The sequence below is a fragment of the Curtobacterium sp. MCLR17_007 genome, assembly GCF_003234655.2.
Lineage (GTDB): Bacteria > Actinomycetota > Actinomycetes > Actinomycetales > Microbacteriaceae > Curtobacterium.
On the sequence record NZ_CP126271.1, the window covers coordinates 1,532,562 to 1,758,869 of the forward strand.

Here is a 226,308-nt window from a genome sequence, read left to right on the forward strand (position 1 = left end):
CCCGGTCTTCACGGTCGGGTGGCAGATCGCCGAGGGCCTGCGGGCGCACGGCGGCGTGTCGAAGAAGGACGCCCGCGCCACGGCGATCGAGTACCTGCGCCGGGTCGGCATCCCGGACCCGGAGGACCGGGTGGACCACTACCCGCACCAGTTCTCCGGCGGGCAGAAGCAGCGCGTCGTCATCGCGAGCGCGCTCGCCCTCGAACCGAGCGTGATCATCGCGGACGAGCCGACGACCGCCCTCGACGTGACCGTGCAGGCCGAGATCCTCGACCTGCTGCGCCGGTGCCGGGACGAGTTCGGCGCGGCGATCGTGATCATCACCCACAACATGGGCGTGGTCGCCGACCTGGCCGACCGCGTGGCCGTGATGTACCAGGGCGAGATCGTCGAAGAGGCCCCGGTCGCCGAGCTGTTCGGCAACCCGCAGGCCGACTACACCAAGCGCCTGCTGGCCGCGGTCCCGCGTCTCGAGGCGAGCACCGGCGTCGCCCGGCGCGCCATCATCGCGGAGGACGTCGAGCCGGTCGTCCAGGCGACGGCGCTCGAGATCGAGTACCCCGGCCGGCTCGGCAGCGCGGCGTTCCGCGCGGTCAAGGGCGTGGACCTGGCCATCCGACCCGGCGAGGTCCTGGGACTCGTGGGGGAGTCCGGTTCCGGCAAGACGACCATCGGCCGGGCGATGGCGGGGCTGACGAAGGTCACCGGCGGCTCGCTCCGGGTGCTCGGGCAGGAGATGCTCGGCTACCGCGAGCGGGACTTCAAGCGGCTGCGCAAGGACATCGGGTTCGTGTTCCAGGACCCGGCGACGTCGTTCAACCCGCTGCTGACGATCGCCGAGTGCGTCGCCGAGCCGCTCATCGTGCACGGTGTCGCGTCGTCCCCGCGTGCGGCTCGCAAGCAGGTCGACGAGCTCATGGAGGCCGTGCAGCTCCCCGCCGCGTACGGCGACCGGTACCCGCACGAGCTCTCCGGCGGGCAGCGACAGCGTGCGTCGCTCGCCCGGTCGCTCGCGCTGCGGCCGAAGCTGCTCATCGCCGACGAGCCGACGAGCGCGCTCGACGTCTCGGTGCAGGCCCGCGTGCTCGAGCTCTTCCTCGAGCTGCAGCAGGACTTCGGGTTCGCGTCGCTGTTCATCAGCCACGACCTCGCCGTCGTCGGAGCGCTCTCCGACCGGATCGCGGTCCTGTACCGCGGCGACCTGGTCGAGACGGGCACCACCGCCCAGGTGCTCGGCGCGCCGCAGCATCCGTACACGCAGCGCCTGCTGGCGTCGCTGCCGGTGCCCGACCCCGTCGAGCAGGCCGAGCGACGGCGTACGCTTGAGCGACTGGAGCAGGCCGGAGCCTGACCCACCTGCTCCCTGCAGGAACGGGTCCGGACCGACCTCCCTGGAGGCCGCACCCGCGTTGACGACGCGGGGCGCGCCTCCAGGCAGGCAGCTCCGGTGCACGACGTCCGTCGCGCGGACCGATGCGGTCCGCGCTGCGCCGCCAGGGGGCGGCGCGGAAGGGGTTCCATGATCGGGCTGAACGACCCGACCGTCGTCGCGGACGACGTCTCCATCGAGTACCGGGTCCCCGGGTCCCGGCCGATCCGAGCCGTCGGTGGCGTGAGCCTGACCGTGCGGAGCGGCGAGATCCTGGCGGTCCTGGGTGAGTCCGGCTCGGGGAAGTCGAGCTTCGCCGCCGCGGTCGCCGGGCAGCTCGGAGCGCGCGGCGAGGGCGAGGGTGCGCACCGACGGCACATCGTCGGCGGGGAACTCACCGTCCTCGGCCAGCCGATGCGCGGACTGCGGGCCTCGTCCCGCCGGCTCGCGCGCCTGACCGGTCGGATCGGCTACCTGTCCCAGGACGCCGCCGACCGCCTCAGCCCCGACCTCACGGTGGGCGAGGCCATCGCCGAGCCGATCTACGCCCGCGACCGCCGGTTCGACCGGAAAGAGGCCGGCCTGATCGTCGCCCGGTTGGTCGACGCGGTGCACCTGCCGCTCGGGGTGATGCGGCTCAACACGTGGGAACTCTCGAGCGGACAGCGGCAACGCGTCGCCCTGGCCCAGGCACTCGTCCTCGAACCGGAGCTGCTCGTGGCCGACGAGCCCGCTCGTGGCGTGGACGTGCTGGTGCGCCAGGCCGTGCTCGAGGCCCTGGCCGGACTCCAGCGCAACCGGCAGTTCTCGGCGGTCGTCGTGTCGAGCGACCTGCGCGAGGCCCGTGCCCTCGCCGACCGCGTCGCCGTCATGAGCGAGGGCCGCCTGGTCGGGCTCGGCACGTTCGACGAGGTGCTCGACAGCCCCGTCGACCCCTACGTGCGGACCCTCGCGGCGACCGCCGCGCGCCCCGTCAAGCGTCCCGCCGGTGCCCAGGCGGCTCCGCGCCGGTCCGCGGCGCCGTCCGCTGCAGCAGCATCGTCCCCCGCGGCCGCCGGCACCGGCGCCCGTGCACCCCGACAGGAGAACGCGTGACCGACACCGACGTCCAGCCCCGCGGCCACCGAGCCGTCGTCACCGACGCCGGAGCGCCGCTGCCCGTGGCCCCGCCGGCCCCGGGTCCGATCGCGATCCTGCCGACGCCGACCGACCTGCACGTGTCGGCCGTCACCGGCGCCGGCGGCACCGTCGCCGCACTGGACGGTGACACCCGTGGCATCGTCTGGCTCGACCCGCGTGACCCGTCCGGCCTGCAGGACGCCCTCGACGCCGCACCCGCGGTCTCCTGGGTGCAGCTGCCGTTCGCCGGGGTCGACGCCTTCGCGGACCTGATCGGCGCGCACGGCGACACCGTGCTGTTCACGTCGGCCAAGGGCGCCTACGCCGAACCCGTCGCTGAGCACGCGCTGGCCCTGACCCTCGCGACGCTGCGGGTGCTGCCAGCCCGGGCCCGTGCCTCGTCGTGGGCGACCGAGCCGGAGGGCGTGTCGCTGTACGGCCGCCGCGTCGTCGTCATCGGCGCCGGTGGCATCGCACTCGAGTACCTGCGACTGCTCGCGCCCTTCGACGTGGACGTGACGGTCGTCCGGCGCTCGTCGTCCCCGGTGGAGGGCGCGGCGCGCACCGTGACCACCGACCAGCTCGACACTGTGCTGCCGGACGCCGACGTCGTGATGATCGCCGCCGCCATGACCTCGGGCACCGCGAAGCTGCTCGGTGCCCACCAGTTCTCGATCATGAAGCCCTCGGCACGACTCGTGAACATCGCCCGTGGGGGCCTGGTCGACACGGATGCCCTCGTCGAGGCCCTGCGCACGGGGGAGATCGCCGGCGCCGGGGTCGACGTCACCGACCCGGAACCCCTGCCCGACGGGCACCCGCTGTGGGACACGCCCGGGGCGGTCATCACGCCGCACCAGGCAGACACGCCGGAGATGGTGGAGCCGCTGCTCGCCGAGCGGGTGCGGGTGAACGTGACCGCGTTCCTCGGCGGTGCGGGCGAGGGCTTCGTCGGCGTGGTCGACCCGGTCGCGGGGTACTGACCGGCGGCACGCCCGGGGTGCACGTCCGATGCGCGGGCACGGGCGCATCTCCTGCTATGCTCGTGTGCGTTGTCCAGGCCGGTTCGTCCGGAACGGCAGCTGATCCTCGATAGCTCAATTGGCAGAGCAGCCGGCTGTTAACCGGCAGGTTGTTGGTTCGAGTCCAACTCGGGGAGCGTCAGGCCCTCACCGTCCGCGGTGGGGGCCTCTTCGTTTCTGTCGATGATGTTCCCGGCTGGGTCCCCGGTCGAACCTGTTAGCGTTCACAGGTGCCCGTCCTCCGTCGATCCGCCGCCGCAGTGCTCTGCGTTGCGGTGGTCGCCCTCCTGGTCGGCTGCACCGCGGGCGCCGAGTCCGAGCCGGACGAGTCGGTCGACAGCGCAGCCTCCACCGAGGTGACGCCGTCGGGGACGTCGCCGATCGTGTTCGCGTTCGTGTGTGACTCCGGGGACGCCGAACGGACCGAGACCTACACGACGTACTCCGCCGTGTGGCAGGACGACCGCACGGGGTGCCGCGCCGAGCGCATCACCGGCACGGAGATGTCCGCGCAGCAGCAGGCCGCGGTCGAGGCCACCGACGGAGCCGCGACGCTCGAGGAACTGGCGACGACCTGCGCCCGCACCACGGGAGCACCATGGTCGACCGACGTCGGCGACTCGGACGCCGCGCACGTCGCCGACGGCCTCGTGCTCTACTGCCCCGGCCATCCCGCCATGCGACACCTGCGGGACGCGTTGGCGGCCTACCGGGGCTGAGCCGGGCCTCCAGTCCGTGCCGGCTCCGGGCTGGTTGCGGTCTGCCTGCGGGCGTTCAGCCCTCGGGGTGGTCGCGGCCGGGAAGCCACGACTGACCGGGTCCGCCCCAGCTGTGCTTCTTGACGGCCTTCTGGACCTGCTTGGCGTACGGGTGGACGAGTCGGTCGGCGTAGAGCAGCCCGTCGAGGTGGTCGTACTCGTGCTGGAAGACCCGCGCGAGCCACCCGTGTGCCTCGATCTCGAAGGGGGCACCGTGCTCGTCGACGGCCCGGAGCAGCGCGCCCTCGGAGCGTCGGAGCGGGAAGCGAAGCCCCGGGATCGAGAGACAGCCCTCGGACTCCTCGTCCTCGTCGAGCTCCTCCACCGACTCGGGTTCCGGGGGAGTGATCCACAGGACCGGATTGATCGCCACGCCGCGCCACTGCACCTCGGCATCATCGACGAATGAGTACACGAACAGCCGCTTGCCGACACCCACCTGCGGCCCGGCCAGTCCCACGCCTGGCGCCAGGTCCATCGTCTCGAACATGTCCGCGACCAGCGCGCGCAGTTCGTCGTCGAAGGCGGTGACCTCGGTCGCGGGGTCGTGCAGGACGGGTTCACCGGTGATCCGGATCGGGAGGACGGCCATTCACCCAGGTTATCCGGCCGTGTCGGCTAGCCTCGACGCGTGACGCCGGACCTCCAGCTGCCTGCGGCAGTGAGCAACCTGACGCCGTTCCAGGCGCTGATGATCCCGGTCGCCCTCGTCGGAGCGGTGTTCCTGTCCCTGGGGGCGCAGTTCCAGTCGCGCGGGGTCAAGCGCGTCGAGGCGAAGCTCGGCAAGCAGTCGAAGGGGCTGAGCATCGGGCACGTCATGGCCCTGCTCGGCAGCGGCTACTGGGTGCTCGGCACGCTCATGCTCGGGATCGCCGTGGTCCTGCAGCTGATCAGCATCACGTTCGCACCGCTGATCGTGGTGCAGCCCCTCGGTGCGGTGGCGCTCGTGATCACCACGTGGTTCTCGTCCCGCTCGTCGGGCATCCCGCTCGGGCAGCCGGCGCGCCGCGCGGTGTGGACCTGCATCATCGGCGTCGGCATCTTCGTCGCGATCGCGGCGTTCGTCGGGCACGAGAGCGCGATCACCCAACCCCAGCTGATCACGGTGCTGCTGATCCTGGCCGTGGTGCTCGCCCTGGTGCTCGTGTCCTTCCGTGTCGTGGCCAAGCACAAGAGCGCGCTGTACTACATCGTCGGGGCCGGCATCCTCTACGGGTTCGTCGCGACGCTCGCCAAGGTGACGCTCAACCGCTTCGTGAACCACACGTTCGACTGGGTGACCGTCCTGGCCATCGTGGGGGTCGTCGTCGCGGCGGGCCTCGGCGGGTACTTCGTGCAGAACGCGTACTCCACCGGGTCTGCGGACCTGGTGATCGCGGGGCTGACCGTGGTCGACCCCATCGTGGCGGTGGGCATCGGCGTGATCGTGCTCGGTGAGGCCACCGGTGCGCCGGTGATCGCCGTTCTCGGGTTCGTCGTCGCTGCGGCGATCGCCGTCACGGGCGTGTTCCTGCTCGCCAAGCACCACCCCGAGGCTGCGCGCCGGTAGGCGTGCCGGCGGCGCTGCCGTGCTGCCGCCTATCGGTCCGGGCGCATGTCAGCCGCGCGGCGGACGTGCCCACCGATCGGCGTACGGTAGCGTTTCACACCCAGACCAGCCCGGTACCAGCGCCAGCGACGGGTACCGGACGAAGGCCCAGGAGAGGACGACGCCCGCCGTGTCAGGAGACGCCACCCCCGCCCCGCTCGACCACCCCACGGAGCACCGGCCGCTGCGGGTGCTCATGGCCGCCGACACGTTCGCCCCGGACGTCAACGGTGCCGCGACCTTCACCGAACAGCTCGCCGTCGGACTCATCGAGCGCGGCCACGAGGTCCACGTGATCGCGCCGGCCGCCAACCGCCACCACGGCACCTACGACGAGGAACTGCACGGGGTCAACCTGGTCGTGCACCGCCTGCCCTCGTACAAGTGGCCGCTGCACGCGTGGCTCCGGTTCGCATGGCCCTGGACGGTCCGCAAGCACGTCGCGCCGATCATCGACGCGTTCAAGCCCGACGTCGTGCACATCCAGTCGCACATCATCGTCGGTCGGGGCGTCGCCCGCGAGGCGCACGACCGCGGGATCCGCATCATCGCGACGAACCACTTCATGCCGGAGAACCTGCTCGAGTACACGCCGTTCGGCCGGTTCACGCTGCCGATCGCGCTGAAGATCGCGTGGAACGACGCCGCGCACACCTACCGGCTCGCGGACGTCATCTCCACGCCGACCAACCTGGCGGCCGACTACCTCCGCAAGGCGATCGCCGGACAGCGCGTGCTCGCGATCTCGTGCGGCATCGACGCCTCGCGGTACCTCGCGCGTGAGGGCCGTCCGGCCACCAACGACATCACCTTCGTCGGGCGGATCGCGCCGGAGAAGAACCTCGACGTGCTCTTCCGCGCGCTCCCGCTGCTGCCGTCCGAACTCCGCGCGACGATCACCATCGTCGGCGACGGCGAGATGATCCCGAAGCTCACCGCCCTGGCGAAGGAACTCGGCATCGAGGACCGCGTCACGTTCCTCGGGTTCGTCTCGGACGAGGTCAAGTACCGCGCGCTGACGAACTCGACGGTGTTCGCGATGCCGTCCACCGCCGAACTCCAGAGCATCTCGTCGCTCGAGGCGATGGCATCCGGTCTCCCCGTCGTGGCCGCCGACTCGATGGCGCTGCCGCACCTGATCGACGGCAACGGGTACCTCTTCGAGCCGGGCAGCGAGCGTGACCTCGCTGACAAGCTCACGATGGTGCTCACCGCCTCCGACGAGGAGTACACAGCCATGCGTGCACGGAGCCTCGCGATGATCGAGGCACACGACATCAACCGCACGCTCACGACGTTCGAGGCGCTGTATCGTGGTGAACCGGTGGCCTAGGCCTGCCGACGAGGGGCGGTAGCCAAGCTGGTCAAGGCAGTCTGCTCATAACGGAACGATTCGCGGGTTCGAGTCCCGCCCGCCCCACGTAGTCGTGACCCAGCGCGGGTTCGAGAAGTTCCTGACGCTGGCCCGCTCCACGTCGTGACCCAGCGCGGGTCCGAGAAGACCCGAAAGGCCGGCGCGCCCCACGTGCACTTCCGCAAGAACAAGAGCCACGGCCCTGACGTGGTCGACAGCCAAGGCCCCACCCCGAACGTGACGTTCGAGGCCTCCAAGGGATCCACCGGCGTACGCGTGAACGCCTTCCGCATCGGGTTCATGGGCGGCATCGGTGTGCTCGTCGCCCTGCTGGCGGGTTCCCTGATCGGCCAGCTCTCGACCGTCCTGGTCTACATCGGCGTCGCCCTGTTCATCGCGCTCGGCCTCGACCCGCTGGTGACGTTCCTCGAGCGCTACATCCCGCGCTGGCTCGCCATCCTCGCGGTGGTGATCACGGTGCTGGCCGCGTTCGCCGGGGTCGTGTTCGCCGTGGTGCCGATCCTGATCGCCCAGGCGACGAACCTGGTGCAGAACTTCCCGGACATCGTCGAGAACGTCTCCCAGCTGGAGTGGGTGCAGGACCTCTCGAAGCAGTTCGCCGGCTCGTTCGACGTCGACCACGCGCTGCAGTCGGTGCAGTCCTTCGTCGAGGACCCGGGCAACCTCCTCAGTCTCGGCGGCGGGATCCTCGCGGTGGGGAGCGGCATCCTGTCGGGCCTCACGGGAGCGCTCATCGTCCTCATCCTGATGCTCTACTTCCTCGCGTCGATGCGGGGGATGAAGCGCATGATGTACCGCTTCGTCCCGGCGTCGCGTCGGCAGAACTACATCGCCGTGAGCGAAGAAGTGACCTCGTCGGTCGGCCGGTACGTCGTCGGACAGATCAGCCAGGCCGGCATCAACGGGGTCCTCAGCCTGGTCTTCCTGCTCATCATCGGCGCCCCGTTGCCGGTGCTGCTGGCCACCTTCGCGTTCATGGGCTCGCTCATCCCGCTCGTGGGCACCATCGGTGCCGCGATCGTCATCTCGCTCCTGTGCCTGTTCGCGTCCCCGGCCACGGCCCTCGCCGCGGCGATCTACTACCTGGTGTACATGCAGGTCGAGTCGTACGTGATCTCCCCGCGCATCATGTCCCGCGCGGTCCAGGTCCCCGGTGCGCTCGTCGTGATCGCGGCCGTCGCCGGGGCCACGATCGGCGGGGTGCTCGGTGCGCTCGTCGCGGTCCCGGTCGCCGCATCGGTGATCATCATCGTGCAGAAGGTCATCTACCCCCGGCAGGAACAGGCGTGACCGAGCTCGACGACGCAGCGGCGGCACGTGAGCGCTGGGTGCGCAGTCCGCGTGGGCCGCTCGCGCTGGTCAACGCACAGCGGGTCGACCAGCCCCAGGTGGTGTGGCCCGTGCCCGGTCAGTGGGCCCCCGCCACGGGCGGACTGACCGTGACCGCTGGTGCCGAGGACGGGGTCGTCGTCGACGGGGTGCCGGTCGACGGCACCGTCCTGGTCGCGGGGGACGACGCCGTGGTCGCCTCCGTCGTCGCGTTCCCCGACGGGCGCGCCGGCACCGTCGCGGCGACCGGCGGCGGACACACCCTGCGTGTCTGGGATCCCGCCGCCGACGCGATCACCCGCTTCGCGCGCATCGACCGGTTCCCCGCGTCCGACGGGTTCGTCACCACTGGCCGGTTCGTCCCGGTCTCCGACCACGCGGCACCCGGTCACGTCCTCGACGCCGCCGGCGAACCGCTCGTGGTCGCCGGCACGGTCACCACGAGCATCGGCGGGCAGACGGCGGAGCTCGTCGCGGTGCGGTCGGCGCCGTACCGCGGGACGCAGCGACTCCAGCTGATCGTTCAGGACGGCACGAGTGCGCTGCCGGAGAGCGACCCCGGCAGTGCCTACTCGATGGGTCGGTTCCTGTTCCTCGACGACCCCGGCGTCGCCGCCGAGGTCGAGCTCGACTGGAACCGGTTGGTACTGCCGCCGTGCGCGTTCTCGTACCAGTACGCCTGCCCGATCCCACCGCCGTCGAACCGGATGAGCGCGCCGATCGCGGCGGGGGAGCGGCACCCGCTCGACATCGACGGGGCTGTCTTCCACTGATCGCAGGCACGGCCTTGCCGTTCCCAGCGGCCACGCTGCATAATGGGCGTGTCCGACAGGACGTCACAATCGCATATCGATGGTTCCGGGCCGCTCTCGAGCGCTGATCACGGATCCTCCAGCACTGGCCGATGGGCCTCCTGCACAGGTCGATGGGGAAGTCGCACCTGATGATCGGAGGAACCATGACCGGGACTGCGTCGGGAGTGCTCTACGTGCACTCCTCCCCTCGCGCGCTCTGCCCCCACGTTGAATGGGCAGCAGGTCGCGCGATGAGTCGCGCCGTGAACTTCTCATGGCTCGACCAGCCCGCTCAGGACGGCGCCCGTCGCACCGAGTACACGTGGACCGGCGCGATCGGCACCGGAGCGGCCATCGCATCTGCGCTGCGCGGGTGGGAGCACCTGCGCTACGAGGTCACCGAGGAACCCACGGCGGCTTCGGACGGCGGCCGGTGGATGCACACGCCCGACCTCGGCGTCTTCTACGCGCAGACCGACGTCACCGGCAACATGGTCATCCCCGAGGACCGCGTGCGGTACGCCATGGAGGTCGCCGGCAGCAACGCACTCGAACTGCACCGCGAACTGCGGCTGGCGCTCGGGCAGGCCTGGGACGACGAGCTCGAGCCGTTCCGTCACGCCGCCGAGGGCAACCCCGTCGTCTGGCTCCACCGCGTCGGCTGACCCGCCGCGACCGCGCCCAGCGCGCCCCCGATCACACGAGACGCCGCCGAACACGGCGGCGTCTCGTGTGTCTCACTGCTCCGCACGACCGGGCCGAGGCGATGCCGGGAAGCCGCGCCGCAGTGTCTCCTCAGATCGCACGGCGAAACGGACACGGCACCCCGCGATCGCGAGGTGCCGTGTCCGTTCCGCGGTGCCGTGCGCCGCGTCGATCTAGGCCGAGCGGAACGCGACGACCGCGTTGTGGCCACCGAAGCCGAACGAGTTGCTCAGCGCGACCAGGTCGCCCTCGGCCAGCTCGCGCGGTGCAGTCGCGACGTCCATGACGATCTCGGGGTCCTGCTGCGTGAGGTTGATCGTCGGCGGGGCGACCCGTTCGTGCAGCGCCAGGACCGTGAACACGGCTTCGAGCGCACCCGCACCACCGAGCAGGTGCCCGGTCGAGGCCTTGGTGGCCGACACGACGACGGAGTCGAGGTGGTCTCCGAAGACCCGGCGCATCGCGTGGTACTCGGCGATGTCCCCGACCGGGGTCGACGTGGCGTGCGCGTTGACGTGCACGATGTCCTCACGCGTGGCACCGGCGTGCTCGAGCGCCATGAGGACGGCGCGGGCGGCCGCGCTGCCCTCGGGGTCGGGCGCCGTGATGTGGAACGCGTCCGAGGTGATGCCGGCGCCGGCGACCTCGGCGTAGATCTTCGCGCCGCGGGCCTCGGCGTGCTCCTTCGTCTCGAGGATCAGCGCCGCGGCACCGTCGGCGAGCACGAAGCCGTCACGCGTGACGTCGTACGGACGCGATGCGGTCTCGGGGGAGTCGTTGCGACGCGAGAGCGCCTGCATCGCTGCGAACGACGCGAGCGGCATCGGGTGCAGTGCAGCCTCGGCACCACCGGCGATGACGATGTCGGCGTCGCCGGTCGCGACGTGCCGGTAGGCCTCGGCCAGGGACTCGGTGGAGGACGCGCAGGCGGAGAGGTAGGTCCGGGCGCCACCGCGGGCACCGAACTCCATCTCGATGGCCGCTGCCGGCCCGTTCGCCATCAGCATGGGGACCGTCATCGGCAGGACGCGCCGCGGGCCGCGCTCGCGCAGGGTGTCCCACGCGTCGAGCAGGGTGTTGACCCCGCCGATGCCCGTGGCCCAGTCGACGATCAGCCGTTCGGGGACGACGGTCGTGTTGTCGATGCCGGCGTCGGCCCAGGCTTCGCGCGCGGCGATCAGCGAGAGCTGCGACGAGGGGTCGAGCCGCTTGGTCTCGGGGCGGGTGAGCTGGTCGGTGATCCAGTGGCGCGCCTGGCCGGCGAACTCGACGGGGAGTTCGAGCTCGGCGAAGCGCGGGTCCTCGATCCTGGTGATGCCGGACTTGCCCGCGAGCAGGGCGTCCCAGGTCTCCGAGGCGGTCGCGGCAAGGGGGGAGATCGCACCGATCCCGGTGACGACGACGGTCTTGTTGGTCATGGAACGACTGGTTTCTGCTGAGGTGGACATGGCGAGCGCCGCAGCCCGTGACCGGAGAGGTCGAGTCGGACCACGGCGCTCAGGAAGTTCGTGTCAGGCCTGGGCCTTGACGATGAAGTCGACGGCGTCACCGACGGTCTTGAGGTTCTTGACCTCTTCGTCGGGGATCTTGACGTCGAACTTCTCTTCGGCGTTGACGACGATGGTCATCATCGAGATGGAGTCGATGTCGAGGTCGTCCGTGAACGACTTGTCGGCCTGTACCGTGTCGGTCGCGATGCCGGTCTCGTCGTTGATCAGCTCGGCCAGGCCGGCGAGGACTTCTTCGTTGGACAGGGCCATGATGGTGTCTCCTTGAGGGGGGTGTCGTTTGACCGTGGACCAGCCTAGGGCACGGGGTGGACCCGCGCCCGCCGCCGGGCGGGACTGTGGGAAGTGGCGGCCGTCCTAGGGCAGGACGACCACCTGCGCGCCGAACACGAGTCCGGCGCCGAACCCGATCTGCAGGGCGAGGCCGCCCGACAGGTCGGGGTGCTCCTCGAGCAGGCGGTGCGTCGCGAGCGGGATGCTCGCGGCCGAGGTGTTGCCCGTCGTCGTGATGTCGCGGGCGATCATCACGGACTCCGGGATGCCGAGCTGCTTGGCGAACTCGTCGATGATGCGGATGTTCGCCTGGTGCGGCACGAAGGCGGCGAGCTGGTCGGGGCGGACGCCGGCGGCGTCGAGTGCTTCGCGTGCGACCTTGACCATCTCCCAGACGGCCCAGCGGAACACGGTCTGCCCCGCCTGTCGCATCGTCGGGCGGGGAGCGCCGGCCGCCCACTCGTTGTAGGTCGCCGTCATGCCGATCGCGTCCCACTTGGAACCGTCGGACCCCCACATGGTCGGACCGATGCCGGGGAAGTCGCTCGGCCCGACGATCGCCGCGCCGGCACCGTCACCGAGCAGGAACGAGATGGACCGGTCGGTCGGGTCGACGACGTCGCTGAGCTTCTCGGCGCCGACGACCAGCACGTGGTCGGCGATGCCGGACTTGACGAACGAGTCCGCCTGGGCGATGCCGTACGCGTACCCGGCGCACGCGGCGCTGATGTCGTAAGCGGCGGCCGGCGTGGCCCCGATGCGCTCGGCGAGCAGCGACGCCATCGACGGGGTGGCCACGGTGTGCGTCACGGTGCTGACGAGCACGACGCCGATCTGCTCGGGTGTGATGCCGGCCTTCGCGATCGCCTCGAGCGCAGCAGCCTCGGCCAGGTCGACGGCCTCGACGTCCGCGCCGGCACGCTTGCGCGTGACGATGCCGGTGCGCTGGCGGATCCACTCGTCGGACGAGTCGATCGGCCCGATCAGGTCGTCGTTCGGGACCGTGCGCTCACCGCGCGCGGCGCCGAAGCCCAGGATGCGGCTGAACTCGTGCCCGCGGCGCTGCGCCAGGACCGGTCGGCCCGCGGTGGTCGCGTCGGCCTGGAGGCCCGTCGTCCGGTCGTCGGTGTTGCTTGCGTCCGTCACGCGGTCACCTCGGTCTTCTCCGCGCCCTGGGCGCTCTGCAGCAGTTCGATCGCGGCCGGCAGGTCTTCGGGGGACTTGATCGCGACGGTGGGCGTGCCGCGCAGGCCGCGCTTCGCGAGTCCGACGAGGGCACCGGCCGGTGCGAGTTCGATGATCCCGGTGACGCCGGCCTGCGCGAACGAGGCCATCACGGCATCCCAGTGCACGGGGCTGGCGATCTGGCGCACCATGAGCTCGACGAAGTGCCGGCCGTCGTCCACGCGGGACCCGTCGGCGTTGGTCCAGATGGGGAGCGTCGGATCGGTGACGGTCGTCGCGGCTGCGACGGGCGCGACCCGGTCGACCGCGGATGCCATGAACCGGGTGTGGAACGCACCGGCGACGGCGAGCGGCACCACGCGCGCCTTGGCGGGCGGATCGGCCGCCAGGGCGGCGATCGCGTCCGCGGTGCCGGCGACGACGGTCTGCCCGCCTCCGTTGTGGTTCGCGGGGACCAGCCCGTGCGCGTCGAGCGCCTGCGCGAGCGTGTCCGGGTCACCGCCGAGGACCGCGGCCATCGACGTCGGCTCGAGTGCCGCGGCATCGGCCATCGCACGACCGCGCTCGGCGACCAGCGCGACGGCGTCCGTCGGCTGCAGCACACCGGCGACGGCTGCGGCGGTGAACTCGCCGACCGAGTGTCCGGCGACACCGCCGACCAGGGCGCGGCGACCGTCGGCGAGCAGTGCGTCGGCGGTGATGATGCCTGCCGCGACGATGAGGGGCTGTGCGAGCGCCGTGTCCTTGATCGTGTCCGCGTCGGACTCGGTGCCGTGCAGGGCGAGGTCGACGCCGATCGCCTCGGACCACTCCCCGACGCGGTCACGGACGGCGGTGTCCTCGAGCCAGGGGGCGAGGAAACCGGGGGTCTGGGAGCCCTGTCCGGGCGCGACGACGACGATCACCGGACAATCCTGTCTGGGTTGGGGAGCGGCACCCGTGTGGACACCCGACACAGATCGGGGTGCGACATTGTGGGACCCCTACCGGCGGACCGGGCGGCGACGGCCCGACGCCGACTCGGACATGGCCCCGAGGATCAGCGCCGACTGCACGATCAGGGCGTCGCGGGCGTGCGTGGCGTCCCACCCGATGATGTCGGCGACGCGGCGCAGTCGGTACCGAACGGTGTTCGGGTGCACGAAGAGCTCCCGCGCCGTGGCCTCGAGCGAGCGCCCGGTGTCCAGGTAGCACCAGAGCGTCTGCAGGAGTTCGGTGGACTGGTCCTTCAGCGGCACGTAGATGCGTTGCACCAGAGCGGACCTGGCGAGCGGGTCACCGGCGAGTGCACGCTCAGGCAGCAGGTCGTCAGCCAGCGCGGGGCGGGGTGCGCCGCGCCAGGCCCGCGCGACCGCGAAGCCGGCCAGTGCGGCCTTCGCCGAGGTGGATGCATCCACCACCCCCGGGACCTCGTTGCCGAGGACCAGGTGCCCCTCGCCGAACAACGGCTCGAGGGACTGCGCGATGGCCATGAACGAGACCGGCTCCTCGCCGTCGGGCACGTCGTCGCGCGGGGTCGCGCGACCGATGACCACGACGAGTCGGGAGCCCTGCACCCCGATCAGCACGTCGGCGTCCATGTGCCGGGCCGTGCGGCGGACCTGGTCCACCTCGAGCTGCTTCGGCGCGGTCCCGACGAGCACCGCGACCTCGCCGTGCCCGTGCCAGCCGAGGGCGGCGATGCGGGACGGCAGTTCGTCGTCGTACTCTCCGGACAGGATCGAGTCGACCACCAGTGCTTCGAGTCGCGCGTCCCAGAGCCCACGGGCCTCGGCCGCGCGGGCGTACACGTCGGCAGCGGCGAAGGCGATGTCGCGGGAGTACTTGAGGATCGCCTCCTGCAGCATCTCGTCGTCGGCTGCGCGTTCCTCGACGACGGTCACCACGACGCGGATGAGCTGCAGGGTCTGCTGCAGGCTCACCGAGCGCAGCAGTTCGCGCGGTGCCGATCCGAAGACGTCGGCAGCTGCGATCCACGGGGTTGACGCACTGCCCTCGAGCCATGAGATGAACGACGTGATGCCGGCCTGCGCCACCATGCCGACGGCGGACCGGCGGCCGGGTGGCATCTCGCTGTACCAGGGGAGCGTGTCCTCGAGCCGCTTGATGGTGGCGGTCGAGAGTTCGCCCGACACCTGCCGGAGCCAGGAGAGCGCACGTTCTCGGTCGCTCTGCTGGCCCCCGGCAGGGTCGGTGCGGGGTGTCGTCACTACCGGCGTCAGCTCTCGCCGCCGGCGCTGCCCGTGGTGCCGGCGGTCACGTCGTGCAGGCGGTACTTGTCGATCGCCTGCTGGACGAGCGCGCCGTCGATCCGGCCCTGACGTGCGAGCTGCTGCAGCGTCCGCACGACGACCGAGGGGCCGTCGATGTGGAAGAAGCGGCGGGCCGCGGGGCGGGTGTCCGAGAACCCGAAACCGTCGGCGCCGAGCGTGGCGTAGTCGGTCGGGACGAACGGGCGGATCTGCTCCTGCACCTGGTGCATGAAGTCGCTGACGGCGACGACCGGCCCCTCGGTGCCGAGCAGGCGCTCGGTGACGTACGGCGTGCGCGGCTGCTCGTTCGGGTTGAGGAACGCGTGCTGCTCCGCTGCGAGGCCGTCGCGGTAGAGCTCACCCCAGCTCGTGACGCTCCAGACGTCGGCCGACACGCCCCAGTCCTCGGCGAGCAGCTGCTGCGCCTCGAGGATCCACGGCACGGCCACACCGGACGCCAGCAGCTGCGCCTTGGGTCCGTCGTGCTCGCTCGCCTTGAGCAGGTACATGCCCTTGACGATGCCCTCGACGTCGATGCCCTCGGGCTCGGCCGGCTGGACGATCGGCTCGTTGTAGACCGTCAGGTAGTACATGACGTTCGGGTCGGCGTGCTTGGGCGAGCCGTCCTCGTTCGTGCCGTACATCCGGTCGAGGCCGGCCTGGACGATGTGACCGATCTCGTAGCCGTACGCGGGGTCGTAGGACACCACGGCCGGGTTCGTCGTCGCGAGGAGCAGCGAGTGGCCGTCGGCGTGCTGCAGGCCCTCACCGGTGAGCGTGGTGCGACCGGCGGTGGCGCCGATCATGAACCCGCGGGTCATCTGGTCGCCAGCGGCCCAGATGGCGTCGCCGGTGCGCTGGAACCCGAACATCGAGTAGAAGACGTAGACCGGGATGAGCGGCTCGCCCTGCGTCGAGTACGAGGTACCGACGGCGGTGAACGCCGCCATCGCCCCGGCCTCGTTGATGCCGACGTGGATGATCTGGCCCTGCGGGCTCTCCTTGTACGCCAGGAGCAGCTCGCGGTCGACGGACGTGTAGTGCTGCCCGTTCGGGTTGTAGATCTTCGCCGTCGGGAAGTACGCGTCCATGCCGAACGTGCGTGCCTCGTCCGGGATGATCGGCACCACGCGGTTGCCGAAGTCGGGGGAGCGCAGCAGGTCCTTCAGCAGTCGGGCGAACGCCATGGTCGTGGCGATCTCCTGCTTGCCGGAGCCCTTCTTGACGACCTGGTACTTGGCGTCGTCCGGCAGGGTGATCGACGTGTACTTGGTGCGGCGTTCGGGGACGTACCCGCCGAGGGCCCGACGGCGCTCGTGCATGTACTGGATCGCCTCGTCGTCGTTGCCCGGGTGGTAGTACGGCGGCGTGTAGGGGTTCTCCTCGAGCTGCGCGTCGGAGATCGGGATGCGCATCTCGTCGCGGAACTGCTTGAGGTTGTCGAGCGTGAGCTTCTTCATCTGGTGGGTCGCGTTGCGGCCCTCGAAGCTCGGGCCGAGACCGTAGCCCTTGACCGTCTTCGCGAGGATGACGGTCGGCTGGCCCTTGTGCTCGGTCGCGGCCTTGAACGCCGCGTAGACCTTGCGGTAGTCGTGGCCACCGCGCTTGAGGTTCCAGATCTGGTCGTCGGTGTAGTCCTTGACCAGCTCGAGCGCCTTCGGGTCGCGCCCGAAGAAGTTCTCGCGGACGTAGGCACCGTTCTCGGCCTTGTACGTCTGGTAGTCGCCGTCCGGCGTCTGGTTCATCAGGTTGAGGAGCGCGCCCTCGGTGTCGCGTGCGAGCAGGTCGTCCCATTCGCGGCCCCACACGACCTTGATGACGTTCCAGCCCGCGCCGCGGAAGAACGCCTCGAGCTCCTGGATGATCTTGCCGTTGCCGCGGACCGGTCCGTCGAGCCGCTGCAGGTTGCAGTTGATGACGAAGTTCAGGTTGTCGAGGCCGTCGTTGGCCGCGACCTGCAACTGGCCGCGGGACTCGACCTCGTCCATCTCGCCGTCGCCGAGGAACGCCCAGACCTGCTGGTCCATCGCGTCCTTGATGCCGCGGTTCGACAGGTACTTGGCCTGCTGCGCCTGGTAGATCGCGTTGATCGGGCCGATGCCCATCGACACGGTCGGGAACTGCCAGAAGTGCGGCATGAGACGCGGGTGCGGGTACGAGGACAGTCCACCGCCGGCGTGGGACTGCTCTTGGCGGAAGCCGTCGAGCTGGTCCTCGCCGAGCCGGCCCTCCATGAAGGCACGCGCGTACATGCCGGGGGAGGCGTGGCCCTGGAAGAAGACCTGGTCGCCACCGGACGGGTGGTCCTGTGCGCGGAAGAAGTGGTTGTAGCCGACCTCGTACATGGCGGCACTCGACGCGTACGTCGAGATGTGTCCACCCACCGCGATGCCGGGCCGCTGCGCGCGGTGCACCGTGATGGCCGCGTTCCAGCGGATCCACCGACGATACCGGCGCTCGAGCTCTTCGTCGCCCGGGAACTCCGGCTCGTTCTCCGGAGCGATCGTGTTGACGTAGTCCGTCGTCGGGACCATCGGCACGCCGAGGTGCAGCTCGTTCGAGCGCTTCAGCAGGCTCTGCATGATCTCGCGGGCCCGCTGGTGGCCGTGCGTCGCGACGAGTCCGTCGAGCGACTCACGCCACTCTGCGGTCTCTTCCGGGTCCTGGTCGGTCCCTGCGATGCTGCGCGGGTCCTGGTCGTTCACCGTCACCCTTGACCTCGTTCGTTCTCGTGGTGGTGGACATAGGTGGTCCACCGGTCGATCGGGTCGCGACCGTCGGTGGGAGCCGCCGTCCACTCTAGGCCCCACCACCGACTGGTCGCCTGTGGGAGCCCCGTCCACACGGTCCCCACAGGCGACGCGGAGCACGGGTGCGCACACGCCCCACGGGCGAGGCGGAGCCTGGGTGCGCGCACGCTTGCATTCACGTGTCGTCGGCGTACGATTGCCGATCGTGCCCACGCGAACCCGCGGGGCGTGGATCGACGGGCACACCCGCAGCCCGAGGAAGCAGCACCCAACGATGGCACTGGAGATCGGCTCACTCGCGCCGGACTTCGAGCTCCCGAACCAGTTCGGTGAGCACGTCCGCCTCAGCGACTTCCGCGGCACCCGCCCGGTCGCCCTCGTCTTCTTCCCGCTGGCGTTCTCGTCGACGTGCACGACCGAGCTCTGCGACCTCCGGGACAACATCACGATGTTCCAGGACAACCGCATCGAGCTCATCGGCATCTCGGTCGACTCGAAGGCCACGCTGCGGTCGTTCGCCGACCAGAACGGCTACGACTTCGAGCTGCTCGCGGACTTCTGGCCGCACGGCGCCGTCGCCAAGGAGTACGGCGTGTTCCTCGAGCACAAGGGCTTCGCGAACCGGGCGACGTTCGTCATCGACGTCCAGGGCCGCATCCGCGCGTCGATCATCTCCGAGCCCGGCGTGGCCCGCGACGTGACCGAGTACCGCGCGGCGCTCGACCGGCTCGCCGCCTGCACGGCGCCCGTCACCGTCGGCTAGCAACCGCTCGTCGGTCCGGTTCCGAATCCTCCGCAGGTGCATCCGCACCCGACAGGAGGCACGGTGCACACCCACGACACGACGTCCCCACCCGACGTGGTCGCGTCCACCGCGTACGCCCCGTTCCCGGTGTCGGCAGACCCCGTCCCGTGGTCGCTGACCCGCATCGTCGTGCCGACCTCGTCCGGCCCCGTGGTCGTGCACGCGCGCCCGGGCGACCGACCACTGCTGCTGCTGCACGGCGTCGCCGGGTCGTGGACCACCTGGACGCCCCTGCTCCGTGCGGCACACGGGTACGGCGACCGCGGTCTGGTCCTCGTCGACCTGCCCGGGTGGGGTTCGTCACCGGCTCCGACGACCCCGATCGGCATCGACGACACGGTGCGGGTGCTGACCGAGGTCCTCGACGCGGTCGGTGTCGGCGCCGTCGACGTCGTCGGGCACTCGATGGGCGCGTTCGTCGCCCTGCACCTCGGGGTCGCCGTCCCGGAGCGGATCCGGACGATCGGGCTCGTGTCGGGGACGACCTTCGCCGCGACGGACGCCGCCCGGCACCCGCTCCGTGGCGTCCTGACCCTGCCGGCGTTCGCGCTGCTGCGCGCCGGTCTGGCGGTCACCCGGAGCGCCGCGGTGCCGATGCTGCGCGGCCTGGCGCGCGTCGGACTGCTGCGGCTGCTGGCCGCGCCGGTGTTCACGCACGTGCGGGCGCTGGACCGCAGCGTGCTCGATGCCTTCGTCGAGGAGCTCCGGCCCGCCGGCTTCCTGGCCGCCGCTGCCGCGGGTGGTGTCTACGACACGGACCGGTGGCGCACGGTCCGGAGCCCGGTCACCGCGGTCGCCGGACGGGACGACGTGTTCGCCCGGGTCGAGGACCTGGGGCGCCTCGCCGAGGTGCTGCCGCACGTCCGGACGGTCCTGCTCGACGACTGCGGCCACTTCGCGCACGTCGAGCACCCCGACGCCGTCGTCGCGGCGCTGGCCGGTCGGCCGGTCAGTGGTACTGCGGAGGCCAGTCGAACGCGGCCGAGCGGTGCGGGGCCTCACCGAACGTCGTGACGGCGATGTCGACCTGCTCCAGGTCCCGCAGCGGGATCGACCGCGGGTTCGCGAACCACCGGTCGCCGTCGACCCACACCGTGACGTCACCGTGCAGCCCCCCGACGTGTCCGGGCCCGAGCGAGACTCCCCACTCGTCGAAGAACTGACCGAGGGTGAAGTCCCGACGTTCCGGGGACTCGACGTGGATGATGCCGGAGGTGTCGTGCGTGTGGATCTCGGCCGCGAACCTGCGTGCCGCGGAGTGCCCGACGTCACCGGGCACGACGACCTGCTCGTCGCCGTCGGTGATCGACAGGTGCGTGTGGATGTGCTCGGCGAGCCGCTGCCCCCACACGTCGTGGAGTCCGGCGGCCTCGGCGCGTCCGGCGAGGTCCGTCGGCCGCGGCCACGGCGGAGCGCCCTGGTTCGCGGAACACCCCGTCAGGAGCACCACGAGCGCCGCTGCCGTCACCGCCACCGTCGCTCGTCGCACCCCTCAGTTCCTACTCGGTCGCACGCCGGCCGGGAACGTGGCCCTGACCCGCGCGCGGACTTCGGACACCACGGCCCGTCGCATGTGCGGGGAGAACAGCGAGTGGTCGCCCCCGGGGACGCGGACGAGGGTCACCGAACCCGGCTCGGCGCCCGGTGCCCAGCGCGCGAGGGCCGCCCGCCCACCGAGCCGGTCGAACAGGGCGGCGTCGACGTCCGCGGCGATCATCACGACGTCGGTGCCGGCGGAGACCAGCGGACGGACGTGGTCGACGACGCCGCCGGCACGGTCCCGGCGCGCGATGCGCTCACGCAGGGCCTCCGGCACGACCACGTTGTAGCGCTCACGCACCCACCGTCTGGCCGGTGACGGTGCGTCGACGGCCCGGACGCCGTCGCTGTAGCTGCCGGGTTCGGCGGCACGTCGCCGGTAGTCGTTCGGGCTGATCTCCACGACGAGTCGCGGGGACGCGGACGACCCGCGTCCCGCGAGCCAGGCGCCGGCGCACATGCCGACCAGCGCGAGCCGGTCGTGGTCGACGTCGAGCGCGGCCACCACCGCGGCCTGGTCGTCGATCCACTCCTGTGCGAACAGGTAGTCGCGTTCGTCGGCGGCCACGGGGGAGCTCTCGCCCGTGCCCCGGCGGTCGACACGCAGCACGCGGACGCCGTCCCGCGCGAGTGCCCGAGCGAGCTCCACCTGGTAGTCCGACGCGCCGACGCGGTGCTCCGCTGCGCCGTTGTGCAACACGACCACGGGGGCGTCCTCGTCGTGCGGCACCGTCTCGATCGCGAACAGGCGCTCCGGGCCGAGGAGCACGACACGCTCGGACACGCCGTGCCCCAGGTGCAGGACGTCGTCCACCTCCGGAGGGGTCGTGGCGGTCCCGGCGGCGGGTGCCAGGTCATCGATCCAGGAGACCACCGTCTCGAGGGCGTCGGCGGGGATGCGCGCGTGGATGCTCGTGCCGTCGAGGAGTTCGGCGCTCCCGGCGACCTCGACGACGGCGACGTCCCCGAGGGCCTTCGGGGCGCGGGCACCGGGACGCACCAGCACCAGGGTGGCGTCGGACCGGGGACCGTGTCGGAGTGCCCCGACGGCCGCCAGCTGGTCCGGGTCGAGGTCGATGCCGACCAGGGTCTCGACACCGTCGACGACGCGGTGGGCACCGATGGTCATCGTCGCCAGGGCGCGCTGTCGCCGCAGCCAGGCGCGACCCGACTCCGGAGCGTCCCAGAGCACGAGCCCGTCGTCGTCCGTGGCCGCCGCAGCCGCGACGAGCGCCGCCGACGCCAGTCCGACGAAGACGACGCGCTCGACACCGGTCGTGCGGAGCACGGCCGCGGCGTGCCGGGCAGACCGGAGCAGCGCGTCGGGGTCCGCATCGGCCTGGGCGTCACCACGTCCGGACGGGTCGTAGCGGATCGAGGCCACGCCACGGGCCTCCAGGCGGTCTGCCAGCAGGCGCAGCGTGCGGTAGGCGATCACGCCCTCCTGGCCGAGCGGCGGGCAGATCACGACACCGAGCCGTGCCGACGGCGGCGTCTGGACGGCGACACGGAGGGCCGGGGAACCCGACCACCCGTGCGACGTGGTCACAGGTCCAGCGCGCGACGGACGTCGGCCGGCCACGAAGCCGGGTCGGTGCCGTGCGCGGCGAAGAGGGCGATGGTGACGCGTTCCAGTCCCCAGGCGACGCAGGCGCTGTGGGCGACCTCGCCGTCCTCGGTGCGGATGTCGAACGACGTGCCGAAGTGGTCCTCGTGCAGGTTGGCCGAGCCGATCGCGGTCGGGTCGCCGGCGTCGCCGTAGACCGGCGTGACGAACTCGAACTTCAGCGCCTGCTCGACCTGGTTGCGGGCCAGCATCCGGCCGACCCGGCCGAAGAACGGGTCGTTGGCCGGGACGACGTCGATCTCGAGGCCGAACGAGGTCAGCAGGTCGCGGATCGCGGGGACACGCCCGTCGCGGTGCGCCTGCGCCGAGGCCGGGGTGCCGACGTGCACGAACTCGTGCATGTGGAAGGCCTGCAGGCGCATCGGGTCGAGCGACGGCTCGCGGCGGAACGAGTCACCGAAGATGTCGAAGGTGCGGCCCTGCTGCGGGACCGTCCCCGTCAGCAGTCCGTAGAGCGGGTGGCACACCGCCGGGGTGAGCATGAGGTCGGCGGGGTCGAGGAAGTCCTCCCACCGCTCGCCGCGCTCGCGCGCCGCCAGCAGCTCGCGGTGCTTGCGGTCGTCGCCGGTGAAGCCCGAGATGGACGCGGCCAGGTCGGGGAACGACGCGATGTAGTCGGTGCGTTCGAAGGCGGCGAGGGGCTCGACCGGCGGGAAGCGGACCACCGCGGTGTCGAGGTCGGCCATCGATCGGACCCCGGCGGTGTCGACCGCGCTGGACACGCGCTCGAAGACACCGGTCCGGCCGTACAGGCCGGGGGAGCCCAGGTCGATGAGCACGCCGTCGGCGAGCAGGTCCCGGCGCAACGCTGCGCGGGCCCGGTCGAGCGGCGTGTCGGTCGCGGTGGTGGGGTCGGTGATCGTCACAGGATCGCTCCGGTCATCAGGGCCAGTCCGGCGTCGTTCTGCAGGAGACGGTCGTTGCTCACCATGACGGCAGCACCGTGGGCGTCGCGGAGGTTCCGGGAGATGCTCATCGGACCGGAGGCGGCGTACCCGGCGATCCCGACGATGCGCAGTGCCTTCGTGACGAGGTCGGTGACCCGCTCGGACGCGCCGATCTTCAGCGCGTTGGCGGCGAGGGCGTACGCGCTCGACTCGAGCGTGTCGGGGTCGTCCGCGACGCTGTCGAACCGCTCCGCAGCGTGCCGGACGCTGTCGGCGAGGAACTGCAGCTCGACCAGCAGCTCCGCGAGCCGGAGCGCACCCGGGGGCGTGGTGCCGACGTTCGCCCGGGCCTGCTTGCGGACCGCTGCCCGCGCACGCTCGGCGGCCGACGCGGCGATGCCGAGCCAGACCGACGCCCAGAGGACGTGCGAGACGGGGAGGACGGTCTGCGCGGAGATCGTCGCGTAGTCGTCGCGGAACACCGCGTCCGCCGTGGTCTCGGCGTCGAGGACCCAGCCGTTGCTGCACGTGCCGCGGAGCCCCATCGTGTCCCACGTCGAGGTCTGCGAGAGCACGGTGTCCTTCGTCCAGCAGCCGACGAGCCGCTGGTCGGACGCGGCGGCGTCGGGGTCGCGGCGCGCGGTGACGAGGACGACGTCGGCCTCGGTGGCGTAGGAGATGACCGGCGCGTCCTTGCGCAGGCGGATCCGGGCCACAGACGAGGGCTCGTGCTCGGTGTGCAGGGTCTCGATCGCGCAGGTCGAGCGGCGGGCGTCACCACCGACGCCCTTCTCGGTCGTCGACGACGCGACCAGGGCACCGTCGCGGACCGCGGCGGTCATCGCGAGCACGCCGGCGCCGTCGCCGCCGTGCCGCCACAGCGCCATGACCTGCCCCTGGTGCATCGCGAACACCATGCCCGTCGCCGCGCACGCGCGACCGAGCTCGGTCGCGATCACCGAGAGCTCGGAGACGGAGGCACCCTCGCCACCGAGTCCGGTCGGCACAGCGGCGGCGAGCAGGCCGTACTCGCGCATGGCGGCGATGGCCTCGCGCGGGGGGCGGGCGTCGCGGTCGACCTCGTCGGCGTGCTGTGCGGCGACGGCAGCGACGGCGGCGGTGCGCTCCGCGAAGCGGTCGACGGGGACCGGTCCGGCCTGCAGCAGCGGGGTCTCCTGGTCCGTCAGGGTCATGAGGTCGCCAGTGCGGCGGCGGCGACGATGGACGCCACCGAGCCGAAGGTCGCGCGGTTCAGCACGTGGTCGGGGAACTCCGCGTCGAGGTCGTTCTCGACGGCGAGCATCACGTTGACCGTGGCGTGCGAGGTGAGCCCGAGCGCGTAGAGGTCGGCGGTCGACGCGACGTCCCCGGCGTCGACGGTCAGGCGTCCGTGGTCGGCGAGCGCACGTCGGACGGCCTGCTCGGCCGTCGGGTCAGCGAGTGCGAGCGAGGTCGCTCCGGTGTTCTGGTCCTGTTGCATGTGAGCAACCATAGGGAGCGGACGGCCCCGGTAAACCGCCGTGCCGGTGCGGGAACCCGCACCCTCCGGACCCGTTCCTGCACGGGTTGACAGGCTCGCCGGGCATGTCGGCCGTCACTGCTCCGCGAAGGCCACGGCCGTCGCGAGCGCCAGCCCCCGTTCGTGGGACAGGGACACGTCGACGGTGGTGATGCCGGCCGTCGCCGCGAGTCCGGCGGCCGCTCCGACGAGCTCGACACGGGGTGCGCCCTGCTCGTCGAGGACGATCGCGACGTCGCGGAGCGGGACCGACTCGGACCGCGTGGGGCGGAGGAGCTTGATGACCGCCTCTTTCCCGGCGAAGCGGGCCGCCAGGCGCTCCGGGTCGTCTCCGGCGTCGGCGCGCTCCCGTTGGGTGAAGACGCGGGCCAGGTACCGCTCGCCGTGGGCGCTGATGCCGGCGCGGACGTCGTCGACCGACGCCAGGTCGCAGCCGGTGCGGATCTGGGTCATGCGGTCAGCGTACGGCGGGTGCTCAGCGGCGGACGAGCCGCGCCACCCCGATCTTCGAGTCGGCCATCCCGTAGAACACGTACCGCACCCCGTCGATCTCCTCGATCGCCGTCGGGAACACCACGTTCGGCACGATGCCCGACTGCTCGTCCTCGGTGTCGGCGGACAGCAGCGGCTCGGTCGTCCGGGACACGACCTGCCACGGCCGCTCCGCGTCGAGGATCATCGCCCCGGCCGCGTAGTTGACGTTCTGCTGCTGGGCGAGGGAGCCGACGAGCTCGCCGGTCACCCCGTGGTGGAGGAGCAACCAGCCCTCCGGCACGCGGATCGGCGCCGGTCCCGCCCCGATCTTGAGCTCCTCGAACGGCATCTCCGGTGCGGCGAGGACCCGGTGCCCGCGCCACTCCGCGAGTGCCCCGACGTCCTCGCGGACCCGGTCGAGGTGCACGAACGAGATCCAGATCGACGGCCGGGTGTCCTCGACCCACGACGGCGGGTGCACGCCCTCGCCGGGGCGGATCTCGGACAGGTCCCAGCCCGGGCGCTGCAGCACCGCGATGCTCGTGACGCCGTCCGGTCCGACGACCGGCTCGGGGAGGAAGACGCAGTCCTTGTTGAAGTACAGACCGAGGTCGACGTCGAGGGCGTCGTCGTACCCGAACCGGACAGGTCCGAGCCGGCGCCACGCGCGCAGGTCCTCCGACACGGCCACGGCCGTGTGCGGTCCGAGCGGCCCGTAGGCGACGTACGTCATGACGTGCAGGCCGATGGCCGGGAGGAACGTGGTGCGCGGGTCCTCGACGCCGGCGTTCTGCGCCCCCACCTCCCACGTCCGCTCCGGCTCGAGCACGATCCCCTCGCGTTCGACACCGACGGGCACGCCGTCCTCGACGACGACGCGGGCGATGCCGATCCGGGAGACGTTGCCGGTCGCCACGAGCCGGGGGAGCAGGTAGAGCTCGCCGTCCGGGCCGCGGCCGCTGCCGGGGTTCAGCACACCCTCGGCTTCGAGCGGGTCGTCCGCCAGCGGCGACATGAGCAGGCCGACCCGCTCGAGGGCGTACGGGAAGTCAGCGGCGGCAAGGGCGTCAGTCATGGTGGTCCTCTCGGTAGCAGTACATCTCGCGGGTGCCGCGCGGCGCGTCCCAGCCCTGTGCGAACACGCGGTCGCCGTCCCAGCGGAGCAACCCGCCCCACGCGAGGGACCCGCCGCTGTGCAGCTCGCGCTGGGTGAACGGGGCGTCGACGTCGTAGCAGGCCTGGGCGGCGGCGAAGTGCCCGGCGGGGTCGCGGTGGAAGAAGTCGAGGACGAGCCGGTCGCCGTCCACGACCGCGCACGCGACCTCGTACAGCTGCGGCCCGAGCGAGGACATGTCGAGGTAGTCCTCGGGCGCGAACGTCCAGTGCACCATGTCGTCGGAGTGGCCGACGGTCAGGCGTCCACCGCACCCCTCGGACAGGTACATGAGGTACTCGCCGCCGATCCGGACCGCTTCGCCGCGGTCGTTCCGCGGGATCACGGCGCCCTTCGCCCAGAGCTGCGACACCGCGTACGGCACGACCTGTCCGAGCTTCTCCCAGTGCACCAGGTCATCGGACACCGCGAGGTTGATGTCGCATCCGACTTCGCCGTCCAGGTGGTCGGCGGACGGGTACTCGGCACGCTCGGGTGTCCCGGTGGTGTCCCAGATGCCGTTGTAGAACAGGAACCAGCGTCCCTCGGCACGGTAGAGCTTCGGGTCCTCGACCCCGAGCGACTCGTTGCGGAGCGTCGGCCAGAGGATCGGGCCGCCGTCGTCGACCCAGCCGTCCGCGATCAGGACCGCGTGCCCGATCCGCGACGAGGTGCTCTCCTTGCGCGGGGCCGCACGGTAGACGAGATGCAGCTGCTCCGGGCCTCCTGGCCGTCCGTCGACCGGAGCGACGCCCAGCGTGGGGTTGAAGACGGACTCGGCCGTCCACCCGATCCCGGTGGGGTCCGCCCAGGCACGCGGCTGCGTGAAGGTGAGCGACGGATCGCGCCGGAACGGCCCGATCATCCAGGCCGGTGGGTCGTCGTAGACGGCGGAGAAGTCGTCCGTCGAGATCCGGTCGGTCAGCGCGTTGTCGTGCCGGAGGGCTCGCTCGTAGTCGGCGACGAGCTGGGCGCGGTCGAGCTGACTCGGTTCGGACCGGCTCGGGTCGAGGTCGGCGCTCATCCCTTGACCCCGGACCCGACGTCGGTCGAGATGAAGTAGCGCTGGAACACGATGAACAGCACGACGACCGGCGCGGCGAGCACGACCGCCCCGGCGAGGATCGCTCCGAACGGGTTCGCGGTCGACTGGGCGATGTTCGAGATGTAGTTGGCGAGCGACACCGCAAGGGGCTGCATCGATGCCTCCTTCGTGATGAGGAACGGCCAGAGGAAGTCGTTCCACGGCCCGATGAAGGTCACGAGCACCACGGTCACGAGCGCCGGCCGGACCAGGGGGAGTGCCACCCGCCACAGCACGCTGATCTCACCGGCACCGTCGATCCGCGCGGCGTCGAAGATCTCCTGCGGGACCTGCAGGAAGTACTGGCGGAAGATGATCACCGCCGTCGAGTTGATCGCGAACGGCAGGATCATGCCGAGGTAGTTGTCGGCGAGTCCGTAGTTCCGCGCGATGAGCACGTAGAGCGGGATCATCAGCAGCTGGAACGGGATGACCTGCACGAGGAGTGCCAGGGCGAAGGTGACGCCGCGTCCCTTCCACTGCAGGACCGCGAGCGCGTAGCCGGCGAGGACGCCGAAGACGACCGTGCAGATCACCACGCCGCCGGTGTAGATGCCGGAGTTCAGGAGCCCCTGGCCGAGGTTCACCCGGGAGTTGATCTCGGCGTAGTTGTGCCCGGTGATGTTCGACGGGTTCGGGAACGCACCGGCGATCGAGGTGTCCGGGGACGCCTGGAGCGAGCCGACGATCATGTACCAGAACGGGAACAGGAAGACCGCGGCGCCGATGAGGAGCACCACGAACCGGAGCGCCGCCTGGCCGCGGCTCAGCTGGATCCCGTCCATGCGGCGTCGCCGCGTGCGGCGCGGTCTGGAGGCCCGACCTTCGTCGTCCCCGCCGGTGCCGGTCCCCGGGACGGGGAGGCCCGCAGCGCCTGCGGCGCCGGTTGCTGTCTGGCTCATCGTTCTCTTCCTCCGGCGAATCGGTTCTGCAGGAACGCGATGACCATGACCCCGACGACCAGCACGATGCCGATCGCGGACGCGTACCCCGGGTGGTTCTGCTCGATGCCCTGCTGGTACATCACCAGCACGGGTGACGACGACGAGCCGTTCGGGCCGCCGCCGCCAGTCAGCAGGTAGGGCTCCGTGAACAGGTTCGCCCCGATGACGGTGCTGAGGAGCAGGACCAGCACGGTCGCGGGTCGGACTCCGGGGACGGTCACGGAGAAGAACGACCGCACCTTGCCCGCACCGTCCGTCGCGGCTGCTTCGTAGAGCTCCTTCGGCACGTTCTGCAACGCCGCCAGGTACAGCAGGATGTAGAACCCGAGCTGCTTCCACGTGACGAAGAGCGCGACGATCGGCATCGCCCAGTGCTCGTTGACGAGCCACCCAGGGTTCGGGGCGAGCGGGCCGAGGAGCTTCGACACGAGGCCGGTCTGGTTGAACAGGAACAGCCAGACGCCGACGACGGCGACGGACGCCGTGACGTACGGCACGTAGTAGCTGACCCGGAAGAACGTCGACCAGCGGACGACGCTGTTGAGCGCCGCCGCGAGCACGAGCGACAGCACGACGGTGAGCGGCACGTTGATGAGCAGGAACTCGCCGACGTTCAGGAACGACTGCCGGACCTGGGGGTCCTCGAACGCCTGCACGTAGTTCTGCACGCCGATGAACGGTCGGTCGACGGTCGCCCCCGGGGCCGAGAAGAAGTAGTCGTGGAACGACATGTAGACGGCGAGGACCAGGGGGTAGGCGAAGATCACCAGCACGAACACCAGGTACGGCGCGCTGAAGAGCCAGCCGAGGGGGTTCCTGCCGAACACCCGGATGCGCCAGGGGTGCCGGTGCTGACCGCGGTCCCCAGCGGATGCGGCGGCCGGGGCGGTCGCTGTTGCGGTCATGGTCGGTCCTCCTTCACTTCTGGACAGCGAGCTGGGTCGTCTTGGTGGCCGCGGCGGCGAGCTGCGGATCGAGTTCGCCGTCGCCGGAGATGACGGCCTTCGTCCAGAAGTTCCGGAACGCCTGCAGGACGGCCGTCGAGTTGGGACCCGTCGGGTCGTCGACGGTCCTGGCTGCCTGGGCGCCGAACTCCCGGTACGACGGGTTCTTCGCGAAGTAGTCCGCGTAGGTCGACGCGAGGTCCTTCCGGATCGGCATCTGCCCGGTCGTCTCGAGCAGCGCGCGGTCCTGGTCGGGACTCGTCGCGTACTTGAGGACGTCCCACGCGGTTCCCTGGTTGCGGCACGACGCGTACATCGCGGCGTTCTTGGCGTCCGGGAACGTCCAGGTCGCGTCCGCTGCGGTGCCGTCCTTCGTCGGGACGGGCACGACGCCCCAGTCCACCGCACCCTTGTAGCTGGCGACCGCCCACGGGCCGACCATCGCCATCGCGGCCTGGCCGGTGGCGAAGGCGTCACCCTGGAGCTGGTCCTTGCCGGCGTACCCCTTGGCGTACACGGTCTTCCAGAAGCTCGCGACGTCCTTGCCGGCGGCGTCGTCGAACGTGGCCTTCTGGTCCCCGTCGAGCAGCCCCGTCCCGCCGGTCTCGGCGGCGTACAGCGGCAGGAAGTCGAAGTTCGGCTGGAAGAACTCGCTCGTCGCCGCGGGGTAGATGGCGAACGGCGCGGCCTTCGTGGCCTTGATCTTCGCGGCGGCAGCGAGGAAGTCGGCGTAGGTGCTGAGCTTCGGGTCGGTGGTGCTCAACCCGGCCTTCGCGAAGACCTTCTTGTTGTAGAACATCATCACCGGGTTCGACTTCCACGGCATCTGGTAGTAGTCACCGTCCGGGGACTTGTACTGGTCGGCCGTCTTCCCCGAGCGCGCCTGGATGTAGGCGTCGGCACCGGGGAACTTCGACAGGTCGACCAGGCCGCCCTGCTTCTGGAACTGCCCGGTGGCGGCGGGCAGGTTGTTGAACACCAGGCACGGTGTGGTGCCGGCCGTGATCGCGGCGCCGATCACCTCTTCGGTGCTCTTGCCCGCGGGGACCTCCTGGGCCCTGATCGGCTCGTCCGGGTGGTCCTTGTTCCACGAGCTGACGAGCCCCTTGCCCCAGGTGACCTCCTGGGCGTTGTTCGAGTACCAGATCGTGATCGGACCGTGCTTGGTCCTCGCCTCGGGTCCGGCCACCGTGTTGCCGGTGGCGCAGCCGGAGACGGTGAGCGCCACGGTCGCCGCGAGGGCGGTGCCGATGGCGAGCATGCGGCGGTGCATGTGACTCCTTCGTCGGGTGTGCGTCCGAGCCGTCGAGGCTCCCGCGCGCACTACGCGGTCGTGTGCTGTCGGGTCGGAGGCGCGCCCGTCGACCCGCGGACGATGAGTCCGGCGGGGTGCAGAGCGCGGTCGACGGGCGTGGTGCCGTCGACGAGGTCGAGCAGTGTGGCGGCGACGATGCGCCCCCACTCGGCCGGGTCGTTGTCGAGGGTGGTGAGGGCCGGGTACACGAGCCGCCCGATCTGCGAGCCGTCGAGCCCGGTGACCGAGAGGTCTTTCGGGATCCGGAGGCCGCGGTGCTGGGCGACCGACATGCCGGCGATCGCCATCGGGTCGTTCCCGTAGACGATCGCCGTCGGGCGGTCGTCCACCGGGAGGTCGAGGAGCTGCTCGGTCGCCGCGGCGCCCTGTTCGGGCGAGAAGTCCGTCGGGACCACGGCCGCGTCGAGGCCGGCCTCGTGTGCCGCGTCGGCGAACAGCTGCCGACGCTCGTGTCCGTGAAGCATGGACTCGGGACCGGCCACGTGGGCGATCCGCTCGTGACCGAGGCCGACCAGGTAGCGGACGAGCTCGTGGATGCCGGGGGCGTAGTCCCGTCGGATCGCGGGGAACGCCGTCGGCACGTCGGGCTCGCCGAGTGTGACGGCGTGCACCCCGAGGTCGGCGATGAGCTCGATTCGGGGGTCGCCGGCGAGCAGGTCCGTGACGATGAACCCGTCGACCCTGGCGTCCGCGGCGAGCGTGCGGTAGGCGCGTTCCTCGGCGTCGTGGTCGCCGACGAGGCTGAGGACGAGGACCTGGCCGCGCTCCGACAGGACGGTCTCGAGACCGGAGATGAACGACGCGAAGAACGGGTCGACCTCGATGATGCGGGGGTCGCGACGGACCACCAGGCCCAGGGCGTAGGCGCGACGGTTGGTGAGGCCACGGGCGGCCGGGTTCGGGCGCCAGCCGATGTCCGCGGCGACCTTGTGGATGCGTTCGCGGGTGGTGGCGTTGACACCGGGCCGGTCGTTGAGCGCGAGGGACACGAGGCCCTTCGAGACGCCGGCTTCGCGTGCGACGTCGACGATGGTGGGGCGTCGTGTCATCGTCGGCTCCTTCGCGTCGTGTCCCTGGTCACGGTTCTAAACCGGTTCAGAGTCATTTGTACCGGTTTAGACAGACCGCCGCAAGGGCGGTGAAGAACCGGACGGACGGGCGGCGCGGGTCGGGCCCGCACCGCACCTGGCGTCCGTCACCAAGTACGATCGTCGCTGCGGGCTCTTAGCTCAGTTGGTAGAGCACTTCGTTTACACCGAAGTGGTCGGCGGTTCGAGCCCGCCAGAGCCCACCGTGTACCCACCGCGGTCGTGGTTCCGGTCGCGGACCGCCGAACAGGAGCCCGACGCATGCTCACGCCGCAGCTCGTCACCGGAACGCTCATCGGCATCGGCGCACTCGTCGCCCTCGCGACGGCGCTGCTGCTGGCCGTCCGAGCCCCGAAGCCGTTCGCGCCGGCGCTCGCCGTCCTGCAGGGCACCGTGCAGCTCGCCGCCATCAGCCTCATCCTGTCGAACATCATCCGCAGCCCGTTCTGGATCGGCGTCGCCCTGTTCGTCATGTTCACCGTGGCGACGTGGACCGCGGCCCGTCGGCTGGGCGCGTACCGGCGCATGGTCGGGCCGGTCGCGACCGCGATGGGCGCCGGCGTCGTCGTCAGTCTGGCCGTGGTGTTCAGCACCGGAGCCATCGAGTTCTCGCCCCGGTACGTGCTCGCGATCGGCGGGATCGTCATCGGGAACGCGATGACGATCGCCACGCTGAGCGGTCGGCGGTTCGTCGAGCTCACCGGCGACCACTGGGAGGAGGTCGAGGGGTGGCTCGCGCTCGGCGCACGTCCACGCCAGGCGACCGTGGACCTGGTGCGCCGTGCTGTCCACGCCGCCATGGTCCCGACGACCGACCAGACCCGCACCACGGGGCTCGTTACCCTGCCGGGAGCGTTCGTCGGGGCCGTGTTCGGCGGGGTCTCGCCGCTCGAGGCGGGGCGGTTCCAGATCGTGGTCCTGGCCAGCATCATCGGCTGCGGCGCGGTCGTGGCCATCGTCCTCACGCGGTGGCTCGCACCCGTCCGTGTGCGGCCGGCGACGCTGCACAACTGACGCACGCGCGACGGCAGCGCCGTGGCGGTCGGGACAGGTGGGCGCGCACCTGACCTGCCGCCCGTCGACGCCGCGCCCCGGGCGCCTCGCGGGGTGATCCGGCATGATCGACAGGTGCCCTCCCCGAACGTGACCGCCGCGTACCGCGCCGCCCGTGACCAGCTCCTCGCCGCGACGGAACCAGCACGAGCCGACGACCCGGTGATGCCCGACACGACCGTGGCCACGTTCGCCTGGCCCGACCTCGGCGACACGTTCAACTGGGCCGACGACTGGTTCGACGTCATCGCCGCGGGCAACGACCGCACGGCGCTCTGGCTCGCGGACGCCGACGGCGACCGCCGGTTCAGCTACGCCGAGATGGCCGCGCGCTCCGACCGGCTCGCGGTCGTCCTCGACGCACACGGCGTCCGGAAGGGCGACCACGTGCTGGTGATGCTCGGCAACCAGCTCGAACTGTGGGAGACGATGCTCGCGGTCATCAAGCTCGGCGCCGTCATCCTGCCGACCTCGACGATGCTCGACACCGCCGACCTGCAGGACCGCGTCGACCGCGGGTCCGTCGCCCACGTGGTCACGAACGCGGCGGAGACACCCAAGTACACGGGCGTGCACGGGGACTTCTCACGCATCGTGATCGGCGGCGCCGCGGACGGGTGGGCGCCGTACCCCGACCACCTCGGCGACCCGGCACCCGCGGGCGAACAGCGCCCGGTCGTCACCACCCGGACGACGGACCCGTGCCTGGTGTACTTCACGTCCGGCACCACCTCGAAGCCGAAGATGGTCGTGCACACGCAGACCTCGTACCCGGTCGGACACCTCAGCACGATGCACTGGATCGGTCTGCGGCCCGGCGACGTCCACCTGGCGATCAGCTCACCGGGGTGGGGCAAGCACGCGTGGAGCTGCTTCTTCGCACCGTGGATCGCCGAGGCCACCGTGTTCGTGCACGACACCCCGCGCTTCGACCCCGCGGCGCTGCTGGCACAGCTCGAACGGGCCGAGGTCAGCACGTTCTGCGCGCCGCCCACGGCCTGGCGGATGATGCTGCAGGCCGACCTCGGAGCCCGGCCACGAGCGCTGCGCGAAGTGGTGTCCGCCGGCGAGCCGCTCAACCCCGAGGTCATCGACCGGGTGCGCGACGCATGGGGCCTGACGATCCGCGACGGCTACGGCCAGACCGAGACGACGGCGATCATCGGCAACGCCCCGGGCGCGGACGTGACAGCCGGCGCGATGGGGACGCCGCTGCCCGGCGTCACCGTGGTGCTGCTCGACCCGTTGACCGGTGCACCCGGGGACGAGGGCGAGGTCTGCCTCGACCTGCGCGAGCGCCCGGTGAACCTGATGGCCGGGTACCTCGGCGAAGCGGACCGGACCGCCGACGCGATGCGCGACGGCCACTTCCACACGGGCGACATCGCCGCCCGTGACGCGGCCGGACAGCTCACCTTCATCGGCCGCACCGACGACGTCTTCAAGTCCTCCGACTACAAGGTCTCGCCGTTCGAGGTCGAGAGCGCCCTGCTGCAGCACCCGGCCGTCGCCGAGAGCGCGGTCGTCCCCGCACCGGACCAGGCGCGGCTCAACATCGTGAAGGCCTACGTTGCGCTCGCCGCGGGCTGGGAGCCGACGGCCGACACGGCGCGCCAGGTCCTCGAGCACGCACGTGATGTCCTCCCCGTGTACGCACGGGTCCGCCGGGTCGAGTTCGCCGAGCTGCCCAAGACCATCTCCGGCAAGATCCGCCGGGTGGAGCTCCGTGAGCTCGAGGAACGCGCTGCAGTGAGCGGGACGCCCGCCGTGGGTGAGTGGCGCGAGGACCACTTCCCCGAGCTCCGCGGCACGCGCGCAGCCGAGGCGCCCGGCGCGAGCTGACGCGGCGCCAGCCCGGCGCGACCCATGGCCGGACAGGAGGACCGTGCCGGGTCGGCACCGCGCCTCCCGTCCGGTGGTGACCCGCTACTCGTGCCGCGGGGACGCGGTCAGGGCGCCCTGCAGCGCGCGTGCCTGCGCGAGCCAGAAGGCGCGCGACACACCGGCCTTCGGCATCACCGCGTCGAAGCCGTGGAACGCGCCCGGCACGACCTCGAGCGTGCAGTCGATCCCGGCGGCGCGGAGCCGCTCCGCGTACTCGACGTCCTCGTCGTGGAACAGGTCGTTCGCGCCGACGCCGACCCAGGCCGGAGGCAGGCCGGCGAGGTCGGTGCGGCGGGCCGGGGCCGCGTACGCCGACACGTCCGGGCTGCCGGGATCGGTGCCGAGGTACGACGTCCAGCCGTACCGGTTGCTGCCCGGCATCCACACGTGCACGTTGGTGGTGTCCATGTCGGTCCGCAGCACCGTTCTGTCGTCGAGCATCGGGTAGACCAGCAGCTGGAAGACCGGCACCGGACCCGGCCGGTCCACGGCCATCAGGGTGGCAGCGGCGGCGAGCCCACCACCCGCGCTCGCACCCCCGATCGCGATCCGGGCCGGGTCGATGCCCAGCCGTCCGGCCCGCTCGACCAGCGCAACGAAGGCGCTGTACACGTCCTCGGCGGCGGCGGGAGCGACGGCGTCGGGCGCCAGGCGGTACCGCACGGCGGCGACCGCGATCCCGAGGCTGCGGACGAAGCCGGCGTTCGCGCGGTCGTCCTGCTCCGGGCTGCCGGAGATGAGCCCGCCACCGTGGACCCAGAGCAGCAGCGGCGTCGGGCCCTCGGCGAGCGCCGGGCGGAGCAGCCGGACCGACACGTCCGGGTTGCCCGCGGTGCCCGGCAGGTGCAGTTCGGACGCCGTGACCTCCGGCCCGAGGTCGGCCGGCCGCGGCCGCACCCGCCGGACGAGCCCCGTCAGGCGCGGTCCCCAGGAGAACCCGGGCAGGAAGCGGATCGCACGGAGGTCGGGGTGGGTGGGGGTCATCGTGTGCTCCTGGCTGCGCCGTCTGCCGGTCCCGTTCCGCCGGTGTGCCGAACGTACTCGTGGACGAGGGCGAGTTCCATGGCGGTGACCGGCTCGAACACGCCCTCCGCCCACCGCAGGTCGTCCTCGGTCAGGGGTGCCGACCCGGGCGCGGCAGCGGCGTTGCGACGACGCAGCCGCTCCCACAGCGTGTCGTGGTCGACCTCGAACACGTGGAAGCGCACCCGCGCACCGCAGGCTCGGGCGTCCGCGAACTTCTGCCGCCGCTCGGCAGCGGTCCACAGCCCGTCCTCGAGGACCACGTCCACGCCCGCCCGCAGCAGGGTCAGGGCGTGCCGGTACAGGACCACCTGCAGGGACTCGTGGAAGTCGGAGTCCGCATGCGGGACGCCGATCATCGCCTGCCACTCGTCCGTCGCGATCCGGATGCCGTCGCCAGCGGCCTCGAGCCGGCGTGCCAGCGTGGTCTTGCCGGACCCGGGCAGACCGCAGAACAGGGTGAGGGTCGGTGCACTCGGGGACAGGGCCATGCGCGCACTCTGCCACGGTCGGTCGTGCCATGATCGGGCGATGACCCGGCACATGGTGGCACTCGGCAGCTCGTTCGCCGCCGGGCCGGGGCTCGCGCCCGTGGTCGACCGGCTGGCCGGTCGCTCGGGTGCCAACGCGTCGCACCAGATCGCTCGTGCGCTCGGAGCCCGCCTGACGGACGCATCGGTCAGCGGTGCGACGACGGACACGGTCCTGCGCACGGCCCAGCGCGTCGGTCCGAAGCGGTTCCCACCGCAGATCGAGGCCGTACGCGCCGACCAGGACGTCGACCTCGTGACGATCACCGCGGGCGGCAACGACCTGCGGTACGTCGGTTCGCTGTCGGCGGCGGCGTGGGGGAGCTGGCTGTCCGCACGGCCCCTGACCCGCGCGCTCGGCGGTCGGCTCCAGCGGACGGCGACGGCCGACCCGCCGACGCAGCGGGACGTCGACGCCGCGACCGCCGGGCTGGTGGACGTCGTCAGCGCCGTCCACGACCGTGCACCCGCGGCACGGGTCCTGCTGGTCGACTACCTGACGATCATCGGCACGGCGACGACACGCTCTCGGCTGGCACCGTTCTCCGAGGACCAGATGGTGGCGTTCCGACGGATCGCCGGCCAGCTCCGCGACGCCTTCACCGCGGCGGCAGCACAGTCGGGCGCCGAGCTCGTCGACGTCGCCGCAATGAGCGACGAGCACGCCGTCGGGTCCGCGGAGCCCTGGGTGCAGGGCTTCACGGCGTTCCGCAATGGCGACGCGGCCCTGTTCCACCCCACGCCCGCCGGCATGCGCGCCGTCAGCGACGCGGTGCTCGCGCACCTTCGCGGGTGACGGAGGGGTCAGGAGCCGGGCTGGATCGCCTGGACCTCGAGCTGGGTGTCCTGCGCGTTGGTGCACGCGGACAGCTGCAGCTGTCCGGCGTCGATGAACAGCGACTGCTTCGACCCGGGCGGGTAGACGCGGAAGCCGTCGGCGGTCGTCGCTCCGCAGTCGCCGAAGTCGCCGGCCTGCGCGACGATCACCGTGGCGTGGGCGATGCTCCCCGCGGCGATCGTCACCGTGCCGTGCGGGCTCGCACGGTCGAAGGACGCGGCGGCACCGAGCTGGGTGCCGTTGCCCTTCCCGACGAACGAGACGCCCGGCCAGCCCTGCAGCGTGCACGGCTTCGACCCGGTGTTGCGGAAGACGAGCTCGTAGCCCTGGTGTCCGGCTGCGCCGCCCCCGGGGGTGCTCGTCACGGACCCGGCGAGGTCGGTGGTCGCGCAGGCACCGGTGCGGAGCGAGTCGCCGCCGGTGCCGCTGCTGTCGGTTCCGCTGCTGCCGGTGGTCGGGCTCGCCGTGCCGGAGGCGGTGCTCACGTGTGTGGCGGGCGTCGCGGCGGTCGTGGTGGCGGTCGTCGGCTCCGCGGTGACGGATCCGTTCGCGGCGCACCCGCTCAGGGCGATGAGCGTCGCGATCCCTGCCGCGCTGGCGAGTGCCAGGGTCTTCGAGGGTGTCATGGTCAGGCTCCTTCCTGTCGGCCTGCGTCCACGATGCGCGCGGGTGTGTGAGGTTTCGATGAGGCCGTCCGACGCGGTGTCCGGAACCGGATCGTGACCGTCAGGCCGGGTCGCTCGCGGTCCCGCGGGTCCGTGTCGGCCAGGGACAGCGTCGCTCGTTGGACGCGCGTCGCCCACTGCACGATGGCCAGCCCGGTGCCGGTCCCGGCGCCGCCGGTGCTGCCGGCCCGCAGGGCACGTCTGCGGTCCCGCGCCGGGATGCCCGCGCCCGAGTCCGCGATCGTCAGGGTGCCCTCCGCCACCCGCACCCGGATCGGCGGACTGCCGTGGCGGTCGGCGTTCGCGAGCAGGTTCTGCACGATCTGGTCGACCAGGTCCGGGTCGGCGTCGACCGTCGTCGGTGCGAGGTCGACGTCGAGGTCGCGCGCGGTCGCGTCCCGGTCCAGGGACGTGATCACCGCCGACTCGACGACCTGGTCGAGTCGGATCGCCTGGGTGCTGACCACCGAGGTCGACGACGACCGTGCGCGCAGGAGCAGGCGGTCGGAGAGCGTGACGAGCCGGTCGACCTGCCGGATCGTCTGGTCGGGTGGTGCACGCCGCTCCGCGAGGACCCGCAGGGCAGCGAGGGGAGTCCGGAGCTCGTGGGCCGCCTCGACCAGGAACTGTTCCTGCGCCTCGAGCCCGCGCACGGCGGGCCGGACCGCCAGACCGGAGACCAGGTGCGCGAGTGCCGCGGCGACGACGGTCAGGGCGCCCGCGGCCAGCAGCAGTCCCGTCCGGAGCTGTGTGTGGCCAGCCGCGGCGGCCACGGGCTTCCCGGCGACCGCGATGCCGCCCGTGTAGGTGCCGTCGACGTAGGTGCCGTAGTCCGTGATCGTCGACGCTGCCCAGTGCAGGCGCTCCCCGTCGGGGGACGCGGCCTCCGGCGCCACGAAGGTCACGACGCCGCCCTTCGCGTGCCGCGCGTCGGCGAGGGCACGCCGGAGGACCGCGTCGCTCGGCAGGGAGTCCTGGGCGGGTTGGGCGTAGGCGATGGCGGTGTCGGTGACGAAGCCGTACACGGGGACCGACCCAGCCGCGTGGCTCTGCTGCACCGGACCGAGGTGCAGCTGCTGGTCGTCGCCGAACGTCACCAGGTCGGCGAGGGTCTCCACCCGCTGCTGCAGGTCGGTGTCCGTGGCCTCGCCGCGTGAGGCCAGGTCGATGTGCAGCGCCGCCGCGACGAGGACCCCGAGGCACGCAGCGGTCGCCGCGGCGAACACGACCGTCGTCGTCCACCGGATCCGTGCGATGCGACGGCGCGCCGGGTCGGACCGGCGGCGCGAGCTGCTGCCCCGCATCACACGGGCACCCGGTAGCCGACGCCGCGGATGGTCTCGATCGGGTCCGGCGGACCGAGGCGGCGACGGAGTTGGCCGACGAGCACGTCGACGACGTTCGAGCCGGGCGCGCTCATCTCGTCCCAGCAGCGCTCGAGCAGCTCGGTGCGCCCGACCACACGTCCCGTCGCGGACAACAGGACCTCGAGGACCTGGAACTCCTTCGCGGTCAGGGTCAGGAGTGCTCCATCGCGGCGCGCCTGGTGCCGCGCGAGGTCGAGTTCGAGGTCGCCGGCTCGCAGCACCGGCGGCGTCGGGTCCGCGGCCCGACGACCGAGCGCCCGGATCCGCGACACGAGCTCCGCGAACGCGAACGGCTTGACCAGGTAGTCGTCGGCTCCGTGGTCGAAGCCGGCGACGCGGTCGGACACCCGGCTCCTGGCGGTCAGCAGCAGCGTCGGGGTGGTGTCGCCGTCCTGCCGCAATCGGTCGACGAGCGCGAGTGCGTCCCCGTCGGGGACCATGCGGTCGAGGACCAGGCAGTCGTACCGAGCGGTCACGCGTTGGACGTCGGCGGTCTCGATCGTGGTGACGTGGTCGACGACGAAGCCCTCGTCGCGCAGGCCGTCGAGGACCGCTGCGCCGAGCTCGACGTCGTCCTCGAGGAGCAGCACCTTCACCCAGGCGACGGTACGGCAGTTGCACCTGGGCCGTCCGTGCGCGCGTCGGTCAGCGCAGCGGCAGCGGCGCCGCAGCCGGGTCGAGCGCCCGGAGCAGCTCGGTGAACGCCGCGTCGGCGCGGTCGAGGTCGCCCGTCGCCTCGACGTCCATGAACAGGCCGCGGATGACCGCGAGCACCAGGGTCGCTGAGCCAGCGCGGTCGATGCTCGCGAGCCCGGCCTCGAGCGGCCCCAACCAGTCGGTCGTCGCCTGCCGCGTGAACCCGGGCCACAGCGACTGCTCGGACTGCTGCCGGAGCTGGCTGAACATCCGCAGGAACGGCGCCTCGTCCGGGCCGGTCATCGACACCCATGCGCGGCCGAGGGTGGTCGCGTAGTGCTCGTCCGGGCGGAGCCGCAGCAGCCCACCCCAACGGTCGAGGTGTCGTCCCCGAGCCTGCCGGAGCACCGCGAGCAACAGGGCGTCGCGTGTGCCGAAGTGGTACAGGAGCATGCGTGCCGAGGTGCCCGTGGCCTGCACGAGGGGCTCGAGCCGGTCCGGGAGCCCGTGCTCGAGTGCGTGGTCGGTGCACCGCTCGAGCAGCTGCTCGGCGATCTCCGGCCGCGGGTGTCGTCCCATGGCGGCATCGTCGCACACCGTCCGCGTTTCACGTAACGATCGCTACATGTACCGTTGACGAGACACCGCTGTCGAACCAGGAGGAACACATGGACGTCGTCTTCGTGCACGGAGCACTGGTCCGCGACGGAGCGTGGTGGTGGCACCCCACGGCCGACGTGCTGCAGCAGCGCGCGGGGATCCGCAGCCACGCGGTCGCCCTGCCGTCCTGTGGCGAGGGCGGCTCGACCGAGGTCGCCGCGGACGGCCTGGCTGCCGATGCCGCAGCGCTCCGCCACGTGCTCGACCAGCTGGACGACGACACCGTCGTCGTCGGCCACTCGTACGGCGGGACGGTCATCGCCGAGGCCGGCCACCACCCGGCCGTCGCGCACCTGCTGTTCGTGTCGTCCTACCTGCCCGACGTCGGCCAGCCCCAGGGCGGGATCATGAGCGGAGAGCCCGACCCGGTCGCCGTCGCCGAGGTCCGTCCCGGCGTGGTCGGTGTGGACGGGTACGACGCCGAGTCGTTCGGTGCCCGGTTCCTGCAGGACGCCGACCCGGCGACGCAGCAGGCGGCGTGGAGCCGCGTGACGGAGCAGGCCGTCGGGGCGTTCGCGACGCCGACCAGCGCCGCCGGGTGGCAGGGCGTCGATTCGACGTACCTGGTGTGCACCGGAGACCGCAGCACCACCGTCGGCCTGCAGCGTCACCACGCGGCGCGGGCGACGCGCAGCGTCGACGTGCCAACGGGGCACCACCCGTTCATCACGCGACCCGATCTCGTCGCCGACGCGATCGGACGGTTCGCGACCGGCTGACGGACGGGAGGCCCGGTGCCAGCTGGCACCGGACCTCCCGTCCGACCCGTGGTCGCGGCTCAGGCCGCCATCGGTCCGTACCGACGGTGTCCCTTGACGTCGTACCGGTCGAGCATCATGACCTTGTCCCAGACGCGGACGAAGTCGGCGACGAAGCGCTGCTGCCCGTCGCTGCCCGCGTAGGCGTCGACGACCGAGCGCAACTGTGCGTTCGAGCCGAACACCAGGTCGTTGCGCGTCGCCGTGAAGCGTCGTTCGCCGGTGGCCTGGACCGTGCCTGTGAACGTCGACTCGGTGTCGTCGGTCTTCGTCCAGACCAGCTCGGTGTCGGTCAGGTGCACGAAGAAGTCCGTGCTGAGGACACCGACCCTGTCCGTGAACACGCCCGCGTCCGAGCCGTCCCAGTTCGCCCCGAGGACCCGCAGGCCCCCGGTCAGCACGGTCCACTCCGGCGCGGTCAGGGTCATCAGGTTCGCCTTGTCCAGGAACGTGGCCTCGGGGGCGACCCCGGGGGCGAACTCGGCGAAACGGTCCGACACGAAGTTCCGGAACCCGTCGGCCACCGGGCGGAGCCACTCGAACATCTCGATGTCCGTCAGCTCCTGCGTGGTGTCGACGCGTCCGGGCGTGAACGGCACGGTGATGTCGGAGCCCGCCGCTCGTGCTGCCTGCTCGACCGCAGCGGAGCCGGCCAGCACGACCAGGTCCGCCAGCGAGACGTGCTTGCCGGACGTGCCGGCGAAGTCGGCCTGGACGCCGCGCAGGGCCTCGACCACGGGGACGGTCCGCCGGTTTACGGCCCAGTCCTTCTGCGGCGACAGCGCGATCCGCCCGCCGTTCGCCCCGCCGCGCTTGTCGCTGTCGCGGTAGGTCGACGCTGCGGAGAACGCCGTGAACACCAGGTCCGAGACGGACTGCCCGCTTGCCAGGACCGCCTGCTTGAGCACCCGGACGTCGGTCTCGTCGAGCGGGGCGCCCTCGGCCTCTGGGAGCGGGTCCTGCCAGAGCAGGTCGTCGGCGATCGTCACCTCGGGTCCCAGGTAGCGGAACTTGGGGCCCATGTCGCGGTGGGTCAGCTTGTACCAGGCCTTCGAGAACGCCGTCGTGAACAGGTCGAAGTCGGCCAGGAAGCGTTCGCACACCTCGCGGTACGCCGGGTCGACCTTGAGCGCGATGTCCGACGTCATCATCATGAGCGGGTTCATCTGCCCGGGCACGTGAGCGTCTGGGGTCTTCGGCGCGGCCGGGTCCGTCGGGGTCCACTGCAGGGCACCCGCGGGGCTCTTCGTCTGCTCGAAGTCGTACGCGAACAGGTTCTCCAGGTAGGTGTTGTCCCACTGGGTCGGGTTCGGCGTCCAGCTGCCCTCGATGCCGTTCGTCGAGGTGTACTCGGCGTTGCCGGTGCCGACCGGGTTGTGCCAGCCCAGGCCCATCGACTCGATCGGCGCGGTCTCGGGCGACGGGCCGATGTCCGACGCGGGGACCTGCCCGTGGCTCTTGCCGAAGGCGTGGCCGCCGGCGATCAGCGCGACGGTCTCCTCGTCGTTCATCGCCATCCGCGAGAACGTGATCCGGATGTCGCGCGCCGAGCCCATCGGGTCCCCGTTCGCGTACGGGCCCTCGGGGTTGACGTAGATGAGCGCCTGGTGCGACGCGGCGAGCGGGCTCTGCAGGTCGTAGTCCGCGTCGCCGTTCTGCCCGGTCCACCGCTCGTCGCGCGTGACCATGTCGTCGCCCTGGTGCGCCTCGTGCGGGTTCCACACCTCGGGTCCCCACCAGGTGCCGTCGTCGGGCTCCCAGGCGTCGAGCCGGCCCCCGCCGAACCCGTAGGTGGGCAGGCCCATCAGCTCGAGCGAGCAGTTGCCCGTCAGGACCATCAGGTCCGCCCAGCTCAGCGCGTTGCCGTACTTGTGCTTGATCGGCTGCAGCAGACGGCGGGACTTGTCGGTGTTGCCGTTGTCCCACCAGCTGCCGATCGGCGCGAACCGCTGCATCGCGGTCCCCGCGCCGCCGCGGCCGTCCGCGATGCGGTAGGTGCCGGCGGCGTGCCACGCCATCCGGATCATCTGCGGGCCGTAGTTGCCGTAGTCCGCCGGCCACCAGTCGACCGAGGTCGTCAGCAGCTGCTTGATGTCGGCCTTCAGCGCGTCGAGGTCGATCGTCGCGAAGGCGGCGGCGTAGTCGAAGTCGGCGCCGAGCGGGTCGGCGTCGATGCCGTTGCGGTGCAGCAGCTCGACACGGAGTCGCTGCGGGTACCAGTCGGACAGGGTCGGGGACTGCCCGAACGTGCCGCCCTGGTGGTCACCGCCCGCGGGCAGTGCACCCCCCATGTGGAAACTGCAGGTGTTCGTCCCGTCCGGGTCGGTCGTGTCGGCGGGGGATCCTCCGGTGGAGGTCCCGTCGGTCTCGGCGGTGCGGTGTTCGGTCACGGCTGCTCCTCGTCGTGCGGTGGGACGCGCCAGGTGCCCCGTGGCGACGCGTCCACACCCCACGTTCCGCCGTCGTGCTGGGAGAAGCGCGCACGGTGTTCGCAACGGAACTCGAATCCTCGAACGAACGGGCCGGACGCCCCGTGAGGGCGGACCATGGCACCCGGGTCGGTCGCGATCCGCCCGCGCATCCGGTGCCCGACCCGAACGGGCACCAGGTGTCGTCACGAGTGACGCTCGCGTCCTCCCGCAGCGCCGATCGCGTGCCAGGATCGCCTGTGAGGGGGTTCACGATGCGGTTCATCACCCGGTTGCTCGACACGCTCGGGCTGCTTGCGCGCGGGGTCGACAGTGCGAGCGGTGCGGGGCCGGGGGGTCCGGCTCGACGAGGCACTGCGTCGCGCCGATGCGGACGCAGCGCACCGCCGTCGGCAGGACTACCGGCCGTAGCCGTTCGTCCGCCATCCCGTCCGCGCGCGACGGTTCGCGCGACGGCCCCGCCGACGACATGATGGACATTCCCACAGCAACGAGGAGTGCCCTTGCCTGACCTGCCCGTCGTGTTCGAAGTCGGGTCGATGATCGCGATCGTCCTGATCCTGCTCGCCGACCTGCTCATCGTGGCGCGACGCTCGCACGTGCCGACCGTGAAGGAGTCGGGCCTGTGGGTCGGCCTCTACGTGGGACTCGCCCTGGTGTTCGCGGTGCTGATGCTGGTCGTCGCGGGCGGGGACGCCGCCGGGCAGTTCGTCGCCGGCTGGCTCACCGAGTACAGCCTGAGCATCGACAACTTGTTCGTCTTCGTCATCATCATGGCGCGGTTCGCGGTGCCCAAGCAGATCCAGCAGTCGGTGCTGATGATGGGCATCATCATCGCCCTGGTGCTGCGGGGCGTGTTCATCCTGCTCGGCGCACAGCTGATCGAGGACTTCTCGTGGATCTTCTACCTCTTCGGCGCGTGGCTGGTCTACACCGCGATCCAGCAGGTGCGCGAGGACCACGACGACGACGCCGAGCAGCAGGACAGCTTCATCGTCCGCCAGCTGCGTCGCCGGGTCCGGATCACCGACACCTTCGACGGAATCAAGCTCCGGACGACGCACGACGGCGTCCGGCACCTGACGCCGATGATCGTCGTCCTGATCGCCATCGGGACCACCGACCTGCTCTTCGCCCTCGACTCGATCCCCGCGATCTTCGGCATCACCGAGAGCGCCTTCATCGTGTTCACGGCCAACGTCTTCGCGCTCATGGGCCTGCGGCAGCTGTACTTCCTGCTCGGCGGCCTGCTCGAGAAGCTCGTGTACCTGAAGTACGGCATCGCGGTGATCCTGGCCTTCATCGGGGTCAAGCTGGTGCTGCACGCGCTGCACGAGAACGAGCTGCCGTTCATCAACGGCGGCCGTCCGGTCGAGTGGGCACCGGAGATCACGACGGTGACGTCCCTGGTCGTGATCGTCGTGTCGATCGGCCTCGCGACCCTCGCCAGCCTGGTGCGGATGCGCCACGAGTCGTCGACCGAACGGCAGCCGGCCGACCGCTGACCCGTGCCCGTGCAACCCGAGGAGTCCCGATGACGGTCGTCACCACGACCCTGCAGATGCTCGCTCCGCCGCGGACTGCCCCTCGCCCGTTCCCCGAGGACGTCCGGCTCGACCGGGCGGCACGGGTGTCACCGGAGTACGCCCGCTTCCTCTACGGCCTGGTCGGCGGACCATGGCACTGGACGGACCGGCTGGGATGGTCGCGGCAGCAGTGGGTCGACGAACTTGCCACCGCGGCGACCGAGTTCTGGGTCCTGTACGGCGACGGCAACCCGCTCGGGTACGTCCACCTGCAGCCCCAGCCGACCGATCGTGGGACAGCGGTCGAGATCCGGTACTTCGGGCTCGCCGAGACCGCGATCGGTCGCGGACTCGGCGGACCGCTGCTGGAACACGGCGTCCGGGCCGCCTGGACCCTCCCCGAGCGCACCGGGATCCCCGCGGTGTCGCGCGTGTGGGTCCACACCTGTTCGCTCGACGGACCCGCCGCCCTCGCCAACTACCGGGCGCGTGGGCTCGTCGCCACGGGCTCCGAGGAGACGGACGAGGACGTCCCCGACCGTCCGATCGGCGCGTGGGTCGCCACGGGCGGCCCGGCCGGCTGATCGCCGGGGACGGGAGGCCCGTGGCCGGCTGGCCACGGGCCTCCCGTCCGGCTCCGCGGCCGACGGGAGGCGCGGTGCGGGCTCGCCACGGGCCTCCCGTCCGCCACGCGCTGTCGAGCGGGCTCAGCCGATCGCCAGCACGTCGAAGGCGCGCTCCATGGCGTGCGCCGGACCGCCGACGTCGTCGTGCAGCGCCCACCAGGTCAACGCCGCACTCGCCGCGGCGGCGACCGCGTGCGCGCGGACGGTGACCGCCAGGTCGTCCGTCGGGCGCCCTTCCCGTTCGGCGACGAAGTGGACGATCGTCTCCGTCAGGGACGTGACCGTCGCCTCGCCGCCGCGCTCCAGGGACGGGTTCGCACGGATGACGCGGAGCCGGCGCCGCGTCACCTCGAGCGCGGCGTCCGGGAACGACGCGCCGACCAAGTACGCGGTGCGCAGGGCCACTCCCGACGCCTCCGTGGCGGGTCGGCGTTGCAGCGCCTCGGTGAAACGCGCAGCGAACTCGTCGAGTCCGCCCCACACCAGCGCGGACTTGCTCGGGAACAGGCGGAACAGCGACCGACGGCTGATCCCGGCGGCCGCGGCGATGTCGTCCATCGACACGGCGTCGAAGCCGTCGTCGTCGAAGAGCCGGAGTGCGGTGAGGGACACCGCGCCGGGGTCGATCGTGCGCGGGCGCCCGGTCGGACGGTCGCTCGTCGGACTCATCGGTTCCTTTCGGCACTGAGTGCTACAACTGGGGGTGGCGCACCTGGCGCCGCTCGACGAGGAGGCACCATGACCGACACCACCACCGGACGCTTCACCGGCAGGACCATCATCGTCACCGGAGCGGGATCCGGCATCGGGCGCGCCACGGCCGCCCGGATCGCGCACGAGGGCGGCCGGGTGATCGCGACGGACGTCGTGGCCGAGCGCCTCGACGCCCTGCGTGCCGAGCTCGTCGAGTCCGCCGGACTCGCGGTCGAGACGGTCGTCGGCGACGTCACCGGGACCGAGACGATCGACGCGGTGCTCGCTGCCGCGGGTGACCGCATCGACGGCCTGGCCAACGTCGCCGGGATCATGGACGCGTTCCTGCCACCGAGCGAGGTCGACGACGCCACGTGGGACCGGGTCTTCAGCGTCAACGTCACGGGTCCGATGCGCCTGACCCGGGCGGTGCTGCCGGTGATGATCGCTGCCGGTCGCGGCGCCGTCGTGAACGTGGCGTCGGAAGCGGCCCTGCGTGGGTCGGCTGCCGGCGTGGCGTACACGGCGTCGAAGCACGCGATCGCCGGGTTCACCAAGAGCGTCGCCTTCTTCCACGGGCCGCAGGGGATCCGCGCGAACGCCGTGGCGCCGGGTGCCGTGGCGACCAACATCGAGGCGCCGATGCGCAGCGAGTACGCGGCCGGACGGATCGGCCCGCTCCTGCAGGTCGTCGTCCCGCCGGTGGCGCAGCCCGAGCAGCTCGCGGCCGCGATCACCTGGCTGCTGAGTGACGACTCGGCGAACGTCAACGGTGCCGTCCTGCCGAGCGACGGCGGCTGGTCGGTGGTCTGACGGACGCGAGCCGCGCCACCAGGCCGCGCACCGTGCGCGGTTTGTCTTCGGTGCGAGCTTGACGGCTCGGTGCGAGGCAACAACCTTGCACCGAGCCACCAAGCGCGCGAGCACCGGGCCGTCCGCGTGCGGACCGGGGGCGTCCGCGTGCTCAGCCGCGCCGCATCGCCGCCGTCCGGACCGACAGCCAGATCGCGACGCCGTAGACGACGAACGCCAGCACGACGTGCCACGGCGTCACCCAGTCCCAGCCGAGGGTCGTGATCGCGTGGCCGAGCAGCCACTGCACGACGCTCAGGACGAACAGCGCCCCGGCGCCGACGGCAGCGAGTCGAGCAGCGCTGAGCCGCGTGAACGCGACCACGGCCGCGGCCAGGGCGAAGACCATGATCGGGTAGGCGACGAGCCCGTGGACGTCCGTCCAGGTCGCCTTCGCGGACTCGGGCAGGCCGTCGGAGATGAACTCGCCGGCGGTCAGCGACTGCAGGAAGACGAACAGGACGGTCAGCCCGACCAGGACCGCGAAGGCCCGCCGGGGTCCGGCGGGGAGCGTGCTCGTGGTGCGGGAGTCGGACCGGGTGGTGGGGACAGTCATGGCGAGGACGCTAGCCAGCCCGGCGCGCACCGTGCCCGCGCGGCGTCGTTCGAAACCTCACACGATGCGCGGGCCGGATGCTGGTTGGCTGGGGGCATGGCGGCGATCCTGGTGGTGGAGGACGACCCGGCGATGGGCGCCCTGGTCGCGCGTGGGCTCACCGGCGAGGGCCACACCGTGACGGTCGTGACCGACGGCGTCGAGGCGCTCCTCCGTGCCCGCGAGCAGGCGTTCGATGCGGCGGCCATCGACGTGATGCTGCCGGAGATGACCGGCTTCGAGGTGTGCCGCCGGCTGCGCGAGATGGGGCAGGACCTGCCCGTGATCCTGGTGACCGCGCGCGACGCCGTCGACGACCGCGTGTTCGGGCTCGACTCCGGCGCCGATGACTACCTGACCAAGCCGTTCGCGATCGCCGAGCTGAACGCCCGGATCCGCGCGCAGCTGCGTCGTCGTGCAGCGGGCACCGCGACCGTCGTGACGGCCGGACGGGTGCGGCTCGACGTGGTCGCCGTGCGTGCATCGGTCGACGGACGCGACCTGCCACTGAGCGTCAAGGAGTTCTCGCTGCTGCGCTTCCTGATCCAGGGGAGTCCGGCGACGCGCTCGCGGGCCGAGGTGCTGCAGGAGGTCTGGGGGAGTGCCGAGCACTTCGACCCGACGATCGTCGACCAGTACGTCAGCTACGTGCGGAAGAAGCTGACCGCGGCGGGGGCCGACGTCGTGATCCGCACGGTGCGCGGCATCGGCTACGCGCTCGAGCCGATGGTCGGACCCGCGTGATGCGTCTCCTCGGGCGGCTGTCGATCCGCGCGCGGATCACCCTCGGCAGCCTGGTCATCGGCGCGGTCGTGCTCGCCGGGGTGGCCGGGGTGCTGCACCTGCAGATCCGGCAGGCGACGCTCGCGACGGACCGGTCGCTGGCCGCGGGTGACGCCGCCCCGTTCGTCTCCGACCTGCGGAACAACCCCGACGAACCGCCGGACCGCCCGGCCGAGGACGTCCTGGTCGGCATCCGGAGTGCGGACGGCAGCTGGGTCGTCGACGCCCTTCCGGCCGACGTCCGCCGGGTGCTGCCCGACACCGTCCCGGACGACCAGGTCACGCTGCGCCTGCACACCGACCGTCGGAGCGTCACGGTCGTCGGCACCCCGGTCGTCAACGACCGTGGGACGTTCGTCGTCTGGGCCGCATACGACGGCCGCGCCGGGCAGGAGACCCTGGAACGCGTCGACCGGTCCCTGGTGATCGGGGTGCTCCTGGCCGTCGCGGCGTTCGCGGGGACGGCGTGGCTGCTCTCGACGCTGGCGCTCCGGCCGGTGGGTCGGTTGCGACGGACCGCCGAGGACATCAGCGCGGGCCGCAGCGGTGGGCACCTGCCCGTCGGCACGTCGGCCGACGAGCTCGACGACCTGGCGCGGACCCTCAACGCGTTCATCGACCGGCAGCGCGCAGACGCCGCACGCGAGCGACAGATGGTCTCCGACGCCAGCCACGAACTGCGGACTCCGCTCGCGGCGCTGACCGCGCGGCTGGAGCTGGCACACCGCGAGTCCGGCGACGCCGAGGCACTCGAACGCGAGCTGAGCGCCGCCGAGGTCGACGCGGCGCGGCTCGTCGCGCTGGCGAACACGCTGCTCGAGCTGAGCCGCCTGGACGAGGACGGTCCGCAGCCGACCACGACAGCGCGCGACCTCGTCACCGAGTTGATGGGCAGCGTGGACCGCGCCCGGGCGCTCGGCGGGGTCGAGGACCGCGACATCGACTTCGACGTCGATGCGCCCGACAGCGACGTCCGGTACGCGATCGGCACCGCGGCCTTCGCCCGCGTCGTCGACAACCTGGTCGCGAACGCGGTCGCCGCCGGCAGCGTGGGCGGTGTGGTGCGGGTGGCACTCGGCCAGGAGGACCGGCTCGGCCTGGTCCTGCGGGTCACCGACGACGGTCCCGGCGTGCCGGTGGACTTCCTCCCGCGGGCGTTCGACCGGTTCACGCGTGCCGACGAGGCCCGGCGCTCCCGGCTCGGCGGCAGCGGGCTCGGGCTCGCGCTCGTGCGGGCCGTGGCTGAGCGGGCCGGCGGGAGCGCATCACTCGCCAACCCGGTGGGCGGGGGCGCGGAGGCCGTGGTCCGGTTGCCCGCGCTCTGACCGCGGCGCTTCGTTCGAGGTCTCGAACGAAGCGCCGTGGCCGTTCCCGGTCCACGCATAGGAGTCATCCTCAGGCTGTGTGTCACCCGACCACCTGCTGAAGAGGAGCGCGACGATGATCGACACCGCTCGCCCCGCCCGCACCGCCGTCCGACACGCGGTCCCACCCGCTGCCGAGCCGCTCGACGTCGCTGTCGGACGCCGCCGCCGAGCCCACCGTCGGCGCACCGCCGCGGGCGACCTGCTGGGTGTCCTGGCGTGGGCGTCGGCTGCCGCCGCGGTCGCGCTCTGGCTGGCCTCGCCGGGGTCGCACACGGTGTCCGGCATCAGCGGCTGGCTGACCGACGCGGGCATCGTCGCGGGGCTGGTCGCGACCGACCTGGTGCTGGTCATGCTCGTGCTGGCCGCCCGGGTCCCGCTCATCGACCGCACCTTCGGCCAGGACACCGCGATCGCCGTGCACCGGTCGCTCGGCAAGCCCTCGCTGTACCTGCTGCTGGCGCACGGCCTGTTGCTCACCCTGGGCTACGGCGCGGCGGACCGGACGAACCCGATCGCCGAGACCATCGCGCTGTTCTCGACGCCGGACATGCCGCTGGCGTACCTGGGACTCGGGCTGTTCGTGGCCGTCGTGGTGACGTCGCTCGTCGCCGTGCGCCGGCGCCTGCCGTACGAGGCGTGGCACGTGATCCACCTGCTCAGCTACGCCGCGGTGCTCGTGGCGTTGCCGCACATGCTCAGCGTCGGCAGTGTCCTGGCGAACGGCACCTGGCAGCGGGTGTACTGGATCGCGCTGTACGTGATCGCGCTCGGGCTCATCGTCGTGTACCGGTTCCTGCTGCCCGTCGTGGTCTCCCTGCGGCACCGCATCCGTGTCGTGGCGGTGGAGCCGATCGCGCCCGGCGTGGTGTCGATCCACCTGACCGGGCGGGACCTCGACCGGCTGGGAGTGCGCGGCGGGCAGTACGGCGTGTGGCGGTTCTGGACCGCACGGACCTGGTGGCACGCACACCCGGTCTCGTTCTCCGCCGTTCCCGGTGCCCGCTCTGCACGCATCACCGTGCGCGACCTCGGCGCCGGATCGGCCCGACTCGGTCGGATCACCCCCGGGGCGGTCGTCTCGCTCGAGGGGCCCTACGGACTGTTCACCACGCGAGCCCGGACGGCTCCCTTCCTGGCGCTCGTCGCCTCGGGGATCGGAATCACCCCGGTCCGCGCGCTGCTCGAGGACACCGACCTGCGGCCGGGCGAGGCAACCGTGCTGCTGCGCGGGACGGACGCCGACCAGCAGTACCTGTGGCACGAGACCGCCGCGTTGGCCGCGTCGACCGGCAGCGTGTGCGCCACCATGGTCGGTCCCCGCGCATGGTCCCGCGACAGCTGGATGACCGAGGACGACGTCCGACGCGGTGTGACGCTGCGCTCGGTGTTCCCGCGCCTGCTCGAGTCCGACCTGTACGTGTGCGGCCCGCAGGTGTGGGCTGACCTGGTCGTCCGCGAGGCCCGGCTCGCCGGCGTCCCCGAACACCAGATCCACCAGGAACGGTTCGGCTCGTGAGGGCGCGGATGGTGGCCGGCGGGATCGTCTCGTCCGCCGCGGTCCTGGTCATCGGCTGGCAGCTCGGCGCGCAGCCGGCGGTGACGACACCGGTGCAGCAGGGCACGACCAGCGGCAGCGCCTCGTCGGGCAGCGGTACCTCCGGCACGTCCACCGGGACCGGGACCTCGACCGCGTCCGGCACGTTCACCGGCACCACCGCCCAGACCCGGTACGGGCCGGTCCAGGTGGAGATCACCGTCGCCGGCGGGAAGATCACCGAGGTGACGGCGCTCCAGCTGACGAACCAGGACGGTCGCTCGGTCGCGATCAGCCAGCAGGCCGCCCCGATCCTGCGACAGGAGGCCCTGCAGGCGCAGTCCGCGAAGATCCAGGCGGTGAGCGGCGCGACCTACACCAGCGACGGCTACGTCACCTCGCTGCAGTCCGCGATCGACCAGGCGGGCCTGTGAGCGTCCGGACGTTCCCGACGATGGGCACCGTGGTCAGCCTCCGCGGTGCCGACGACGCCACCGCGGCCGAGGTCCGCAGCGTGTTCGCCGGGTACGACCACCGCTACAGCCTGTACGACCCGAGCTCGGTGCTGCGCCGCGTGGCCGACGGGGCGCTCCGCCTGCCGGACACCCCGGACGAGGTCCGTGCGACGTACGCCCTGGCGCTGGCATGGCGTGACCGGACCCACGGGGCGTTCACCCCGCACCGCCCGGACGGCGTCGTCGACCTGTCCGGGGTCGTCAAGGCGATGGCCATCCGTGACGCCGGCACGGTGCTCGACGCGGCTGGTCACGACTGGATGCTCAGCGTGGGCGGCGACGTGCTGGTGCGCGGGCAGCACGAGGAGCAGCCCTGGGGCGTCGGGATCGTCGACCCGACCGACCGGCAGCGGGTGGTCGCCGTCGTCCCCCTCGCAGCTCCACGTCGGGCGGTCGCGACGTCCGGCACGGCGGAACGCGGCGAGCACATCTGGCGCCGCGCCGCCCCGACGTTCGTCCAGGCCACCGTGGTCGCCGACGACATCGTCACCGCCGACGTGCTCGCCACCGCGATCGTCGCCGGCGACGAGACCGACCTGGCCGGGTTCACCGCGGACGAGGACGTCGACGTCATCGCGTTCGGTGCCGACGGCCGGGTGTGGGCGACGCCGGGCCGCGCGACCGCCGCGCTGACGCAACCGAGCACGGTGCGAGGCTGACGGCCTCGAGCACGGTGCGAGCTTCCCGCTCGGTGCGAGGTTGACGGCCCGGTGCGGGGGGCAACCGCGCACCGGGCGGCCAAGCTCGCACGGACCGCCGCCGCACCCCGCCCGGTCAGCGGAACGTGATGTCGAGCGCCACCTGCCGCGGCCAGAGTGCGTATCGGGGGAGCACGTCCGGCCCGCATGCCCGTGACCCGAGCCCGTGCTGCGCAGCGTCGAGGTACAGGTGGAGTCGATCGGACGCCGGCAGCTCGTGCGCGTGCCCGACGGCGCTCCACTGCTGGGCACTGTGCCGCGCGACCTGGAAGCCGGGCAGCGTGGCGCCGTGCCCCTCGGCGGCGGCGACGACGAGCGGACCGAGCCGCAGTTCGTGCAGCCCCGGCCGGTGCCCGGTCTCCTGCGGCCGCGCGTACCGGATGCCGAGGTCGTCGATCGGCGCGGTGAAGCGTCCGACCTCGACGCCGTTGCGGGCGTCGGCGTAGGACTCGTGCGGACCGGTGCCCCACCACGAGGCGTCGTCGGTCAGGTCCTCGGGCAGCTCCAGGTGCAGCCCGATCCGCGGCCACGTGCAGTCCCACGGACCGATCGGCACGGTGGTCCAGCGCAGGCGCAGGCTGCCGTCGTCGCCAGTCCAGCGGAACTCGGACTCGATGCCCGTCGAGGAGCCCGCCGGCATCGACCGGACGCGCTGCACGAGGGCCCGCCCGTCGGTCTCGAGCGACAGCACGCGGTGTGTCAGCCGGTCGAGGCCCCGCTCGCGCCAGCGGTCGGCGGACGGCGGGACGGACTCGTCGCCCCGCCCCGAGGTGAGTTCCGGCAGCACCGTCTCGGAGGACCCCTGTCCGGCGGCACGGTCGTTCTCGGTGGGCGCACGCCACAGTTCCGGCCGCGGTCCGGCGAGCGGGACACCGCGCCACGACCGCAGCGTGCCGTCGTCCGAGAACACCGCGGACACCGGCAGTGCGGTCCGGCCCGGCCGGCCGGACTCGGCCTCGACGGGCTCGACTGCGACCACGTCGGCCGCGACCTGGCCGCTCGCGACGGCGTGCCCGGCGTCCGCCCATGCGGTGTCGGCACGCAGGTCCGCTCGGAAGGTCAGGTGCGCACGGTGGCCTCGCCGCGGGGCGATCGCCTCGCTCGGCAGGGCGACTGTCGCCTCCGAACCGGGTCGGACGGGAGGCACGTCCAGCGTCCCGTCGTCGACCGCGCGTCCGTCGACCCGCAGCTCCCACGACACGACCAGGTCTGCTGTGTCGGCGTGCGCCCGGAGGTTCCGGACGGTCAGCGACGAGCCCGTCCGGACGAAGCGGACGGGCGCCCAGAGCGCCGCCAGGTCGGCGAGTGCGGGGGTGGGCGTGCCGTCGGACAGCACCAGACCGTCCATCACGAAGACCCCGTCGTGGACGGGCTCGCCGAAGTCGCCGCCGTACCCGAAGTACGTCGTGCCGTCGGCCGTCCGGGTGCGGAGGCCGTGGTCCCGCCACTCCCACACGAACCCGCCGTGCAGCGACGGCCACCGCTCGATGCGCTCCTGGTACTCGGCGAGCATGCCCGGCCCGTTGCCCATCGCGTGGCCGTACTCGCACAGCAGGAACGGCTTGGCCCGCTGTCGGGCACCGGCGGCGGGACCCGAGGTCTCGTGCACCGGCATCGTGACCGTGCCGCACACCGAGTCGATCTCCTCGAGCGTCGGGTACATCCGCGAGTAGACGTCCGTGTACGCGCCGTCGACGTCGCCCTCGTAGTGGATCGGCCGCGAGGGGTCGCGCTGTCGGATCCAGTCCGCCATCGCCGCCAGGTTCCGCCCGGTGCCGGACTCGTTGCCGAGCGACCACATCACGACCGAGGCGTGGTTCTTGTCCCGCTCGACGGTGCGCCGTACCCGGTCCAGGTACGCGTCGCGCCACGTCGGGTCGTCGGAGGGGTTGCCGACCCAGTCGACCTCCCAGAAGCCGTGGGTCTCGAGGTCGCACTCCAGCACGACCCAGAACCCGAGCTCGTCGGCGAGCTCGAGGAAGCGCGGGTGCGGCGGCTGGTGGGCGGTGCGGATCGCCTGGACGTTGTGGCGCTTCATGAGCGCGAGGTCGGCGCGGACCACGTCCTCGTCGAACACCCGGCCGAGGTCGGGGTGGGTCTCGTGCCGGTTCACGCCGTGGAACACGAGCGGGACGCCGTTGGCCAGCAGCTGGTCGCCGACGACCTCGACGCGACGGAACCCGACCCGCATGCGGACCCGTTCGCCGTCGGTCGCGACCGTCAGGTCGTACAGCCGGGGGATCTCGGCCGACCACGCGTCGACGACGCCGACGTCGAGGTGGGCCGGCGAGGCGGGGCTGATCCGGGCCTCCAGTCCGGTCTCCGGCAGCCGGACCGTGACCGACCCGGCGGTGGTGACCGTCTCGATGCGCAGCCGGCCGCGGCCCGTGACGGGGTCGCGGTCTGCGGTGACGAAGACGTCGTCGAGCGCGTCGACCGGGCGGTGTTCCAGCGCGACCGAGCGGAAGACGCCCGGCAGCCACCACTGGTCCTGGTCCTCGAGGTAACTGCCCTGCGACCACTGGTGCACACGGAGCGCGACCGTGTTGGTGCCCGGACGCAGCACGTCGGTGACGTCGTACTCGACCGCGAGCCGGCTGCCGGTGGACCAGCCGATCTCGGTGCCGTTGACCCACACATGGGCGAGCGACTCGGCGCCGTCGAGCCGCAGCACGGTCCGCCCGGTCGCGGGCCAGTCGTCGGGGAGATCGACCGTGCGGACGTGGTCGCCGGTCGGGTTCGTGTCGGGGACGTGCGGCGGGTCGACCGGGAACGGGTAGCGGATGTTCGTGTACCAGGGGGATCCGTGGCCGTGCAGGGGCCAGTGGGACGGGACGACCAGGTCGTGCCAGTCGGCGCCGTCGGGTCCGTGCACGGCGAACGGCGGGATGCCGTCGACCTCGTCGAGCGGCGCGTGGTCGGTGAGCCGGAACCGCCACACGCCGTCGAGTGACAGTGCCCTGGCGTCCGACCGGACCCGTGCGCGAGGAGGCAGGCGCGAGTCCGAGCCGGGCGTCGTGGTCCCAAGGGGCCGGACGGCGTGCGGTGCGCTCACTTGATGGCGCCCTTGGCGATGTCCCCGATGAACTGGCGGGCACCGATGAGGAACACGACCAGCAACGGCAGGACGGACAGCAGCGCGCCGGCCATCACCATGCTGTAGTTGTTCGCGAAGGTGGTGTTGAGCTGCGCCATCGCGACCTGCAGCGTCAGGTGGTTCGGGTCGTTGAGCACGATGAGCGGCCACAGGTAGTCGTTCCACGAGCCGATGAACGTGAAGATCCCGAGGAACCCCAGGCCCGGACGGATGAGCGGCAGGCACACGGTCCACCACTGCCGGAAGAACCCGGCGCCGTCGATCACCGCGGCGTCCATCAGCTCGTCCGGGACGCTCGACAGGATGTACTGCCGCAGCCAGAAGATGCCGAACGCGTTCGCCGCGGCCGGCACGATGAGCGCCTGCAGGTGCCCGACCCAGCCCAGGTTCGTCATCGTGATGAACTGCGGGATCACCGACAGCTGCATCGGCAGCATGAACGTGACGAGCACCACGGTGAACAGCGTCTTGCGCAGCGGGAAGTCGAACTTGGCGAACGTGAACGCCGCCAGCGAGTCGAAGAACAGCACGAGCGCGGTGACGCTCACCGAGACGATCACGGTGTTCAGCAGCGCGCCGCCGAAGTCGATCTTGTCGAAGACCTCGCCGATGTTCTGGAAGAGCCACGGCCCCGGCACGAACACCGGCGGCGACTTGTAGATGTCGCTCGTGGTGTTGCTCGCCATCACGAACAGCCAGTACAGCGGGAAGATCGACACCACGGCGCCCAGGGTGAGCAGCGTGTACAGCACCACGCGTGACGCGGGCGGTCGACGGTGGCGGCGCCGGGTCAGGGGAGAGCGCGGTTCGGTCTGCGCCGCCGTCGGGCGCTGGGTCAGGACGGTCACGACTGTGCCTCTTCCTTGCGGCCGGCGGTGAAGCGCCAGCTGATGATCGTGAACACGACGACGATGAGGAACACGCCCCAGGCGATGGCTGCGCCGTAGCCGAAGCGGTTGAAGCCGAAGGCCTGCTGGTAGAAGTAGAGGACCATCGTCAGGCCGCCCTGCCCGGCACCGCCGCTGTTGGTGGACCCGGCGGTGGTGGTCAGGACCTGGGCCTCGGTGAAGCTCTGCAGGCCGGTGATCGTGCTGACGACCAGCACGAAGATCACCGTCGGGCGCAGCAGCGGCAGGGTGATCGAGAAGAAGCTGCGGAAGGCGCCGGCGCCGTCGATCTTGGCTGCCTCGTACACCTCGCCGCCGATGGACTGCATGCCGGCCAGGAAGATGATCGCGTTGTAGCCCGTCCACTGGTAGGTGATCAGGAGCGACACGGTGACCTGGATGCCGAACGGCGTGCTCAGCCACGGCACCGCGGGCAGACCGACGGCGTGCAGCAGGGTGTTGGCCAGGCCGAAGTTCTGCCCGAAGATCGAGCCGAACAGCACCGCCATGGCGACGACCGACGTGATGTTCGGGATGAAGTAGGCGATGCGGAGTGCCGTGCTGTAGCGGACGGCGCTGTTGAGCATCGCCGCCACGACGATGGCGATGACGAGCATCGGGAACGTCGACAGCGCGAAGATGACGAAGGTGTTGCGGATCGACAGGTAGAACGTCGGGTCGGCGAAGAGCTTCTGGAAGTTCTCCAGGCCGACCCAGGTCGGGTCGCCCAGACCGTTCCAGTCCTGGAAGGACAGCACGAGCGAGTACATCGTCGGGTACAGCCCGAACACCAGGAACAGGATGAAGAACGGTGCGACGGCGAGGTACATCGGCCAGGTGCGGCGGATGCCCCGCCGGCGGGGCCGGGTCGACGGACCCGGCCCCGCCAGCGACGGTGCGACGGAGGTCGTCACTTGGCTGACTCCAGCGCCGACTTCGCGGCCTTGACGGCGTCGTCCCAGGCCTGGTCCGCGTCCTTGCCCTGCGACTGGATGTTCGTCAGCTGGGTGAGGTACGGCGCCGAGACCTGGGCGTCGTAGGGGCTGGTGTACTTCGTCGGCATCGACTCGATCGCGTCCTTGAACACGGACGCGGTGTCCTGGCCGCCGAAGAACGAGTCGCCCTTCGTCAGCGCTGACTCGTCGAGCGCCTTGGACGAGGACGGGAAGTTGCCGACCTGGCTGTACGTGGTCGCCTGGGCCGACGGCGAGATCAGCGACTCGATGACCTTGAGTGCGGTCTTCTTGTCGGACGTGGCGGCGGGGATGGTCAGGAACGAACCACCGACGTTGCCGGGCCCGCCGGGCGTCGCCGTGACGCGCCAGTTGCCCGACGTGTCCGGCGCCGCGCTCTTGATGTCCCCGGCGTGCCATGCGGCGCCGAGGACGGTCGGGATGGTGCCCTTGTTGACGGCTGAGGCCCAGTCCGGGCTGCCGTCCTCGATGCCGGCGACGATGCCGTCCTTCTCGGCGGTGACGGCGCGGTCCCAGGCCTGCTTGACCGTGTCGCTGTCGCCGGTGAACTTGCCCGACTTGTTGACGAACCCGCTGTCGGCCTGCGCCATCGACCAGCTGAAGACGTCGCCCATCGAGACCTCGAGCGACGCGCCCGTCTTCTCCTTGAGCTGCTTGCCGAACGCGAAGTACTTGTCCCACGTACTGGTGGCGTCCGCGACGGCTGCGGGCTCGGAGGGCAGCCCCGCCTTCTCGAGGACGTCCTGACGGTAGAACAGCGCCGAGGGGCCGATGTCCGTCGGCAGCCCGATCAGCTTGCCGTCGGCGGTGGTGGCCTCGGCGAGCTTCCACTTCGGGAACTGCGCGAGGTACGAGGCCGGCACCACGTCCTTCAGATCGGTGAACAGACTCGACTGCTGCAGGAAGTAGGGCATGTCCTCGCCCTTGACGCCGGTGATCGAGGGGATGTTGCTCTTGCCGGTGAACGTCGTCACGAGCTTCTGCTTGAAGTCACCGCCGATGACGTTGACCTGCAGCTTGTCGGAGCTGAACTCCTTCTTGGCGCTCGAGACCACCGTGTCGCCGACGGCGCCGGGCCACAGCCAGGTGGTGAGCTTGCCGGACGATGCGGACGAGCCCGCGGAGCAGCCGGTGAGGACGATGGCCGCGGCGACCGCGGTGGCGAGGACCGCGGCGGTGCGGCGACGCTTCGAGGAGGTGCGCATGGGGTGTCTCCTGGTGTTCGGGAAGTGGAGCGGGGAGGGGGAGGTGGTGGGTCAGGTGGTCCGGCCCGCGGTGGCGGGCGTGACGGACAGGAGGCTCGTGGCGAGGAACCCGAACCGGTCCGGATCCGCGGCGGCCGGGTTGGCGGCCAGCCACGGGGCCAGGTCACCGGCGCGGGGGGCGGTGGACGCGCCTCCGGGCCGGGAGACGGTGATCGCGGCGACGAGCGCGGCGAAGTCGACCCGCTCGCGCAGCGGCAGGTCGGTGAGCGAGGCCACGGCGAGCGCGGCGCAGAAGACGTCACCGGCGCCGGTCGCGTCGACCGCGCGGACCCGGACGGGCGCCGCGACGACCTCGTCGCCGGTGCTCGCGTCGACCGCGACGACGCCGTCGCCGCCCATGGTCACGACACTGAGCGGGACACGCTCGGCCAGCGCTCGTGCGGCTCGGACCGGGTCGTCGGTGCGGGTGTAGGCCATCGCCTCGCGGTCGTTCGGGGTGAACGCGTACGCGCCGTCGATCGCGTCGAGGAGTGCGGGGTCCCAGGCGCCGGACGCGTCCCAGCCGACGTCGGCGAAGACACGCAGACCCCGATCACCGCTGGCGCGGACCCAGTCGGCGGTGGTCGCGTCGACGTGGAGTGCGGCGACGCGCCCGCCCCGTGCCGGCAGCAGGTCGTCGAGGGCGACGGGGGACTCGGTCCCACCGGTGACGATCGCGCGGTCGCCGTCGTACCCGAGGCAGGCGCTGACCGGGACGCTCCAGCCCGGCACCGTACGGAGCAGGTCGGTGCCGATGCCCTCGGCCGCCAGCGACGACCGGCACAGGTCGCTCAGGGCGTCGTCCCCGACGGCCGCACAGGCGTCGGTGGACGCACCGAGGCGGGCCGCGGCGATCGCGAAGTTGGCGATGCCGCCGGGCGTCCAGGCGAAGTGCCGGGTCCAGTGCTCCTCGCCCAGGACGGGTGCGCCGTGCAGGTCGGCGAACACCGCGTCGAAGAACAGCATGCCGGCAACGAGCACGTCGGCATCGGTGCTGAGGTGCAGTCGGTCGTCCATCGCGGTCTCCATCGGTCGGCGCTGAGGAAGTTGTAACACAGATCGATCCCGATCGCGCAGGATTTTGGTTGAAGATCATTGCAAGTTGATCGATTTTGATCGCTATGCTGGTGACCATGAAGGACATCCGCGATCTCGCCATCCTCGATCGACTGCGGGCCGCCCGCGCCGCGTCGGTGACCGACCTGGCCGAGGCGACCGGGTCCAGCGTCGCGACGATCCGCCGCGACCTGCAGCGGCTCGACGATGCCGGCCTGCTGCGGCGCACCCGCGGCGGCGCGGTCCTCGCCGACGGCCACGAGGGCGACGCCCCGTTCCCCGAGGTCGAGACCGTGCACCGCGACGAGAAGGTCCGCATCGCCCGGGCCGCCGCCGACCTGATCGAGGACGGCCACACCGTGGTGCTCGACATCGGTACGACCGTCCTGCAGCTCGCGATGCTGCTGCGCGGGCGCCCCGTCACCGTCATCACCGCGAACATGGCGGTGTTCGAGGCGCTCAAGGACGACGCCGCCGTGCACCTCGTGCTGCTGCCGGGCGACTACGACCCCGTGTACCACTGCGTCTCGGGACCCCTGACCACCGACTCGCTCCGACTCATCCGCGCCGACCACGCCTTCCTGGGCGTCAGCGGGATCTCGGCGAGCGGCGACCTGCGCGACACCACGATCGCGCAGGTCCCCATCAAGCAGGCGATCGCCACCGCGTGCGACGAGGTCACCGTCCTCGCCGACAGCAGCAAGTTCCCGGGCACCGGGGCCGCGCGCATCGACCTGCCGTCATCGATCGTGCGGGTCGTCACCGACGCCGAACCGCCGGTCCCGGTCGCCGCCGCGTTCGCCGCGCACGGCGTGGAGGTTCTCGTCCCGTGAAGCTCGTCATGATCGGCGGTGGCGGGTTCCGCACGCCGCTGGTGTACTCCGCCCTGCTCCGCGACCACGCCCCCGGGCGGGTCACCGAGGTCGCCCTCGTCGACGTCGACGCCGACCGCCTGCGCACGATGGCCCGGATCCTCGCCGACCAGGCCGACGGGGTCGCCGACGCCCCCGTCGTCTCCGTGCACACCGACGTCGAGGCGGCGCTCCCCGGTGCCGACTTCGTGTTCTCGGCGATCCGGGTCGCGGGGATGGAGGGCCGGGCGACCGACGAGCGGATCGGCCAGTCCCACGGCGTGATCGGGCAGGAGACCGTCGGCTTCGGCGGGATCTCGTACGCGCTCCGCACGCTGCCGATCGTCATGGAGCTGGCTCGGACGATCCGCCGTCTTGCTCCGGACGCCTGGGTGATCAACTTCACCAACCCCGCCGGCGTCGTCACCGAGGCCATGTCGACCGTGCTGGGTGACCGTGTGATCGGCATCTGCGACTCGCCGATCGGCCTGGCCCGTCGTGCGCTGGGCACGCTCGGCATCCAGCACGGCCCCGACGTCGAGCTCGAGTACGCGGGTCTGAACCACCTGGGCTGGCTGACCGCCCTGCGCGTCGACGGGGTTGACCGGCTGCCCGAGGTGCTCGCCGACCCGGGGCGGATCGAGTCCTTCGAAGAGGGCCGCCTGTTCGGCGCCGAGTGGGTGCAGGCGCTCGGGGCGCTGCCGAACGAGTACCTGCACTACTACGCCTACCGCCGGGACGTGCTGCAGGCCGACCAGTACGCGCCGCACACCCGCGCGCGCTACCTGGTCGAACAGCAGGACCGGTTCTGGGCGGACGCCGCGCAGAGCCCCCAGCCGTTCCACACCTGGCAGGAGAGCCGCCACGAGCGTGAGTCGACCTACATGGCGACCAACCGCGATTCGGTCGGCATGGGGGAGCGCGACCTCGAGGACATGACCTCCGGCGGCTACGAGGACGTCGCGCTCTCGCTCATGCGGGGCATCGCGTACGACCAGCCTGCCCGGCTCATCCTCAACGTGCCGAACCGGGGCACGCTCGCCGGACTCGACGACGACGCCGTGGTCGAGGTCCCGTGCACCGTCGACGCATCCGGCGCGCACCCGATCGCCGGAGCCCGCGTGCCCGACTTCGGGCTCGGCACCGTCACCGCGGTCAAGTACGTCGAGCGCCAGACGATCGAGGCAGCGCTCCACGGCTCCCGTTCCGCCGCGCTGCGCGCACTCGCCCACCACCCGCTCGTGGACTCCGTCCGGGTCGCCCGGGCGCTGCTCGAGGACGCGACCACGTCGTTTCCGCACCTGTCCTACCTGAGCTGACCCGCGACTCCCGGTCGACCCACCGACCGTGCTCGTCCCAGCAGCCCTGCCCACCCTGGCCCCGCCCACACGGCCCGTCCCGAAAGCCCCGCCATGCACCAGAACCAGAAGCTCGTCGAGGAGCGCATCGAGCGCGTCCTGAACGAACGGATCGTCCCCGCCGTCCACCAGGCCCGCACGCCCGTCGCACTGCGTGCGTGGCAGGTGCCCGACGAACCGGTGCCCGCGGACGAGGCCCTGGGCGCCGAGTACCGTCCCTTCGCGGTCGGTGAGCCGTGGGGTCGGGCGTGGTCGACCTGGTGGTTCGAGGTCACCGGCACGGTGCCGCCCGAGTGGGCCGGCCGGACCGTCGAGCTGCTCGTCGACCCCGGGTTCCAGGGGGACTGGCCCGGCAACCAGGCCGAGGGGCTGCTGCACACGCCGGACGGCACGCCGGTCAAGGGCATCCACCCGCGCAACCACTACCTGCGCATCGCGGACCAGGCGGAGGGCGGCGAGCAGGTGCACTACTTCCTCGAGGCCGCGGCCAACCCTGACATCCTGGTCAACGAGTTCGTCCCGACGCGGTACGGCTCGAAGAAGACCGCGCCCGAGACGCCGATCTACACCTTCCGCACCGCGGAGCTCGCCGTGTTCGAGCCCGAGGTCTGGGCGCTGCGGTTCGACGTCGAGGTGCTGTTCCAGATGGTGCGGGAGCTACCCGAGACCGACCCCCGCCGCGACGAGGTGCTGCGCGACCTGGAACGCGCGATGGACGTGCTGGCACTCGACGACATCGTCGGCACCGCAGGCGCCGCACGCGCCGAGCTCGCCGGTGCCCTCGCCAGCCCGGCCAACCGCTCCGCCCACCGCCTGAGCGGCATCGGGCACGCGCACATCGACAGCGCCTGGCTCTGGCCGATCCGTGAGACCAAGCGCAAGACCGGCCGGACGTTCTCGAACGTGCTCTCCCTGGCCGAGCAGTACCCGGACCTGAAGTTCGCCGCGTCGAGCGCCCAGCAGTACGCCTGGGTCAAGGAGCGGTACCCGTCGGTCTTCGCCGGGATCAAGGCCGCCATCGCGCGCGGCCAGTGGATCGTCGTCGGGTCGCAGTGGATCGAGCCGGACGGCAACCTGCCCGGCGGCGAGGCCATGGTCCGGCAGGTCACGCAGGGGCTGCGGTTCTTCGCGGACGAGCTCGACGTCGAGACCCACGGGATCTGGCTGCCCGACTCGTTCGGCTACACGGCGGCGTTCCCGCAGATCGCCAAACTCGCCGGGCTCGACTGGTTCCTGACGCAGAAGCTGTCGTGGAACCAGACGAACACCTTCCCGCACCACACCTTCTGGTGGGAGGGAATCGACGGCTCGCGGATCTTCACGCACTTCCCGCCGATCGACACCTACAACGCGACGCTCGAGGGCGAAGAGCTGCACCACGCCGTGCGGCAGTTCCGCGAGAAGGGTGCCGCGACCACCTCCCTGGTGCCCTTCGGGTACGGCGACGGCGGCGGTGGCCCGATCCGCGAGATGATGGAGCGCCAGCGCCGGGTGGAGTCCCTCGAGGGCTCGCCGCGCGTCGAGATCGAGCACCCGGACGACTTCTTCGCCCGAGCGCGTGCGGAGTACCCCGACGCGCCGGTCTGGGTCGGCGAGCTGTACCTCGAACTGCACCGCGGCACCTTCACGTCGCACGCTCGCGAGAAGCGCGGCAACCGCCGGGCCGAGCACCTGCTGCGCGAGGCCGAGCTGTGGTGGACCGCGGCGGCACTGCACGGCGCCGACTACCCGTACGACACGTTCGACCAGCTCTGGCAGGCGACCCTGCTGCAGCAGTTCCACGACATCCTGCCCGGGTCCTCGATCCAGTGGGTGCACGAGGAGAACGAGGGGACCTACCGCCGCACCCACGCCGAGATCGAGCAGCTCGCCCTCGACGCCCTCGCGGCGCTGGGGTCCGCCGCGGGCGCGGTCGGCGCGGTCGCGAACCCGGCCGACCACGCCCGCCGGGAGCTCCTCGTCGACGCTGACGGTCGGGCCGTCGGCGTCGTCGAGGTCCCCGGTCACGCGGTCGTGCCCGTGCGCGCGGTGTCGCCGGTGCACCCGGTCACGGCCATGCAGGACGAGGACGGCATCGTGCTCGACAACGGGCTCGTGCGCGTCCACGTCGACGCCGAGGGGCTGCTCGACTCGATCCGCGACCTGACCGCCGGCCGCGAACTCGTGCCCGCGGGCCGTTCCGCGAACCTGCTGCACCTGCACGAGGACCTGCCGAACGCGTGGGACGCGTGGGACATCGATGCGCACTACCGCCGCTCCGTCGTCGAACTCCGCGCCACGGACCGCATCGAACTGGACACGGACGGTGACCTGCGCGCGGTCGTGCGCGTGCACCGCACGTTCGGCTCGTCCGAACTCGTGCAGACCGTCACACTGCACGCCGACGACGTGCGCGTGCACCTCGGCGTCGACCTCGAGTGGCAGGAGCGCGAGAAGCTGCTCAAGGCCTCGTTGCCGTTCGTCGTGCACGCGCAGCACCACAGCGCCGAGATCCAGTTCGGCCACCTGCGCCGCCCGACCCACACGAACACCTCGTGGGACGACGCCCGCTTCGAGGTGATGGCGCACCGGTGGGTGCACGTCGAGGAACCGGGCTACGGCATCGGTGTGACGAACGCCGGCACCTACGGGCACGACATCACGCGCCGGGTGGGTGACTCCGGCGAGGTCGAGACCGAGGTCCGGCTGAGCCTGGTCCGCGGCGCGCAGTCACCCGACCCCCAGCAGGACCTGGGACACCACACCTTCGCCTACGCCGTCCACCCGGGCGCCGACATTGCCGCCACCGTGGCGAGTGGCTACGACCAGAACCTGCCGTTGCGTGCGGTGGCGGCGGGCGCGGACCTGACCGCTCCGGTGGTGTCCTCGTCGTCGGGCGTCCGCGTCGAGTCGGTCAAGCTCGCCGACGACCGGTCCGGCGACGTCGTCGTCCGGCTGTACGAGGCGCTCGGCGCACGGACCGACACCGAGCTGGACCTGCGGGTCGACGCGGCGTCGGTCGAGCAGGTCGACCTACGCGAACGGCCCCTGTCCGACCCGGCGCTGACGGCGCGGCACTTCGACTGGACGGGCGGCACCGTGTCGCTCGGGCTCCGGCCGTTCCAGGTGGTCACGCTGCGGGTGCGGCCGCGCGCCTGACTGAGCACGGTGCGGGGGAGCACGGTGCGCACGTGCGCACCGTGCTCGCGACGCGTCAGCCGAGCCGCCGGACCTGCTCGGCCGCTGCAGCGCCCCAGCCCGTCGGGTCGTCGCCGGGTGGCACGAACGCCAGGGACGTCCACAGCACCAGGACGTCCCACCACGCGGCCTCGGCCGACGACAGCGGGCTGACCGACTCGTACGCCCGGCGGAACGCCGCGCGGACCTCGGCGTCGACCGGCCCCCAGTCGTGGAAGCGCGTGCCGAGCAGGACGGCCCCGCGAGCGAGCTCGACGACGCGGTGGTCGAGCCGGAGGTCCTCGAAGTCGATCAGGCCGACGACCTCGCCGTCGGCGCACAGGACGTTGGCCGAGCGGACGTCACCGTGCACGACCTGTACCGGCAACGGCTCGCTCGGCACCGAAGCGAGCCGAGCGCGCAGCAGGTCGAGCGCCGCGGGCGGCAGGTGCGACGGGGCACCGTCGAGCCATCCCGTCACCTGGTCGACGAGCGGCAGGGGCGCCGGCCGGACGGCGGCGACGTCGTCGTGGCGCGGGCAGGCGGCCAGTGCGTCGTGCACCCGCGCGATCAACCGACCCGTCGACCGCACCGCATCGGGGTCATCGACGTCGAGGAGCTCGCCGCCGATCACCCGCTGCAGCCCGGCCGACACGCCGTCGACCTCGACCTGCACCGACCCGTCTCGGGCCGGCACGGGTGCCGACACCGGCAGCCCCCGGTCACCGAGCCACGCGACGACGTCGGCGGCGACCGCCAGCCGCGGGAAGCGTGAGGGCTCGATGCACCACTTGAGCAGGACCTGACCGGTGTCCGTGGCGAGCCATGCCAGGGCGTTCCGGTCGCTCATGACGATCCGCGTGCACGCCGAAGCTGCGATGCCCCAGTGCTCGCTTGCGGCCCGGACCGCCCACCCGGCTGCCTCGTCCTCGGACGCGAACCCGAACCGGTCGCGCAGCACCTCGGCCGCGTCGGCCGTCTCCCACAGCATCGTGATCCCCATGCGCGCAGACTGGCGCACGTTCCTGGGTCCCCGGCGGATTGGAGGCTCGTGGCGGGCCCGCCACGAGCCTCCAATCCGATCCCGGCCACGGATCAGGGGTGGCCGGGTCAGCGGTCGGCGAAGCCGCCGAGCATCCCCGAGATGAACCGCTTCTGCAGGAAGAAGTACAGGACCACGATCGGCAGCGCGACGATCACCCCCGCAGCGGAGAGCAACGAGTAGTCGGTCAGGTGCGCGCCCTTGAAGAAGGCCAGGCCGAGGGGCGCGGTGCGGTGGTCCTCACTGGTGATGAGGACCAGGGGGAGCAAGAACTCGTTCCACGTCCACATCGTGATCAGCAGCGCCATCGTCATGATCGGCGCGACGGCCGCGGGCACGATCACCTGCCACAGCAACTTGACGTCGCGGGCGCCGTCGAGCCGCGCGGCCTCGATCACCTCGCCGGGGAAGGCGCGGAACTGGCTGCGCATCCAGAAGATGCCGAACGCCAGGGACTGCGCGGTCTGCGGCAGGATCAGGCTCGTGTAGGTGTCGGTCAGGCCGACCGAGCGCAGGTTGAAGTAGAGCGGGATGATGAACGCCTCGGCCGGCAGCATCAGGCCGGCGAGCATCACGAAGAAGATCACGTTCGACCCGAAGAAGTCGAGCCGTGCGAAGGCGAACCCCGCGAAGACGGCGAGGACGGTGGTGAGCACGACGACCGACACCGTCACCAGCACGCTCGACAGCATGTACGACGCGAAGTGCCCCTGGTTCCAGGCGGCGCCGAAGTTCCCGAGGTCGATGGTGGACGGCACGCTGAAGCCACCCGAGTTCTGCGCCGACGGGGTGACCGACGACAGCAGCACCCCGATCAGCGGGATGATCGCGAACAGCGCGAACAGCGTCAGGATGACGTAGTTGACGGTCTTCTCGCGGACCGAGATCCTCATGCGACGTCCTTCGGCTGGATGCGGCTGATCAGCGCCGTGACGATCAGGATGACGACGGTGAGCGACACCGCGACGGCCGCGGCGGACCCGACCTGCCCGGTCTGGAACGCCCGGTTGTACGCCTCGAACGCGGGGACCGACGTCGAGTTCCCCGGACCGCCGCTCGTCGTGACGTAGACCAGGTCGAAGGACTTGAGCGCGGACACCACGGTGAGTGTGAGCGCTGCGGCGATCTGTCCGCGCAGGGACGGCAGCGTGATCGAGAAGAACTCGCGCGCCGCTCCGGCGCCGTCGATGCGTGCCGCCTCGAACAGGCTCGGGTGGATGTTGCCGACGCCGGACAGGAACAGGACCAGGCAGAGCCCGACGTTCAGCCAGGTGCCGACGAACCCGATCGCGGGCAGCGCCGTGTCGTACCCGCCGAGCCAGACCTGCGCGAGCTGGCCGAGCCCGACCAGTCGGAGTGCGTCGTTGAGCAGGCCGTCCGCCGAGTAGATCGACACCCAGATCGTCGCGACGACGACGGACGCGATCACCTGGGGGAGGAACAGCACCGTGCGGAAGAACGACATCCCGCGCAGTCCGTTCGCCCGCGAGATGATCGACGTCAGGAACAGTGCCACGACCACCGGCACGGCGGCGTAGAACACCATGAGCACGAGCGCGTGCCCGAAGGCCGCGCGGAGCTGCGGGTCCGTGACCACGCCGGCGTAGTTCGCGAACCCCGCCCAGGTCGCGGCGGACAGCCCGTCCCAGTCGTAGAACGAGTACTGGATGCTCTGCAGGAAGGGCACCCCGAGGAACACGGCGAACACGACGAACGCCGGCAGGATGTAGAGGTAGGCGACGAGGCTCCGCCGCCGCTTCCGGACACCGCCGGTCGTCGGGCGGGCCCGCCCGCGGCGGGTGCTGCGCTCGGCAGCACCCGCCGTGGTCCCGGTGAACTGGGTCACGTGGTCGCCCCGCTACTTCTTCACGAAACCGGAGTAGTCGTCCTGGAGCGTCTTCGTGTACTGCTCCGGGGTCGCCTTGCCCGCGACCAGGTCCTGCATCGCCGCCGTGATGGTGTCGTAGAACGTCGGCGTCGCGTAGTCCAGGTACGGGGTGATGCTGTTCGACGACGAGATCGCCTTGTAGTTGCTGGTGATGTCCCCGGCGATCGTCCCCTCGGCGGGGGTGTCGTCGTCCGGCACCACGGTCGGCAGGTTGCCCTTGTCGACGAGCGTCTCGGCGGCCTTCGCGTTCGTCACGAAGTCGACGTAGGCCGCAGCAGCGTTCGCGTTCTTGGTCTTGGAGGTGATGGCCCACGCCAGGCCCTCACCGCCCATCGTCACCGGCTTCGATGCGCTGGGCGGGGTCAGGGCGGTGAAGCCGATGTCCTTCGCGCTGGCGGCGGCTTCGAGGGTGGCCTGGTACCAGGTCCCCGTGATGAGGAAGGCCGAGCCGCCCTTGCCGAACGTGCTCACGGCGTCGTCACGTGAGACGCCGTTCGCACCCTCGGTGACGTAGCCCTTGTCGACCCAGTCGGTGATGGTGCTGGCGGCCTTGACCTCGTCGTCGCCGGTCCAGCTGCCGGACTTGCCCGCGACCAGGTCGTTGACGGCGTCGTGTCCGGCCAGGGCGGAGAGGACCAGCCCGTACAGGTGGATGCCCGGGCTCTTCTCGACGTCGCCGTAGCTCAGGGGCAGCGACCCGGCGGACTTGACCTTCGCCATGTCCGCGGTCAGTTCGGCGACCGTCGTCGGCGGGCTGTCGATGCCGGCCTGCTGCAGGACCTCCTTGTTGTAGTACAGACCCACGAGCTCGCCGGTCTGCGAGACGCCGTACAGGTCGTCGCCCTGCCAGGTGCTGCCGTCGCTCGAGAACGAGTTGAGCTTCAGCAGGCTCGACGGGTAGTAGTCGTCCCAGCCGTACAGCTTGGAGTAGTCGTTCACGGGGCGCAGGAAGCCCGCCTTCACGAAGGCACCCATGTCCGGGTACCCCTGGTTCGCCTGCACGACGTCCGGCGGGTTGTCACCCGACAGCGCGAGCTTCAGCGTCGTCTTCAGGTCGGCGAACGAGCGCGAGACCCGCTTGATGGTGATGTTCGGGTGCGCCTTCTCGAACGCGTCGTTGAGCTCCTGCTGCGCGTCGTTGATGCCGGTGTCGGTGTTCTGGTCCCAGACCGTCAGGGTCGTCTTGCCGGACCCGACGTCCTTCGACACGGGGCCGAGGCTCTGCGACGCGGCCGGGGCTGCCGATCCGCCCGGCGTGCACGCGGTCAGGCCGAGTGCCAGGGCTGCGGCGACGCCGATGACCATCGTCGCCTTGCTGGAGTGCTTCATGGTGGTCCAGTCCTTCGAGTGGGCTTCGGGTTGGGGGAGTGCGGGAGGAGTCAGTGGCTGGGGGCGACCGCGTCGAGGAACGACCAGTCGCCGGGGGCGGCCGTGCGGCGCAGGAAGGCCCGGAGCTGCTCGGGGTGCGGCGCGCTCGCGGCACCCCCGAGTCCGGTGACGGCGTAGGCGGCGCTCGCCGCGGCGAAGCGCAGCCGGGTCGGGAGGTCCCAGCCGTGGTGGGCCCCGGCCATGAACGACGCCACGAACACGTCGCCGGCGCCGGTGGGGTCGACCACGTCCACGCGGACCGTCGGCGCGGTGACGACGGTGCCGTTCGCCGAGTCCACCGCGACGACACCGTCTCCGCCGCAGGTGACGACGGCGAGGGGCACCCGCTCGGCGAGGGCCTTCGCGGCGTCGAGTGCCGTGTCGGTGCGCGTGTACCGCATCGCCTCGACGTGGTTCGGCACGAAGACGTCCACCTCGGCGAGCCGGTCGAGCACGCCGCCCGACCACGCACCGGTGTGGTCCCACCCGACCCCGCCGACGACCGTGGTGCCCGTCGCGCGGAGCTCGGCGACCCATGCGGGCAGGGGCGCCGCGATGCCGACGTGGGTGGCGGCGACCGGTCCGAGGTCCTCGGGCACGGTGAGGGCGTCCAGGTGTTCCTCGTACGTGATGAAGCTGCGGTCCTCGGGACCCGTCAGCGCGACCGACACCGAGCTCTGGTGGCCTGGCACGACGGTCAGCAGGCTGGTGTCGAGCAGCGGTTCAGCGGTGAGCGTCGCGTACACGTGCTGGCCGAGCACGTCGTCGCCGAGCCGGCTGAGCAGCTTGGTCGGTGCACCGGCCCGGGCGGCGGCCACGGCACGGTTCGCCACCCCGCCGGGTGTGACCGTGAACGCGTCCGCGTAGACCTCCGCGCCCTGCTCCGGCGCCGTGACGCCGGCGAAGACCAGGTCGCAGAACACGTCGCCGGCGAACAGCAGTGCGGTCACGGCTTCTCCTCATCGTTGCGGATCGTCCCTGCGCAGGGATGCGCATTCCGGGACGGGACCGCTGGTGATGCTCAAGCCTGCGTGCTTGGTGTTGCGAGGACGTTACTCGATTGCACCAGATTTGTTAAGTCTGCTCCAGATCACGATTCGGTTGCGCGATCTTGCGTGAGGTTGCGCGAGTTCGGATACAGTGACGCCATGATCCTGCGTGAGCGGCAGAACCGCATCATCACGGCGCTGCGGGTCGGCGGGGCCGCCTCGGTCCAGGAACTCGCCGACGCGCTGTCCGTGAGCCCGGCGACGATCCGCCGCGACCTCGAGATGCTCGACCGCAACGGCGAGCTTGTCCGCACCTGGGGTGGCGCCGTGGTCGCTCCCCGGCAGACCGCACAGGACGGCGACGGCCCCGAGCCGATCGAGACCCCGTTCGAAGCTGCCGGCGACCTCGACCTGAAGCGTCGGATGGCGGTGGCTGCCGCTGCGATGGTGCAGGACGGCCAGGTGGTCATCCTCGACATCGGCACGACCACCCCGCAGATCGCCGAGCTGCTGCGGGGCCGTGACATCACCGTCATCACGACGAACCTGGCGGTGTTCGACGTCCTGCGGGACGACGAGGCAGTCCGGCTCGTGCTGCTCGGCGGAGTCGTCCGGCGCAACTACCGCACGCTCGTCGGCTCCCTGGCCGAGGCGGCGCTCGAACACGTCAGCGCCGACCTGCTCTTCCTGTCGTGCACGGGTGTCCGCGCGAACGGGCACGTCGTGGACAACATGGCGGTCGAGGCCCCGATCAAGCAGTCGATGATCACCGCTGCCGAGCGGGTCGTCCTGCTGGCGTCCGAAGCCAAGTTCCCCGGCAGCGGCGCCCTGCGGCTCTGCTCCCTCACCGACGTCGACGTGGTCATCACCACGACCGGCGCTCCTGACGAAACACTCGCACACAGCCGGAACGCCGGCGGAGAGGTCATCACCACATGAAGCTCTGCATCCTCGGAGGCGGCGGGTTCCGCACGCCGTACGTGTACCAGGCACTGCTCCGCGACAACGGGTCGCCACGCGTCGACGAGGTCGCGCTGTACGACGTCGACGAGGTCCGGCTGCACGCGATGGTCGCGATCCTCACCGAGCTCGCCGCCGAATTCCCGGACGCGCCGGTCCTCAAGCCCACGACCGACCTGCACCGCGCGGTCGAGGGCAGCGACTACGTCTTCGCCGCCCTGCGCGTCGGCGGACTCGAGGGCCGACGCTGCGACGAGCACGTCGCGCTCGACCTGAACGTCCTCGGGCAGGAGACCACCGGCCCCGGCGGCCTCGCGTACGCCATCCGCACCGTGCCGGTCATGGTCGAGGCGGCGAAGGTCATCCGTGACCTCGCCCCGAACGCCTACGTGATGAACTTCACCAACCCCGCCGGCATCATCACCGAGGCGATGCAGACCGTCCTCGGTGACCGCGTCCTCGGCATCTGCGACACGCCGTCCGGCCTCGGCCGTCGTGTGGCGGGGATGCTCGGGCTCGACCACACCCGCGTGCAGATGGACTACGTCGGTCTCAACCACCTGGGCTGGATGCGCCGCGTGATGTACGACGGCCGCGACGTCCTGCCTGAGCTCATGGCGGACGACGAGCGTCTCGGGGCGATGGAAGAGGGGCACGTGTTCGGCCTCGACTGGATCCGCTCGCTCGGCTCGATCCCGAACGAGTACCTGTACTACTACTACTTCAACCGTGACGCGGTCCGCACGATCGTCGGCTCCGGCAAGACCCGCGGCGACTTCCTCGCCGAGAGCCAGTCCGCCTTCTACGAGCGCGCGAGTGCCGCGGGTGACGGCGTGGCCGAGTTCTGGCGCGAGACCGTCGAACGGCGCAGCGCCTCGTACATGGCCGAGGCGAAGGGCGGCACGCAGGACGAGCCCCTCGACCCGAAGGAGCGCGAGACCGACCCGTCCCACCAGGGCTACGCCGGGGTCGCCCTCGGGGTGATGGCCGCGATCAGCCGCAACGAGCGCCAGACGATGATCCTGAACGTCCGGAACAACGGCACGATCGCCGGGCTCCCGCGCGACGCGGTCGTCGAGGTCCCGACGATGGTCGACGCGAACGGCGTGCACCCGATGACCACGGACCAGCCGGACCTGCACCAGATCGGGCTGATGAGCCAGGTGAAGGCCGTCGAGCGCCACACGATCGCGGCCGCCCTGACCGGGTCGAAGGACGAGGCACTCAAGGCGTTCGCGCTGCACCCGCTGGTCGACAGCGTCAGTGTTGCCCGTGACCTGGTGCGCGGGTACGTCGACCGCATCCCCGAGGTGGCGGCGGTCCTGACGAAGTAGCGCGTTCCTTCCCGTCACGCGGGGGACGGGAGGTCGGTTCGCGCGTGGTCGGGTGGAACATCCGCCTGCCAACGCGCGATTCGACGGTCCATGTACGACCACACGGCGGACGGGAGGCCCGGTGCCAGCTGGCACCGGGCCTCCAGTCTGTGCATCAGCGGTTGACGGCCGCCATGCCGGCCGCGTCGTAGCGGTCGCCGGCCACACCGACGCGCTCGGCGAGCCCGTCGAGCGACGCGACGTCGTCAGCCGACAGCGCGACGGCCGTGGCACCGGCGTTCTCGTCGATGCGCTCGGTCCGGCGCGTCCCGGGGATCGGCGCGATGAACGGGTGCTGTGCCAGCAGCCACGCGAGTGCGATCTGTCCCGGCGAGGCGTCCCGTGCGGCCGCGAGCTCACGGACGGCGTCGATGAGGGCCTGGTTCGCGGCGAGGTTCTCGGCCTGGAACCGGGGGACCTTCCCGCGGATCTCGCCCTCGCCGAACGACGCACCGGGCGTGATCGTGCCGGTCAGGAACCCCTTGCCGAGCGGGCTGAAGGGGACGAACCCGATGCCGAGCTCGGCGCAGGCGGGCAGGACCTCGGGCTCGGGATCGCGCGTCCACAGCGAGTACTCGCTCTGCACGGCGGTGACCGGGTGCACGGCGTGCGCGCGGCGGATGGTCGACGCAGCCGCCTCGGAGAGCCCGAAGTGCCCGACCTTGCCCTCGGCGACGAGCTCACCGACCGTGCCGGCGACGTCCTCGATCGGGACGTCCGGGTCGACCCGGTGCTGGTACAGCAGGTCGATCTTCTCGACGCCGAGACGCCGGAGCGACCCCTCGGCCGCCTGCCGGATGTGCTGCGGTCGCGAGTCGACGCCGACCGAGCGCCCGTCGACGATGTCGAAGCCGAACTTGGTCGCCAGCACCACCCGGTCGCGGACCGGGGCGATCGCCTCGCCGACCAGCTCCTCGTTGTCGTGCGGGCCGTACACCTCGGCGGTGTCGATGAAGGTGACCCCGGACTCGACGGCGTACCGGAGCACGTCGATCATCGCCGAGCGGTCGCCGGGGTTCGGGCCGTAGCTCTGTGACATGCCCATCGCGCCGAGGCCGATCGCCGACACCTCGAGGCCCTGTCCGAGTGTCCTGGTGTGCATGGGTGCTCCCGTCGTCGTGGTGGTGCGGTCGTGTGTCAGATCCACCGTACGGATCCGGAGCGTCCGCACAGGTGTACCCGTGGAACACCCCTGTGCGCCGGTGGGGTGCGGCGTCCTCCGAGCCGGCGTGCGGCAGGGTTGGCGGACGGGTGCAGCGCACCCCGACGACGAGGGGGAGCATGGACGACGACCAGGTGACGGCGGTCCGACACGGCAGGCTGCGGCGACGCGGCCCGTTCGGCTTCGCGGTCGCGGTGGTGGCGGCCGCGGCCGCTGTGGTCCTGGTGAGCACCGGCTCCGTGGCGGCGATCGCGACCTGGCAGGTGGTGCAGCACGCCCGTCCGTCGGTGTCGCTGGCGATGCCCGGTGGCAAGTCCGCCAAGCCCGCTCCCGCGCTCACCGCCCAGTCGGGCGAGGTGAACATGCTGCTCGTGGCGACCGACACCCGCGACGGCCAGGGCGCGGGCTTCGACGACGCCGCGAACCGCAAGGCGAGCAGCGGTGTCGGCAACAACGACACCAACATCCTCGTGCACATCTCGGCCGACCACACGAACATGGCCGTCGTCAGCTTCCCCCGTGACCTGATCGTCCCCATCCCCGCCTGCACCAACGACGAGGGCTCGACGACCCCGGCGACGTCCGCGGCGATGCTCAACACCGCGCTGTCCCGGGGCGGCGAACAGCACGGGCTGGCCTGCGTGGCGAGCACCATCGCCGGGCTCACGGGACTGCAGATCGACTACGCCGGCAAGGTCACCTTCGACGGCGTCGTGGCGATGGCCACCGCGGTCGGCGGTGTCGAGGTGTGCCTGGCGACACCGATCCGCGACGACGACGTCACGCCCGCGCTCGACCTGCAGCCGGGCAACCAGAAGCTCACCGGCGCCGAGGCCGCGGCGTTCCTGCGATCCCGACACGGCGTGGGCGACCGGAGCGACCTCGGGCGGATCAGCAACCAGCAGACGTTCATGGCGGCGCTCGCACGCCAGACGGTGTCCGCCGGGACCCTGACGAACCCGGCCAAGGTGCTCCGCCTGGCGAACACGGCCTTCTCGAACATGGTGCTGTCCGACACGCTGTCGGACCCGGCGACCCTGGCGCGGATCGCCCTCGCGGTGAACACCGTCGGGCTGTCCAACATGGTCTTCGTGCAGTACCCCGTGTACGACGACCCGGACGCCCCGGGCCGGGTGCTGGAGTCGCCGGACGCTGCCGCGACGCTCAACCGGGCGCTGCAGGCGAACGAACCGGTCGTGCTCGGGGCGGACAGCCTCGGCCGTTCCGCCGTGCGCGACCCGTCCGCGTCCGCCGCCCCGTCCTCGCCCTCCGGCACCGACGGTGCGCCGACCCCCGATGCTCCGGCAGCGTCGACCGGGACGACGTCCGAGCCGGCGACTCCTCCGGCGACCGCGGCGCTCCCCGACAACGTGTCCGGGCAGCGGGCGGACACGGTGACGTGCGCCGCCAAGAAGTGAGGGTCCCCGGTCAGCGACCGAGCTGCGCGCGCAGGTAGGGGGCGGTCCGGCTCGTCGTCGACCCGGCGACCTCGTCCGGGGTCCCGGTGGCCACGACCTGCCCGCCGTCCTCGCCGCCGCCCGGCCCCATGTCGATGACGTGGTCCGCGGTCGCGACGACGTCCATCGCGTGCTCGACGATCACGACCGTGTTGCCCGCGTCGGTGAGCCGTGCGAGCTGTTCGGTCAGCAGTTCGACGTCGGCGGGGTGCAGTCCCGTCGTCGGTTCGTCGAGCAGGTACAGCGTGTGCCCGGTCCGCGCGCGCTGGAGCTCGGTCGCGAGCTTGATGCGCTGCGCCTCGCCGCCGGACAGCTCCGGCGCCGGCTGCCCGAGTCGCAGGTACCCCAGACCCACCTGCCGCAGCGTCTCGAGCGCGCGGGACGCCGCCGGCACGGACGCCAGGAACGGCGCCGCGTCGTCCACCGTCATCGCGAGCACGTCGGCGATCGTCGCGTCGTGCCAGCGGACCTCGAGGGTCTCGGCCGTGTAGCGCGAACCGTGGCACTCCGGGCAGGGTGCCCAGCTGCCGGGCAGGAACAGCAGCTCGACGGACACCGAGCCCTCGCCCTGGCAGACCTCGCACCGTCCACCCGCGACGTTGAAGGAGAACCGTCCGGCGGTCCATCCGCGGGCGCGGGCGTCGTCCGTCGCGGCGAACGTCGACCGCACCGCGTCGAACAGCCCGGTGTAGGTGGCCAGGTTCGACCGGGGTGTGCGACCGATCGGCTTCTGGTCGACCTGGACGACGCGGTCGACCAGCGGGTGGTCCAGGGCGGTCCGGGGGAGCACACCACCGACGAGCGAGGACTTGCCGGATCCGCTCACGCCGGTCACGGCGGTCAGGACACCGAGGGGCAGGTCGACGTCGAGCCCGCGCAGGTTGTGCTGCGTGACGTCACGGAGCTGCAGCGTGTCCACCGGCACGCGCGGGCTCCGGGGTGCGGTGTCGTCGACCCGTGGCCGCAGGAAGCGCCGGGTGACCGACGCCTCGACCTCGGCGAGCCCGTCGACCGGGCCGCTGTACAGTACGGTGCCGCCGCCGCTGCCCGCACCGGGTCCGACGTCGACGACCCAGTCGGCGCGGCGCACGATGCCCATGTCGTGTTCCACCACGAACACGCTGTTCCCGCCGGCGCGCAGGTCCTCGAGCACCTCGACCAGGGACTCGGCGTCGGCGGGGTGCAGGCCGGCGCTCGGCTCGTCGAGCACGTACACGACGCCGAACAGTCCGGAGCGCAGCTGCGTCGCGATGCGCAGGCGCTGGGTCTCGCCGGGGGAGAGCGTCGGGGTCGCGCGGTCGAGCGACAGGTACCCGAGCCCGAGGCCGGTCAGCACCTCGACCCGGGTGAGCAGGTCGCGGGAGATCGCGACGGCGACCTCGGTGTGCTCGCCCGACGACGCGCGCGACGTCGCTGCGGTCGCGTCGGTGATCGTGGCGATCGGACCGAGCGCGTCGGCGAGGGCCGTCAGCGGCATCCCGTTCAGCGCGGCGATCGTGTGCCCGCCGACGGTCACCGCGAGGGCAGCGCGGGTCAGCCCGGTCCCGCCGCAGAGCCCGCACGGACCGGACTCGACGAAGCGCAGGGCCTTCGTTCGCTGCGTCTCGCTCTGGCTGTCGGCGAGGGTGTGCAGGATGAACTGTCGGGCGCTCCAGAACCGGCCCCGGTACGGCTTCGCGACCCGGTCGCGCTTGGGGTGGACCTCGACGACGGGCTGCTCCTCGGTGAAGAGCAGCCAGTCCCGATCGGCTCGGGAGAGCTCGCGCCACGGTCGCTCGATGTCGTAGCCGAGCCCAGCGGTCACGTCGCGCAGGTTCTTGCCCTGCCAGGCGCCCGGCCACGCGGTGATCGCGCCGTCACGGATGCTGAGGGAGTCGTCGTGCACGGCCGACCGCTCGGTCACCTCGTGCGCGGTGCCGAGGCCGTGACAGCGGGGGCACGCCCCGGCCACGGTGTTCGGCGAGAAGGAGTCCGACTCCAGCCGGTTCGCCCCCGCGGGGTAGGTGCCGGCGCGGGAGAACAGCATGCGCATCGAGTTCGACAGCGTCGTCAGGGTGCCGACGGTCGACCGGGAGCTCGGCGCACCGCGCCGCTGCTGCAGCGCCACGGCCGGGGGCAGTCCGGTGATCGAGTCGACGTGCGGGGTCGACCCCTGCGCGATGAGCCGTCGGGCGTAGGGGGCGACCGACTCGAGGAACCGTCGCTGCGCCTCGGCGAACACGGTGCCGAACGCCAACGAGGACTTGCCCGAACCGGAGACGCCGGTGAAGGCGACGATGCAGTCGCGCGGCACGTCCACGTCGACGTCCCGCAGGTTGTTCTCACGGGCACCACGGACCCGGATGAACCCGTCGCGGCCGAGGTCGGGCATGGTCGAGGGGGAGGGCATCCTGTCGACACTAGGCCGAGCAGCTGAGCGTCAGCGCGTGCGTCCACGTCATGGTGGGCTGCTGTTCACCCGCGATGGCCACACTGGGAGCAGAGCGCGCGGGTCGGATCCGCGCGGGGAACGGAGACGCGATGCTGGACGCCACACCGGTCGGGGACCTGCGCGAGTACATCGAGGACCTCCGGACGCGGGGGTTCACGGTCGAGAGCGCGCACACCGCCGACCCGGAGCTGATCGACCCGCAGGGCAACCCGATCCACACCTGGCGAGAGGACTACCCGTACGACGAGCGGATGGACCGCGACGAGTACGAGTACGAGAAGTACCGGCTGCAGGTCGAGCTGCTCAAGCTGCAGTACTGGCTCGAGGACGAGGGCCGTCGCGCGATCATCCTCTTCGAGGGCCGTGACGCCGCGGGCAAGGGCGGCACGATCAAGCGCTTCACGGAGCACCTCAACCCCCGGACGTCCCGGGTCGTCGCGCTGTCGAAGCCGAACGACCGCGAGCGGGGCCAGTGGTACTTCCAGCGCTACGTGGAGCACCTGCCCAGCGCCGGCGAGATCGTCATGTTCGACCGCTCCTGGTACAACCGTGCCGGCGTCGAGCGGGTCATGGGGTTCTGCTCGGACGACGAGTACGAGACCTTCATGAACCAGGCGCCGTCGTTCGAACGCATGCTCGTGGACTCCGGCATCCACGTCACGAAGTTCTGGTTCTCGGTCACGCGCAAGGAGCAGCGCACCCGGTTCGCGATCCGGCAGCTCGACCCGGTGCGACGGTGGAAGCTGTCGCCGATGGACGTCGCGTCGCTGAGCGTCTGGGACGACTACACCGCTGCCAAGGAGGCGATATTCCAGCGCACGGACAAGCGCTACGCCCCGTGGACCATCGTCCGCTCGAACGACAAGAAGCGGGCCCGCGTCAACGCCATGCGCTACTTCCTGGCGCAGTTCGACTACGAGGACAAGGACACGTCCGTCGCCGTCGCCCCGGATCCGCTGCTCGTGATGCGCGGCAAGGCCCTGCAGCTCGAGGAGTAGCCACGCGGCGTCCCGCGCGGCGGACGGATCAGCGACCCCGGGCAGCTCGACGCCGGGGCGCGATCCCGTCGGACCGTCCGGGGGCCTGGAACGTGCGGACGAGCTCGGCCAGCAGCCGGGGCTGTTCGACGATCAGCCCGTGTGTCGCGCGCGGGACCACGGCGAGCTCGGCGTCCGGCACGGCCTCGAGCATCGTGGCCAGGTGCCCGAGGCGGACCTCGTCGTCGTCACCGCAGACGATCAGCACCGGGACCCCCAGGGTCGCCAGGTCCCCGGTGGTCCAGGCGGGCTCGACGGCGTGCATCGCCGCTGACTTCGCCACGACGACCGGCCAGTGCTCCCGCCCGTCCGGGGAGACCTCGGCGTAGGAGTCCGCCATGAACGCCGGCGGGTCGGCGTCGTCGAGCACCCCGTCGTGCCAGCAGTCCACCGCGAACGGCGCGCCGCCGAACACCAGCGAGCGCACCAGCTCCGGGCGGGTCATCGCCAGGTGCAGGCCGACCAGGGCGCCGTCGCTCCACCCCACCACGTGCAGGGGACCGACTCCCGCGTCCTCCACCAGCCGCGCCGCGACCGACGCCATGTCCGCCAGGTGCCACGGCCCCGCGACGTCCGCGGACCGGCCGTGTCCCGGCAGGTCCACCAGCAGGACGCGGTACCCCGTGAGCTCGTCGACCAGCGGCCCCATCGACCGCGAGTCCGTCCCGCCGGGGTGCAGCACCAGGACCGCGGGACCCACCCCGCCGGAGTCGGACGTCCACACCGTCGCCATGCCTGATCGTCCCATCCCGGTCGCCGACGCGCCAGGTGACCGGGGCAGACCTTGGTGTGCCCTCCGAACCGCTCGCCCGGCGCCCGGCAGGGTGGAGGGCATGCGCACCACCCGGATCGGCCTCACCCTCCTGTCCACCGCCGCGGTCGCCGTGGCCCTCGCGGGCTGCTCGGGCGGTGACGCCCCCGGACCGACCGAGACCGTCACGACGACGGCCACGGCCACGGCGACCCCGACCGCTCCGGCCGCGGGCGGTGGCACGGCACCGTCGCCGACGCCGTCCGCCACGTGCGGACCGGACGACGCCGGCACCGCGGTCACCCGGGCCACGGCGTCGCTGCCCGCACCCGCGGGCCTGTCCGGCGCCCGCTGGGACGCGACCGCGGCAGACACCTCCGGCTACGACGCCTGCGCGGCACTCTCCTGGTCCGTCGTCCCCGTCGCCGAGGGGACGGCGAGCAGTCCGAACGCCATCCTGCTGTTCCACGAGGGCACGTACCTCGGCACGGCCACGAAGGAGCAGTACCCGTTCCAGCCGACCGTGCGTCGGACCGCCGACGACGCCATCGCCGTCACCTACCGTTACGCGCGTGCGTCGGACGCGAACGCGGACCCGAGCGGGACGACCGATGCGACCTACACCTGGGACGGGGACGCCGGGCGCGTGCAGATGACCGGCGACGTGCCGCCGGAGCCGTGAGCCACGTTCGCTAGGGTCGAGCGGTGACAGTCATCATCGCCGGCTGCGGCGACCTCGGCATCGCCACCGGCCTCCGGTTCTCCGCGGCCGGCCACCGCGTCGTCGGCCTCCGTCGTCGTGCGGAACTGGTCCCGGCCCCGCTCGAGGGCCGCGCCGTCGACCTCCGGCAGGACGTCCCGATCGTCGACGACGACACCGACGTCGTGGTCGTCGCACTCGCGGCGGGCAGCCGCGACGTCGCGACGTACCGCGCGACCTACGTCGACGGGCTCCGGAACGTGCTGGACGGCATCGCGTCGTCCGCAGCCGCACCGCGGTTGCTGGTCGTGTCCTCGACCGCGGTGTACGGCGGCGAGGGTGACGTGACCGAGTCGACGCCCGCCACCGGGGGGACACCGACGGCGGACGTCCTGCTCGAGGCCGAGGCGCTGCTGCGCGCCCGTGTCCCGGACGCCACGCTCGTGCGCCTGTCGGGCATCTACGGCCCCGGTCGTGAGCGCCTGGTCGACCAGGTCCGCGACGGCGCTGCCCGTCTGGCCCCGACGCCGGAGCGGTCGCGCATGACGAACCGCATCCACCGGGACGACGCGGCGGCAGCACTCGTCCACCTGGCGTCGCTGCCGTCCCCGCCGACGACGGTGATCGGGACCGACGACGAGCCCGTCCGGCTCGACACCGTCACCCGGTTCATCGCGGCCGAGCTCGGCACGGAAGTGCCCGCGGTCGACGACACGGCGACCCCCGGCCCGGACAAGCGCCTGTCGAACGCGCTGCTGCGGTCGACCGGGTTCACGTTCTCGTACCCGACCTACCGCGAGGGCTACCGCGCCGTGATCGCCGGCGACGGCACGCGCCACCCCTGACGCTGATCAGGCCGCGGCGACGAGCAGCCGCGCGACCGACCGCGCCACGGCGGTGTCGTGCCCGGGGTCACGCAGCCGCATCGCGAGCGCTCCCGAGACCACGAGCGTGAGTTGTTCGCCGACGACGGCCGCAGCCGGGCCGACCAGGGGCTCGGCGAGCGCGGACAGCCGCGTGCGGAGCCCGTCCGTCTCGGCGTCCAGGACCACGCGGATCTCGGCGGGCGCGTCCGCGTACTCCGAGGCGGTCCCGAGGAACGCACACCACCGGGACGCGGCCGACCGGGCGCGGAAGTCGTCGAGCGCGTCGAAGACGGCCAGCAGCCGGTCGAGGGGGTCCGTCCAGCGTTCGACCGCAGCGGTCCAGGTGTCCTGCCAGTCGCGGTAGCGACGCGTCAACGTCGCCGCGACCAGGGCCTCCTTGCTCGCGTACCCGCGGTAGAGCGTCGCCGACGAGACCCCGGCATGTTCGAGCACCGCGTCGACGGACGTCGCGGCGATGCCGTGTGCGAAGAACAGCTCCTCGGCGGCGTCGAGCAGCTTCTGCTCCGTTCCTGCACGCATGGCCATGGCAGCACCCTAGACTCCAAGAAGTGAAACGATCGTTTTCGAAAACCACCGTGGTCCTCGCCGGGACGGCACTCATCGCCGTGACCTACGTGTGAGCAGTTTCGCTCTGTGTCGCTTTTTTCGTTTCGTTCGTTGTCAGCGTGGGGAGAATCGCAGATGGCCGCACCTCGGGACGGGATGCGGCCATCTGGCGGGTGCTGGTGCAGCAGGTATTAGTGGTGTCCGTGGACGACGGCGTGGCCGAGTCCGCGGCTGATCATCCACCGGTTCACGGGGGTGGTGATGATGAACGCGATGACGAGGGAGAACGCGAGAGAGCCCCAGAACAGCCAGTCGTTCAGCTGCGCGTCCATGGCGCCGGGAACGGCGACGATGACGGTGTTGTCGATGATCTCCATCACGGCGATCGAGACCGTGTCCGCGGCGAGGGCGACCTTGAACGCGGCGGAGAAAGTCAGGCCGGAGCGGATGACGCCGCGCATGGTGAGGGCGTAGCCGAAGATGAAGGCGAGCACGATCGAGAGGATGATCGTGCCGGTGTTGTGCAGGCCAGTAGCGGTGCCGATGACCATGCCGAGCACTTCCCCGATCGCGCAGCCGGTGAGGCAGTGCAGGGTCGCTTGCGCGGCCATCGACCATGTCGTCGTGCCGCGCCCGCTGCCGTGAGCCTGGTGGCTGTCGTGGTCGGTCATGTTGTGGTGTTCGTGGGTGTCCATGTCGCTCCTATCGGGTGTGGAAGGTGCGGAGGCGGAGGCTGTTGCTGACGACGAACACGGACGACAGCGCCATTGCGGCGCCGGCGATCATCGGGTTGAGCAGTCCAGCCATGGCGAGTGGGATCGCGGCGACGTTGTAGGCGAAAGCCCAGAACAGGTTCACCTTGATCGTGCCGAGGGTGCGGCGGGCGAGCGCGATCGCGTCCGCGGCGGCGCTCAGGTCCGCTCGGATGAGGGTGATGTCGGCGGCTTCCATGGCCGCGTCGGTGCCGCTACCCATCGCGATACCGAGGTCTGCGGCAGCGAGAGCGGCGGCGTCGTTGACGCCGTCGCCGATCATCGCCACGGACCGGCCCTGCTGCTGCAGCCGGATGACGGTCCGGTACTTGTCTTCGGGTCGCACCTCGGCTTCGACGTCGTCGATGCCGACCTCGGCAGCGACCGTGCGGGCGACGTCTTCGGCGTCGCCGGTGAGCATGATGGTGCGCAGCCCCATCTGGTGGAGGCGACGGATCGCATCCGGACTGGTCGACGCGATGGTGTCCGCGACGCTGATGACGCCGCGCGCTACGCCGTCCCATGCGACGACGACAGCGGTCGCGCCGCCACGTTCCGCGGTCCGGACCGCGTCCGTGATCGATTCGGGGATGGCGGTTGCCCACTGGTCGGTCAACCATGCGGGGCGGCCGACGAGCACGAGGGCGCCGTCGACGACGGCTTGCACGCCGAGCCCTGCGGTGGACTGGAATGTGTCCGCGGTGGGGTGATCGGTAGCTGCTGCGGTGATGGCGCGGGCGATGGGGTGTTCTGAGCCTGCTTCCGCGGCGGCGGCGAGGGCGAGCACCCGGGTGTCGGTTTCTCCCTCGATGGCGGTGACCTGGTGGACGCTCATCCTGCCGGTGGTGACGGTGCCGGTCTTGTCGAGCACGACGGTATCGATCCGGCGGGTGGCCTCGAGCACCTGGGGGCCGCGGATGAGGATCCCGAGTTGAGAGCCGCGGCCTGTGCCCACGAGCAACGCGGTGGGTGTTGCCAGGCCCAGGGCGCAGGGGCAGGCGATGACCAGCGTCGCGACCGCAGCGGTGAACGCGGCTTGCACGTCGCCGGTGATGAGCAGCCAGCCGATGAGAGTCAGCACTGCCAGGCCCATGACGATCGGGACGAACACGGCGGAGACCCGGTCGGCGAGGCGCTGCACTTCGGCCTTGCCGGTCTGCGCGGAGACGACGAGTCGGCCGATGCGAGCGAGCTCGGTGTCTTGTCCGACGCGGGTGGCTTCGACGATGAGCCGTCCGCCGACGTTCACGGTCGCTCCGGTGACGGTGTCGCTGGGCCCGACTTCGACGGGGACCGCTTCACCGGTCATGACACTGGTGTCGATCGCGCTCGTGCCGTCGGTGATGGTTCCGTCGGTGGCGATGCGCTCACCGGGACGGACCACGAACCGGTCCCCGACCTGCAGTGCCGCGGTCGGCACCTCGGTCTCGACACCGTCCCGGAGCACCCGGGCGGTCGGGGCACCCAACGCGAGGAGCGCCTGCAGGGCGGCGCCGGAGCGGTCCTTCGCGCGGGCTTCGAAGTACCGGCCGGCGAGGAGGAACACCGTCACTGCGGCGGCGACTTCGAAGTACGGCTCCGGGGCAGCACCGGGGTGCGGGAACCAGGAGAACGCCATTCGCATGCCGATGTGCCCGGCACCACCGAGCACGAGTGCCCACACGGACCATACGGTCGCCGCGGCGACGCCGACGCTGACAAGAGTGTCCATCGTCGCAGCGCCGTGTCGGGCGTTGATCCCGGCAGCGCGGTGGAATGGCCACGCGCCCCACACGGCGACCGGCAGCGCCAAGACCAGGACGGCCCACTGCCATCCCGGGAACTGCAGCGCCGGGATCATCGACAGCGCCACCACCGGGATAGCGAGCATCGCGGACACGATCAAGCGCCGCCGCAGCGGCGCGAGCTCGTCGCTGTCAGCGCCGGCCGGTTCGGGCAGGTGGGCGCCGTAGCCGGCGGCTTCAACGGTGCGGATCGCGTCGTCGACGGCGAGGTCCGCGGGGAGCGTCACGGAGGCGCTTTCCGTGGCGTAGTTCACGCTCGCGGTGACGCCGGGCAGCTTGTTCAGCTTCCGCTCGATCCGGTTCGCGCACGACGCGCACGTCATGCCCTCGATCGTCAGCTCAACCGGCGGGGTGCTGGTCGTCGTCATGATCCGACCAACGTGTAGCCGGCCTCCTCCACGGCGGCGGAGACTTCGTCCTGGGGCAGGTCGCGGGTGCTGGTCACCCGGGCGGTGGAGACACCGCCGACGTTGAGGTCGATCGTCACATCCGTGACGCCCGGAACAGCGGCGAGCTCCTCGTTGACGCTCATCACGCAGTGCCCGCACGTCATGCCCGTGATGCCGTACGTGTTCGTCAGCTGCTCACTCATCGTGGTGTTCCCTTCGTCACTTACATTCATCCGGTACCCTAGGGGGGTACCGTAGCGAGTGTAACGCTGGGTGGGCGGATGTGTTCCCGATCTGTCGAACCGGCGTCCGGGAAGAGGACAGAATGGCCACCAGGACTGATCGGCGCGAGCCGGCGCGGCAGAAGGCCGCTGACCGCAGGGAGGCGCAGCAGCGCATCCGCACCCGCCGACTGTGGCTGGTGGGTGCCGCCGTGGTCGTCGTGCTCGCCGCGGTCACCGCCGTCACCGTGACCTCGCTGACTCGCGGCGACGACACGGCGCGGACGGCGTCCGGCACGTCGGCGGCGCCGCCGTGGCCGGCCCCCGCGGATGCGGCGGCGCGGGCGAACGCTGCTGGGCTCGAGGTGGCCGGGATGGAAGGCGCGGCGCTGCACACGCATCAGCATCTTTCGGTCTCCGTGGATGGTAAGCCAGTTGCCGTGCCGGCGAACATCGGCGTCGACGTGCAGCAGGGTGGCATGTCTGCGCTGCACACCCATGACACGTCCGGCATCGTGCACGTCGAATCTGCGGAGGTGCAGCCGTTCACCCTCGGACAGCTCTTCACCGAATGGGGCGTTGCTCTTCGGGCACGCCAGGTCGGTGGGTACGTCGACGGGCGGGACGGACAAGAGATTGCAGTGTTCGTCGACGGTGAGCAGACGTCGACGCCGTTGCCAAGACTGCGACTCGAGGATCAGCAGGACATTGCCATCGTCATCACCCGCGGCGTCGGCACCCCGATCGCGCCGGCCCCGTTCGATTGGTCAACGGCGTCATGAGCACCGCTACCGTGAACGCAGAACCCCGAGGAGCGTCCATGACCGACACCACCGCACCCGCAGCCGAGCAGGAGCACCACCACGGGTACATCACCGCGAAGGACGACTACCTCAAGCGGTTGCGCCGCATCGAGGGACAGGCCCGCGGGCTGCAGCGGATGGTCGACGAGGAGCAGTACTGCATCGACATCCTCACTCAGGTGTCCGCGATGACCAAGGCGCTGCAATCCGTCGCGTTGGGTCTTCTGGACGACCACCTCGCGCACTGCGTCACCGACGCCGTCGCCGAAGGCGGCGACGCGGCCGCGGAGAAGCTCAAGGAAGCTTCCGACGCGATCGCCCGACTCGTACGCGCCTGAACAGCACCTTGACGAGCAGACGGGGCGGTTGTTCTCTCAGCGCTCGTCCTGCACCATAGAACCCGCACACCGACCGGCCACCAGTACGGATCCGCATGCTCACCACCGCGAACACCACGCGCCGCCGCCTGCTTATGCAGGCCACGGCGGTGCTGGCGTTGCTGCTGCTGGTCGGGTTCACGGTCCTGATGCACAGCATGCTCGGCCACGCCACCACCGGCGAGCACAGCATGAGCGCGACGTCGAGCATGACTGCCGAGCACACTCATGGCGGCACAGCTGCGCATGATGCGCACGCTGCCGGGCCTGCCGGCGCCGTCATGACCGTCCTCAGTGACGGCGGCTGCGACGGCGGCTTGTGTGCGCTGATGTGTTCCCTGATGGGGATGGCGTGCGCGTTGACGATCACCCTGTTCGCGTGGGCGCTGTTGGGCGCCCGCACCGGCGGGGTTCTCTACGTCCTGGCGCGACTGCTCGCACTGGTTGACCGGGTTGCGCGCCGCGTCGCGACACCCAAGCCGCCATCGCTCGCGGCGCTGCAGATCATCCGCATCTGATTCGTCCCCGGCGGGAGTACTCCCTTCGGGAGATCCCGCATGCCCAGAACACGGGCAGGTATTCGCCTGCCCGGAACACCTGACGCATTCACGGGAACGGATCCATGAACACCACCATCACGCGCACCCTCGCGGCCGCCGCCGCACTGACCATCGGCATCACCCTCGCCGGCTGCTCCACCAACAACACCAGCTCCTCCGACAGCTCCTCCTCGTCGTCGGCAGCGTCGGCGCACAACGACCAGGACGTGATGTTCACCCAGGGGATGCTGCCGCATCACCAGCAGGCGATCGAGATGAGCGACATGCTCCTCGACAAGGGCTCGGACGTTGACGGCGATGTCGTCACCCTCGCCAAGCAGATCAAGGCCGAGCAGGCACCGGAAATCAAGACAATGACCGGCTGGCTGAAGGCCTGGGGTGAGCCCACCGAGAGCTCCAGCATGTCCGGGATGGATCACTCCTCGATGTCGGGCGGGATGATGTCCGATTCCGACATGGACGCCCTCGACAAGGCCTCCGCTGCGGACGCCGGGAAGCTCTACCTCGAGCAGATGGTCGAGCACCACACCAGCGCCGTCGACATGGCCAAGACCGAAGTCGACAAGGGCAAGAACACCGACGCGATCGCGATGGCGAAGTCGATCGTGTCGAGCCAGACCGAGCAGATCACCCAGATGAAGGACATGCTCGCGTCGATGTGACCCCGGCGCGGGTCGCGGCGGTGCCCCCCTTCACTGCCGCGGCCCGCGACCGGCCCCCTCCGCTTCTCACGCTCGACTGCCGTCGAACCCCCACTCTGTTTCGTTCGGTCCATCCCGGGCCGCCCCCTTCTTGGAGCATGCCTGTGCCCCCGCACCACCCCCAGACACTCTCTCCCGCCCCGCTGACCCGCCGTGAAGCTCTCGCCGCCGAACGCGCCGCAGCGAGTACCCAAACCCGCCGCACCAGCACGGCACCCCGGGCTGGTGTCCGCCCAGTCGCCGTGCGGCCACTACCGGCACCGGCACCGACCGTCGCCGCAGCACCGACCCGAGGTCGCACGCTGCGGTCCCGCGCGCTGGCAGCGATCCCCGTCACCGGGGCGACCGCGGCGATGGCGCTGTTCGCCGCCGCGGCACTGCCCGCCCAAGCCACCACCGGCCCCACGGCCACCGTGCCCGGTATCAGCCCAGTCATCACCGGGCAGAGCTTCACCGCTGCCGGCGTGACGGTCTCGGCCGACCGCGACGGGTACACCGTCACCAAGCCTGCACCGAAACCGACCATCACCACCACCAAGCCCGCTGGCACGGCGACAGCAGCCAGCAGCGAAGCGACCACACCAACGGCCGCGACCGGCGCGATCGTGAACACCGGCGCGGGCGATATCCGCTGGCCCGTCGCCGGCGCCATCCGGATCAGCTCACCCTTCGGCGCACGCAGCGCCCCGTGCGCGGCATGCTCGTCGATGCATCAAGGTGCGGACATCACCCCCGGCGCCGGCACCCCGATCGGTGCCGTCGCCGCCGGCACCGTCCGCGTCTCCGGCACGCACCCGGAGTACGGCCAGTACGTCATCATCGACCACCAGATCGACGGGCAGACCATCTCCACCCTCTACGCGCACATGATCTTCGGCTCATCCCCGCTGCGCGCCGGGCAGCAGGTCACCGTGGGGCAGCTCGTCGGCCTCGTCGGCAACACCGGAGCCAGCACTGGCGCGCACCTGCACCTGCAAGTGATGCTCGGCGGCGTGACCCCGGTCGATCCGATCGCCTGGCTCACCGCGAACGCGGGACGCACCTTGTGATCCCGACATCGGGTGGCGCGACGCGGCGGTACCCGCCCGTGCGCTCGCCATCATGTTGGCGCTCGTCGTCGCTTCCGCGGCTCCTTTCGCCGCTCCCACCTCGGCGACTGCGGCGAGCTTTCCGACGTGGGACCAGGTCGAAGCCGCCCGCGGAAGCGAGCAAGCCAAGCAAACACAGATCCGCTCGTTGACGGCGCTGATTGATCAGCTCCAGCAACGGACCCAGGCTGCGAAGGACCGCGCCGCGGCGGCTGGGCAGTCGTACCAGCAGGCACAGGACGACCTCGATCAAGCATCCGCCGTGCACGCCAAGCTCGCCGCCAGCACCGCGGCCGCACGCGAGGACGCCGACGAGCTCGGGAGCACCGTCGGACAGGTAGCGGCAGCGATGACTCGACGTGGCGGGAACGGGATCGGTGCCGGCGCGATCATCGGCGATGACGACCCCGACGCGTTCCTACGGCGGATGAGCATGTCGAGCAAGATCGGTGAGCAGGTCGACGGGCTCTACACCCGCGCGAGCACCTCGGCCAAAACCGCGTCCGCCCTCGCGGCGCAAGCGAAGGTCGCGAAGACCGCCCGCACGAAACTTGCCACCGCCGCCAAGACCGCCCTCAACAAAGCGGTCGCAGCCAGCGATGCTGCCGCAACGGCGGAGCAAGCTGAGCGGGACAACGTGGGCACCATGCAGGCGCAGCTGGTGACGCTGCGAGATGACCGTCTCAGCATCGAGCAGGGCTACCAATCAGGCGTCCGCGCTCGAACCGCCGCAGCAGCCGCAGCCGCCGCAGCCGCAGCAGCCGCAAAAGCCGCAGCTGAGGCACGTGCTCGCCAGCAGGCGGCCGCCGCAGCAGCAGCCGCGGCCGCGGCCGCCCGCCCAGCGCCGGAGCAATCCGCTGCACCGGCCCCGGTGGGTGCAACACCACGCCCAACGGGTGGTAGCTCCACATCGGGGTGGACTCGGCCCATCACCTCGTACAGCTTCTACCAGGCCTACGGGTACCGGATTCACCCCGTCTACGGCGATTACCGACTCCACGCCGGCGCCGACTTCAGCGCCGCATGCGGCACCCCGATCTACGCCACCGCTGCAGGCACCGTCACCTACGCCGGCCCCTACGGCGGCTACGGCAACATCGTGATCATCGACCACGGCGGCGGCATCACCAGCGCCTACGCCCACGTGTACGCCACCGGCATCTACGTCAGAACCGGGCAAAACATCGCCGCCGGGCAAAACATCGCCGGCGTCGGCAACGCCGGCGTTTCCACCGGCTGCCACCTGCACTTCGAGATCCGCAACAACGGCGTCGCCACCGATCCCATGGCCTTCCTCGCCACACGAGGAGTCAACTAACCGCAGGGCTCCGCACACTCGTCCGACGCCATCCGGTGTCGGCGCATCACCAGAACCAGCAACACCGACGGAAAGGACAACGCACATGAGCACCACCACGGACATGCTCCGCACCTACCCGAAGGACCTCGGCGGCATCGACCAAGCAGCCCTCGCAGCGTGTATCGACGCCTGCTTCGAATGCGCGCAAACCTGTACTGCCTGCGCCGACGCGTGCCTGTCCGAGAACATGGTCGCCGAACTCACCAAGTGCATCCGCACCAACCTCGACTGCGCCGACGTCTGCGCCAGCACCGGCAACGTGCTCTCACGCCACACCGGCTACGACGCCACCCTCACCCGCGCCGTCCTCGAGGCCTGCCGCGCCGCGTGCAAGGCGTGCGGCGACGAATGCGCCCAGCACGCCGACATGCACGAGCACTGCAAGATCTGCGCCGAGGCCTGCCGCCGCTGCGAAGAAGCCTGCACCACGCTCCTCGCAACGCTCTAACAACACGAACGCCGATCGAGGGGTGCTTCATGCGCCCCTCGATCGCGCTTCTCGCTCGCAGCGCTTCCGCTGAGGGGTGAGCAGCTTCACTGCTTCGTGTCGGGCGAACGCTTTGGCTGCAGGAATGCGGGCATCCTGCACCGTGAGAAGCGCGGTGGACCTTGATCCGTCTCAGCGCACGCTTACTGATTGGGCTGAGACCGCCGATGAGCAGGGGATCGCACTGCCGTTCGACTTCACCGATGAGAACGATCCTGCAGTACTTCGTCAGCTTCGTGCCGCCGACAGCTGGGACACGATCTTCGTAGACACTCCGGGGAACCTTGAACCTTCCGCGGCGGAACGGATTGGTCTGGTGCTCGACTCAACCGACTTCGCAGTCCTTCCACTTGAGCCGCAGCCGGCGAGCATTCGGCCGCTGCTCCGGACGATCAAATCTCTCGTGGAGCCACGAGGCATCTCGTACCGCGCTGTCATCAGCCGCGTGGGCCGCAACGAGGCGTCCTACGCGCGGAAGGACGACACTTTCAAGGCACTCGATGGCGCCGAGATCCCGCATCTGAACACCTGGATCCGCGAGTACATCGCGCATTCGGATGCGCAAGGCACCGGCGAGGTCGTCACCAACTACGCGCCGACCCGCAACACGAGCCTTGCGGTGGATGACTTTATGTCGGCAGCGCTCGAGCTGACCACGATCTGGGCTAACGGAGGGAAGTAGTCATGGCGCGCGCAAACCTAGCCGGCATCATCGGCAAACAGGTTGAGACCGTCCCGGTGCCCACTACCAAAGCGGAGCCCGAGAAGTCCCAACCATCTGCGGCGGTTTTGAACGACATCGGAGCAGATGTGCCGAAGTGGCTCACATTCGAGCCGAAACCGACGCGACAGCGGCACGACCAGCTGGCCTGGATCGAAGCCAAACGCAAGGAGCTCAACGTCCTTCGTGGCCGGGCGGGCGAGCGGTTGACCGACAACACGCTGATTCGAGTTGCCGTCGACCTGCTCATAGCCAACGGCGACCGCTTGAGCGGCACGACCGAGGCAGAACTGCGCGAATCCTTAGGGATCCGCGACGCTGATCTTTCTGGCTGAGTTGCAACTTTCAAGTTGCTAACTACTTGCTTCGTTCTGTCAGACAGGATCGCTCGACCCAGGCGCCTGTAACGCTGGCCGAGCGGGTGCCGGCGCGATGACCTCCGCAGGCAGCTCCGCAGTGATGGAGAGAATTGCCTGCTTGTACTCCTCGACGTCTGCGGCGATCGCGATCGGTGCATGGCTCGCCAGCACAATAATCTCGAGGGCTGTCGCGAACCGTTTCAGTGCCACCCAGATGCCCTTTTCCTTGACCGGGGGGAGCACCGATCCAGGGTTGAGCTCCACTTGGCCGCGGAAGCGGTTCGCTTCTCGCTCGAGGGCGTCAAGGCCGCCCACCTTGAAGAGGTCGACGTCACGGATGGCGGAGTGCGCGTAGCCGAGCAGGGTCTCGCGAACTGTGTCTGGCAGGTCGGTTGCGTTATCGATCGAATCGATCAGCTCCTGAGCACTGTCTCGCACCTCAGCCAGCTGGTCGTCCTCCGGCACTGCTCCGGCTCCGGGGAGCCGTTGCAAGACGCGACTGCAGCTCTTCAAGGCCTGGACGTGCCCAGCGTTGAACTTCCGCTGCATCTGCACCATTTGAGTCGTCGATTCGGCCGCGATCGACATGGCATCTCGCGCTGCCTCGAGCGCGGGCCTGAAGTCATCCAGGTTCTCCTCAGCGTGCTCTGTCGATAGGAGCAGATCGGCAATGAGCTTGGGCAGCACGAAGAGCGGGGCGATGCCACCCAGGATCTCGATGCTGCTGGCGCCACCGGGTAGGTCCAGGTAGCGCCGCCACCCCTCGAGGACGGAGTCGTTGCCGTTCTCTCGCTCGCAGTGCTCAAGGAATCGGTACAGCCGGCCTGCCGGGTTGCTGAGGAACTTATCCACGGGCTGACGCTACCTGAGCAACTGACGCTTCCGCCCGCGGGAGAGCGAGATCCGATGACGTTGCGACTGGGTGGCGATCGAGAGCCCGATACACCGTCGCTCGGCCGATGCCGAACAGTTCGACGAGCTCGGCGATCGAGTGGTCGCCGGCGCGGTGCAACGCGACGAGATGACGTTCCTGTGCGGGGGAGAGCTTGGGCTTCCGACCCTTGAGCTTGCCGCGCACCTTCGCGGTGGCCATGCCCTCTCGGGTCCGGGCGCGGATCAGGTCCGACTCGAACTCAGCCACCATGCCCAGCACGTTGAACAGCAACCGGCCGACAGGGTCCGTGGGGTCGTAGACCGATCCACCGAGGTTCAGGCGCACGCCGCGACGGGTCAGCTCCTCAGCGATGTCCGTTGCATCCCGCAGCGATCGCGCGAGCCGGTCAAGCTTCGTCACGACGAGTGTGTCTCCCGGACGGCAGGCAGCCAGCGCGGATTTCAGCCCCGGCCGATCACGTTTCGTGCCCGTCATGCCCTTGTCGGTGAACACGCGTTCCGACGGCACGCCGAGTGCCACCAGCGCGTCGGTTTGAGCGGTGAGGTCTTGGCCGTCGGTTGAGACGCGGGCGTAGCCGAGTGTCCATCCGGATTCCATACTCACAGTCTCGCATAGGGCACCATCACCGGAACCTATTTCGGACTACCTATCTGAGACGCGCTGATGTCAGACGTTCCGCGGGTGTGAGCAGCCTCGATCTGTGTCGTCGTTTTCGCTGCGGTCCGTGCCGGGTCAGGTGGTGCCGATGACGAGGGTGCTGCGTGCGGCTTCGACGACGTCGTTGGTGATGACGTCGAGCTCGTTGATCTTCAGGACGCGTTGGATCTGTGGGAGCAGGCGTTCGAGGAGGCGGAAGTTGCCGCGGGTGATGCGTTCGACCGCAGCGATGGCTTGCGCGTCGGTGAAGTCGTCGGGGTCGAGTGCCTTGCCGAGCTTTCGCCATTGGCGTTCGAGGACGAACAGCAGCTCGTCGTGGCCGAGGGGACGGTACTGGTGGGCGAACCCGAGTCGGCTGTAAAGCTGCGGGTAATGGCTGAACTGCTTCTCGATGCCGGGCATGCCGATGAGGATCATCGCGATGCCGGTGCGGTCGTATTGGTCGCGGAGCCACTCGATCGCGTTGCCGGTGAGGCGTTCGGACTCGTCGATGATGATCAGCTCGAGCAAGGACGGGTTGGGGCCGTGCATGTGGTCGACGTGGCCGCCGTGGAGGATGAGGTGTTCCTCGATGCAGCGTTCGGTGCGGAGCATGTCGTGCCGAAGGTCGTCCTGCAGGGCGCGCATCGTTGCGGAGACTTCGGGCGTGTAAAAGACGGTCCGGGCGCGGTGGGCGGCGGCGTAGATCTTGGTGTCGTCTTCGCTTCGCGCGGCCCACCTGGCGATGAACGGGCCGATGCTGTCCCAGTGCGCGTAGCGGCGGGCTGAGAGGGTCTTACCGACGCCGGCAGGGCCGAAACAGACCCCGATGGTGTTCTGCTTCCGGACGGCGTCAGCGAACTCCGCGAACCGGCGGTGCTCCTTGGTGATGATGAACTGGCTCGTCATGACCGGTCCTCCTCGTAGGTCTTTAGTCGCGGTTGATCCGGTGCGGGTGCTGGTGGGGTGTGATCATCGGGTGTCGGGCGGACGATCGCGATGCGTTCGCGGATCTGCCCGCGCAGGGCTCTTCGTTGCGCGTTCCGGGCGGCCTGGATCTGCTTGAGACTGATGGTCTCGGTCTGATGCGCGGTACTGATCGCGGTGCACAGGAACGCGTCGCGGTGAAAGACACGGATCTCGGTGACGTCGCGGGGGTCGTACCGGACGCTGACGGTGCTGCCCACGAAGGGTGCGAGAGTGGTTGCGGTATAGCGGAGCCCTTCAAAGTGGATGCCGTCTCGTTGCACGACGCGCGTGGTCGGGACGGTGAGCAGGAACCCGTCGAGCTGCTCGAGGGAGTCCGGCATTCGTGGCAGCCACCCGTCTGCGATCCACGCTTCCAGTGGGCTCTTCCGGAGCTCGCGGTGGATGCGGGCGTTGTAGCGGCGGATGAACGTGTTGATGGCACTGTCGACACCGGCGAGATCCAGCGCCGGCGTCGGCGCCGAGGATCCGGGTGCGAGGTGGCCGGGGAGCGTTGGGAGCAGCTCGGTGTTGATGGTGCCGAAGAACCGCTCGATCTTCCCGCGGCCCTGGGGGCGAGCGACCTGCGAGTGGATGATGCGGAGGTGCAGCACGGCGGCGGTGTCGCCGATTCGGTGGCTGGTGAAGTCGGACCCGTGGTCTGTGTAGAGCACGTCTGGGATCCCGCAGACAGGCCAGTCCGGTTCCGGCTTGTGCCAGATCGCTTGCCGGAGCGCGAGCGCGGTGTTCGCGGCGGATGGGGCGCCGAGGAACACCATGTACCCGCAGACCGCGCGGGAGTAGTCGTCGAGGATCACCGTCAACCACGGCCGTTCGGGCTTGCCGTCGGGTCCGACGATGAGCAGGTCGAGCATCGTATGGTCCGCCTGCCAGATCGCGTTGGGGCGATCCGCACGACGTCGGAGCAGCAGTTCGTGCTTGTCCCGATATGACGCGGGCCCCTCAAGCGCGAGCGTCACCATCCCGGGATCAAGCCCGTTCACGATCGACCGCACAACGGAGTATGACGGCGCCGAGAGACCTCGTTTGGTGCAGTAATTGTCGACCTGGCGGTGAATCGTGGCGATCGAGGGTCGTGGCTTGGTGAGTGCGAGCCCCTCAATCAGGCGCACCAGTTCCGGTGCCGTCCGTCGGGCGCCGTGATCGGTGCGGGTGCCGTCGGCGAGAGCCGGGTATCCGCCGGTTCGGTAGCGGGCCAGCCAGCGTTGCAGGGTGCGCTCAGCGACGCCCGTGGTGCGGGCCAGGGTGGCGAGCGGGATGGCGTCCTCGACGTGCAGTCGAAGGATGCCCCACCGCTCGCTCGCGTCCATGGCCAGCTACATCGTTGGGGAAGGCTTGGTTCGTCGCGCCGCGACGGGCTCGGCGTGCTTCGCGAGTGCACGGTAGATGGTGGTGCGGCTAACGCCGAGCACGTCGCCGATCTGCGCGACGGTCATGTCCTGCTGTTCGTAGAGCCGGCGTGCGGTGCGCACCTGGTCCGCGGAGAGCCGAGATGGTCGGCCGCCGGTGCGGCCGCGGGCTCGAGCGGCGGCGAGGCCGGCGTTGGTGCGTTCCTTGATGAGGTCCCGTTCGAACTCCGCCAACGCGGCGAAGACGTGGAACACGAGCCGGCCGCCGGGCGAGGTGGTGTCGATGGTCTCCTGCAGGGACCGGAACCCGATGCTGCGCTCGGCGAGAGCGTGCAGCTGATCGATGAGGTGCCGGATGGACCGGCCGAGCCGGTCGAGTCGCCAGACGACAAGAGTGTCGCCGGGGCGGAGCTGGTCGAGGAGCTTGTCGAGCTCGGGCCGGTGTTGGAGCGACCCGGACATGGTGTCGACGAACACGCGGTAGCAGCCAGCGGCGTTGAGCGCGTCGATCTGCAGCGACGCGTCCTGGTCTGTGGTGGACACGCGCGCGTACCCGAGAAGGTGACCCATGAAGAGAACGTAGCGAAACTCGACCAGGAGGGGTAGTGGCGGCACGTAGATTCTGGGACTGGGTTCCGCTACAAGACACGGCGCCTCGCACCCTGACTGACCGCCGGTACGGATAGTTGTAGCGGAATCGTTCGTATTTGCTACGTCTGTTGCGCTCGCGCGGCGAGCCGGAGTGCTTGCACGGAACGGAAGTGTTGTTCCGAGCGGTGGCGGCCGTTGGCGGGAGACGGATGTGGTGCTGCGATGACCGGGAGGAGTCGGGGGTGCTCGTCCAGGGTGAGGTGTCGCATGACGCCGTCGAGGGCGACGGCCCCGTACGTGACGATCGCAGTGAGCGCGGGGAGGGCCGCGAGCAGTGTGGCAAGGGCATGCCGCCCCTCGTCGATGTCCGCGAGTCGCACGCGGTCGGGCAGTTCCCATGGGATGAGGTTCCAGCGGACGTACTCGCCGCGTGCGAGTCCGGACTCGATACGGGCTGCTCGGAACGCGGCCGCGGTCGGGCCCGGGTTGTCCTCGCTGCAGATAGCTGCGTGCGCTGCGGCGATGGTCTGGGGGCCGGGCGACTGCATCAGGACCAGGACGCGGCTGGACCTGCCGCCGGATCGTGGGTCGAAGCTCGGGACGAACCGTCGGCTGCCGTCGGGCGCGGTCCGCCACGTCTCCGCGAGACCGTTCAGCGATCGAACGTCAGCGAGTTCCTCGGGGGTACTCATGCCGGCTGTGGCGGTGCCAGCAGGGTGCCACGGATGACGGATCCGTGAAAGGTGCGAAGGGCAACGGTGATCCATGCGGCGACGAGGCCGGCGTAGTAGATGACGGCGAGGACGGCAACGACGGTCAGGCCTGAGTGCAGGGCGAGCCCGTTGAGTCCGGTGACGCAGGTGCCGACGGGGAACGTGAACGACCACCAGGTCAGGCTGAACGGCAGGTGTTCGCGGGCGGTCCGGACAGTCACGGCGAGGGCGATGACGGTCCACAGCAGCGCGAAGCCGAGCATCGCGAACCCGTACACCAGCGCCACGATCAGGAGCGCGTGGGCGGTGGATTCGTCGACGACGGTGGGGGCGTTCGAGGCGAGGAGGTTCACCGCCGTGATCGACTGTCCGACCGGTCCGAGGACGATCCACAGGGTCGGCACCATTCCGGCGGCACCGACCTTGTGGAGCGCGAGCCGGTTCCAGATCAACGTGATCACGACCAGCGACGTCACGAGACTGAGGCCGAAGAAGCCGTAGCAGGACCACAGCAGTGTCTCGCGCCACTGTCCGGCGGGGGCGTAGGGCAGGAGGAGCGCGCCGGTGGACGCGGACACCATCGGCGGGACGATCGGCATCAGCCAACCGCCGAACGCGGAGTCGGGCTTGTTCTCGTGGCGGGTGAACGCCAGGTACGGCACCAGGACTGCCGTGAGCAGTCCTCCGATGGTGCCGATGGTCCACAGGACCCAGTCGATGGTCACGGCGGCGGGCAGGCCGATCCAGTCCTTGCCGAGCAGGAGTGTCCCGGCGCCGACGGTGAGGAACGCCATCGGTGGTGCGCCGTAGAAGTGGGAGATGACCGGGTTGAGGTGGTGCCCGGCTGCGGTGCTCCGGTAGCGGATCCAGTGCAGCACCGTCGCGATCGTGAGGGCGACGAGGAGCACCGCGGCGATCGCCCACACGACCGTCGCCGCGAACCGGAGTCCCGGGAACTGCAGTGGGAGTGACGCAGCTGCGACGGCGACGATGCCCGTGCCCATGATCGACGCGAACCAGTTCGGTGTGAGATTCGACACGATCAGGCCCGGCCGCTCCAGATCGCGGAACAACGCCGTCTGCGGCCGTTGGGGCAGCTTGCTACCGTTCGCGGGTGCAGGGTCGGTGCGGAGCGTTGTCATGGGCCAAGCCTGCGCGAATCCTGCCTCTGGCGGTACCGGGAACCTCTTGGCGGGGCACAATCGTTGATTGTGACACTACGGCGACTCACGGACCGAACGCTCGACCTCGACACACTCGACGTGCTCGCACGCGTCGCCGAGACCGGCTCGCTCTCCGCTGCCGCTGGAGCGCTCGGCGTCACGCAACAGGCAGTGTCTGCTCGGATCCGGGTCGCCGAGCGCATGGTCGGTCACTTGTTGGTGCACCGCTCGACCACGGGGTCGGTGCTGACCGAGACCGGCCGGCTCGTCGTCGGGCTGGCCGGACCGGTCCTCGACGCGTCTCGCCACCTCGAGGCAGGAGTGGCTGTGCTGCGGGCTCCGACGGGTTCGCTCGTCGTCGCGGCGTCACAGACCATCGCGGAGCTGCTGCTGCCGGGCTGGCTGCTCGAATTCCGCCGCCGTGAACCCGACGTGCGGGTGCGTCTGATCGCGGGCAACTCCGCCGCGGTGGCGGATCTCGTGCAGTCGGGTGGCGCGGACCTCGGGTTCACGGAGACCCCGGTGGTGGCGGCAGGTGTGTCCGCGCAGGTGATCGCGGACGATGAGCTCGCGGTCGTCGTTGCGCCGGACCATCCCTGGGCTCGGTCGACCGGGATCACTGCGGAGGTCCTGGCGGCGACGGCTCTGCTCCTGCGGGAAGAAGGTTCCGGGACTCGCGCGACCCTCGCCGCATGGCTCAGGGAGGCCGGTTTGAGCATGTCGGTTCCGGCCGCGGTGCTGGAGACCACGAGCATCATCCGGGCGAACGCACAGGCCGGAATCGCACCGGCGGTGATGAGCCTTCGCACGGTCGCCGCCGACATCAACGACGGGTCGCTGGTGCGGGTCCCGCTCGCCGGGCCGCCACTTGCCCGGCCGTTGCGGGCGATCTGGTCGGGAGAGCCCCAGCCAGCTGGTTCTGCTTTCCTGCGCGTCGCCCACGAGGTGGCCGGTCGGGGTCAGCGCAGCCCGTAGGGCAGCTCCGGATTGTTCTCCGCGATCTCGGTGAGCCGGTTGTACTTCGCGACGCGTTCTCCGCGGGCGGGGGCGCCGGACTTGATCTGTCCGGTTCCGCTGCCGACGACGAGGTCCGCGATGAACGTGTCGGTGGTTTCCCCGGACCGGTGCGACACCATGCTCCGCATCCCGAGCGAGCGTGCGACGCCGATCGCGTCGAGGGTCTGGGAGACGGTGCCGATCTGGTTCGGCTTGATGAGCGCTGCATTCGAGAGCCCGTCCTTCCCGCCGTCGCGGATGCGCTGCGGATCGGTGACGTAGAGATCATCGCCGACGATCTGGAGCATGCCGCCGAGCGCGGACGACATCGCCTTCCAGCCGCCGTGGTCATCTTCGGAGAAGCCGTCTTCGATGCTCCGGATCGGATACCGGCTGATGAGGTCGCGGTAGTAGTCGACCATGCCTGCGCGGTCGAGCCGGCGGTCCACGACCCGGTAGCTACCGTCACCGAGCGCGAACTCGTTCGCCGCCGGGTCGAGTGCGATCGCGACGGTGTCGACGCCGGGCTCGTAGCCAGCGGCACTGATCGCGGCGACGAGGAGGTCGAGGGCCTCCTCGGGCGCGGCGATCGATGGCGCGAAGCCACCTTCGTCGCCGAGACCGAGACTGCCGAACCGTTCCCGGACCAGTGCCGCCAGTGCGTGGTAGACGTCTGACCCGATCCGAACCGCGTCGGTCATGGTGTCGGCGTTCACCGGGGCGATCATGAACTCCTGGAAGTCGAGCGCGTTCGCTGCGTGCGCTCCGCCGTTGAGGACGTTGAAGTGCGGGACGGGCAAGCGAGGCGTGCTGCCGGTGACGTCTGCGATCCAACGCCAGAGCGGCAGCTCCGCTGCGGCGGCGAGAGCGCGTGCCATCGCGATCGAGGTCGCGACGACACTGTTCGCGCCGAGCCGGCGGTAATTCGGGGTGCTGTCGAGGGCAGCGAGGGCGGCGTCGACCTGCCCGATTGAGGTCCACGACTGGCCGGTGATCATCGGTGCGACGTCCGCCGTGATGAGGTGCAGTGCCTGGCTCACGTCGCGGCCGCCGTAGCTGCTGCCGCCGTCGCGAAGCTCGACAGCCTCATGCGCGCCAGTGGATGCGCCTGCGGGGGCGTCGCCGGTGACGACGGTGCCGTCCTCGAGCTCGAGATGCACCTGGATCGTTGGGTAGCCGCGGGAGTCGAGGATCCGGGAGCCGTGCAGGCTGCTGATGGTGACGGGGCGGCTGGTGTGGGTCACGTACTCGCCCTGATGGTGGGTGGTGTGGTGGACGTTGCTGATGTAGTCGTTCATGGCGGTTGTCGCCTTTCGGGTTCGTCGTGCGGGTGTGGGCCGCGGGGAGGCGGAGGGACGACCTCCTGGCGATCACTGGGCGCCAGTTGCCTCCCCGCGGCGGTTCAGGGCGCGCACTGGATGGTGCGCGGGTGCGCGGGTGCGCGGGTGCCGGTCAGGGGTGCGGGGTGAACCGTTCCTGTGCGGCGCGGATGATGGCTTCGGCGTCGACACGGTTCGCCCACCCGTTGGTGGTGACGTGCTTGCCGTGCTCGATCTCCTTGTAGTGGGCGAAGAAGTGCTCGATTTCCACCAGGACCGGCTCGGCGACGTCGGTGATGTCCTGGACGTGGTCGAAGCGGACGTCTCCGGCGGGGACGGTGAGGATCTTGTCATCGCCGCCGTTCTCGTCGACCATGCGGAGCATCCCGACCGGGCGGACGTCGATGACGACGCCGGGGAACGTGGGCCGGGGCAGCAGCACGAGCGCGTCGAGGGGGTCGCCGTCATCGCCGAGAGTGTCGTCGATCGAGCCGTAGTCCTGCGGGAACACCATGCTGGTGAACACCGCCCGGTCCAGGCGGATCCGTCCGGTGGTGTGGTCGACCTCGTACTTGTTGCCGCTGCCGCGGGGGATCTCGATCGTGATGTCGAAGTGCATGAGCTGTTCTTCTCCGAGTCGGATGGTCAAGTGAGGGTGCCGAGGGTGACGCCCCCGGCGGCTGCGGCGACGGAGACGACGAGCATCCCAAGCCCGTTCACGGCAGCCGCGGTGGTGCGGCCGGTGCGTGCGAGGCGGACGGTCTCGAAGCTGGCGGTGCTGAACGTGGTGTAGCCACCCATGAGCCCTGTTCCGAGCACCGCGACGGGGGTAGCGCCGAGGTGACCGGCGGCGCCGGTGATCAAGCCCAGCAGGAACGAGCCGGTGATGTTGATCGTCAGCGTCCCGACCGGGAGCCGGAACTGCCGACCCCGGTTGATCGCACCATCCAGGAAGAACCGTGCGGCCGCGCCGACACCGCCAGCGACAGCGACGCTGAGGAAGGCCAGGGCGCTCATGATGTGGCTCCGTTCGGTCGGACCAAGCCCGCGATCGCGAGGCCGCCACCGGTGGCGATCGCGCCGGCGAGGACCGTCAGGAGCCCGTACCCGGTGCCGGCCAACCCTCGGCCGTCGAGGAATAACACCGCGGTGCTGGTCGCGAGGGTGCTGTAGGTGGTGAACCCGCCGAGGACACCAGTCCCCAGAAGCAGGCGCAGTGTCCGGCGGCGACCCTCGTCAGGTCCGCGATGCGCGAGGTGTTCCAGCAGCACACCGAGTAGGAGCGCGCCGGCGATGTTGATCCAGAAGATCGCCCAGGACACTCCGTGCTGAGCGGGGAACGCGGTGCTGAGTCCGTCGCGTGCGGCGGTACCGATGGCGCCGCCGAGTGCGACGACACCGAGGTACCGCCACCGCAGATGCACTGGCCGGGCGATACGTTCCGGGTCGTTGGCGTCGATGTCCGGGTCGGGCGGGAGCTGCCCATCGGGCAGGTCCGTGTCCGTTCGGGAGGTCATGTTCCACCTTCCGCAGCGACCGCTGCCGCTGCTGCTCGTGCTGCCGGGTGCAGGTACTTCCCACCCCGCGGACAGAACCCGCCGTCGCCGTCGAACCGGTAGATCAGGGGTTCGCCCGTGGGGAGGTTCAGGTCCGCGAGCTCACCGTCAGTCAGGCCGTCCATGCAGGCACACAGTGCCCGCAGTGAGTTGCCGTGCGCGACGACGAGCACTGTCTGCCCGTCGCGGAGTGCCGGGGTGATGCGGTCCGACAGGACGGGTTGGACCCGGCGGATGACGTCGGAGAGTGTCTCGGTTCGACGAACTGCCGCCCACGGCAGTCCACGAAGCGCCGTCGTCCGCCGGAGCGCCAGCCACGCGCGGATCGACATGCGTGGCGGCCGACCCGTGCGGGTCCGGCGAACAGCGAAGAACTGCTCCGCCCCCAACGCCGCTTGCGCATTCTGCTTGGACATGCCGGTGAGGGCGCCGTAGTTCCGCTCGTTCAACCGCCACGTCGACTCGATCGGCGCATCACGTCCGAGGACGTCGGTGACGAGCTCCGCCGTATGGAGCGCCCGCTCGAGCGTCGACGTGAGCACGAGGTCCGGTCGGATGCCCGCATGCAGAAGTAGCAACCCAGCCCGATTCGCTTCGGCGGTGCCCTGTTCGGTCAGCGCGACGTCTCGCAAGCCGGTGAAGGTGCCGGCAGCGTTCGCAGTGCTCTGTCCGTGGCGGAGCAGAACAAGCTGGCCGGTCACGGGGTGTCCCATGGCAGTGGGGCATCGAACCCGACCGGATCAACGGGCACTACGAGCACTGAACGGTGCTGCTGATGGGTCAGCCGTGCCGCGACCGACCCCGTGAAGAACTCCGCGATTCGACCCGCTCCCGTCCTGGCCCCGACGACCAGCATCGCCGCGTCGCGGTCTTCGGCCACCTGCGACAGTGCCCGGCTCGGATCCCCGACACCCGGGACGAACGTGACGTCGACGCCGTAGGTCGTTGCGGCAGCACGTACTGCCGCCTCGTCACTGTCCGACAAGCCCTGCGGTGTCGCGTCAGCGGTGTCAGGGTCGATCGGTTCCACCATCACCGACCCGTCCGAGCGCGTACCGGCATCGATGAGCGATGCATCCACGCTGACGCACACCAGCGTCGTACCGAAGCGGCGCGCGATGGACGACGCAACCTCGATGACCCCCGGAGCGAGGCCGGGCAGGACGCCGACGACGACCGGTCCGGTACCGATTGGTGCTGTCATGACACTCCCTACCTCAGGCGCGCAGAAGCGCGACCAGCTGAGATAGGGACTGTTGTCGACAACTGTCGAGGTTGGGTCCGGCAAGCCCCACTACCGGGTCCGAAGACACCACCAGTATGCACCCGAACCCCAAGTCACGCGGGCCGTCTCGCGCACCCGCGACGTCCCGACACCGAAGGAAGCGATTCCGACGACACGGAGCGAAGCTGCCCACAACTATGGAAACGGCAGGGAAGTGAGACGATTCTCGTATGGGGTACCCCTATCGATATGCCGGAGGGCAGAGCTCTCCTTCCCGAATGAGGGTTGGCGTTTTTTCGGCGGCTACTTCTTTCCGAGACGGGCTCGTCGCAGTTCTGCGACGATGTGTGCCCGCTCGGGGTCCTTGGCCAGCGTGCGGTCGTCGACGACGTCCACGATGTGCTTGACCAGCTCCACGACCTGCTTGCGCAGGAGGAAGCCGAGCACGGAGAGGACGACCGTGATGACGCCGGTCAGGATGGTGCCGCCGAAGGCCGTCAGCATGTCCACCGTGGTGTCGGTGATGGGCATGTTGCCTCCTTCGGGTTTGGCCGTATGGCCAGCCCGCCCGTCGTGGGCGGGGGTCTAGAGCGCCGGGAGCCGACGCGAGCGCCCGGTGGGCGCGTAGTACCCCTATGCGCGGAGCGAGTGGCCTGCTGCGTGCTCCGGCGTTGAGGGCATGGAAAAGGCCGGCCCTAACGGGACCGGCCTGTTTGTGGTGCTCGGGTGCTGCGCTGAAGGCAGAGTCGTCTCGAGCGGTTCCAGCCTACGGTTCGGGCTGGACATGAAGAAAGCCAGTCCGATGGACTGGCTTTTTGCGCGCACTAATGACGTGTGCCACAGCATAGCTCGTTTCGGGACATACCTGCAAGCATGCGGATTAGAGCCAGTTGGCCTTGTTCAGCCGCCGACGAGTGGGCTCCGCTGGGGCGGCTTCGTTCGGTGTCGTCGTTATTGGTGCGTTCGATGTCGGGTTGCGACCCGCGGATCTCGGTGGGTGGTTGTTCCGAGGAGCAGCGCACCGCCGCCGATCGCTGCCACCGCTGCGCAGAGCAGCGCGGTGGTCGTGGCGTCGGTCGCGTGGAGGAGGGCGGCGCCGACTGCTGGTGCGATCGCGGTGGCGATGGTCACGGGGGCGGCGAAGATCCCGGTGAGGTGTCCGGTGTTCGCTGTGCCCCACCGGTCGACCACGACTGATGCCTGGATCAACGTGAGGGAGCCGCGGGCTGCGCCGGCGAGGACGGCTAAGCCGATGGCCGCGGGGAGAGCGCCGGCCCCTGCGGCGAAGCCGGCCAGCGCGATCACCGCGACCGCCGCAACCGCGGTGACAGCTGGGACGGTCGTGGTGCCGCGTCCGAACGCGAAGAACGCGCGGCCGGCGACCTGTCCGACGCCGACGAGGCCGAAGGCGGTCGCAGCGGCCGCGGCGGCAAGTCCTGCGCTGGTCAGGAGGGGCACGAGATTGATGGTGAGGGCGTACAGCGCGAGCGCGAGGCCGGTGACGCCGACCTGCAGGAGCAGGAACGGTCTCGATCGTGCGATCCGGCGGACTCTGAACGGATCAGCGCGCGCGCCTGCCTCAGGTACGCCGTCGATGTGTGGCCACCGACGTGGGAGGAGGGTGGCGTGGATCGGGGCCACGGTGACGAGCAGGATGCCGGCGAGGATTAGGAAGCTTCCACGCCATCCGAGGGCGTGCGTGAGGGCGACGGCGATGGGCGCGAAGATCGTCGAGGCGAGCCCGGCGGCGAGAGTCACAACGGTCAGAGCAGTACCACGGCGGGCGCCGAACGTGGTGTTGATGACCGTGAACGCGGCCTGGTACAGGGTCGCGGACTGGCCGAGACCGACGACGCACCATGCGGAGATGAACAGCGGGAACGAGGGTGCGACGGCGACCGCCACGAGGCCGACTGCGCCGGCGACTGTCCCGACCGTCATCGCCAGGCGCGGTCCCGCCCGGTCCAGGAGCCGCCCGACCGGGATCCCCGCGGCGGCGGAGAGGATCAACCCGGCGGAGAACGCCGTGGTGATGAGGACCACGGACCATCCGGTGTCCCGCGCGATCGCGGTACTGGTGGCGGGGAGGGCGTAGTACAGGGTTCCCCAGGAGATCACCTGCGACACGGACAAGCCGATCAGCAGAAACGGGTGCCGGGGCTGGTCAGCCACGGAGTGCGCTGGGTGGTTCAGCTCCGACCTGTGCCGTCGTCACTGCTTGAGGAGCTCGTGCTGGATGCGGTCCGCGACGGCGTCGCGCAGAGGGCGGACGTCCTCGGGCGACCAGGAGGACGGGTCGGGGAAGGACCATTCTAGGACCGTGCCTCGCGGCGTGGCTGGCAGTTCCAGGCCGGGCTTCATTAGCACGACGATGTCGGCTGCCTTGATGAGTTCCGCGGTGACCTTCCGGGGTGTCCGGTCGGTGATGTCGAGGCCGAGTTCCCCGACGGTCGCGGCGATCGAGGGGTTCACTGCCTCGGCCGGCGTGACGCCGGCGGAGGTGGCTGTATACCGCTCGGGTGCGGCGAGTTCGAGGAGTGCTGCGCCGAGTTGGGAGCGGCCGGCGTTGTGCTTGCAGATGAACAGGACGGTCGGCTTGGTCGTCATGTGGGCGTTCCCGTCAGTTGGCGCAGCATGAGCTGCTGTCAGTGGTTGGGGTGGACTCGGGGGCTGCGCAGCACGACGCCACTTCCGGAGCTGTCATGTCCAGGCTCGGGGCAGCGGTGGTCGGGCTCTCGGCGCTGCTTGGGGTGGTGCAGCAGGAGGATCCACCGAGATCCGTGGAGCAGACACCGGTCTCGGGGAGGACGAGCTCGACCAGGCGCGCGGCGGCGTGGTCGCCAGCGAGCTCAGCGGCGATGGAGCGGACTTGCTCGTACCCGGTGAGGAGCAGGAAGGTGGGGGCTCGGCCGTAGGACTTCATGCCGGCGATGAAGAAGTTCGGTTCCGGGTGCGCGAGCTCGGCGACTCCGTGTGGGGGTACGGAGCCGCAGGAGTGCAGGTTCGGGTCGATCAGCGGTGCGAGGGCTCGGGGTGCTTCGACGATGTCGTCGAGGCCGAGGCGGATCTCGCGGAGCATGTCGAGGTCGGGTCGGAACCCGGTCGCGTTCACGATCACGTCGACCGTCACCGCGAACGGCGCTCCGGCGCGGCGGCCGGTGACGGTGACCTGGTCGCCGTCGGGTCGGACGTCGTCGATCTCGAGCGACGCGATCTGCTGCACGCGACCGGACTCGACGAGCCCGTGGACGGTGGACCCGAGCTGACCCCGGGCCGCGAGCCCGTCAGCTGCGTCGGCGCCGAGCCGGGCGGTGCCGGCGTTTCGGACAGCCCACAGCACGTCGGTACCCGGGGCCGTCTTGGCGAGGCTGGCGAGTTTGATGAGGGTGTTCGCCGCGGAGTGTCCGGCACCGACGACGAGGACCCGCTTCCCCGCCAACTTGGCACGGTCGGCGCCGAGGACGTCAGGCAGCGCGTGGACCACCCGGTCGCCGAGGTCCGCGGCGGGTGCGAGCCCAGCGGCAGTGAGCGGGTTCGGGGACGTGTAGGTGCCCGAGGTGTCGACGACCGCACGCGCAGTGACATCGTGCGCACCGTCGTCGGTGTGGAGGCGGAGCAGGAACGGGGTGTCGGCGCGGCCGGTAGAGCGGGTGCGGTCCATGCCCTGCCGTGACACCGCCTCCACGCGGGTGCCGTACTGGATCACCGGTGCGAGCTGCGGGGTCGCTGCCAGGGGGGCCAGGTACGTGTCGACGAGGTCGTGGCCGGTGGGCAGGGATGATGCCCGGGGTGCTTCCCAGCCGGTGGGTTCGAGGAGCCGCTGGGCGGCGGGGTCGATGACGTACTGCCACGGGGAGAACAGGCGGGTGTGTCCCCACGCGCGGACGCTGGTCCCAACCGCCGTTCCCGCTTCGTAAATTACGACGGGGAGGCCGCGCTCGAGGAGGTGCGCGGCGGCGGCGAGGCCGACGGGGCCGGCACCGATGATCGCGACGGGGAGTCCGGTGAGGCGGTCCGCGTCGGCCCGGGGTGGGACGGTGAGGGTGAGCGTCATGATCCTGGTCCTGTCGGTTAGGCGGTTGCTTCGGCGGGCAGCAGCTCGGCGAGGAGCGTCTGGACGCGGTGCTTGATGTCGTCCCGGATGGGGCGAACGTCCTCGATGCCGCGGCCGGCGGGGTCGGTGAGGTCCCAGTCCTCGTACCGCTTCCCGGGGAAGATCGGGCACGCGTCACCGCAGCCCATGGTGATGACGGCGTCGGAGTCGCGGACGGCGTCGGTGGTGAGGATCTTCGGCTGGTTGCCGGCGATGTCGATGCCGTCTTCGGCCATCGCCTGGATGGCGATGGGGTTGATCTGGTCCTTCGGCTCGGAGCCGGCGGAGAGGACCTCGACGCGGTCGCCGCCGAGGGCCTGGGCGTAGCCGGCGGCCATCTGGGAGCGTCCGGCGTTGTGGACGCAGACGAACAGGATCGTGGGCTTGTCGCTCATGGGTGTGTGTCTTTTCGGGTTCAGTGGATGAGGGTGAGCCAGCCGGCGAGGGCGGCGAGGGTGATGGCGAGGACGGGGATGGTGAGGACGATGCCGGTGCGGAAGTACTGACCCCACCCGATGTGGATGCCCTTCTTCTCCAGCACGTGCAACCACAGCAGCGTTGCGAGGGAGCCGATGGGGGTGATCTTCGGGCCGAGGTCGGAGCCGATGACGTTGGCGTAGACCATCACCTCGTGCGTGAGCCCGGTCGCGCCGGCGCCGCCGATGGCGAGGGCGGCGATGAGGACGGTGGGCATGTTGTTCATCAGGGACGCGAGGATCGCGATGGTGAACCCGACGCCGAGCGCGGTGACGAGGACCCCGTGGTCGCCGAACACGTCGAACAGCGTCGCGAGGTGGTCGGTGAGGCCCTGGTTCTGGAGGCCGTAGACGACGAGGTACATGCCGATGGAGAACAGCACGATCTGCCACGGCGCCTCCCGGATCGTCTTCCACACCGGAATCACCCGCCCCGACGGCGTGCTCGGTCCGGCACCGCTACCGCCGACGCTGACGGTGGCAGTACCGCCGGTGGTGACGAGGACCGGCGCAGCCGCAGTGCGGGCGAAGAGGAACGCGGGCTGCCGGGCGGCGACGAGGACGATGATGACGGCTCCGACGCCGGCGACGGCCGCGAGGGGGACGCCGAGTGGGTCGGCGGCGAAGTAGCCGACCAGCAGCAGCGCGAGGACGACCCAGCCAGCGCGGAACGTCGCACGGTCCGTGATCGCGGCGGCGGGGCTGGTGAGGGCGAGGACGTCGTACCGCTTCGGGATGCTCCTGCCGAAGTACAGCAGCAGCATGCCGAGGGAGGCCAGGACGGAGACGATGCCGACGGGGATCATGACGGCGGCGTACTCGGCGAAGCCGAGGTGGAAGTAGTCGGCGGAGACGATGTTGACCAGGTTCGACACCACCAGCGGCAGACTGCCGGTGTCGGCGATGAACCCGGTGGCGAGGATGAACCCGAGCGCCGCTTTCTGCGGCATGTTCAACGCTCGGAGCATCCCGACGACGATCGGGGTGAGGATCAGCGCGGCCCCGTCGTTGGCGAACACCGCCGCGATGACCGCGCCGAGGCCCACGATCAGGACGAACAGCAGCCGTCCGTTGCCGCGGCCCCAGCGGGCGACGTGGAGGGCTGCCCACTCGAAGAACCCGGCCTCGTCGAGGATCAACGAGATCAGCACCACCGCGACGAAGGTCAGCGTCGCGTTCCACACGATCCCGACCACGGTCGGGACGTCGGAGAGGCCGACGACGGTGGTGGCGAGGGCGATGACAGCGCCGATGAGCGCGGTGTAGCCGATCGGGAACCCCTTGGGTTGCCAGATCACCACCACGAGCGTCGCGACGAAGATCGCCGCAGCGACCACAGCCATCACCATCAGGCGGTCGCCCCGGCCTGGTTCACTGTGGCCTGGTTCGCTGCGGCGGCGGCGCGTTCCCAGCCCTGCGCGGCGACCTGCACGGCGTCCCACGGGGACCCGAGCGGCGGCGTGTAGCTGAGGTCAAGATCGATGACGTCGTCCACGGTGAGTTCCGCGTGGAGGGCGGTGGCGAACGTGTCGATGCGCTTGCTGATCTCCGCGGTGCGCTGACCGACGATCTGCGCACCGAGAAGCCGACCGGTGGCCTGGTCGCCGGTGACGCTGATCGTCAGCGGGACGGCGCCCGGGTAGTACCGCTTGTGGTCATCCGCGACCGTCACCCGCGTCAGCGGCGACACGTCCAGATGGCCGGTCTCGTGCTGGCGGAGGCCGGTGCGGGCGGCGACGAGGTCGAACACCTTCACCACCTGCGTCCCCACCGAACCGGCGAACGTCTTCGAGCCGCCGAGCATGTTTTCCGCAGCGACGCGACCCTGCTTGTGCGCTGTCGTCCCGAGCGGCAACCACGTGGTGCCGAGGAGGCGGTGGTGCGTCACGACGCAGTCGCCGGCCGCCCACACGTGCGGCACCCCGGTCCGCATGCTGGCGTCGACGACAATCGCTCCGCCCTGCCCCAGCCGCGCACCCGCGGCGACCGCGAGGTCCGTGACGGGACGGACCCCGACACAGACCACGACGAGCGCGAACGTGCCCTCCGCGTCACCGGAGGTGGAGCTGGTGGCGACACGCCACTGCCCATTGCCGCCCGGGGTGATGCCCGTGACGGTGGCACCGGTGAGGACCGTCGCGCCGTGGCGGCGCACCTCGGCGGTCACGAGAGACCCGAGCTCCGAGTCGAGGGTGGAGAGCACTTCCGCGCTGCGCTGGATGAGCGTCGTGTCGAACCCGCGCGCGACGAGGCCCTCGGTCATCTCCAGGCCGATGTAGCCGGCGCCGACGACCGCGACGCGGCTGCCCGCGGGCAAGAGCTCGAGGGCGTCGACGACCTGCTCGGCGTCGGTCATCGAGTGCAGCAGATGGATGCGCTGCTCCCCGAACGGCACCCCCGCGGGGCGCACCGGCTCAGCACCGGTCGCGATCAGCAGCTCGTCGTATGAGATCTCCTCCTCGCCGGCGGGACCGGTGACGGTCAGAAAGCGGCGGTCGACGTCGACGGCCGAGGCCCAGGTCGAGGAGCGGACCGCCATGCCAGCGGCTTCAAGGTCAGCACGGGTGCGGTGCGCGAGGGACGCTTCCGTGGCGACGTCACCGGACACCCAGTACGGGATGCCGCAGATGGAGAAGTTCGGGAACTCGTCCGCGAGCACCACCGTCACATCGGTGGTCGGGTCGAGTTCACGGGCACGGAGCGCCGCGGCAATGCCGGCGTCGCTGCCACCGACGGCGAGGAGATGAGTCATCAGGCTGGTCCTTCACGGATCGAGCGGGAGCCGAAACCCGGCGCGTACATCGAAGCACGTCAATATCGATGAATGCAAATATAGACGCGTGTCGAAGTGCGTGGGAGGATGAGCCCATGACGATCGAGCTGCTTCCCATCCAGGACGTCACCGCGTGCTGCTCGCCCGTGACGACGGAGGCGATGGATCAGGCGTCCGCAGAGGTCCTCGCGAAGTCGCTCAAGGCGATCGCGGACCCGGCGCGGCTCCGGCTGATCTCGATGGTCGCCGCGCACGACGGCGCCGAGGCGTGCGTGTGCGACCTGCAGGAACCGCTTGGCCTGTCGCAGCCGACCGTCTCGCACCACCTCAAGGTGCTCGTCGACGCCGGAATCCTGCACCGCGAGAAGCGTGGCACGTGGGCGTACTTCTCCCTCGTCCCCGGCGCCCTCGACACCCTCGCCGGCCTCATCACCGTGCCGGCAAAGTAGGCCGAACCCGCGTAGCCGCGGATCTCCTCAGTGGTGGCCGTGAACGACGGCGTGACCGCGCCCGCGGCTGATCATCCATCGATTGACGGGGGTGGTGACGATGAATGCAACCAGGAGCGAGAACGCGAGGGAGCTCCAGAACAGCCAGTCGCTTAGCTGCGCGTCCATGGCGCCGGGGACAGCGACGATGACTGTGTTGTCGATGATCTCCATGATGGCGATCGACACGGTGTCGGCGGCGAGAGCGACTTTGAACGCGGCGGAGAACGTCAGTCCGGATCGGATGACGCCGCCCATCGTGAGGGCGTAGCCGAAGATGAACGCGAGCACGATCGACAGGATGATCGTCCCGGTGTTGTGCAGGCCGGTGGCGGTGCCGATGACCATGCCGAGCACTTCGCCGATCGCGCACCCGGTGAGGCAGTGCAGCGTCGCTTGCGCAGCCATCGACCAGGTCGTCGCCCCGTGACTGCCCTTTTGTTCGGCCATCTTGTGGTCCTCGTGCGCGTTCATGGTGCTCCTCGTCGGTCGCTGTCAACGTCTCGTTCTGGTACCCCCAGGGGGTACCCTAGACGTCTAACGCCGATTCCTGTGATGTGTTCCCAAGCTGATCCGTGTGGCCGTGAATCCGCTCCGCCGGTTGCTTCCGCTTGAGCTGCTGCCGCACCATGGATTCCGCACCCCTGACCCGTCGGACTCACGAAAGCCGCATGTTCCTCACCGCCAATGCTCCGCGTCGTCGCCTGCTGCTGCAGGTCATGGCGACGTTGGCGTTGCTGCTGTTGATCGGATTCACGGTGCTGATGCACAGCATGCTCGGCCACACCACCGGCTCCGAGCACGCGATGACCACGGCGTCGAGCGCCATGAGTGCGGAGCACGGCCACAGCGCTCCCACCGGCCACGCTGAGCACGCCGCTGTACCGGCAGGCACCGTGATGACGGGGTTGAGCGACGCCGGGTGTGACGGCGGGCTGTGTTCGCTGATGTGTTCGCTGATGGGGATGGCGTGCGCGCTGACAATCGCCCTGTTCGCGTGGGCGCTGCTGCGCGCCCGGAACGGCGGGGTCCTCTACGTCCTGGCGCGGCTACTCGCGCTGGTTGACCGGGTGGCGCGCCGCGTCGCGACAGCGAAACCGCCGTCATTGACGGCGTTGCAGGTCATTCGCATCTGATTCCTTCCCGCGGGATACACCCACCTCGGGAGGCTCCCGCATGCCCGGAAACCCCGGGTAGGCACACGCCTGCCCGGATCACCTGACGCATCCACGGGAACGGAAACTTCTCATGCACACCACCACGCGTGCCCTCGTGGTCGCCTCCGCATTCACCATCGGCCTCACCCTCGCCGGCTGCTCGACCAACAGCACCGGATCTTCCGACAACTCGTCCTCGTCGTCGACATCGGCGGCGTCGAAGCGCAACGACCAGGACGTGATGTTCACGCAGGAGATGCGCGCGCACCACCAGCAGGCGATCGAGATGAGCGACATGCTCCTGGAGAAGGGCTCCGACGTTGACGCCGACGTCGTCACCCTCGCCAAGCATATTAAGGCCGAGCAGACGCCGGAGATCAAGACCATGACCGGCTGGCTGAAGACCTGGGGTGAACCCACCGATACCTCGACCATGTCCGGGATGGATCACTCCGCGACGTCGGGCGGCATGATGTCCGACCCCGACATGGAGGCCCTCGACAAGGCGTCCGCTGCGGACGCGGGAAAGCTCTACCTCGAGCAGATGGTCGAGCACCACACCAGCGCCGTCGACATGGCGGGAGCCGAAATCGACAAGGGCAAAAACACCGGCGCGGTCGCCCTGGCGAAGTCGATCGTGTCGAGCCAGACCGAGCAGATCACCCAGATGAAGGACATACATCGCGTCGATGTGAGACCGGCGCGGGTCGCGGCGGTGCCTCCCTCACTGCCGCGGCCCGCGACCGATCCCACCTTCTTCTCTCACGCGACTGCGATCGAGCCCCTTTGTGGAGAATGTGCATGCCCCGCACCGACCCTAGACGCTCACCCCGTCCGGGCGGACCTTCGCCGTCAACCCAGTCGGCTTCGGCCGAGCACTCCTGCACCGCCAAGTCATGCCCGGCGGCAGCAACCCCGTCGATCCATCAGACGCCGGGTTTCCCCCTGACCGCCTGTCAGTCCTTGAGCCACGCGGCGACTACGAAAACAGAGCAAATCACCAATGAGAATGGAGTCGAACGTGACCGACTCAATGACACGCCGCCCCGAGGCTGACGAGCGGACGGCCAGCTGATGGCATCCAAGAGCGAGCGCCGCGAGAGCGCGCGGCAGAAGGCAGCGGATCGCGCCGCAAACCAGCGAAGCGATCAGCGCCGTCGGCGGGTGCTGCTCGGCGCGGCCATCACTGTGACGCTTGCCGTCGGCGCAACGATCGGCGGGTTCGCCATCGCCGGGCAGAATCACGCTGATGCGTCGCGCGCAAACCAGGTGACAGGGAAGGAGGTCACGACCGCACCACCGTGGGCTGCGCCAACAGATCCGTCTGCTCGAGCACGTGCCGCCGGGTTGGAGGTGGCCGGCATGGAAGGCACAGCACTCCACACGCACCAGCATCTTTCCATCACCATCGACGGTGTGCCCGTGACCGTGCCAGCAAACATCGGCGTTGACACGCAAAGCGGAGGGATGTCTGCGCTCCACACGCATGACACTGCGGGCATCATCCACGTGGAATCAGCAAAGGCTGAGTCCTTCGTCCTCGGGCAGCTCTTCACCGAATGGGGCGTTGCGCTCGAGGACCGTCAGGTGGGTGGCTACGTCAACGGACGGGACGGCACCGTGGTTAGAGTGTTCGTGAATAATGAGCAGACGTCGACCCCGCTTCCGAAGCTCCGACTCGAGGACCGGGACGACATTGCGATCGTCATAACCACTGACGGAGCGACTCCAACTGCGCCGGCCCCCTTCGACTGGGCTGCTGCAGAGTAAGGCCCCTCTCGTCTTGGTAGGCGGTCGGCTACCAAGACGGGAGAACTTCGCCGCAAACGTCCGTCAGTGTGAGCGCAGTTGTTCGGCTCCTTGCCGTCGAAGCGGAGGTCAGTCACGAAGTTCGTCGCGGACGAGCGCAGAGAGCGTTCCAACACCGTCGATGGCTCCGAGTATTCGGGCGGCGACGCGGCCCTTCGTGTCGAGGACGATGGTGGTGGGAACGGCGTTGGGTGCCACCTGCCCGGAGAGCGCGAGCTGCATCCGGCCCTCGTTCGCATCAATGATGGACGGATAGCTGACCTTGAAGCGCCGTTCGAAAGCTTCCGCGGTGGAGCGCTGGTCGCGGACGTTGACGCCAATGAACTGCACGTCTTGGTTTTGGAAACGTTCGTTGACGGCGTTGAGGTGCTTCGCTTCGGCGCGGCATGGTGGGCAGCTGGCGTACCAGAAGTTGATGACGACGACGGTGCCGGCAAGAGCGTCGGAGTTGAAGCGGGTGCCGTCGCTGGCGGTCGCATCGAAGCTGATGGGGTCGGTCCGGCCGGCGGGCGGTACCTGGGTGACAGCGCCGTCGCCGGAGACGTAGTTCTGGGTTGTGCCGGACTTGTACTGTCCAGAAAGGCCGTCGTTGCTGCTGTCCGAACAGCCCGTGACGGCCAGCGCGACCAGGAGAGCGGCTGCGCTGGCCAGCGTGCCCCGGTAGCGGTTCGAGCGGGGACGGTGCGCCTGTCCGATGCGATTCGCCATCAGCCATCCTGCCGCTCGAGCGCAGTGGTGAGGGCTTGTTCGAGGTCGTCGTAGGTGCTGAGTTGCACGAGCTCGCCGTCAACAAAGAACGAAGGGGTGCTCTGCAGCCCGCGGGCGGCACCGTCAGTGACATCTCGTTGAATGCGGTCGCGGACGCTCTTGCTGGCGACGTCGCGGTCGTACTGGTCCAGGTCGAGGCGGAGGTCTTCGGCGTACCCGCGGAACCGGTCGGCTTGGGAGTCGGTTCCACGTTCACCCCACTCGGCTTGTGTGGTGAACATGCGCTGATACATGGGTTCGAGCCGGTCTTGCCGGGCAGCGGCTTCGACCGCGTTGGCGGCGTTGCGGGCGTTGCCATGGCCCGGGAGAGGGAAGTAGCGGAACGCGAAGGTCACTTCGCCGGCGTAGTCCTTCCGGAGCTGTTCGACGTAGGGGTAGAACGCGCCGCACGCTTCGCATTCGAAGTCCAGGAACTCGACGACGGTGACGCCGCTGGTGCCGGGCGTTCCGAGGATGTGAGTGTCGTCACGGACGAGCGGCGCGGCAGGCGCCGTGGTCGTGTCCCCGGCGGTCGGGGTGGCGGCGTTGGGTGTGCTGACGCGGATGATGACGGCGATCACGACGATGAGGACGACGAGGCCGGCGATGATGCCGGAGGTCATACCGATACGGGCACTACGTGTCATGGCGGGCTCCTAGGGTTTAGACGCCGCGGGCGTTGAGGAACGGTGTGGGCGAGATGGCGGCACCGTTTTGGCGGATCTCGAAGTGGAGGTGGCAGCCGGTGGAGAGGCCGGCGTTGCCGACGGCGGCGATGTTCTGCCCGGCGCTGATGCGTTGGCCGGCGCGGACGAGGATCCCTCCGGCGAACATGTGGGCGTAGTTGCTGGTGACGCCGTTGCCGTGGTCGATGGTGATGAGGTTCCCGTATCCGCCGTAGGGGCCGGCGTAGGTGACGGTGCCGGCGGATGCGGCGTAGAGGCCGGTGCCACACGGGGCGCCGAAGTCGTCGCCGGCGTGCATGCGGTAGTAGCCGAGCACGGGGTGCAGGCGGTTCCCGTACGACTGGTACGACCCGTATGAGGTGATCGGCATCGTCCACCCGGACGTCGACACTGCCCCCGGATTCGCGGCCGGCTGCGGGCGTGCTTGCGCGGCACGGGCGGCGGTGGCCGCTGCCGCGGCACGGGCCGCCGCAGCGCGTCGACGTTCCGCTTCCGTGTACGCCGCCTCGGTGCTGAGGGTCCGGTTACGGAGGACAGCGAGCTGATCGGTGAGTTCACGCTTCCGGGTGCGCTGCGTCGCTTCCGCGGCCGCCGCCTGGTCCGCAGCGGTGGTCGCCGTTTGGAAGGTCGCTGCAGCGTCGTCGCGGAGCCGGTCGCGGGCCATTCGTGCGGCGGCGGCTTGCCGTCCGAGCGCGGTCGCAGTGCCGGCACGGGTGGCAGCGTCCTCGAGGGCGGCGTTCATCGTGTCGGTGACTTTCGCCGCGGTGCCGAGCCGTTCGAGGAGGTTTCCGGTGTCGGTCCCGACACTGACGGACAGGTCACGTCCGGCGGAACGGGATAGGTAGCCCGACCAGGACGCGATCTGCTCTTCTGCGCCGGCGGCGTCTTCGCGGGCGCGGGCGGCCTGCTCGGTGAGCTTGTCGTAGCGGCCGGCAGCCTCATCGGCAGCGTCTTGGGCTTCCTGCAGCTCCTTGCCGCGCGCTTTGGCCGCTGCAGCCGCGGTAGCGGTCTCATCCTCGAGCGTGGCGATGAGTGCGGTCAGTTCGGCAGCTTTAGCCGTCGCGGCTGCTTCGTCGCCGCGGGCTGCGAGCACGTCGGCCCAGGTCGGTGCCGGTGCTGCGGCGGCAGTGGGTGCGGGAAGAACAGCGCCCACGATGGCGGCGGCGGTCACCGCGGCAATGATGCTGCGGCGGATCATTCGGTGCTCTTCGGTCGGCGTCGGGTGATGAGCAGCACGGCGATGATCGCGAGGATCAGCACCGCGGTCAGGCCTGCGAGTACCCACACCGCGGGCCCGGTGTCGCGCGCACTGTCTGCAGCGGCCGCAGGCGTGGCGGACGGTTCCGTGGCGGATGCCGGCTCCGGGGCAGCTGATGCCGTCGGCGTGCTGGTGGGGGTGCTGGTTGGAACGGTGGATGTTCCGATGGAAGTGAACTGGTAGGTGCCGGAAATGGGGTGACCGTCGACGGAGACGCTGCGCCAGCCGAGGTTGTACGTGCCGGGCTTGGTGAGGTCGACGGGTTTCGTCAGGGTGCTGCCATCCACACGGACCGTGCCGGTGGAGGTTTCAGCACCATCGGGCCCGGTGACTTGAATGATCAGGCCCGATTCCAGACCGGCGAGTGGGGCTTCGGAGAACGTCAGGGTGACCTGGTCGAGATCGCCGGAAACGGTGCCGTTCACGGCCGGTGTCGCCGAGGCGAGCGCGTCGTGCGCAGCAGCCGGGGCGGCAGGTACGAGCAGCGCCGTGGCAAGAGCGATCGGGAGGAGGGTGAGGGCGCGCAGACGCACGGGAAAGCCTTTCGTCATGACATCGCGGCGGCGTTGGCGCGCAGCCAGGCAGCGGGGTCGATTGGGGTGGTGCCGTTGGCGTGGACCTCGAAGTGCAGATGGGCGCCCGTGCTGCGGCCGGAGGAACCGACCAGGCCCACCAGATCCCCGGCGGTGACTGGCTGACCGGCGGACAGCGGTGAGGAACCGATGACCATGTGTGCGTACAGGGTCGAGACCAGTCGGCCGTTGACGCGGTGGTCGATGACGGCGTACTGGCCGAACTCCGAGTGCCGGCCGGCGATCCGGACGACGCCATCTGCGACGACCTGGATCGGAGTGCCGGCGCCGGGCACGAGGTCGAGCCCCTGGTGGTTCGTTGAGCAGGTGGCGCACGGCGCCAGCCGGTAGCCGAAGCCCGAGCTCAACGGCGCGCCACCGGGGAACGGCCACTGCACCGCCCCTGGCTTCGACGCCCCCGGAGCCGGCGCCGAGCCTTGCTGCGCCACCGCCGCCGCGGCGCGGGTGGTGACCGTGAAGCCGTCTCGCTGCAGGGTCGGGTCGAGCGCCGATGCTGCGACGGTGAGGCTCTGGCCGTTCAGGGCCGGTGCGACCACAGCCTCCGGCGTAGCTGCTGCAGCGGTGTGCGCCGGGAGCGCCGCGGATGCGAAGAGCACCATCACAGCGGCAGCGCCGGTCGATGCCACCACGGAAGGCGCCGCCCGTCGGCGACGGGTTCGGTCTGCGCGGTTCGGTGAGGTGCTGCGCGCGGGTCGACGTAGGCCGCGGGCTGCGGCGCGTTCGGCGTCGAGGGCGGCGCGGCGAGTGAGGTGAGTGGGCAGGAAAGGGGTGCGGATGGTGGTGGTCACGGTTCCGATCAAGCGATTCCGGGGCGAGTGCGGGCAGGGCACGGCTGACGACCCCGATGATCGGGGTCGCCCGGAAGACTGATCAGATGCGGGCGATGGCGAGCCCGGTCAGCGATACCGCAGACCACCGCTCAAACGTCCGCGGCGGTCGCACACGGGCGAGGACCCGGGACAGGGCGAACAACGGCCTCTGGCGCTGCCCGATGCGGCTTGCGAGGGCGAGGGTGATCGCCGTCGTGATGACGAGAGCGACGAGCCCAAGTAGGGCGCAGAAGATGCCGCCGACACCGTCGTGGGCATCGATGTGCACCGTCGGCGGTTCCACGTGCCCGACGTTCGCGGTGCTGGCCGTTGCTGCGGTGAGGGTCGTGACGGCGGTGTCAGTGTGAGCTGCGTTGTTCTGCAGGGTGACGGCGCCGAGTAGCAGCAGGACGGCAGCGACGACCGCGGTGACTGCGCGCAGCAGCCGGAGCGAGAGGTCACGAAGTGTCGTCATGGGAGTGGTGGCCATACCAATAGGCCGCATCCATTGTCACTGATGCTGTCAAGCTGCACAGTTCAGGCGTGCGGGGTGTGTTCGTGGTCCCGGTGGGTGGCGGGTTCGAGTTGGAAGGTGGAGTGCTCGACGCTGACGTCGAAGTGCTCCGCGACACACGCCTGCAGCTGGTCGAGGATCTCCGGGGCGTGGCCGTCGCGGAAGCAGTCACGGGTGATGGTGACGTGGGCGGTGAGGATGGGCAGCCCAGATGCGATCTGGGAAGCGTGCAGATCGTGTACCGCTTCGACGTGTTCGAGCGCCTCGAGGTGGGCGCGGACGTCGTCGAGGTCAAGACCGGCAGGGGTGGTTTCCAGCAGCACGTTGACTGCGTCCCGCAGCAGCACGAACGCGCGCGGCAGGATTAGCACGCCGATGAGGATCGCGGCGATCGCGTCGGCGCCGCCCCAGCCGGTGATGGCGATGACGATCGCGGCGATGATGACCCCGACCGAGCCGAGAGCGTCGTTGACGACCTCGAGGAACGCGGCCCGCAGGTTCAGGTTCGCTCCGCGCCCGGAGGCGAGGACGAGGATCGACACGAGGTTCCCGGCGAGGCCGATCACGCCGAAGATCAGCAGTCCCGCGGACGGGATCTCCGGCGGTGTGACCAGACGCTGGATGCCCTCGACGAGGACGAATAGGCCCACCGCGAGCAGGACCGCGGCCTGCGCGGTCGCGGCGAGGACTTCCGCTCGCGCGTATCCCCAGGTGCGGCGTGAGGTGGCGGGCCGCATCGCGAGGGTCGTGGCGAGGAGCGCGACACCGAGCCCGCCGGCGTCGGTGAGCATGTGGCCGGCGTCGACCAGCAGTGCCAGGGACCCCGTCCAGATCGCTCCGATCACTTCGGCGACGAGGACGGTGCTGGTGATTGCGAACGCGATCGCAAGCCGTTTCCGGTTGATGGTGCTGCCGTGAGCGTGAGCGTGAGCGTGGTCGTGTGTCATCCGATTCTCCGTCGGTTAGGCGGTGTCAGCAGCAGTGGTCGTGGTCGTCGTGGTTTTCGCGTTCCCCGGTGAGCACTGAGGCAGGAACGGCGCAGGCTTCACCGCGCCACGCTTCGAGGCCCTCGCGGACCGCGAAGACGACGATCACAAGTCCGGCGACTGCGTCTGCCCACGCCCACCCGAAGAGGGTGTTGAGCAGCAGTCCGATCAGGACTGCGGCGGAGAGGTAGGAGCAGATCAGCGTCTGCTTCGAGTCCGCGACGGCGGACGCGGACCCGATCTCCTTGCCGGTGCGGCGCTCGAACAGGCTCAGCCCGGGCATCACCAGTAGCGAGACTGCGGTCAGGATGATGCCGACGGTGGAGTGCTCTGGGGAGCGGACACCGGTCAAACTCAGGATCGCGTCGATGCTGACGTAGAGCGCGAGTCCGAAGAAGGACACCGCGATCACCTTCAGTGCGACCCGTTCTCGTGCCTCCGGATCTGGGCCGGCGAACTGCCACGCGACGGCTGCGGCGGAGAGCACCTCGACGATCGAATCGAGACCGAAGCCGATCAGCGCGGTCGACGAGGAAACTGTGCCGGCGGCGATCGCGATGATCGCTTCGATGACGTTGTAGGTGATCGTCGCAGCGACGATCCACCGGATGCGCCGCTGCAGGATCCGCTTCCGGTCCGGCTGCAGCGTCCCGACGGCGTTCGTGGCGGTCATGCGGAGACCTCGCAGCTCATCTCGACTTCGCAGTCGTCTTCAACACAGTCGGCACCGTCATCGACGGCGAGGACGACGTCGAGCAGGGCGTGCAAGGCTGCCCCGATGTTCGGGTCAGCGATCTCGTAGCGGGTCGAGCGCCCCTCCGGGACCGCGACGACGATTCCGCACCCACGCAGACACGTCAGATGATTCGACACGTTCGACCGCGTCAGGCCGAGCGTTTCTGCGAGGCGTCCCGGGTATCCGGGGCCACTGAGGAGTTCGAGCAGGATGCGGGATCGAGTTCGATCGGTCATCGCCCGGCCGAGGCGGTTCATGACGTCGACGCGCGAAGCACTGGTCAGCATGCAATGACAATACAGCAGGCACTGACCTGTTGAGGGGGTTGTTTAGAGGAGGGTGACGTACTGCCCGATCTGCGCTCCGATGGTGTACATCAGCGAGGACCAGAGGCCCGTGACCATGAGGACGCCGATCAGGATCAGTACCCCGCCACCGATCAGGTTCACCGTGCGCATGTGTCGCTTGATCCGGGTGACTGCGGTTGTGGCCCAGCTTGCGCCGAGGGCGAGGAACAGGAACGGGATCCCGAGTCCGAGGCAGTAGGCGATGCCGAGGAGGACGCCGTTCCACGTGCTCGCCGCCTGCAGGCTCAGCAGATTGATTGCGGTGAGTGTGGGGCCAAGGCATGGAGTCCACCCGAGCCCGAACACGATGCCGAGAAGGGGTGCGCCGGCGATGCCGGTGGCGGGTTTCCAGCGTGGTTTCAGGGTGCGCTGCAGGACGCCGAAACGGCCGATGAATACGAGCCCCATGATGATCACGAAGCCGCCGAGAATCTGGGTTAGGAGGTCGCGCCAGCGGATCAGCCAGAAGCCGAGCGCGCCGAATGCTGCGGCATAGGCGACGAAGATGACGGTGAAGCCAAGGATGAACAGGAGCACCCCGAGGATGAGTGTGCTGCGGCGGCGTTGCTCGGCGACACCGCCGATGAAGCCGAGGTATCCAGGGACGAGTGGGAGTACGCACGGCGACAGGAAGGACGCCAGGCCGGCGAGGAGCGCCACCGGGACGGCGACGAGCAGCTGCCCGCTGAGGATCGCTTCCGCGAAAGGGTTCCCGCTCACGCCGCCCCGTCCCTAGATGTGGGCTCATCGAAGTGTGGGTTCGGCAGGAGGAACCGAAGGGCGAATCCGGCGATGCCGAGGGTGGCGAAGATGTCGGCGACGTTGAAGATCGCGAACCAGTCGACATTGATGAAGTCGACGACTTCACCGGTGAGCGGACCGTTCTCGGCGCGGGTGACTCGGTCCCAGAGGTTGCCAGCTGCCCCGCCGACGGCGACGCTCATCAGCCCTGTTGCGATCATGTCGGCTCCGCGAACCGCGCGGACGACTGCCCATGTCGTCAGGCACAGCGTAAGCACGATGATGCCGACCGCGAGCGGCGGACCCATGTTCCGTCCGAGGCTGAAAGCGACGCCCGGGTTGAAGACGAGCTGGAAGGTCATACCCGGCGCCAGCTCGATCACTCGCGACGGACCGAGCCCAGTGAGCGCCCACGCCTTCGAGAGCTGGTCGATGGTGAGCGCGGCGGCGGCGATCAGCAGCACCACAGCGACACGGCTGGTCGCTCTCATGACAGGACGTCGATGAGGCGCGCGATCACGCCGGATTCGATGAGGATGTAGAGGCCCAGGCCGATGAAGACGGCCGGCACGAGCCAGTGCTCGATCTTCTCGAGGGCTTCCGTGACGGTCTTGTTCGTGCCAACGAAGCGAGCGACGAGACACCACACCGCAACGAGGACGAGGAACACCGCGATCGTGACCACCGTGTCGGGGATCGGTGCTGTGCGGAATACGGGCGTGTACAGGGAGATGTTGTCGGCGCCGTTGGCGATGGTGATGCCGGCGACCCCGAGAAGCCCGGCCGCGCGCACCGCCGCGTCATCGTCGTCGTCATCTTCGCCACGTCGGCGCGGTGCACGGATCAACCCGACCAGGCCGATCCCGAGGGGAATGAGTCCGAGGAAGCCGACCCACTGATCGGGAACGATGGTGAGTCCAGCGGCAGCGAGGACGCTGATCGCGACGAGCGCAATGAAGCCGGCGTACTGGCCAATGACAACTTTCCACCCCGGCAGCGTGCCGCGCGTTGACGCGAGGAACAGCACCGTCAGGACCACGATGTCATCGATGTTGGTGGCAGCAAAGAGGCCTACCGCTCCTGCGATGGTGCCGATCATCGGGCATCGCGCCCGTAGGTCGAGCACAGGTCAACCTTGTGTCCGGTCGCTTCGAGCAGCAGCTCGGCAGTTTCGAGAACGTCGATGACCTCGGGGGTGCTCACCGAGTAGAAGTTCTGCCGTCCGTCTGCACGGGCAACAATGAGCCCGCAGTCCCGAAGGCACGCAACGTGCTCTGAAACTGTCGACTGGGCCAGGCCTAGCTCGTCCGTGAGATCCCGCACGCGCGCCTCGCTTCGGCTGAGTCGGCGCAGGATGATCAAGCGGTTCGGCTCAGCGAGCGAGTGGAATAGGGAGACGGCGGCGGTCATGTCTGCGGTCATCGGCATCGGCATCGGCCGATCATATCGGAAACCACCGATCATGGAGACCCGTTCTCGATCTCGTGCCAGAAACCTCCGATTCCGCTACAACCGAGCGAGGTCGCGGTCACACATCCGTCACGGCGGCGTTTCTTGTAGCGAAACCCAGTCCCAGAATCTACGTCCCGCTACTACCCCGACTGGTCGAGTTTCGCTACGTTCTCTTCATGGGTCACCTTCTCGGGTACGCGCGCGTGTCCACCACCGACCAGGACGCGTCGCTGCAGATCGACGCGCTCAACGCCGCCGGCTGCTACCGCGTGTTCGTCGACACCATGTCCGGGTCACTCCAGCACCGGCCCGAGCTCGACAAGTCCTCGACCAGCTCCGCCCCGGGGACACCCTCGTCGTCTGGCGACTCGACCGGCTCGGCCGGTCCATCCGACACCTCATCGACCAGCTGCACGCTCTCGCCGAGCGCGGGATCGGGTTCCGGTCGCTGCAGGAGACCATCGACACCACCTCGCCCGGTGGACGGCTGGTGTTCCACGTCTTCGCCGCGCTGGCGGAGTTCGAACGGGACCTCATCAAGGAACGCACCAACGCCGGTCTCGCCGCCGCCCGTGCTCGAGGTCGCACCGGGGGGCGGCCGTCCCGGCTCTCCGCAGACCAGGTGCGCACCGCGCGCCGGCTGTACGAGCAGCAGGACATGACCGTCGCGCAGATTGGTGATGTCCTCGGCGTCAGCCGCACCACCATCTACCGGGTCATCGCCCGCCATACTGAACCGGTCGCCGCTCGGCGTCCGAAGCCCTCGCCGACGATGTAGCCAGTCATGGACGCGAGCGAGCGGTGGCGGATCCTTCGACTGCACGTCGACGACGCCATCCCGCTCGCCGCCCTCGCCTGCAGCACGGGCACCGTTGAGCGCACCCTGCAACGCTGGCTCGCCCGCTACCGGACCGGCGGGTACACCGCCCTGGCCAACGGCACCCGGACCGATCACGGCGTCCGACGGACGACACCGGAACTCGTCCGCCTGGTCGAGGGTCTCGCGCTCACCAGGCCGCGACCGTCAATCGCCACCATTCACCGTCAGGTCAGCGTCCACTGCGCTGAACGGGGACTGCCGGCGCCGTCGTACTCCGTCGTGCGGTCGATCGTGAACGCGCTCGACCCGGGGATGGTGACGCTCGCGCTCGAGGGGCCGGCCTCGTACCGGGACAAGCACGAGCTGCTGCTCCGACGTCGCGCTGATCGCCCCAACGCGATCTGGCAGGCGGACCACACGATGCTTGACCTGCTCATCGTCGGCCCAGACGGCAAGCCTGCACGGCCCTGGTTGACGGTGGTCCTCGACGATTACTCCCGGGCGGTGTGCGGGTACATGGTGTTCCTCGGCGCCCCGTCAGCGGCCAACACTGCGCTCGCCCTGCGGCAGGCGATCTGGCACAAGCCGGAACCGGACTGGCCTGTCTGCGGGATCCCGGACGTGCTCTACACGGACCACGGGTCCGACTTCACCAGCTACCGCCTCGGCGACACCGCCGCCGTGCTGCACCTCCGGATCATCCACTCCCAAATCGCCCGACCGCAGGGACGAGGGAAGGTCGAGCGCTTCTTCGGCACGATCAACACCGAACTGCTCCCAACGCTCCCCGGCCACCTCACACCCGGATCTGCCGCGCCGGTGCCGGCCCTGGATCTTGCCGGCATCGACAGCGCGATCAACACCTTCATCCGCCGCTACAACTCCCGTGTCCACCGCGAGCTCCGGACGACTCCGCTGGAAGCGTGGATCGCAGACGGGTGGCTCCCACGGCTCCCGGAGTCCCTCGAACAGCTCGACGGATTTCTGCTCACCGTCCCGACCACGCGGGTCGTGCAGCGCGACGGCATCCACTTCGAGGGTCTCCGCTACACCGCCGCCACACTCGCCCCGTTCGTCGGCAGCACCATCAGCGTCCGGTACGACCCCCGCGACGTCACCGAGATCCGCGTCTTCCACCGCGACGCGTTCCTCTGCACCGCGATCAGCACCGAGCACCAGACCGAGACGATCAGCCTCAAGCAGATCCAAGCAGCCCGCAATGCTCAGCGCCGGGCGCTGCGCGGACAGATTCGAGAACGCATCGCGATTGTTCACCCGGCTTCCGACGACACCGCCCCACCAACCGCCGAGACGGAACAGCCGCGACTGAAGACCTACGAGGAGGACCGGTCATGACGAGCCAGTTCATCATCACCAAGGAGCACCGCCGGTTCGCGGAGTTCGCTGACGCCGTCCGGAAGCAGAACACCATCGGGGTCTGTTTCGGCCCTGCCGGCGTCGGTAAGACCCTCTCAGCCCGCCGCTACGCGCACTGGGACAGCATCGGCCCGTTCATCGCCAGGTGGGCCGCGCGAAGCGAAGACGACACCAAGATCTACGCCGCCGCCCACCGCGCCCGGACCGTCTTTTACACGCCCGAAGTCTCCGCAACGATGCGCGCCCTGCAGGACGACCTTCGGCACGACATGCTCCGCACCGAACGCTGCATCGAGGAACACCTCATCCTCCACGGCGGCCACGTCGACCACATGCACGGCCCCAACCCGTCCTTGCTCGAGCTGATCATCATCGACGAGTCCGAACGCCTCACCGGCAACGCGATCGAGTGGCTCCGCGACCAATACGACCGCACCGGCATCGCGATGATCCTCATCGGCATGCCCGGCATCGAGAAGCAGTTCAGCCATTACCCGCAGCTTTACAGCCGACTCGGGTTCGCCCACCAGTACCGTCCCCTCGGCCACGACGAGCTGCTGTTCGTCCTCGAACGCCAATGGCGAAAGCTCGGCAAGGCACTCGACCCCGACGACTTCACCGACGCGCAAGCCATCGCTGCGGTCGAACGCATCACCCGCGGCAACTTCCGCCTCCTCGAACGCCTGCTCCCACAGATCCAACGCGTCCTGAAGATCAACGAGCTCGACGTCATCACCAACGACGTCGTCGAAGCCGCACGCAGCACCCTCGTCATCGGCACCACCTGACCCGGCACGGACCGCAGCGAAAACGACGACACAGATCGAGGCTGCTCACAACCTACGGGCTCGTGCGGCTGGCGTACGGGCTGGTGCTGCCGGACGTGCAGGCGGACCTGGACCTCGGTGCCGCCGCCGCCGGTGGGATCTCGGCCGGCGCGTCCGCGATGTACTGCGTCGGGGCGTCCGTCGGGTTCCTCGTCGCCGCCCGGGTTCCCCGCACCCTGGTGGTGTCCGCCGCGGGCACGGCGGCGCTCGGTGCGATCGGCGTGGCCGTCAGTCCGTCCGCCGCGGTGTTCGGCGCGTCTGCGGTGCTCGCCTCGGCCGGCGCCGGACTGGCATCGCCCGCACTGGTGCGGATCGTCGCGCGGAGTGTGCCGTCGCAGGACGTCCCCCGGACGCAGACGATCGTCAACAGCGGGACCGGACCGGGCCTGGTCGCCGCCGGGGTCCTGGCACTCGTGCTCCTGCCCGAGTGGCGGACGGCCTGGCTGGTCAGCGCCGCGTGCGCCGTCGTCGCCGGGGTCGCCGTGCTCCGAGCGGACCACGGCGACACGGCGCCCGAGGACCGCGCGACCACCGGTCCGCGAGGGAAGTCGTTGCCGCCCGCGCCCTGGTTCCGCCGGCATGCCGGCCTGCTCGTGGCGGCACTGCTGCTCGGGGCGGGGTCCGCCGCCGTGTGGAACCTCGGTCGCGCCGTCCTGGTCGACGCGGGCTCCGGGCGGACGGCGTCCGTGGTCGCGTGGATCGCCCTCGGCGTCGGGGGGACAGCGGTCGCGGTCACGGCGCGCTGGTTGGACGCCCGACCTCCGCGGACCGCCTGGACGATCACCGTGGTCGCCGTGGCGCTCGGGACGGCCGGGCTCGGTGTCGGTGCCGCGGTCCTCCCCGTCGCCCTCGTCGCGTGCGCGGTGTTCGGCTGGGGGTACACCGCGGCGACCGGTGCGCTGGTCGCGTGGACCGGCGCGATCGATGCGGAGCACGCGCCGTCCGGGACCTCGATGGTGTTCGTCACACTCGTGCTCGGGCAGGCCGTCGGCGCCGCGGTCGCGGGTGCGGTGGTCGAGCAGGCCGGCGCCGCCGTGACGATGCTCGGCGCCGCTCTGGTCGTCGCCGCCGGGGTCCCGGCCAGCCGAGTGCGGCAGGATGGTGTCCCGTGAACCCGCAACCGCAGCAGCCCAAGTGGCGGACCCTCTGGTCGACGATCCAGGTCGGCGTGCTGTCAGCCGCGGTGGTCACCTGCATCGTGCTGCTGGTCGTCGGTGACCCGAAGCTCGCCCGCGTCTGGTCGGTCGCACTCGTCTTCTTCGGCATCGCGCTGCTCGGGCACGTCTCGTTCCTGGTCTGGACCAGGCACACGGAGCGCGACCACCACTGACCAGGCGCACGGAGCGCGGCCGCCCGGGGGACGACCGCGCTCGACGCAGAACCGTGGCGCTACGGCGTGACCATGCCGCCGTTCACGTTGAGCGTCTCGCCGGCGACGAAGCTCGACTCCTGCGACGCCAGGAACACGTACGCCGGGGCGAGCTCGGCGGGCTGTCCCGCGCGGCCCATCGGCGACTCGCTGCTGCCGAACTCGGGCAGCGACTCGGGGTCGACGCCGCCGGTGACCTGCAGCACCGACCAGGTCGGTCCCGGCGCGACGACATTGACGCGGATCCCGCGCTCGACGAGCAGCTGCGAGAGCCCCTTCGAGAAGTTGTTGATCGCGCCCTTCGTCGCGGCGTAGTCCAGGCGGTCCGGCGCCGGCTTGTACGCCTCCATCGACGCGGTCGTCGTGATGGTCGCGCCGGGCTGCAGGTGCGGCAGCGCCGCCTTGACCAGCCGGAACAGGGCGAACACGTTGACGTCGAACGTCGCCTCGAACTGCTCGTCCGTGATGTCGAGCAGGTCGGGCTGCCACACCTGCTTGCCCGCCACGCTGACCAGCGCGTCGAGACCGCCCAGGCCGGCCACGGCCTCCTGGACGAGTCGGCCCGCGTACTCGCGGTCCCGCAGGTCCCCCGGGATCGCGACGGCGGTGCGACCCGCTGCGCGGATCTGCTCGATGACGTGGTCGGCGTCGGCCTGCTCCTCCGGCAGGTAGGCGAGCGCGACGTCGGCGCCCTCACGGGCGAACGCGATCGCGACCGCACCGCCGATGCCGGAGTCGGCACCGGTGACCAGGGCCTTGCGGCCGGCCAGCCGGCCGGTTCCGCGGTAGCTGGACTCACCGAGGTCCGGTACCGGCGTCATCGCCGACTGGAGGCCCGGCTCGGCCTGCGTCTGCGGCTCCGGGCTGACGTTCGGGTAGCGCGACCGGGGGTCGCCGAACTCGTACTGGTCCGTTGGCATCGGGTGGTCTCCTGTTCTGTCGGTGCTCGTCGTTCGCCGACCATGCAACCCGGGGAGCCCTGGACGCCACGTCGGCGGATGCGGGAACCGACGTCAGGACCGCTGCCAGAAGACGAGCCGGTTGCCGAAGGGATCGGTGACGGTCATGGTCCGTCCCCACGCGTCGTCCGACAGGCCTGGGCGCGAGTTCGGGTGGTGCTGCGCGATCAGGTCGTCGTGCAGCGCCTGGACGTCCGGCACCACGATCATGACCGCGCCGCCGGGCGTCGCGTCGCCGTGGTGCTCCGACAGGTGCAGCACGGCGCCGTCCCGGACGACCTGCGCGTACACCGGCAGGTCCGGCTCGAACCGGTGCTCCCACTGCCACGTGAAGCCGAGGTGGTCGCAGTAGAAGCGCTGCGCCAGCTCGTGGTCGAACACGCGCAGGATCGGGACAACGCGCTGGCGCGCGACGTCGTCGAGCTTCGGTTCGTCGTCGGACACGGGACCTCCCGGGGCAGTGCGGACGGTGTCCTCGGCACGGTACCGACCTGCGGTGGCCCCGTCCAGGAACGAGGTCATGACCGCGATGCGGGGCGAGCGTGCCGTTCGTCGTCGACCACGGTCAGGGCGAGCTCGCAGAACATCGCGTCCGCCCACGAGAACCACGGGCGCGAGTACGACGTCGGGTCGTCGACGTGGAACGACTCGTGCATGCGACCGGTCCCGGCGTCGGTGGCCAGGAGCACGTCGAGCAGCTCGCGGCGACGCTCGGGGGTGCCGGTGATGCCCTCGACGCACAGGGCGATCGGCCAGACGTGGTCCGGCTCGGTGTGCGGGCTGCCGATGCCCTCGGCCGCCGATCCCCGGAACCAGTACGGGTTCGTCGGTCCGAGCACGAGTCGCCGGGTCGCCGCGGTCACGTCGCGGTCGAGGACTTCGGGCGCATCGAAGGGCAGTGACAGCAGCGACGGCATGTTCGCGTCGTCCATGAGCACGACCCCGCCGAGTCCGTCGACCTCGTACGCGTAGACCCGCTCGCCGTCGTGCTCGACGACGCCGTGCTCCGCGACGCCCGCGGAGATCGTCGTGCGCAGGGCGTCGGCGTCGTCGGCCAGTCGGTCGTCGCCGTACACACCGCGGGCGATGTCGGCCAGCGCGAGCAGGGCCTGGGCGGCATGCAGGTTCTCGGGCACGTTGTAGCCGTACGTGCAGGCGTCGTCGGACGGCCGGAACCCGACCCAGGTCATGCCGGTCACGGCGACCGGTGTCCCGCGGCCGTCGCGGGCGAGGGTCTCGGTCGGCAGCGGCGAGTCGCGGACGAACCGGTAGCTCGACTGCTCGTGGTCGGTCTCGAGACGCCACTGGTCGACGACGGAGCGGAGCACCCGGTGGGCGCGCTCGTCGAACACGTCCGTCCGGCCGGTCGCCCGCCACAGCCGGTGGGCGAACTGGACCGGGTACGCCAGGCTGTCGACCTCGTACTTCTGCTCCCAGACGAGCGGGTCGTCGCACAGGTCCCCGTCGTCCCAGTGCGCACCGGTGGCCGTGCGGTTGAAGGCGTTGGCGTACGGGTCGTGCTCGATCAGCCGGAACTGCCGTCGGACGATCCCGGTCAGGACGTCCGCGAGCGGTGCGCAGGCGCCGGCGAACCGCAGGTACGGCAGCATCTGGGTCGTCGAGTCGCGGAGCCACATCGCCGGGATGTCGCCGGTGATGACGAACGCGGTGCCGTCCTCGTCGAGCGTGACGGTGTCGGTCAGCGTGCGGGTCAGGGACTCCTCGACCCGCGCACCGACCTGGTCGCCGAGTGCGCTCCGGACCGTGTCGGCGGCGGTCCGGAGCGTCGCGGTGACGTCGGGGTGCAGGATCATGCCCGGACCGCGTCGACCTGCAGCACCGAGGCGATGGTGCCGTTGCGGGCGCCCTCGTAGGCGGCGAGGATCATGCCGAGCACGGCGATGCCCTCGCGCTCGGTGTGGATCGGTCGGGTGCCGTCGCGCAGGCAGGCCCCGAACGCGCCGATCTCGGCCGCGAACGTGTCGACGTCCTCGAAGGTCACGGTCTCGCTCGTGCCGTCGAGCAGGTCCCACCGCAGGGTCGTGCCGTCGCTGGTGAGGGACCCGAGCTCGCCGACGACGCTGAAGCGCTCCGTGCCGACGGCCGGCTCGTACGCCCAGCTGGTGACGAGCTGGCCGACGGCGCCGTTGTCGAAGCGGAACAGCGCCTGCGCGGAGTCCTCGCCCTCCATGAACGTCAGACGATGCGTGGAGAGCATCGCGGTGGCCTGCACCGGGACGCCGCCGGCGAGGTGCATCATCAGGTAGCTGGGGTGGTAGCCGGTGTCGATGAGCTCGCCACCACCGCTGGTCGAGGCGTGTGCGCGCCAGCCCATGTTCGACGGGTCGAACTCGTTGCGGAAGCTGTCGGTCGTGCGGACCTCGTACACGGTGCCGAGGACGCCGCCGTCGATGAGCTCCTTGGCCTTCGCGACGGCCGGCATGAACAGCTGGTTGTGCGCACACATCAGCGTGACGCCGGCCTCGGCGACGGCGGCCTGCACGTCGCGGGCCTCGTCCGGTGTCAGGCAGAGCGGCTTCTCACACAGCACGTGCTTGCCCGCCCGTGCCGCTGCGACGATCGCGTCGCGGTGCAGGTGGTGCGGCAGGCAGATGTCGACCGCGTCGATGTCGGCGCGTTCGAGCATCTCGCGGTAGTCGGTGAAGAACGGCACGTCGAGCTCGGCGCCGCGGGCCGCGGCGGTGTCGGCGAACGCGTCCGCGACGGCTGCGACGCGGATGACCTCGGCGTGCTGGGCGTACCCGCTGATGTGGAAGCTGGCGATGCCGCCGCCGCCGATGAGTCCGACGCGGATGGGGTCGGTGGACATGGTGACTCCTGTTGGTGCTGGTGGTGTGTGGTGATGGGGCGTGTCCGGGCTCACACGGTGGCCGGTACCCGGGCTGCCGCGTTCGCCGCGACGACGAGCCGGGTGAGCTCGACCGCGCGGGCGACGTTGTCGTCGGCGCGCGTGCCGGAGGTGATGTGGTCCACCCACCGGCCGAACGCGTCCTGGGCGTCCTCGGGGACGTCGATGGTGACCGGCTCGTCGCCGTAGGCGGACCCACCGGCGGTGAGCCGGGCCTCCTGGTCGGTGTACGAGAGCCAGCCCGCGGTGCCGGCCACCTCGATCGTGAACGGGGTGCCGGCGACGAAGCCGGCCTCGATCACCCCGATGGCCTGGGAGGGGTAGCCGACGGTGACGACGGCGTGGTCCTCGACCGCGTGTCCGGTGACCGAGCGGTAGACGGCCTGGACGGTGTCCGGTCGTGCGCCGAGGAACAGCTGGGTCAGGTAGACGGGGTGGCAGCCGAGGTCGGTCAGCGCACCGCCGATCGCGGTCGTCGGGTCGAAGAAGCGCTCGGGCAGCCACGGCACGACGGCACCGTCGTGCGAGAGCCGGACGCGGGCGTGGTTCACCTGGCCGAGCCTGCCGGACGCGATCTCGTCGGTGATCGCCCGGGTGTACCCGTGGTACAGCCGGGGCAGCGAGACGACGAGTGCAACACCGGCGGCCTCGCAGGCGGCGACGACCTCCTCGCACTCGTCGACGGTCGGGGCGAGGAGCTTCTCGGTGAAGACGTGCTTGCCGGCCCGGGCCGCGCGGGTGATGACGTCGCGGTGCACGTCGGTCGAGGTCGTGATGGTGACGGCGTCGACGTCCTCGCGGGCGAGCAGCGCGTCGAGGTCGGCGACGAACTCGACACCGAACTGCTCGGCGCCCGCGCGACCGCGGTCCTGGTCGTCGTCCCACACCGCGACGAGTTCGGTGCCGGGGTGCTCGACGCTCTGTCGTGCGTAGTCGCCCGCGTGGACGTGCCAGAAGCCGACGACGGCGACGCGGATCGGGGTGGTGGTCGTGGTGGGCATGGGTTCCTCAGATCCGGACCTTGTCGTAGTCCTTCGGGAGCGTGAACGGGGAGTACGTCTGCATCATCGGGTCGACGCGGGCCTGGGCCCGGTCGACCGCCTGCTGCGGGGTGGCGGTACCGAGCAGCACGCTCGACCGGGCGTCGGCGAGCGAGTCCCACCACTGGCCGCCCACGGGCAACGGCGGACGGCAGGTCGACGCGGGCATCGACTCGACGAAGAACCGGATCGACCTCGCCGAGCCCTTCGGGTCCTTGAGTGCGGCGATGTTCGAGGGGACGCTGGTGGCGGGGACCATGTAGGTCTCCTGGCCGCGCTTGCCGGTGAAGTACTTCATCAGCTCCCACACCGCCTCGTTCTTCTTCGACCCCTTCGGCAGGCACAGGGCGAACCCGCCCGACCACGTGTACTTGTCGGCGCCCGCGGTCTGCGTCGGCAGGTACGCCATGGTCCAGTCCAGGTCCTTCGGGCCGTAGTTGTCGAACGTCTGGATCGTGGACGGGACGCTCACCATGAACGCCATCCGGTCCTGCAGGAACGCCATCTGTCCCGGCGGGTGGCCGGTCGGCTCGTACGTCGCGATGAAGGTGTCGGCGTCGCGGTAGCCGTACCGCTTCGCCCAGTCCTCGTAGAACTCGTAGACCTTCCGGACGCTGGTCGAGTCCATCGTCATGTGCGAGTCCGCCTGGTCGAAGTAGCTCGCGCCGAGCCCGAGGCCCCACGTGAACGGCCACCCCTCGCCGTACCAGGGGAGCAGTCCCATGTGGGTGTAGCTGCCGCCCGACTTCTTCGTGACCTTGTCGCTCACCTCGGCGACCCGGTCGAACGTGACGGGACCGTTCTGCTGCCAGTCGAACTCGTCCAGGTCGACCCCGACGTCCCGGAGCATCTTGCGGTTCACGAACATGCCGCGGGCGTCGGTGTCGTGGGGGAGCCCGTAGGTCTTGCCCCGGTAGGTCAGCTCGCCGACCGTGAACCCGAGCCAGTCGGCCAGGAACTCCTCCTTCGACACGTCCTCGAACTCCTCGATGAGCTCGTCGATCGGCTCGATCAGCCCGATGGCGGCGTACTGGGCGGCGCTGAACCGGTCGAGCAGCCACAGATCCGGCGCCGTCCCGCCCCGGACCGCGGTGATGACGCTCGTCGCGTCGCCGGTGCCCTGCGAGGGCACCTGGTTCACCTGCACGTCGATCTCCGGGTGCAGGGCCTTGAACTGGTTGATCACCTTCGTCTGGAACGGCACGAAGGTACCGGTGACGCCCCAGAGCGACACCGCGTTCGGGTTGCTCCGCGCACCCGAGCCGGACGCGCAGGACGCCGCCAGGAACGCGAGTGCCCCGGCGCCACCCGTCGCGGCGGCCGTGCGGAGGAAGGTGCGGCGGTCGAAGGCGCTGCCGGTCATTTGAAGCTCCCGATCTGGATCCCCTTGAGGAAGGTCCGCTGGAAGAAGAAGAACAGGACCACGAGCGGCAGGATGATCAGGATCGCCGCCGCCATCAGCTGGTTGAACTGGAAGTCGGCGCTGTTGTTGAGCCGGAACACCTGCAACCCGATCGACAGCGTCTGCACGTTCTGGTCCTGCAGGTAGATCAGCGGTCCGAGGAAGTCGTTCCACGCGCCGACCGCGGCGAAGATGCCGACCGTGACCAGCGCGGCCTGGGCCTGCGGGAAGACGATCCGCCACAGGATGCGCCACTCCGACGCGCCGTCCATGCGCGCGGCGTCGAGCAGGTCCTTCGGGATCTGCAGCAGGAACTGCCGGAGCAGGAACACGTAGAACGCGGACCCGAACAGGCTCGGCACCACCAGCGGCAGGAACGTGTTGATCCACCCGAGCCGGGCGTACAGGTCGAACATCGGGATGAGCGTCACCGGGAACGGGATGAACAGCGTCGCCAGCACGACGTAGAACATCCTGTCCCGTCCACGCCACTCGATGCACGCGAAGCCGTACGCGATCACCATGTTCGACGCCATCGAGAACACCGTCACCAGCACCGTGATGACCAGCGTGTTCCGGAAGAACGTGAAGAACGGCATCGCGTTGACCGCGTCCCCGAAGTTCGACCAGTCCAGCCACTGCGGGAACCAGGTCGGGGGGAACGCGCCGAGCTCGGTGTTGCTCTTCAGTGCGGAGATGACCATCCAGTAGATGGGGACCAGGAACAGCAGGCTCATCGCGATGAGCACCACGCGGGCGCCGATCGACGACCACACCGAGCGGACCGAACCGTCGGCGTTGCGCGACCGGTCAGTTCCGGCGTTCCGGCGGTCCTTCGGACGCACCGTCTCGAGGGACGAGGTGACCGTCTGGTCGTCCTTCTGCAGCGTCATCGTCTACTCCCCGCTCACGTCGTAGTTCACGAACCGCCTGGACAGCCAGTAGACGAGTCCCGACAGGACCATCCCGGCCAGGAACAGCAGCACCGCCATCGCGCTGGCGAACCCGAGCTGCGCGTAGCTGAAGGCGTTCTTGTAGAGGTAGAGCATGTAGAACAACGTCCCGTTGTCCGGCGACCCCAACCCACCGGTCCCGGACGAGATCACGTACGCCTCGGTGAAGACCTGCAGGCCGTTGCTGATCCCGGTGATCAGGTTGAACAGGATCGCGGGGGAGATGAGCGGCAGGGTCAGCGCGAAGAACTGGCGCACCGGACCCGCACCGTCCACCCGCGCTGCCTCGTACAGGGTCTTCGGGATGCCCCGCATGCCTGCCAGGAACACCAGCGCCGCGTTGCCGGCACCCATCTGCGCCAGCGCGACGATGACGAGCTTCGCCGTCGTCGGGTCACCGAGCAGGTTGGTCGCCGGCACCCCGACGAGCTTGAGCACCTGGTTCACGATGCCGGTCTGCGGGTTGACGAGCACCACGAAGATGAACGCCAGCGCGAAGGTCGGGATGAGCGACGGGATGTACAGCGCCGTCCGGTACCAGCTGATCTCCTTGACGTCCTGGTTCATCGCCAGGGCGATCACGATGGCGACCACGATCCCGACGGGGACGGCGATCACCGCGTAGAACAGCGTGTTCTCGACCGCCGTGTGCACGAGCGGGTCGATGAACGCCGCGACGTAGTTGCCGAACCCGACGAACGTCGCCGCGTTCATGCCCGAGTACCGCGTCAGGCTGATCACGAACGAGTACACGAGCGGGTAGGCGATGAACACGAGCACGCCGACGATCCACGGGGAGATGAACGCGATGCCCACACGCAGGCGTCGCTTCTCGGCGGGGGTCCAGGGGTGCTTCTTCGCCGCGCGTCGACTCCTGCGTTCGGTCGAGGTCGCGGGTCGCACTGCGGTGGCCGGGCGAGCGGTCGTCGTCACGGGCGTCCCTTCGGGTCTCCGTGTCCACGCCGGTGGAGCCACGGGCGCCGCCACGTCGGTGTGGCCGCTGGCGGACGGTCGAACCCCAGGACGATTCAATCCAATTGATTGACAAATCCGCTTGGACAGTGATGCTAAGGACCACGACCACCACCCGTCAACCACGAGGACGCCGGAATGTCTGCAGGGCAGAACCACACGCACGTCGGAGCGCACAACCGCGCCGTCGTCCTCGACCTCGTCCGACGCAGCGGACCCGTCACCCGCACGGACATCCGTGACCGCACCGGCCTCACCGCCCAGACCGTGTCGAACATCACCGCCCGCCTGGAGTCGGACGGACTGGTGCGCGACGTCGACCGACGCCTCACGCTCGCGCGCGACGGCCGCTTCGCCGTCGGTGTCCACCTCGACCCCGCGCACGTCGCCGTCGTGCTGCTCGACCTCGGCGGCGGCCTGGTCGCCGAGCACCAGCTCGGCGCCGCCGACGTGGCAGACCCGGCGACCACGCTCGACGCCATGGCCCAGGCGATCGACGACGTCGTCACCCGCTCCCACGTCGACCCCGACAGGGTAGTAGGCATCGGCGTCGCCGCGCCGGGCCCCATCGAACGGGACGGCGCCACCCTCGGCGCACCCGCCCAGCTCGCCGCCTGGTCCGGCTACCCGCTCGCCGCCGAACTCGCCCGCCGCACCGGACTCGCCGTGCACGTCGAGAAGGACGTCGTCGCCAGTGCGCTCGCCGAGTGGTGGACCGCCGCCACCGTCACCGACCTGGTCGCCGTCTACCTCGGGCACGGCGTCGGCGCCGGGATCGTCGTCGGAGGCGAGGTCGTCCGCGGCAGCACCGGCAACGCGGGAGAGTTCGGCGGGATGCCGGTGTACGCGCACGGCGGGTGGACCGCCCTGTGGGAGGCCTGCCAACCGCTTCAGCAGGTCCGACGCGGCATCGACGCGGGGCTCCTCCCGCCGCGGATCCCGCTCGACGACCCCGCTGCCGTCCGTTCCGCGTTCGACGACCTCTGCCGCGAGCCCGGCGCGGCCCCGCTCATCACCGAGGCCGGCACCGCCCTCGGCTCGGCCTTGGTCCACGTGGTCGAACTGCTCGACCTGCCGAGGATCGTCGTCGGCGGGAGTGCTGCACGTGCGGCCGGGCCGAAGCTCCTCGACGCGCTCCGTGCGCGACTCGCTGACCGACTCGACCCGAGCCTCCTGCCGCGGGTCGACGCGACGGCGCTCGGCGAGAACGTGGTCGCCCGCGGGGCGGCGTGCGCGGTCCTCGTCACGACGCCCGTCGCGTCACGACCTGTGGCCGTCGCCGGTCTGTCGGCGGGCTCGCGCCCCGTCCGGACAGGAGGCCCGTCCCGCGCCCGCGACATCGCCCACCCCTGGTGAGGGGTCGGCCGCTGGCGGTGCACGGTTCCCCGCTACTCGCCCGCGATCTTCAGCAACAGCGGCCCGAGCAGACCGATCACCCAGACCAGGACGATGCCCGCCGCCCCGATCGCGAGCATCCGACGCTTCCACCGGCGTCGCGGCGTCGGCGGGGTCTCGCCCCACATCTGCGTACGGACGAGGATGCGGTTCGCCTCACCCACCAGCCGGCGGATCTCCGGGTCGTCGAGTTCGAGCCGGCCTTCGCGGGCGTGCTCGGCGATCGCCGTCGCTTCGGCGAGCGACAGCCCGTCGCTCGTGCCCTCGCGCTCGGTCATGTCGCCATCGTCCCACGCGGCCCCGGACTGTGCGCGCGGTCAGCGCATCCCGCGTACCGAGGAGGCATGTCACAACGCTTCCGAGGCCAGGTCGTCGTCATCACCGGTGCGTCGAGCGGCATCGGCCGCGCCGCCGCGCACGAGTTCGCCCGCCGTGGTGCGACAGTGGTGCTCGCCGCCCGCAGCCACGACAGTCTGGAAGCCGCCGCCGAGGAGTGCCGCCGGCTCGGCGCCGAGGCCGTCGCGATCCCCACCGACGTCGGAGACGAGCACCAGGTCACGGACCTGATCAGCACCGTCACGACGCGCTTCGGCCACATCGACGTGTTCGTCGGCAACGCTGCCCTGTTCATCTACGGCCTGTTCGAGCAGACCCCGACCGACTCGTTCAAGCGCGTCGTCGACACGAACCTCTACGGCCACCTCTACGCGATCACCCACCTGTTGCCGCACTGGCGGCAGCGTGGCCGCGGCACCTACGTGCTGGTCGGCAGCATCCAGTCGCTGCTGTCGGCGCCGTACCAGTCCGCCTACGTCACGAGCAAGCACGCCGCACTCGGGCTGGTCGACGTGCTCGGCGACGAGTTCGCGCACACCGGCATCCACTTCACCACGCTGATGCCCTCGACGATCGACACACCGATCTACCAGAACGGCGCGAACTACACCGACAGGGCCTCGCACCCACTGCCGCCGACGGTGTCCGTCGAGCGCGCGGGCAAGGCGGTCGTCACGGCGGCGCTGCACCCGAAGCGCTACCGGTTCGTCGGTCGCGTCCAGGCGTCGCTCGTGCCGCTGCAGTACGTGTTCCCCGGGCTGTTCCACAAGATCACGAAGCCGATGGTGGAGCTCTTCGCCCTGCGCGGCAGGCAGGCACCGACGGACGGCAACCTGTTCGAACCCGCCGACGCGGGCAACGCCACCGACGGTGGCTGGGTCGCGAAGCGACGGCGCGTCACGCGCCCCCTGCTGTGGGTCGGCGCCGCAGCCGCGGTGGCGACCGTCGTCCTGCGACCGCGTCGCTGACGGACAGGAGGCTCGTTGCGGCCCGGCCGCGGGCCTCCTGTCCGGACGTGGGCACGCCCGAGCATGCGAGGCGCCCCCGTTCCCCCGAGACGCTGCCCGGATCCGCGGCGTCTCGAGGGGGCGGCGGCGTCTCGCCGTGCTGGCCAGCATTGTCGGCTGACCGCGTCAGTCGAGCACGGCGGCGACTGCCTCGATCTCGACGAGCTGGTCGTCGTACCCCAGGACGGTGACGCCCATCAGGGTGCTCGGCACGTCGTGCTCGCCGAAGGTATCCCGCACGACCTCCCATGCTGCGACCAGGTCGGCCTGCCGTGTCGACGCCACCAGTACCCGCGTCGAGACGACGTCGTCAAGCGTGGCACCGGCGTCGGCGAGCGCCTGCCGCAGGTTCGCCACGCATGCGGCCGCCTGTCCCGCGTGGTCGCCGACGGCGACCGTGCGTCCGTCGGCGTCGAGCGGGCACGACCCCGCCAGGAACACGAGTCGCGCCGCGGCCGGTGCCGTGGCGGCGTACGCGTACTCGGCGACGGAGCTGAGCGAGGACGAACGGATGAGCTGCACGGCGCTGACCATGCTCCCCATCCTGGTCCACAGCACGTACGGTCGGACCATGACGACCGCGAGCCCGACGACGGACACCACCGGCTGGGCGACCTGGCACGCAGCGCACGAGGCAGCCCGTGCGAGCGAGCACGGCTTCCTGTCGGTAACGAGCATCCGGTGGCTGACGACGACGCCCGAGCGGTTCGACGACGTCCCCGGAGCGTGGTTCGTCGACCAGGACGGACCCGTGGTCGTCCTCGCCGACGACCCTGCTGAGCGCCTCGACGTCGACGGCTCCCTGGTGACGGGAACGCACCGGTTCGGGGACCTCGACAGCAGCCCCGCACCGCGCGTCGTGTGGCACCGCGACGACCGCGACGTCGTCATCGAGGTCGCCCGACGAGGCGGGAGCGACCTGGTCCGGCCCCGCGATCCGGCCGCCCCGGTGCGCCTCGCGTACCGCGGTACGCCCACCTACGCACCCGACGACCGGTTCGTGGTCGAGGCCCGGTTCCGCTCCTTCGCCGAGCCGCGTGCGGTGACGGTCGGCTCGGTCGTCGACGGGCTGGAGCACGTGTTCGCGGCACGTGGCACACTCGAGTTCGACCTCGACGGCCCGCGCACGCTCCTGGCGTTCAACGGACAGGGGGACGACCTGCACGTGCTGTTCTCCGACCGCACCAGCACGGTCACGACGTCGGCGACCCGGACGCTCGACGTGGGGGCTCCTGATGCCGACGGTCGGACCCGCGTCGACTTCACCCGGGCCACGAACCTGCCCTGCGCGTACACCCCGCACGCCACGTGTCCACTGCCGCCCCGCGAGAACCGACTCGACGTCGCGATCGAGGCGGGGGAGCGGCTGCCCGGACCCGGTGCGGCTGACTGACCGGGATGTCGTCCGCTGCCGGTCAGGTGCCGACGGTCAGGGCGTGACACGGGTCCACCCGGACAGTGCTCGCCAGGCCCGAGGGTCGAAGGTGATGACGCTCCCCATGCCGGGCTGGTCGAGCGCTCGGTCGATCGGGACACCACGCAGGTCCGCCAGCAGCAGCGCACCGACGGCGCCGTGCGAGACGAGCGTCACGTCCCCATCGGCCGTCAGCGATCGAACGGCCGCGACGATGCGGGTCTGGGCGTCGACCGCTCGTTCCCATCCGCGCACCGACTCGTCCAGCCGGTCGAAGAACCGGACGACCACCGCATCGAACTCCTCCGGCGGGAGGTACCCGGTCGCGCTGCGGTCGATCTCACCCAGCCGTCGGTCGACCTCCGGCACGACGCCGACCGTCTGGCCGAGCACCTCCGCGGTCTCGATCGCCTTCCGCTCGGCGCTCGACACGATGCGAGTGATGCCAGGATCCCAGGCGCTGTGGTGGGCGGCGCCCGCGCGCACGCGGCCGACCCCGCTCAGCGTCCACGACTCGATCGGGACCGCGGGGTCGATGACCACCTCGGCATGGGTCAGGAAGTACGAGGCCATGAGCCGACCCTGCCAGATGGCCTCACTCCTGGCGGGCGGTTGCGGTGCCGGAGGGTCGTCGTAGGGTGTGCTCGTGGAGTTCCCGGGGGAGGCGGACGGCGCGCGAGACGCGCCGACCTCTCCGGGGTCACCCCGGGGCACGCAGGACCAGCAGGACCACACGCCCCGAGAGGCTCGGCGCGCTCCGCGCGCTCGCCCTCACGGAGGCACCGACAGGTCCCCCGGGAACCCCACGCCCCTCGCCGTGGTCGCAGGCGCACTCGCCGACGCGTTCCTCGCCGCGGAGGGGTGGCACCGGGACGAGCTGACCGCAGCCGGGTACGACGTGCTCGGCGTCGAACGGACCTACGTCGGCGTCGCGGTCGGCGTCGCGCTCGAGGCGTACCCCCGTGCGCCGGTCGAAGCGCCCCGGCAGTTGGCCGCCGTGCTCGCGAGCGCACCGCGGCTCGTACGACTGCACGACTCGCGGGTGCCCCTCCGTCCCGTGCGGGTGCTCCTCCGTCGCGCGACCGCCGTCCACGCCCGGCCGGCCGTGGCGAGCCGCCTGCTCGTCGACACGCTGCCGGAGCTCGCCCGCGAACTCGACCTGACCGTGGGACGACTGCTCTGGCTCGCCGACACGAAGGGCTGGAACCGGCACCGGGGCCCGACGAGTCCGCTGCACCACCACCGTCACGAGTGGGTGCAGCGCCCCGGCCGTGCCCCGCGGCTGCTCGAGAAGCCGATGGCGATGCTCAGGCGGACCCAGCGGACGATCCTCGACGAGCTCCTCGCGGCGATGCCGGTGCACGACGCCGCGCACGGGTTCGTCGCCAGCCGTGGCGTCGTGTCGAGTGCCGCTGAGCACGTCGGGCGCCCGATCGTGCTGTCTGCCGACCTCACCGCGTTCTTCGCGAACGTCCGCGCGGCCACCGTCTACGGCGTGTTCCGCTCGGCCGGGTTCGCCGAGCCCCTCGCACACGTGCTCACCGGGATCTGCACCCACCGCGTCCCGCCCCACGTGCTCACCGCGATGCCACCCGGCGGCGACCCGGACCAGCGCACCGCACTCCGGCGAGCCCTCACCGAGGCGCACCTCCCGCAGGGCGCGCCGACGTCGCCGGCGCTGGCGAACCTGGCGCTGCGACACCTCGACGTGCGCCTGGCCGGCTGGGCCGCGGCCGTGGACGCCACCTACACGCGCTACGCCGACGACCTGACCTTCAGCGGCGGCGACGCGCTGGCCGCTCGGCCGGACGCCTTCCTGCGCGGGGTCGACCGGATCGTCACCGAGCAGGGCCACACGCTCAACGCCCGCAAGACCCGCGTCCGTCGCGCCGGCGTGCGCCAGTCCGTCACGGGCGTGGTCGTCAACGAGCGGACGTCGCCCGGTCGCCGCGAGGTCGACCGGCTGCACGCGATCCTGCACAACTGCGTCGTCCACGGCCCGGCGTCGCAGGACCGCGACGGCCACGCGGACTTCCGCGCGCACCTGCTCGGGCGCATCGGCTGGGTCGGTCAGGTCCACCCGGTCCGCGGCGCAGCGCTCATGACGCTCTTCGCACAGATCCGGTGGTGAGCAGATCGCGCCGTGGCTACTGTGACGCCATGACCGTGCATCGTGTGACCGCCCCCCAGCTGCCCACCGACGGCACGAAGGTCCGGGGGCCGGCGTCGTACTTCCCGAGCATCGAGACGACCTACGGTCGCCCCGTGCAGGAGTGGATCGACCTCGTCGTCGACCGGCTGGACACCGAACCGCACATGGCCGTCGTGTCCTGGCTCAAGGCCGAGCACGGCATGGGCCACGGGCACGCCAACGCGGTCGTCGCCTACGTCCGGCAGGCGCTCGCCTGAGTGGTCAGGAGCGGACCAGGCGGGCGATCGCCTCGGAGGCTTCGCGGACTTTCGCGGCCGGGTCACCACCGTCGGCCATCGCGTCGGCGACGCAGTGGCTGAGGTGGTCCTCGACGAGTCCGAGCGCGACCGACTGCAGGGCCTTCGTCATCGCTGACACCTGCGTCAGGATGTCGATGCAGTACTGCTCGTCCTCGACCATGCGCTGGAGGCCGCGGGCCTGCCCCTCGATGCGCCGCAGACGCTTCAGGTAGGCGTCCTTCGACGAGATGTAGCCGTGCTCGTGCTCGGTCATGGGGCCTCCCGGGGAGTGGTACCCCTCCAGGGTATGCCATTGCTCCGGTCTGGTTGACACGGTTGACGGTGCGAGCGTACGGTTGGTTGACATGGTTGCAGGAAGGCGGACCTCATGCCCACAGCACGACGCGCGGTCACCGGGACGGCCGAGGCGGCACTGCTCGCCGCGATCCAGGACCGGCTGCGCGGGGGTCGCTACGACGACGCGCTCGCTGCCGTCGAGGACGTCGACGCCCTGGCGGACCGCATGGTCGCCGCGCTGCCGGCGGTCAAGCACGAGGCTGACGAGTTGATCGGCCCGTTCTACGACGCGGCTTCGCTGGCGAACTGGCGCGGGGTCACGCGACAGGCCATCAGCAAGGCGAGCACCAAAGGCGACCTGCTCGGACTGAAGATCGGCGACGGCAGCCGGATCTTCCCGTCGTTCCAGTTCGGCCCGTCCGGTGCCCCGCTGCCTCGGTTGCGCGAGGTCCTCGACCTGCTCGACCCCGACCGGATCGACCCATGGGGCAGCGCACTGTGGTTGAACACCGTCGCCGACGAGTTCGGCGGCACGACGGCTGCCCAGGCACTCCGTGCCGGGCGGCACGAGCCCGTCCTGCGGGCCGCCCGCCGTGCTGCCCGCGCCTGGCTGGCCGACGCGTGACGGAACGGCGGACCGAGGTCGCACAGCGCGGGCCGGCTCCCGAGGCGGAGCTCGCCGGGTTCCCCACCGTCGAGTCGCGGGGCACGACGTTCTACCGTGCCAAGCGCCACGACCGCGGTGCGTGGTGGTTCGCGAGCACCCCGGCAGACGCCGATGGCGATGACGGTGGCCGGTTCGACCTGGCCGACCCCCGGGGCACCTGCTACTGGGCGGACTCGGTCGAGGTCGCGGTCCGGGAACGCCTCGCCCACCACACGCTGCACACCAACACGGTCTTCGTCGGGCGTGCTCGCGAGATGGTCGTCGTGGCGGCGCGGGCGTCGCGTGGTCGGCGGTTCGCCGACGTCACCGCACCCGGAGCGGTCCGGCACGGCGTCGGTGCCGAGCTGCAGACGATGGTCGACTACCGCGTGCCGCAGGCCTGGGCACGGGCCTTCGACGCCGCGGGGTTCGCCGGTGTCCGGTACAGCACGCGGTTCACGAGCGCCGCTGCCCCGAACGCGTGGGCCGTGTTCGGGACGGCGGGCGTACCGCGACGACCCCGACCCGAGCGCGTCCACCGCGACGGCGTCACGGCGTGCCGCGAGTCCGGCATCCGCGTGCTCGACGACGGCTCGACCGCCGGCCCCGAGCGCTTCACGATCGTGTCGCCGCCCCGCGCCTGACCTCCCGTCCGGCAGCGCCGTGTCGGTGGCTGCTCCTACCGTTCCCGACGTGGTCGAGCCAGTCGATGCGTGGTGGCGCCGCCGGCAGTTCTCGCGCGGCGTGCCGATGCCGTACGCCGTCGGCCAGTTCCGTGACGCGTGGGCGTCCTTCCCCGTGCTCATCCGGCAGTACCACCCGGAGTGGAACGCCGGCATCGTCCTGACCCAGATCCCGCCTGCGGCCGAGGTGCTGCTGACGTGGGAGTGTGACGTCGGCCACGTCTTCGTCGCCACCCCAGCCGAGCAACGCGGCCGACCCGGGCGTGAGCGACGGCGCTCGGTCTGGTGCCCGGAGTGCACGGTCATGGCCAAGCCGCAGCGCTGGCCCGTCCTGCCCGCGGACTGGCCAGCGGTCGTCCCCGCGCCGCAGCGCGCCGTCCGGGTGACGGGCCGTCAGACCCTGCCTGCGGCCGGGCGGGTGCGCGCACCCGGTGCGGACGCCGTGCCGACGGGAGCGGTCGCGTCCACACGAGCGGCTCGCCCCGGTGCACGCCGGGGCACGGTCCGGCGTCCGGCGGCAGAGCGCGATTTCTGCCGCAAGACCCCGCGCCTGCCGTCGGGCGACGCCTTCGTCAGTGTCTGCGCACCGGCGACCGCCTCGGCGGTCGAGGCCGAACTCCGCCAGGCCCTGGTGGACCGCTTCGACTTCACGTTCGACCGCAACGCCGTCCGCCTCGACCGGCCCTTCCACGACCACGTCGAGGCCTGGCCGGACGTCATCCTGCCCGAGCTGCGCGTCGCGATCGAGTACGACTCGACGGGGCGCCACGGGCTCGAACACGTCGGACCGCGCGAGGACTCCGACCGGCGCAAGGACCGCGCACTGCGCAGCGTCGGGTGGGAGGTCATCCGGATCCGCACCGGACGGCTGCCGGCGCTCGGTCCGCACGACCTGCAGGTGTCGGGCGTGTCCGGTCGGACGATCGAGCGCCTGGTCGACACCCTGCGCGACGTCCGCGGTGCGCTCTTCGTCGACGCCTACGCGCGCTGAGCTCCGCACGGTGCGAGGTCGGGGTGTCGGCACGGTGCGAAGTTGGGGTGTCGGCACGGTGCGAAGTTGCGTGTGCGTGCGACCTTGACCGCCCCGTGCGACTTTGTTGCGCTGCACGGGGCGATCAACCCCGCACCGTTCCAACCCCGCACCGTTCCAACCCCGCACGGTGCCAACCCCCGGCGTGTCAGCCGCGCAACGCCAGCGCCTCGCTGCACCACCGCGCGTGCAGCGCCCAGGGGTCCTCGACGCCCGCGCCCACCACGCGCACGTGGTCGAGCAGCTCCGCGGTGGCACGGAACCACTCGGTGCCGGGCCAGCGCGCGCCGGCGAACTGCTCGTGCCGGCGTCGCTCGAGCGTCCGGTCCCCGCGCTCGAACGCCAGCAGGTCCTGGTGAGGGATCCGGGCGAGTCGCTGGCGGGGGTTCGTCGTCGTGCCGATCTTCACCCGGTCGCCGACCGCGTCGCGCTGGCGCAGGTAGTAGACGACGTCGACCCGCGGAGGAGCGAGGTCGCTGTCCGGCACGTCGCCGTACGGCCACTCGCACACGGCGCAGACCGTTCCCGATGCGAACCGCACGCCCAGCCGGCATCCGCAGACGAGACACGGGCCGGGCAGCGCGTCCTCGACGCCGCGCGTGCCGTCGGCGAAGTCGCGGACCAGGACCACGTGCGCCTCGCACAGCGGGACCGGCGAGCCGGCGGCGGGCGCACCTGCGCAGCCGGGCACGCAGCAGGAGTCGACCATGCGCGGAACGCTAGCGGTCACGACCGACGTGCACCGGGCCTCCCGGCCGTCGCGGACGCGACCGTCGGGTCGCGGACGCGTCAGTCGAAGACGGCCCCCACCGGTTCGCGCTTCTCCTCCTGGAAGCGGTCCTCGGCGCGGCCGAGCGCCCAGTACGCCGACAGTGACATCTGCGCCTTCTCCACGCCCCACTCGTCCTGCAGCAGCCGACGGATCGCCTTCACGGCGGCGCGCTCACCGTGCGCGAACACCTGGACCGGCCGGGAGGCCCGCGGCAGCTCCCGGGTCGCGGCCAGCAGGAGCGTGCCCGGCTCGGCGCCGGTGGCGTCGCGGTGCAGCCACCGCAGGTCGACTCCCGACGGGTGCGGGACGTCCTGTTCGTCGTCGGGGCCCGCGACCTCGACGAGGGCGGTGCCGGTGGCGTCGGCGTGCATCGCCTCGAGCGCGGCGGAGATCGCGGGCAGGGCGCTGTCGTCGCCGAGCAGCAGGTGCTCGACCCCGGGGTCGGTTGTCGGCGCGTACCCGCCGCCCGGGCCGGACAGGGCGAGCAGGTCGCCGGGCTGCGCGGTGGCTGCCCACGGACCGGCGAGTCCGTCGTCGCCGTGCACGACGAAGTCGATCGCGATGGTCTGCGCCCCGTGGTCGACCGCACGCACGGTGTAGGTGCGCCGCGCCGGACGGTCCTCCTTCGGCAGCTGCTCGCGCAACGCGTCGAGGTCGTAGGGCGGCTGCAGTCCGAGCTCGCGCCGGGCGACGAGGAGCTTGACGTACTTGTCGGTCGTCGCGAGGCGCTCGGGGTCGGCCGCGCCGACGAACTCCGCGAACGCCGGGCCACCCAGGTGCACGCGGACCATGTGCGGCGAGACGCGTTCGGTGCGGTCGACGACGAACACGTGCTGGGTGCGGTTCTTCGGGCTCATGCTGGGGGAGCGTCCTCTCGTCGGCGATTCCTGGTGCGCGCTCGTCCTTGTGAGGTTAGCCTCACCTCATGGACGCATCCGTCACCCGGTTCTCGGAGCTGCTCCGCCTGCGCGCGTCGCGGACACCGGGGTCGACGGCCGGGACCGACTTCATGGACGCACTGCGCGAGGGCCGGTGCGAGGTGGCGGACTACGCCGACCTGCTCGGGCAGTACGCCTTCGTGTACGACGCGCTCGAGCGCGCGACCGACCGGATGGCGGACCACCCCGCGGTCAGCCCCTTCGTGACCGCCCACCTGACGCGGATGCCGGCGATCCGTGCGGACCTGGAGTACCTGGTCGGACCGGACTGGTCCGAGCTGGTCTGCCCGACGCCGGCCACGACCGCGTACGTCCGACGCCTGAACGAGGTCGCGTCCACGTGGCCCGGCGGCTTCGTCGCGCACCACTACACGCGCTACCTCGGCGACCTGTCCGGGGGTCGCGCGATCGGCCTGACGCTCAGCCAGCAGTTCGGCTTCGACACGAACGGCGTGCTGTTCTGGATCTTCGACCAGCTCGCCGACCCGGCAGGGTTCGAGGACACCTACCGCGCCCAGCTCGACGCCGCCCCGTGGGACGCCGCCGAGCGCGAGCGGGTGATGGCCGAGGTCGAGCTGGCGTCCACGCTCGACGACGGACTGCTCGCTGAGCTCGACGCGCGGCGCACCGCTGCCGCCACGGCCTGAGGGTCCACACCGAGCGTGAGCCGACCGGCTGGACGGTCGTCGTCACGCGGGCGCGTCGGCCGATACGCTGCTGGGGTCCCGGCGCTGACGTCCCGGGCGACCGGGAGGACGAGATGACGGCGATCGACGGCTCGACGCGCTTCGGCAGCGCACGTGACCACGTCAGCGGTGCGGTCGACAGCGACCTGCGCGCGGACGTCCGCTACCTCGGCAGCCTGCTCGGGCGGGTGCTCCGCGAGAGCGGCGGCGACGACCTGCTGCAGGACGTCGAGTCGCTCCGTGCGGCGGTCATCACGGCGTACGAGGGCGACGACGCGGACGGTGCTGCGCGGGCCGAGGCCGTCGTCGCGGCGTTGTCGCCGGAGCGGGCAGAAGAGGTCGCCCGCGCCTTCACGACGTACTTCCACCTGGCGAACCTGGCCGAGGAACACCACCGCGTGCGCGTCCTCCGTCAGCGTGGCGACGACGGCGGTGTCGCGGGCGACTCGTTCCCCGCCACCTACGCCGAACTCGTGGACCAGGTGGGCGCGGACGAGGCCGCCGCACGGCTCGACGCCCTCCGCTTCCACCCCGTGCTGACCGCCCACCCGACCGAGGCCCGTCGTCGCGCGGTCACGACGGCCGTCCGCCGCATCACCGACCTCATCGACGAGCGGGACCGCGCGAAGAACGCCACCGCGCGCGCCGAGAACGAACGGCGGCTACTCGAGGAGATCACGAACCTCCTGCGCACCTCGCCGCTCCGCACCACCCGGCCGACCCCGCTCGACGAGGTCCGAACGGCGATGAGCGTGTTCGACCAGACGCTGTTCGAGATCGTCCCGCAGGTCTACCGGCTGCTCGACGACCGGCTGCTCGGGGACGACGCGGGCAGCGGCCCGGTCCGGGCCCCGGCCTTCGTGCGCTTCGGCACGTGGATCGGCGGCGACCGGGACGGCAACCCGTTCGTCACCGCGGACATCACGCGCCAGGCCGCCGAGATCGCCGCCGAGCACATCCTGCTCGGGCTCGCCCGTGCCGCCACCCGCATCGGCAGCACCCTGACGCTCGACGCCAGCGAGACGCCCGCCGACGCCGGACTGACCGCGCTCGTGGCCGCCCAGGAAGCCCTCGACCCGGACATCGCCGAGCGCATCGGCATCCGCGCACCGAACGAGACCCACCGTCGCGCGCTGCTGTTCACGGCGGCCCGCATCGATGCGACCCGCCGCGGTGACGCACCCCTGGCGTACGACGCGCCCGAGGCGTTCCTTGCCGACCTGCGGACCATCCAGACGTCGCTCGTCGCGGCCGGCGCAGCACGCCCGGCCCACGGCGAACTGCAGAACCTCATCTGGCAGGTCGAGACCTTCGGGTTCCACCTGGCCGAGCTCGAGGTCCGCCAGCACTCCCAGGTACACCGCACCGCCCTGGCCGAGATCCGCGCGGGTGGCACGCTGAGCGAGACCACGGAAGAGGTCCTCGCCGTGTTCCGCACGATCGCCGGCCTGCAGCGTCGGTACGGCGTCCGTGCCGCGAACCGCTACATCGTCTCCTTCACCCAGTCGGCCGCCGACCTGGCGAACGTGCACGAGCTCGCCGTCGCCGCTCTGGGGTCCGAGCAGGACGCGCCCGTGCTCGACGTGATCCCGCTGTTCGAGACGTTCGCCGACCTGCACGCGAGCGTCGACATCCTCGACGAGGCCGTCCGCACCGCGGCGTTCCAGCGTCGTCTCGCCGCCACCGGCCGCAAGCTCGAGGTCATGCTCGGGTACTCCGACTCCTCGAAGGACGTCGGCCCGGTCTCGGCGAACCTCGCGCTCTACGACGCCCAGGCGCGCATCGCCCGCTGGGCCGTCGAGCACGACGTCGAGCTGACCCTCTTCCACGGCCGCGGCGGTTCGCTCGGACGCGGGGGTGGCCCCGCGAACGAGGCCGTGCTCGCGCAGCCACCCGGGTCCATCGACGGTCGGCTGAAGCTCACCGAGCAGGGCGAGGTCATCTTCGCCCAGTACGGCGACCAGGACATCGCGGCGCGGCACCTCGAGCAGATGGCGTCGGCGACCCTGTTCGCGTCGTCCCCGTCGAACGAGTCGCGGACCCAGGCTGCTGCCGAGCGCTTCGCCGACCTGGCGCAACAGCTCGACGACGTCTCCCGCGAGGCCTTCTACGGACTGGTCAAGGCCGACGGGTTCGCGCCCTGGTTCGCGCGGGTCACGCCGATGGAGGAGATCGGGCTGCTGCCGCTCGGGTCCCGCCCCGCGCGCCGCGGTCTGAGCGTCGAGTCGCTCGAGGACCTCCGCGCCATCCCGTGGGTGTTCTCCTGGACCCAGGCGCGCATCAACCTCGCCGGGTGGTACGGCCTGGGGTCCGCACTCGAGGCCGTCGGCGACGTCGAGCTGCTCCGCACCGCGTACGCCGAGTGGCCGCTGTTCGGGGCGATGATCAAGAACGTCGCGATGTCCCTGGCGAAGACGGACGAGCACATCGCCCGTCGCTACCTCGACCTCGCCGACCGCGACGACCTGGCGAGTGCCGTCCTCGACGAGATGGTCCGCACCCGCGACTGGGTCCTCCGCATCTCGGGCGGCTCGGACGTGCTCGAGGACCGTCCGGTGCTCGCCCGTGCGGTGCGCCTGCGCAGCCCGTACGTCGACGCCCTGTCGCACCTGCAGCTCCGGGCGCTCCGTGCCATCCGCACGTCGGGCAGCACCGACCCGACGGACGCCGACCACCGGCTGCTCCTGCTCACGGTGAACGGGATCGCCGCCGGCCTGCAGAACACCGGCTGACCCGCCGCGTCGCGGTCACGCGGCGCGGTGCGTCCGTCGGCGCCGCCTCGAGGTTCCGGAACAGCGGCATCTCGAGCGCGGGGACGGGGTGTCCGCGCCACCTCGGCGAACGTGCGCGGCACGTCGTGCGACCTGGCCGTGTCCGGACGGGAGGCCCGGTGCCAGCTGACACCGGGCCTCCCGTCCGTCGTCTCCCGACGTCCCCCCTCCCAGGTGATGCCGGTGTTGCGGAACCTCGCGTCGTCGGACCGGCCGCTCGCGCGACCTCGACGCACCGCAGGCGGCGAGTCGTGCGACTCCCGGTGCCAGACCCGCGGCACGCGTCCGCGACCCCTGTCGAATCGATTCGGCGCGGCGTAGCGTGGCGCAGGTGACGACGGAGCGCAGCCGGACCAGACCCCGCACCCAGACGACCCTGCCGCCGATCGTCCCCCTGGCACTGATCGTGGGCGTGTCGCCGTTCGCGACCGACATGTACATCCCCGCACTGCCGACCATCGCGCGGGACCTCGGCACCACACCGAGCGCCGTCCAGCTGTCGTTGACGGCGTTCCTGGTGGCGTTCGCGGTCGGACAGCTGCTGGCCGGACCCGTCAGCGACGGGATCGGACGCCGGCCGATGCTCCTGGGCGGCACCGCGCTGTTCGCGGTCGCATCGCTCGGCTGTGCCGTCGCGCCGGACGTCGTGACGTTGGTCATCGGTCGTGTGGTCGAGGGACTCGCCGGCGCGGCGGCGGCGGTGGCCGGCCGGGCGATGGTCTCCGACGTGACGGAGGGACCGCGCATGGCGAAGGTGTTCGGCACCCTCGCGGCGATCAACGCGATCGGGCCGGTCGTCGCGCCGCTGGTCGGGGGAGCGGTCCTGACGGTCGCGTCCTGGCGCGTGATGTTCGTCGTCCTGGCGGTGCTCGGAGCGGTGTTCTTCGTGCTCGTGCTGCCGTTCTTCCACGAGACGCTCCGGCCGGAGTCCCGCGGTGGCATCGGACTTGCGGCGAACTGGCAGCGGATGCGGCAGCTCGTGCAGATCCCGCGGTTCCGGGCCTACCTGCTGACGTCCGTCCTGTCGACGATCGGGTTCTTCGCCTACATCGCCACGAGCTCGTTCGTGTTCCAGACGCAGTTCGGGTTCTCCGAGGGGCTCTACACGATCGTGTTCGCCACGAACGCCACGATGATGATCGTCACGACACTGGTGTTCCGACGCGTGGTCGGGCGGTTCTCCGAGGACGCGCTCCTGACCGCCGGGCTGCTCGTCGGGACGCTGGGTGCCGCCGGAGTGCTGACGTCGGCGCTGCTCGACCTCGGCCCGGTCCCGGTGTGGTGCTCGCTCGCCGTGGTCACGGCGGCGTGGGGCTTCGTGCTCCCCGCAGCCATGACGCGGACCCAGCACATCGGCGCGGCGCACCCGGGCACGGCGGCCGCACTGCAGGGCGGTCTGTCGTTCGGGCTCGGCGGCCTCGGCACGCCCCTCGCCGGACTGCTCGGTGGCACGGCGCTGGCGATGGGCGCGGTGATGGTGACGCTGATGGCAGCGGCGGTCGTGGTCCAGACGATCGCGACGCGACGAGCCCGGTGACCGCGTGCCGCCGCACCCGCTGGCCACGACGCGACGCGCGGGGGACTGTCGAACGCCTGTCGGACGGCGACCGATAGTGTCGGGTGCGCAGCCCCTACCGATGCAAGGAGAACACCCCGTATGGACATCGTCGTACACGAGGCGCAGACGGACGCTGCCGTGCTGGAGTGCAAGGGCCGCCTGAACATGGTGTCGGCGCCGGCGTTCCGCGAAGCCGTCGCCAAGGTCGTCGGGGACGGCCGCAACCGAGTGGTCGTCGAGCTGTCGGGCGTCGAGTTCATGGACTCGTCCGGCCTCGGTGCGTTGGTCGGCTGCCTGAAGACCGCGCGGCAGGCCGGCGGGGACCTCCGCATCGCCGCGCCGTCGGACCAGGTCAGCATGGTCCTCAAGCTCTCCAACATCGACAAGATCCTGCGGACGTACCCGGACGGGGACGCCGCGGTGTCGACCTGGGCATGACCGGCACCGCCGTGGCTGACCACCGTCTGGAGTTCGCGTCGCCGCCCGACGACGTCACGTGCGTGCACGACTTCCTCGCCGCGGTCTGGGGTGCCGAACCCTCGGTCGGCATCGAGGACCGCATGGCCTTCGAGCTCGCCGTCGTCGAGCTCGCCTCGAACGTCGTCGAGCACGCCGGTGGCGGCGAGCGGGTCGCCTGCTCACTGTCGCTCGCGGTGAGCGGCCGCGAACTCGAGGCGGAACTCACCGACGATGGTCTGCCCGCGTCCGTCGATCCCGCCGGTGCCGCACTGCCGGACGCGTCGGCCGAGAGCGGCCGGGGGCTGGCGCTGGTCGGCATGGTCGTCGACGAACTCCGGTACGAGCGTGCCGGCGACCGGAACCACTGGACCGTCCGGCGCGGTCGGGTCTGACGCACCAGAACGAGCAGTCGTCAACACTCCGGGGACCCCGGGCAGGCGGACGGTCCGGTAAGCGCACACCGGCGGCCGGAACCCGCGAGACCCAACGGGGGATTGCGGACCCCCCGGGGGCGCGTGTCACGATGCGCCGGTGACCATCGACCACGACCCGCGGATGATCTTCGAGACGTCCGGCGACGACCTCGACGACGCGCAGCGCATGTACGAGGCGGCCTACGAGGGATCCGGGTTCAGCACCCACACGACCGACCGGATGTTCCAGTACCGGTTCCGCGTGGTCGGTGACGAGACGATGTCGTTCCGGTCGAGCCGGTTCGACGCCAGCGTCCGGGGCGAGGTCGAGCTGCGTGACGAGTACGCAGTGATGTGGCTCGCCGACGGGGGCGGTCGCGTCGACATCGGGCGCGACGAGGTGTCCTTCGGACCGGGCAACCCGATGATGTTCCCCACGGGACGGCCCTTCGAGTTCGAGCTGGCGGACGTCCGGCAGAGCCTGGTGCAGTTCGAGCGCACCTACCTCGAGGGCATGGCGGCGGAGATGCACGGCGTCCAACCGGGTCCGCTCGTCTTCGACCACGCCGCCACCCCGGCACCCGATGCGCTGCGGTCGTGGAACCGGCAGGTGCAGGAGGCTGCCTCCGTCGTGCTGGCGAAGGCCGCGGTGGCGCCGCTCGTCCTCGCGGAGACGTCACGGACGACCGCCATGGCCCTGCTGCGTACCTTCCCCCATCGCCTGCTGGCGCCGGACGTGGCGCTGCCCCAGGGAGCGACGGGCCGCGTCCGCGAGGCCGTCGAGTACATGCACGCCTTCGCGCACACGCCGGTCACGACCACGGACGTCGCCGAGCACGTCGGGCTCAGCGTGCGCGGGCTGCAGCAGGCGTTCCAGCGACAGGTCGGCATCGCGCCCAACTCGATGCTGCGCGGCATCCGACTCGACCGGATCCGCGAGGAACTGCGACACGGGACCCCGCGTGAGCTCACCGTCGCGTCGGTCGCGGTGAAGTGGGGCTTCGCCCACCTGGGGCGGTTCTCGGCGGCCTACGCCACCCGGTTCGGCGAGTACCCGCGGGACACGCTGCAGGGCTGAGGCCCCCGCCGAGCCCGCGCGCCCTCTACGCTGGAGGGGTGAGCCGACCTCGACCCTGGGTGATCGTGCCCGGCATCTGGAACTCCGACCCCGAGCACTGGCAGTCACGGTGGCAGGCCGAGCGTCACGGGACCGCGATCCGCATCGCGCCGACGTCGTGGTCCGATCCTGACCCGGTCGACTGGGCGCGTGCGATCGACCGCGCGGTCGCGGCCACCGACGGACCACCCGTGCTCGTCGCGCACAGCCTGGGCGTGATCGCGGCGTGGCGGTGGCTCGTGGACCACGACGACTGTCGGGTCGCCGGGGCGTTCCTCGTCGCCCCACCCGACCCCGCGGCGCCCGGCTTCCCCGCGGCAGCGGCCGGCTTCACGCTGCCCGAGCGCTCCGTCACGACGCCCACGCTGCTCGTCGTGAGCGACGACGACCCGTACTGCTCGACCGAGCGGGCGACGGCGATGGGTGAGGCGCTCGGTGCCGACGTCCGTCGGATCGGGGAGCACGGTCACGTGAACGTCGCCAGCGGTGTGGGCGACTGGCCGGTGGGCCGAGGGCTCCTCGAGGACTTCACCGCAGGGCTCTGATCCCGGGTCCGACACGCCGTTCATCTTCGGCGTGACATGCCGCCGGATGCGCGACACACCGCGGATGTCCCAGCCTCACGTCCCGCGGTGTCCATACTTCGAGCATGAAGACCCAGTCCGGAGCACGAACGCCGCTCGTCGACCCGTTCGGTCGTGAGCTCGAGGAGTGGCTCCGCGACGCTCCCGCCACCCGTGCGCCGTACCTGTCGGACCTCGTGGTCCCGCCGGTCACCGGCCCGGTGCAGCGACCGGACACGACCCACACCGAGCTGACCGACACGGCCCAGGACGAGCTGGTCGTCCCGAGCGACACCGCGCACGACGCGCCGTCCGACGTCGAGCTGGACCACCCGGTCGACAGCGCGCAGGACGTGCCGTCGGACGCGACCTCCGACGTGGCCTTCCGCCGCCCCCGCGACCGCGGTCGGCACGCGTCCACCTGCGGTCCGTCCTTCCCCGAACCCCCGGAGCGCATCGCCCTGCGCATCGAGGAGCTCGCCGTCGAGGTCTCCGCACAGAGCGGCCGGCCCACGCTCGAGCGCATCGTGGTGCTCGAGGACGAGGTCCGCCGCCGCGACGAGGACCTCGCACGCCTGACCGCGTGGGAGGCCGGCATCGCCCACCTGACCGACCCCGAGGTCGATGCCGCGCGCGCCTACGCGCGCTCGGTGTTCGCCGATCTGCTCGCCGACGCTGCCGACGAGGCCGACCGCCGTGACCGCGTCGCCTCCCGACGCGCCGACGCGAGCCGCGCCGCCGCCGCTACGGGGACCGTGACCCTGCAGCGTCCCGCGCCCGCACCGGAGTTCGCCGCCACGCCGGTCCCGGTGGCGCCCACGTCCTCTGACGCGCCGGTCCTCGTCCTGCCGGCCGTCGCCGCGCCGGTCTCCGTGCTGGGTGCGCCGGCGCTGGACGACGCCTCCGCCGACCGGGACGAACCCGCTCGGCTCGTCCCGAGCACCCAGACCGTCACGCCGGTGTCCGCGAACACGCGCCCCACTCCGCTCATCCAGCCCGCGACCGGGCCGACCGTCATCGACCGCGACGCCTTCGCGGCCGTCCTCCGCTCGCACCGCGCCGAGACGGCCGGGACCCCCGTCGTGTTCCCCGTCGACCTCACCGCGGACGGCGAACGGGCCGCGGCCGGCGAGGTCGCTGCGGACTCCGCGGCGGCCGACGACGTCGCCGTGGAGCGCGCCGCTGCCGACCAGGACGCCGACCGCCCCGGCTGGTGGGCACGCGCGGTCGCCGCGGTCCTGCGCCTGCTCGGCCGTCGGTGACCACCGCGCACTGGTTGCCGTCGGCTCCTCGGTAGACTGTCGGGATGCCGACGCTCCGCGATCTCCAGGCCGTGATCGAGTCCCTCTGGCCGGTCCGGGGTGCCGAGTCGTGGGACGCGGTGGGGCTCGTCTCGGGTGACCTCGACGCCGATGTCGACCACGTGCACCTCGCCGTCGACGCCGTCCCGGACACCGCGCGCGAAGCCGTCGCCCTGGGTGCCGACCTGCTGCTGACCCACCACCCGCTGCTGCTGCGCGGTGTCACGACCGTCGCCGAGTCGACCTACAAGGGCGCGGTGCTCGCCACGCTGATCCGCGGCGGCTGCGCGCTCGTCGCCGCGCACACGAACGCCGACGTGGTGGCCACGGGGACCTCGGCCGTGCTCGCGGACCGCATCGGCCTGACCGACCAGCGTCCGCTCGAGCCGGGCGCGACCGCCGACACCGGCATCGGCCGCGTGGGCGTGCTCGCCGAGCCGATGTCGCTCGGTGCCCTGGCCCGCCGCATCGTCGACGTCCTGCCCGCAACGGCATCGGGGGTCCGCGTCTCGGGCGACTACGACCACCCGGTGCGCACGATCGCCCTGTGCGCCGGCGCGGGCGACGCGTACCTCGGCAACCCGCTGGTGCAGGACGCCGACGTCTACGTCACGAGTGACCTGCGGCACCACCCGGCCTCCGAGTTCCGCGAACAGGCCATGCTGTCCGACGGACCGGCACTGATCGACACCTCGCACTGGGCCACCGAGTGGCTCTGGCTCGACGTCGCCGCCGAACAGCTCCGCCAGGCGACCGGCCTCCGCGTCACCGTCAGCGACCTGCGCACCGACCCGTGGGACTTCGCCGTCCTGCCGAGCGCGCCAGCACCCACCACCGAGCACCAGCACGAAGGAGCCTGACCATGAAGGCAGCACCCGAGGACCAGGTCATCCTCCTCGACGTCCAGCGACTCGACAACGACATCACGCGCATCGCGCACCGCATCAGCTCGCTGCAGAAGGGCGACCGGCTCACCGAGCTCGCCACCGCCGCAGCCAAGCTCCGGAGCGAGCTCGCCGCCGCCACCGGCGACGTCGAGGACGCCGAGCGCGATCTGGCCCGGCTCGAGTCGGACACCGCGACGGCGCAGGCGCGCGTCACGCGTGACACCACGCTGCTGGCGAACTCGTCGAGCACGAAGGACTCCGCCGGCCTGCAGAGCGAGCTCGACTCCCTGCAGCGACGGATCGGTGACCTCGAGACCTCGGAACTCGAGGTGATGGAGCAGCTCGACGTGTTCCGCGCCCGGGTGGGGGACATCGAGGCGAAGCTGGCCGACGCCGAGGCGGCACGGAACGCGCTGGTGTCCGAGCGCGACACCGAGATCGGACGACTCGAGAACGACCGGGCCTCGGCGGTGCAGGCCAGGGCAGACGTGGCCGCGAAGGTGCCGGACGACCTGCTCGCGCTGTACGAGCGCCAGCGCGCCCGCTACGGCTTCGGTGCGTCGCTGCTGCAGGGCGGGGTCTCGACCGCGTCGGGCGTGACCCTGACCGGTGCCGACCTGCAGACCGTGCGTCGTGCGGCACCGGATGACGTCGTGCTCTGCCCCGACAGCGAGGCGATCCTGGTCCGCACCGCGGAGTCCGGCCTGTAGACGCGCCCCCACCGACAGACGGGAGGCCCGGTACCAGCTGGCACATACCAGCTGGCACCGGGCCTCCCGTCTGTCTCGTGGTGGCTCTGCACCACCGTGGCCTGTGCGAACGGGCCGGCCGTACGCCGGGTTCTGTCCTGCCTTGCGGCAGTGACGGCCATCTGTCTCGGACCGACGTTGCCGTCGGCCTCCAGCGGTCTACCCGAGGACTCGGCGAGCAGCCTCGACGTCCTCTGTCTGACCTTGCTCCGGGCGAGGTTTACCGAGCGGATCCGGTCACCCGGACCCCTGGTGGTCTCTTACACCACCGTTTCACCCTGACCGGTGTCGCCACCGGCGGTCTGTTCTCTGTGGCACTGTCTCGCGGATTGCTCCGGGTGGGTGTTGCCCACCGCCCTGCTCTGTGGAGCCCGGACGTTCCTCGGCACTCCCGGGGGAGTGACGCGACCGTCTCACCGACCCGTTCGCAGTCGAGAGTGTAGCGGAGCGGTGGGCGCCCCCGCCCCCAGGTTCCGCAATATCGGCATCTCGAGCGGCCGGACCGGCAGGACCTGCGACCTCGACGACACGCATACGGCGAGTCGTGCGACCAGGAGCGGCGTCGTCAGAGCGGTGTCGCCCGACTCGTCATCAACCAGGCGAGGATCAGGCGCTTCGTGCGGCCAGGGTCGCCGCCCCGATGATGCCCGCGTTGTTGCGGAGCGTCGCCGGGATGACCGGGGCCTGCAGGTCGAGCAGCGGGAGGAACTCCTCGTGGTGCTTCGACACGCCGCCGCCGACGACGAACAGCTCCGGGGAGAGCAGCGCTTCGAGCCGGGAGTAGTACTTCTGCAGCCGCTTCGCCCAGTGCTTCCACGACAGCTCGTCGCGCTCCTTGGCCGCGAAGGACGCCTTCGTCTCGTAGTCCACCCCGTCGATCTCCAGGTGGCCGAGCTCCGCGTTGACGATGAGCACGCCGTCGTTGATGAGCGCCGTGCCGATGCCCGTGCCGAGGGTCGTCATGATGACCAGGCCGTCGCGACCCTTCGCCGCGCCGAACTGCTGCTCGGCGAACCCGGCTGCGTCGGCGTCGTTGACGAAGTGGATGGAGCGTCCGAGTTCCTTCTCGAACAGGGCCTCGGCCTCGAAGCCGATCCACTTCTTCGACACGTTCGCCGCCGACATGGTCTTGCCGTCGCGCACGATCGCCGGGAAGCAGACGCCGACCGCGACGTCCGAGGCCGGGGCGAGCTCGTCGAGGATCTCGACCACGACCGCCACGATGTCGTGCGGCTTGCCCCCTTCCGGTGTGGCCTTCTTGATCCGCTCAGTGGTGAGTTCGCCGGTCGCCGTGTCGACGATCGCGCCCTTGATGCCCGTACCGCCGATGTCGACGCCGACTGCGAGTGAGGTCATGGGAGCTGTGGCCCTTTCAGGAGACGGTGAGGAGTTCGGCGCCACGTTCTGTGACGACGAGGGTCTGTTCGAACTGCGCGGTCCACGACTTGTCGCGGGTGCTGACGGTCCAGTCGTCAGACCAGATGTCGGCTTCGATCCCACCGAGGGTGAGCATCGGCTCGATGGTGAACACCATGCCGGCCTCGATGACGGTGTCGTGCTGGGGCGCGTCGTGGTGGGGGATGATCAACCCGGAGTGGAAGGCACGACCGACGCCGTGTCCGGTGTAGTCGCGGACCACGCCGTAGCCGAAGCGCTTGGCGTAGGACTCGATGGCCCGCCCGATGACGTTCACCTGGCGCCCGGGAGCGACGGCGCGGATGCCGCGCTGCATCGCCGCCTCGGTGCGGGTGACCAGGTCCTGGACCTCGGGTGCGGCGGCACCGACGACGAACGTGCGGTTCGTGTCGCCGTGCATGCCGTCCTTGTACGCGGTGATGTCGATGTTGACGATGTCGCCGTCCTGCAGCACGGTGTCGTCCGGGATGCCGTGGCAGATGACCTCGTTCACGGACGAGCACAGCGACTTCGGGTACCCGCGGTAGCCGAGGGTCGACGGGTACGCGCCGTGCGCGACGACGAACTCGTGGCCGATCCGGTCGAGCTCGTCGGTGGTGACACCCGGGCGGATCGCCGCGCCGACCGCGTCGATGGCCTGCGACGCGATGCGTCCGGCGACGCGGATCCGCTCGACCTCGTCCGGGGTGTAGGTGTCGCCGAGGCCGTGCTCGTGGGGTTCGACCCGGCCGACGTACTCGGGTCGCTCGATGTCCTTGGGGACGGGCCGCTGCGGGGAGATCCGGCCGGCGGTCAGGTGTCCGTGTTCGTCCCGGGGCATGCGCACGAGTCTAGTCAGCACCATGGTGTCGCCGGTGACCCGACGTCCCGGGGGGACGACAGGTCACCGGCCGGTGACCCGGCGCCCCGGGGGGACGCCGGGTCACCGGGTCTCCACTACGCGCCGACCGTGACGGTGCGCGTGGTGATGTTCGGGCTGACCCACGCGAAGACGACTCGGTCCCCGGCGTGCAGGCCGTGCAGGACCGTCGTGAAGGCCCCGCGCTTGTCGGTCGCACCCGGCTTCGGCGTCGCCACGAGGGCTCCGTCAGCGGACACGACGTGGTACTGGAACTCCGACGGACCCTTCGTGGACCCGGAGAGGTGCGCCACGCCGTTCTCGGCGTCGAACCAGTCCTGGCGGACGGTCGTCTCGCCGCCGGGAGCGTGCCCGTCGCCCGGGTCGGTCCCCGGCTGCTCGGGGTCGGTCCCCGGCTCCTCGGTTGCGGCACCCGGGGCGGTGAAGGTGGTCCGTGCGAGTTCCGAACCGTTCGACGTCGAGTGCACGACGGTGTAGGTCGCGCCCGGGGTCCAGTCGACGAGGTACTGCTGGACGAGCGCTCCGCCGCTGTTGGCGTTGCCGCTCGTCATGCTGCGCTCCTTGCCGGTGTCGTCCTTGACGACGACCATGCCGGCCGCGTGCGTCCGCACGTCGACGGTCAGGCCGCCCGCGGCGTCGACGGCGGTCCGCTCGACGTCGGGGCGGGTGGTCCCGGTGCCGGGCTCCTCCGGTCCGACGACGGGTGGCAGCGGGTCGACCGTGCCCGGCGCGCTGAAGGACACCGGCTCCGAGGTCCCTCGGTCGGTCTCCCACGCGGCGCCGTACGTCGCGCCAGCGGAGGCGCCGTCGATCGTGAAGGCGATCCGCCGGTTGCCGAGCGACGCGAATGACGCGGTGACCCGCTTGCCCTCGGCGTCGAGGATGCGGAGGTACCCGGACTCCCCGGTCGGCAGGCCGGCCACCCCGGTCAGTCGACCGCCGGCGAACGCGACGCCCGACACGACCGGGCTCTGGACGGGGTCACTCGTGTCGACCGGAGCATCGACGTCCACGTGGACCGTCCTGCTGACGGGGGTCCGGAGCGCACCGTCGTGCGCGATGAGCACGGCGGCGATCGACGTCACGCCGCCGGCGAGCGGCGTGTCGGGAGTGCACCGGAAGTCGCTCCCCAGCGTGCCGAACGCGCCGTCGGCGGCACACACGAGTGCGTCCGTCGTCGTGTCACGGACCTCGAGGCGCGCGTCCTTTGGGTACCCGAGCGCCGGGACCGAGATGCGCGGCACCGCGTCGGTGACCGCGACCGTGCCGGGTCCGTCGTTCGAGGTGTACCGCACGTCGTGCCGAGCGACGGTCGCGATGGTCGGGTCGAGGTCCTGCCAGTTGGGGAGGGGGTGCGTGGCAGCGGAGGCCGGGGCCACACTCGCGATCGTGGCGAGCGCCAGGCCCGTTGCGCCGATGGTCATGAAGAGTCGAGATGACTGCATGGTGTCCTTTCGAGACGGAGCCGAAACGTAACATGCGGAATATGTGATGGTCGAACCGACCCGCCCGACGCCCCGAGCACGCCACGCGTAGGGTCGGTGCCATGAGCGACGAACGCATCGAGTCCCAGTGGTGGTTCAACGACAAGACCCACACCGTCGAACAGGGCCCGCAGTCTCCGCAGCGCGACCGCATCGGCCCGTTCGAGACGCGCGAGGAAGCGGAGCACGCGCTCGACCGCATCAAGGCCAACAACGAGCAGTGGGACGAGGAGTCCTGACCGGTCGCGTCCGCGCGACGCGACCGGGTGACGGACGGGAGGCCCGTGGCGGCGCCGCCACGGGCCTCCCGTCCGCCACCGGACCGGTGTGCGTCCGCTGCCGGACCGGTCAGGGTCGGTAGGTCACCGGCAGTCGCCGGTCACGGCCGAAGGCCATGCCCGAGATCTTCGGGCCGATGGCGCCCTGGCGACGCTTCCACTCGGACCGGTCCACCAGCCGGGTGACCTCGGCGACGACGTCGGCGTCGAAGCCCATCGCGACGATGTCCGCCGCGCCCTGGGCCCGCGTGACGTACTGCTCGAGGACCGCGTCGAGGACCTCGTACGGCGGCAGGGTGTCGTCGTCCTGCTGTCCGTCGCGGAGTTCGGCGGACGGCGGCTTCGAGATCGAGTTCTCCGGGATCGGTTCGGTCTCGCCCCGCGACGCCGCGAACGCGTTCCGCCAGCGCGCGAGTGCCCAGACCTTCGTCTTCGGCACGTCCTTGATCGGGGCGAACCCACCGACGGAGTCCCCGTAGATCGTCGAGTACCCGACGGCGAGCTCGGTCTTGTTGCCCGTGGTCAGCACCAGGTGCCCGTCGAGGTTCGACAGGCCCATCAGGATCACCGCGCGCACCCGGGCCTGAACGTTCTCGGCCGCCAGCCCGGTCAGGGACAGCTGGGCGTCGAAGGGCGCGACGAGGTCGGCGATGGGCTCGGTCCGGTAGCGCAGCCCGAGCCGGGCGGCGACGTCGTCGGCGTCGGACCGCGAGTGCTCCGACGACCACCGCGAGGGCATCGACACGCCGTACACCGCGTCCGGACCGATGGCGTCGACGGCGATGGCCGCGCAGACGGCGGAGTCGATGCCGCCGGAGAGGCCGAGCACGACGGACCGGAAGCCGTTCTTCTCGACGTAGTCCCGCGTACCGAGGACGAGCGCGTCCCAGATCGCGTGCAGCTCGTCGGGGAGCTCGGCCACGTCGCGAGGGAGCGGCGGACGTGCGGGGAGCTCGCCCGGCGTCGTGTCCGGGGTGTCGAGCGCGACCCGCTGCACGTGCTCGGTGACGACGGCGTCGGGTCGAGCGGGTGCGGGGTCGACGTCCACGACGAGCACGTGCGGGCGGAACTGCGGCGCACGGGCCAGGACCGTCCCGCGTTCGTCCACCACGACCGAGTCGCCGTCGAACACCAGGTCGTCCTGACCGCCGACGATGTTGACGTAGGCGACGATCGTGTCCGACTCGGTCGCACGACGGGTGACGAGGGGCAGGCGCACCTCGTCCTTGCCGGCGACCCACGGCGAGGCGTTCACCACGAGCAGCAGCCCCGCGTCCGCGTCGAGGACCCGTGCGACCGGACCCCCGTCACGCCACAGGTCCTCGCAGATGATGACGGCGACGTCGACGTCGACGATGCGCACCACCAGCAGGTCGTCGCCGGGGATGAACACCCGGTACTCGTCGAACACCGAGTAGTTCGGCAGGTGGTGCTTGGCGGTGGTCGCGACGACGCGCCCGTGCTGCAGGACGCTCGCGCAGTTCGCCGCGATCGCACTGGGAGCGGTGCTGACGTCGACGGGTCGGGGTGGGAGCGGTCCGTCGGGGTGCCCGACGACGACGGCCACCGCGCCGAGGCCCTCGTCGTCGAGCGTCCGCGCGAGCTGTTCGACTGCGGCTCGCGCGGCACGGAGGAACGAGGGCCGCGACGCCAGGTCCTCGATCGGGTAGCCGGAGATCGCCATCTCGCCGAGGGCGACCAGGTCCGCGCCGCGTGCTGCTGCGGTGCGGACGGCATCGACGATCCCGGCGGCGTTCCGGGCGAAGGCGCCCACGACCGGGTTGGTCTGGGCGAGTGCCAAGCGGAGACGGGGCATGAGCACTAGCCTATTGACCACGGTCGCGGGACGACCGTGGTGGAACGCGGAAAGGGCGTGCATGGACAAGCAGACGGACTTCGTGCTCCGCACCATCGAGGAGCGGGGCATCAAGTTCATCCGACTCTGGTTCACGGACGTCATCGGGACCCTGAAGTCGGTCGCGATCGCCCCGGCCGAGGTCGAGGGCGCCTTCGCCGAGGGCATCGGCTTCGACGGCTCCGCGATCGAGGGCCTCAGCCGTTCCTACGAGGCAGACGTCCTCGCGCACCCGGACCCCTCCACGTTCCAGATCCTGCCCTGGCGCGGTGAGATCGACCCCACCGCACGGATGTTCTGCGACATCGCGACGCCCGACGGGCAGCCGGCCGTCGCCGACCCGCGCAACGTCCTCAAGCGCACGCTGGCGCGGGCGAGCGAGCGCGGGTTCACGTTCTACACGCACCCCGAGATCGAGTTCTACCTGCTCAAGGACCGCGACTGGAAGGACGGCGGCCCGAAGCCCGTCGACCAGGCCGGCTACTTCGACAACGTCCCCGGCGGCAGCGCCCACGACTTCCGCCGCCGCGCGGTGCGCATGCTCGAGGACCTCGGCATCTCGGTGGAGTTCAGCCACCACGAGGCCGGTCCCGGGCAGAACGAGATCGACCTGCGGTACGCCGACGCGCTGACCATGGCCGACAACATCATGACCTTCCGCACCGTCGTGAAAGAGGTGGCGATCGAGCAGGGCGTCTACGCGACGTTCATGCCGAAGCCGATCTCCGGTCAGCCCGGCTCCGGCATGCACACCCACGTGTCGCTGTTCGAGGGCGACCAGAACGCGTTCTACGAGCCCGGCGGCGAGTACCAGCTCTCGACCACCGCCAAGCAGTTCATCGCCGGAGTGCTCAAGCACGCGCCGGAGATCACGGCGGTCACCAACCAGTTCGTGAACTCGTACAAGCGACTCTGGGGCGGCGACGAGGCCCCCTCGTTCGTCACGTGGGGCCACAACAACCGGTCGGCCCTGGTCCGCGTACCGCTCTACAAGCCGAACAAGGGCCAGTCGTCCCGCATCGAGTACCGCGGCATCGACTCCGCGGCGAACCCGTACCTGGCGTACTCGCTGCTGCTGGCCGCGGGACTCAAGGGCATCGAAGAGGGCTACGAGCTCCCGCCCGAGGCCGAGGACAACGTGTGGAGCCTGTCCGACTCCGAGCGCAAGGCCCTCGGGTACGCGCAGCTGCCGGCCAGCCTCGACCACGCCCTGTCGCTGATGGAGGACTCCGAACTCGTGGCCGAGACCCTCGGCGAGCAGGTCTTCAACTTCGTGCTGCTGAACAAGCGGCAGGAGTGGAAGCGCTACCGCGACCAGGTCACGCCGTTCGAGCTCGACACCAACCTGGGCATGCTGTAACGACCATGGGCAGCTCCGCGCCGGCACCCGCCGAACGATGACCGGCAGGACGAAGACGTCCCGCTCCGAGCTCGCCCGGCTGGGGTTCGCGGAGCTCTCGGAGAGCCTCGAGCGCCTGTCCGCACTCGAGTCCCGGTTCGGCTCCGACCTGCCAGTGTCGGTCGGCACGTGGCCGGCCCTGTGGTCCTCGACCGCCGACCCGGACGGCGCGTTGCGTCGCCTCGAGCGCCTGGTCGAGACCCACCCCGACGCCCTGCGGCCGATCCTCGACGACCAGGCGGCCACCGAGCGGATGGTGCGGCTGCTCGGGGCATCGGTGGGGCTCGGTGAGTTCCTGCAGCGCCGCCCCGCCGAACTCGACCTGCTCCTCGCACCGGCCACCGAACCGTGGACCCAGGCGGAGTACACCGAATCGCTGACCCAGGCGGTCGACGGTGCCGTCGACGAAGCTGCGCGGATGCGGCTGCGGGTCCGCTACCGCCGCCACCTCGCACAGATCGCCCTCTACGACGTGCTGCACCCCTCCCCGACACTGGCGTTCCCGGCGGTCGCCGCGGGACTCGCCGACCTCGCCGGCGCGGCGCTGGACGTGGCCGTCGACGTCGCCCGGCGCGAGGTCCCCTTCCCGGCGGACCAGGTCGCCGCGACACCGCTGTCCGTCATCGCGATGGGCAAGGCCGGCGCGCGTGAGCTCAACTACGTCAGCGACGTCGACGTCATCTTCGTCACCGAGCCCACCGACACGGTCGACACCGAGCGCGCGGTCCGGATCTCGACCCGCATCGCGATCGCGGCGACGCACGTCATCACCGACCTGGCGGCCGAACCCGCGCTCTGGGAGGTCGACGCGAATCTCCGACCAGAGGGCAAGGACGGTGCGCTGGTCCGCACGTTGGACTCGCACGTGGCGTACTACGAGCGCTGGGCCCGCGAATGGGAGTTCCAGGCGCTGCTCAAGGCGCGGCCCATCGCCGGGTCCGTCGACCTGGGGGAGCGCTACGCCGCGGCGGTCGCGCCCTTCGTCTGGCGCTCGTCGAAGCGCCCGGGGTTCGTCGAGTCCGTGCAGCGCATGCGCGAGCGGGTGACGGACAACATCCCGGACGCCGAGGTCGACCGGCAGCTCAAGCTCGGCCCCGGCGGGCTGCGTGACGTCGAGTTCACCGTGCAGCTCCTGCAGCTCGTGCACGGACAGGACGACGAGAGCGTCCGCGTGCGGTCGACGCTCGAGGCCATGGACGCCCTGACCGAAGCCGGGTACGTCGGCCGCCCCGAGGCCGCGCGGTTCGGGCCCGACTACGCCCTGCTGCGCGTGCTCGAGCACCGCATCCAGCTCCGCCGCCTGCAGCGCACGCACCTGATGCCCGTCGACGAGGACGAACTCCGGGTGCTCGCGCGGTCGAGCGGGCTGGCAACGGGAGCCGCCGCGCTCGAGACCCGGTGGCGGTCGGTGAAGCTCGAGGTGCGCGGGCTGCACGAGCGCCTGTTCTACCGCCCACTGCTCTCCGCCGTGGCGGCGTCCGACGGCGGGATCGTGCTCACGAGCACCCAGGCACGCGACCGCCTCGGTGCCATCGGCTTCGTCGATCCCGACGGGGCCCTGCGGCACATCCGCGCCTTGACCCAGGGCACGTCGCGGCGCGCGGCGATCCAGCGGAACCTGCTGCCGGTGCTGCTGCGCTGGATGGCCGAGGGCCCCGCCCCCGACCGCGCGCTCCTCGCCTTCCGGAAGCTCAGTGACACGCTCGGCGAGTCGAGCTGGTTCCTCCGCATGCTCCGCGACTCGTCGGGTGCGGCGCACAGCCTGACGACCGTGCTGTCCGAGTCCGCCTTCCTGTCCGGGCTCCTCGAACGCTTCCCCGAGGCCGTCGCGTGGCTCGACGAACCCGACACGCTGCTGGTCCCGCGTCCGATCGCGTCGCTGCTGTCCGAGGTCCGCGCCACCACCGCCCGTCACGGTGACGACGTCGCGGCCGCCGCCTCGCTGCTGCGCTCGGTGCGGCGTCGCGAGACCCTGCGCCTCGGCATGGCGGCCACGCTCGGCCGGCTCGACGTCGACCAGCTCGGTCCCGCGCTGAGCGACATCACCGAGGCGACGCTGACCGGCGCGCTGGACCTCGCCCGCCGTGACGCCCCGGACGGTCTCGAGTTCGGCGTCATCGCGATGGGCCGGTACGGCGGGCGCGAGCTCGGGTTCGGCTCCGACGCCGACGTGCTCTACGTGTACCGGGCGGACGGGGTGCCGCCAGAGGCGGCATCCCGGGCGGCGCAGGGGATCGTCCGCGAACTCTCCCGACTGACCGAGGACACGATCTACCCGTTCGACCTCGACATCGACCTGCGCCCCGAGGGCGGGAACGGTCCGGTGGTCCGCACGCTCGAGTCGTACGGCGCGTACTACGCCCGCTGGTCGCTGACGTGGGAGGCCCAGGCGCTGCTGCGCGCCCGCGGTGCCGTCGGCGATGACGGGCTGCTGCGCGACTTCGAGCACCTGGCCGACCGGACCCGGTACCCCGCCTCGATCGCGGAGCGCGAGGTCCGCGAGGTCCGGCGCATCAAGGCCCGGGTCGAGTCCGAGCGGCTGCCGCGCGGCGCGGACCCGGCGCGGCACCTCAAACTCGGTCGCGGGTCGCTGAGCGACGTCGAGTGGTTCGTCCAACTCCTGCAGCTGCAGTACGCGCTGCGGGTGCCCGCGCTCCGGACGACCTCGACCCTGGACGCCCTCGACGGTGCCGTCGCCGAGGGGCTCGTCGCCCCCGAGGACGGCGAGCGACTCGCCGCCGCGTGGCGGTTCGCCTCGCGGACACGCAGCGCCCTCGTGCTCTGGTCGGGCAAGACCACCGACGTGCTGCCGGTCGACCGCACGCAGCTCGAGGGGGTCGCTCGCCTGATGGAGTACCCGCCCGGGTCGGCCTCGCAGCTCGAGGAGGACTACCTCGGGGTGACGCGGCGAGCCCGACAGGTGTTCGAGCGCGAGTTCTACGGCACGGTGTGACCCCACGTCGTCGGGGCCGCAGCCCGTCGACGACCGGCGGTGGCTCCCGTGTCGGCCGGCGCGGGAGCCGCGACACGCCCGGACTCCTGCCAGCGAGCTGAAGCTGACGAGCCGTCAGAGGTTAATTCTTCGTGTCGGCAGACGTCCCCCGTTCCCGGGATCGTGTACCCCGTCCGATCAGGGCCCGGACTCTGCTCCGGGTCGTCGCCGTACCGGCTTGCCGGGGCCGACCGACCGACCCGACCCAGCGCCGCGCGGGTCCGCAACACCGCGCTGACCGGGACTTCCCTGTGGAAGCACCACGATCCTCCCGGATGTCTGTCGGTGCACCGGCGGACCGCGCCGCCGGTGGCGCGGTCCACACAACTGCTGTCAGCAAGCGGGGGGACAGCGCTTGTGGGCGGAGCAGAGGACCACGGTGTACCCCGTCACGAAACGGAAACACCCCCGCGTGGGGGACGCGTTGCACCTGCTCCCTCCGGGGTGCGTGAATGGTGCCACCCGAAGCGACCCCCGATTTCCCGATGGCGCGGAATCTCCACCCCGAACGTTGAAGCAGGGATCGATGTTCACCTTCATTCTGCAGATCCGGCAGATGGTCGACGGGCACCCCGAGTTCTACCTCTTCGCCGTGTACTCCATGGTGATCTGGTTGCTCTGGTTGCTCAAGGTCGTGCTGTCTGCGCGGTACCGCCCCTTCACCGGCACGTACACCGGGACGACGAGTGTCGTCGTCCCGGTCGTGGACGAGCCACTCGACCTCTTCCGTGACGTGATCGGCCGCATGGTCGAGCAGCGTCCCGGCGAGATCATCGTCGTCATCAACGGCGCACGCAACGAGGCCCTCGAGGAGGTCTGCGACGAGTTCGCCCCGCTCGTCCGCTGGACCCACACCCCGATCCCCGGCAAGCGCAACGCCGTCAAGGTCGGGACCGAGATGTCGAACGGGGACATCACCGTCCTGGTCGACTCGGACACCGTCTGGACCCCCGGCGCACTCGAGGAGCTGCTGAAGCCCTTCGCCGACGAGTCCGTCGGTGGCGTCACCACCCGGCAGCGCATCCTCGAGCCCGAGCGCTCGTGGATCACCCGCTGGGCCGACTGGCTCGAGAACTCCCGTGCGCTGTACTCGATGCCCGCGCAGAGCGTCCTCGGGCAGATCGGCTGCCTGCCCGGGCGGACGATCGCGTTCCGCCGGAACATCCTGATGCGGGTCATGGACCGGTTCATGCACGAGAAGTTCATGGGCGTGTTCCTCGAGGTGTCCGACGACCGGACGCTGACGAACCTCACCCTCAAGGAGGGCTACCGGACCGTCTACCAGTACACCTCGCTCGTGTACACGGACGCTCCGCTGCAGGTGAAGAAGCTGTTCAAGCAGCAGCTCCGCTGGGCCCGTGGTTCGCAGTACAACACGCTGCGGATGCTGCCCTGGATGCTCGGGCACGCACCGATCCTGGCGCTGTTCTTCCTGACCGACATCATCCTGCCGTTCATGCTGTTCGGCGTGATCGCCGGCTGGATCTACCGCGCGATCACCGGCCAGGGCGAGAACCTCTACCAGGGGATCCTGCACCAGTACGGCTTCTCGACGGGCTTCGTCTACGTCGCCGGTCTCATGGTGGTCTCGAGCGTGCTGAGCATGGCCATCCGGCAGATGCGGCACCTGGCCGAGAAGCCGAGCGACTTCTTCCGCCTGCCGATGTTCATCATCGTGTCGACGTTCTTCCTCATGCCGATCCGCCTCATCGGGTTCTTCCGCCTGGCACACGCCAGCGGCTGGGGCACCCGTGCCGGTGCCTACGCCGGTGGTCCGATGGAGACCGGACCCGCGCAGCCCGTCGCACAGGGCACCCGGACACCGGTGAGCCCGATCGACCGGGTCGGCCCCGTGTCGGACGACCAGGCAGCGGCGGACCGCGCGTTCGACGACCTGTTCGGACCCGCGGCGACGACCTCGGGCACCGGCCTCGACGTTGCCACCAACTCGACCTCGACCGTCCTCGCGACTCGCCGTGGAGCGGCTGCTGCGGCGGCGGCAGCCAGCGCGCCGACCGCTCCGGCGACGGCTGCGCGCCCCGCCAAGGCCCGTCGCTACAACCCCTACGCGGCCATCCCGTACTGCATCGGCATCGCCGTCTTCGCCCTGGAGGCCTTCCTCATTGTCTGACCTCTTCCGCTCCACGGGCTCCTGGTGGGCGCCGTCCAGCAAGCACGCCAAGCGCACGGCGATCGGCACCACCGCGATCGTCCTCGCACTCGCCCTCATCACGTGGTCCGTCTGGGTCTCGCCGTCCAGCCCCGTCTCCACCGCGGTCCACCACGCCCTCGGCGTCAAGACCGCCTCGGAGAAGGCGGTCGACGCGGACGCTCTGCAGACCAAGCTCACCGCAGCGCAGAAGCAGATCTGGAAGCTCGAGGGACAGCTCAAGTCCACGAGCGCCCAGGCCGGCTCCCGCGGCGACCAGCTCACCCAGCTCAAGGCGCAGATCGCCTCGCTGCAGTCGCAGCTCGGCTCGGCACAGGCGCAGGCCGCCGGGAAGGCCGGGTCCGCGTCCGGTAGCGGGTCGTCGGCCAGCGGGTCCGGAGGCTCGTCCTCGTCCGGCGGGTCGGGTTCCGGCACCCACACGGCCGGTTCCGGTGGCGGGGTCACCCACCCGAACACCGGTCCGTCGAAGGACCCGACGACCACCCCGGTCGTCGTCCCGACGAAGCAGCAGATCCTCGACCAGCCCACGCGCTGGTACGGGCTGTACACCGCGCAGTCGCCCTTCAACTGGGCCGAGTACGACCAGGTCTCGCAGCAGGTCGGCAAGGCCACGAACATGGTCGGGTTCTTCCAGGGCTTCGACCAGGACTTCAACGCGAACGCCGTCAACCGTGCGTGGGCGAACGGTCGCCTGCCGCTCATGACGTGGGAGTCCGCCCCCGCCCAAACCGGCAACGACCAGAAGTACGTCCCCGGCTACACGAACGAGGACATCATCTCGGGCAAGTTCGACGCCTACCTGACCAAGTACGCCCAGGCGCTCAAGGCGAACGGCCAGCCCATGGTCATCCGTCTCGACCACGAGATGAACGGCTCCTGGTACAACTGGTCCGAGGGGTCGGCGCAGCAGAACGCGGCCGGGTCCTACGTCGCGATGTGGCAGCACGTCCACCAGGTGTTCGCGGACGCCGGCGCGAACGACTACGTCATCTGGAACTGGGCGCCGAGCCGGATCGACAAGCTCGGCAACGCGAAGTACCAGACGCTGGCGTACCTGAAGCAGTACTACCCGGGCCCCGACCAGGTCGACTGGGTGGGCATGAGCGGCTACTACCGCACGGCCTCCGAGACCCCGTCGTTCACGAACACCTTCGGCGCCACGGTCGACCAGCTGCGGCAGATCGCCCCGGACAAGAAGATCCTGCTCAGCGAGGTCGGCGCCACCGAGACGGGCACCTCGGTGTCCGGCGGGCAGAAGTCCAAGTGGATCACATCGCTCTTCGACGCGCTGGCCCAGCCCGCCAACGACGACGTCATCGGGTTCTCGTACTTCTCCGAGACCGCGACCACGGTGGTGGACGGCGTCCGCTCCACCAACGACTGGCGACTCAACTCGCGCTCCGACAGCCTTCAGGCCTTCGTGGACGGCATCAAGCGCACCGACATCGACTACGACCTGCAGGAGGTCACCCAGTGAGTGCTCCGAAGAAGTCCGTCCCCTCCGCCGACGTCCGTCCGGCACCCGTCATCAGCGTCATCGGCACCGGGTACCTCGGCGCGACGCACGCCGCCGCCATGGCCGAGATGGGCTTCGAGACCATCGGCGTGGACGTCGACCCCGCCAAGCTCGCCGCGCTGTCGGCCGGTGAGGTCCCGTTCTTCGAGCCCGGCCTGCCCGAGCTCATCACCAAGCACGTCGCGAGCGGCAAGCTCCGGTTCACGGCGGACATCGCCGAGGCCGTCGCTGCCGCGGACGTCCACTTCGTGTGTGTCGGCACCCCGCAGAAGGCCGGCTCGCACGCCGCGAACCTCGCCTACGTCGAGAGCGCGACGCGTGGCGTGGCCGAGAACCTGACGCACCCGGGCCTGATCATCGGCAAGTCGACCGTCCCCGTGGGCACCGCGGAACGGCTGCGGGGGATCGTCCGCGAGTTCGCGCCGAGCGGGATCGCGGCCGAGCTCATCTGGAACCCCGAGTTCCTGCGTGAGGGCAAGGCCGTCCAGGACACGCTGCACCCGGACCGCCTGGTCTGGGGCGGCGCGTCGGCAGCCGCGGACGCCGTGATCCGCGAGGTCTACGCCGCACCCATCGCCGAGGGGACCCCGGTCATCACGACGGACCTGCCGACCGCCGAGCTCGTGAAGGTCAGTGCCAACGCGTTCCTGGCGACCAAGATCTCGTTCATCAACGCGATCTCCGAGATGTGCGCGATCACCGGGGCCGACGTGACCACGTTGGCCGATGCCCTCGGGCATGACGAGCGCATCGGGCGGAAGTTCCTGAACGCCGGCGTCGGCTTCGGCGGCGGGTGCCTGCCGAAGGACATCCGTGCCCTCATGCACCGCGCCAACGAACTCGGCGCGGGCCGGGTCGTGGGGCTCATGCAGCAGGTCGACGAGATCAACATGGGCCAGCGCCAGCGCGTCATCGACATGGCGATCGACTCGGCCGGGGGATCGGTGCTCAACCGGCGCATCGCGGTCATCGGCGCGGCGTTCAAGCCCCTCACCGACGACGTCCGGGACTCCCCGGCGCTCAACGTCGCCGCGGCGCTGCACCTGCGCGGTGCCCAGGTCACGCTGTGGGACCCCGAGGCGATGGAGACGGCGAAGCGCTCCTTCCCGACCCTGAGCTACACGACCGACATGCGCGCGGCGATCGAGGGTGCCGACGTGGTGCTCGTCCTCACCGAGTGGGACGACATCATCGGCGCGGACCCGGAGGAACTCGGCGGGATCGTCGGGCGCCGGACCGTCATCGACGCGCGCAACTGCCTCCCGGTCCAGGACTGGGTCAAGGCGGGGTGGACCGTCCGTTCCCTGGGACGACCCACACCGGTCACGGGTGCACCCGTGAGCGTGGCAGCGGGGACGTACGACTCGTTGGCCACGAGCCGCTAGTCACCGCAGCAGACGGGGTCCGTGCCGGGGCGGCACGGACCCCGTTCGTGCGCGCGGGTGCGGGTGCGTGTGCGGGTGCGGGTGCGTGTGCGTGTGCGAAGGGTGATGCAGTCCGGATCGGTCACGAAAGCGACATGGTGGCGTGGGAAGCGCGTCGCTTCCGTTGCGCGCATGTCGCATGGTTGCGGGTCGCGTGGCGGGACGTCAGGGAAGCGACGTGGTGGCGTGGGAAGCGCGTCGCTTCCGTTGCGCGCATGTCGCATGGTTGCGGGTCGCGTGGCGGGACGTCAGGGAAGCGACGTGGTGGCGTGGGAAGCGCGTCGCTTCCGTTGCGCGCATGTCGCGGGGTTGCGGGTCCCGTGGCGGGACGTCAGGGAAGCGACATGGTGGCGTGGGAAGCGCGTCGCTTTCGTTGCGCGCATGTCGCGGGCGCAACCGCCTGGAGGCCCGGTGCCGGTCCGACGGACCGGCACCGGGCCTCCAGGGGGTCACCACGCGCACGCGGAAGGCCCCGCACCTGACGGTGCGGGGCCTCCTGTCTGCCGGGACGGACTCAGACGCCGAAGTAGAGCTCGTACTCGAACGGGTGCGGACGCTGCGCGAGCGGCAGGATCTCGTTCTCGCGCTTGTAGTCGATCCACGTCTGGATGAGGTCCTCGGTGAAGACGTTGCCCGCGGTGAGGAACTCGTGGTCGGCCTCGAGCGCGTCGAGCGCGTGCGACAGGCTGGCCGGCACCTGCGGGATGTTCTTCGCCTCTTCCGGCGGGAGCTCGTACAGGTCCTTGTCGACCGGCTCGTGCGGCTCGATGCGGTTCTGGATGCCGTCGAGGCCCGCCATGAGCTGCGCCGCGAAGGCGAGGTACGGGTTGCCCGAGGCGTCCGGCGCGCGGAACTCGATGCGCTTGGCCTTGGGGTTGGTGCCAGTGATCGGGATGCGGATGGCCGCCGAGCGGTTGCCTGCCGAGTAGACGAGGTTGACGGGGGCCTCGAAGCCCGGCACCAGGCGGTGGTAGGAGTTCACCGTCGGGTTCGTGAAGGCCAGCAGTGCCGGAGCGTGCTTGAGGAGGCCGCCGATGTACCAGCGGGCCAGGTCGGACAGGCCGCCGTAGCCGTTCTCGTCGTAGAACAGCGGGGTGCCGTCGTTCCAGAGCGACTGGTGGGTGTGCATGCCCGAGCCGTTGTCGCCGAAGATCGGCTTCGGCATGAAGGTCGCGACCTTGCCCCACTGCTCGGCCGTGTTCTTGACGATGTACTTGAACTTCAGGATGTCGTCCGCCGCGTGGACCATCGTGTCGAACTTGTAGTTGATCTCCTGCTGGCCGCCGGTGCCCACCTCGTGGTGCGCGCGCTCGAGCTCCAGGCCCGAGTCGATCAGCTTGAGCGAGATGTCGTCGCGCAGGTCAGCCGTCTTGTCGACCGGCGAGACCGGGAAGTAGCCGCCCTTGTACGGGGTCTTGTTGGCGAGGTTGCCGCCCTCTTCGGTGCGGCCGGTGTTCCAGGCGCCCTCTTCCGAGTCGACCGCGTAGAACGACTCGTTCTGCGTGACCGAGTACCGGACGTCGTCGAAGATGTAGAACTCGGCCTCGGGGGCGAAGAACGCGGTGTCCGCGATGCCGGTCGAGGCGAGGTACTTCTCGGCCTTCTTGGCGACCTGGCGCGGGTCACGGCTGTAGATCTCACCGTTGCGCGGGTTGTAGATGTCGAACACCATGATCAGCGTGCGCTCCGCGCGGAACGGGTCGACGTAGGCGGTCGTCACGTCCGGGATGAGCTGCATGTCGGACTCGTGGATCGACGCGAAGCCGCGGATCGACGAGCCATCGAAGAGCTGCCCGACCGAGAAGAAGTCCTCGTCGACCGTGGACGCGGGGATGTTGAAGTGCTGCTGGACCCCGGGGAGGTCCGTGAAACGGATGTCGAGGAACTTGACGTCCGTGTCCTTGATGAAGGCGAGCACCTCGGAGGAATCACTGAACATGTGAGTCGTTCTCCTATGGTTGGGTGGTGGTTCGAGGGGACCAGGAGGCACCCTCCGACGAGGGTATTGACACGGGGTTTCCCGGACGTGACTACGTTGTTTCCGGCGTGTTACGCGGCGGGGGACGCCTAAACTCGGGACATGGCCCGCTCCACTCCGCCCTCGTCCGCTGGTGCGGCCGGCTCGTCGAACTCGTGGCCCGGCAAGCTCCTCGGCTTGCCCGAGTCCGGCCCGCGCTCGATGAGCGGCCTCGGTCGGCGCATCGGTGCACTGGCCATCGACTGGGCGCTCGCATCGGTGATCTCACTGGCGATCGGCACGTACGGAGCGGCGGGCAACTTCGCGACCCTCGGCATCTTCGCCGCGCTGCAGGTGGTCTTCATCGCGCTGCTGTCCGGGTCGTTCGGGCACGTGTGCGTCGGGCTGCGGGTCGTGCCGATCCGCGGCGGCTACGTCGGGGTGTGGCGCCCCGTGGTCCGCACCGTGTTGCTGTGCGTGGTCGTCCCCGCGCTCATCCACGCGAAGGACGGTCGGCCGCTCCACGATGCGGCGGCGGGCACGGTGCTGGTCCGGCGCTGAGGGTCGGGCGCGCCCGGGCGCGCCCGGTCGCCCGCGGTCGCACGGTGCGAGGTTCCGCCGCTTCGGCGGCCGTGGTGCGCCGCTGTCAGGGTGGTGCGGGGTTGTTGCCCGGCACGAGGCGATCAACCTCGCACCGGCGCTGGAACGGGCACATGGCAAGCCCCCGCTCGGCACACGCAGAAACGCCCCCGACCGATGCGGTCGGGGGCGTTCGTCGGTGCAGCTCGGGTCAGCGCGGACGACCGGCGCGCACACGCGTCGGGTCGATGCCCTTCGGGATCGCCGACGCCGGGCTCTGCGTGAGGGAGTCGAGTCGGTTGGCAACCGCCAGGACTTCGTTCCGGTTCAGCGACTTCTTGTACTTGTTCATCGCACGCGGCAGCTTGTGCAGCGTCACCGCGTCCTTGCCGTCACCGACGTGCACGACGTGCACGGGGACGTTCGGAACGATGCGCTGGACCTTGCGGCGCTCTTCGTCGACCTGGCGCGTGAGGTTGCCGAGCGAGCCCTCGGTGATGAGCACCACCCCGGGAGTACCGACCGCGCGGTAGACGGCGGCCTGCGAGCGGCCGTGCACGGCGACGGGCATCTCGCTCGAACGCCACTGGCGGCGGAGCGAGTTCGTCAGCACCGCACCGACGGCACCGGGCTGGCCCTCGATCTGCGAGTAGGCGGCACGCTCGGCCAGACGCCCGAGCACGATGAGGAACAGCAGCACACCGAGCAACACCCCCGCGAGGATCCAGAGGACCACGGCGAGCCAGTTCTGTCCGGGCAGGAGGAGCGCGAGGAGCACCCCGAGGACGACCGGGACGAGGAACGCGGCGGCGAACCACCAGATCGACGACGGGTCGGCCCGACGGGTCATCTGGAAGACCTGGAACATCTGCTTGAGACGCCCCGGCTCCTTCGCCTTCGTGTCGGTTGTGCTCTTGCGTGCCATGCCGTCAAGGATACGGCCTGACCGCGTTCCTGGGGACCGCCGACGACCAGGCTGTGGGCGAACGACGTTCTCCACAGGTCACCACGTTCGTCCGGGAGGCCCGGCTCGCCTCCGCCACGCTGGTCACCATGGAGACGATCACCGTGCACCAGCGTTGGACCGGCCCGGACACGGGCCCGTTCGCGGCGTGGGTGGCGGATCGCGCTTCGGCGGACCCGACGCACTGCGTGCGCGTCGACGCCGTGGGGCGCGACCCGTCCGGGCGCCTCGTCGTGTGTGCCGAGTCGCTGCGGGGGACCCGACTGCCGGACGCACTCGACCGGATCGGCGTGCCCACGGTGGGCGTCGCGGTGACCCTGACCGTCCCGCTGATCGAACTCGCGGCGCAGGCGCGATCCGGCGCGATCGTGCTCGGCGACGCCCGCGCGGACGACGTCCTGGTGGACGACGCCGGTCTCACCGTCCTGGTCGACCACCCACCCGACGCCGACGTCGACGGGCACGGTGTCGATCGGTACGGTCTCGGTCAGCGCGATGCTGACGCGTCCGCCAGGGACGCCCGCACTCGCTGCGGACCCTCGGGTGGGCGCGGGCGGCCCCGACAGGCGTCGACATCATCAGCAGCGCTGTCAGCATCAGCAGCGCCGTCAGCAGCGTCGCGGTCGTCCCAGGCGCCGGGTGCGACGGCCCTCCTGTTCGCCGTGCGGGCCGTGTGGGAACGCGTGGACCCGCGCGAACCCTGTCGGGCCGCCATCGACCGCGCCGTCGCCGAAGCAGTCGACGGTGCGGACGCGGACGTGCTCCGACTGCTCGAGGTCGTCCGGGCGACCGGACCCCCGCGCCCGGTGCGGTGGGATCCTCCGCGCGACGACTTCGTGTTCGTCGCGCCGCAGGAGCCTGCCTCGCCGGGGCTCGCGGGGGTGTTGCGGCAGTTCGTCGAGGACGGCGTGCGCGTCGGTGGTGCCGTCCGTGTCCCGATGCGGCGGCTGCTCGTCGGCGCCGTGGTGCTCGCCGGTGTCGTGGCAGCGGGGGTGTTCGCGCTGCGAGGTCCAGGATGACCGGACACAGTCGTCCGCCGACGCCGACGGCCCCGGCTCCCACGAAGGGGAACCGGGGCCGTCGAGTGGACCGTGCAGTCCGGGCGAATCGCGGGTCAGTACCCGAGGTTCGGGGCGAAGTTGCCTTCTTCGAGGCGGTTCTTCACTGCGACGAGGTACCGCGACGCATCCGCACCGTCGATGATCCGGTGGTCGTACGACAGCGCCAGGTAGACGAACGAACGGATCGCGATCGCTTCCTGACCGTCGACCTTCACGACGGCCGGGCGCTTCGTGACGATGCCCGTGCCGAGGATCGCCGACTGCGGCAGGAACACCACGGGGGTGTCGAACAGCGCGCCGCGCGAGCCGGTGTTGGTCAGCGTGAAGGTGCCGCCGGCGAGCTCGTCGGGCTTCAGCTGGTTGTTGCGCGTGCGCTCGGCCAGGTCGGCGATCGACTTCGAGAACTGCGCCAGGTCGAGCGACGCCGCGTCCTTGATCACCGGGGTGAGGAGCCCGCGCTCGGTGTCGACCGCGATCGAGACGTTCTCGGTCTCCGGGTAGACGATCTCCTCGCCCTCGACCGTGGAGTTGATCTTCGGGTGGGCCTTGAGGGCCTCCGAAGCAGCCAGGGCGAAGAACGGCATGAAGGAGAGCTTCGAGCCGGTCTTCTCGAGGAACTCGGCCTTGTGTGCGTCGCGGAACTGCGCGACCTTCGTCACGTCGACCTCGACCACGCTGGTGAGCTGTGCGGTCGACGTCATCGACTGCACAGCGCGCTCGGCGACGACCTTGCGCAGACGCGTCATCTTCTCTCGCGTGCCGCGGAGCGGTGACACCTCGGCGACGAACGGGCCGGACGCGGCCGGAGCCGAGCTGCCCTGGTCGGACGAGCCGGCGGCCGGAGCGGCGGGGACGGCGGCGAGCACGTCCTCCTTCCGGATGCGCCCACCGACACCGGTGCCGGTGACCGTCGACAGGTCGACGCCCTGCTCGTTCGCGAGCTTGCGCACGAGCGGCGTGACGTAGCCCGACGCTGCGCCGTTCTGCGTCGGCTTCGGGACCTCCGCCGACGCGGTCGGGGCGCTCGACACTGCGGCTGCCGGAGCGGGGACCGCGGCCGGGGGAGCCGGAGCCGCGGCGGGCGGCGGGACCGGAGCGGCCTGCGGCACGGGCGACGCTGCGGGCGGTGCCGACGGCGCTGCCGGGGCGGCGGGCTGGGTCTGTCCAGCGGGAGCCGGCTCGGGCTCCGTCGGCTGGGGTGCGGGGGTCTCGGAGTCCTGCTCGGTGCTGGGCTCGACCTCGGGGGCCTCGTCCTCGGCAGCGGCCTCGTTGGAGGACTCCGCGGACTCGGCGCCGGCGTCGGATGCGCCCGAGTCGGAACCCGAGTCGGAGGACCCGTTGCCGTCACCGATCTTGACCAGGGGAGTCCCGACCTCGACGGTCTCGTCCTCGCCGACGAGGATCTCCTCGACGACGCCGGCGATCGGCGACGGGATCTCGGTGTCGACCTTGTCGGTGGAGACCTCGAGCAGCGGCTCGTCGACCTCGACCCGGTCACCGACGTTCTTCAGCCATCGGGTCACCGTGCCCTCGGTGACGCTCTCGCCGAGCGCCGGGAGGTTGACGGATTCGCTCATCGGGTGGACTCCTCTTCGCAGGGGTGGTTCGTGGTGGTGGATGTCATGGTGCGCTCTGCCGTGCTCACAGCGCGTGCAGGGGCTTGCCCGCGAGGTGCAGGAAGGCTTCGCCGAGGGCTTCACTCTGCGTCGGGTGCGCGTGGACGAGCGGGGCCACGTCCTCGGGGTGGGCTTCCCAGTTCACGGCGAGCTGGGCCTCAGCGATCAGTTCGCCGACGCGGGCGCCGATCATGCTGACGCCGACGACCGGGCCGTCGATCACCCGGACGACCTTGACGGCCCCCGAGGTGCCGATGATGTGGCTCTTGCCGTTGCCAGCGAGGTTGTACTCGTACATGTCGATCTTGTCGGCGCCGTACTGCTCTTCGGCCTTGGCCTGGGACAGTCCGACCGAGGCGACCTCGGGGTCGGAGTACGTGACCTTCGGGATGTTCTTGTCCTCGATGATCACCGGGTTGAGGCCGGCGATCTCCTCGGCGACGAAGATGCCCTGCTGGAAGCCGCGGTGGGCGAGCTGCAGGCCGGGGACGATGTCGCCCACGGCGTACACGTTCGGCAGGTTCGTGGCGAGGCGTTCGTTGGTGGTGACGAAGCCGCGGTCCATCGCGACGCCGACCTCGTCGTAGCCGACGTTCTGCGTGACGGGGCCGCGACCGACGGCCACCAGCAGGACGTCACCGTCGAAGGTCTTGCCGTCCTCGAGCGTCACGACGACGCCGTTCTCGTGCTGCTCGACGCCCTGGAAGCGCACGCCGAGCGAGAACTCGATGCCGCGCTTGCGGAACGCGCGCTCGAGCTGCTTCGACATGGACTCGTCCTCAGCGGGGATGAGGTGGGGGAGCGCCTCGACGATGGTGACCTCGGCGCCGAAGGACTTCCAGACGCTGGCGAACTCGACGCCGATCACGCCGCCGCCCAGGATCACGACCTTGTTCGGGACGTAGTCCATCTTGAGCGCGGTCTCGGAGCTGATGACCCGGCCACCGAGCTCGAGCCCCGGCAGGGACTTCGAGTACGACCCGGTCGCCAGCACCACGTTCTTGCCGGTGACGGTCTGGTCGCCGACCTGCACGGTGTTCTGGGAGGTCAGCCGACCCCAGCCCTCGACCACGGTGATCCCGCGGGCCTTGATGAGCCCCTGCAGGCCCTTGTACTTGGAGTTGATGACGCCCTGCTGGTACTCGATGACCTTCGGGACCTCGACACCGGCGAACTCCGCGATCACGCCGTACTTCTCGGCGTCGCGGGTGGCGTCGGCCACCTCGGCCGCGTGCAGGAGCGCCTTGGTCGGGATGCAGCCGCGGTGCAGGCACGTCCCGCCGAGCTTGTCGCCCTCGATGAGCGCGACGCTCATCCCGAGCTCGGCCGCCCGCAGCGCTGCGGCGTACCCGCCGCTGCCGCCTCCGAGGACCACGACGTCGTAAGTCTGTTCCGTCACCTGGTGCAACTCCCTCGTGCGCGTCGGGGCCGGATCCGTCCTGTGGACACCGGCCCGCACATGGACACCACCGATGCGGCGTCCGACGGTCGGACCGCATGGTTCCGGTCCCGTCCCGTTCGTACCGGCGGGTGGCGCTGGAAAGGCCGCCCCGCCGGTACCAAACCTACTACTTCGCCTGGAGCTCTTCTGCGAGGCCGATGAGCGTCCGGACCATCACGCCGGTCGCGCCCTTGCCGAGCCAGCCGTAGCCACCGCCCTTGTTCTCGGATGGGCCCGCGATGTCGAGGTGCGCCCAGGGGACATCGCCCTCGACGAAGCGCTCCAGGAACTTGCCCGCGAGCAGCATCCCGCCGGCGGGGTTGCCCACCGTGGCGTTCACCATGTCGGCGACCTCGCTGGCCAGCCGGGCGTCGAGTTCCTCGGGGAGGGGCATCGGCCAGATCGGCTCGGCGACCGCCGCGGCCACTGCGCGGATCTGCGCGACGAGGTCGTCCGTGCCCATGAGCCCGGTCGTGCGGTCCCCGAGTGCGACCACCTGGGCGCCGGTCAGGGTGGCGACGTCGACGACGGCGTCGGGCTGTTCGAGCGTGGCGGCGACCAGGCCGTCACCCAGGACGAGGCGACCCTCAGCGTCGGTGTTCGTGACCTCCACCGTCTTGCCGTTCTTCAGCGTCAGGACGTCACCGGGGCGCGTCGCCGAGCCCGACGGCATGTTCTCGGCCAGGCACAGCCATGCGGTGACCTTGACGTCGAGTCCCAGTCGGGCAGCGGCCACGGTGGTGGCGAGCACGGTCGCGGCACCGGTCATGTCCGTCTTCATGCCGAGCATCGACGCGGCCGGCTTGAGCGAGAGCCCGCCCGAGTCGAACGTGATGCCCTTGCCGACGAGCGCGAGGTGCTTCGTCGCGGTCTCCGGCGCGTACCGGACGACGACCAGGCGCGGCGGCCGGACGGAGCCGACGCCCACCCCGAGGATGCCGCCGAAGCCCTGCGCCTCGAGTTCGGTCTCGTCGAGGACCTCGACGGTGAGCGGCAGCCCCTCGGCCAGGTCCGTCGCGACGGACGCGACGTCGGCCGGCCCGAGGTCGCCAGCGGCGGTGTTGACGAGGTCACGGACGAGCGCGGCGGCGTCGGCGACGATGGCCGGACGGACGGTCGCGTCCGCAGCGACCGAGTCCGGCGCGAGCACCGTGACGGTCTGCGAGCCGCGGGCGGGCGTGGTCGTGCCCGCGCCCTTGTGCCGGGTGAAGGCGTACGCGCCGAGCGCTGCGCCCTCGAGTGCGGCGTCGACGAGCTCGGTCGTGTCGGAGGGCAGCGCGAGGGCGATCGACGCGACCTGGGGCAGCTGACGGACGGCGCTGCCCGCGGCGGAGCGCACGGCGGCGGCGTCGGTGCCGGAGCCCAGACCGATCAGCGCGATGCTCGTGGCGTCGATGCCGGTCGCGGGGATGCGGACGAGCTGGTCCTTGGCGCCCGTCGCGCCGATCGCGGTGAGGTCGAGGACGTCGAGGGCGTCGACGCTGCCCGTTGCGGGCGCTGCGAGCGAGGCGGGACCACCGTCGGCGCCGGGTCGCACGCCGACCACGAGCACGTCGGCGGAGATCGAAGAGGGGGAGGAACTGGCGGTGGAGAGCGTGGGTCGGACCATGCCTCCGACCCTACCCACGTCCTGTTCGCTGTCGGCGTGGGTTGCGCAGCAGGTGTGGACGAACGCCCCGCCTAGCATGGGGACGGTGAACCACCCCGAGGACCTCTACACCTTCGACGCGTCCGCCCCGACGGTGCCGACCGGCCTCCACCTGGTCGCCGGCCTGACCGGGTTCGCCGACGCCGGTTCCGCCGTCGCGCAGGTGACGACCGCGATCACCGAACGCCTCGAGACCCGTCTCGTCGCGGAGTTCGACCCCGACGTGCTGCTCGACTGGCGCGCGCGTCGGCCGGTGATCACCTTCGACCACGACCACATCAGCGACGTCGAACCGCCGCGCCTCGCCCTGCACCTGGTCCGCGACGAGCTCGGCCAGCCGTTCCTGTTCCTGTCCGGGTACGAGCCCGACTTCCAGTGGAACCGGTTCGTCCGCGCGGTGACCGACCTGGCCGCCCAGCTGCAGGTCGTCGACACCACGTGGGTGCAGTCGATCCCGATGCCGGTGCCGCACACCCGCGCGATCAACATGACCGTGTCCGGCACCCGGGCCGACCTGATCGAGTCGATGAGCGTCTGGAAGCCGCAGACCCAGGCGCCCGCCAACGTCCTGCACCTGGTCGAGCACCGGCTCACCGAGCTCGAGCAGCAGGTGACGGGGCTGGTGCTGCTGGTGCCGCACTACCTGTCCGACACCGAGTACCCCGACGCGGCCGTCGCGGCGCTGTCCGGGATCTCCGCCTCGACCGGACTGATCTTCCCGACGGACGCCCTACGCGAAGAGGGCCGCGAGTTCCTGTCGCGGGTCGACGAGCAGGTCGCCGGCAACGGCGAGCTGCAGCGGCTCGTCTCGGCGCTCGAGGAACGGCACGACACGTACATGGAGGGCAACGCCGTGTCCTCGCCGCTCACCAACGTCGACGGCGAGGTCCCGACGGCCGACGCGATCGCCGCGGAGCTGGAGCGGTTCCTCGCGGACCGCCGCGTGGACGGCGACGGCTCCGACAACTGAGATCCGGACGGGAGGCCCTCCACGGGTCGTCCGCTCGGCACGCGTCCTCCACGGGCCGCCTCGGCGGCGGGGCCGCGCCGCTACCCTTGTCGGGTGAACTCCCGCCGTGCCTTCGTCGTCTGGGGCGTCGCGGTGCTCGCCTACGTGCTGGCGGTCGTCCAGCGGTCCTCGCTCGGGGTCTCCGGTGTCGACGCCCAGGACCGCTTCGCGGTGTCGGCGGCCGTGCTGTCCACCCTGGCGGTCGTGCAGATCGCCGTCTACGCCGGACTGCAGATCCCGGTCGGCATCGCACTCGACCGGATCGGACCGCGCCGACTCGTGCTGCTCGGCGCGCTGCTGCTGACGGTCGGACAGGTCGTCGTGGCGGTGTCGCCGACGATCGGGCCCGCGATCGTGGGGCGCGTGCTCGTCGGGGCCGGGGACGCGATGACCTTCATCTCGGTGATCCGTCTGCTGCCGATGTGGTTCAGCGGCAGGATCCTGCCGCAGATCTCGCAGTGGACGGGCAACCTCGGGCAGCTCGGACAGGTGGCGTCGGCGTTCCCGTTCGCCCTGCTGCTGCACGCCGCGGGCTGGACCGCCGCCTTCTCGGTCGCCGCTGCGGCCAGCGCGGTCGGGCTGGTGCTCGCGTTCGTCTTCGTCCGGAACGGCCCGGTCCCCGTCCGGACCGACACCATCCCGCTGCCGCTCGACCACACCTGGGCCGCGGCCTTCCACACGTTCGGGCACGCACTCCGTCGTCCGGGCACGCAGCTCGGCTTCTGGTCGCACTACGTCACGCAGTCGTCGGGGACGGTGTTCAGCCTGCTGTGGGGCGTCCCGATGCTGCGCGGGCTCGGGTACTCGTCGACCGAGGCGGCGGGCTTCCTGACCGTCATCGTCGTGGTCGGGTTCGTCGCCGGACCCCTGCTCGGCATCCTGTGTGCACGGTTCCCGCTCCGCCGGTCGAACCTGGTGCTCGGCGTGGTCGTCCTGCTCGGCGCGGTGTGGACCGCGGTGCTGCTCTGGCCGGGCCACCCGCCGACGTGGTTGCTCGTGCTGCTCGTCGTCGCGATGGGCATCGGCGGTCCCGGGTCGCTCATCGGGTTCGACTTCGCGCGCTCGTTCAACCCGATGGGGTCGCTCGGGTCGGCGAACGGCGTCGTGAACGTCGGCGGGTTCCTGGCGGCCTTCGTGATGATGTTCTGCATCGGCACCCTGCTCGACGCGGTGTCGCACGCGACGGGCCAGACGGTCTTCGCATGGGCGAACTTCCGGATCGCGCTGACCGTGCAGTACGTCGTGGTGGGCTTCGGCGTGGCGATGCTCCTGCACGCACGACGGCGGACCCGTGCGGTGATGCACGCCCAGGACGGAATACGGGTGGCCCCGCTCTGGGTTGCACTCGTTGCACGCCTGCGGAAGCAGAGCGTGCAATAATGACTGACGGACCCATCGGGTTCCCCGTCAGTGGTGCTCCTTCCAGAGCGCCGGTTTCGCCGGGGGACTTGACATGGGTCCTAGTGCTGCCCGGATGAATAGGACCGGCGACGCGGGGGAGACTGCGGCGCAGGCCCTGGGCAGCGAGGGAAGGCCACGAACCCGTCAACGTGGCATGACGAGAGAGGTGATCGCATGGCTGCCCGGAGCACGACGATCGATCCCACGAAGGACACCACCGACCAGGTGACCGAGGCAGACGCCACGGACACCGAGGCCGCAGCCGCACCGAAGAAGGCAGCGGCCAAGAAGGCCCCCGCCAAGAAGGCGGCTCCGAAGAAGGCCGCGGCCAAGAAGCCCGCGACCAAGAAGGCAGCCGACGACGACGCTGCGGACGACGAGCCCGTCGAGCCCGTCGACGTCGACGCGACGGACGACACCGAGGACGACACCGAGGACAAGCCGCGCACGGCTGCGGTCGAGGCCGCCAACGCCGTCGCAGCCGGCGCGCTGGTCATCTCGCAGTCCGACGACGACGAGGCACCGGTCTACTCGACCACCATCACCGGTGCGACGGCCGACCCGGTCAAGGACTACCTGAAGCAGATCGGCAAGGTCGCACTGCTCAACGCCGAGCAAGAGGTCGAGCTCGCGATGCGCATCGAGGCCGGTCTGTTCGCCGAGGACAAGCTGCAGCACTCGACCGGCCTCTCGAAGCCCGAAGAGCGCGAGCTGCGCTGGGTGGCGCGGGACGGTCAGCGCGCGAAGTCGCACCTGCTCGGCGCGAACCTCCGCCTGGTCGTGTCGCTCGCCAAGCGCTACACCGGCCGCGGCATGCAGTTCCTCGACCTCATCCAAGAGGGCAACCTGGGCCTGATCCGTGCGGTCGAGAAGTTCGACTACACGAAGGGCTTCAAGTTCTCGACCTACGCCACCTGGTGGATCCGCCAGGCGATCACCCGCGCCATGGCCGACCAGGCCCGCACCATCCGCATCCCGGTGCACATGGTCGAGGTCATCAACAAGCTCGCGCGTGTCCAGCGGCAGATGCTGCAGGACCTGGGCCGCGAGCCCACGCCGGAAGAGCTCGCACGCGAACTCGACATGACCCCGGAGAAGGTCGTCGAGGTCCAGAAGTACGGCCGCGAGCCGATCTCGCTCCACACCCCGCTGGGTGAAGACGGCGACTCCGAGTTCGGTGACCTCATCGAGGACACCGAGGCAGTGGTGCCGGCCGACGCGGTGGGCTTCACGATGCTGCAGAAGCAGCTCGAGAGCCTGCTCGACTCCCTGTCCGAGCGCGAGGCGGGCGTCATCCGCATGCGCTTCGGTCTGGGTGACGGCCAGCCGAAGACGCTCGACCAGATCGGTGACACGTTCGGCGTGACGCGTGAGCGCATCCGTCAGATCGAGTCCAAGACGATGGCGAAGCTGCGCCACCCGTCGCGGTCGCAGTCGCTGCGCGACTACCTCGAGTAGGCCGCACGTGCGTTTCTTCATCCCGATCCTGATCGGGCGGATCCTCCGCACCCTGGCTCGTGCCCGGGGCGGAGGGTCCGCGTACCCCGGCTTCATCGTGCTGAAGCTCGTGCCGGACTTCCTGCAGCACGTCACGAAGCAGTTCCCGAACGGTGTCGTGTTCGTCCTGGGGTCGAACGGCAAGTCGACGACGACGCACATGATCTCCGACATCGTGCGTGCACACGGCTTGCGGGTGTTCACGAACCCGTCCGGTGCGAACCTGCCGCAGGGCATCGCGTCGGCGCTGCTGTCCGAGGTGTCGCTCGGCGGCAAGCTCAAGGCGGACATCGGCATCCTCGAGGTGGACGAGGCCTTCGCGGTCGAGCTCGCCGGCATCCTGTCGCCCTCGACGGTGACGATGCTCAACGTGCAGGTGGACCAGCTCTACCGCTTCTTCGAGACCGAGCGCGTGGCGACCATGATGCTCGACACCGCCTCGCTGTCGACGGCGAACGTCATCACCAACCACGACGACCAGTTCCTCGACGCCTACGTCGGCGTCGACGGCCAGCGCGTGCTCCGCTTCGGCGCGAGTGCCGACGTCGTCGCCGCCAGCCCGAACGGCCTGCAGAACGCCGACGACTTCGACCGTGCCGACGCCACCGCGACGACGATCGACGCCGAGGTGACCGCGCACACGGGGGACGCCGCCACGATCGCGTTCGCCGGTGCCGACATCGCCGTGCGCCTGCCTGCACGCGGCCTGCACTACGCGGTCGACGCCGCAGCGGCCACGGCGACGGCCAGCGCCGCGCTCGGCTCGCAGTTCCAGGCGGCCGCCGTCACGCGGGCCTTCTCGACGATGAAGCCCGCCTACGGCCGCGGAGAGCGACTCCCCATCGCGGGCGAGTCCGCCGAGTTCACGATGTTCAAGAACGCCGCGAGCCTGCAGCTCAACCTCGATGCCCTGCCCGACCACCCGGAGCAGGTGCTCATGGCGATCGACGAGGGCACGCCGGACATCTCGTGGATCTACGACATCGACTTCTCGAAGCTCGACCACGTCGACGTCGTCTCGGGCGACAAGGCCTGGCAGATCGCGATCGCCCTCGAGCACGCCGGCGTCCGCATCGGCAGGGTCGAGCCCGACGTCGAGACGGCGATCAAGCACATGCAGCAGCTCGGGTCGACGACGTCCGGCACGAAGAACTTCATCGTCAACTACGAGATCATGATGATCGCCCGCAAGGCGCTGGGCCACCCGGACCTGGAGAAGACCGCATGACGGCCGATCGCCTGACCATCCTGCACGTGTACCCGCGGCAGATGGGGGTGTCGGGGGACCGTGGCAACGTGGTCGCACTCACCCGCCGTGCGGCTGCCGCCGACCTGGCGACCCAGGTGCTCGAGTACGCCCCCGGCGATGCGCTGCCCACCGAGGCCGACGTCGTCGTGGTGGGCAACGGACCGCTCAGCGCGATGCGCTCCCTCGGGCCCGACGTGACCCGCATCGGTGGTGCGCTCCGTGAGTTCGCCGCAGCCGGTGTGCCCGTCGTGGCCGTCGGGGGTGGCTTCGACCTGGCCACGAACCAGGTCGTCCCGACGGACGGCGCGCCCGTCGAGGGGTTCGGCGTGTTCGACGCGCGGGCCGTCCGAGGTGCCGAGCGCAGGGTGAACTACTTCGTGCTCGAGACCCGCTACCCGTTGCTCCCCGGCGCCGACAGGCGGCTGGCCGCCTTCGAGGACCACGCCACGAAGATGGAACTCGGCAGCGGCGTCACGCCGTTCGCCGACGTCGTCTCGGGCGGCGGTAACCAGGCCGGGCAGCCGGTCGAGGGCGCGATCTCGGGCTCCTCGTTCGGCACCCACGCCCAGGGGCCGCTCCTGCCGCTCAACCCGGCGCTGACCGACGCGGTGCTCGCAGCGGCGGCTGCACGGCTCGGGCGCGACTACGCACCCGACGCCGAGCGCACCGCCGACATCGACCGGTACGCGCGCGAAGCGCGGGCCACGGTCGACCGGTACGTCGACAAGGCGTTCAAGCGCATCGCCTGATCGCGACCGCGGACAGACCCGGCCGCAGACAGACAGGAGGCGCGGTGCCAGCTGGCACCGCGCCTCCTGTCTGTGTGTCGGATCGCGATCACTGTGTCGGGTCGCGACTACTTCGACTCGCGGAGTCGGCTGCTCTCGTCGTGCCACTCGATGGCGGTCGCCGCGAGCTTGTCCTTGAACTCGGCGCCGTGGTGGGCGCAGAAGAACAGTTCGCCGCTGGCCATGGTGGCGCGGATGTATGCCTGCGCTCCGCAGCTGTCGCAACGGTCGGCAGCCGTGAGCTGGTTGTTGCCGAGTTCGTCGATGGAGAGGTCCTGCACGGTCTGGGTCATTGCTGTGCTCCTCACGGATCGCAGGGGTGCGGGTGACAACTCGCACTGCTGCGGGTTGGTTGACCCATTCCAACACGTGCAGCCTGAATGCCGCGCATTGTGGCGGGCCATTTCGCTGAGCGCGGATCGATCGTCCCCAGAGCGGGTGTCAGGCGAGTGTCAGCACGGGTCTGTCCCCGCCGCTCGGTACGCTCGGGAGGTGAGCTCCGACTACTCCGCACGTCATCTCTCCGTCCTCGAAGGACTCGAGGCCGTTCGGAAGCGTCCCGGCATGTACATCGGGTCGACCGACTCCCGGGGCCTGATGCACTGCCTGTGGGAGATCATCGACAACTCCGTCGACGAAGCGCTGGCCGGGCACGGTGACGAGATCGGGGTGCGGCTCTTCCGCGACGGCTCCGTCCAGGTCACCGACACCGCGCGCGGCATCCCGGTCGACGTCGAGCCCAAGACGGGTCTGACGGGCGTCGAGGTCGTCTTCACGAAACTGCACGCCGGCGGCAAGTTCGGCTCGGGGTCCTACGCGGCGTCGGGCGGGCTGCACGGCGTGGGCGCTTCGGTCGTGAACGCGCTGTCGGAGCGCCTCGACGTCGAGGTCGACCGTGGCGGCAAGACCTACGCCATGTCGTTCCACCGCGGCGAGCCGGGCATCTTCGACGACGCCGCCGGCATCGGCCCGGACGCCCCGTTCGCGCCGTTCACCTCGGGCAGCGAACTGCGTGTCGTCGGCAAGGTCAAGCGCGGCGTGACCGGGTCGCGGATCCGCTACTGGGCGGACCGGCAGATCTTCACGAAGGACGCCGCCTTCAGCATGGACGACCTGGTGAACCGCGCGCGTCAGACGGCGTTCCTGGTGCCCGGCCTCGGCCTGACCATCACGGACGAGCGTCCCGCGGCCATCCAGGCTGCGGCCGCGCGCGCCGAGGCCACGGGCACCGACGCCGTCGCCGGCCCGGTCGTCGAGCGCTTCCGGTACGAGGGCGGCATCGGCGAGTTCGTCGAGCACCTCGCCCCGGACACCGCGATCACCGACGTCTGGCGCGTGCAGGGCACCGGCACCTTCACCGAGACCGTCCCGATGCTCGACGACAAGGGGCACATGGTGTCCACCGACGTCGAGCGCTCGTGCGAGGTCGACCTGGCGCTCCGGTGGGGCGGCGGCTACGAGACCGTCTTCCGCAGCTTCGTGAACATCATCGCGACCCCGAAGGGCGGCACCCACCAGGCCGGGTTCGAGAGCGGCCTGATGAAGGCCGTCCGCACCCAGGTCGAGGCCAACGCCCGCAAGCTCAAGGTGGGCCAGGACAAGCTCGACAAGGACGACGTCCTGGCCGGCATGACCGCCGTGCTGACCGTCCGGCTGCCGGAGCCGCAGTTCGAGGGCCAGACCAAAGAGGTCCTCGGCACCCCGGCGGTCCGCAAGATCGTCGACCAGGTCGTGTCGAAGCGCCTCACCGAGATCCTCACCTCGACGCAGCGCACCGAGAAGGCCCAGGCGGCGATCCTGCTCGAGAAGGTCGTCTCCGAGATGAAGTCCCGCATCTCGGCGCGTGCCCACAAGGAGACCCAGCGACGCAAGAACGCGCTCGAGAACTCCTCGTTGCCGACGAAGCTCGCCGACTGCCGGTCGAACGACGTCGAGGGTACAGAGCTCTTCATCGTCGAGGGTGACTCCGCGCTCGGCACCGCCAAGCTCGCGCGCAACAGCGAGTACCAGGCGCTGCTGCCCATCCGCGGCAAGATCCTCAACGTGCAGAAGGCGTCGGTGTCGGACATGCTCGGCAACGCCGAGTGCGCGTCGATCATCCAGGTCATCGGCGCGGGCTCGGGTCGGACGTTCGAGCTCGACCAGGCCCGGTACGGCAAGGTCATCATCATGTCGGACGCCGACGTCGACGGTGCCCACATCCGCACGCTGCTGCTGACCCTGTTCTTCCGGTACATGCGACCGATGATCGAGCAGGGGCGCGTGTTCGCCGCGGTCCCGCCGCTGCACCGGGTCGTCGTGGTGAACCGGGGCAAGCCGAACGACACGCTGTACACGTACTCCGAACAGGAACTCCAGACGCTGCTCAAGAAGCTCGTGAAGTCGGGCAAGAAGTACCAGGAGCCGATCCAGCGGTACAAGGGCCTCGGCGAGATGGACGCGGACCAGCTGGCGGAGACCACGATGGACCGCACGCACCGCACGCTGCGCCGGGTCAACGTCAGCGATGCCGAGGGTGCCGCGAAGGTCTTCGAGCTGCTCATGGGCAACGACGTCGCGCCGCGCAAGGAGTTCATCCTGGCCGGCGAGGGCCTGGACCGCGACCGCATCGACGTCTGACGCGCCGGCCAGCCCTGCCGAGGCGCCACCGCGCTCCCGAGGCGCCGCTGCGATCCCGAGGCGCCGCTGCGATCCCGAGACGCCGCCGGGGACAGCGGCGTCCGGAGCAGAGCGGGGTGTGTGGAGCAGACAGCGACAGCCCGGGCGCTACGCCTCGCCGCGCGTGCCGTCCAGCGCGGCGGCACTCCCGCCGATCGTCGCGACCTCGGCGTCGAGCGGGCTGCCGGACCCGTCGCGCTTCGACATCCAGTCCGGCAGGGTGCGGGCTGCACCATCGGCACCGACGGCGTGGGGCGGCGCGATGCCCGCCCACGCGACCGTCAGGCCGTCCTCGCCCTTGAGGAACGCGTGCGCCCGGACCCCCTGGGTCGCGCGGCCCTTCGCGGGGAACTCGGCGAGGGACGACACCTTGGCGCGGCCGGTCTCGGTGCCGGGCAGCGCCGACGAGGACGTGGACACGGTGGCGACGACCGCGTCCTCGGACGGGGTGACCGCGCCGAACCAGATCACGGACGCGCCGGACGCCAGCGCGACACCGGCGACACCACCCGCCGGGAGCCCCTGCGGGCGGACGGCGGCCGCACCGAAGCGCAGCAGTTGGGCGTTCGAGGTGACGAACACCAGGTCGTCGCTCTCGGGGGACTGCGCGGCGCCGATGACCCGGTCGCCGGGCTTCAGGCCGATCGCGGGGAACTCGGGCTTGTCCGGCCAGGCCCCGGGGACCACGCGCTTGACGACGCCCTGCGCCGTGCCGATCGCAAGCGAGTGCTCGGCGGCCGCACCGAGGTCGACGACGGCGACGACCGCTTCCGACCGTGGGATGCCCACGTAGTCGTTGATGCGCACGCCGGCGTCGAGACGGACCGCCGCCGGAGGGACCGCCGGGACGTCGACGGGGGAGAACCGCACGATGCGTCCGGTGGCCGTCAGCGCGCCGACCTGCCCGCGCACGGTGCTGAGGACCGAGGACAGGACCGCGTCGTGCTTCGAGCGCTTCGGCACCCGGACCACATCGAGTTCGGACGGTGCGACGTCGACGCGGATGATCCGGCCCGTGGTGGAGAGCAGCACACGGCACGGGGCGTCGGCGACCTGCAGGGACTCCGGGTCGACGACGGCCTTCTTGCCGCCGCGCACGGGTGCGTCGGCCTCGGTCAGCAGGGTGCGACGCGGGGTCGCGAACTTGTCCGACACCTCGGTGAGCTCGAGGGCGACCTGCGCGCGCAGGCGCTCGTCGGACGCCAGCAGCTCCTCGAGCGCCGCGATGTCGGCGAGCAGCTGGTCGCGCTCGCCCTCGAGCTCGAGGCGCGAGAACTTGGTCAGGCGGCGGAGTCGCAGCTCGAGGATGTACTCGGCCTGCACTTCGGACAGGTCGAAGACGTCCTGCAGTCGGGTGCGTGCCGCTTCGGAGTCGTCCGAGGACCGGATGACCTCGATGACCTCGTCGATGTCGAGGATCGCGACCAGCAGCCCCTCGACCAGGTGCAGCCGCTCACGACGCCGAGCCAGGCGGTACTCCGACCGCCGCGTGACGACGGAGAGCCGGTGCTGCACGTAGACGTCGAGCAGCTCGCGCAGCCCCAGGGTCCGGGGCGACCCGCCGACCAGGGCGACGTTGTTGATGCCGAAGCCCTCTTCGAGGGGCGTGTGCTTGTAAAGCTGCTCGAGCACGGCGGTGGCGTTGAAGCCGGACTTGATGCCGATGACCAGCCGGAGCCCGTGGTTGCGGTCGGTCAGGTCGTTGACGTCGGAGATCCCGACGAGCTTCTTGGCCTGGACGCCGTCCTTGATCTTCTCGATGACCCGCTCGGGCCCGACCAGGTACGGCAGCTCGGTGACGACCAGACCGGTCTTGCGGGGGGTGAGGTTCTCCACCGCGACCTTGGCCCGCGTGCGGAACGTGCCGCGACCCGTGGCGTAGGCGTCCCGCACGCCGGACAGCCCGACGATCGTGCCGCCCGAGGGCAGGTCGGGGCCCGGCACGTACTCCATCAGTTCCTCGAGCGAGGCCCCTGGGTTCATGAGCAGGTGCTTGGCAGCCTCGACCACCTCGCCGAGGTTGTGCGGCGCCATGTTCGTCGCCATGCCGACCGCGATGCCCGAGGCGCCGTTGACGAGCAGGTTCGGGAACGCGGCGGGCAGCACGCCGGGCTGCATGATCTGGTTGTCGTAGTTCGGGACGAAGTCGACGACGTCTTCGCCGAGGCCCTCGGTCATCGCCATCGACGGCTCGGCCAGACGCGCCTCGGTGTACCGCGCGGCGGCGGGCCCGTCGTCGAGCGAGCCGAAGTTGCCGTGCCCGTCGATGAGCGGCACACGCATGGTGAACGGCTGTGCCAGGCGGACCAGGGCGTCGTAGATCGCGCCGTCGCCGTGCGGGTGCAGCTTGCCCATGACCTCGCCGGTGACGCGGGCGCTCTTGACGTGACCCCGGTCGGGGCGCAGGCCCATCTCGGCCATCTGGTACAGGATGCGCCGCTGCACGGGCTTCAGGCCGTCACGGGCGTCGGGGAGCGCCCGCGAGTAGATGACGGAGTACGCGTACTCGAGGAAGGAGCCCTGCATCTCCTCGGAGACGTCGACGTCCTCGATGCGCTCACCGTCGGGGAGGCCGACTGCGTCCGTGCGTGCCATGGCACCTTCCTGCAACCCCAGTGTGATCTGGGAGACTCATGGGGATGGCAACCAGCGTACCGACGACACCCGACGACACCGCGAACCTCGCCGACGTCCTCCCGAGTTGCCTCGTCGCGCTCGGCGCCGCGGACGACACGTGGTTGCGCACCAACGGCCTGGAGGCCCGGATCGCTCTCCGCCCCGCCCGTTCCGCGATCGTCGTGCTGGTCGACGGCCTGGGGGCCAACGCGCTGAGCGCGCGCTCCGGACACGCCCGGTTCCTCGCCGCCACCAAGCGGCGGCTGCGGAGCGGCTTCCCGACGACGACCGCCGCGGCACTGTCGACGCTCACGACCGGTCGGTCGCCCGGCACCCACGGGGTCGTCGGTTACAGCGGCTGGAACCCGGACACCGGTGCGGTGATGAACCTGCTCAGCGGGTGGGACGACGAGGTCCCGGCCGGGTGGCTGCGTTCGACCACGCTGTTCACGGCGGCGGCGACGCTCGGGGTCGACCCCGTCGTGGTCGGGCCGGCGCGGTACCGCTCGTCGGGGATGACGGCGAACGTGCTCGGCGGCGCACGGTACGTCGGGGCGGACTCGATCCCCGAGCGGGTCGACGCCGCGATCGCCGAGACCGTGGGCGGCCGCAGCCTGGTCTACCTCTACGTGCCGGAACTCGACTCGATCGGGCACAAGCACGGGTGGCAGTCCGACCGGTGGACCGCGGCCCTCGAACTGCTCGACGGTGAACTCGCCCGGCTCGACGCACGCGTGGCACCGGACGTCGGGGTCCTCGTCACGGCGGACCACGGCGTGCTCGACGTGCCGGACGACGCGAACGTCGCGATGGACCCGGAGCTGCTCGTCGACGTGGTCGGCGTCGCGGGCGACCCGCGCTGCCGACAGCTGACGGTGGCGCCGGGTACCGACGTGCCCGCGCTCGTCGACGCCTGGCGTGCCTCGGTCGGCAAGCGGGCGATCGTGGCGAGCCGCGACGAGGCCGTGTCCGCCGGGTGGTTCGGTGCGGTGACCGACGACGTGCTGCCGCGGATCGGGGACGTCCTGGTCGTGGCGCGGGGGTCGTGGGCGTTCAACGACGACCGGCAGCTCGACCCGCGCAAGGACCCGAAGCGGATGATCGGCCAGCACGGGGCGCTGACGGACGACGAGGTCGGCGTGCCCCTGCGCCTGGCCGGCGCCTTCGCCACCTGACCCGGGGGTGGAACGCGACCGCCCCGGTCACGCGTCATGCGCGACCGGGGCGGGGCGGGCCTCCCGTGTGCCTGGCGCAGGCTATGTCGTCGCCTTGTGGCGGCGCGCGCGGGTGCCGGGTCTGCGTCAGGCCATGCCGTCGCCTTGTGGCGGCGCGCGCGGGTGCGGGTGTGCGTCAGGCCATGTCGTCGTCGGGGCGCGTGCCGAACACGATCTCGTCCCAGCTCGGCATCGAGCGGCGCGAGCGCTTCTTGCGCTCCTGACGCGCCTCGGCGTCCGGCGCGGACGACGGGCGCCCGTCCGGCTGCGGCCCGGTGTCCGCGGTGTCCTCGAAGCCCTGCAGGGGGATGTCGACGACGCTCACCGTGCTGCGCGACTCGTCCTGGGGCTGCTCGGCGAAGGCGACCGACTCGCGCTCACCGCGGCGACGGCGGAGGGCCTCGAGCAGGTCAGCGGTCTCGTTGCCGGGGGCACGCTCCTCGATCTGGGCGGAGCCGATGCGGGGGAGCGGCGGACGGAGCGGCGCACGCTCGGCGACGTCGGGGTTGGTGACGTCCTCGTCGGGCTCGTCGACGCGGAAGGCGCCGGAGTCGAAGCGGGTGCCGTCGGTGTCCTGCTGGGTCGGTTCCACGGCGCGCAACCGGGGCGCGATGCCGTCGTCCTCGGTGTGGGACAGGCGGTGGGCGTCGCCGTTCTCGGGCGTGAGCGTCGACGTCTTCGGGTCGAAACGCCACTGGGCGTCGTGCTCGACCTCGGTGGCCGTGTAGCGGACCTGGACGGTCCAGCCGTTCTCCACGTGCTTCCAGCTCGACCAGTCGACGGACGATGCCTCGCCCGCCTCGAGCCGGGTGGTGATCGCCTCGCCGAACGTGTCGGGTGCCGCGTCGTCGGTGGGCGTGACGGACACGCGGCGTGCGGCGTCGAGGATGAAGGCGCGCTCGGCGAGCACGGGGCCCTCGAAGCGGCGGACGTACTCGACGTCGACGTCGAGGGCTGCCGCGACGTCGGCTGCGTCGGCACCGCCACGGATCCGTGCCTGGACGTCCTTCGGGGACACGCGCTTCTGCGGTGTGCCGTCGGGGTTCGCCTGCCGGACCTGTCCCGGCAGTGCCGAGGTGACGGGCAAGCGGAACTCGCTGCCGCCGTCGGTCGCGAGCAGGAGTGCCCCGGATTCCACTCCGATGACTCTCACGTCTTGCATGGTTCCGCCTTCCGAGCGTCACGTGGTCGTGCGTCGTACCCGGGAAGTATGCAGCGCGCGAGGGCCGATCCCGGGGAGGCGCACGGGCGTGCCGCGCACGTTTCCGGGACTGCGGGAATGGACCGCACCACCGGCCGGTTGCACGCCCAGACGAGCCACCCGACGCTCAGTTTGCATCGGGGTGGCGCGTGTTGCATACTGTCGCCGCCGATCTCCGGCGACGACCTCTCGATACGAGAAATGGATGGGCATGGCCACCGATTACGACGCCCCCCGGAAGACCGACGACAACTCTGATTCTGAGTCGATCGAGGCCCTCAAGGAGCGCGTGCCCGACAAGATGTCGGGGGTCGTCGACGACGACTCAGACAACCCCGGCAGCTTCGAGCTCGCCGGACAGGACCTCAGCGACGTCGACCTCGACGTCGTGGTGCTCCCCCCGCAGGTCGACGAGTTCACCTGTGTCGAGTGCTTCCTCGTGAAGCACCGCTCACAGCTCGACCACGAGTCGAAGCTCGGCCCGGTCTGCGCGGAGTGCGCAGCGCTCTAGGGCACGCACGGAATCACGAACGGGAGGCGCCCTGCCAGCTGGCAGGGCGCCTCCCGTTCGTGTCGTGGCGCGGTGGCGGGCTGGCGCGGTGACGCAACTGGCGCGGGGGCAAGACTCGCCGCTCAGTTCCGGTGAGGTCTCACGATCGACCGGTTCTGGGCGTCGAGATGCCAGAATTCTGGGATCTCGACGGATCACGACGACCCGACCGGCCGACCCGACCCGACCCCTCGACCCGACCGGTCGACCCGACCGATCGGGCTGTCCGTCAGGACTGCAGCGCCTGCACGACCTTGTCGGGCCGCCGCACACTGACCAACCAGTACGGCGTCGGGTCGGCCTCGTCGCTGACCTCGACGCGCACGACCCCCTGGACGTACCCGCGGAAGAGCGTCCACGCGCGGGCGTCGAGCTTCGGCCCGCGCTGGGTCGTCGCCTCTGCGCCGCCGAACGCTGCGACGTCCCCGACGAGTCCGCGCGGCAGGTGCGCCCGACCCGCGCGGAACTCGGTGTCCGTCACCTCGACCACGGGCGCGAGCACCCACAGCAGCACGAGCACGGCGACCTCCATCAGCACCGCGACGATGATCCCCGTCACGATGCTGATCGGCAGGAACACGAGCAGGCTCGCGGGGATGACGAGCGCCGTCGCCAGGTACAGGCTCGGCGGCGCCCAGAGGCGTTCGCGGTACAGGGTCACGAGACCATTCGACCACGACTCGGCTGAGGTCACGGAACGATCACGGTCTGCACTACCCTCGACACGTGACCGAACCAGTCGACGTGCTCTGGACCGGGGAGAACCCTCCCGGCTACGCCCACCCCGGGGACGCCGGTGCGGACCTCGTCTCCACCGAGGCCTTCGAGCTCGCGCCGGGCGAGCGCCGCCTGGTCGGGACCGGAGTGTCGATCGCGCTGCCCGAGGGGCACGCCGCGTTCGTCGTCCCGCGCAGCGGACTCGCCGCCAAGCACGGCATCACGATCGTCAACGCGCCCGGCACCGTCGACAGCGGCTACCGCGGCGAGGTCAAGGTCGCGCTGCTGAACACCGACGCGACCACCCCCTACGCGGTGCAGGTCGGTGACCGGATCGCGCAGATGATCGTCATGCCGGTGGCCCAGGCGGTCTTCACCCGGGTCGACACCCTGCCGGACAGCGTCCGTGGTCGGGGCGGGTTCGGCTCGTCGGGCTACGGTGTCACGAACGAGCAGGAAGGAACGCAGCGATGAGGATCGGGCGACGCAAGCGTGACGAGGTCGAGGTGGCCGAGCAGGTCACCGGCGACGTCGAGATGGCGGAGACCTCTCCCGAGGTCGACATCGCGGACCAGGCCGACGCCGGCCTCGACGAGGTCGTGGCAGTGGCGCCCACGGGCAAGTCCGCGCCGGCCGACCGCGAGGAAGTGGGCCCGCTCGACGAGACCGAGGCCAACCCGGTCCGTCCCTACGTCGACCTGGGTGGCGTCAAGATCCTGCCGCGCGAGGGGCTGCACCTGCGCCTCGAGGTCGAGGAGGGTTCGCAGCGCGTCGTCGCGGTCGGGCTCGACTACGACGAGTCCACGCTGCAGGTCCAGCCGTTCGCCGCACCGCGTTCCACGGGCCTGTGGCACGAGATCCGCGCGCAGATCGCCGAGCAGATCGAGCGGCAGGGCGGCTCCGTGACCGAGGTCGACGGGCCGTTCGGACCCGAGCTCCGTGCTTCCGTCCCCGTCATGGTCGACGGTGACGGCGGTGTCGCCGGCGAACGTCCGGCGCGTTTCATCGGCGTCGACGGACCGCGCTGGTTCCTGCGCGGTGTCATCGCCGGCAAGGCCGCCGAGCAGCCGGACGACGCCGACGAGATCGAAGAGCTCTTCCGCAGCGTCGTCGTGGTGCGCGGCGGCACGCCGATGCCGCCCCGCGACCTGATCCCGCTGCACATGCCGAAGTCGACGCAGTCGGCCATCTGACCCGCTCGACGACACCTCCTGGAGGCCCGGTGCCGGACCGTCCCGACCCTGCTGACCCCGAGACGGGCGCGTCCCACGGCGCGCCCGGCACGTCGGATCCGCTCCGCGACGAGCGCGAGGCACCCGTCTCCCTGAACGCGCAGCTGCGCGACGCCGCCCGCAAGGCCGGCATCGGCCAGGTGGCTCCGGGCGAGGCCCCGACGGGTCAGGCCCTGGTGACGGCGATCGGCGGCGCGCGCGGCATCGCCGAGTCGGTGCTGCCCGGGTTCGCCTTCCTGGTGGTCTACGCGGTCACGAAGGAGCTCGTCCCGAGCGTGCTGATCCCGGTCGCCGTCGGGTTCGTGTTCGTGGTCGTCCGACTCGTGCAGCGGCAGTCGCTGGCGATGTCCTTCGCCGGGATCCTCGGCGTCGCGATCTCGGCGGGGCTCGCGCTCATCACGGGCAAGGCCGAGAGCAACTTCATCCCGGGCATCCTCATCAACGTCGCGTGTCTGGTCGGACTGCTGGTGTCGCTCGCGGTGCGCCGACCGTTGATCGGCGTCATCGTCGGGTTCCTGCTGCCGCCGAACGCCGACGGCAGCCACCAGGACTGGCGTGCGGACCGGGCGAAGCGGCGCGTGCTGACCGTCGCCACGTGGATGTGGGTCGGTCTGTTCGCGGTCCGCCTGGTCATCGAGATCCCGCTGTACCTGACCGCGCAGGTCGAACTGCTCGCCGGCATCAAGCTCATCACCGGGGTGCCGCTGTACGCCGCCCTGCTCTGGGTGACGTGGCTGCTCGTCCGCACCGTGTTCCACCGCGAGGAGACCGCCGACGACGCTGCCGCGGTGTAGAGTTCTCTCGACATCAAGACAGTTTCCCCGGGCGGTCCACCGGTCGCGGGATTAGGTTTGCCTTGCTGGTGGGACGCTCCGCGGCCCGCTTGGATGGGGGCTCACCGACGAACTCAGGAGGCGGCACAGTGGCTGCAGTCAACAGCTTCGGCTCGAAGGACACGTTGTCGGTCGGGGGTGTCGACTACGCGATCCACCGGATCGACGCCGTCCCCGGCCACGAGAAGCTCCCGTACAGCCTCAAGGTGCTGCTCGAGAACCTCCTGCGCACCGAGGACGGCAAGAACGTCACGGCCGACCAGATCCGCTCGCTCGGCTCCTGGCGCCCCGAGGCCGACCCGGACACCGAGATCCAGTTCTCGCCGGCGCGCGTCGTGATGCAGGACTTCACCGGCGTGCCGTGCATCGTCGACCTCGCCACGATGCGCGAGGCCATGGCTGACATCGGCGGCGACCCGAACAAGATCAACCCGCTGTCCCCGGCCGAGATGGTCATCGACCACTCCGTCATCGCCGACCTGTTCGGCAGCACGGACGCCCTGCAGCGCAACACCGACCTCGAGTACGAGCGCAACGGGGAGCGCTACCAGTTCCTCCGCTGGGGCCAGACCGCGTTCGAGGACTTCAAGGTCGTCCCGCCGGGCACCGGCATCGTCCACCAGGTCAACATCGAGTACCTGGCGAAGGTCACCTACACGCGCGACTTCGACGGCGAGACCTACGCCTACCCGGACACCCTGGTCGGCACCGACTCCCACACCACGATGGTGAACGGCCTCGGCGTGCTCGGTTGGGGCGTCGGCGGCATCGAGGCCGAGGCAGCGATGCTCGGTCAGCCGGTGTCGATGCTGATCCCGAAGGTCGTCGGCTTCAAGCTCTCCGGCGAGATCCCCGCCGGTGTGACGGCGACCGACGTGGTGCTCACCATCACGCAGGAACTCCGCAAGCACGGTGTCGTCGGCAAGTTCGTCGAGTTCTACGGCGAGGGCGTCAGTGCCGTGCCGCTGGCGAACCGCGCCACCATCGGCAACATGTCCCCGGAGTTCGGCTCCACCGCCGCGATCTTCCCGGTCGACGACGTCACGCTGGACTACCTGCGCCTGACCGGTCGCGACGAGTCCCAGATCGCCCTGGTCGAGGCGTACGCCAAGACCCAGGGGCTGTGGCACGACGCCTCGGTCGAGCCGAACTACTCCGAGTACATGGAACTCGACCTGTCCACCGTCGTGCCCTCCATCTCCGGCCCGAAGCGTCCGCAGGACCGCATCGAGCTGTCGCGGGCGAAGGACCAGTTCGAGGTCGACCTCGCGAACTACGCCAGCATCGACCACTCCGAAGAGGACAAGGCCGTCGCGGACACGTTCCCGGCGTCCGACCCGGTTGCCGCTGGTCCCGGCGACGAGCACGCGGTCGAGGACACCGACTCCGCGCAGCCCTCCGAGGTCCCTGCGCACGCGTCCAGCGCCCCGACGACGGCCTCCAAGCCGACGTCGGTCGCGATCGCCGACGGCGCGCCGTTCACGATCGACCACGGCGCCGTCGCGATCGCCGCGATCACCTCGTGCACGAACACCTCGAACCCGTCGGTCATGATGGCCGCCGGCATCCTCGCGCGGAACGCCGCCCAGAAGGGCCTCACGGCCAAGCCGTGGGTCAAGACCACCCTCGCGCCGGGTTCCAAGGTCGTCACGGACTACTACGAGAAGGCCGGGCTGACCACCTACCTCGAGGACCTCGGCTTCTACACGGTCGGCTACGGCTGCACCACCTGCATCGGCAACTCGGGCCCGCTGCCCGAGGAGATCTCGCAGGCGGTCCAGGACAACGACCTCGCCGTCACCGCGGTGCTGTCGGGCAACCGCAACTTCGAGGGGCGCATCAACCCCGACGTCAAGATGAACTACCTGGCGTCGCCGCCGCTGGTCATCGCCTACGCGCTGGCCGGGTCGATGCACTTCGACTTCGACAAGGACGCCCTGGGGCAGGACAAGGACGGCAACGACGTCTACCTCGCCGACATCTGGCCCGACGCGGCCGAGGTGCAGCAGGTCATCGACACCTCGATCGACACCGAGATGTTCACCCACGAGTACGGCTCCGTGTTCGAGGGTGACGACCGCTGGAAGAACCTGCCGACCCCGACCGGTGACACGTTCGAGTGGGACACCGAGTCGACCTACGTCCGGAAGCCCCCGTACTTCGACGGCATGACCATGACGCCGGACGCCGTCTCGGACATCTCCGGCGCCCGCGTGCTCGCGAAGCTCGGCGACTCGGTCACGACCGACCACATCTCGCCGGCCGGCTCGATCAAGGCCGACAGCCCGGCGGGCAAGTACCTCGCCGAGCACGGCGTGGACCGCAAGGACTTCAACTCCTACGGCTCGCGTCGCGGCAACCACGAGGTCATGATCCGCGGGACGTTCGCCAACATCCGTCTGCGCAACGAGCTGCTGGACGGGGTCGAGGGCGGCTACACCCGCGACTTCACCACGCCCGACGGCGAGCAGTCGTTCATCTACGACGCGTCCGAGCACTACCAGGCGCAGGGCATCCCGCTCGTGGTCTTCGGTGGCAAGGAGTACGGCTCGGGATCGTCGCGCGACTGGGCGGCCAAGGGCACGAACCTGCTTGGCGTCAAGGCCGTCATCACCGAGAGCTTCGAGCGCATCCACCGCTCGAACCTGATCGGCATGGGCGTCGTCCCGCTGCAGTTCCCGGCGGGCGAGTCGATCGCGTCCCTCGGGCTCGACGGCACCGAGGTCGTCTCGATCTCGGGTCTGACCGCGCTCAACGAGGGCACGACGCCGAAGACGGTGCACGTCACCGCCGAGCCGAGTGCGCACTCGCCCGAGGGCAAGCAGACCATCGAGTTCGACGCGGTCGTCCGCATCGACACCCCTGGCGAAGCCGACTACTACCGCAACGGCGGCATCCTGCAGTACGTGCTCCGTTCGCTGGTCTGACGCTTTCCGGATCGGACGGGAGGCCCGTGGCGGACCCGCCACGGGCCTCCCGTCTGCTGTCGGGGGACGCGCATAGAGTGGGCCGACAGCACGACGAAAGGAGCGCCCGTGAGCCTGCTCGCCAGCATCACGTCCCCGCGCGACCTGAAGCGTCTCAGCGACGCGCAGATGACCGAACTCGCCGCCGAGATCCGGCGCTTCCTGGTGGCCGAGGTCGCCAAGACCGGCGGACACCTCGGCCCGAACCTCGGCGTCGTCGAGCTGACCCTGGCCATGCACCGCGTGTTCGACTCGCCGCAGGACCCGTTCGTGTTCGACACCGGACACCAGTCGTACGTGCACAAGCTCGTCACCGGGCGACAGGACTTCTCACACCTGCGTGAGCGGGGCGGCATCGCCGGGTACCCGCAGCGCAGCGAGTCGGAGCACGACATCGTCGAGTCCTCGCACGCGTCGTCGTCGCTGTCCTGGGCGGACGGCATCTCGCGGGCGTTCGCGCAGACGGGGCAGTCGGACCGCACGGTCGTCGCCGTCGTCGGCGACGGCGCGCTGACCGGCGGCATGACCTGGGAAGCGCTCAACAACATCTCCGACGACAACGGTCGCCGGCTCGTCATCGTCGTCAACGACAACGGCCGCTCGTACGCCCCGACGATCGGCGGCATGGCGCGGTACCTCAACTCCGTCCGCACCCGGCGCGAGTACCGCGCCCTGTACGAGAAGACCCGCGACGCGGCCGACCGCTTCGGCGCACCCGGGCGTGCGGTGTACCGGGGCCTGCGCGGCGGCCTACACGGGTTCCTGTCGCGGTTCACGAACAACGAGGCGCTCTACTCGAACCTCGACGTCAAGTACATCGGGCCGGTCAACGGGCACGACCAGCAGGCGATGGAAGCCGCGCTGCGCCAGGCCAAGGAGTACGGCGCCCCGGTGATCGTGCACGCGATCACCGAGAAGGGCCACGGCTTCGAGCCGGCGCTCCGCGACCAGGCCGACCAGTTCCACGCCGTCGGGCACATCGACCCCGAGACGGGCGAGTCCCTCGAGACCGCCTCGGGTCCGTCGTGGACCTCGGTGTTCGCGTCCTCGCTGGCCGACCTGGGCGACGAGGACCCGCGCATCGTCGCGATCACGGCGGCCATGCTCCGACCGACCGGGCTGCACCTGTTCCAGCAGCGGCACCCCGACCGCGTCATCGACGTCGGGATCGCCGAGCAGCACGCGGTCACCTCCGCTGCCGGGCTGGCGTTCGGTGGCCTGCACCCGGTCGTCGCCCTCTACGCCACGTTCCTCAACCGGGCGTTCGACCAGGTGCTCATGGACGTCGCCCTGCACCGTGCGGGCGTGACCTTCGTGCTCGACCGAGCGGGTGTCACCGGACCGGACGGCCCCTCGCACCACGGCATGTGGGACCTGGCGCTGCTGCAGGTCGTCCCGGGCATCCGCATCGCGGCCCCGCGCGACGCCCCGACGCTGCGCGAGGAGTTCCGCGAAGCCGTCGCGATCGACGATGCTCCGACGGTGCTCCGCTGGTCGAAAGGCCAGGTCGGGCCGGACATCCCGGCGCTCACGCGCCTGGCCGACGGCGTCGACGTGCTGCACCGCGCCGAGTCCGACGCCGAGGACGTGCTCTTCGTGGCTGTCGGCTCGATGGTGCCGGTCGCCCTCGACGCCGCGGCGCTGCTCGAGGCGCAGGGCATCGGCGTCACCGTGGTCGACCCGCGATGGGTCGTGCCGATCCCGACGTCGCTCATCGAGCTGTCCCGCACCCACCGCCTCGTCATCACCATCGAGGACGGCGTCCGCGTCGGCGGGGTCGGGACCCGGCTGCGACAGGACCTGCGCGCGGCAGGGGTCGACACCGGGGTGAACGAACTCGGGCTGCCGGACGCCTTCATCGACCACGCCACCCGCTCGCAGATCCTCAGCGACGTCGGCCTGACCGCCGAGGCGATCGCACGCGACGTGTTCGACCAGGTGGTCGGCACGAAGCTGCCGCAGGCCAAGCCCGCGCGGTCGCGTGAGTCCGCCGCGTCGGGGTCGGCGTCCGCGTCGTCGTCGTCAGCGTCGTCGTCCACCGAGCGCTAGCGCGGTTCGGCGCCGCACAACCGGAACCGCCTCGCACCACGGACGTCCGTGGTGCGAGGCGGTTTTGGTTGTGCGATGCCAGTCCGCACCGGTGCCCGCTCGGGCGGCAGCGGCAGCGGCAGCGGCAGCGCGGGGCTGTGGGGTGCGTCAGGACGGCGGCGGCGGAGTGGCGGCGGCGCGTGCTTCGCAGAGGATCGCCCGCGCCATCGGGCTCACGACGAGCACCCTGCCGTAGTCGAGGCCGTCGCGGCCCTCGCGGATGATGCGCACGCGGCTCGACGTCGCGTCGATGGGCTCGAACGCCATGACGATGTTCTCGGCGCGGACGGCGAAGGACGTCCGGCGGCCGATCACCGCGCCGTCCGCCCGGATCTCCATCGCGGCAGCTCCCGGGACGGCGTCGATCGCGCGTCGGAGTACGGCCGGGACCTCGGGGAGCGGGAGTGGGAGCACGACGGACGGCCCACCGGCCGTCTTCGGCGCCCACCAGTCATGCATGGCTCGAAGCGACGCCCGGACAGAGCCCCCGCCGCACTGCACCGTCGAACGGACACAGCACCACGGGAATCCGTGGTGCTGTGTCCGTTGCGCGATGTGGTGGCCCGCCGGGCGGCTAGCGCGAGGCGGGGCCGACGATCGCCGGGTCGTGGAACGTGCCGCCGAAGACACGCTCGGACGCTCCACTACGGTCGAGGTAGGGGCTGATGCCACCGGCCTGGAACGGGTACCCGGCGCCGAGGATGAGCCCGAGGTCGATCTCCTCGACGTGCTGGACGACCTGGTCCTCGAGCATGCGGTGCACCTCGTCGGCCAGGGCGTCCTCGAAGCGCTGCTGCATGGTCGCAGCGTCGACCGGTGAGGCGTCCTTCTTCGCCGGTGCGACGAGCTTGACGGCTGCCGGGTCGTAGCCGGTGACCGTGCCCTTCTTGTCGCGGGTCAGGATCGTGCCGTGCTCGGCGATGCGCTTGAGTCCGTCGCCCGGGTAGAAGCGCTCGGGCCAGGCCGCGTGGTGGGAGTCGAGCACGTGCGCGCCGACCGGGAGCCCGACGAGTTCGAGCAGCTCGAAGGGCGACATCGGCAGACCGAGCGGCTGCGCGCCGGCGGCGACGACGTCGAACGGGGTGCCCTGCTCGACCCCGCGCATCGCCTCGCCGAGCACACGGGCGAGGACCCGGTTGACGACGAAGCCCGGCTGGTCGGCCGTGACGATCGCCGTCTTCTTGAGGGTCTTCGCGACGGCCAACGCGGTCGCGACGGCCTCGTCCGAGGTCTCCTCGGCGCGCACGACCTCGACCAGCGGCATCACGGCCACGGGGTTGAAGAAGTGGAACCCGACCAGGCGCTCCGGGTTCGTCAGCACGGACGCCATCTCGTCGACGGACAGCGACGATGTGTTCGTGGCGAGGATCGCGTCAGGCGCGATGACCTGCTCGATCTTCCGGAGGACGTCCTGCTTGACGCCCATCTCCTCGAAGACCGCCTCGATCACCCAGTCCGCGTCGGAGAAGGCGTCGTACGACACCGAACCGCTGACCAGCGCCGTGATGCGGTTCGCGTCGTCCGGGGACACGCGGCCCTTCTCGAGCAGCTTCGCGACCTCGCCGCGGATGCGCGCGACACCGGCATCGACGCGGGACTGGTCGACGTCGGTGATGACCACGGGGACACCGAGTCGTCGGGCGAACAGCAGCGCGAACTGCGACGCCATCAGCCCGGCGCCGAGCACACCGACCTTCGTGATCTTCTTCGCGTCGACGCCCTCAGGGGCCCCGACCGGACGCTTGGCCCGCTTCTGCACCAGGTCGAACGCGTACATCGAGGCGGCGAACTGGTCACCCGAGAGCAGGTCGGCCAGGGCGTCGTCCTCACCGGCGAACCGCTCGTCGAGCGACCCCGACTTGGCGGCTGCCACCAGGTCGAGCGCGCGGAACGGCGACTTCGGGACGGTGCCGATCTTCGACGCGACCTGCGACCGCGCGACCTTGACGACCGTGCCCCATGCGGCCTTCTCGAGCATGCCGGGCTCGTTCTTCCGGACGACCTTCGTCCGGCCGGACACGACGCCGTCGGCCCAGGCGACCGCAGACGGCAGGAACGTCACCGACGGGATGAGCGCGTCGCCGATGCCCAGGTCGACCGCTGCGCGCCCGTCCATCAGGCGGTTGTTCTTGAGCGGGTTCTCGACGATGACGCGGAGCGCCTTCTCGGGGCCGATCAGGCGGGGGAGCAGGGTGGCCCCGCCCCAGCCGGGGATGATGCCGAGGAACACCTCGGGCAGACCGATGCCCTGCGCGGCTGACGAGAAGACGCGGTAGGTGCAGTGCAGCCCGACCTCGAGCCCGCCGCCGAGTGCGATGCCGTTGATGAACGCGAAGGACGGGACGCCCAGGTCGCTGAACTTGCGGAGCGTTGCGTGGCCGAGTGCTGCCAGGTCGTGCGCGACCTCGCGCGACGGCACGGACGCGGCCTGGGACAGGTCGGCGCCGGCGGCGAAGCAGTACTCCTTGCCGGTGACCGCGACGGCCTGGACGGTGCCGTTCGCCGCTTCGGTCTGCAGGGTGTCGAGCACCCCGGAGAGCTCGATGAGCGTGCGCGGGCCGAGGGTCGAAGGGCGTTTGAAGTCCTTGCCGTTGTCGAGCGTGATGAGCGCGAGGGTGCCGCCGGAGGGCAGCGCGACGTGCTTGACGTAGGAGTGGGTGACGACCTCGTCCTCGGAGAGTGCGAGCAGCTGGTCGTTGTCGACGAGGGTCATGGTCAGGCCGCCTTCCGTGCCGCGGACTTGCTGAACGACGGGTTCTCCCAGATGACGGTGCCGCCCTGCCCCAGACCGATGCACATCGTGGTGATGCCGTACTTGACGTCGGGACGCTCGGCGAACTGCGCCGCGAGCTGGTTCATCAGGCGGACACCGCTGGACGCCAGCGGGTGCCCGACGGCGATCGCGCCGCCCCAGGCGTTGACGTTCGGGGAGTCCTGCGCGATGCCGTAGTTGTCGAGGAAGGCGAGCACCTGCACGGCGAACGCCTCGTTGATCTCGAAGAGGCCGATGTCGTCGATCGACAGACCGGCCTTCGACAGCGCCTTGTCGGTGGCGGGGACCGGGCCCACGCCCATCACCTCGGGCTCGACGCCGGCGAAGGCGAACGAGACCATGCGCATCTTCGTCGGCAGGCCGTGCTGCTTCGCACCGTCCTCCGACGCGAGCAGGCTCATCGTCGCGCCGTCGTTGAGGCCCGCTGCGTTGCCGGCGGTGACCCGTCCGTGGGGCCGGAAGGGCGTCTTCAACGCGGCCAGGGCCTCCAGGGTGGTGCCGGGGCGCGGCGGCTCGTCGGCCGACACGATGTCCCAGCCCGCTCCGGTGTTGACCTCGACCGGGACGACGTCCGGCTGCAGCTTGCCGGCGCCCCAGGCGGCGGCGTAGCGCTGCTGGGACTGCACGGCGAAGGCGTCCGTGCGGTCCTTCGTGATGGCGGGGAAGCGGTCGTGCAGGCGCTCGGCGGTGTTGCCCATCACGAGCGCGTCGGGAGCGACCATGCGCTCCGCGACGAAGCGCGGGTTCGGGTCGGCGTTGAAGCCCATCGGGTGGCGCCCCATGTGCTCGACCCCGCCGGCGATCGCGATGTCTGCGGCGCCGAAGGCGATGGCACCCGCCAGCGTCGTGACGCTGGTCATGGCGCCGGCACACATGCGGTCGATGGCGTAGCCCGGGACGGACTTCGGCAGACCGGCGAGCATGCCCACCGTGCGACCGAGCGTCAGGCCCTGGTCGCCCTGCTGGGTCGTCGCGGCGACCGCGACGTCGTCAACGGCGGCACCGTCGAGCGAGCTGTTCCGGTCGAGCAGGCCACGCATCGCGTGCACGGCGAGGTCGTCGGCGCGGGTCCGCCAGAACACCCCCTTCTCCCCGGCGCGTCCGAACGGTGTCCGCACGCCGTCGACGAAGACGACGTCTGATGCCTTTGGCAAAGCTGGCCTCCACAGATCCACATCGATCGAGCCGGGGCGACAGGTGCGCTCCGACCCTGGTCGGGGCGTACCCCGACGACGGTCCCGACGCTATGCCCCCGGGCTGAGGGCATGCACCTCGGTTGGTCGGTTCCTACGACGTGGCCGGACCCTCGGCCGCGTCGTCCTGTCCTTCTGCCACAACGGGGGAACGGTCGTCCTCGCCGGTGGGAGCGGTCCCGCGCGTGGCAGCGGCGAACGCGTCGGCGATCACGCCGGCCGTCGACTCGACCTGCCAGGGACGGGCGTCGAGCGCGACGAGCGCCGCTCCGACCGAGGCTGCGTCGACGGACGCCGGCGGCTCCCACGCGATCGACCGGAGCGTGTCCGGGGTGAGCAGGTTCTCGAGGGGGATGTCCAGGTCCTCGGACACCGCCGTCACGGCTGCCCGGGCGGCCTTGTAGCGGCGGTCGGCGGCCGGGTTGCGGTCCGCCCACGCCCGGGGCGGCGGCAGCGTCGGCTCACCCTTGCCGCGGAGCTTCGGCAGGTCGTCGGTCGTGCGGCCCTCCTCGACGGCGGCCCACCAGCGGTCGAGCTCGGAACGACTCGCGCGCCCGGTGAAGGCCTTGACCGCGGCCAGGTCCTTCCGGGTCTCGGGGGCGGCGGCGGCCGCGGCGACGATGGCGGCGTCCGGGATGATCCGCCCGGGCGCGATGTCGGTCTCCTGGGCGAACGCGTCCCGGGCCGTCCAGAGCGCGCGGGCGATCGCCAGCGCCCGGGTCCCGCGCAGCGCGTGCATCCCGGACAGCCGGCGCCACGGCTCGGCGCGCGGGGGCTTCGGCGCGCGGTGGAGCACGGCGTCGAACTCCTGCGCGGCGATCTCGGACTTGCCCGCCTCGTCGAGCACCGCTGCCAGGGCGTCCCGCAGGTCGGGCAGGAGCTCGACGTCGAGAGCGGCGTAGACGAGCCAGGACTGGGGGAGCGGTCGGGTCGACCAGTCGGCGGCGGAGTGCGCCTTGGCGAGGGTGATGCCGAGCAGCTGCTCGACGACGGCACCGAGGCCGACCCGCGGGAAGCCAGCGATGCGCGCGCCGAGCTCGGTGTCGAAGATGCGGGTCGGGACCAGTCCGACCTCGCGGAGGCACGGCAGGTCCTGGGACGCGGCGTGGAACAGCCACTCCTCGTCGACGATCGCGTCCTGCAGCTCCTGGAAGGAACCGATCGCGATGGGGTCGAGGAGGAAGGCGCCGGCGCCGCGGCGGAAGACCTGGATGAGGTAGGCGCGCTGCGAGTACCGGTAGCCGCTGGCGCGCTCGGCGTCGACGGCGACCGGGCCGTGCCCCGCGGCGATCGCGGCCACGGCAGCCAGGAAGTCAGAGCGGTCCTCGATGACCTTGACGGCATCGTGCCCCGCCTCGAACGACGGCACCGCAGCCGGCGCCGCAGTCTCGGTGGGCATGGGCGCGGGTGCCGCTGCCGAGACCGGGGCCGGGTTCTCCGCCGACGCCGCGGCACCAGCGGCCGTCCGTCGCGCAGCCGCGGCCGCGGCGGCGGCCTCCGCTGCCGCCGGCGGCACCGCGAAGGGGTTGTTCGGGTCAGTCACGGGCGAGCCTCCTGGGGCCGAGCAGCGTCACGCCGTCCGACGACGGCGGCAGCCCGGCGAGCATGGTGACGATCTCCTCCCATGCCTCGACGTGCGCGACGAGGCCGGTGCCGCGCGGCGTCCACGACGCCCGGAGCTCGAGCTGTGCGCCGTCGCCCTGCGCCGCGAGCTCGCCGTAGCCGCGGGAGATGATCTTGGTTGCGGTGCCCGAGGCCCGGTCGTACTCGGCGCCGTTCGCCGCGAGGGCGTCCACGAGCCAGCTCCACGTCACGTCGGCGACGAACTCGTCGACACCGATCTCCGGTTCGAGGGGTGCCTGCGCGAAGGTCACGATGCGGAACGCGCCCGCCCAGCCCTCGGGCTCGGACGGGTCGTACAGCGCGATGAACCGCCCGGTGCCGAGGTCGGAGTCGACGCCGTGCTCGACGCCGGACACGTCCGCCGCGAGGGCGATCGAGAACGGCGCCAAACGAGACGGCGAGGGGATCTCGGTGACCGTCGTCTCGGCGCGGGTCCCGCCCGCCGCGACGTAGGCGCGGAGCTGCGCGAACGCGTCGGGCTCAGGGGTTTCGGACACGGATGCAGACTAGGCTCCGCAGCATGTCCCGTTCCGCGCGACCCGCCGAGGACGTGGTGCAGGACACCGCACGCTCCGCCGGCCTGGTCGCCCTGGGCGCCGGTCTGGCCGCTGCCGTCGTCGGCACCGCCGTCGTGGGCGGCTTCGTCGCCGCGATCGCCCGCATGGTCGTCACCCCGGACCGCAAACGCGCCGAACGCGTGCCGATCATGGCCGTCGACCTGCAGCAGGGGACGGTGACGCTCGAGCGCACGCCCGACACCGAGCTGCAGGGCCGCTACAGCCTGTGGTTCGGCGGCGGCACCGGGCACATGCGCGTCGGCGACGTCCTCGAGTCCACGACGGCGACCGTCACCCGCCGGATCATCGCCGTCGACGCCGGCGACCCCACCACGGCACGCCGCGGACGCTGGGGCGGCTGGTTCTACCTGACGCCCGGTGAGCTCGACGTGCCGGTCGAGGACATCGACGTCCCGACACCGAACGGCCCCGCGCCGGCCTGGGTCGTCCGCGCCGACGACCCGGCGGCGCCGTGGGCCGTCCTGGTGCACGGCCGCGGCGTCACGCGCGCCGAGACCATCCGTGCCGTGCCGGTGTTCCGCGCAGCCGGGTACTCGGTGCTGCTGGCCTCCTGGCGGAACGACGGCGTCGCCCCGAAGAGCGTCGACGGCCGCTACGGCCTGGGTTCCACCGAGTGGGAGGACGTGGACGCGGCCCTGCGCTGGGTCGAGGGCCAGGGCGCGACGAGCGTCGTGCTCATGGGCTGGTCGATGGGCGGCGCGGTGGTCCTGCAGACGCTCGTCCGCTCACCGCTCGCGCACCTGGTGGACGGCGTGGTGCTCGAGTCGGCGGTGGTCGACTGGCACGCGGTCCTGAAGTCGCAGAGTCGTGCGCTGCGGCTGCCGCGCGTGGTGCGCAAGGTCGCGCAGCGGGTCCTGCGCACGCCCGTGCTGCACCGGTTGGCCGGGCTGCAGCAGCCCGTCGACCTGCGCGAGCTCGACATGGTCGCCCGAGCGAACGAGCTCACGGTGCCGATCCTGTTGCTGCACAGCGACGACGACGGCTTCGTTCCGTCGTCCGCCTCGTACGCGCTGGCCGAGGCCCGGCCGGACCTGGTGCGACTCGAGGTCGCGCACGTCGCGCGGCACACCAAGCTCTGGAACCACGACGCCGACTGGTTCGACACCCGGATCCTGGCATGGCTGACCGAGGTGGTCCAGCCGCGCGACCAGCGCGCGGCCCGGTAGTCGTGCCGACACGAACGGGAGGCCGTGGACACGACGTGTCCGCGGCCTGCCGTTCGTCGATGGTGCTGTCTACTGCACCGCGACCAGCGCGCGGACCTGCCGCTGCACCCGGCCGAGCATGCCGACCATGCCGCGGATGCGCAGGGGGCTGACCGCCTCGGACAGCCCGATCGTGAGCGGGTAGTCCGACGGCACCGCGAGGACCTGCTCGACGGTCAGGCCGGACAGGCCCTGCGCCAGGATCGAGGCGAAGCCGCGCGTCGTCGGCGCTTCGCGCGGGGCGGTGGCGTGCATCCGCACGACGTCGGGGGCGTCGCCGTCCTGTCCGACGGTCACCGTGATGAAGACGGGGGACTGACATTCCTCGACCCGTTCGAGCTCGTCCTCGTGCCCCTGCAGCCGTTCGGGCAGGGCGGGGAGCTCGTTGGAGAACTCGAGGAGCAGTTGCAGCCGGTCCTGCTGCGAGAGCTCGAGGAAGTCGTCGCGGATCTCGGCCAGTGTGTCGGGGAGCTCGGTGGTCATCGGGTCGGGATGCTCCCCGGCTCGGTGCCCTGCACGATCGGGACACGCACGGCGCTGCCCCACTCGGTCCAGGAACCGTCGTAGTTGCGGACGTTCTCGTAGCCGAGCAGGTGCTGCAGGACGAACCAGGTGTGGCTCGACCGCTCACCGATCCGGCAGTACGCGATGACCTCGTCGGCGTCGCCGATGCCGGCCCCGTCGCGGTAGACCGCGTCGAGCTCGCTGCGCGACTTGAAGGTGCCGTCCGGGGCGGCCGCGGTGGCCCAGGGGATGTTCACGGCGGACGGGATGTGCCCGCCACGCAGCGCGCCCTCTTCCGGGTAGTCGGGGGCGGTGGTGCGGTCGCCGCTGTACTCCGGAGCGCTGCGGACGTCGATGAGGGGCTTGCCGAGGTGGGCGAGCACGTCCTCCTTGAACGCGCGGACGGGCTCGTCGTGCCGCTCGACCACGGGGTAGTCGGCCGGGGTGACGTCCGGGCGGTCGGTCGTGACGGGCCGGTCCTCGGCGATCCACTTCGCTCGGCCACCGTCGAGCAGCCGGACGTCCTGGTGTCCGAACAGCGTGAACACCCAGAGCGCGTACGCCGCCCACCAGTTGTTCTTGTCTCCGTAGATGACGACGGTCGTGTCGCGGCCGATGCCCTTGCCGCCGACCAGCTGCGCGAAGGCCGCTCCGTCGATGTAGTCGCGCTGCACCGGGTCGTTGAGGTCGGTGTGCCAGTCGATCTTGACCGCGCCGGGGACGTGCCCGGTCTCGTACAGCAGGACGTCCTCGTCGGACTCGACGACGACGAGGTCGGCCGTCCCCACGGCGCCGGCGTCGAGCTGTTCCTGCAACCACGCGGTCGAGACGAGTCGCTCGGGGTGCGCGTAGTCGCGGAAGGTGTCGGACGGGTCGACCGGTGCGGTCATCGTGTGCCTCTCTGTGGGTCGTGGCGCCGGACTAGGATCAGTGGTCGGCGTCGGGAGCAACGGTACGCGGAGGTACTGTCACCCCGGTCCAACGTGACCTCGCACGACTCCCTTCCCGGAAGGCCCCGCTTTGCCCCAGCACCTCGTCGACCGCGACCCGCAGGTGACCCCGGCGCAGATGGCCGCCGCACTCGTGCCGCCGCCGCAGTTCGCCACGGCGTCGTTCGACTCGTACCGACCCGACGAGGACTACCCCTCGCAGGCGGAGGTCCGCGACGCGGTGGCCGCGTTCGTCACGGCCCGAACCGAGCCGGCGAAGCGCGGGCTCTTCGGTCGCCGTCGGTCCGCAGCGGCATCGGACACGCCCACCACCTCCGGGGTGTACCTGGACGGCGGGTTCGGTGTCGGAAAGACCCACCTGCTCGCCGCGGCGTACCACGCGGCGACCGGGCGCAAGACGTTCGGCACCTTCATCGAGTACACCGCGCTCGTCGGGGCGCTCGGCTTCCAGGGCACGGTGGACCTGCTGCGCGGGACGGCACTCGTCTGCATCGACGAGTTCGAGCTCGACGACCCCGGCGACACGATGGTCATGACGCGGCTCATCAAGGAGCTCAGCGAGACCGGGACGCGCTTCGCCGCCACGTCGAACACACCGCCAGGGGCACTGGGTGAGGGACGCTTCGCCGCGCAGGACTTCCTGCGCGAGATCCAGGCGATGTCCGACCGCTTCGACACGATGCGGATCGACGGGCTCGACTACCGCCGGCGCGCGGTGGACGAGTCCGCCCGGGTCGTCGACGACGTGCCGGGGTCGCTGCCCGACGGGCAGGTCACGCTCGACGACTTCCGCGCCGTGGTCGCGCACCTGGCGTCGGTGCACCCGTCGAAGTACGTCGCGCTGGTCGAGGGCCTCGACGCGGTCGGGCTGACCGACGTGCAGCCGTTCACCGACCAGACCGACGCGCTGCGCTGGGTGGCGCTCGTCGACCGGCTGTACGACGGACAGGTGCGCATCGTCGCCTCGGGGTCGCCGCTCGACCGGGTGTACCCGGACGTGATGCTCGAGGGCGGGTACCGGAAGAAGTACCTGCGTGCCGCGAGCCGCGTCGTCGCGCTGAGCCGGGCCTCCTGACCGCCCCTGCCGGCCGCACACGGCCGGTCCGGACCGCGCGGTAACACACTGTTCACACGGCGGGCCGTCGCGTTACACCCGCGAAACACGGCGTGCTCCGTCGTGAAACCTCACGTCGCCAGACTCGGTTCCACCCGAGGCGGTCCACGAACCGCCTGTGCAACCGAGAGGTGAGACATGCTTGATCAGGGCAACACGACGTTCGTGTTGGTGATGGCGGCGCTGGTGTTGTTCATGACACCGGGCCTGGCGTTCTTCTACGGCGGTCTGGTGAAGGCCAAGTCCGTCATCAGCATGATGATGATGTCCTTCGGGGCGATCGCCCTGGTGAGCGTCCTCTGGGTCGTCTTCGGCTACGCGATCGCGTTCGCGAACCACGGCACCGGCACCGCCGTGTCGGGTGCGGTCGGGTTCTTCAGCATCGACTGGAACCAGATCGGCCTCGGCCAGGCGTTCGAGGAGGCCAAGGCCTCGAAGATCAACGCCGCGTACCCGTCGATGGCGTTCGTCGGCTTCCAGGCGACGTTCGCGATCATCACGGTCGCGCTGATCTCCGGCGCGATCGCCGACCGTGCCAAGTTCGGCGCCTGGATGGTGTTCGCCGGCGTCTGGGTCACGGTCGTCTACTTCCCCGTCGCGTCGTGGGTGTTCAACCTCACCTCGGGCTGGGCTGCGACCTGGGGCGTCATCGACTTCGCCGGTGGCACCGCGGTGCACATCAACGCCGGTGCCGCCGGGCTGGCGCTCGCGCTGGTGCTCGGCAAGCGCGTCGGCTTCGCCAAGGGCGCGCACAAGCCGCACAACCCGCCCTTCGTCCTGCTCGGCGCAGCCATCCTGTGGTTCGGCTGGTTCGGGTTCAACGCCGGGTCCGAGGGCGCCGCTGACGGCATCGCCGCGATCGCCTGGGTCAACACGCTCGCAGCTCCGGCCGCCGCCATCCTCGGCTGGCTGCTCGTCGAGAAGCTCAAGGACGGCAAGGCCACGTCGGTCGGAGCGGCGTCGGGTGCCGTCACCGGTCTCGTTGCCATCACGCCCGCCTGCGCCGCGCTCACGCCGGGCTGGGGCATCCTGCTCGGGTTCCTGGCCGGCATCGTCTGCTGCTTCGCGATCGACTGGAAGTACCGCCTCGGCTTCGACGACTCGCTGGACGTCGTGGGTGTCCACCTGGTCGGCGGCATCTTCGGCACGCTGTTCCTCGGCTTCTTCGCCAACGACACCGGCCTGATCTACTCGGGCTCGTTCGTCCAGCTCGGCAAGCAGGCCGCTGCTGCCGGCGCCGTCGGTGCGTACTCGTTCGTCCTGGCCTTCATCATCGGCTGGATCATCGAGAAGACGATGGGCTTCCGCGTCAAGACCGAGGACGAGGTCGCCGGCATCGACACCGCGGTCCACGGCGAAGAGGGCTACGTCCTCTACGAGGACCGCGACGAGACCCCGGTCGGCGTGCGCTGACCCGGTTCCACCGCACGACGAAGGCCCCCGCAGCAGTGCGGGGGCCTTCGTCGTGGGAGGGTGGGCGCATGACGACGACGTCGACGCTCACCAACCTCCGAGAGGTCGGGGGACCCGGGTTCCAGTCCAGCCGCCCCCGTACCGTGTTCCGGAGCAACACCGAGCCCGACGTCCCCGCGACGGCCTACCCGCCCGGCGTCACCGTCGTGGACCTGCGGCGGGACGACGAGGTCGAGCGTGTGTCGCACCCGCTGGGCGCCTCGGCCGGGTACCGGGCGGTGCCGCTGTTCGATCCGTCGTCGCCGGTCGAGTCCGCCGACGACGCCGTCGAACTCGAGGACCAGTACGTCGACTGGCTCGAACGCCACCGGGCGGGCATCGCTGACGCCCTGCGAGTGGTCGCCACGACCGACGGCGACGTGCTCGTGTGCTGCTCGGCGGGCAAGGACCGGACGGGCATCATCAGCGCGCTGCTCGCCCGGCACTGGGGTGCGGACGACGAGCGCATCGGGAGGGACTACGCCGCGAGTGCCGCCGGTCTGGTCGACCGGTTCGCGGCGGAGCGTGCTGCCAGCGACGACCCGGCAGCGACGGCGCGGGCGCAGCGCTGTGTGCCGGAGATCATGACGACGGTGATCGCCCACGTCGAGCGTCGGTGGGGGAGCGTCGACGCGTACCTGCGGTGGCTCGGACTGACGGACGACGAGATCGGCGCGCTCTGATCGCGACCACATGACGGGAGGCCCGGTGCGCGTCCGACGCGCACCGGGCCTCCCGTCGAGCTGGTCTCGTCAACATCCGCTGACGGCCCGCTCCACCACGCCGGCCCCAGCTGCACTGCGGGGTCGTCGTCGTGGTCAACCACCGCAGCATCGCAGAATGGACGAAGACGGGAGGTCGGCAGGGCCTTCGTACGTCCTCGCTGGCGAGGACGACGCATTCCGAGCGATCGCGGTGGCGACGGTGCCGGTGCCGGTGCCGGTGCCGGTGCTCGAGAAGGTCGCGGCGTTCGAGCTCTCGAAGGTCGCGAGCAAGGAGAGGCCGCGCTTGGGCGCTCGGGAGTGCCCCGGTTCACTCGTGCTGGTGCACGTGCACCCACCGGCCGCCGAACGCGACGCGGAGGTCGTCGCGGAGCCGCCGAGCGAGCGCGACGGCCTGCGCTGTGGTCTGCACGGTCGGCACGATGACCACGCCGGGGTTGCCGACCGTGCAGGACCCTTCCGTGTCCATGTCGCCTGCACGGGCCTCTCGGCCGCAGCCGGCACAGACGAACACCGGTTCCGGAGCACCGTCCGCCCAGGCGAAGAGCTGCGGGAACGCGAGGTCCCCGTCGACCTCGGTGCCGCACGTCGAGCAACGAGGGCCGCGCATGTCCTCCATCGCGAGCCACAGACCGTCCGACACCCCGCAGGCGATGGTGCCGCGGTCGTCGTCCGCGCCGGCACCGGCGGCCGGTCCGAGGAGATCGGGTTCACGCGCAGGGAAGCGCAGCCGAGCCACCGCCGGGTCGGGCGCTGCCCAGGCATGCGCGCGGAGCCACGCCCCGACGGCGTCCGCGGTGGCCTCCTGCTGCGCCGCCGGCACGTCCAATGCCACGACGAAGTCCCGGTCCGCTCCCACCCGTCCATTGCACCACATGGGTCCGCGGCGGTGGGCGAAGATGGTGGCCATGGATGCGACCCAGCTCGAACTCGACGTGGACGGGACGGCGGCGTGGTCGTCGGCTGGGCCGGAACGCCTGGCGTGGTCGCTCGCCGAGACCGTCCGTGTGCTCACCGCGCTCGGCGGGTGCTACGCCGGCCCGTGGCGGCTGCGGCACGACCGCTTCCGGCCCGCGGTGGAGGACGTCGCCGCGGTGCCGCTCGGACGACTCGTCGTCGAGGTCGGCTCCCGCCCGGTCCGCGACGTCGACGACCGGGCGCTGCCGGAGCACGGACACCGCTTCACGCTCGACAACGGCATGGCGACCCTGCGCGTGTACGCCACCCGGACGTGGCCGTCCGTGAGCGTCGCGCCGTTCCGTGCGGCGCGCGGGGACGGCGTCGTCGACGACGCCGTCGTCGACGACGCCGTCGTCGTAGCGACGACCGACCTCCTGACGACCCTCGTGACGACCTGGGACGGCGAGTCCGCGCGTGCGCACCACGGACGAACGGTCGTCGCCGAGGTGGTGCCGCCACGCGTCGCCGTGCTGTCCGAGGCGCGAGGCGACGAGGCGGGGGACATCTGATGGAGCGTGCGCTGCCGTCCGTGAGCGTGCGGTGGGAGCGCGGCCGGGTCGTCCGTCCCTCCGACGTCGCGGACCGACTCCGGGCGACCCTCGCTGCACTCCGCGAGGCCGGTCCGGCGTACCAGGGGCCGTGGCGGCTCGGCGCAGAGCGGTGGGAACCGGAGATTCCCGACGCCGTGGCACTCGCTCCGGCGGACCTCGTCGCGGCGGTCGGACGGCGACCGGAGCGGGACCAGCTCGACAGGGTGCACCACGGGCAGTCCGGCGGGTACACGGTGAGACTGACGAACGCTGCGTGGGTCCAGGTCTCCGTCAGGCCGGACCATGTGCGGGTGTCGACACACTGGGTGCAGGATCCCTCAGCGTGGGACCTGCCGTCGTCGTCGGTGTGGCCTCGGCTCGCCGCCGCGCTGGGGACGGTCTGGGCCGGCGCCGCGGAGGTGCGGACCCGCGATGCCGTCGTCGCGACCTGGACGCCGGCCTGACGCTCAGCGGTGCTGGTGCACGGACGCCCACCGGTTCGGGAACGCCAGTCGAAGTTCGTCGATGAGCCGGACCGCCATCGCCGGCCCGTCGTGGTCCGGCGTGATGAGCACCACGCCGGGGTTCCCGACGACGAGGGAGGATGACACGTCCATGTCGCCGGCCCGGGAGACGGACCCGCACCCGGTGCACGTGTACTCCGGCTCATCGCCGCCGATCCAGTCGCCGAGTCGGCTCATGTCATCGTCGTCAGCAACGGTCGTGCGACAGGACCAGCACGAGGGCCCTTCCATCGAGTCGACTGCGTCCCACATCGGGTTGCCGACGCCGCAGGACGCCGTGCCGATCAGCGTGTCCCGAGCGCGGCCGGGCCGGTCCATCAGGAAGTCGTCGGCCCGTTCGGCGAGGAAGTCCGGCTCGCCGGAGGGGAACTCGAGCGCCGCCGCCGGGTCGAGTCGCGCCCACCCCGTCGGACGGAGCCACGCCGTGACGGCGTCGGCCAGGCCCTGTTGACCGGTGGACGGCACGTCCAGCGCGACGAGGAGTTCGCGGTGTTCGCTCATGGTCCGATCCTCGCAGGCCGGGTCGCGACCGGCGCACGGACGGGAGGCGCGGTGCGGGCCCGCACCGCGCCTCCCGTCCGCCGGTCGCGTCAGCGACTCACCAGGCGAAGTCCTCCGGCGACGTCTTGTGGCCGGGGAACAGCTCGTCGAGGCGCGCGAGCGCCGCGTCGTCGAGGTGGATGTCCGTCGCGCGGACGGCCGACTCCCACTGCTCCATCGTGCGCGGGCCGGTGATCGGCGCCGTGACACCGGGCTGGTGCAGCAGCCACGCCAGGGCGAGTTCGCCCGGGGTGTGGCCGAGCTCCTTGGCGAAGCCCTCGTAGGCGGTGAGCTGGTCGCGGTGCCCCTCGACGTACTCGGCGCTGCGGCCGGACAGACGGCGTGAGCCCTGCTCGGTCTTCTCGATGATGCCGCCGAGCAGGCCACCCTGCAGCGGCGACCACGGGATCAGGCCGAGACCGTAGTGGCGGGCGGCGGGCAGGACCTCGCGCTCGACGTCGCGGACGACGAGGTTGTAGATCGACTGCTCGCTGACCAGGCCGAGGAAGTTGCGGTGCTTCGCGGCCTCTTGCGCCTGGGCGATGTGCCACCCGGCGAAGTTGGACGAGCCGACGTAGAGCACCTTGCCCTGCTGGACGGCGAGGTCCATTGCCTGCCAGATCTCGTCCCACGGGGTGTCCCGGTCGACGTGGTGCATCTGGTAGAGGTCGACGTGGTCCGTCTGCAGGCGGCGCAGCGACGCGTCGAGCGACTGCCGGATGTTGTAGGCCGACAGCTTGCCGCCGTTCGGCCACTCGATCATCTCGCCGTAGACCTTGGTGGCGAGGACGGTCTTCTCGCGACGCCCACCGCCCTTGGCGAACCAGCGGCCGATGATCTCCTCGGTGGCGCCCTTGCCCACCGAGCCGCCGTAGCCGTTGGCGGTGTCGAAGAAGTTCACGCCGAGCTCGTGCGCCCGGTCCATGATCGCGTGCGAGTCGTCCTCGCTGGTCTCCGGTCCGAAGTTCATGGTGCCGAGCACTGCTCGTGACACCGACAACCCTGTCCGTCCGAGGTGTGTGTAGTCCATGGGTCTGGTCTACCCCGTGCCCTCTGCGTCCTGCCAGGCCCTGCGAGTACCGGTGACGGGAACGGCCGGACACCCCAGCCCGGACGCCGGACGGAAGGAGCACCCCATGCCCGCTGACGACGACCTGCCCGGCACGCTGCAGCGTTCGCCGAAGCACGCGCAGGACATCTACACCGCGGCGAGGAAGTCCGCCGAAGCCGAGTACGGCGACGGCGAACGAGCCGGCCGCACGGCGTGGGCCGCAGTCAAGCACGAGTACGAGAAGGTCGGGGACCACTGGGAGGCGAAGGAGTCGTCGGGTCCGTCGGACTCCGGCGCGGCGGGCTCGCGCGGGTCCGGGACGACCGAGGAGGGCGTCGACGCGAACGCCTCGAAGGCCCACCTGATGGACCTGGCGAAGCGCCTGGAGATCAGCGGTCGCTCGTCGATGGACAAGGGCGAGCTCGTGGAGGCGATCAAGAAGGCGAACCGTCGCGCGTCGGCGGCTGCTCGCAGCTGAGCATGTTTCCCATTCCGAGGCGCGCATACGAGTGAGGCGAGCGGGAGTACCGTACGTCGGATGAACATCCCTCCACTTCGCGGCAGCCGGATCCTCGGGTTCGGACACCACCAGCCCAGCCGGGTGCTGGACAACGACGAGCTGTCGACGATGGTCGACACGAACGACGAGTGGATCGTGACGCGCACCGGGATCTCGACGCGGCACATCGCCGGCGAGGGTGACTCGGTGACGTCGATGGCGACCGAGGCCGGGCGCGCGGCGCTGGCAGATGCCCGGGTCGAGCCGACCGACGTCGACCTGGTCGTCGTCGCGTCGACCACGCACCGCGACCGGGCGCCGTACACCGCGGGCCGGGTCGCCGCCGCGCTCGGCATGACGAACGGACCCGCGCCGATCGACATCAACACCGCGTGCAGCGGGTTCGAGTACGCGATGGGCATCGCGGATCAGGCCATCCGGACGGGCAGCGCCGACACCGCGCTCGTGATCGGTTCGGAACTGCTGTCGGGCATCGTCGACTGGACCGACCGCTCGACCTGCGTGCTGGTCGGTGACGGCGCCGGCGCGACCGTGCTGGGGGTTTCCGGAACGCCCGAGATCGGACCCGTGTCGTGGGGGAGCGTCCCGCACCTGCAGGACGCCGTCCGCGTCAGCGGTGACCCCGAACGCTTCTCGCAGGAGGGCCGGTCGATCTACCGTTGGGCCATCACCGAAGCCGAGGGGCACGCCCGCAATGTCGTCGAGCAGGCCGGCCTGGCGATGGAGGACATCGAGGTCTTCGCGTTCCACCAGGCGAACCTGCGGATCATCGAGCCACTCGTGAAGGCCCTGGGCGGGGAGTCGAAGTACGTCGTACGGGACGTCGTCGAGTCGGGCAACACCTCGGCAGCGAGCGTGCCGCTGGGGCTGTCGAAGGCCTGGTCGCGCGGTGAACTGCCCGAGGGTGTGCCGGCCCTGCTGTTCGGCTTCGGGGGCGGCTTCGCGCACGCCGGACAGGTCGTCACCACGCCAGTGCGGGCGCGCTGACGGCGGAGCGCTGACGGACAGGAGGCTCGGGGCGGGACCGCTCCGGACCTGCTGTCCGGTGGTCAGAGCGCCCGGCTGTTGCGCCGTCCGTCGCGCACTGCCCGCTTGTCGGCCTGCTGCTGCAGCTTCCGTTCGCGGCGGCTGGGCTTCCGGTCGCGCTGGTCGTCCCCGATCACGAGCGGGAAGTGCGCCGGCGGTTCGCCGAAGCCGCTGCGTGAGGCCTGGATCACCTTGCGGCCGAGCGCGTGGTTGCCCAGTCCACCGACCGCTGCACCGATGCCGAAGGGCAGCGCACGGCCCAGGATCGACGTGCCCTGCCGCGCGATGAACCGCTTGATGAAGGAGTCGCGGACCTGCTTGGCGATCCCGCTGACCGCCTGCTGCGGCAGCGACGAGGCGACCATCTCGCCCCAGAAGGCCGTGCGGGCCTGACCACCCGCGGCCTGTCCGGCGAGCTGCTTGATGAGCTGCGTTCCGGGCGTCCCGAGGATCATCGCCATGACGAGGGTGCGGGACCGCTCCGGGTCGTCGAGCGTGATGCCGTGGACCTCGGTCACGGACTGCGCGAACAGGGCCGTCGCTTCGAGGAAGCCGACCGTCTCCGCACCGCTCAGGCCGAAGCTCGCCGCCATGCCGATGCCCGGCACCACGGCGCTCGCCCCGACCGCGGCACCGCCCGTCGTCACCGCCGTGAGGTAGTGCCGCTCGAGGATCTGGATCACCTCGGCCGGGGTGGCGTCGGGCTTTCGGCGCCGGATGCCGTTGACATGGGCGACGACGGCGGGGCGCTGGACGTCGAGGATCCGGTCGAGCATCTTGGCCCACCCCTTGGAGGTGGTCGGGGCCGAGGGGGTCGGTGAGGAGGTGTCGATCGGCGCGTGCGGCAGGGGGATGATCGCCTGGTCCCGCTGGTCCGACCGGTCGTTGTGCTTCGGGGCCATGCCGCCACGCTACGCCGGGCAGGTGCGGGGCTCGCTGGGTGGCTCCGGAAGGCGCGCAGGACGTGGTTCTCATCGGCATGGGATCCCCGCCTGCGTGAGCTTTGCACGGACCATCTCGGGATCCGTCAGGTCGGCCCAGGTCAGCCGGACGAAGTCCTCGCGCTGTTTCTCGCGCCAATGCGCGTCGGCGGTCGAGATGCCGCCGAGCATCTGCGGGTCCTCGTACTTGGCACGTCCGTCGACCTCGACGACGACGCCCTGGTCGGGGAACCAGAAGTCGACAACCGCGCGCTGTTCCCCCGGGCGGGAGAACTCGTGCTGTTGGACCGGCTCGGGCGTGCCGAGCTGCCGGAACCGGACCCGTGCGACGGACTCGGCGGGGGAGCCCGAGAGCGCCGATCCCATCTCGAGTGCCACACGGGCGCGTGCATGCGCCTGGGGAGCCACGCGGTCGAGCGCTGCACGGAGCAGCGCGGGTGTTGTGGCCCCGCGGCCGAGGGCAGCATCGATCATCGGGACGGACGCCAACCAGGGGGCCGTGGAAGCGACGTCGGCGAGCGTCCTGACGAGGGACGTGACCCGTGCGCCGACGAACTCGACGGGGAGTGTCGACGGATGCTGTTCGCCGGGTGTCTCGGTCGGCATGTCGAGGACCCCGTGGTGGACGCGGAGGAAACGGCTGCCGTCTGACCGGGCTCGGCATGGGTCGGTCAGCTGGACCTGATCCGGCGGCGGATGGACGAACGGCAACGCATGGACTGCCGCGGCCGAGGCATGCGAGATGGCCCGCGGTGGCACGACCAGCGGCACGCTCGCTCGAACGAGCACGAGATGGCGTTGTTCCGGGAAGAGTCCTGCAACGTCCGCCGGACGAACGAGCACACCGGGCCGCACAGCGATGTACTCGCCGCGACGGGCTGCTCGCTGGAGTGCTCGACGCTCGGCGCTGGCGAGGTGCGCGGTCCTGATCAATGGCACCGAAAGGGCTGGAGTATGCATGCCGACACTCTCGCGCGGTGGGCCGGGGCACGCCGGAGTCGGAGGCCGATCTGTGGATGGCGCTCCGATCGTCCATGCTGTGGAGGAGTCGTCGTGTCGGCGGTGCGACACGTGCGGTGTCGTACGACATCGAGACTGTCGTTCGGGCGGCGGCGGTCCGGCGGGGCGACGGGGCCGGTGTCGTACGACATCGACGCTGTCGTTCGGGCGGCGGCGGTCCGGCGGTGCGACAGGTGCGGTGTCGTACGACATCGAGACTGTCGTTCGGGCGGCGGCGGTCCGGCGGTGCGACACGTGCGGTGTCGTACGACATCGGCCCTGTCGTTCGGGCGGCGGCGGTCCGGCGGTGCGACAGGTGCGGTGTCGTACGACATCGAGACTGTCGTTCGGGCGGCGGCCGTCCGGCGGTGCGACAGGTGCGGTGTCGTACGACATCGACAGTGTCGTTCGGGGTCCGGGTCACCGGCGCTCGCCCTCACCACCCCCACCGCCTACGCGCGCGCGAGCTCCGCGCGCAGGGGCAGGTCCTGGTCCTCCAGGATGAACTGGGCGCCGACACCGGTCCGCGCGTTGACGACCACGGGCGCGAGCAGGTTCACCGTCGTGCCTGTGGCACCGGGTGTGGCGACCACGAGCAGCATCGCCTCGGCGGGGTCCGTCAGCCCGATCGAGGACGCCTGGGCATCGGACAGCGACGGCGCGTACGACGGCAGGTGCACGGCCGCGTCGAGCAGGTACAGCCGGGGCTCGGAGGCACCGGACGCCGTGGTGCCCGACCCGACCAGCGTGAACAGCCCGTCGGTGTCGGCGACCGGGGTCAGCGTGAAGGCGTCGAGCGGCTCGAGGCCGAACGGGGCGACGGAGAAGGTGAGGGGGATGCTCATCGGAGGTAGTCCATCAGGGTCGGCTGCAGGACCTTCGCGGTGACGGCGAGGGCTGCCTGGTAGTTGGTCTGCTGCACCTGCAGGTCGAGGACGGCCTTGGCGAGGTCCTTGTCCTCGACCGAGGAGCGTCGTGCCTCGAGGTCGACCGACGCCGACTTGAGCGACGACTGCGCGGCGATCGCGGCGGCGTGCCGGACACCGACGTCCGCTTGGACGCCGCGCACCGTGTCGATGTGGGCGTCGAGGTCGTTCAGGCGCGGGTTCACGTCCACCCCGTTCTGCAGGTCGGTGACGATCGAGGTGATGGTGGCGAACACCGAGGACGCACCGGAACCGAAGACGGTCGTTCCGGGGGTGTCGACCCGGACCGTGCTGCCGTCACCGATGCGCCGGTCGACGGCGGCGGTCGAGGACGCCCACCCGGTGGTCGGGTCGAACACGGTGGCGGCGGTCGAGGAACCGGCGAAGACCGACCTCGTGCCGTACTTCGCGTTCGCGCTCGACGCCAGGTCGGTCGCGAGCCCCTGGAACTCGGTCACCAGGGCGGCGCGGTCGGCGTCGCCCATCGTGCCGGAGTTCGCCGCCTGGACGGTCAGGTCCCGCACCTTCGACAGCACCGAGTACACGTCGCCGAGGGCGCTGTCGGTCGTCGCGAGCCAACCGGCGGCGTCGTTCGCGTTCCGCGTGTACTGCGCGTTCGCGGCCTGGTCCTTGCGGACCTGCATCGCGGACGCCGTGCCGACGGGGTCGTCGGACGGTCGCCCGATGGCCTTGAGCGTCGTGGCCTGGTCGGTGAGCTGCGCGAGCTTCGCCGCCCCCGCCTGCAGCCGCGAGGTGGCTGCCGCCATGGACATCTGCGTGGTGACTCGGGTGATCATCGTCATCCCCTCCCGACCAGGCCGACGCGGTTGATGAGCGTGTCGAGCATCTCGTCGACGGCGGTCAGGACGCGCGCGGCGCCCTGGTAGGCGTGCTGGTAGCTCAACAGGTTCACGTTCTCCTCGTCGAGGTCGACGCCCGCGCCGGACTGCTGCTGGGTGCGTGCGTTGGTCAGCGCGAGTCCGGAGAGCGTCGCCTCGGACGTGGCCGACCGGGAGGCCGTGCCCACCCCCGCCACGAACGTCGCCCAGGACGCATCGGGGGCGTCCACGGCCGATCCGAGCTGCCCGATGGCGTCCGCGACGGACCCGTCGTGGTCGCCCGCCGCGTTCCGCGTCGCGATGCCCGCGGCATCGGTGGGCAGGACGGTCAGGCCCTGCGCCGCGGGGACCCCGGCGGTCAGGGCGAAGAAGTCGACACCGGTGCTGCCGGCCAGGGTGGTGCCGGCGTGGTGCGCGGCGTTGACCTGCGTGGCGAGCGCCGTCGCGACGCGGTCGTACGCGGCCGAGGCCTGGGCGAGTGCTCCGCCGGTGCCGTTCGCGGCGGCCGGGGCGAGCAGCGAGACGTTGCCGGCGATGGAGCCGCCGCCGAGCGCCACCGCGGACTGCGAGCCCGAGGTCCACGTCAGGGTGACCGCGGCGCCGTCACCGAGGCGGGTCCCGCCTCCGAGGGCGACGGACCGGGCGTCCGTGCCCTGCACGAGCGGGTTGCCGCCGATCAGGACGTCGACGGTGCCGTCCGCGTTGGTGCGGGTGGTGCCTCCGGCCAGCGCGGCGATCTGCTCGGTGAGCTGGTCGCGCTGGTCCATGAGCTCGTTCGCGTTCCCGCCGCCGGCGACGGTGGTGCGGATGCGGCCGTTCAGGTCGGCGACCTGCTTCGCAGCGTCGTTCAGCTGCGTCACCTGCCCGGCGACGGTGGCGCGGACACCGGTCCACTGCGCGTCGACGGCCTTCGAGCCGCTCGACAGGGCTGCGGCCACCGTGCCGGCAGCGCCGATCAGGGCCGTCGCGGCTCCGGGGTCGTCGGTGTGTGCGGACAGGTCGCTCCACGCCGACCACATGGTGTCGAGCTTCGTGGCCAAGCCGTCGGCGCCCGGTTCGTGCAGCCCGGACTCGAGCTGGTCGAGTGCGGTCGCACGGGTGGTGGCGTACGCGGACGACCCGGTGGCGGAGCGCACACCGGCGTCGAGCGTCATCGACCCGAGGCGGGCGATGCCGTCGATCGAGACCCCCTGACCCGCGAGGGCCGCGGTGCCGCGCATGAACCCGGTCTGCACGGCGGGGACCGAGGACTGGGTGACGCGCTGGCGGGTGTACCCGGCGGTGCCGGCGTTGGCGATGTTCTGGCCGGTGACCTCGATGCCGGCGCGGGCTGCGCTCAGCCCGGAGTACGCGGTGGCGAGGGAGCCGAAGGTGCTGACCACGGTGCTACAGGCTCCCGTCGAACAGGCGCGCTCCGGCCGGCGCGCGTCCGGAGCTCCCGGTCGCGTCGTAGGTGGCCGTGTCGCCGACGGTGCCCGCGAGGGTCTCCTCGGTCGCCTGGGCTGCCGAGCGGAGGAAGCGGTCGTTCTCGTCCTTGAGCGCGCCGATCTGCGTGGTCAGCTCGAGCATCGCCTGCAGGTGTGACGCCAGGATCTCGCCCCAGGGGCCCGAGGGCGCGGCGGCGACGACGTCACGTAGCGGGGCGTCGGGGTCCACGCCCCACTCCTCGGCGACGGCGGCGCTCTGCGCGCTGCGCTCGAGGCCCGTGGTGCGGAGCCGCTCGAGCACCTGCTCGACCTCACGGCTGGCGTGCGACACCCAGCGGGAGCGGCCGGCTGCGAGCAGCAGCTGCTCCTCCTCGAGCTTGAACGTGAGCAGCTCGAGCAGTTCTCGTTCGCGCCAGAGCACGGCGGACAGGTCGTTCACGCTCATCATCTCCTCCCGGTGTCGGTCGTCCTTTGGACACGAGTGACTATCGGCCGGATGTCCCGCTCCGTAAGTGCGTCGAGGGGCACACGACCAGCCGTCCACGGCGCCACCTCCACTCCGGGGGACAATCTGGCGGTCCAGAGCGGGGCTGTCCACCGAAGTGAGGACACCACGAACCACGTCGTCCCCCCGCACTGGGGACGATCGGAGGGGTGTTCAGGGCTTTGCCAGCCGATACATTCGAGATGCACACCGGGGGACACCCCGAGACGCGCCTTCGGGGGCGCGGCGTGCCCCACCCGGAGGGACCCGGGTGGTTTCGGCGTACACACCGGTCACCACGCGACCGGTGTCTGCCGCGCCCACGACACGGACGGGTCGGCCCCAGGGACGGGGACCGCA

The 226,308-nt window shown here is 70.7% G+C and carries 219 protein-coding genes, 3 tRNA genes, 1 other RNA gene and 1 pseudogene (1 of these 224 cut by a window edge); 101 read left to right on the forward strand and 123 right to left on the reverse strand.

The genetic code is table 11. The annotated features are described in order from the left end of the window. The 5 genes from DEJ13_RS07230 to DEJ13_RS07250 all read left to right on the forward strand — a co-directional run. On the forward strand, positions 1–1,351 hold the 3' portion of the coding sequence (locus tag DEJ13_RS07230; RefSeq protein WP_111107461.1) for an ABC transporter ATP-binding protein. Its footprint begins 335 nt before the window's first position; the window shows 1,351 of its 1,686 coding nt (coding positions 336–1,686); the start codon falls outside the window, past its left edge; the stop codon is at positions 1,349–1,351. A gap of 168 nt (positions 1,352–1,519) precedes the next feature. Beyond that, on the forward strand, positions 1,520–2,464 hold the full coding sequence (locus tag DEJ13_RS07235; RefSeq protein WP_056125324.1) for an ATP-binding cassette domain-containing protein: 945 nt from the start codon (positions 1,520–1,522) through the stop codon (positions 2,462–2,464). Next, positions 2,461–3,471 carry a D-isomer specific 2-hydroxyacid dehydrogenase family protein gene (locus DEJ13_RS07240; protein WP_258374141.1) on the forward strand — a complete coding sequence of 337 codons (1,011 nt, stop codon included), beginning with the start codon at positions 2,461–2,463 and terminating at the stop codon, positions 3,469–3,471. Before DEJ13_RS07235 ends, DEJ13_RS07240 begins: the two co-directional genes overlap by 4 nt. Positions 3,472–3,574: 103 nt before the next feature. After that, positions 3,575–3,647 (forward strand) — tRNA-Asn (locus DEJ13_RS07245). Between the two features lie 93 nt (positions 3,648–3,740). After that, a complete protein-coding gene (locus tag DEJ13_RS07250) occupies positions 3,741–4,229 on the forward strand; it encodes a hypothetical protein (protein ID WP_146245272.1) in 489 nt (162 codons plus the stop codon). A 55-nt stretch (positions 4,230–4,284) separates the two neighbouring features. On the opposite strand, the gene def is transcribed toward DEJ13_RS07250, so the two are convergent. After that, positions 4,285–4,860, reverse strand: coding sequence for a peptide deformylase (gene def / locus DEJ13_RS07255; protein ID WP_056125320.1), 576 nt, complete (start codon positions 4,858–4,860; stop codon positions 4,285–4,287). Positions 4,861–4,899: 39 nt separating this feature from the next. On the opposite strand from def, the gene DEJ13_RS07260 reads away from it, so the two are divergent. The 6 genes from DEJ13_RS07260 to DEJ13_RS07285 all read left to right on the forward strand — a co-directional run bounded on the left by DEJ13_RS07260 (position 4,900) and on the right by DEJ13_RS07285 (position 10,019). Then, positions 4,900–5,817, forward strand: coding sequence for a DMT family protein (locus tag DEJ13_RS07260; protein WP_181437083.1), 918 nt, complete (start codon positions 4,900–4,902; stop codon positions 5,815–5,817). 169 nt (positions 5,818–5,986) lie between these two features. Further along, a complete protein-coding gene (locus DEJ13_RS07265) occupies positions 5,987–7,189 on the forward strand; it encodes a glycosyltransferase (protein ID WP_056125317.1) in 1,203 nt (400 codons plus the stop codon). Positions 7,190–7,201: 12 nt separating this feature from the next. Further along, positions 7,202–7,276 (forward strand) — tRNA-Ile (locus tag DEJ13_RS07270). Between the two features lie 57 nt (positions 7,277–7,333). Then, positions 7,334–8,521, forward strand: a complete 1,188-nt coding sequence (locus tag DEJ13_RS07275) for an AI-2E family transporter (RefSeq protein ID WP_258374140.1) — start codon at positions 7,334–7,336, stop codon at positions 8,519–8,521. Next, positions 8,518–9,333, forward strand: coding sequence for a DUF1684 domain-containing protein (locus DEJ13_RS07280; RefSeq protein WP_111107460.1), 816 nt, complete (start codon positions 8,518–8,520; stop codon positions 9,331–9,333). The genes DEJ13_RS07275 and DEJ13_RS07280 overlap by 4 nt, the downstream gene beginning before the upstream one ends. Positions 9,334–9,518: 185 nt before the next feature. Next, complete coding sequence (locus tag DEJ13_RS07285; protein ID WP_082518210.1) at positions 9,519–10,019, forward strand: DUF3145 domain-containing protein; 501 nt, start codon at positions 9,519–9,521, stop codon at positions 10,017–10,019. 213 nt (positions 10,020–10,232) lie between these two features. Here DEJ13_RS07285 and DEJ13_RS07290 read toward each other — a convergent pair whose 3' ends face one another. The 6 genes from DEJ13_RS07290 to aceE all read right to left on the reverse strand — a co-directional run bounded on the left by DEJ13_RS07290 (position 10,233) and on the right by aceE (position 17,988). Next, positions 10,233–11,477, reverse strand: coding sequence for a beta-ketoacyl-[acyl-carrier-protein] synthase family protein (locus DEJ13_RS07290; RefSeq protein ID WP_111107459.1), 1,245 nt, complete (start codon positions 11,475–11,477; stop codon positions 10,233–10,235). Between the two features lie 93 nt (positions 11,478–11,570). Further along, complete coding sequence (locus tag DEJ13_RS07295) at positions 11,571–11,819, reverse strand: acyl carrier protein (RefSeq protein ID WP_056125310.1); 249 nt, start codon at positions 11,817–11,819, stop codon at positions 11,571–11,573. 105 nt (positions 11,820–11,924) lie between these two features. Further along, positions 11,925–12,911 (reverse strand): beta-ketoacyl-ACP synthase III, encoded by a 987-nt coding sequence (locus DEJ13_RS07300; protein ID WP_111107479.1) that lies wholly within the window; start codon positions 12,909–12,911, stop codon positions 11,925–11,927. A 71-nt stretch (positions 12,912–12,982) separates the two neighbouring features. Then, positions 12,983–13,930 carry an ACP S-malonyltransferase gene (locus DEJ13_RS07305; RefSeq protein WP_111107458.1) on the reverse strand — a complete coding sequence of 316 codons (948 nt, stop codon included), beginning with the start codon at positions 13,928–13,930 and terminating at the stop codon, positions 12,983–12,985. A gap of 78 nt (positions 13,931–14,008) precedes the next feature. Beyond that, complete coding sequence (locus tag DEJ13_RS07310; RefSeq protein ID WP_056125306.1) at positions 14,009–15,235, reverse strand: PucR family transcriptional regulator; 1,227 nt, start codon at positions 15,233–15,235, stop codon at positions 14,009–14,011. A gap of 8 nt (positions 15,236–15,243) precedes the next feature. Continuing rightward, positions 15,244–17,988, reverse strand: a complete 2,745-nt coding sequence (gene aceE / locus DEJ13_RS07315) for a pyruvate dehydrogenase (acetyl-transferring), homodimeric type (protein WP_111107457.1) — start codon at positions 17,986–17,988, stop codon at positions 15,244–15,246. A gap of 313 nt (positions 17,989–18,301) precedes the next feature. Here aceE and DEJ13_RS07320 point away from each other — a divergent pair, with 313 nt between their 5' ends. Then, positions 18,302–18,790 (forward strand): peroxiredoxin, encoded by a 489-nt coding sequence (locus tag DEJ13_RS07320; protein ID WP_056125303.1) that lies wholly within the window; start codon positions 18,302–18,304, stop codon positions 18,788–18,790. A 63-nt stretch (positions 18,791–18,853) separates the two neighbouring features. After that, positions 18,854–19,846 carry an alpha/beta fold hydrolase gene (locus DEJ13_RS07325; RefSeq protein WP_181437082.1) on the forward strand — a complete coding sequence of 331 codons (993 nt, stop codon included), beginning with the start codon at positions 18,854–18,856 and terminating at the stop codon, positions 19,844–19,846. Here the strand turns inward: DEJ13_RS07325 and DEJ13_RS07330 are convergent. The 12 genes from DEJ13_RS07330 to DEJ13_RS07385 all read right to left on the reverse strand — a co-directional run bounded on the left by DEJ13_RS07330 (position 19,782) and on the right by DEJ13_RS07385 (position 31,367). After that, positions 19,782–20,321, reverse strand: a complete 540-nt coding sequence (locus tag DEJ13_RS07330) for a hypothetical protein (RefSeq protein ID WP_111107455.1) — start codon at positions 20,319–20,321, stop codon at positions 19,782–19,784. The genes DEJ13_RS07325 and DEJ13_RS07330 overlap by 65 nt on opposite strands. 3 nt (positions 20,322–20,324) lie before the next feature. Continuing rightward, on the reverse strand, positions 20,325–21,920 hold the full coding sequence (locus DEJ13_RS07335) for an alpha/beta fold hydrolase (RefSeq protein ID WP_111107454.1): 1,596 nt from the start codon (positions 21,918–21,920) through the stop codon (positions 20,325–20,327). Then, the gene (locus DEJ13_RS07340) at positions 21,917–22,864 is read right to left on the reverse strand and encodes an amino acid--[acyl-carrier-protein] ligase (protein ID WP_111107453.1); all 948 of its coding nucleotides are present in this window, start codon (positions 22,862–22,864) and stop codon (positions 21,917–21,919) included. Before DEJ13_RS07340 ends, DEJ13_RS07335 begins: the two co-directional genes overlap by 4 nt. After that, entirely contained in the window at positions 22,861–24,078 is a 1,218-nt protein-coding gene (locus DEJ13_RS07345) for an acyl-CoA dehydrogenase family protein (protein ID WP_111107452.1), read from the reverse strand. The genes DEJ13_RS07340 and DEJ13_RS07345 overlap by 4 nt, the downstream gene beginning before the upstream one ends. After that, entirely contained in the window at positions 24,075–24,365 is a 291-nt protein-coding gene (locus DEJ13_RS07350; protein WP_056125291.1) for an acyl carrier protein, read from the reverse strand. Before DEJ13_RS07350 ends, DEJ13_RS07345 begins: the two co-directional genes overlap by 4 nt. A gap of 114 nt (positions 24,366–24,479) precedes the next feature. Beyond that, positions 24,480–24,857, reverse strand: coding sequence for a holo-ACP synthase (locus DEJ13_RS07355; protein WP_111107451.1), 378 nt, complete (start codon positions 24,855–24,857; stop codon positions 24,480–24,482). Between the two features lie 22 nt (positions 24,858–24,879). Next, positions 24,880–25,953: a glycoside hydrolase family 130 protein gene (locus DEJ13_RS07360; RefSeq protein ID WP_111107450.1), complete on the reverse strand. Its 1,074-nt coding sequence runs from the start codon at positions 25,951–25,953 to the stop codon at positions 24,880–24,882. After that, positions 25,946–27,055 (reverse strand): glycoside hydrolase family protein, encoded by a 1,110-nt coding sequence (locus tag DEJ13_RS07365; protein WP_111107449.1) that lies wholly within the window; start codon positions 27,053–27,055, stop codon positions 25,946–25,948. Before DEJ13_RS07365 ends, DEJ13_RS07360 begins: the two co-directional genes overlap by 8 nt. Next, the gene (locus DEJ13_RS07370) at positions 27,052–27,900 is read right to left on the reverse strand and encodes a carbohydrate ABC transporter permease (protein ID WP_056125284.1); all 849 of its coding nucleotides are present in this window, start codon (positions 27,898–27,900) and stop codon (positions 27,052–27,054) included. Before DEJ13_RS07370 ends, DEJ13_RS07365 begins: the two co-directional genes overlap by 4 nt. 113 nt (positions 27,901–28,013) lie before the next feature. After that, positions 28,014–28,964: a carbohydrate ABC transporter permease gene (locus DEJ13_RS07375; protein WP_111107448.1), complete on the reverse strand. Its 951-nt coding sequence runs from the start codon at positions 28,962–28,964 to the stop codon at positions 28,014–28,016. 13 nt (positions 28,965–28,977) lie between these two features. Further along, positions 28,978–30,276 carry an ABC transporter substrate-binding protein gene (locus tag DEJ13_RS07380; protein WP_111107447.1) on the reverse strand — a complete coding sequence of 433 codons (1,299 nt, stop codon included), beginning with the start codon at positions 30,274–30,276 and terminating at the stop codon, positions 28,978–28,980. Positions 30,277–30,326: 50 nt separating this feature from the next. Beyond that, on the reverse strand, positions 30,327–31,367 hold the full coding sequence (locus DEJ13_RS07385) for a LacI family DNA-binding transcriptional regulator (RefSeq protein WP_111107446.1): 1,041 nt from the start codon (positions 31,365–31,367) through the stop codon (positions 30,327–30,329). A 169-nt stretch (positions 31,368–31,536) separates the two neighbouring features. Between DEJ13_RS07385 and DEJ13_RS07390 the strand changes: the two genes are divergently transcribed. The 3 genes from DEJ13_RS07390 (at position 31,537) to DEJ13_RS07400 (ending at position 34,301) form a co-directional block, all read left to right on the forward strand. Next, positions 31,537–31,609: transfer RNA gene (locus DEJ13_RS07390), tRNA-Val, on the forward strand. A 58-nt stretch (positions 31,610–31,667) separates the two neighbouring features. Then, a complete protein-coding gene (locus DEJ13_RS07395) occupies positions 31,668–32,420 on the forward strand; it encodes an ABC transporter permease (protein WP_111107445.1) in 753 nt (250 codons plus the stop codon). Positions 32,421–32,624: 204 nt separating this feature from the next. Further along, a complete protein-coding gene (locus DEJ13_RS07400) occupies positions 32,625–34,301 on the forward strand; it encodes an AMP-binding protein (RefSeq protein WP_181437085.1) in 1,677 nt (558 codons plus the stop codon). Between the two features lie 84 nt (positions 34,302–34,385). Here DEJ13_RS07400 and DEJ13_RS07405 read toward each other — a convergent pair whose 3' ends face one another. Both DEJ13_RS07405 and DEJ13_RS07410 read right to left on the reverse strand, forming a co-directional pair. Next, positions 34,386–35,327, reverse strand: coding sequence for an alpha/beta hydrolase fold domain-containing protein (locus DEJ13_RS07405; protein ID WP_111107443.1), 942 nt, complete (start codon positions 35,325–35,327; stop codon positions 34,386–34,388). Further along, positions 35,324–35,857 carry a P-loop nucleotide/nucleoside kinase family protein gene (locus tag DEJ13_RS07410; protein WP_181437081.1) on the reverse strand — a complete coding sequence of 178 codons (534 nt, stop codon included), beginning with the start codon at positions 35,855–35,857 and terminating at the stop codon, positions 35,324–35,326. Before DEJ13_RS07410 ends, DEJ13_RS07405 begins: the two co-directional genes overlap by 4 nt. Before the next feature lie 40 nt (positions 35,858–35,897). Here DEJ13_RS07410 and DEJ13_RS07415 point away from each other — a divergent pair, with 40 nt between their 5' ends. After that, positions 35,898–36,692 (forward strand): SGNH/GDSL hydrolase family protein, encoded by a 795-nt coding sequence (locus DEJ13_RS07415; RefSeq protein ID WP_111107441.1) that lies wholly within the window; start codon positions 35,898–35,900, stop codon positions 36,690–36,692. A gap of 8 nt (positions 36,693–36,700) precedes the next feature. Here the strand turns inward: DEJ13_RS07415 and DEJ13_RS07420 are convergent, their stop codons facing one another. The 4 genes from DEJ13_RS07420 to DEJ13_RS07435 are packed head-to-tail and all read right to left on the reverse strand — an operon-like array spanning position 36,701 to position 39,981. Beyond that, positions 36,701–37,360 (reverse strand): DUF4232 domain-containing protein, encoded by a 660-nt coding sequence (locus tag DEJ13_RS07420; protein ID WP_111107440.1) that lies wholly within the window; start codon positions 37,358–37,360, stop codon positions 36,701–36,703. Between the two features lie 2 nt (positions 37,361–37,362). Next, complete coding sequence (locus tag DEJ13_RS07425) at positions 37,363–38,703, reverse strand: sensor histidine kinase (RefSeq protein WP_146245271.1); 1,341 nt, start codon at positions 38,701–38,703, stop codon at positions 37,363–37,365. Next, positions 38,703–39,362, reverse strand: a complete 660-nt coding sequence (locus tag DEJ13_RS07430; RefSeq protein ID WP_111107438.1) for a response regulator transcription factor — start codon at positions 39,360–39,362, stop codon at positions 38,703–38,705. The genes DEJ13_RS07425 and DEJ13_RS07430 overlap by 1 nt, the downstream gene beginning before the upstream one ends. Before the next feature lie 49 nt (positions 39,363–39,411). After that, positions 39,412–39,981, reverse strand: a complete 570-nt coding sequence (locus DEJ13_RS07435) for a TetR/AcrR family transcriptional regulator (protein WP_111107437.1) — start codon at positions 39,979–39,981, stop codon at positions 39,412–39,414. 89 nt (positions 39,982–40,070) lie between these two features. Between DEJ13_RS07435 and DEJ13_RS07440 the strand changes: the two genes are divergently transcribed. Continuing rightward, on the forward strand, positions 40,071–40,781 hold the full coding sequence (locus DEJ13_RS07440; RefSeq protein ID WP_111107436.1) for an alpha/beta hydrolase: 711 nt from the start codon (positions 40,071–40,073) through the stop codon (positions 40,779–40,781). A gap of 59 nt (positions 40,782–40,840) precedes the next feature. Here DEJ13_RS07440 and katG read toward each other — a convergent pair whose 3' ends face one another. Next, positions 40,841–43,210 carry a catalase/peroxidase HPI gene (gene katG, locus DEJ13_RS07445; RefSeq protein ID WP_220037605.1) on the reverse strand — a complete coding sequence of 790 codons (2,370 nt, stop codon included), beginning with the start codon at positions 43,208–43,210 and terminating at the stop codon, positions 40,841–40,843. A gap of 536 nt (positions 43,211–43,746) precedes the next feature. Here katG and DEJ13_RS07450 point away from each other — a divergent pair. Both DEJ13_RS07450 and DEJ13_RS07455 read left to right on the forward strand, forming a co-directional pair. Continuing rightward, the gene (locus DEJ13_RS07450; protein WP_258374139.1) at positions 43,747–44,754 is read left to right on the forward strand and encodes a TerC family protein; all 1,008 of its coding nucleotides are present in this window, start codon (positions 43,747–43,749) and stop codon (positions 44,752–44,754) included. A gap of 29 nt (positions 44,755–44,783) precedes the next feature. Beyond that, on the forward strand, positions 44,784–45,359 hold the full coding sequence (locus DEJ13_RS07455) for a GNAT family N-acetyltransferase (protein ID WP_111107435.1): 576 nt from the start codon (positions 44,784–44,786) through the stop codon (positions 45,357–45,359). 123 nt (positions 45,360–45,482) lie between these two features. Here DEJ13_RS07455 and DEJ13_RS07460 read toward each other — a convergent pair whose 3' ends face one another. After that, on the reverse strand, positions 45,483–46,070 hold the full coding sequence (locus DEJ13_RS07460; RefSeq protein ID WP_111107434.1) for an acyl-CoA-like ligand-binding transcription factor: 588 nt from the start codon (positions 46,068–46,070) through the stop codon (positions 45,483–45,485). A gap of 69 nt (positions 46,071–46,139) precedes the next feature. Between DEJ13_RS07460 and DEJ13_RS07465 the strand changes: the two genes are divergently transcribed. Continuing rightward, positions 46,140–46,907, forward strand: coding sequence for an SDR family NAD(P)-dependent oxidoreductase (locus DEJ13_RS07465; protein WP_111107433.1), 768 nt, complete (start codon positions 46,140–46,142; stop codon positions 46,905–46,907). A gap of 151 nt (positions 46,908–47,058) precedes the next feature. Here DEJ13_RS07465 and DEJ13_RS07470 read toward each other — a convergent pair whose 3' ends face one another. After that, on the reverse strand, positions 47,059–47,502 hold the full coding sequence (locus DEJ13_RS07470; protein WP_111107432.1) for a hypothetical protein: 444 nt from the start codon (positions 47,500–47,502) through the stop codon (positions 47,059–47,061). A gap of 96 nt (positions 47,503–47,598) precedes the next feature. Here DEJ13_RS07470 and DEJ13_RS07475 point away from each other — a divergent pair, with 96 nt between their 5' ends. From DEJ13_RS07475 to DEJ13_RS07495, 5 genes are all read left to right on the forward strand, one after another. Beyond that, positions 47,599–48,285, forward strand: coding sequence for a response regulator transcription factor (locus DEJ13_RS07475; protein WP_111107431.1), 687 nt, complete (start codon positions 47,599–47,601; stop codon positions 48,283–48,285). After that, positions 48,285–49,649 carry a sensor histidine kinase gene (locus tag DEJ13_RS07480; protein WP_111107430.1) on the forward strand — a complete coding sequence of 455 codons (1,365 nt, stop codon included), beginning with the start codon at positions 48,285–48,287 and terminating at the stop codon, positions 49,647–49,649. The genes DEJ13_RS07475 and DEJ13_RS07480 overlap by 1 nt, the downstream gene beginning before the upstream one ends. A gap of 115 nt (positions 49,650–49,764) precedes the next feature. Continuing rightward, positions 49,765–51,207: a ferredoxin reductase family protein gene (locus tag DEJ13_RS07485; protein WP_111107476.1), complete on the forward strand. Its 1,443-nt coding sequence runs from the start codon at positions 49,765–49,767 to the stop codon at positions 51,205–51,207. After that, complete coding sequence (locus tag DEJ13_RS07490; RefSeq protein ID WP_258374138.1) at positions 51,204–51,659, forward strand: FMN-binding protein; 456 nt, start codon at positions 51,204–51,206, stop codon at positions 51,657–51,659. The genes DEJ13_RS07485 and DEJ13_RS07490 overlap by 4 nt, the downstream gene beginning before the upstream one ends. Further along, a complete protein-coding gene (locus tag DEJ13_RS07495) occupies positions 51,656–52,399 on the forward strand; it encodes an FAD:protein FMN transferase (protein WP_258374137.1) in 744 nt (247 codons plus the stop codon). Before DEJ13_RS07490 ends, DEJ13_RS07495 begins: the two co-directional genes overlap by 4 nt. Before the next feature lie 115 nt (positions 52,400–52,514). Here the strand turns inward: DEJ13_RS07495 and DEJ13_RS07500 are convergent, their stop codons facing one another. From DEJ13_RS07500 to DEJ13_RS07520, 5 genes are read right to left on the reverse strand one after another with little or no spacing between them, the layout of a single operon-like run. Beyond that, the gene (locus DEJ13_RS07500; RefSeq protein WP_111107428.1) at positions 52,515–55,493 is read right to left on the reverse strand and encodes a glycoside hydrolase family 2 TIM barrel-domain containing protein; all 2,979 of its coding nucleotides are present in this window, start codon (positions 55,491–55,493) and stop codon (positions 52,515–52,517) included. Continuing rightward, on the reverse strand, positions 55,490–56,383 hold the full coding sequence (locus DEJ13_RS07505) for a carbohydrate ABC transporter permease (RefSeq protein WP_235515541.1): 894 nt from the start codon (positions 56,381–56,383) through the stop codon (positions 55,490–55,492). The genes DEJ13_RS07500 and DEJ13_RS07505 overlap by 4 nt, the downstream gene beginning before the upstream one ends. Beyond that, positions 56,380–57,336 carry a carbohydrate ABC transporter permease gene (locus tag DEJ13_RS07510; protein ID WP_258374136.1) on the reverse strand — a complete coding sequence of 319 codons (957 nt, stop codon included), beginning with the start codon at positions 57,334–57,336 and terminating at the stop codon, positions 56,380–56,382. The genes DEJ13_RS07505 and DEJ13_RS07510 overlap by 4 nt, the downstream gene beginning before the upstream one ends. Continuing rightward, complete coding sequence (locus DEJ13_RS07515; RefSeq protein ID WP_111107427.1) at positions 57,333–58,601, reverse strand: ABC transporter substrate-binding protein; 1,269 nt, start codon at positions 58,599–58,601, stop codon at positions 57,333–57,335. The genes DEJ13_RS07510 and DEJ13_RS07515 overlap by 4 nt, the downstream gene beginning before the upstream one ends. A gap of 51 nt (positions 58,602–58,652) precedes the next feature. Further along, positions 58,653–59,657 (reverse strand): carbohydrate kinase family protein, encoded by a 1,005-nt coding sequence (locus tag DEJ13_RS07520; protein ID WP_258374135.1) that lies wholly within the window; start codon positions 59,655–59,657, stop codon positions 58,653–58,655. A 116-nt stretch (positions 59,658–59,773) separates the two neighbouring features. Here DEJ13_RS07520 and DEJ13_RS07525 point away from each other — a divergent pair, with 116 nt between their 5' ends. From DEJ13_RS07525 to DEJ13_RS07535, 3 genes are all read left to right on the forward strand, one after another. Then, on the forward strand, positions 59,774–60,529 hold the full coding sequence (locus DEJ13_RS07525; RefSeq protein WP_056125804.1) for a DeoR/GlpR family DNA-binding transcription regulator: 756 nt from the start codon (positions 59,774–59,776) through the stop codon (positions 60,527–60,529). Continuing rightward, complete coding sequence (locus DEJ13_RS07530; RefSeq protein WP_111107425.1) at positions 60,526–61,866, forward strand: 6-phospho-beta-glucosidase; 1,341 nt, start codon at positions 60,526–60,528, stop codon at positions 61,864–61,866. The genes DEJ13_RS07525 and DEJ13_RS07530 overlap by 4 nt, the downstream gene beginning before the upstream one ends. Positions 61,867–61,959: 93 nt before the next feature. After that, a complete protein-coding gene (locus tag DEJ13_RS07535; RefSeq protein WP_111107424.1) occupies positions 61,960–65,043 on the forward strand; it encodes an alpha-mannosidase in 3,084 nt (1,027 codons plus the stop codon). A 55-nt stretch (positions 65,044–65,098) separates the two neighbouring features. Here DEJ13_RS07535 and DEJ13_RS07540 read toward each other — a convergent pair whose 3' ends face one another. The 5 genes from DEJ13_RS07540 to DEJ13_RS07560 all read right to left on the reverse strand — a co-directional run bounded on the left by DEJ13_RS07540 (position 65,099) and on the right by DEJ13_RS07560 (position 70,309). Beyond that, complete coding sequence (locus DEJ13_RS07540; protein ID WP_111107423.1) at positions 65,099–66,064, reverse strand: phosphotransferase; 966 nt, start codon at positions 66,062–66,064, stop codon at positions 65,099–65,101. Positions 66,065–66,171: 107 nt separating this feature from the next. Continuing rightward, positions 66,172–66,996 (reverse strand): carbohydrate ABC transporter permease, encoded by an 825-nt coding sequence (locus tag DEJ13_RS07545; protein ID WP_056125220.1) that lies wholly within the window; start codon positions 66,994–66,996, stop codon positions 66,172–66,174. Then, a complete protein-coding gene (locus DEJ13_RS07550) occupies positions 66,993–67,949 on the reverse strand; it encodes a carbohydrate ABC transporter permease (RefSeq protein WP_082518123.1) in 957 nt (318 codons plus the stop codon). The genes DEJ13_RS07545 and DEJ13_RS07550 overlap by 4 nt, the downstream gene beginning before the upstream one ends. Before the next feature lie 12 nt (positions 67,950–67,961). Then, positions 67,962–69,320, reverse strand: a complete 1,359-nt coding sequence (locus DEJ13_RS07555; protein WP_056125218.1) for an extracellular solute-binding protein — start codon at positions 69,318–69,320, stop codon at positions 67,962–67,964. Between the two features lie 50 nt (positions 69,321–69,370). After that, a complete protein-coding gene (locus tag DEJ13_RS07560; protein WP_111107422.1) occupies positions 69,371–70,309 on the reverse strand; it encodes a carbohydrate kinase family protein in 939 nt (312 codons plus the stop codon). 198 nt (positions 70,310–70,507) lie between these two features. On the opposite strand from DEJ13_RS07560, the gene DEJ13_RS07565 reads away from it, so the two are divergent. Together DEJ13_RS07565 and DEJ13_RS07570 are read left to right on the forward strand one after the other, a co-directional pair. Further along, positions 70,508–71,287 (forward strand): DeoR/GlpR family DNA-binding transcription regulator, encoded by a 780-nt coding sequence (locus DEJ13_RS07565; RefSeq protein ID WP_056125214.1) that lies wholly within the window; start codon positions 70,508–70,510, stop codon positions 71,285–71,287. After that, the gene (locus DEJ13_RS07570) at positions 71,284–72,642 is read left to right on the forward strand and encodes a 6-phospho-beta-glucosidase (protein WP_111107421.1); all 1,359 of its coding nucleotides are present in this window, start codon (positions 71,284–71,286) and stop codon (positions 72,640–72,642) included. Before DEJ13_RS07565 ends, DEJ13_RS07570 begins: the two co-directional genes overlap by 4 nt. 154 nt (positions 72,643–72,796) lie before the next feature. Here DEJ13_RS07570 and DEJ13_RS07575 read toward each other — a convergent pair whose 3' ends face one another. Further along, positions 72,797–73,783 carry an aldo/keto reductase gene (locus tag DEJ13_RS07575; RefSeq protein ID WP_056125210.1) on the reverse strand — a complete coding sequence of 329 codons (987 nt, stop codon included), beginning with the start codon at positions 73,781–73,783 and terminating at the stop codon, positions 72,797–72,799. Positions 73,784–73,962: 179 nt separating this feature from the next. On the opposite strand from DEJ13_RS07575, the gene DEJ13_RS07580 reads away from it, so the two are divergent. After that, entirely contained in the window at positions 73,963–75,261 is a 1,299-nt protein-coding gene (locus DEJ13_RS07580; protein ID WP_111107420.1) for an LCP family protein, read from the forward strand. Between the two features lie 10 nt (positions 75,262–75,271). Here DEJ13_RS07580 and DEJ13_RS07585 read toward each other — a convergent pair whose 3' ends face one another. After that, the gene (locus tag DEJ13_RS07585; RefSeq protein WP_111107419.1) at positions 75,272–77,689 is read right to left on the reverse strand and encodes an excinuclease ABC subunit UvrA; all 2,418 of its coding nucleotides are present in this window, start codon (positions 77,687–77,689) and stop codon (positions 75,272–75,274) included. A gap of 131 nt (positions 77,690–77,820) precedes the next feature. Between DEJ13_RS07585 and ppk2 the strand changes: the two genes are divergently transcribed. After that, positions 77,821–78,729 (forward strand): polyphosphate kinase 2, encoded by a 909-nt coding sequence (ppk2, locus tag DEJ13_RS07590; RefSeq protein WP_111107418.1) that lies wholly within the window; start codon positions 77,821–77,823, stop codon positions 78,727–78,729. A gap of 28 nt (positions 78,730–78,757) precedes the next feature. On the opposite strand, the gene DEJ13_RS07595 is transcribed toward ppk2, so the two are convergent. Further along, the gene (locus DEJ13_RS07595) at positions 78,758–79,501 is read right to left on the reverse strand and encodes an alpha/beta fold hydrolase (RefSeq protein WP_111107417.1); all 744 of its coding nucleotides are present in this window, start codon (positions 79,499–79,501) and stop codon (positions 78,758–78,760) included. Positions 79,502–79,601: 100 nt separating this feature from the next. On the opposite strand from DEJ13_RS07595, the gene DEJ13_RS07600 reads away from it, so the two are divergent. Both DEJ13_RS07600 and DEJ13_RS07605 read left to right on the forward strand, forming a co-directional pair. Further along, on the forward strand, positions 79,602–80,201 hold the full coding sequence (locus tag DEJ13_RS07600; protein WP_111107416.1) for an LppP/LprE family lipoprotein: 600 nt from the start codon (positions 79,602–79,604) through the stop codon (positions 80,199–80,201). A 23-nt stretch (positions 80,202–80,224) separates the two neighbouring features. Beyond that, the gene (locus tag DEJ13_RS07605; RefSeq protein ID WP_111107415.1) at positions 80,225–81,064 is read left to right on the forward strand and encodes an NAD-dependent epimerase/dehydratase family protein; all 840 of its coding nucleotides are present in this window, start codon (positions 80,225–80,227) and stop codon (positions 81,062–81,064) included. Between the two features lie 6 nt (positions 81,065–81,070). Here DEJ13_RS07605 and DEJ13_RS07610 read toward each other — a convergent pair whose 3' ends face one another. The 4 genes from DEJ13_RS07610 to DEJ13_RS07625 all read right to left on the reverse strand — a co-directional run bounded on the left by DEJ13_RS07610 (position 81,071) and on the right by DEJ13_RS07625 (position 84,780). Continuing rightward, entirely contained in the window at positions 81,071–81,631 is a 561-nt protein-coding gene (locus DEJ13_RS07610) for a TetR/AcrR family transcriptional regulator (RefSeq protein ID WP_111107414.1), read from the reverse strand. A gap of 212 nt (positions 81,632–81,843) precedes the next feature. Then, positions 81,844–82,347 carry a DUF4396 domain-containing protein gene (locus DEJ13_RS07615; protein WP_258374134.1) on the reverse strand — a complete coding sequence of 168 codons (504 nt, stop codon included), beginning with the start codon at positions 82,345–82,347 and terminating at the stop codon, positions 81,844–81,846. A gap of 7 nt (positions 82,348–82,354) precedes the next feature. Continuing rightward, positions 82,355–84,556 carry a heavy metal translocating P-type ATPase gene (locus DEJ13_RS07620; protein ID WP_111107413.1) on the reverse strand — a complete coding sequence of 734 codons (2,202 nt, stop codon included), beginning with the start codon at positions 84,554–84,556 and terminating at the stop codon, positions 82,355–82,357. After that, positions 84,553–84,780, reverse strand: coding sequence for a heavy-metal-associated domain-containing protein (locus DEJ13_RS07625; RefSeq protein WP_111107412.1), 228 nt, complete (start codon positions 84,778–84,780; stop codon positions 84,553–84,555). Before DEJ13_RS07625 ends, DEJ13_RS07620 begins: the two co-directional genes overlap by 4 nt. Before the next feature lie 122 nt (positions 84,781–84,902). Between DEJ13_RS07625 and DEJ13_RS07630 the strand changes: the two genes are divergently transcribed. From DEJ13_RS07630 to DEJ13_RS07670, 9 genes are all read left to right on the forward strand, one after another. Continuing rightward, entirely contained in the window at positions 84,903–85,580 is a 678-nt protein-coding gene (locus tag DEJ13_RS07630; protein WP_111107411.1) for a hypothetical protein, read from the forward strand. Between the two features lie 38 nt (positions 85,581–85,618). Continuing rightward, on the forward strand, positions 85,619–85,939 hold the full coding sequence (locus tag DEJ13_RS07635; protein WP_111107410.1) for a metal-sensitive transcriptional regulator: 321 nt from the start codon (positions 85,619–85,621) through the stop codon (positions 85,937–85,939). A 95-nt stretch (positions 85,940–86,034) separates the two neighbouring features. Continuing rightward, positions 86,035–86,496, forward strand: a complete 462-nt coding sequence (locus tag DEJ13_RS07640) for a hypothetical protein (RefSeq protein ID WP_111107409.1) — start codon at positions 86,035–86,037, stop codon at positions 86,494–86,496. Between the two features lie 104 nt (positions 86,497–86,600). Beyond that, a complete protein-coding gene (locus DEJ13_RS07645) occupies positions 86,601–87,200 on the forward strand; it encodes a DUF305 domain-containing protein (RefSeq protein WP_111107408.1) in 600 nt (199 codons plus the stop codon). Positions 87,201–87,592: 392 nt separating this feature from the next. Then, positions 87,593–88,288, forward strand: a complete 696-nt coding sequence (locus DEJ13_RS07650) for a M23 family metallopeptidase (RefSeq protein ID WP_146245341.1) — start codon at positions 87,593–87,595, stop codon at positions 88,286–88,288. 52 nt (positions 88,289–88,340) lie between these two features. Continuing rightward, positions 88,341–89,645 (forward strand): M23 family metallopeptidase, encoded by a 1,305-nt coding sequence (locus tag DEJ13_RS07655; protein WP_111108268.1) that lies wholly within the window; start codon positions 88,341–88,343, stop codon positions 89,643–89,645. 85 nt (positions 89,646–89,730) lie between these two features. After that, complete coding sequence (locus DEJ13_RS07660; RefSeq protein ID WP_111108267.1) at positions 89,731–90,135, forward strand: four-helix bundle copper-binding protein; 405 nt, start codon at positions 89,731–89,733, stop codon at positions 90,133–90,135. Positions 90,136–90,289: 154 nt separating this feature from the next. Beyond that, positions 90,290–90,856, forward strand: a complete 567-nt coding sequence (locus DEJ13_RS07665; RefSeq protein WP_111108266.1) for a ParA family protein — start codon at positions 90,290–90,292, stop codon at positions 90,854–90,856. Between the two features lie 2 nt (positions 90,857–90,858). Beyond that, positions 90,859–91,230, forward strand: a complete 372-nt coding sequence (locus tag DEJ13_RS07670) for a hypothetical protein (protein WP_220037627.1) — start codon at positions 90,859–90,861, stop codon at positions 91,228–91,230. Positions 91,231–91,269: 39 nt separating this feature from the next. On the opposite strand, the gene DEJ13_RS07675 is transcribed toward DEJ13_RS07670, so the two are convergent. The 7 genes from DEJ13_RS07675 to DEJ13_RS07705 all read right to left on the reverse strand — a co-directional run bounded on the left by DEJ13_RS07675 (position 91,270) and on the right by DEJ13_RS07705 (position 97,567). Beyond that, positions 91,270–92,106, reverse strand: coding sequence for a hypothetical protein (locus DEJ13_RS07675; RefSeq protein WP_111108265.1), 837 nt, complete (start codon positions 92,104–92,106; stop codon positions 91,270–91,272). Continuing rightward, entirely contained in the window at positions 92,099–92,746 is a 648-nt protein-coding gene (locus DEJ13_RS07680; protein WP_111108264.1) for a recombinase family protein, read from the reverse strand. Before DEJ13_RS07680 ends, DEJ13_RS07675 begins: the two co-directional genes overlap by 8 nt. A 135-nt stretch (positions 92,747–92,881) precedes the next feature. After that, positions 92,882–93,694 (reverse strand): AAA family ATPase, encoded by an 813-nt coding sequence (locus tag DEJ13_RS07685; RefSeq protein ID WP_111108279.1) that lies wholly within the window; start codon positions 93,692–93,694, stop codon positions 92,882–92,884. Beyond that, positions 93,691–95,082 (reverse strand): TnsB C-terminal domain-containing protein, encoded by a 1,392-nt coding sequence (locus tag DEJ13_RS07690; RefSeq protein ID WP_082473848.1) that lies wholly within the window; start codon positions 95,080–95,082, stop codon positions 93,691–93,693. The genes DEJ13_RS07685 and DEJ13_RS07690 overlap by 4 nt, the downstream gene beginning before the upstream one ends. A gap of 6 nt (positions 95,083–95,088) precedes the next feature. Next, positions 95,089–95,691: a recombinase family protein gene (locus DEJ13_RS07695; RefSeq protein WP_055950115.1), complete on the reverse strand. Its 603-nt coding sequence runs from the start codon at positions 95,689–95,691 to the stop codon at positions 95,089–95,091. Between the two features lie 140 nt (positions 95,692–95,831). Continuing rightward, positions 95,832–96,404 carry a uracil-DNA glycosylase family protein gene (locus DEJ13_RS07700; RefSeq protein WP_055950118.1) on the reverse strand — a complete coding sequence of 191 codons (573 nt, stop codon included), beginning with the start codon at positions 96,402–96,404 and terminating at the stop codon, positions 95,832–95,834. Further along, positions 96,401–97,567, reverse strand: a complete 1,167-nt coding sequence (locus DEJ13_RS07705) for a TDT family transporter (RefSeq protein WP_258374218.1) — start codon at positions 97,565–97,567, stop codon at positions 96,401–96,403. Before DEJ13_RS07705 ends, DEJ13_RS07700 begins: the two co-directional genes overlap by 4 nt. Before the next feature lie 69 nt (positions 97,568–97,636). On the opposite strand from DEJ13_RS07705, the gene DEJ13_RS07710 reads away from it, so the two are divergent. Further along, on the forward strand, positions 97,637–98,563 hold the full coding sequence (locus DEJ13_RS07710; RefSeq protein WP_055950124.1) for a LysR family transcriptional regulator: 927 nt from the start codon (positions 97,637–97,639) through the stop codon (positions 98,561–98,563). Here DEJ13_RS07710 and eno read toward each other — a convergent pair. The 13 genes from eno to DEJ13_RS07775 form a co-directional block, all read right to left on the reverse strand. Continuing rightward, positions 98,548–99,882, reverse strand: a complete 1,335-nt coding sequence (gene eno / locus DEJ13_RS07715; protein ID WP_082473849.1) for a phosphopyruvate hydratase — start codon at positions 99,880–99,882, stop codon at positions 98,548–98,550. The genes DEJ13_RS07710 and eno overlap by 16 nt on opposite strands. A 154-nt stretch (positions 99,883–100,036) precedes the next feature. Further along, complete coding sequence (locus DEJ13_RS07720) at positions 100,037–100,552, reverse strand: inorganic diphosphatase (RefSeq protein WP_435081088.1); 516 nt, start codon at positions 100,550–100,552, stop codon at positions 100,037–100,039. Next, on the reverse strand, positions 100,549–100,920 hold the full coding sequence (locus tag DEJ13_RS07725; protein WP_055950129.1) for a fluoride efflux transporter FluC: 372 nt from the start codon (positions 100,918–100,920) through the stop codon (positions 100,549–100,551). Before DEJ13_RS07725 ends, DEJ13_RS07720 begins: the two co-directional genes overlap by 4 nt. Continuing rightward, positions 100,917–101,420: a fluoride efflux transporter FluC gene (locus DEJ13_RS07730; protein ID WP_228504370.1), complete on the reverse strand. Its 504-nt coding sequence runs from the start codon at positions 101,418–101,420 to the stop codon at positions 100,917–100,919. Before DEJ13_RS07730 ends, DEJ13_RS07725 begins: the two co-directional genes overlap by 4 nt. Then, positions 101,417–102,172, reverse strand: a complete 756-nt coding sequence (locus tag DEJ13_RS07735; protein WP_082473850.1) for a 2,3-bisphosphoglycerate-dependent phosphoglycerate mutase — start codon at positions 102,170–102,172, stop codon at positions 101,417–101,419. The genes DEJ13_RS07730 and DEJ13_RS07735 overlap by 4 nt, the downstream gene beginning before the upstream one ends. Then, positions 102,157–102,663: a universal stress protein gene (locus tag DEJ13_RS07740; RefSeq protein ID WP_055950132.1), complete on the reverse strand. Its 507-nt coding sequence runs from the start codon at positions 102,661–102,663 to the stop codon at positions 102,157–102,159. Before DEJ13_RS07740 ends, DEJ13_RS07735 begins: the two co-directional genes overlap by 16 nt. A gap of 324 nt (positions 102,664–102,987) precedes the next feature. Next, positions 102,988–103,215, reverse strand: coding sequence for a hypothetical protein (locus DEJ13_RS07745; RefSeq protein ID WP_055950134.1), 228 nt, complete (start codon positions 103,213–103,215; stop codon positions 102,988–102,990). A 420-nt stretch (positions 103,216–103,635) separates the two neighbouring features. Next, positions 103,636–104,811 carry an MFS transporter gene (locus DEJ13_RS07750; RefSeq protein WP_258374219.1) on the reverse strand — a complete coding sequence of 392 codons (1,176 nt, stop codon included), beginning with the start codon at positions 104,809–104,811 and terminating at the stop codon, positions 103,636–103,638. A gap of 84 nt (positions 104,812–104,895) precedes the next feature. Further along, on the reverse strand, positions 104,896–105,291 hold the full coding sequence (locus DEJ13_RS07755; protein ID WP_055950142.1) for an arsenate-mycothiol transferase ArsC: 396 nt from the start codon (positions 105,289–105,291) through the stop codon (positions 104,896–104,898). Between the two features lie 13 nt (positions 105,292–105,304). Then, on the reverse strand, positions 105,305–106,738 hold the full coding sequence (locus DEJ13_RS07760; RefSeq protein ID WP_111108202.1) for an FAD-dependent oxidoreductase: 1,434 nt from the start codon (positions 106,736–106,738) through the stop codon (positions 105,305–105,307). Between the two features lie 17 nt (positions 106,739–106,755). After that, complete coding sequence (locus DEJ13_RS07765; protein WP_055950150.1) at positions 106,756–107,172, reverse strand: arsenate reductase ArsC; 417 nt, start codon at positions 107,170–107,172, stop codon at positions 106,756–106,758. Between the two features lie 20 nt (positions 107,173–107,192). Beyond that, positions 107,193–108,596 (reverse strand): arsenic transporter, encoded by a 1,404-nt coding sequence (locus DEJ13_RS07770; RefSeq protein WP_055950241.1) that lies wholly within the window; start codon positions 108,594–108,596, stop codon positions 107,193–107,195. A 5-nt stretch (positions 108,597–108,601) separates the two neighbouring features. After that, positions 108,602–110,005: an FAD-dependent oxidoreductase gene (locus DEJ13_RS07775; protein WP_111108201.1), complete on the reverse strand. Its 1,404-nt coding sequence runs from the start codon at positions 110,003–110,005 to the stop codon at positions 108,602–108,604. A gap of 116 nt (positions 110,006–110,121) precedes the next feature. Here DEJ13_RS07775 and DEJ13_RS07780 point away from each other — a divergent pair, with 116 nt between their 5' ends. Next, positions 110,122–110,475 carry an ArsR/SmtB family transcription factor gene (locus tag DEJ13_RS07780; protein WP_111022529.1) on the forward strand — a complete coding sequence of 118 codons (354 nt, stop codon included), beginning with the start codon at positions 110,122–110,124 and terminating at the stop codon, positions 110,473–110,475. A 27-nt stretch (positions 110,476–110,502) separates the two neighbouring features. On the opposite strand, the gene DEJ13_RS07785 is transcribed toward DEJ13_RS07780, so the two are convergent. After that, positions 110,503–110,988: a DUF4396 domain-containing protein gene (locus DEJ13_RS07785; RefSeq protein ID WP_220037622.1), complete on the reverse strand. Its 486-nt coding sequence runs from the start codon at positions 110,986–110,988 to the stop codon at positions 110,503–110,505. Positions 110,989–111,185: 197 nt separating this feature from the next. Between DEJ13_RS07785 and DEJ13_RS07790 the strand changes: the two genes are divergently transcribed. The 3 genes from DEJ13_RS07790 (at position 111,186) to DEJ13_RS07800 (ending at position 113,441) form a co-directional block, all read left to right on the forward strand. Further along, positions 111,186–111,650, forward strand: a complete 465-nt coding sequence (locus DEJ13_RS07790; protein ID WP_055950158.1) for a hypothetical protein — start codon at positions 111,186–111,188, stop codon at positions 111,648–111,650. Between the two features lie 112 nt (positions 111,651–111,762). Then, positions 111,763–112,620, forward strand: coding sequence for a DUF305 domain-containing protein (locus DEJ13_RS07795; RefSeq protein ID WP_111108200.1), 858 nt, complete (start codon positions 111,763–111,765; stop codon positions 112,618–112,620). 125 nt (positions 112,621–112,745) lie between these two features. Beyond that, positions 112,746–113,441, forward strand: coding sequence for a hypothetical protein (locus DEJ13_RS07800; protein ID WP_146245334.1), 696 nt, complete (start codon positions 112,746–112,748; stop codon positions 113,439–113,441). Between the two features lie 108 nt (positions 113,442–113,549). Here DEJ13_RS07800 and DEJ13_RS07805 read toward each other — a convergent pair whose 3' ends face one another. From DEJ13_RS07805 to DEJ13_RS07865, 13 genes are all read right to left on the reverse strand, one after another. Next, positions 113,550–114,188, reverse strand: coding sequence for a TlpA family protein disulfide reductase (locus DEJ13_RS07805; protein ID WP_055950167.1), 639 nt, complete (start codon positions 114,186–114,188; stop codon positions 113,550–113,552). Then, complete coding sequence (locus DEJ13_RS07810) at positions 114,188–114,874, reverse strand: DsbA family protein (RefSeq protein ID WP_258374217.1); 687 nt, start codon at positions 114,872–114,874, stop codon at positions 114,188–114,190. Before DEJ13_RS07810 ends, DEJ13_RS07805 begins: the two co-directional genes overlap by 1 nt. A 16-nt stretch (positions 114,875–114,890) precedes the next feature. After that, entirely contained in the window at positions 114,891–116,111 is a 1,221-nt protein-coding gene (locus tag DEJ13_RS07815) for a M23 family metallopeptidase (protein WP_111108198.1), read from the reverse strand. Beyond that, positions 116,108–116,704, reverse strand: a complete 597-nt coding sequence (locus DEJ13_RS07820) for a copper resistance CopC family protein (RefSeq protein WP_181437154.1) — start codon at positions 116,702–116,704, stop codon at positions 116,108–116,110. Before DEJ13_RS07820 ends, DEJ13_RS07815 begins: the two co-directional genes overlap by 4 nt. Before the next feature lie 14 nt (positions 116,705–116,718). Beyond that, positions 116,719–117,300: a M23 family metallopeptidase gene (locus DEJ13_RS07825; RefSeq protein WP_146245333.1), complete on the reverse strand. Its 582-nt coding sequence runs from the start codon at positions 117,298–117,300 to the stop codon at positions 116,719–116,721. 334 nt (positions 117,301–117,634) lie between these two features. Further along, on the reverse strand, positions 117,635–118,048 hold the full coding sequence (locus DEJ13_RS07830; RefSeq protein WP_055950183.1) for a hypothetical protein: 414 nt from the start codon (positions 118,046–118,048) through the stop codon (positions 117,635–117,637). 62 nt (positions 118,049–118,110) lie between these two features. Further along, the gene (locus DEJ13_RS07835) at positions 118,111–119,034 is read right to left on the reverse strand and encodes a cation diffusion facilitator family transporter (protein WP_111108196.1); all 924 of its coding nucleotides are present in this window, start codon (positions 119,032–119,034) and stop codon (positions 118,111–118,113) included. A 25-nt stretch (positions 119,035–119,059) separates the two neighbouring features. Beyond that, positions 119,060–119,746, reverse strand: coding sequence for a cation diffusion facilitator family transporter (locus DEJ13_RS07840; RefSeq protein WP_111108195.1), 687 nt, complete (start codon positions 119,744–119,746; stop codon positions 119,060–119,062). Beyond that, positions 119,743–120,096, reverse strand: a complete 354-nt coding sequence (gene cmtR / locus DEJ13_RS07845; protein WP_055950191.1) for a Cd(II)/Pb(II)-sensing metalloregulatory transcriptional regulator CmtR — start codon at positions 120,094–120,096, stop codon at positions 119,743–119,745. Before cmtR ends, DEJ13_RS07840 begins: the two co-directional genes overlap by 4 nt. A gap of 42 nt (positions 120,097–120,138) precedes the next feature. Beyond that, positions 120,139–120,876, reverse strand: a complete 738-nt coding sequence (locus DEJ13_RS07850) for a cytochrome c biogenesis CcdA family protein (RefSeq protein ID WP_055950195.1) — start codon at positions 120,874–120,876, stop codon at positions 120,139–120,141. Further along, complete coding sequence (locus DEJ13_RS07855; RefSeq protein ID WP_055950198.1) at positions 120,873–121,364, reverse strand: signal peptidase II; 492 nt, start codon at positions 121,362–121,364, stop codon at positions 120,873–120,875. Before DEJ13_RS07855 ends, DEJ13_RS07850 begins: the two co-directional genes overlap by 4 nt. A 20-nt stretch (positions 121,365–121,384) precedes the next feature. Continuing rightward, positions 121,385–121,996, reverse strand: a complete 612-nt coding sequence (locus DEJ13_RS07860) for a cadmium resistance transporter (protein ID WP_111108194.1) — start codon at positions 121,994–121,996, stop codon at positions 121,385–121,387. Beyond that, complete coding sequence (locus DEJ13_RS07865; protein ID WP_200919308.1) at positions 121,993–122,331, reverse strand: ArsR/SmtB family transcription factor; 339 nt, start codon at positions 122,329–122,331, stop codon at positions 121,993–121,995. The genes DEJ13_RS07860 and DEJ13_RS07865 overlap by 4 nt, the downstream gene beginning before the upstream one ends. A gap of 194 nt (positions 122,332–122,525) precedes the next feature. On the opposite strand from DEJ13_RS07865, the pseudogene DEJ13_RS07870 reads away from it, so the two are divergent. The 5 genes and pseudogenes from DEJ13_RS07870 to DEJ13_RS07890 all read left to right on the forward strand — a co-directional run bounded on the left by DEJ13_RS07870 (position 122,526) and on the right by DEJ13_RS07890 (position 126,703). Further along, positions 122,526–123,127: pseudogene (locus DEJ13_RS07870) on the forward strand (recombinase family protein). 6 nt (positions 123,128–123,133) lie between these two features. Continuing rightward, positions 123,134–124,525 (forward strand): TnsB C-terminal domain-containing protein, encoded by a 1,392-nt coding sequence (locus DEJ13_RS07875; RefSeq protein ID WP_284158179.1) that lies wholly within the window; start codon positions 123,134–123,136, stop codon positions 124,523–124,525. Beyond that, on the forward strand, positions 124,522–125,334 hold the full coding sequence (locus tag DEJ13_RS07880) for an AAA family ATPase (RefSeq protein WP_111108279.1): 813 nt from the start codon (positions 124,522–124,524) through the stop codon (positions 125,332–125,334). The genes DEJ13_RS07875 and DEJ13_RS07880 overlap by 4 nt, the downstream gene beginning before the upstream one ends. Before the next feature lie 62 nt (positions 125,335–125,396). Next, the gene (locus DEJ13_RS07885; protein ID WP_181437079.1) at positions 125,397–126,485 is read left to right on the forward strand and encodes an MFS transporter; all 1,089 of its coding nucleotides are present in this window, start codon (positions 125,397–125,399) and stop codon (positions 126,483–126,485) included. Next, positions 126,482–126,703 carry a hypothetical protein gene (locus tag DEJ13_RS07890; protein ID WP_111107398.1) on the forward strand — a complete coding sequence of 74 codons (222 nt, stop codon included), beginning with the start codon at positions 126,482–126,484 and terminating at the stop codon, positions 126,701–126,703. Before DEJ13_RS07885 ends, DEJ13_RS07890 begins: the two co-directional genes overlap by 4 nt. Positions 126,704–126,762: 59 nt before the next feature. On the opposite strand, the gene DEJ13_RS07895 is transcribed toward DEJ13_RS07890, so the two are convergent. From DEJ13_RS07895 to DEJ13_RS07930, 8 genes are all read right to left on the reverse strand, one after another. Then, positions 126,763–127,662: an SDR family oxidoreductase gene (locus DEJ13_RS07895; protein ID WP_111107397.1), complete on the reverse strand. Its 900-nt coding sequence runs from the start codon at positions 127,660–127,662 to the stop codon at positions 126,763–126,765. A 93-nt stretch (positions 127,663–127,755) separates the two neighbouring features. Next, on the reverse strand, positions 127,756–128,223 hold the full coding sequence (locus tag DEJ13_RS07900; RefSeq protein ID WP_220037604.1) for a glyoxalase superfamily protein: 468 nt from the start codon (positions 128,221–128,223) through the stop codon (positions 127,756–127,758). Further along, entirely contained in the window at positions 128,220–129,515 is a 1,296-nt protein-coding gene (locus DEJ13_RS07905) for a glycoside hydrolase family 125 protein (protein ID WP_111107396.1), read from the reverse strand. The genes DEJ13_RS07900 and DEJ13_RS07905 overlap by 4 nt, the downstream gene beginning before the upstream one ends. Continuing rightward, on the reverse strand, positions 129,512–130,531 hold the full coding sequence (locus DEJ13_RS07910; protein WP_111107395.1) for a Gfo/Idh/MocA family protein: 1,020 nt from the start codon (positions 130,529–130,531) through the stop codon (positions 129,512–129,514). The genes DEJ13_RS07905 and DEJ13_RS07910 overlap by 4 nt, the downstream gene beginning before the upstream one ends. Before the next feature lie 50 nt (positions 130,532–130,581). Next, on the reverse strand, positions 130,582–131,571 hold the full coding sequence (locus tag DEJ13_RS07915) for a Gfo/Idh/MocA family protein (RefSeq protein WP_111107394.1): 990 nt from the start codon (positions 131,569–131,571) through the stop codon (positions 130,582–130,584). Between the two features lie 7 nt (positions 131,572–131,578). After that, positions 131,579–132,973, reverse strand: coding sequence for an extracellular solute-binding protein (locus tag DEJ13_RS07920; RefSeq protein ID WP_111107393.1), 1,395 nt, complete (start codon positions 132,971–132,973; stop codon positions 131,579–131,581). Then, the gene (locus tag DEJ13_RS07925) at positions 132,970–133,905 is read right to left on the reverse strand and encodes a carbohydrate ABC transporter permease (RefSeq protein ID WP_111107392.1); all 936 of its coding nucleotides are present in this window, start codon (positions 133,903–133,905) and stop codon (positions 132,970–132,972) included. The genes DEJ13_RS07920 and DEJ13_RS07925 overlap by 4 nt, the downstream gene beginning before the upstream one ends. A gap of 3 nt (positions 133,906–133,908) precedes the next feature. Next, positions 133,909–134,898, reverse strand: coding sequence for a carbohydrate ABC transporter permease (locus DEJ13_RS07930; protein WP_111107391.1), 990 nt, complete (start codon positions 134,896–134,898; stop codon positions 133,909–133,911). A gap of 177 nt (positions 134,899–135,075) precedes the next feature. Between DEJ13_RS07930 and DEJ13_RS07935 the strand changes: the two genes are divergently transcribed. After that, positions 135,076–136,293: an ROK family transcriptional regulator gene (locus DEJ13_RS07935; protein WP_111107390.1), complete on the forward strand. Its 1,218-nt coding sequence runs from the start codon at positions 135,076–135,078 to the stop codon at positions 136,291–136,293. A 32-nt stretch (positions 136,294–136,325) separates the two neighbouring features. Here DEJ13_RS07935 and DEJ13_RS07940 read toward each other — a convergent pair whose 3' ends face one another. Beyond that, complete coding sequence (locus DEJ13_RS07940) at positions 136,326–136,610, reverse strand: hypothetical protein (RefSeq protein WP_111107389.1); 285 nt, start codon at positions 136,608–136,610, stop codon at positions 136,326–136,328. A 66-nt stretch (positions 136,611–136,676) separates the two neighbouring features. Between DEJ13_RS07940 and DEJ13_RS07945 the strand changes: the two genes are divergently transcribed. Continuing rightward, positions 136,677–137,636 carry an SDR family NAD(P)-dependent oxidoreductase gene (locus DEJ13_RS07945; protein WP_111107388.1) on the forward strand — a complete coding sequence of 320 codons (960 nt, stop codon included), beginning with the start codon at positions 136,677–136,679 and terminating at the stop codon, positions 137,634–137,636. A gap of 165 nt (positions 137,637–137,801) precedes the next feature. Here DEJ13_RS07945 and DEJ13_RS07950 read toward each other — a convergent pair whose 3' ends face one another. Then, entirely contained in the window at positions 137,802–138,209 is a 408-nt protein-coding gene (locus DEJ13_RS07950; RefSeq protein ID WP_111107406.1) for a RidA family protein, read from the reverse strand. 37 nt (positions 138,210–138,246) lie between these two features. Here DEJ13_RS07950 and DEJ13_RS07955 point away from each other — a divergent pair, with 37 nt between their 5' ends. After that, complete coding sequence (locus DEJ13_RS07955; RefSeq protein ID WP_111107387.1) at positions 138,247–139,068, forward strand: DUF1684 domain-containing protein; 822 nt, start codon at positions 138,247–138,249, stop codon at positions 139,066–139,068. 36 nt (positions 139,069–139,104) lie between these two features. Here the strand turns inward: DEJ13_RS07955 and DEJ13_RS07960 are convergent, their stop codons facing one another. Further along, entirely contained in the window at positions 139,105–139,662 is a 558-nt protein-coding gene (locus DEJ13_RS07960) for a histidine phosphatase family protein (RefSeq protein WP_111107386.1), read from the reverse strand. A 244-nt stretch (positions 139,663–139,906) separates the two neighbouring features. Here DEJ13_RS07960 and DEJ13_RS07965 point away from each other — a divergent pair, with 244 nt between their 5' ends. Both DEJ13_RS07965 and DEJ13_RS07970 read left to right on the forward strand, forming a co-directional pair. Then, positions 139,907–141,220 carry a reverse transcriptase family protein gene (locus DEJ13_RS07965; protein WP_111107385.1) on the forward strand — a complete coding sequence of 438 codons (1,314 nt, stop codon included), beginning with the start codon at positions 139,907–139,909 and terminating at the stop codon, positions 141,218–141,220. Positions 141,221–141,249: 29 nt separating this feature from the next. Continuing rightward, complete coding sequence (locus DEJ13_RS07970) at positions 141,250–141,498, forward strand: DUF4287 domain-containing protein (RefSeq protein ID WP_056125167.1); 249 nt, start codon at positions 141,250–141,252, stop codon at positions 141,496–141,498. Between the two features lie 4 nt (positions 141,499–141,502). Here DEJ13_RS07970 and DEJ13_RS07975 read toward each other — a convergent pair whose 3' ends face one another. Continuing rightward, positions 141,503–141,793 (reverse strand): metal-sensitive transcriptional regulator, encoded by a 291-nt coding sequence (locus tag DEJ13_RS07975; RefSeq protein WP_056125164.1) that lies wholly within the window; start codon positions 141,791–141,793, stop codon positions 141,503–141,505. 114 nt (positions 141,794–141,907) lie between these two features. Between DEJ13_RS07975 and DEJ13_RS07980 the strand changes: the two genes are divergently transcribed. From DEJ13_RS07980 to DEJ13_RS07990, 3 genes are read left to right on the forward strand one after another with little or no spacing between them, the layout of a single operon-like run. Further along, positions 141,908–142,441 carry a hypothetical protein gene (locus DEJ13_RS07980; protein WP_056125160.1) on the forward strand — a complete coding sequence of 178 codons (534 nt, stop codon included), beginning with the start codon at positions 141,908–141,910 and terminating at the stop codon, positions 142,439–142,441. Beyond that, complete coding sequence (locus DEJ13_RS07985) at positions 142,438–143,106, forward strand: RES family NAD+ phosphorylase (protein ID WP_181437078.1); 669 nt, start codon at positions 142,438–142,440, stop codon at positions 143,104–143,106. The genes DEJ13_RS07980 and DEJ13_RS07985 overlap by 4 nt, the downstream gene beginning before the upstream one ends. 49 nt (positions 143,107–143,155) lie before the next feature. After that, positions 143,156–144,136, forward strand: coding sequence for a putative endonuclease domain-containing protein (locus DEJ13_RS07990; RefSeq protein ID WP_111107383.1), 981 nt, complete (start codon positions 143,156–143,158; stop codon positions 144,134–144,136). Positions 144,137–144,323: 187 nt separating this feature from the next. Here DEJ13_RS07990 and DEJ13_RS07995 read toward each other — a convergent pair whose 3' ends face one another. Next, entirely contained in the window at positions 144,324–144,884 is a 561-nt protein-coding gene (locus tag DEJ13_RS07995) for a GIY-YIG nuclease family protein (protein ID WP_056125149.1), read from the reverse strand. 80 nt (positions 144,885–144,964) lie between these two features. Beyond that, on the reverse strand, positions 144,965–145,804 hold the full coding sequence (locus DEJ13_RS08000; protein WP_056125143.1) for a siderophore-interacting protein: 840 nt from the start codon (positions 145,802–145,804) through the stop codon (positions 144,965–144,967). Between the two features lie 68 nt (positions 145,805–145,872). On the opposite strand from DEJ13_RS08000, the gene DEJ13_RS08005 reads away from it, so the two are divergent. The 10 genes from DEJ13_RS08005 to DEJ13_RS08050 all read left to right on the forward strand — a co-directional run bounded on the left by DEJ13_RS08005 (position 145,873) and on the right by DEJ13_RS08050 (position 156,350). Next, entirely contained in the window at positions 145,873–146,532 is a 660-nt protein-coding gene (locus tag DEJ13_RS08005; protein ID WP_111107382.1) for a biliverdin-producing heme oxygenase, read from the forward strand. Positions 146,533–146,645: 113 nt separating this feature from the next. Next, entirely contained in the window at positions 146,646–149,303 is a 2,658-nt protein-coding gene (locus tag DEJ13_RS08010) for a phosphoenolpyruvate carboxylase (RefSeq protein WP_111107381.1), read from the forward strand. Between the two features lie 370 nt (positions 149,304–149,673). Next, a complete protein-coding gene (locus DEJ13_RS08015) occupies positions 149,674–150,879 on the forward strand; it encodes a multidrug effflux MFS transporter (RefSeq protein ID WP_258374132.1) in 1,206 nt (401 codons plus the stop codon). A 120-nt stretch (positions 150,880–150,999) separates the two neighbouring features. Further along, complete coding sequence (locus tag DEJ13_RS08020) at positions 151,000–151,338, forward strand: STAS domain-containing protein (protein WP_111107379.1); 339 nt, start codon at positions 151,000–151,002, stop codon at positions 151,336–151,338. Then, positions 151,335–151,751 (forward strand): ATP-binding protein, encoded by a 417-nt coding sequence (locus DEJ13_RS08025; RefSeq protein ID WP_111107378.1) that lies wholly within the window; start codon positions 151,335–151,337, stop codon positions 151,749–151,751. The genes DEJ13_RS08020 and DEJ13_RS08025 overlap by 4 nt, the downstream gene beginning before the upstream one ends. A 139-nt stretch (positions 151,752–151,890) precedes the next feature. Further along, a complete protein-coding gene (locus DEJ13_RS08030) occupies positions 151,891–152,850 on the forward strand; it encodes a helix-turn-helix transcriptional regulator (RefSeq protein ID WP_111107377.1) in 960 nt (319 codons plus the stop codon). A gap of 38 nt (positions 152,851–152,888) precedes the next feature. Further along, on the forward strand, positions 152,889–153,434 hold the full coding sequence (locus DEJ13_RS08035) for an RBBP9/YdeN family alpha/beta hydrolase (protein WP_111107376.1): 546 nt from the start codon (positions 152,889–152,891) through the stop codon (positions 153,432–153,434). A 104-nt stretch (positions 153,435–153,538) separates the two neighbouring features. Further along, positions 153,539–154,714, forward strand: coding sequence for a hypothetical protein (locus DEJ13_RS08040; protein ID WP_111107375.1), 1,176 nt, complete (start codon positions 153,539–153,541; stop codon positions 154,712–154,714). A gap of 44 nt (positions 154,715–154,758) precedes the next feature. Beyond that, positions 154,759–155,613, forward strand: a complete 855-nt coding sequence (locus DEJ13_RS08045) for a Nif3-like dinuclear metal center hexameric protein (protein ID WP_111107374.1) — start codon at positions 154,759–154,761, stop codon at positions 155,611–155,613. Positions 155,614–155,615: 2 nt separating this feature from the next. Continuing rightward, positions 155,616–156,350 carry a zinc ribbon domain-containing protein gene (locus tag DEJ13_RS08050; RefSeq protein ID WP_111107373.1) on the forward strand — a complete coding sequence of 245 codons (735 nt, stop codon included), beginning with the start codon at positions 155,616–155,618 and terminating at the stop codon, positions 156,348–156,350. Between the two features lie 106 nt (positions 156,351–156,456). On the opposite strand, the gene rnpB is transcribed toward DEJ13_RS08050, so the two are convergent. The 4 genes from rnpB to DEJ13_RS08070 form a co-directional block, all read right to left on the reverse strand. After that, positions 156,457–156,813: RNase P RNA component class A (rnpB, locus tag DEJ13_RS08055), an RNA gene on the reverse strand. 182 nt (positions 156,814–156,995) lie between these two features. Then, a complete protein-coding gene (ppgK, locus tag DEJ13_RS08060) occupies positions 156,996–157,745 on the reverse strand; it encodes a polyphosphate--glucose phosphotransferase (RefSeq protein WP_056125113.1) in 750 nt (249 codons plus the stop codon). A 16-nt stretch (positions 157,746–157,761) separates the two neighbouring features. Then, positions 157,762–158,625, reverse strand: a complete 864-nt coding sequence (gene map, locus DEJ13_RS08065; protein WP_111107372.1) for a type I methionyl aminopeptidase — start codon at positions 158,623–158,625, stop codon at positions 157,762–157,764. A gap of 116 nt (positions 158,626–158,741) precedes the next feature. Next, entirely contained in the window at positions 158,742–160,109 is a 1,368-nt protein-coding gene (locus DEJ13_RS08070; protein ID WP_146245268.1) for a hypothetical protein, read from the reverse strand. Positions 160,110–160,210: 101 nt separating this feature from the next. Here DEJ13_RS08070 and DEJ13_RS08075 point away from each other — a divergent pair, with 101 nt between their 5' ends. Continuing rightward, entirely contained in the window at positions 160,211–160,387 is a 177-nt protein-coding gene (locus tag DEJ13_RS08075; RefSeq protein WP_111107370.1) for an SPOR domain-containing protein, read from the forward strand. Positions 160,388–160,496: 109 nt separating this feature from the next. Here the strand turns inward: DEJ13_RS08075 and DEJ13_RS08080 are convergent, their stop codons facing one another. After that, a complete protein-coding gene (locus DEJ13_RS08080) occupies positions 160,497–162,242 on the reverse strand; it encodes an NAD+ synthase (protein WP_111107405.1) in 1,746 nt (581 codons plus the stop codon). 61 nt (positions 162,243–162,303) lie between these two features. Here DEJ13_RS08080 and glnA (DEJ13_RS08085) point away from each other — a divergent pair, with 61 nt between their 5' ends. The 5 genes from glnA (DEJ13_RS08085) to DEJ13_RS08105 all read left to right on the forward strand — a co-directional run bounded on the left by glnA (DEJ13_RS08085) (position 162,304) and on the right by DEJ13_RS08105 (position 171,743). Beyond that, a complete protein-coding gene (gene glnA / locus DEJ13_RS08085) occupies positions 162,304–163,641 on the forward strand; it encodes a type I glutamate--ammonia ligase (RefSeq protein WP_056125102.1) in 1,338 nt (445 codons plus the stop codon). Positions 163,642–163,678: 37 nt separating this feature from the next. Then, positions 163,679–166,633 carry a bifunctional [glutamine synthetase] adenylyltransferase/[glutamine synthetase]-adenylyl-L-tyrosine phosphorylase gene (locus tag DEJ13_RS08090; RefSeq protein WP_111107369.1) on the forward strand — a complete coding sequence of 985 codons (2,955 nt, stop codon included), beginning with the start codon at positions 163,679–163,681 and terminating at the stop codon, positions 166,631–166,633. Positions 166,634–167,198: 565 nt separating this feature from the next. Beyond that, entirely contained in the window at positions 167,199–168,803 is a 1,605-nt protein-coding gene (locus tag DEJ13_RS08095; RefSeq protein ID WP_111107368.1) for a glycosyltransferase family 2 protein, read from the forward strand. Then, complete coding sequence (locus DEJ13_RS08100) at positions 168,796–170,319, forward strand: glycoside hydrolase family 26 protein (RefSeq protein ID WP_111107367.1); 1,524 nt, start codon at positions 168,796–168,798, stop codon at positions 170,317–170,319. The genes DEJ13_RS08095 and DEJ13_RS08100 overlap by 8 nt, the downstream gene beginning before the upstream one ends. Then, on the forward strand, positions 170,316–171,743 hold the full coding sequence (locus DEJ13_RS08105) for a UDP-glucose dehydrogenase family protein (RefSeq protein WP_111107366.1): 1,428 nt from the start codon (positions 170,316–170,318) through the stop codon (positions 171,741–171,743). The genes DEJ13_RS08100 and DEJ13_RS08105 overlap by 4 nt, the downstream gene beginning before the upstream one ends. Before the next feature lie 553 nt (positions 171,744–172,296). On the opposite strand, the gene glnA (DEJ13_RS08110) is transcribed toward DEJ13_RS08105, so the two are convergent. Continuing rightward, positions 172,297–173,721, reverse strand: coding sequence for a type I glutamate--ammonia ligase (glnA, locus tag DEJ13_RS08110; RefSeq protein ID WP_056125088.1), 1,425 nt, complete (start codon positions 173,719–173,721; stop codon positions 172,297–172,299). Between the two features lie 141 nt (positions 173,722–173,862). Between glnA (DEJ13_RS08110) and DEJ13_RS08115 the strand changes: the two genes are divergently transcribed. After that, positions 173,863–174,300, forward strand: a complete 438-nt coding sequence (locus DEJ13_RS08115) for an RDD family protein (RefSeq protein WP_056125085.1) — start codon at positions 173,863–173,865, stop codon at positions 174,298–174,300. A 229-nt stretch (positions 174,301–174,529) separates the two neighbouring features. On the opposite strand, the gene DEJ13_RS08120 is transcribed toward DEJ13_RS08115, so the two are convergent. Continuing rightward, positions 174,530–175,243 carry a DUF4191 family protein gene (locus DEJ13_RS08120; protein ID WP_056125078.1) on the reverse strand — a complete coding sequence of 238 codons (714 nt, stop codon included), beginning with the start codon at positions 175,241–175,243 and terminating at the stop codon, positions 174,530–174,532. 128 nt (positions 175,244–175,371) lie between these two features. Here DEJ13_RS08120 and DEJ13_RS08125 point away from each other — a divergent pair, with 128 nt between their 5' ends. Further along, positions 175,372–176,301 (forward strand): hypothetical protein, encoded by a 930-nt coding sequence (locus DEJ13_RS08125; RefSeq protein WP_146245267.1) that lies wholly within the window; start codon positions 175,372–175,374, stop codon positions 176,299–176,301. Between the two features lie 95 nt (positions 176,302–176,396). Here DEJ13_RS08125 and sucB read toward each other — a convergent pair whose 3' ends face one another. The 3 genes from sucB to DEJ13_RS08140 all read right to left on the reverse strand — a co-directional run bounded on the left by sucB (position 176,397) and on the right by DEJ13_RS08140 (position 181,009). Then, complete coding sequence (gene sucB, locus DEJ13_RS08130) at positions 176,397–177,920, reverse strand: 2-oxoglutarate dehydrogenase, E2 component, dihydrolipoamide succinyltransferase (protein WP_056125076.1); 1,524 nt, start codon at positions 177,918–177,920, stop codon at positions 176,397–176,399. A 64-nt stretch (positions 177,921–177,984) separates the two neighbouring features. Further along, the gene (gene lpdA / locus DEJ13_RS08135; RefSeq protein ID WP_111107364.1) at positions 177,985–179,358 is read right to left on the reverse strand and encodes a dihydrolipoyl dehydrogenase; all 1,374 of its coding nucleotides are present in this window, start codon (positions 179,356–179,358) and stop codon (positions 177,985–177,987) included. Between the two features lie 169 nt (positions 179,359–179,527). Next, the gene (locus tag DEJ13_RS08140; RefSeq protein ID WP_111107363.1) at positions 179,528–181,009 is read right to left on the reverse strand and encodes a leucyl aminopeptidase; all 1,482 of its coding nucleotides are present in this window, start codon (positions 181,007–181,009) and stop codon (positions 179,528–179,530) included. 76 nt (positions 181,010–181,085) lie between these two features. On the opposite strand from DEJ13_RS08140, the gene DEJ13_RS08145 reads away from it, so the two are divergent. The 5 genes from DEJ13_RS08145 (at position 181,086) to DEJ13_RS08165 (ending at position 186,953) form a co-directional block, all read left to right on the forward strand. Beyond that, complete coding sequence (locus tag DEJ13_RS08145) at positions 181,086–182,018, forward strand: proteasome assembly chaperone family protein (RefSeq protein WP_111107362.1); 933 nt, start codon at positions 181,086–181,088, stop codon at positions 182,016–182,018. A gap of 93 nt (positions 182,019–182,111) precedes the next feature. Then, the gene (locus tag DEJ13_RS08150; RefSeq protein WP_056125068.1) at positions 182,112–183,437 is read left to right on the forward strand and encodes an MFS transporter; all 1,326 of its coding nucleotides are present in this window, start codon (positions 182,112–182,114) and stop codon (positions 183,435–183,437) included. A gap of 195 nt (positions 183,438–183,632) precedes the next feature. Then, entirely contained in the window at positions 183,633–184,916 is a 1,284-nt protein-coding gene (locus DEJ13_RS08155; protein ID WP_082518113.1) for an RNA polymerase sigma factor, read from the forward strand. Between the two features lie 7 nt (positions 184,917–184,923). Then, positions 184,924–186,183, forward strand: a complete 1,260-nt coding sequence (locus DEJ13_RS08160) for a MurT ligase domain-containing protein (RefSeq protein WP_111107361.1) — start codon at positions 184,924–184,926, stop codon at positions 186,181–186,183. Next, a complete protein-coding gene (locus DEJ13_RS08165; RefSeq protein ID WP_111107360.1) occupies positions 186,180–186,953 on the forward strand; it encodes a glutamine amidotransferase in 774 nt (257 codons plus the stop codon). Before DEJ13_RS08160 ends, DEJ13_RS08165 begins: the two co-directional genes overlap by 4 nt. A gap of 107 nt (positions 186,954–187,060) precedes the next feature. Here the strand turns inward: DEJ13_RS08165 and DEJ13_RS08170 are convergent, their stop codons facing one another. After that, entirely contained in the window at positions 187,061–187,285 is a 225-nt protein-coding gene (locus DEJ13_RS08170) for a DUF7455 domain-containing protein (RefSeq protein ID WP_056125057.1), read from the reverse strand. 199 nt (positions 187,286–187,484) lie between these two features. On the opposite strand from DEJ13_RS08170, the gene DEJ13_RS08175 reads away from it, so the two are divergent. Beyond that, positions 187,485–189,611, forward strand: a complete 2,127-nt coding sequence (locus tag DEJ13_RS08175) for a DNA gyrase/topoisomerase IV subunit B (protein WP_111107359.1) — start codon at positions 187,485–187,487, stop codon at positions 189,609–189,611. Between the two features lie 147 nt (positions 189,612–189,758). Here DEJ13_RS08175 and DEJ13_RS08180 read toward each other — a convergent pair whose 3' ends face one another. Next, positions 189,759–192,245: a DNA gyrase/topoisomerase IV subunit A gene (locus DEJ13_RS08180; RefSeq protein WP_111107358.1), complete on the reverse strand. Its 2,487-nt coding sequence runs from the start codon at positions 192,243–192,245 to the stop codon at positions 189,759–189,761. A gap of 44 nt (positions 192,246–192,289) precedes the next feature. On the opposite strand from DEJ13_RS08180, the gene DEJ13_RS08185 reads away from it, so the two are divergent. Further along, a complete protein-coding gene (locus DEJ13_RS08185; protein ID WP_111107357.1) occupies positions 192,290–193,441 on the forward strand; it encodes an alkaline phosphatase family protein in 1,152 nt (383 codons plus the stop codon). 175 nt (positions 193,442–193,616) lie between these two features. Here the strand turns inward: DEJ13_RS08185 and sepH are convergent, their stop codons facing one another. Next, positions 193,617–194,642, reverse strand: a complete 1,026-nt coding sequence (sepH, locus tag DEJ13_RS08190; RefSeq protein ID WP_111107356.1) for a septation protein SepH — start codon at positions 194,640–194,642, stop codon at positions 193,617–193,619. A gap of 250 nt (positions 194,643–194,892) precedes the next feature. On the opposite strand from sepH, the gene DEJ13_RS08195 reads away from it, so the two are divergent. Beyond that, entirely contained in the window at positions 194,893–195,192 is a 300-nt protein-coding gene (locus DEJ13_RS08195) for a DUF4193 domain-containing protein (protein WP_031263038.1), read from the forward strand. Between the two features lie 268 nt (positions 195,193–195,460). Here the strand turns inward: DEJ13_RS08195 and DEJ13_RS08200 are convergent, their stop codons facing one another. Then, entirely contained in the window at positions 195,461–195,892 is a 432-nt protein-coding gene (locus tag DEJ13_RS08200) for a DUF3093 domain-containing protein (RefSeq protein ID WP_056125038.1), read from the reverse strand. 65 nt (positions 195,893–195,957) lie between these two features. Here DEJ13_RS08200 and dut point away from each other — a divergent pair, with 65 nt between their 5' ends. From dut to dxs, 5 genes are all read left to right on the forward strand, one after another. Beyond that, positions 195,958–196,422 (forward strand): dUTP diphosphatase, encoded by a 465-nt coding sequence (gene dut, locus DEJ13_RS08205; protein WP_056125035.1) that lies wholly within the window; start codon positions 195,958–195,960, stop codon positions 196,420–196,422. 62 nt (positions 196,423–196,484) lie between these two features. Further along, positions 196,485–197,141, forward strand: a complete 657-nt coding sequence (locus DEJ13_RS08210) for a DUF3710 domain-containing protein (protein WP_082518203.1) — start codon at positions 196,485–196,487, stop codon at positions 197,139–197,141. 29 nt (positions 197,142–197,170) lie between these two features. Continuing rightward, positions 197,171–197,974, forward strand: coding sequence for a DUF3159 domain-containing protein (locus DEJ13_RS08215; RefSeq protein ID WP_056125030.1), 804 nt, complete (start codon positions 197,171–197,173; stop codon positions 197,972–197,974). 128 nt (positions 197,975–198,102) lie between these two features. Next, positions 198,103–200,940, forward strand: a complete 2,838-nt coding sequence (locus tag DEJ13_RS08220) for an aconitate hydratase (protein WP_111107355.1) — start codon at positions 198,103–198,105, stop codon at positions 200,938–200,940. 108 nt (positions 200,941–201,048) lie between these two features. Next, complete coding sequence (dxs, locus tag DEJ13_RS08225; protein WP_111107354.1) at positions 201,049–203,028, forward strand: 1-deoxy-D-xylulose-5-phosphate synthase; 1,980 nt, start codon at positions 201,049–201,051, stop codon at positions 203,026–203,028. Between the two features lie 147 nt (positions 203,029–203,175). On the opposite strand, the gene DEJ13_RS08230 is transcribed toward dxs, so the two are convergent. The 5 genes from DEJ13_RS08230 to DEJ13_RS08250 form a co-directional block, all read right to left on the reverse strand. After that, positions 203,176–203,526 (reverse strand): hypothetical protein, encoded by a 351-nt coding sequence (locus DEJ13_RS08230; protein WP_111107353.1) that lies wholly within the window; start codon positions 203,524–203,526, stop codon positions 203,176–203,178. Positions 203,527–203,641: 115 nt separating this feature from the next. Next, positions 203,642–205,780 (reverse strand): 3-hydroxyacyl-CoA dehydrogenase NAD-binding domain-containing protein, encoded by a 2,139-nt coding sequence (locus DEJ13_RS08235; protein ID WP_111107352.1) that lies wholly within the window; start codon positions 205,778–205,780, stop codon positions 203,642–203,644. Positions 205,781–205,782: 2 nt separating this feature from the next. Beyond that, complete coding sequence (locus DEJ13_RS08240; RefSeq protein WP_111107351.1) at positions 205,783–206,994, reverse strand: thiolase family protein; 1,212 nt, start codon at positions 206,992–206,994, stop codon at positions 205,783–205,785. 133 nt (positions 206,995–207,127) lie between these two features. After that, the gene (locus DEJ13_RS08245) at positions 207,128–208,576 is read right to left on the reverse strand and encodes an HRDC domain-containing protein (RefSeq protein ID WP_502868730.1); all 1,449 of its coding nucleotides are present in this window, start codon (positions 208,574–208,576) and stop codon (positions 207,128–207,130) included. Further along, a complete protein-coding gene (locus tag DEJ13_RS08250) occupies positions 208,569–209,153 on the reverse strand; it encodes a DUF3000 domain-containing protein (protein WP_111107350.1) in 585 nt (194 codons plus the stop codon). The genes DEJ13_RS08245 and DEJ13_RS08250 overlap by 8 nt, the downstream gene beginning before the upstream one ends. Before the next feature lie 23 nt (positions 209,154–209,176). Between DEJ13_RS08250 and DEJ13_RS08255 the strand changes: the two genes are divergently transcribed. After that, entirely contained in the window at positions 209,177–210,400 is a 1,224-nt protein-coding gene (locus tag DEJ13_RS08255; RefSeq protein WP_056125012.1) for an alpha/beta hydrolase family protein, read from the forward strand. A gap of 69 nt (positions 210,401–210,469) precedes the next feature. Here the strand turns inward: DEJ13_RS08255 and DEJ13_RS08260 are convergent, their stop codons facing one another. Together DEJ13_RS08260 and DEJ13_RS08265 are read right to left on the reverse strand one after the other, a co-directional pair. Further along, positions 210,470–210,922 (reverse strand): SufE family protein, encoded by a 453-nt coding sequence (locus DEJ13_RS08260; protein ID WP_056125008.1) that lies wholly within the window; start codon positions 210,920–210,922, stop codon positions 210,470–210,472. Further along, a complete protein-coding gene (locus tag DEJ13_RS08265) occupies positions 210,919–211,833 on the reverse strand; it encodes a sulfurtransferase (RefSeq protein WP_111107349.1) in 915 nt (304 codons plus the stop codon). Before DEJ13_RS08265 ends, DEJ13_RS08260 begins: the two co-directional genes overlap by 4 nt. A gap of 178 nt (positions 211,834–212,011) precedes the next feature. Here DEJ13_RS08265 and zapE point away from each other — a divergent pair, with 178 nt between their 5' ends. The 3 genes from zapE to DEJ13_RS08280 all read left to right on the forward strand — a co-directional run bounded on the left by zapE (position 212,012) and on the right by DEJ13_RS08280 (position 215,142). Then, positions 212,012–212,968 (forward strand): cell division protein ZapE, encoded by a 957-nt coding sequence (gene zapE, locus DEJ13_RS08270; protein ID WP_111107403.1) that lies wholly within the window; start codon positions 212,012–212,014, stop codon positions 212,966–212,968. Between the two features lie 177 nt (positions 212,969–213,145). After that, positions 213,146–214,420, forward strand: coding sequence for an ammonium transporter (locus tag DEJ13_RS08275; RefSeq protein WP_056125000.1), 1,275 nt, complete (start codon positions 213,146–213,148; stop codon positions 214,418–214,420). 68 nt (positions 214,421–214,488) lie between these two features. Then, complete coding sequence (locus DEJ13_RS08280) at positions 214,489–215,142, forward strand: tyrosine-protein phosphatase (protein ID WP_111107348.1); 654 nt, start codon at positions 214,489–214,491, stop codon at positions 215,140–215,142. Positions 215,143–215,491: 349 nt separating this feature from the next. Here the strand turns inward: DEJ13_RS08280 and DEJ13_RS08285 are convergent, their stop codons facing one another. Continuing rightward, positions 215,492–216,091: a hypothetical protein gene (locus DEJ13_RS08285; RefSeq protein ID WP_146245266.1), complete on the reverse strand. Its 600-nt coding sequence runs from the start codon at positions 216,089–216,091 to the stop codon at positions 215,492–215,494. On the opposite strand from DEJ13_RS08285, the gene DEJ13_RS08290 reads away from it, so the two are divergent. Together DEJ13_RS08290 and DEJ13_RS08295 are read left to right on the forward strand one after the other, a co-directional pair. Further along, on the forward strand, positions 216,090–216,650 hold the full coding sequence (locus DEJ13_RS08290) for a hypothetical protein (RefSeq protein WP_146245265.1): 561 nt from the start codon (positions 216,090–216,092) through the stop codon (positions 216,648–216,650). The genes DEJ13_RS08285 and DEJ13_RS08290 overlap by 2 nt on opposite strands. A 20-nt stretch (positions 216,651–216,670) precedes the next feature. Further along, positions 216,671–217,135, forward strand: coding sequence for a hypothetical protein (locus tag DEJ13_RS08295; RefSeq protein WP_146245264.1), 465 nt, complete (start codon positions 216,671–216,673; stop codon positions 217,133–217,135). A gap of 3 nt (positions 217,136–217,138) precedes the next feature. On the opposite strand, the gene DEJ13_RS08300 is transcribed toward DEJ13_RS08295, so the two are convergent. After that, the gene (locus tag DEJ13_RS08300; RefSeq protein WP_111107345.1) at positions 217,139–217,696 is read right to left on the reverse strand and encodes a hypothetical protein; all 558 of its coding nucleotides are present in this window, start codon (positions 217,694–217,696) and stop codon (positions 217,139–217,141) included. 97 nt (positions 217,697–217,793) lie between these two features. Then, positions 217,794–218,765: an aldo/keto reductase gene (locus DEJ13_RS08305; RefSeq protein WP_111107344.1), complete on the reverse strand. Its 972-nt coding sequence runs from the start codon at positions 218,763–218,765 to the stop codon at positions 217,794–217,796. A gap of 106 nt (positions 218,766–218,871) precedes the next feature. On the opposite strand from DEJ13_RS08305, the gene DEJ13_RS08310 reads away from it, so the two are divergent. Both DEJ13_RS08310 and DEJ13_RS08315 read left to right on the forward strand, forming a co-directional pair. Then, positions 218,872–219,264: a ChaB family protein gene (locus tag DEJ13_RS08310; RefSeq protein WP_111107343.1), complete on the forward strand. Its 393-nt coding sequence runs from the start codon at positions 218,872–218,874 to the stop codon at positions 219,262–219,264. 60 nt (positions 219,265–219,324) lie between these two features. Then, on the forward strand, positions 219,325–220,293 hold the full coding sequence (locus DEJ13_RS08315) for a beta-ketoacyl-ACP synthase III (protein ID WP_111107342.1): 969 nt from the start codon (positions 219,325–219,327) through the stop codon (positions 220,291–220,293). A 62-nt stretch (positions 220,294–220,355) separates the two neighbouring features. On the opposite strand, the gene DEJ13_RS08320 is transcribed toward DEJ13_RS08315, so the two are convergent. The 6 genes from DEJ13_RS08320 to DEJ13_RS08345 form a co-directional block, all read right to left on the reverse strand. Continuing rightward, on the reverse strand, positions 220,356–221,234 hold the full coding sequence (locus tag DEJ13_RS08320) for a hypothetical protein (protein ID WP_258374131.1): 879 nt from the start codon (positions 221,232–221,234) through the stop codon (positions 220,356–220,358). 69 nt (positions 221,235–221,303) lie between these two features. After that, positions 221,304–221,879, reverse strand: a complete 576-nt coding sequence (locus DEJ13_RS08325) for a putative endonuclease domain-containing protein (protein WP_111107341.1) — start codon at positions 221,877–221,879, stop codon at positions 221,304–221,306. Positions 221,880–222,724: 845 nt separating this feature from the next. Further along, the gene (gene fliW / locus DEJ13_RS08330; protein ID WP_111107340.1) at positions 222,725–223,117 is read right to left on the reverse strand and encodes a flagellar assembly protein FliW; all 393 of its coding nucleotides are present in this window, start codon (positions 223,115–223,117) and stop codon (positions 222,725–222,727) included. After that, positions 223,114–223,995 (reverse strand): flagellar hook-associated protein FlgL, encoded by an 882-nt coding sequence (flgL, locus tag DEJ13_RS08335; protein WP_181437075.1) that lies wholly within the window; start codon positions 223,993–223,995, stop codon positions 223,114–223,116. Before flgL ends, fliW begins: the two co-directional genes overlap by 4 nt. 2 nt (positions 223,996–223,997) lie before the next feature. Further along, complete coding sequence (flgK, locus tag DEJ13_RS08340) at positions 223,998–225,419, reverse strand: flagellar hook-associated protein FlgK (RefSeq protein WP_111107338.1); 1,422 nt, start codon at positions 225,417–225,419, stop codon at positions 223,998–224,000. 4 nt (positions 225,420–225,423) lie between these two features. Continuing rightward, complete coding sequence (locus tag DEJ13_RS08345) at positions 225,424–225,909, reverse strand: flagellar protein FlgN (protein ID WP_111107401.1); 486 nt, start codon at positions 225,907–225,909, stop codon at positions 225,424–225,426. Positions 225,910–226,308 lie beyond the last annotated feature (399 nt).

Bases quoted from the DNA above. Each gene is read 5' to 3' on its own strand.
- DEJ13_RS07235 (WP_056125324.1), top strand. From the start codon at position 1,520: ATGATCGGGCTGAACGACCCGACCGTCGTCGCGGACGACGTCTCCATC.
- def (WP_056125320.1), bottom strand. From the start codon at position 4,860: ATGGCCGTCCTCCCGATCCGGATCACCGGTGAACCCGTCCTGCACGAC.
- DEJ13_RS07285 (WP_082518210.1), top strand. From the start codon at position 9,519: ATGACCGGGACTGCGTCGGGAGTGCTCTACGTGCACTCCTCCCCTCGC.
- DEJ13_RS07290 (WP_111107459.1), bottom strand. From the start codon at position 11,477: ATGACCAACAAGACCGTCGTCGTCACCGGGATCGGTGCGATCTCCCCC.
- DEJ13_RS07295 (WP_056125310.1), bottom strand. From the start codon at position 11,819: ATGGCCCTGTCCAACGAAGAAGTCCTCGCCGGCCTGGCCGAGCTGATC.
- DEJ13_RS07320 (WP_056125303.1), top strand. From the start codon at position 18,302: ATGGCACTGGAGATCGGCTCACTCGCGCCGGACTTCGAGCTCCCGAAC.
- DEJ13_RS07345 (WP_111107452.1), bottom strand. From the start codon at position 24,078: ATGACCCTGACGGACCAGGAGACCCCGCTGCTGCAGGCCGGACCGGTC.
- DEJ13_RS07350 (WP_056125291.1), bottom strand. From the start codon at position 24,365: ATGCAACAGGACCAGAACACCGGAGCGACCTCGCTCGCACTCGCTGAC.
- DEJ13_RS07355 (WP_111107451.1), bottom strand. From the start codon at position 24,857: ATGACCCAGATCCGCACCGGCTGCGACCTGGCGTCGGTCGACGACGTC.
- DEJ13_RS07360 (WP_111107450.1), bottom strand. From the start codon at position 25,953: ATGACTGACGCCCTTGCCGCCGCTGACTTCCCGTACGCCCTCGAGCGG.
- DEJ13_RS07365 (WP_111107449.1), bottom strand. From the start codon at position 27,055: ATGAGCGCCGACCTCGACCCGAGCCGGTCCGAACCGAGTCAGCTCGAC.
- DEJ13_RS07370 (WP_056125284.1), bottom strand. From the start codon at position 27,900: ATGGACGGGATCCAGCTGAGCCGCGGCCAGGCGGCGCTCCGGTTCGTG.
- DEJ13_RS07375 (WP_111107448.1), bottom strand. From the start codon at position 28,964: ATGACCGCAACAGCGACCGCCCCGGCCGCCGCATCCGCTGGGGACCGC.
- DEJ13_RS07380 (WP_111107447.1), bottom strand. From the start codon at position 30,276: ATGCACCGCCGCATGCTCGCCATCGGCACCGCCCTCGCGGCGACCGTG.
- DEJ13_RS07385 (WP_111107446.1), bottom strand. From the start codon at position 31,367: ATGACACGACGCCCCACCATCGTCGACGTCGCACGCGAAGCCGGCGTC.
- DEJ13_RS07395 (WP_111107445.1), top strand. From the start codon at position 31,668: ATGCTCACGCCGCAGCTCGTCACCGGAACGCTCATCGGCATCGGCGCA.
- DEJ13_RS07400 (WP_181437085.1), top strand. From the start codon at position 32,625: ATGCCCGACACGACCGTGGCCACGTTCGCCTGGCCCGACCTCGGCGAC.
- DEJ13_RS07405 (WP_111107443.1), bottom strand. From the start codon at position 35,327: ATGACCCCCACCCACCCCGACCTCCGTGCGATCCGCTTCCTGCCCGGG.
- DEJ13_RS07410 (WP_181437081.1), bottom strand. From the start codon at position 35,857: ATGGCCCTGTCCCCGAGTGCACCGACCCTCACCCTGTTCTGCGGTCTG.
- DEJ13_RS07415 (WP_111107441.1), top strand. From the start codon at position 35,898: ATGACCCGGCACATGGTGGCACTCGGCAGCTCGTTCGCCGCCGGGCCG.
- DEJ13_RS07420 (WP_111107440.1), bottom strand. From the start codon at position 37,360: ATGACACCCTCGAAGACCCTGGCACTCGCCAGCGCGGCAGGGATCGCG.
- DEJ13_RS07425 (WP_146245271.1), bottom strand. From the start codon at position 38,703: ATGCGGGGCAGCAGCTCGCGCCGCCGGTCCGACCCGGCGCGCCGTCGC.
- DEJ13_RS07435 (WP_111107437.1), bottom strand. From the start codon at position 39,981: ATGGGACGACACCCGCGGCCGGAGATCGCCGAGCAGCTGCTCGAGCGG.
- DEJ13_RS07440 (WP_111107436.1), top strand. From the start codon at position 40,071: ATGGACGTCGTCTTCGTGCACGGAGCACTGGTCCGCGACGGAGCGTGG.
- DEJ13_RS07455 (WP_111107435.1), top strand. From the start codon at position 44,784: ATGACGGTCGTCACCACGACCCTGCAGATGCTCGCTCCGCCGCGGACT.
- DEJ13_RS07460 (WP_111107434.1), bottom strand. From the start codon at position 46,070: ATGAGTCCGACGAGCGACCGTCCGACCGGGCGCCCGCGCACGATCGAC.
- DEJ13_RS07465 (WP_111107433.1), top strand. From the start codon at position 46,140: ATGACCGACACCACCACCGGACGCTTCACCGGCAGGACCATCATCGTC.
- DEJ13_RS07470 (WP_111107432.1), bottom strand. From the start codon at position 47,502: ATGACTGTCCCCACCACCCGGTCCGACTCCCGCACCACGAGCACGCTC.
- DEJ13_RS07475 (WP_111107431.1), top strand. From the start codon at position 47,599: ATGGCGGCGATCCTGGTGGTGGAGGACGACCCGGCGATGGGCGCCCTG.
- DEJ13_RS07480 (WP_111107430.1), top strand. From the start codon at position 48,285: ATGCGTCTCCTCGGGCGGCTGTCGATCCGCGCGCGGATCACCCTCGGC.
- DEJ13_RS07485 (WP_111107476.1), top strand. From the start codon at position 49,765: ATGATCGACACCGCTCGCCCCGCCCGCACCGCCGTCCGACACGCGGTC.
- DEJ13_RS07515 (WP_111107427.1), bottom strand. From the start codon at position 58,601: ATGCGCACCTCCTCGAAGCGTCGCCGCACCGCCGCGGTCCTCGCCACC.
- DEJ13_RS07520 (WP_258374135.1), bottom strand. From the start codon at position 59,657: ATGGACGACCGACTGCACCTCAGCACCGATGCCGACGTGCTCGTTGCC.
- DEJ13_RS07525 (WP_056125804.1), top strand. From the start codon at position 59,774: ATGAAGGACATCCGCGATCTCGCCATCCTCGATCGACTGCGGGCCGCC.
- DEJ13_RS07535 (WP_111107424.1), top strand. From the start codon at position 61,960: ATGCACCAGAACCAGAAGCTCGTCGAGGAGCGCATCGAGCGCGTCCTG.
- DEJ13_RS07540 (WP_111107423.1), bottom strand. From the start codon at position 66,064: ATGGGGATCACGATGCTGTGGGAGACGGCCGACGCGGCCGAGGTGCTG.
- DEJ13_RS07545 (WP_056125220.1), bottom strand. From the start codon at position 66,996: ATGAGGATCTCGGTCCGCGAGAAGACCGTCAACTACGTCATCCTGACG.
- DEJ13_RS07555 (WP_056125218.1), bottom strand. From the start codon at position 69,320: ATGAAGCACTCCAGCAAGGCGACGATGGTCATCGGCGTCGCCGCAGCC.
- DEJ13_RS07565 (WP_056125214.1), top strand. From the start codon at position 70,508: ATGATCCTGCGTGAGCGGCAGAACCGCATCATCACGGCGCTGCGGGTC.
- DEJ13_RS07570 (WP_111107421.1), top strand. From the start codon at position 71,284: ATGAAGCTCTGCATCCTCGGAGGCGGCGGGTTCCGCACGCCGTACGTG.
- DEJ13_RS07575 (WP_056125210.1), bottom strand. From the start codon at position 73,783: ATGCACACCAGGACACTCGGACAGGGCCTCGAGGTGTCGGCGATCGGC.
- DEJ13_RS07580 (WP_111107420.1), top strand. From the start codon at position 73,963: ATGGACGACGACCAGGTGACGGCGGTCCGACACGGCAGGCTGCGGCGA.
- DEJ13_RS07585 (WP_111107419.1), bottom strand. From the start codon at position 77,689: ATGCCCTCCCCCTCGACCATGCCCGACCTCGGCCGCGACGGGTTCATC.
- ppk2 (WP_111107418.1), top strand. From the start codon at position 77,821: ATGCTGGACGCCACACCGGTCGGGGACCTGCGCGAGTACATCGAGGAC.
- DEJ13_RS07595 (WP_111107417.1), bottom strand. From the start codon at position 79,501: ATGGCGACGGTGTGGACGTCCGACTCCGGCGGGGTGGGTCCCGCGGTC.
- DEJ13_RS07600 (WP_111107416.1), top strand. From the start codon at position 79,602: ATGCGCACCACCCGGATCGGCCTCACCCTCCTGTCCACCGCCGCGGTC.
- DEJ13_RS07610 (WP_111107414.1), bottom strand. From the start codon at position 81,631: ATGGCCATGCGTGCAGGAACGGAGCAGAAGCTGCTCGACGCCGCCGAG.
- DEJ13_RS07615 (WP_258374134.1), bottom strand. From the start codon at position 82,347: ATGGACACCCACGAACACCACAACATGACCGACCACGACAGCCACCAG.
- DEJ13_RS07620 (WP_111107413.1), bottom strand. From the start codon at position 84,556: ATGACGACGACCAGCACCCCGCCGGTTGAGCTGACGATCGAGGGCATG.
- DEJ13_RS07625 (WP_111107412.1), bottom strand. From the start codon at position 84,780: ATGAGTGAGCAGCTGACGAACACGTACGGCATCACGGGCATGACGTGC.
- DEJ13_RS07630 (WP_111107411.1), top strand. From the start codon at position 84,903: ATGGCCACCAGGACTGATCGGCGCGAGCCGGCGCGGCAGAAGGCCGCT.
- DEJ13_RS07635 (WP_111107410.1), top strand. From the start codon at position 85,619: ATGACCGACACCACCGCACCCGCAGCCGAGCAGGAGCACCACCACGGG.
- DEJ13_RS07640 (WP_111107409.1), top strand. From the start codon at position 86,035: ATGCTCACCACCGCGAACACCACGCGCCGCCGCCTGCTTATGCAGGCC.
- DEJ13_RS07645 (WP_111107408.1), top strand. From the start codon at position 86,601: ATGAACACCACCATCACGCGCACCCTCGCGGCCGCCGCCGCACTGACC.
- DEJ13_RS07650 (WP_146245341.1), top strand. From the start codon at position 87,593: ATGGCGCTGTTCGCCGCCGCGGCACTGCCCGCCCAAGCCACCACCGGC.
- DEJ13_RS07655 (WP_111108268.1), top strand. From the start codon at position 88,341: ATGTTGGCGCTCGTCGTCGCTTCCGCGGCTCCTTTCGCCGCTCCCACC.
- DEJ13_RS07660 (WP_111108267.1), top strand. From the start codon at position 89,731: ATGAGCACCACCACGGACATGCTCCGCACCTACCCGAAGGACCTCGGC.
- DEJ13_RS07670 (WP_220037627.1), top strand. From the start codon at position 90,859: ATGGCGCGCGCAAACCTAGCCGGCATCATCGGCAAACAGGTTGAGACC.
- DEJ13_RS07680 (WP_111108264.1), bottom strand. From the start codon at position 92,746: ATGGAATCCGGATGGACACTCGGCTACGCCCGCGTCTCAACCGACGGC.
- DEJ13_RS07685 (WP_111108279.1), bottom strand. From the start codon at position 93,694: ATGACGAGCCAGTTCATCATCACCAAGGAGCACCGCCGGTTCGCGGAG.
- DEJ13_RS07690 (WP_082473848.1), bottom strand. From the start codon at position 95,082: ATGGACGCGAGCGAGCGGTGGGGCATCCTTCGACTGCACGTCGAGGAC.
- DEJ13_RS07695 (WP_055950115.1), bottom strand. From the start codon at position 95,691: ATGGGTCACCTTCTCGGGTACGCGCGCGTGTCCACCACAGACCAGGAC.
- DEJ13_RS07700 (WP_055950118.1), bottom strand. From the start codon at position 96,404: ATGAGTACCCCCGAGGAACTCGCTGACGTTCGATCGCTGAACGGTCTC.
- DEJ13_RS07705 (WP_258374218.1), bottom strand. From the start codon at position 97,567: ATGACAACGCTCCGCACCGACCCTGCACCCGCGAACGGTAGCAAGCTG.
- eno (WP_082473849.1), bottom strand. From the start codon at position 99,882: ATGAACGACTACATCAGCAACGTCCACCACACCACCCACCATCAGGGC.
- DEJ13_RS07725 (WP_055950129.1), bottom strand. From the start codon at position 100,920: ATGAGCGCCCTGGCCTTCCTCAGCGTCGCTGTCGCTGGCGGTGTCGGC.
- DEJ13_RS07730 (WP_228504370.1), bottom strand. From the start codon at position 101,420: ATGACCTCCCGAACGGACACGGACCTGCCCGATGGGCAGCTCCCGCCC.
- DEJ13_RS07735 (WP_082473850.1), bottom strand. From the start codon at position 102,172: ATGGGACACCCCGTGACCGGCCAGCTTGTTCTGCTCCGCCACGGACAG.
- DEJ13_RS07740 (WP_055950132.1), bottom strand. From the start codon at position 102,663: ATGACAGCACCAATCGGTACCGGACCGGTCGTCGTCGGCGTCCTGCCC.
- DEJ13_RS07745 (WP_055950134.1), bottom strand. From the start codon at position 103,215: ATGCCCATCACCGACACCACGGTGGACATGCTGACGGCCTTCGGCGGC.
- DEJ13_RS07755 (WP_055950142.1), bottom strand. From the start codon at position 105,291: ATGACGACCAAGCCGACCGTCCTGTTCATCTGCAAGCACAACGCCGGC.
- DEJ13_RS07760 (WP_111108202.1), bottom strand. From the start codon at position 106,738: ATGACGCTCACCCTCACCGTCCCACCCCGGGCCGACGCGGACCGCCTC.
- DEJ13_RS07765 (WP_055950150.1), bottom strand. From the start codon at position 107,172: ATGAGCGACAAGCCCACGATCCTGTTCGTCTGCGTCCACAACGCCGGA.
- DEJ13_RS07770 (WP_055950241.1), bottom strand. From the start codon at position 108,596: ATGGCTGTGGTCGCTGCGGCGATCTTCGTCGCGACGCTCGTGGTGGTG.
- DEJ13_RS07775 (WP_111108201.1), bottom strand. From the start codon at position 110,005: ATGACTCATCTCCTCGCCGTCGGTGGCAGCGACGCCGGCATTGCCGCG.
- DEJ13_RS07780 (WP_111022529.1), top strand. From the start codon at position 110,122: ATGACGATCGAGCTGCTTCCCATCCAGGACGTCACCGCGTGCTGCTCG.
- DEJ13_RS07785 (WP_220037622.1), bottom strand. From the start codon at position 110,988: ATGAACGCGCACGAGGACCACAAGATGGCCGAACAAAAGGGCAGTCAC.
- DEJ13_RS07790 (WP_055950158.1), top strand. From the start codon at position 111,186: ATGTTCCTCACCGCCAATGCTCCGCGTCGTCGCCTGCTGCTGCAGGTC.
- DEJ13_RS07795 (WP_111108200.1), top strand. From the start codon at position 111,763: ATGCACACCACCACGCGTGCCCTCGTGGTCGCCTCCGCATTCACCATC.
- DEJ13_RS07800 (WP_146245334.1), top strand. From the start codon at position 112,746: ATGGCATCCAAGAGCGAGCGCCGCGAGAGCGCGCGGCAGAAGGCAGCG.
- DEJ13_RS07805 (WP_055950167.1), bottom strand. From the start codon at position 114,188: ATGGCGAATCGCATCGGACAGGCGCACCGTCCCCGCTCGAACCGCTAC.
- DEJ13_RS07810 (WP_258374217.1), bottom strand. From the start codon at position 114,874: ATGACACGTAGTGCCCGTATCGGTATGACCTCCGGCATCATCGCCGGC.
- DEJ13_RS07815 (WP_111108198.1), bottom strand. From the start codon at position 116,111: ATGATCCGCCGCAGCATCATTGCCGCGGTGACCGCCGCCGCCATCGTG.
- DEJ13_RS07830 (WP_055950183.1), bottom strand. From the start codon at position 118,048: ATGACGACACTTCGTGACCTCTCGCTCCGGCTGCTGCGCGCAGTCACC.
- DEJ13_RS07835 (WP_111108196.1), bottom strand. From the start codon at position 119,034: ATGACACACGACCACGCTCACGCTCACGCTCACGGCAGCACCATCAAC.
- DEJ13_RS07840 (WP_111108195.1), bottom strand. From the start codon at position 119,746: ATGACCGCCACGAACGCCGTCGGGACGCTGCAGCCGGACCGGAAGCGG.
- cmtR (WP_055950191.1), bottom strand. From the start codon at position 120,096: ATGCTGACCAGTGCTTCGCGCGTCGACGTCATGAACCGCCTCGGCCGG.
- DEJ13_RS07860 (WP_111108194.1), bottom strand. From the start codon at position 121,996: ATGATCGGCACCATCGCAGGAGCGGTAGGCCTCTTTGCTGCCACCAAC.
- DEJ13_RS07865 (WP_200919308.1), bottom strand. From the start codon at position 122,331: ATGCCGATGCCGATGACCGCAGACATGACCGCCGCCGTCTCCCTATTC.
- DEJ13_RS07875 (WP_284158179.1), top strand. From the start codon at position 123,134: ATGGACGCGAGCGAGCGGTGGCGGATCCTTCGACTGCACGTCGACGAC.
- DEJ13_RS07880 (WP_111108279.1), top strand. From the start codon at position 124,522: ATGACGAGCCAGTTCATCATCACCAAGGAGCACCGCCGGTTCGCGGAG.
- DEJ13_RS07895 (WP_111107397.1), bottom strand. From the start codon at position 127,662: ATGCCAACGGACCAGTACGAGTTCGGCGACCCCCGGTCGCGCTACCCG.
- DEJ13_RS07900 (WP_220037604.1), bottom strand. From the start codon at position 128,223: ATGACCTCGTTCCTGGACGGGGCCACCGCAGGTCGGTACCGTGCCGAG.
- DEJ13_RS07905 (WP_111107396.1), bottom strand. From the start codon at position 129,515: ATGATCCTGCACCCCGACGTCACCGCGACGCTCCGGACCGCCGCCGAC.
- DEJ13_RS07910 (WP_111107395.1), bottom strand. From the start codon at position 130,531: ATGTCCACCGACCCCATCCGCGTCGGACTCATCGGCGGCGGCGGCATC.
- DEJ13_RS07915 (WP_111107394.1), bottom strand. From the start codon at position 131,571: ATGCCCACCACGACCACCACCCCGATCCGCGTCGCCGTCGTCGGCTTC.
- DEJ13_RS07920 (WP_111107393.1), bottom strand. From the start codon at position 132,973: ATGACCGGCAGCGCCTTCGACCGCCGCACCTTCCTCCGCACGGCCGCC.
- DEJ13_RS07925 (WP_111107392.1), bottom strand. From the start codon at position 133,905: ATGACGCTGCAGAAGGACGACCAGACGGTCACCTCGTCCCTCGAGACG.
- DEJ13_RS07935 (WP_111107390.1), top strand. From the start codon at position 135,076: ATGTCTGCAGGGCAGAACCACACGCACGTCGGAGCGCACAACCGCGCC.
- DEJ13_RS07940 (WP_111107389.1), bottom strand. From the start codon at position 136,610: ATGACCGAGCGCGAGGGCACGAGCGACGGGCTGTCGCTCGCCGAAGCG.
- DEJ13_RS07945 (WP_111107388.1), top strand. From the start codon at position 136,677: ATGTCACAACGCTTCCGAGGCCAGGTCGTCGTCATCACCGGTGCGTCG.
- DEJ13_RS07950 (WP_111107406.1), bottom strand. From the start codon at position 138,209: ATGGTCAGCGCCGTGCAGCTCATCCGTTCGTCCTCGCTCAGCTCCGTC.
- DEJ13_RS07955 (WP_111107387.1), top strand. From the start codon at position 138,247: ATGACGACCGCGAGCCCGACGACGGACACCACCGGCTGGGCGACCTGG.
- DEJ13_RS07960 (WP_111107386.1), bottom strand. From the start codon at position 139,662: ATGGCCTCGTACTTCCTGACCCATGCCGAGGTGGTCATCGACCCCGCG.
- DEJ13_RS07970 (WP_056125167.1), top strand. From the start codon at position 141,250: ATGACCGTGCATCGTGTGACCGCCCCCCAGCTGCCCACCGACGGCACG.
- DEJ13_RS07975 (WP_056125164.1), bottom strand. From the start codon at position 141,793: ATGACCGAGCACGAGCACGGCTACATCTCGTCGAAGGACGCCTACCTG.
- DEJ13_RS07980 (WP_056125160.1), top strand. From the start codon at position 141,908: ATGCCCACAGCACGACGCGCGGTCACCGGGACGGCCGAGGCGGCACTG.
- DEJ13_RS07995 (WP_056125149.1), bottom strand. From the start codon at position 144,884: ATGGTCGACTCCTGCTGCGTGCCCGGCTGCGCAGGTGCGCCCGCCGCC.
- DEJ13_RS08000 (WP_056125143.1), bottom strand. From the start codon at position 145,804: ATGAGCCCGAAGAACCGCACCCAGCACGTGTTCGTCGTCGACCGCACC.
- DEJ13_RS08005 (WP_111107382.1), top strand. From the start codon at position 145,873: ATGGACGCATCCGTCACCCGGTTCTCGGAGCTGCTCCGCCTGCGCGCG.
- DEJ13_RS08010 (WP_111107381.1), top strand. From the start codon at position 146,646: ATGACGGCGATCGACGGCTCGACGCGCTTCGGCAGCGCACGTGACCAC.
- DEJ13_RS08020 (WP_111107379.1), top strand. From the start codon at position 151,000: ATGGACATCGTCGTACACGAGGCGCAGACGGACGCTGCCGTGCTGGAG.
- DEJ13_RS08025 (WP_111107378.1), top strand. From the start codon at position 151,335: ATGACCGGCACCGCCGTGGCTGACCACCGTCTGGAGTTCGCGTCGCCG.
- DEJ13_RS08040 (WP_111107375.1), top strand. From the start codon at position 153,539: ATGAAGACCCAGTCCGGAGCACGAACGCCGCTCGTCGACCCGTTCGGT.
- DEJ13_RS08045 (WP_111107374.1), top strand. From the start codon at position 154,759: ATGCCGACGCTCCGCGATCTCCAGGCCGTGATCGAGTCCCTCTGGCCG.
- DEJ13_RS08050 (WP_111107373.1), top strand. From the start codon at position 155,616: ATGAAGGCAGCACCCGAGGACCAGGTCATCCTCCTCGACGTCCAGCGA.
- ppgK (WP_056125113.1), bottom strand. From the start codon at position 157,745: ATGACCTCACTCGCAGTCGGCGTCGACATCGGCGGTACGGGCATCAAG.
- map (WP_111107372.1), bottom strand. From the start codon at position 158,625: ATGCCCCGGGACGAACACGGACACCTGACCGCCGGCCGGATCTCCCCG.
- DEJ13_RS08070 (WP_146245268.1), bottom strand. From the start codon at position 160,109: ATGCAGTCATCTCGACTCTTCATGACCATCGGCGCAACGGGCCTGGCG.
- DEJ13_RS08075 (WP_111107370.1), top strand. From the start codon at position 160,211: ATGAGCGACGAACGCATCGAGTCCCAGTGGTGGTTCAACGACAAGACC.
- DEJ13_RS08080 (WP_111107405.1), bottom strand. From the start codon at position 162,242: ATGCCCCGTCTCCGCTTGGCACTCGCCCAGACCAACCCGGTCGTGGGC.
- glnA (WP_056125102.1), top strand. From the start codon at position 162,304: ATGGACAAGCAGACGGACTTCGTGCTCCGCACCATCGAGGAGCGGGGC.
- DEJ13_RS08090 (WP_111107369.1), top strand. From the start codon at position 163,679: ATGACCGGCAGGACGAAGACGTCCCGCTCCGAGCTCGCCCGGCTGGGG.
- DEJ13_RS08095 (WP_111107368.1), top strand. From the start codon at position 167,199: ATGTTCACCTTCATTCTGCAGATCCGGCAGATGGTCGACGGGCACCCC.
- glnA (WP_056125088.1), bottom strand. From the start codon at position 173,721: ATGTTCAGTGATTCCTCCGAGGTGCTCGCCTTCATCAAGGACACGGAC.
- DEJ13_RS08115 (WP_056125085.1), top strand. From the start codon at position 173,863: ATGGCCCGCTCCACTCCGCCCTCGTCCGCTGGTGCGGCCGGCTCGTCG.
- DEJ13_RS08120 (WP_056125078.1), bottom strand. From the start codon at position 175,243: ATGGCACGCAAGAGCACAACCGACACGAAGGCGAAGGAGCCGGGGCGT.
- DEJ13_RS08125 (WP_146245267.1), top strand. From the start codon at position 175,372: ATGGAGACGATCACCGTGCACCAGCGTTGGACCGGCCCGGACACGGGC.
- sucB (WP_056125076.1), bottom strand. From the start codon at position 177,920: ATGAGCGAATCCGTCAACCTCCCGGCGCTCGGCGAGAGCGTCACCGAG.
- DEJ13_RS08140 (WP_111107363.1), bottom strand. From the start codon at position 181,009: ATGGTCCGACCCACGCTCTCCACCGCCAGTTCCTCCCCCTCTTCGATC.
- DEJ13_RS08145 (WP_111107362.1), top strand. From the start codon at position 181,086: ATGGGGACGGTGAACCACCCCGAGGACCTCTACACCTTCGACGCGTCC.
- DEJ13_RS08155 (WP_082518113.1), top strand. From the start codon at position 183,633: ATGGCTGCCCGGAGCACGACGATCGATCCCACGAAGGACACCACCGAC.
- DEJ13_RS08165 (WP_111107360.1), top strand. From the start codon at position 186,180: ATGACGGCCGATCGCCTGACCATCCTGCACGTGTACCCGCGGCAGATG.
- DEJ13_RS08170 (WP_056125057.1), bottom strand. From the start codon at position 187,285: ATGACCCAGACCGTGCAGGACCTCTCCATCGACGAACTCGGCAACAAC.
- DEJ13_RS08180 (WP_111107358.1), bottom strand. From the start codon at position 192,245: ATGGCACGCACGGACGCAGTCGGCCTCCCCGACGGTGAGCGCATCGAG.
- DEJ13_RS08185 (WP_111107357.1), top strand. From the start codon at position 192,290: ATGGCAACCAGCGTACCGACGACACCCGACGACACCGCGAACCTCGCC.
- sepH (WP_111107356.1), bottom strand. From the start codon at position 194,642: ATGCAAGACGTGAGAGTCATCGGAGTGGAATCCGGGGCACTCCTGCTC.
- DEJ13_RS08195 (WP_031263038.1), top strand. From the start codon at position 194,893: ATGGCCACCGATTACGACGCCCCCCGGAAGACCGACGACAACTCTGAT.
- DEJ13_RS08210 (WP_082518203.1), top strand. From the start codon at position 196,485: ATGGCGGAGACCTCTCCCGAGGTCGACATCGCGGACCAGGCCGACGCC.
- DEJ13_RS08230 (WP_111107353.1), bottom strand. From the start codon at position 203,526: ATGCATGACTGGTGGGCGCCGAAGACGGCCGGTGGGCCGTCCGTCGTG.
- DEJ13_RS08235 (WP_111107352.1), bottom strand. From the start codon at position 205,780: ATGACCCTCGTCGACAACGACCAGCTGCTCGCACTCTCCGAGGACGAG.
- DEJ13_RS08255 (WP_056125012.1), top strand. From the start codon at position 209,177: ATGTCCCGTTCCGCGCGACCCGCCGAGGACGTGGTGCAGGACACCGCA.
- DEJ13_RS08260 (WP_056125008.1), bottom strand. From the start codon at position 210,922: ATGACCACCGAGCTCCCCGACACACTGGCCGAGATCCGCGACGACTTC.
- DEJ13_RS08265 (WP_111107349.1), bottom strand. From the start codon at position 211,833: ATGACCGCACCGGTCGACCCGTCCGACACCTTCCGCGACTACGCGCAC.
- zapE (WP_111107403.1), top strand. From the start codon at position 212,012: ATGGCCGCCGCACTCGTGCCGCCGCCGCAGTTCGCCACGGCGTCGTTC.
- DEJ13_RS08275 (WP_056125000.1), top strand. From the start codon at position 213,146: ATGCTTGATCAGGGCAACACGACGTTCGTGTTGGTGATGGCGGCGCTG.
- DEJ13_RS08280 (WP_111107348.1), top strand. From the start codon at position 214,489: ATGACGACGACGTCGACGCTCACCAACCTCCGAGAGGTCGGGGGACCC.
- DEJ13_RS08290 (WP_146245265.1), top strand. From the start codon at position 216,090: ATGGATGCGACCCAGCTCGAACTCGACGTGGACGGGACGGCGGCGTGG.
- DEJ13_RS08285 (WP_146245266.1), bottom strand. From the start codon at position 216,091: ATGGCCACCATCTTCGCCCACCGCCGCGGACCCATGTGGTGCAATGGA.
- DEJ13_RS08300 (WP_111107345.1), bottom strand. From the start codon at position 217,696: ATGAGCGAACACCGCGAACTCCTCGTCGCGCTGGACGTGCCGTCCACC.
- DEJ13_RS08305 (WP_111107344.1), bottom strand. From the start codon at position 218,765: ATGGACTACACACACCTCGGACGGACAGGGTTGTCGGTGTCACGAGCA.
- DEJ13_RS08310 (WP_111107343.1), top strand. From the start codon at position 218,872: ATGCCCGCTGACGACGACCTGCCCGGCACGCTGCAGCGTTCGCCGAAG.
- DEJ13_RS08315 (WP_111107342.1), top strand. From the start codon at position 219,325: ATGAACATCCCTCCACTTCGCGGCAGCCGGATCCTCGGGTTCGGACAC.
- DEJ13_RS08320 (WP_258374131.1), bottom strand. From the start codon at position 221,234: ATGGCCCCGAAGCACAACGACCGGTCGGACCAGCGGGACCAGGCGATC.
- DEJ13_RS08325 (WP_111107341.1), bottom strand. From the start codon at position 221,879: ATGCCGACCGAGACACCCGGCGAACAGCATCCGTCGACACTCCCCGTC.
- fliW (WP_111107340.1), bottom strand. From the start codon at position 223,117: ATGAGCATCCCCCTCACCTTCTCCGTCGCCCCGTTCGGCCTCGAGCCG.
- flgL (WP_181437075.1), bottom strand. From the start codon at position 223,995: ATGATCACCCGAGTCACCACGCAGATGTCCATGGCGGCAGCCACCTCG.
- DEJ13_RS08345 (WP_111107401.1), bottom strand. From the start codon at position 225,909: ATGAGCGTGAACGACCTGTCCGCCGTGCTCTGGCGCGAACGAGAACTG.